The following is a 222954-nucleotide window of genomic DNA, read 5'->3' as shown; positions in this document are numbered from 1 at the left end:
ATCGAGAAGATCGAGCACGTCCACACGCCGGGCAACAGCTCGGGCATCGTCGACGGCGCCTCGCTGCTGGCGATCGGCAACGAGCAGACCGGCAAGGAGCTCGGCCTGACGCCGAAGGCGCGCATCCTCGCGACCGCCGTCTCCGGCGCCGACCCGACGATCATGCTCACCGGCCCGGCGCCCGCCTCGAAGAAGGCGCTCGCGAAGGCGGGCATCTCCAAGGACGACCTCGACCTCGTCGAGATCAACGAGGCCTTCGCCGCCGTGGTCCTGCGCTTCGTGCGCGACATGGACCTCGACATGGAGAAGGTCAACGTCAACGGCGGCGCCATCGCCATGGGCCATCCGCTCGGCGCGACCGGCGGCATGATCCTCGGCACGCTCATCGAGGAGCTGCACCGCACCGGCGGCCGTTACGGCCTCGCCACGCTCTGCGTCGGCGGCGGCATGGGCATCGCCACCGTCGTGGAGGCGATCTAGTCATGGCGGAGCGCAACACCATCCGCTGGGAGCAGGACGAGGACGGGATCGTCAACCTGATCCTCGACGACCCCGAGCAGTCGGCGAACACGATGAACGCCGCCTACGCCGAGTCGATCCGCAACGCGGTCGACCGGCTCGAGGCGGAGAAGGACTCGATCACCGGCGTCGTCATCACGAGCGCGAAGAAGACCTTCTTCGCGGGCGGCGACCTCAACGACCTCAAGAAGGTCACGCCGGAGAACGCCGCCGAGTTCGAGGGCTTCGTCCGCGAGGGCAAGGCCGTCCTGCGGCGCCTCGAGACGCTCGGCAAGCCGGTCGTCGCCGCCATCAACGGCGCGGCGCTCGGCGGTGGCTTCGAGATCGCGCTGGCGACGCATCACCGCATCGTGGTCGACGACTCGAAGGCCGTCGTCGGGTTCCCCGAGGTCCAGCTCGGCCTCCTGCCCGGCGCCGGCGGCGTCGTGCGGTCGGTCCGCATGCTCGGCATCGTCGACGCGCTCATGCAGCTGCTGCTGCAGGGCCAGCGGCTCAAGCCCGCCAAGGCCAAGGAGCTCGGCGTCGTCGACGAGATCGTCGCCACGCGCGACGACCTCGTGCCCGCGGCGAAGGCGTGGATCAAGGCGAACCCCGAGGCGCAGCAGCCGTGGGACGTCAAGGGCCACAAGATCCCCGGCGGCACGCCGTCGAACCCGAAGCTCGCGATGAACCTGCCGGCGTTCCCGGCGAACCTCCGCAAGCAGCTGAAGGGCGCGAACTACCCGGCGCCGAAGGCGATCATGGCCGTCGCGGTCGAGGGCGCGCAGGTCGACTTCGACAACGCGCTCGAGATCGAGGGCCGCTACTTCGTCGACCTCGCCAAGGGCCAGGTCGCGAAGAACATGATCCAGGCGTTCTTCTTCGACATGCAGGCGGTCAACAACCGCCCGCGGCCGGAGGGCAGCGAGCCGTACGCGGCCAAGAAGGTCGTCGTCCTCGGCGCGGGCATGATGGGCGCCGCGATCGCGTACGTGTCCGCGAAGGCCGGCCTCGAGGTCGTGCTCAAGGACGTCTCGCGTGAGGCGGCCGAGCGCGGCAAGGGCTACTCCGAGAAGCTCGTCGCCAAGGGCGTCGAGCGCGGCAAGGTCACGCAGGAGAAGGGCGACGCCCTGCTCGCGCGGATCACGCCGACGGACGACGCCGCGGACGCCGCCGGGGCCGACCTCGTCATCGAGGCCGTCTTCGAGGACCCGAAGGTCAAGGAGCAGGTCTGGAACGAGATCGAGCCGCACGTCGCCGATGACGCGGTGCTCGGCTCGAACACCTCGACGCTGCCGATCACGTCGCTCGCCGCGTTCGTGTCCCGCCCGGCCGACTTCATCGGCCTGCACTTCTTCAGCCCGGTGGACAAGATGCCGCTGCTGGAGATCATCAAGGGCGAGGAGACGACCGAGGAGACGCTGTTCAAGGCGCTCGACTTCTCGAAGCAGATCGGCAAGGTGCCGATCGTCGTGAACGACTCGCGCGGCTTCTTCACCTCGCGCGTCATCGGGACGTTCATCAACGAGGGCATCGCGATGCTCCTCGAGGGCATCCCGGCCCCGTCGATCGAGCAGGCCTCCTCGCAGGCCGGCTACCCGGCCCCGGTGCTCCAGCTCAGCGACGAGCTGAACATGGAGCTCATGCAGAAGATCCGCAACGCGTCGAAGGCCGCCGTCGAGGGCGACGGCGGGACGTGGACCGGCCACCCGGCCGAGCAGGTCATCGACAAGATGGTCGACGAGCTCGGCCGCGCGGGTCGCCTGCGCGGCAAGGGCTTCTACGAGTACGACGAGAGCGGCAAGCGCACGGGCCTGTGGAAGGGCCTGCGCGAGGCGTTCCCCGTCACCGTGGACCCGGCGACGATCTCGCTGCAGGACCTCGAGGAGCGGATGCTCTTCGCGGAGGCGATCGAGTCGGTCAAGTGCCTCGACGAGGGCGTCATCGAGACGATCGCCGACGGCAACATCGGGTCGATCCTCGGCATCGGGTTCCCCGGCTGGTCCGGCGGCGTGTTCCAGTACATCAACGGATACCGTCCCGCCCACCACCCCGGCAACAGGGGCGTCGCCGGCTTCGTCGACCGCGCCCGCGAGCTGGCCGCGCAGTACGGCGAGCGGTTCGAGCCGCCCGCGTCGCTGGTCGCGAAGGCCGACGCCGGCGAGACGTACGTGGACGAGGCGGCGCTGGCCGCCGCCTAGCCCGCGGAAGATGGCCCGTTCGGGCGATGCGGGGCGACCCGCATCGCCCGACGATGGGCCGCATGAGCACTCACACGCACGCCCTCGAGCACCGGCGCTTCGACGCGCCCGACGAGGTCCGGGAGTTCCCGCACGGCCGCGCGGAGATCGTCGCGGCCGGCGGCGCCGACATCGGGCGCCTGACCCTCCAGCCCGGCTGGCGCTGGTCGAACGACGTCAAGCCCATCGCGGGCACCGACAGCTGCGAGGTCGCCCACTTCCAGTACCACGTGAGCGGCCGGCTGCTCGTGAAGATGGACGACGGGACGGAGCTGATCGCCGGGCCGGGCGACATCACGTCGCTGCCGCCGGGCCACGACGCATGGGTCCTCGGCGACGAGCCGGTGGTGGTCGTCGACTGGTACGGGGCGAGCACCTACGCGAAGGACCGTTAGCGCGCGGCGAGCAGCTCGCGCTCGGCGGCCACCGCCACCGCGGCGGCGCGCGACGAGACGCGCAGCTTCGCGTAGACGTTCGCGAGGTGGCGGTGCACGGTGTGCTCGCTGACCACGAGGCGCTCGGCGATCTGCGCGTTGGACAGGCCGGCGGCGACGAGCCGGAGCACCTCGAGCTCGCGCCGGGTGAGCCCGCCCGCGCCGTCGCGCCCGGCGAGCAGCCGCGCCATCTCCGACCGCGCCTGCGCCGCCTCGTACGGCGCGGGCAGCGCGTCGAGGAGATCGATCGCCTCCTGCAGCGTGCGGCAGGCGGCGTCGGGATCGCCCGCCGCCGCCTCGATCCGGGCGGCGGCGCGGCGCTCCGCGGCCCGGAGATGGGCGGTCCGGACCGCGCCGGCGATCGCCGCGAGATCGGCATGGGCGTCGCGCGCCGCGCGTTCGTCGCCCAGGCGGAGATGGATCGGGACGAGCAGCTCGAGCGCCGCGGCGCCCTCGATCGGTGGCACCGCCCTCTGCGTGCCGTCGAAGACGGCCGCGGCATGGTCGTCGTCGAAGACGGTCGCGTTGGCGGCGCCGAGGTGGCGCAGGTAGCGCTCCGCGTAGCCGAGCGCAGCCGACGCGTCGCTTTCCGCGAATGCCAGCTCCGCCTCCACGAGCGGCACGAGAACGTGGCCGCGCGCGCGGGCGAGCAGCGCGCGCGCCTCGGCGGTCCGGCCCTGCCGGGCGCGCAGCTGGGCGAGGCGGGCGCGCGCGTACCGCGCGAGCGGCGGGCGCAGCGTCGACAGCTCGCCGGCGGCCCAGCTGAGGTCGGCGTCCGCGTCGTCCCACGCGCCGCGGGCCATCATCACCGTCCCGTGGTGGGCGCGGCAGAGGGCGAGCAGCGGCCGCTGGCCGGTGCGCTCGCAGACCGCCTCGAGCCGCTCGCACCACTGCGCGGCGCGGTCGAAGTCCCGCGCGCGTTCGCAGGCGATGATCATGTTGCAGCAGCACGAGCCGATCGCGATCGGGTCGCGCAGCTCGCCGCCCGTCGCCGCTGCGGTGCCCTCGTCGAGCAGCCGCTGCCCGGCCGCGACGTCGCCGAGGCTGACGAGCGCGAGGCCGCGCAGCGTCCGCGCCGTCATCTCGATGTCGACGGCGCCGAGCGCGGCGGCGTGCTCGCCCGCGACGGTGCTCAGCCGCAGCACCTCGCGCGGGTCCGTGTCGAGGTGGAACGACGCCTCGATGAGGGCGAGCCAGGCGCGCTCGGCCGACGGCTCGCGGTCGGAGACGAGCCGATGGGCGAGCTGCAGCCAGCCGCTCGCCACCGCGTTGTTGCCGCGCATCGCGCCGTGGTCCCAGGCGAGGAACGCGGCGGTGCGGGCGGCCTCGATCGTGTCGCCGCGCGCGCGGCGCAGGGCGTACGCGCGCTCGCGCGCATCGATCGCCGTCGCGACGTCGTCGAGCCACCAGGAGGCGAACGCGAGGCCCTCGAGCGCGTCGGGGCTCTCCTGCTCGTCGAGGCTGCGGGCGTAGAGATCGCGCGCCTCGGCCCAGCGGCCGCCCGCCAGCGCCGCCCCGGCGGAGGCCAGGAGGTCCGAGCTCTTCGCGATGGGGGGCTTCGCAGAGGGCACGCGACGGGTCGGGGACGATCGTCCCGGGCCGCCAACGCGCTGGCAATGCGTCTTTCGTCCCGGTTCCGGATCGTCAAGCGCCGGGCGCTCGGCGCTCGCTTCGCGCGGCAAGGCCGCCGAAGAGCACGAGGGCGGCGACGGGCGTCGCGATGAGCGCGAGGTCGTGCAGGCCCTCCGTCGTCGCGGCGTCGCCGAGGACCGCGCCCATGAGCGCGGTCGAGAGGATCGCGGCCGTGTAGCGCGAGGTCTGGAAGAACCCGGCGGCGGCGCCCTGGTGCTCGCCGGTCGACCGCTCGTAGAGCAGCTGCTGGAGGCCGATGTTGTTCGACCCGTTCGGGATGCCCATCACGACGAGCACGGCGAGCATCGCGATGAGCGGGGTGGACTCGTCGAGCGTCAGCAGCAGGGCGGTGCCCGCGACGAGCGTGATGCCGCCGACGAGGAGGATCGGGCGCGGCCCGCGCCGCGCGGTGACGCGCGAGCCGATCGGCGTGACGAGCACGCCCATCCCCGCGATCGTCAGCATGATCAGCCCGACCTCGCCCGGCTGGTAGCCGCGCACCTGCTCGAGCCACTGCGGCACCGCGTAGAACGTCGCGTAGAAGACGAGGTTCACCGCGGCGTACTGGGCGAAGACGGCGGCAAGCGGCCGGTCGCGGACGACCTCGGTGTCGATGAACGGCGTGCGCGCGCGGCGCTCGCGGATGTAGAGGAGCGCGCCGGCGACCGTGGCGGCCGCGAGCAGGGCCCACGCCACGCCGTCGTCGGCCGTGAGGATGAAGACCATCAGCGCGGTCATCGTCGCCGCGAACAGCGCGATCCCCCACCAGTCGATCCCGCGCGCGATCTGGCGCAGCGAGCCGTCGACGTCGTCGGGCGGCAGCGCACGCAGCGACAGCGCCAGCGCGACGGCGACGCACGGGACGTTGACGAAGAAGATGGCCTCCCAGCCGAAGCCCTGGGTGAGCAGGCCGCCGAGCACCGGGCCGAACGCGGTCGTCACCGCCGCGGCGATCATCACGCCGCCGAGCGCCGACGAGGGCGGGGGACCGCCCGCGGCGGCGCGGCGGATGAGCGCGAGGCCCGCCGGGAACGCCGCCGACGTGCCGAGCGCCAGCGCGACGCGCGACGCCGCGAGCCAGCCGAGGCTCGGCGCGAACGGCGACAGCACGCCGACGACCCCGAGGATCACCAGGCCCGTGAGGAAGACGCGCCGCGCGCCGGCGAGGTCGGCGAGACGGCCCATCGTCGCGTAGGCGACGATCGACCCGATGTAGAAGGTCGAGATGAGGATCGTCACCTCGTTCGCCGACACGCCGAAGTCGCGCTGGATGTCCACCAGCGCGACGGCGATCATCGCCGAGTTCAGCGGGCCGAGCGCGACCGCGAGCCAGACGGAGAAGACCAGCGGGCGCGGGACGGCGCCGGGTGCCGGGACAGGGTCGACCACCCGGCGCAGTCTTCCGCGCCGCCACCGGTGCGGCGACCCTGAGTCAGGCGGCCTTGAGGGCTTCCGACAGTCGCTCCACCTCGGCGGGCTCGAGCTCGAGCGTCGCCGAGGGCAGGATCTGCGCGAGCTGCTCGGTCGTCCGGGCGCTGGCGATCGGCGCGACGACCTGCGGGCGTGCGCGCAGCCAGGCGAGTGCCACGGCGGCCATCGTCGTGCCGTGCGCGCCGGCGATCTCCTCGAGCGCCTCGAGCACGCCGGCGCCGCGGTCGAGGTACGCGCTCGCGCCCTCGGCGCGCGGCGAGTCGACCGCGTCGGCGCCGGCGCGGTACTTGCCCGTGAGGAAGCCCTTGGCGAGCGCGAAGTACGGCAGGACGGCGAGGTCGAACTCGCGCGCGACAGGCAGCAGCGTGTCCTCGAAGTCGCGCTCGACGAGGTTGTAGTGCGGCTGGAGCACGGTGAACTCGGCGAGGCCGAGCTCGCGCTGCAGCTCCAGCGCGCGGCGCAGGCGCTCGGGGCGGTAGTTCGACGCGGCGACGTGCCGCACTGAGCCGTCGCGGACGAGCGCGTCGAACGCGCGCAGCGTGTCCTCGAGCGGCGTCTCCTCGTCGTCGAAGTGCGCGTAGTAGAGGTCGATCGTGTCGGTCTGCAGGCGCTCGAGCGAGGCCCGCGCCTCGTGCTCGATCGTCTCGGGCCGGAGGTTGCGCCATGCGCCCCGTCCGCCGCCGACCTTCGTCGCCAGCACGATCCGGTCGCGGGTGCCGCGGTCGGCGAGCCAGCGGCCGAGGATCTCCTCCGACTGGCCGTGCTCGACGAGGTACGAGTTCGCGGTGTCGATGAAGTTGCCGCCCGCCTCGGCGAAGGCGTCGAGGACGGCGCGCGACTGCTCCTCGTCGGCGGTCCAGCCGAACACGTTGCCGCCGAGGCAGAGGGGGAAGACGTCGAGGTCCGTGCGTCCGAGCCGGGTCATCCGCGGGGCCTACCCGCCGCCTCGCGCCTGCGCATCGCCCCCGGCTCGACGTCCTCCAGCAGGTCGCCGATGATCCGCTTGCCCTCCGCGAGGCTCTGGTCGACGAGCTCGCGCGCCTGCTCGACCTCGCCGCGCTCGAGCAGGTAGTGGGCGACGACGAGGTGCTGGACGACGTTGTCGTTGATCTCGAGCGCCTCCAGGCGCAGGAGGTCCCGCCGGTCGATGTCCGCCCGCGCGGCACGCAGCTCGATCGCCTGCGCGAGCCGCCGCTGGCGCTCGGTGGCGAACACGCCGAGCACGAGAGGCAGCGGGGTGACGAGCAGGAACGCGTAGTCCCACGTCTCACCGGCGAACGCGGCGAGCAGGCCGATCGGCGCGAGCAGCGCGTCGACGAGCCACACCCACGGGAGGACGCGCAGCAGCGTGGCCGGCCGGGTCCGGACGGCGAACCACTCGCGCGCGGACGCCGCGCCGAAGTCGACCGCGAACTGCGAGCCGAGCGCGAGGACGTACAGCGGCCAGTCGCCCCAGTCGGCGTGCTGCGCGCCCGTCGCGGCGAGGACCGCGACCGGGCCGAGCGCGTACCAGGCGTCGTTGACCGCGAGCAGCGCCTTGTGCGGCTGGCGGCGCCCGGTGACGAAGTCGGGCGCTTGGCCGAGGACGTTGCCCGCGGCGACGAGCAACGGGACGGTCTCGATCGGGAGGGCGAAGAGCATCGGGACGAAGACCAGCTCGCTCGGCGCGGTGAAGCCGGCGCCCGCCTGGAACTCGACGCGCCGGGATGCCGCGAAGGCCACCACGAGGACGATCGCCACGGGCGTCGACCAGTCGGTCTCGGAGTGGACGAGCAGCGCGACGACGATGCAGGCGACGACGAAGATGGCGGCGATCGCGCCCTCGGCGAGGAGCTCGCGACGGCTCAGGGGCGTGGAGAGACGCGGGGCGAACTGGCCCAGGAGGTCGTCGATCTCGTGCTCGACCGGCGACGGCGCGACGCTGGCCATGGGAACCAACGTACTCGAACGGGCGTGCGGGTTCGGTCTTGACGAGCTGGCGCCCAGGTGCCAACCTCACTCGTCCCGGAGAGCCCATCCCGCCGTACCCGTCCCGCCGGCTGCCGAGCTCTCACACATGCCCCACCTCCGTTCCGTGGCGATCGCGTCCGCGCTCGCCGTCTTCGCCTGCACGTCCACCGCGTTCGCCGCCAAGCCGACCTCGCCGCCGTCAGGGTCGAAGTCGAGCTGCCCGACGAAGCTGACGCAGCCCTTCGCCCTCGATCCCGCGTCGTACTACCTCGCGCCGGGCGGCGATTTCGAGAAGTCGGCGTGGTCCGGGGGCACGCGCGTCACCGAGAACGACCCCTTCGGGATCGGCGGCGTGAAGGACCGGTCGTCGCTGGAGATCACTTCCGCGGCGGACGTGGTCTCGCCGGCGATGTGCATCGGCGTGACGAGCCCGACGACACGCTTCGCGGTGCGGCGGACGAGCCTCGATCCGATGGCGTCCTTGACGGTGTCGCTGCGCTACGTCGGCATCGATGACCAGACGTACACCGTGCCCTTCACGACGCTCACGAGCCTGGCGCCGAGCTGGGAGCTGACAGCGCCCACGCCATTGCTGACCAACGCGCTCGTCGCGGTGAAGGAGACGATGGCGGACCCGCTGAACGCCGACGAGAAGACCGCCGATGCGCAGTTCGTCTTCACGCCCTCGCCCGGCTCCACGTGGCGGGTCGACGACGTCTACGTCGACCCCTACAGTCGGCGCTGATGGCCATCCGCGTCCTCATCGCCGACGACTACATGCCGTTCCGGCTGATGCTGCGCTACCTGCTCGAGACGCACGAGGACCTCGAGGTGGTGGGTGAGGCGCCGAACGGCGAGGTCGCGGTGACGCTGGCCGCCGACCTGCAGCCGGACGTCGTGATGCTCGATCTCGCGATGCCCGTGATGGACGGGTGGGAGGCGATCCCGCACCTGCAGGAGGTCGCGCCGGACGCGCGGATCATCGTGCTCTCCGGGTTCCCCGAGGAGAAGATGCGTCACAGCGAGCTGCGCGCGCAGACCGCGGCGTACCTGGAGAAGGGGGAGCCGGAGGAGGTCATCACCGCGGCGATCCGCCGGGCGGCCGCCATGACGGCGCGCTCCTCCTGACGGCGTCAGGCCGCGTCGTCGAACAACCCGGCCTGGTGGGCGAGCACGACCGCCTGGACGCGGTCGCGGACGCCGAGCTTCTGGAAGAGGTGCGAGACGTGCGTCTTGACGGTCGTCTCGCTGATGAAGAGCTGCTCGGCGATCTCGGGGTTCGAGAGGCCGTCGGCGACGAGGCGGAAGATGTCGCGCTCGCGGGTGGTCAGCTCGTCGACGCCGGGCGGGACCTCGGCGCGGGCGCGGCGGGTGAACTGGCGGATGACGCGCTTGGTGACGGCGGGCGAGAGCAGCGCGTCGCCGGCGGCGACGGTGCGCACGGCGGCGAGCAGCTGCTCCGGCGGGTCGTCCTTGAGGACGAAGCCGCTGGCGCCCGCGCGGAGCGCCTCGTAGACGTACTCGTCGAGGTCGAACGTCGTGAGGATGAGGATCCGCGCGGCGGGGTCGGCGGCGATGATCCGCCGCGTCGCCTCGAGCCCGTCGAGCTGCGGCATCCGGATGTCCATGAGGATCACCGCCGGGCGGAACTTCGCGGCCTGGTGGATCGCCTCCTCGCCGGTGCCGGCCTCGGCGACGACCTCGAGGTCCGGCTCGCCGCCGAGCAGCATCCGGAACCCCGCGCGCACCATCGACTGGTCGTCGGCGACCAGCACCGAGATCGTCACGCGGGGACCTTCTCGAGCGGGAGCCGCGTGCGCAACACGAACCCGCCGCCCGCCGCTGGCGCCGCGGTCATCGCGCCGCCGTAGATCTTCACGCGCTCGCCGATGCCGACGAGCCCGTGGCCGAGGCCGTCCCCGTTCGCCGGCGGGCCGTCGCCGTCGTCGCGCACCTCGATGCGCAGGTCGTCGTCGCCGTAGGTGATCGTCACCTCCGCCTCGCCGGCATGGGCGTGCTTGAGCGCGTTCGTGAGGCCCTCCTGCACGATCCGGTAGGCCGACAGGTCGATGCCCTCGGGCAGCGCGACCGGGTCGCCGTGGACCTGCAGGCGCACCGGCAGGCCGGCGGCGCGCACGCGCGCGAGCAGCGGGTCGAGCGCCCCGAGGCCCGGCTGCGGCGCCAGCTCGGGCGCCTCGTCGTCGCGCCGCATCGCGCCGAGCAGGCGGCGCATCTCGCCCAGCGCGGAGCGGCCCGTCTGCTCGACCGCCTTGAGCGCCTCGGCATCCTCCTCGCGGTCGTCCGGCAGCCGGTGCCGCACGGCGCCGATCTGCAGCACCATGACGCTCAGCGAGTGGGCGACGACGTCGTGCAGCTCGCGGGCGATGCGGGCGCGCTCCTCCGCGACGGCGAGCCGGGCGGCGGCCTCGCGCTCGCGCTCGGCGGACGCGGCGCGCTCCTCCGCCGCCTCGGCCTGCAGGCCGCGACTGCGCTGCGTCCAGCCGGCCACCCACGCGACCGCGAAGACGAACGGCAGCAGGAGGACGTCGGACGTGCCCGCGTCCGGGTTGTTCGCCATGAGGATCGGTGAGCACACGACGATGAGCGCCAGGCCCGCGCGCCCCTGCGCCGGATCGCGCAGGCTGCCGAGCAGGAACGCCGAGACGAGCCCCGTCACGTAGAGCCCCGCGGAGTCGACGACGAGCTCGCCGTCGAAGAACGAGACCGCGACCGCGATCACCCACAGCGCGGCGGGGGCGGCGAACGGCACGCGTCGCCGTGCGAGCAGCGCCAGCACGGTGAGCGTCATCAGCGGCGCCGCGATCCACGCGCTGACGTCGCCGTCGTCGCGCGTCCCGACCTCGATCGCCACCTCGATCGCGACGAGCACGAGCAGCGCGTCGGCCCAGTGTCGGCGGAGGAGAGTCACGGACCGACCGTAATCGAGTCCCGCGGGCTCCGCCTCCTACCACGGGACGATTCGCATCTCCTCATGGAGTGGGAGTCGATCGGGCTCGTGCGACGACGACGGCGCGGGCTCGGCGCGGGAGCGTGGGCCCATGATCTCCTCGCGCCGCTTCACGCCCTCCCGGATCGCCGCGCTCGCGGCCATCGCCGCCGTCGCGCTCTCCCTCGGGCTCGTGCGCCTCGCACGCGACGACGATCGCGTCCACGTCCCCGCCGGTGCACGGGCCGGCCAGCTGACGCTCTCGGCCTGCGAGGTCGACGGCCTGAAGGCCGACTGCGGGACGCTCGTCGTCCGCGAGAACCGCCAGGACCCGCGGTCGCGGCTCATCGCGCTGCCCGTCAAGCGCATCCGCGCGCAGTCGGACCATCCGGCCGCGCCGGTGTTCCGCCTCGAGGGCGGGCCGGGCATCACGAACATGTCCTTCCCGTACGCGGACCGGTTCGCCGGCGGCCGCGACGTCGTCATGGTCGGCTACCGCGGCGTCGACGGTTCGAGCGTGCTCGACTGCCCGGAGGTCGAGGACGCGCGGCGGACGTCGGGCGACCTGCTGTCGCAGCGCTCGCTCGCCGCGTCGGCCCGGGCGTACGGGGCGTGCGCGAGCCGGCTGCAGGACGACGGCGCCGACCTCGGCGGCTACTCGGTCGCGGAGCGCGCCGACGACCTCGAGGACGCGCGGCGCGCGTTCGGCTACGGGCGCATCGACCTGCTGAGCGAGAGCGCCGGCACGCGCACCGCGATGGTGTTCGCCTGGCGGCATCCCGGCAGCGTCCGGCGGTCGGTGATGATCGGCGTCAACCCGCCCGGCCGCTTGGTCTTCGACCCGGCCGACACGACGGCACAGCTCGGGCGCTTCGACGCGCTGTGCGCCGCCGATGCCGACTGCACCAGGCCGTCCGGCGGTTTCGCGGCGTCGATGCGCCGCGTCGACGCCGACATGCCCGAGCGCTGGGGGCCGTTCCCGATCCGCCGCGGCAACGTGCAGCTCGCCTCCGCGTTCGGTCTCATGGAGACGTCGGGCGCCGCGGATCCGGTCTCGGCGCCGATGACGCTCGGCACCTGGCGATCGGTCGAGCGCGGCGACGCGAGCGGCCTGTGGTTCCAGTCGTTCGCCGCCCAGCTGCTCTTCCCGCGCGCGATGGTGTGGGGCGACGCCGCGTCGATCGGCCGCGCCGACCTCGCGGCGGCGCAGCGGCACTTCGCGGCGAGCGCCGGTTCGCCGCTGGGCGATCCGGTCAACCGGTTCCAGTGGGCGGGCGGCCGCCTGCTGCGCGGCTGGCCGGTCAACCACGACGACGACGCGTACGCGCGGGTGCGCACGTCGGACGCCGAGACGCTGCTCGTCAGCGGGACGCTCGACGGCGCGACACCGCTGACCGGCGACACGCGCGACCTCCTGCGGCACCTGCCGAACGGACACCAGGTGGTGCTCGACGGCTTCGGCCACACGACCGACTTCTGGAACGAGCAGACGGCGGCGGGCACGCGCCTCGTGACGGCGTTCCTCGATCGCGGCGTCGTCGACGACTCGGCCTACGTGCCGCGGCGCGCCGACATGTCGCCGCGGACGACGCAGCCGATGGTCGCGAAGATCGTCGCCGGCTCGCTGCTGGGGCTCGCCCTGCTCGCCGTCGCCCTGCTGCTGTGGCTGGGGGCACGGGTGCGCAGCGGCCGGCGCTTCGGCAGCGTGCCCGCCGCCCTCGTGCGGTCCGTCGTCGCCGCGCTCGTCGGGCTCGGCGGCTGGGCCGCGGTCGCGCTGGTCGCGATGATCGCGTTCCCCGACGTCCCGGTCGACGCCCCGCTGGTCGTCGTGCTCGCGGTCGGCGTGCCGGTCGCGCTCGCGCTGGCGTGCGCGGTGCCGGGCGTTCGGTGGCGCACGGTGCTGCCGCTCGCGGCGAGCGCGCTCGCCGGTGCGTGGCTCGGCTACGAGGCGGGCGGCCCGCTGCTCGGCGTCTTCACCGCGGTGCCCGCCGCGGTGGCGGCGGCGAACCTGCCGCTTGTCGCACGGTAGGCGGATGGTCGCGCAGGCGCTCCGCACGGTCGCGGAGCGCCGCGCGCACCTGCGCGATGCGGCGCTCGTGGCGCTGATCGCTCGCGCGATGCGAGAGGCTCCACTGAGTGGCGGACATGCAGCGAAGGGTGCAACGCACCGCTCGCGCCTGTCTTCCGTACTTCTCCGCAGAGACGTTCGCTAGTTGCGGGAAGCCCGGCGCACGATCGCGTCGACGGAGGGGAGCGCGTCGGAGACGTGGTGGCACACGGTCACGTCGTACGTCACGTCCCACTGGTAGTCGGCCGCCGCGCCGCCGGCGACGATCCCGATGTGGGGCGCCACCGCGCGGATCGCGTCCAGCGTCTCCTCCATGTAGACCGCCGAGCAGGCGTGCGTGGTGCTGAGACCGACCACGGTGGGCCGGTGCATGGCAACCGCGGCGCCGACCTCATGGACCGGCACGTCGGGGCCGAGCATGCGGACGTCGTAGCCGGCGTGCAGCAGCAGGCTGGCGGCCATGTTGAGGCCGACGGCGTGCTGCTCGCCCTGGAGGCACGCGAGCAGGACGCGCTCGGACGCGCGCTGGCGTGCGAGCCGGAACGCGTCGCGCTGCAGCGTGATCACGCGCATCGAGATCGACGTCGCGAGGTGCTCCTGCGCGATCGACAGCTCGCCCTTCTCCCACAGGTCGCCGACGAGCACGAGGGCCGGGCGGATGATGCGGTCATCGATGGTCGCCTCTTCGAGGCCCGCGTCGATCGCCTCGGCGACGATGTGCTCGGCAAGCAGCCCGTCGCCCTGGAGCACCGCGTCGGCGTACGCGCGCTGAAGACGCTCCGCGAGGTCTGGCTCGCGGATGTCCGCGTCGTTGTCGCCGAACGGGTGCACGCCGGTGCCTCCGAACCCCTCGATGCCGAGCCTACGCCTCGGGACGCCGGATGGCGAGCGACCCGGGATCCTCGGGTTCAATGCGAAGCGTCGCTCTGCACGTCGCCGAGCTCGGTCCGCCCGACGCGCCCGCGGTGCTGCTCGGCAGCTCGCTCGGGGCCACGCACCGGATGTGGCAGCCGCAGCTCGGCGCGCTGGCCGAGCGCCACCGCGTGCTCGCCTTCGACCACCGCGGCCACGGCGCGTCGCCGGAGCCGCCGGGGCCGTACACGGTCGAGGAGCTCGGGGCCGACGTCGTGCGGGTGCTCGACGACCGCGGCATCGAGCGTGCGCACTACGCCGGGCTGTCGATGGGCGGGATGATCGGCCAATGGCTCGGCGTCCACGCCGCCGACCGCATCGATCGCCTGGCGCTGCTCTGCACCACACCGCACCTCGGGCCGCCGTCGGTGTGGCACGACCGCGCGCGCGTCGTCCGCGAGGCCGGCTCGACCGCCCCGCTGGCCGACGCGATCCTCGGGCGCTGGCTGACGCCGGCGTACGCGGAGGCGCACCCGGAGGACGCGGCGCTGTTGCGCGAGCACCTGCTGGCCAGCCCGGCGGAGGGCTACGCCGCGTGCTGCGACGCGCTCGCCGCGTTCGACGTCCGGGAGGAGCTGGGGCGGATCACCGCGCCGACGCTCGTCGTCGGCGCCGCGCAGGACGAGTCGACGCCGCCCGAGCACGCCGAGCGCATCGCCGCCGGCATCCCCGGCGCCCGCCTCGAGATCCTCGACCCCGGCGCGCACGTCGTCAGCCTCGAGCGCGCCGCCGACGTCAACGCGCTCCTCCTCGACCACTTCGCGTGAGCCGCGTCTCCGGCGCCGCGGAGCGCCCGGACGACGTGCTGCGCTGAGGGAGGAGGGTCGCGGCTGCGGCGGCGCCCGCGAGGGCAACGGCGGCGGCGGCGAGGAAGCCGGTGCGGGGGCCGTGCGCGTCGGCGAGGGCGACGAGGGTGGCGACGCCGATGGCGGTGCCGAGCTGCGCGGCGGTGTTGAGGAGGCCGGAGACGAGGCCCTGATCGGCGGAGCTCGCCGCGGCGGTGCCGGCCGAGGTGGCGGCGACCGACGCGGCGCCGAGGGCTGCGCCGGCGAGGACCAGCCACGCGAGGACGAGGCCGAGCGAGAGGCCGAGCGCGAGGACCATCGCAGCGGCGATCGCGACGAGCGCCGCGGCCGCGAGGACGCGCGGGCCGGTGCGGGCGAGCACGCGCGGCCCGAGGAGCGACCCGGCGACGACGGCGACGCTGAACGGCGAGAGGAGGAGCCCGGTCGCCGCGGGCGAGAGGTCGTGGCTGTCCTGTGCCCACGACGTCGTGATGACCGCGGCCGCGCTCGTCGTCGCCGTCAGCACGAACGCGGTCGCCGTCGCGCCGGCCAGCACCGGCGAGCGGAGCACGCTCAGCGGGAGCAGCGCCCCGCGGCGGACCGCCGCGGCCGCCGGCAGGACGAGCGGGGTCGCCGCGAGCGCCGCGACGGCGATCGGCACGTTCACGAGGAACACCCACCGCCACCCGAGCACGTCCGTGATCACGCCGCCCGCGAAGAACCCGAGCGCCCCACCGCCGGCCGCCGCGGCGGTCCAGACGCCGACCGCGCGCTCGCGCTCGGGACCGGCCGGGAAGATCGTCGTCAGCAGCGACAGGGCGGCGGGGACGACGAGCGCGGCGGCGACGCCCTGGACGGCCGTCCCGCGACGAGCGCGCCGAGCGACCCCGCGAGGCCGCACGCCAGCGACGCGGCGGCGAACAGCGCCAGCCCGCCCGCGAAGACGCGGCGCCGGCCGAGGAGGTCCGCCGCCCGGCCGCCGGCGAGCAGCAGCCCGCCGAAGCACAGCGCGTACGCCGTGACGACCCACTGCCCGTCGCCGCCCCCGAGGTCCCGCGTCAGCGACGGGAGCGCGACGACGACGACCGTCACGCCGAGGACGTCGATGAACTGCGCGACGCACAGAAGCGCCAACGCGCGCTGACGGCCCGAGTCCACGACCACCGCCTTCCCGCATCGGGCGCGCCGGACGCGTTGTCGCTTCCACCAGAGCGGGATGAGTCGTCAAGCTCGATCGCGCGTGAGCGGGCGTACCGTCGCCCCGCACTGCAACGAAGGGGAGGTCACCCCATGCGCCGTTCGCGTTCGCTCGTCGTCCTCGTCCTGTCCGCGCTGATGCTGTGCGCGGTCGCCGCGTCACCGCTCGCTGCACCGGCGGCGCGAGGCGAAGCCGTCTCGGGCACGATCTCGGTTGTCGGCATCACGACCCTCTCCGACACGGACAGTGGCGGGAACAACGTGCTCCGCGCCGTCGCGGACGTCGCCCTCGACGGCGACCTCGTCGGCCCGGCCGTGGAGCACTTCACCTCGATCACCCACGGCAACGGTGCCACGACGCAGTACGGCACCGGCGTCTTCACCGGCACGCTCGACGACCGCGAGGGCACGATCATCTACGTGTTCCACGGCAACGCCACCGAGGGCGTGATCTCGATCCAGCGCGGCACCGGCGAGCTGGCCGGCGTCCACGGGAAGATCAACTACAGCTTCAACGCCGACACCGGCGTCTTCGACTACACGGGGAGGATCTGGTTCACCTAGTTCCGCTCGTCCGCCGCAGCATCTCGACGACGAGGAACGCCAGCTCGAGGGACTGCTGCGTGTTGAGCCGGGGGTCGCAGGCGGTCTCGTACCGCGAGCCCAGCTCGCTGTGCGAGATCATCTGCGCCCCGCCGAGGCACTCGGTGACGTCCTCGCCGGTGTGCTCGACGTGGATCCCGCCGGGGTGCGTGCCGAGCTGCTGATGGACCTCGAAGAAGCCCTCGACCTCGTCCATGACGCGGTCGAAGTGGCGGGTCTTGTGGCCGCTCGGCGACTCCTCGGTGTTGCCGTGCATCGGGTCGCACTGCCAGACGACCTTGTGCTCGGTCCGGGTGACGGCCTCGATGATCGGCGGGAGCTTGTCGCGCACCGCCTCGTTGCCCATCCGCGAGACGAGCGTCACGCGCCCGTCGATGCGCGACGGGTCGAGCCGCCGGACGAGGTCGACCGCCTGCTCGGGCGTCGTCGACGGCCCGATCTTCACGCCGATGGGGTTCGCGAGCAGCGCCGCCAGCGCCACGTGGGCGCCGTCGAGCTGGCGGGTGCGGTCGCCGATCCACAGCTGGTGGGCGGAGAGCAGGTAGAGCCGCTCCTCCTCGAGGCGCAGCAGCGCGCGCTCGTAGTCGAGGACGAGCATCTCGTGGCTCGCGTACAGCTCGACCGTCCGCAGCGAGCTGTCGTCGACGCCGCACGCCGACATGAAGCGCAGGCTGCGGTCGATCTCGGCGGCCACGCGCTCGTACCGCTCGCCCGCGTTGGACCGTGCGACGAAGTCCATGTTCCACTCGTGCAGGTGGTGCAGGTCGGCGAGGCCGGCGCCCGTGATCGCGCGAGCGAGGTTCATCGCCGCCGCCGCGTTCGCGTAGGCGCGCAGCAGCCGGCCGGGGTCGGGCGTGCGCGCCTCGATCGTCGGCTCGAGCGCGTTGACCATGTCGCCGCGGTACGACGGCAGTCCGGCGGCGTCGGTGTCGGAGCTGCGCGGCTTCGCGTACTGGCCGGCGATGCGGCCGAGCTTGACCACCGGCATCGACGTGCCGTAGGTCAGGACGACCGCCATCTGCAGCAGCGTGCGGATCGTGCCGCGCAGGTGCTCCTCGGTGTTGTCGACGAAGGTCTCCGCGCAGTCGCCGCCCTGGAGCAGGAACGCCTCGCCGCGCGCGACCTCGCCGAGCCGCGCCTGGAGCCGGTCGACCTCGGTGGGAACGGTCACGGGCGGGACGCTCTCGAGCAGCGCGCGGACGCGGCCCGTGTACTCCGGATCGGGCCACGCAGGCTGCTGCGCGGCCGGGCGCGAGAGCGCGTCGCCGAGCGCCGCAGCGAGCGCGGGCGGCAGCGGAGGGAGCTCGGGGAGCGCCGCCACGGGCACGTCGACCGTCCAGTTCATGCTTCGAAAGCTAGAAGGCCGGGCCCGGTAGGGGTGGCCGGCGGGCGAACGCCCGCCGGCCTATGACGAGGGTCGCTACGCGGAGGGCGGGGTCTCGACGACCCAGATGTGGTTGCCGTCGGGGTCGCGGCTGCCGAACATCAGCGGCGCGCCGGGCATCTCCATGAGGTCGTCGACGTCCACGCCGAGCGCCTTCAGGCGCTCGTGCTCGCCGCGCACGTCCGACGTCTCGACGCCGATCGAGCCGCCGCCGGCCTCGCCGCCCATCGGCTCGTTCAGCGCGACGCGGGCAGTCGAGCCGGGCGGCGCCACCTCGAGCCAGCGGTTCTCGCCCTCGGGCCCGAACCGCACGTCGGCCCGGACCTCGTAGCCGAGCTTCTCGGTGTAGAAGGCCAGCGCCGCGTCGACGTCGTTGACCGCGAACATCGTGACGCCGATGTTCGTGACGGTGGTGGGGGAATGCGTGAGATCGCTCATGCCGACGTAGACCATCGCACTCCGCCGAACTCATCGCACAGGGGGATTCTCCCTCCTCACACGACGCGATCGCGGCCGGCGCGCTTGGCCTCGTAGAGCCGCCGGTCGGCCTGCTCGAGCAGCGCGTCGCCATCGACCGCCTCGCCCGGCGTCGCCGTCGCGATGCCCGCGCTGGCGGTCACGCGGAGGTCGGTGCCGAGACGCAGCCACTGCTCGTCGCGCAGCATCCCCAGGAGCCGCTCGCACACCGTGTGCGCCGCGCCGGCGTCCGTGTCGGGCATGAGCAGCACGAACTCCTCGCCGCCCGACCGCGCGACGGTGTCGGTCGCGCGGACCACCGCGGCGAGCATCACGCCGACGCGGGCGAGCACCTGGTCGCCGCCGCGGTGGCCGTAGGCGTCGTTGATCGCCTTGAAGCGGTCGAGGTCGAACACCGCGACGCTGAACGGCGCGGCCGGCGGATCGGCGCGCAGCTCCTCGAGGCGGGCGAGCAGGTGGCGCCGGTTGTGCAGCCCGGTGAGCGGGTCGCGGATCAGCACCTCCTCGAGCTCGCGGTTCTTCGCCGCCAGCGCGTCGACGCGGTCGCGGGCGGCCTTCGCCTCCTGCGTCGCGCGCTCGAAGCCGACCTGCAGCTCGGTCAGCTCGCGCAGGACCTGGCGCTCGAGCGCGGCGCCCTGCGCCAGCGCCTCGTACGCCTCCTCGAGGTGGCCGGCCTCGCGCAGCGCGGTGGCGACGGTCTCGAGGATCATGCTGCGCGCCTGCGGGAGGTGGTCGCCGAGGCGTTCGAGCGCGCGGGCGCCGGACTGCTGCGCGTCGTGCGGCCGGCCGAGCGCGAGCAGCGCCTGCACCTCGATGCGCACCGTCATCCCGAACACGTACGGGTTCGGCCGGTCCATGGACAGCAGGTGGCGCAGCGCGTCCTCGGCCTCGGCGAGCGCGTCGGCGTGGCGGCCCGTGCGCAGCCGCAGCTCCGCCCGCGTGCAGTGGACGACCGCCTCGCCCAGGCGGGTGGAGCCGTCGACCGCGTCGAGCAGCTCGAGCGCGCGGTCCAGCTCGGCGTCGGCCCCGGCCGGGTCGCCGGAGACCATGAGGTGGTGCGCGCGGTCGTTGCGCGACAGCGCCTCCTGCCAGCGGTCGCCGAGCTCCTCGCTGAGGTCGATGAGGCGGTCAAGCTCCGCGATCCAGCCCGGCGCCTCGAGGTTGCCGAGCACGAGGCAGGCCGCGCGGCGCGCGAAGACCCGCAGCCGGGTGTCGCCCAGCTCGTCCGACAGCGCGATCGCCCGCGTCGCGTACCGCAGCGCCTCGGTGTACGCGCCCGCGAAGAAGCTGAGCTGCGCCTCGAACGCCGCCACCTCGAGCTGCGCCCCGCGGTCGTCGCCGCGCTGCGCGCTCTCGTCCGCCGCCGCGGCGAGCCGGAACGCGCCCGCCAGGTCGCCCCGGTTGAGCGTGACGATGCCCTGCAGCGCGAGCGCCCTCGCCCGCAAGGGCTCGAGGTCGCCCGCGCGCGCGTGCTCGAGCGCCCGCGCCGCCGCGGCCCACGCCGCCGCGGGGTCCTCCCAGTGGCCGTCGCGCGCGTCGGCCAGCTCACGGTCGATCGCCGTGAGGTCGGGCTCCATGCCCGTGGACGCCATCAGAACCGGAAGATGCGGAAGGTGAAGGCGAGCGCGTTCGGCTTGCTGAGCCGCGGCCCGGCGTTGACGTAGAAGACGTAGTTGCCCGGCGTGCGGGTGCGCGGGGCGACGACGGCGCGCCGCGAGATGAAGCCGCACGCGTTCGCGCGCCCGACGCGGAAGCGCCTGAGGACCTTCGACGAGCCCTGCTTCGTGATGAACCCGTAGAGCGTCTTGCCGGCGAACGCGCGGCCGGCCGAGGCGCGGATGAGGCGCGGCTTGCGCGGGTTGACGGGCTTGGCGGCGATGGTGATCGCGATGTTCGTCACCTTCGCCGTCGCGACCGGTACCTCCGCGCCGTCGCCGCCGAAGTCCTGGATCGTGAACTGCAGCGACTCGCCCTTGGACGGGTTGATCGAGCCCGAGGGCATCGTCACGCCGTCGATCTGCGCGGTCGCGTTGCCGTCGAGGTCGAACGTCCCCGCCGTCGAGCCGACCGCGCCGTTGCGGCCGTTGGCGGTGAGGATGAAGTCGGCGTTCGGCGTGCCGCCCGTGATCGTCGCGATGATCGGCTCGGACCCCTTGCCCGGCAGGTGCGCGTAGCAGCCGCGGTCGAGCGTGACGACGGGCGCCGCCCACGCGCCGGCGGCGGTGACCATCAGGGCTGCGCAGGCGAGAGCGGGGGCGAGGAGCGGACGGACGGCGTGGAGCATGCGCCGACCCTACCGGCGGCCGGGGCGGAGGTGACACGGACCTGGACGGCGTTGTAGGCGGCGTTGCCGGTGAGGCGGTCGACGACGGACGGGTCGGTGATGTCGTTGACGCTCGCGCCGGCCTTGGCCGCCGCGCGCGACCAGCCGACGCCGGCGCGGTGGTGGCCGAAGCCGTGGGGGATCGAGACGACGCCGGCGCGCATCTCGTCGCTGACCTCGAGCGGCACCTCGATGCTGCCGACGGCCGAGGTCACGCGCACGCGCTGGCCGTCCTCGAGGCCGCGCGCGGCGGCGTCGTCGGGGTGCAGCAGCGCCGTGCAGCGGTCGTCGCCCTTCATCAGCCGCGGGCTGTTGTGCAGCCACGAGTTGTTCGACCGCAGCTGGCGGCGGCCGATGAGCGTGAGGTCGAAGCCGTCGCCCATCGCGGCGTCGCGCCCGGCGGCGAGCTCCTCGAGCCGGTTCGCCTCGGCGACGAACGCGGGCGGCGCGAGCTGCACGCGCTTGTCTTTCGTGCGCAGGGCGCCGGGCAGGCGCGGCTCGAGCGGGCCGAGGTCGACGCCGTGCTCGGCCGCCTTGACCTTGCCCATCGTCAGGCCGCGCAGCGGCCCGCGCTTGAGCAGCCCGTACGGCCCGGTGCGCAGGCCCACGTCGACGAGCCGCTCCGCCGTCGCGAGGCCGACGACCGCGCGCAGCGCGCGGTTGCGCGCCTCGCCGAGGACGCCGTGGCCGATCCGGGCGGCGAGCGCCATGAGGATCTGCCAGTCGGTCTTGCCGTCCTCCGGCGCGGGCAGTGCGGCCGGGTTGTAGCGGACGAAGTTGCGCACCCCGACGAGCGGGAACACGACGTCGACGTCGGACCGCTCGAGCTGCGCGACCGGCGGCAGGATGACGTCGGCGTGGCGGCTCGTCTCGGTCACGTACATGTCGACCGACACGAGGAAGTCGAGCTGCGCCATCGCCTCGTCCAGGCGCGCGCCGCCGGGCGCCGACAGCACCGGGTTGCCCGCGTAGACCACCATCCCGCGGACCTGGCCCTTGCCCGGCGTGAGGATCTCGTCGGCGAGGCCCGCGACCGGCAGCTCGTCGAGGTAGCCGGGCAGGCCGCTGACGCGCTGCGGCTCGCGCTCCCACGTCCGGGTGCCGCCGAGCAGCAGGTCGAGCAGCGGCAGCGCGTCGACCGCGGGCTGCGGGAACATCGCGCCGCCCGGCCGGTCGAAGTTGCCGGTCACCGCGTTGAGCACATCGATGAGCCAGTGCGTGAGCGTCCCGGTCTCCTGCTGGCAGACGCCGACGCGGCCGTACGCGACGGCGCTCGGCGCCGTGGCGAACTCGCGCGCGAGGCGCTTGATCGTGCGGGCGTCGACGCCGGCGTGGGGCGCGGCGCGGCGGGGCGGCCACGCGGCGACGAGCGCGCGCAGGTCGCCGAGCCCGTCGGTGTGGCCCGCAAGCCGGCCGAGGTCGTCGAGGCCCTCGTCGAAGATCGTGTGGAGCATCCCGAGCAGCAGCCAGGGATCGCCGCCGGGGCGGACCTGAACGTGCTCGGACGCGTGCTTGACCGTCTCGGTGCGCCGCGGGTCGATGACGACGACCGTGCCGCCGCGCTCGCGGATCGCCTTGAGCCGGTGCCGCGCGCCCGGCGCGGTCATGAGCGACCCGTTCGACACCGCCGGGTTCGCGCCGATCACGAGCATGTGGTCGGTGCGGTCGACGTCGGGGATCGGGAAGAGCGCGAAGTGCCCGAGGACCTCGTGCGAGACGCGGTGCTGGGGCAGCTGGTCGGCGGACGTGGCGGAGTAGTTGTTGCGTGAGCCGATGAGCTTGCGCAGCACGGCCGCGGCGATGACGGACGACGAGTGGGCGCCGGGGTTGCCGAGGTAGGTGGCGATCGCGTCCTTGCCGTGCGCCGCGCGGACGCGCTTGAGCCCGTCGGCGGCCAGCGTCAGCGCCTCGTCCCAGGCGATCGGCACGAACGCGTTGCCGATGCGCTTGACCGGCGTGCGCAGCCGGTCGGGGTCGGCCTGGAGATCCGCGAGCGCGGCGGCCTTCGGGCAGATGTAGCCCTTCGACATGACGTCGTCGGGATCGCCCGTGATGCGTACGACGCGCGCGTCCTCGACCTCGACGCGGATGCCGCAGTGGGCCTCGCACAGCGTGCAGACCCGATGGACCGTGTCCGTCACCCGGTCAGCGTACGCCCATCCGCCGCAGCCGTGCGGCGAACGACGTGATGTTCCGCACGTACGCCTGCGTCTCGGCGTACGGCGGCACACCGCCGTAACGGGCGACCGCGTTGGGGCCCGCGTTGTAGGCGGCGAGCGCGAGCCGCGTGCTGCGGAACCGCACGAGCTGCGCCTTGAGGTACCGCGCGCCGCCGGAGAGGTTCTGCGCGGGGTCGAACGAGTTGCGGACGCCCAGGCCGCGGGCGGTGGCGGGCATGAGCTGGGTCAGGCCCCGCGCCCCCGCCGGGCTCTTGGCCCGCGCGTTGTAGCGCGACTCCTGCCAGACGAGGGCGGTGAAGAGGGCGACCGAGAGGCCGTTGCGGCGGGCGGTGGAGGCGATGAGCGCGCCGTACGGGACGTTCGCTGCGCGGCCGGACGTCGTGCGCTGCGGCGCCGGGCGCTTCGGCGGCTTCGGCGTGCGCCTCTTGGCCGGCCGCGGCGTCGTCTCGACGGTCGCGGGCTCGTCGGCGCCCATCCACCACGGGTCGCCGCCCTCCTCGTCGTCCTGCTCGACCTCGGTCGGCGACGGGACGCCGATCGCGTGGTCGGCGGCCTCCTCCTGCGCGGCCTGGTCCCACGCGTCGTAGGTGGACGAGGCGCTCGCTGCGGCCGGAGCGGCGGCGAAGGCGAGCAGGGAGAGGAGAAGAGCGGTGGGGAAGCGGAGGGTCACGACAACCAGGCCATCGGAGCCTGACCGCGAGTCATGAGCGGTCGGGCCGAGACCGGCCCCTGATCTGGACGATCAGCCGAGATCAGGGGCGTCGGGCGCGGGGGATGAGGCGGGGAGGGGACGCCCTCGGCCGGGGCCGAGGGCGTCGGGGGCGTTGCGGCTAGCTCCGGCCCCAGCGGCCATGGCCGCGGTCGTCATCGGACGCGTCGTCGTCGCCGAAGACGAACGAGGGGAGCGCCGGCGCGTCGGCAGCGGCGTCCGTGTCGCCGTCGCCGGCGTCATCGTCGGCGGTGTCCTCGTCGTCCTGGTCCCAGAGGGTCTCGAGGCGCGACTGGGCCGCTTCCTGCGTGGCGGCGATGCGCTTCAGGGCCTCGGCGAGCGCGGCGTCGGCGGCGGCGCTGACCTGGTCGTCCTCGCGGACCTCCTGGAGGTCGCCGAGCTCCTCGTCGGCGTCGTCGTCGACCTGCGTGAGGAAGCCCTCGAAGTCGGCGAGGTCGTCCTCGCCGAGGGCGGAGACGCCGCCGCCGATCTGGTCACGGCCGTCGAGCGCGGCGGTGAGCGTCGTGTTCAGGGCGTCGACCACATCGCCGTCCTGGCCGTCGTAGAGGCCGGCGACCTCGAGGATCACGTCGTGCTGGACGCGCACGACGGCCGTCGCGACGGCGGGGCCGTGGTTGCCGTCCAGCCGGCGCTTGGCCGCGCGGACGGCGGCGGCGAGGTTGCGGCGGGTGGCGTTCAGCGTGCTGACGGCGCGGGCGGTCTCACCGTCGTCGATGCGCTCCTCGACGCGTGCGAGCGAGCGCTGCGTGCGCTGAAGCGGCTGGGCGACGCGCGACGGCAGCGCGTCGGCGTGGCGGTGATGGCCGGACCAGGGGCGGCCGTGGGCGGAAGCGGTTCCGGGAAGCGCGAGGACGGTGCACGAGAGCACCGCCGCGCACGTGATGTTGCGAAGCGGCATGGGCCGGACATCGGCGGAGCCTCGTGAGCCTGAAGCGATCCGCCGTCAGTCCGGACGCACCGTCCGCCGCGCTGGCGGTGACGCGCCAGAGGGGCTCCCGGGCGTCACGCCTTGATGGCGAGGAGCGAGATGCTGTGGGCGCCGTACTTCTCGCTCGTCTTGCGCGCGCGGTCGCTGGCGAAGTCGTACGAGTTCTCGCGGATCGCCTCGAGCCGCAGGCCGGCCGCGGCGAGGTCGTCGAGGTAGGTGTCGCGCTGGCCGGCGCCGGCGATGCAGGCGGCCCAGAGATCGGGCTGCGCGGCGGTGCGAAGCGCGATAGGGCGCTCGGTGACGATGTCCGAGAGCGCGAGGCGCCCGCCGCGGCGCAGGACGCGGGCGGCCTCGGCGAAGACGGCGCGCTTGTCGGGCGAGAGGTTGACGACGCCGTTGGAGATGACGACGTCGAACGAGGCGCCGGGGAACGGCAGCCGCTCGATGCGCGACTCGACGAAGCCCACGTGCCCGCCGGGGCTCAGCCGGCGCGCGTTGGCGAGCTGCTCGGGCGTGATGTCGACGCCGACGACGGCGCCGCGCGTCCCGACCTTCACGGCCGCCGCGAACGCGTCCATCCCCGAGCCGCTGCCGAGGTCGAGCACGCGCTCGCCCACCCGCAGCTCGGCGAGGTCGAGGTGATGGCCGACGCCGGCGAAAGAGCGGACGGCCTCCTGCGGGAGCGCGTCGAGCAGCTCGGCGGAGTAGCCGAGCGCCTCGGCCAGCGGGCGGCCGGTGGGGAAGTGCAGGCCGGTGGCGGTGCCGCTCGCGACGTCGCGGTACATCGCGGTGATCTTGCGGTCGAGCTCGTCGCGGTCGAGCTCCTCGAGACGGGTGGTGGTCATGGCGGCGACGCTACGTCCGGCCCCACCCCGATGGCTACGGCGGGTTGCCGTCGTCTTTGCGCTGTGGTTGGGTCGGCACGTGGCACCCGGAGGAGCTCCGATCATCGGCCGCGAGGCGGAGCTCGGCACGATCACGCGGTTCGTCGAGGGGAACGGGCGCGGCGGCGCGCTCGTGCTCGCCGGCGAGGCGGGCGCGGGCAAGACGACGCTGTGGGAGGCGGGCGTCGAGGCGGCGCGGGCGGCCGGACGCCACGTGCTCGGCGCGCGCGTCAGCGGCGCCGAGACACGGCTGTCGTTCGTGACGCTGCACGACCTGCTCGAGGACGTCGACCGCTCGCTGTTCGACGACCTGCCCGAGCCGCAGCGCCGCGCGCTCGACGTCGCGCTGCTGGAGGCCGAGCCCGGCGCCGACCCGCCCGAGCTGCGCGCCGTCGGCATCGCGCTGCTCGGCGTCCTGCGCGCGGCTGCCGCCCGCCAGCCGCTGCTCGTCGCGATCGACGACGTCCAGTGGCTCGACAGCGCGTCCGCCGACGCCATCGGGTTCGCCGCGCGCCGGCTGGCCACGGGCCCGGAGGTGCTGCTCCTGCTGGCCGAGCGCGCCGGCGAGGACGGCGGCGCGGCCCTGCCCGTCGCCACCGAGCGGATCGACGTCGGCGCGCTCGAGGCCTCCGCGATCCGGCGGCTCATCGCCGACCGCCTCGGCCTCGACGTGCCGCGCCACGTGCTCGCCGACGTCATGGCCGCGTCGGGCGGCAACCCGCTCTTCGCGCTCGAGGTCGGCCGGATGCTGCAGGAGCGCGGCGTGCCGGCGGTCGGCGAGGCGCTCGTCGTCCCGGCGGTGGTCGACGAGCTCGTCGGCGAGCGGCTCGCGACGCTGCCGCCCGAGGTCCGCCGCGTCGTCCTCGCCGCGGCGCTCGGGTTCCTGCGCCGCGCCGAGCTGCGCCACGTCGCGGACGAGCCGGCCATCCTCGCCGCGCTCGACAGCGGCGCCGTGGTGCTCGACGGCGAGCGCGTGCGGCTCGCACACCCGCTGCTCGGCGCCGCCGCGATCGGCGCCGCCTCGGGCGAGGAGCAGCGCGCGATGCACCTGACGCTCGGCGAGGCGGCGATCGACGACGTCCGCGCGGCCTACCACCTCGCGCGCGCCGCCGAGCGCCCCGACGAGGCGCTCGCCGCGCGCGTCGAGCAGGCGGCGGCGCGGGCCTCCGCCCGCGGCGCGTTCCAGGACGCGGCCGACCTCGCAGAGCACGCGCTGCGCCTCACGCCGCCGGGCTCCCACGCGCGCGCCGGTCGCGTGCTGGCGCTCGGCGAGCACCTGCTGCACGCCGGCCACGACGACCGGCTGACCGAGCTGCTCGAGGCCGAGCTGCCGACGCTGCCGCGCGGCGAGCTGCGCGTCCGCGCGCACCTGCTGCTCAACGAGGGCGGCCACACGAACTCCGTCGCGCAGCACATCGCACGGGTCCAGCGCGCGTTCGAGGAGGCGGGCGGCGACCCCGTCCTCGCGGCGCCCGCCCTCGCCGACATGGCGACCGTCATGGCCGTCGCCGCGGTGGAGCGGCTCGCGATCGCACAGCAGCTCGCCGAGGACGCGCTCGCCGCCACCGAGCCCGGGACGGACGTCGAGCGCGTGGCGCTGCGCGCGCTGGCCTGGACTCGCGGCCTGCGCGGGCTGCCGATCGACGACCTCGTCGAGCGCGCCGCCGAGAGCGGGAGCCGGGTCGGCCACATCTGGGTGTCGCTGGACCGCATCGCGGCGATCCGCCTGGCCTGGCGCGGCGAGCTGCAGGCCGCCCGCCACGCGCTCCAGCCGCTGCTGCGCGACGCGCTGGAGAAGGGCGAGGCGTGGGGGATGGTGGTCGTCGGCGTGCACCTCGCCGAGATCGAGCTGCGCGCCGGCGACTGGGACGCGGCGCAGGAGGCGCTCGACCAGTGGCTGACCGACGAGGTCCGCGTCTACGCGCCGGTGCGCGAGCGCGTCGCGGCGCTCATCGCCGCCGGCCGCGGCGACCGCGAGGAGACGGAGCGCGCGGCCGCCGAGGCGATGGTCATGATCGAGGCGAACGGCATCACCTGGGACCGCCTCGAGGTGCTGCGCGCGCGGGGCGTCGCCGCGCTCGCCGCGCGCGAGCCGGGCCGCGCCGTCGAGCACCTGCGCGAGGCGTGGCAGCGCGTGACGAACGAGGGCGTCGACGAGCCGGGCGTCTTCCCGGTCGGCCCCGAGCTGGTCGAGGCGCTCGTCGAGCTGGAGGACCTCGCGGGCGCGCGCGTCGTCACCGAGCGCCTCGGCCGCCTCGCCGAGGAGCAGGAGCACCCATGGGGACGGCTCGCCGCCCGCCGCTCGCGCGCGCTGCTGAAGGCCGCCGAGGGCGAGGCCGTGGCCGACGAGCTGCGGGCGGTCGCGCGCGAGCAGCTGTCGCTCGACCACCGCTTCGACGCCGCGCGCACCGTGCTCGCGCTGGGGCGGGCCGAGCGCCGGGCCCGCCGGTGGGCGGCCGCCCGCGAAGCGCTCGAGGACGCCGCCGGGCGCTTCAGGGCGCTCGGGTCGCCGGGGTGGGAGGAGCAGGCGCGCACCGAGCTCGAGCGCGTCGGGGGCCGCCGGCCGCGCACCGACCCCGACCAGCTCACGCCCGCGGAGCGCCGCGTCGTCGAGCTCGCGGCCGAGGGCCGGTCGAACAAGGCGATCGCGCAGACGCTCGTGGTCTCGATCAACACGGTCGAAGGCCATCTCACGCGCGCCTACGCGAAGCTCGGCGTGCGGTCGCGCGCGGAGCTCGCCACGCGCTTCTCCGGGCCGCCCGGAGACTGAAAAGACAGGGGGATCCCGCCGTTTCGGCCGGGGTGGGGGCGTCCGTAGCGTCGCCGCCCATGCTCACCCCCCGCGCCACCGCCCCCCTCGCGGCGCTCGTCCTGCTCGCGGCCCTGCACGCCGCACCGAGCTCCGCCGCGACGCTGACCGCCCCCACGACCGCGATCCTCACCGGAACCCCGTCGCTCCAGGCCGCCCTGCCGGCGCCGGTCGGCCCCTCGTACGCCACCGGCGAGGCGATCAGCGACGACGGCAAGCGCGTCGTGTTCTCCTCCTCCTCGGACGGCCTGCTCGCCGGCGACGACGACACCATCGAGAACGTCTACGTCAAGGACCTGGCCAGCCGCCAGGTCACGCTGCTCAGCCGCGAGACCGGCGTCGCGGGCGCCGTCAGCCACGAGGACTGCTACGACCCGGCGATCAGCGGCGACGGCAAGGTCGTCGCGTTCACGTGCGAGAGCGACCTCGACCCGAGCGACACCAACGGCAAGGCCGACGTCTACGTCCGCGTGCTCGCCACCGGGGTGACGGAGCTCGTCAGCCGGAGCATGCTGACCGGCGCCGCCGCCTCGAACGGGGCGACCGATCCGACGATCAACAAGGACGGCCGCTACATCGCGTTCACGTCCACGAGCCGGCTCGCGTCGTTCGGCGAGGAGGGCCTGCGCATGGCCTACCGCCGCGACCGCAGCCAGCAGGAGACCGTCGCCGTCAGCCGCGATCCCGTGGGCGGGGCGTCGCTGGCCTTCGCGGCGAACGAGCCGTCGATCTCCGACGACGGCATGCGCGTCGCGGTGGTCACGTACGCCGGCCTCGCGTCGAACGTCGACGTCAACGGCCAGCAGGACGTCTACGTCCGCGACCTCGCCGCCAACACGACGACGTGGGCGAGCCGCGCGCCCGGCAACGGCCCCGCCGGCAACGGCGAGTCCTACGCGCCGGCGATCGCCGGCAACGGGTCGTCCGTCGCGTTCGAGTCGCGTGCGAGCAACTTCGCCGAGGAGGACAGCGACGCGACGCCGGACGTCTACTGGCGGTCGCTGACCGCCGGCGGCAACACGGCGCTCGTGAACATGGACTTCGCGACCGCCCAGCGGTACGCCCACGCGACGGCGCCGGCCATCGACGCGACCGGCAACCGCGTCGCGTTCGTCCTGCACCGGACGGGGCCGGACGCCGCCGACGCAAGCGACGTCGCCGACGCCTACGTGCGCGACCTGACGAGCGGCACGCTGACGCTGGTCAGCCGCGCGACGGGCGAGACCGGGGCGGCGCTCAACGACGAGGCGGAGGCCGTCGCGCTGACCGGCGACGGGACCGCGGCCGCCGTCTCGCTGGGCCGCGGCCGGGGCGTGCCCGGCGCCGACCCGCGCCAGCCGACGGTCGTCACCCGCGGCTCGGACGGGCCGTTCGTGACGACGCACGTCACCCGGCCGTTCGAGACGCTGGAGCCCGGGCTCGCGCCCGCGCCGTTCGCCAACGAGGGCGGGACGACGAAGGAGCTGACGCTGAGCGCCGACGGCCGCTTCGCGGCGTTCACGTCGGACGCGCCGGGGCTCGGCCTGCCCGCCGACGCGGCGATGGGCGTCTTCGTCCGCGACCGCGTCACCGGTGACGTCACGCTCGTCAGCCGCCGTCCCGACGGCGCGCCGTTCACCGGCGAGCTGGTCGCGCCGCTCATCAGCGCGGACGGTCGCGTGGTCGCCTTCACGGCTCAGGGCCAGGCGTGGGTGCGCGACCTCGCCGCCGGCACGACGACGCTCGCCAGCCGCGGCGACGGCCCCGCCGGCGCCGAGGGGAACGCGGCGTCGCGGGCGACGTCGATCGACGACGACGGCAGCCGCGTCGCGTTCATGACGAGCGCGACCAACCTCGGCGACGGCGACGCCGACGCCATCATCGACGTCCACGTCCGCGACCTCGCCGCCGGCCGCACGCTGCTCGCGAGCCGCGCGGACGGCGCCGAGGGCGCCAAGGGCAACCAGAGCTCGACGTTCGGCCAGCTGAACGGCGCCGGCACCAGGGTCGCCTTCCTGTCCGCGGCGGCGAACCTCGGGGACGGCGACGCCGACGCGCGCCAGGACGTCCACCTGCGCGACCTCGAGGCCGGCACTACGCGGCTCGTCGACACGACGCCCGCGGGCAAGGCCGACGCGGACGCCTCGTCGTCCATCTCGATCGACGCGGGCGGCGACCGCATCGCGTTCGCCAGCACCGCCACGAACCTCGGCGCGCCCGGCACGGACCGGAAGGTCTTCGTGCGCGACATGGAGAGCGGCGCGATCACGCCGGTCGAGACCGGCGCCTCCGACCCCGTGCTGTCCTCCGACGGCCGGTACGTCGCCTTCCGCGCAAGTGGCCGCGTCCACTTGCGCGACCTCGCGACCGGGGCGACGGAGCTGATCTCCCGCAACGGCGATGCCGTCGCCTCGTTCGCGGGGGTGCACGACGTCACCGCCGGCGGCGGGTGCGTCGCCTTCGGGACGAACGACGGCCTGATCGGCGACCGCAGCGACTACCAGCAGGTGTACCTGCGCGTCCTGGCTGACGACTGCGCGCCGCGCAACGCGCCGCCCGCCGGTGCGAACGGCGGTGCCGGCGGCCCCGTCGCGCCGACGAGCGATCCGCGCAGCGCGCGCGACACGACCGCCCCGGTGCTGAGCCGCGTCAGGCTGCAGCGCAAGCGCTTCCGCGGCGGCACGACCCTGCGGTTCCGCTCGTCCGAGGCGGCGACGCTGACCGTCACGATCGAACGCCGCCGTGCCGGCCGCCGCGCGTCGTTCAAGCGCCGCGGCACGATCACCCGCCGGATCAAGAAGGGCAACGGCCGCCTGGCCATCACGGGCAAGGTCCGCGGCCGGCGGCTCGCCCCCGGCAAGTACCGGCTCGTGCTGCGCGCCCGCGACGCGGCCGGCAACCAGTCCAAGCGCATCGCGCGCCCGTTCGCGCTGCTGCCCCGCTAGCGGAGGAAGAGACCGATGCGTGCTCGCACCCTGCTCATGATCCCCGTCGCCGCCGGCGTCCTGGCCGGCGGCGCCGCCACCGCCGATGCCGCGCTCTTCGAGCGCGCGGAGAGCCTCGACGCGGCGAACGCCAAGGGCCTCGCCGTCGGCGACTTCAACGGCGACGGCCGCCCCGACCTCGCGGCCGCCGGCAGCACGAACGCCCTCGTCTGGTTCGGCAAGCCGGGCGGCGGCTTCGCGGAGAAGGCCCCGATCCCCATGGAGGAGGCGCCGCGCGACGTGTCGGTCGGCGACTTCAACCGGGACGGGATCGACGACCTCGTGGTCACGTCGGAGCACTACGTCGTGACCCGTCTCGGCGACGGGGCCGGCATCTTCGAGGGCGGCATCAGCAGCAAGCACACCCGGACGGTGCGCGGACTGACCGTCGCCGACTTCGACGCCGACGGGATCGACGACCTCGCGTTCACCCTGCAGGACACCGGGTCGAGCGTGCTCGCCGTCCGGCGCGGACTCGGTGACGGGAAGTTCAGCGCGGCGGCGGAGCGGCCGGGTGACGCCAGCCAGCTCGTCGCCGGCGACTTCACCGGCGACGGGCAGCAGGACCTCGCGCACGGCACGTACTACGGCAAGGCGCCCGGCCTGCTCGTGGGCAAGCCGTTCGTGGAGTTCGCCGACGGGCCGGCGATCGACCTCGGCGGCACCGCGAACTTCCCGCGCACGTGGGCGGCCGGCGACGTCAACGGGGACGCGAAGCTCGACCTCGCGGTCAAGCTCGGCAAGACGATCGTCGCCGTGCGCCTCGGCAAGGGCGACGGTTCGTTCGCCGGCGGCATCGACGTCCCGATCGGCCCCGAGCTCGGCGGATCGGTCGCGCTGGCCGACGTCGACGGCGACGGCGATCAGGACCTCCTCGCGGCGGATCCGGACGCCGGCCTGCTGCACGTCCGCACCGGCGACGGCACCGGCAAGTCGTTCGCGCAGACGCCGCCGGTCGAGATCGGCTCCGGCGCCGCCGATCCGGTGCTGGCCGACTTCGACGGCGACGGGACGCTCGACGTCGCGGTGGCCGCGGGCAAGATCAACTCGATCGAGATCCGCTACGGCGCCACGCCGTCGCCGCTCGCCGGCAACCTGCTCGTCAACGGCGGGTTCGAGGGGCCGGGTGCGAGCGGCCGAGGCGCCGACCTCCCTGCGATCCCCGGCTGGCAGCGCACGGGCGGCATGACGTTCCGCCGGTACGGCACCGCGTCGCAGGCGTACGTCCCGACCCGCCTGCACGCGGCCCAGTTCGGGACGGGGTCGAACTTCGCCTGGGGCGGCAACAGCGCCGGGACGAACGGCATCACCGACGCGTTCCAGACCGTCGACGTCTCCGGCTCGGCGGCGTCGATCGACGCCGGCAAGGCCACGGTCCGGCTGTCCGCGTGGCTCGGCGGCAGCCTCTTCTACGGCGACCGCATGGGCGTCAAGGCGGAGTTCCTGGACGCCGCCGGCGGCGTGCTCGCCACGCTGCCGATCGACCCCGTGGGCGCGGCGGAGCGCGTCAACCGCTCCACGCTCGTGCCGCGCGCCGCATCGTCCGCCGTCCCGCCCTCGACGCGCCGCATCAAGGTGACCGTGACGTCGATCGACGACGACAAGACGCTCTCGGGCGCCATGGCCGACAACGTGAAGCTGACGCTCGATGCGCCGGCAGTGCCCGGCACGGGCAACGACGGTGGCACGGGCGGCGACGTCGTCGAGCAGCCGTCGGCCGGCGACGGCCCGGACGCCCTCGCGCCCCGGTTCGGCGCCCGGCCGGGCGTGACGCTCGCGCTGCTGGGGCGGCGCGGCGCGAAGGTCCGCATCCGCGTCCGCAACGCCAACGCGTTCCCCGTCGTCGCCCGCCTGCGCGCGCCGCGGGTGAAGGCACGGACGGCGACCGTCGCCGCGCAGGGCGCGAAGACCGTCGTGCTGCAGCTCGCCAAGCGCGATCGCCGCGTGCTGGCGCGGCGCCATCGCCTCGCGCTGGCCGTGGCCGCCACCGTCCGCGACCCCGCCGGGACGACGCGCGTCGTCCGCAAGCGGGTCCTGGTGCGGGCCAAGTGAGCGCCCGGCTGCGCATCGCGCTCGCCGTCGCCGGGACCGCCGCGCTGCTGCCGGCGGCCGGGGCGGCGCAAGCGGCCCCGCTGTCGGAGCGGACGGGCTCGATCTCCGTGTTCGACCCGCGCGGCGTCGCCGCCGGCGACTTCAACGGCGACGGTCGCGCCGACCTCGCGGTGACGAACGGCGCGAACCACGCCGTGGTGATCGCGGTGCGCAACAGCGACGGCACGTACACGAAGTCGCCCGAGTACGACCTGCTGAGCACGCCCCGGCAGATCGCCGTCGCCGACTTCAACGCCGACGGCAACGACGACGTCGTCATCGCGGGGGCGCACCACGTCCAGATCTTGCGCGGCGACGGCAAGGGCAAGCTCGACGCCGACTTCGTGCTGAACCTCAACACCGACGACCTGAAGTCGGTGGCAGTCGCCGACCTCGACGCCAACGGGATCGAGGACGTCGTCTACGGCGTCCACGGGTCGAACGGTGCCTACACGTCGGCCCTCCTGGGCCAGGGCAACATCACGTTCGCCGCAGGACCGATGGTCAGCGGCAAGGTGACCGAGCTCGCCGTCGGCGACGCCAACGGCAACGGCACCGAGGACGTGCTCAAGACCGCCATCGACGGCGACACGCTGCCGCTGCTCGGCGCGGGCGACGGCAAGCTCGCCGCCGGGACGCTCATCGCCACCGCGAACCCGGTCGGCACGCGCGGCCTCGCCGTCGGCGATCTCGACGGCGACGCGAAGCTCGACGTCGCGGTCCGGGGAAGCGGCGTCGTGAGCGTGCGGCTCGGGAAGGGCGACGGCACGTTCGAGCGCGGCGCCGACGTGCCCGCGCCCGGCTCGACGGGCCCGCTTGCCATCGGCGACGTCGATGGCGATGGCGACGAGGACCTCGTGGTCGGCGATGCCGCGACCGTGCACGTGCTGTCGGGAGACCGCACGGGCGCGTTCGCGGCCGCGCAGGACGTCACGGTCGGGGGGACCGTGACCGACCTCGCGCTCGCCGACCTCGACGGCGACGGGGCGCTGGACCTCGCCGCCGCGACCGGCCCCGGTGGCGCCGTGCAGCTCCGCTACGGCGTCACCGGGCCGCTGGCCGGCAACCTGCTCGTCAACGGCGGCTTCGAGGGCGACGGCGCCGGGTCGAAGATCACCGACGCGCCCGCGATCCCCGGCTGGAACCGCGTGGGCGGCATGACGTACCGCCGCTACGGCGGCGCGTCGCACGCGTACCTCCCGGACCGCATCGCCGCGGCGCGCCTCGGCGGCGGGTCGAGCCTGCTGTGGGGCGGCAACAGCGCCGCGACGAACGGCCTCACCGAGGCGTCGCAGACGGTCGACGTCTCGGCGTCCGCGGCGACCATCGACGCGGGACGCGCCACCGCGCGGCTCTCGGCGTGGTTCGGCGGCAGCCTCTTCTACGACGACCGCATGAGCGCCCGCGCCGACTTCCTGCGCGCCGACGGCGGCGTCGCCGGCACGCTGCCGCTGGCGGCGGTGTTCGCGGTCGACCGCGTCAAGCGCTCGGCGCTCGTGAAGCGCGCCGCCGCGGCAGCGGTCCCGGCCGGGACGCGTCGCATCCGGGTGACGCTGCTGTCAACCGACGAGGACAAGTCGTACTCGGGCGCCATGGCCGACGACGCCAAGCTGACGCTGGATGTCGCGCCGCCTCCGGAGCCGCCGGCCGCCGGGACGCCGGACGCGCCGGGCGCCGGCGCGCCAACCGGAGATGCGGACTTGCCGCGCGCGATCGCCGCGTTCGGTGCGCGGACCGGCGTGTCGCTGGCGCTGGCCGGCCGGCGGGGCGCGAAGGTCCGCATCCGCGTGCGCAACGCCAATGCCTTCGCGGTCCGTGCGACCCTGCGGGCGCCCGGTGCGCGCGGCCGCACCGCCACAGTGGAGGCGGGATCGGGGGCCATCGTCCCGCTTCGGCTGAGCGCGAAGAGCGCGCGGCTGCTCGCCCGCCGCCACCGCCTCGTCCTGCGCGTCACGGCCACCGTGCGCGACGGTCAGGGGACGAAGCGCCGCGTCGCGAAATGGTTCGTCCTGCGCAGCGGAGCGCGACGGCGGGCTGCAGAACGCTGACCGCGCAGGGCGGACGCCGTGCGCCATCATGGGACGCATGGCGGCTGACCGACACGTCGACGTCGATCCCTCGGAGACGCGTGAGTGGCTCGAGGCGCTCGAAGCGGTCGTCGAGCACGACGGCCCCGACCGGGCGCGCGAGCTGCTCGAGCGCGTCTACACCGAGGCCCGGCTCGACGGGCTGCACCCCGCGGGCGACCTGAGCACGCCCTACGTCAACACGATCCCCGTCGACCACGAGCCGCCGGTCCCCGGCGATCCGGAGATCGAGCACCGGCTCCGCTCGCTGATCCGCTGGAACGCGATCGCGACCGTGCTGCGCGCCAACAAGGAGTCGTCCGAGCTCGGCGGCCACATCGCGTCGTACCAGTCGGCGGCGACGCTCTACGAAGTCGGGTTCAACCACTTCTGGCACGCGCCCACCGACGGGCACGGCGGCGACCTCGTCTACATGCAGGGCCACTCCTCGCCCGGCTTCTACGCGCGGGCGTTCCTCGAGGGACGCTTCACCGAGGAGCAGATGCTGCGCTTCCGGACCGAGGCGCTCGGGCCGGGGCTCAGCTCGTACCCGCACCCGTGGCTAATGCCCGAGTTCTGGCAGTTCCCCACCGTCTCGATGGGGCTCGGCCCGCTCATGGCGATCTACCAGGCGCGGTTCATGAAGTACCTGGCCGGCCGTGGGATCGCCGACACCGCGCCGCGCAAGGTCTGGACGTTCCTCGGCGACGGCGAGACGGACGAGCCCGAGTCGCTCGGCGCCATCTCGCTCGCCGGCCGCGAGCACCTCGACAACCTGATCTTCGTCGTCAACTGCAACCTGCAGCGCCTCGACGGCCCGGTGCGCGGCAACGGCAAGATCATCCAGGAGCTCGAGACGGTCTTCCGCGGCGCGGGGTGGAACGTCATCAAGGTCATCTGGGGCACGCGCTGGGACCCGCTGCTCGCCGCCGACGTCGACGGCCGGCTCGTGAAGCGCATGGAGGAGTGCGTCGACGGCCAGTACCAGACGTTCAAGTCGCGCGACGGCGCCTACGTGCGCGAGCACTTCTTCGGCGCCGACCCCGAGCTGCTGAAGATGGTCGAGGGCTGGTCCGACGCCGACATATGGAAGCTCAACCGCGGCGGCCACGACCCGCAGAAGGTCCACGCGGCGTACCGCGCGGCGGTCGAGCACAAGGGCCAGCCGACGGTCATCCTCGCCAAGACGATCAAGGGCTACGGGATGGGCGAGGCCGGCGAGGGCCAGAACATCACGCACCAGCAGAAGAAGATGACCGAGAACGCGCTCTTCGCGTTCCGCGATCGCTTCGGGCTCGACCTCACCGACGACGAGGTGCGCGAGGTCGCGTTCCACAAGCCGCCCGACGACGCGCCCGAGATGCAGTACCTGCGCGAGCGCCGCAAGGCGCTCGGCGGGTCGCTGCCGCAGCGGCGCACGACGGCGCCCGAGGTGCCGGTGCCCGACCTCTCCGCGTTCAAGGTCCAGCTCGAGGGAACGGGCGACCGCGAGATCTCGACGACGATGGCGTTCGTCCGGATCCTGTCGACGCTCGTGCGCGACAAGCAGCTCGGCCCGCACATCGTCCCGATCGTGCCCGACGAGTCGCGCACCTTCGGCATGGAGGGCATGTTCCGCCAGCTCGGGATCTTCAGCCAGGTCGGCCAGCTCTACAGCCCCGAGGACGCCGACCAGCTCATGTCCTACCGCGAGGACAAGAAGGGCCAGATCCTCCAGGAGGGCATCAACGAGCCGGGCGCGTTCTCCTCGTGGATCGCGGCGGCGACGTCCTACGCCAACCACGGCGTGGCGATGATGCCGTTCTACATCTACTACTCGATGTTCGGCTTCCAGCGCGTGGGCGACCTCGCGTGGGCGGCCGGCGACTCGCGGGCGCGCGGGTTCCTGCTCGGCGGCACCGCGGGGCGCACGACGCTGAACGGCGAGGGGCTGCAGCACGAGGACGGCCACAGCCACGTGCAGGCCGCGCTCATCCCGAACTGCGTCGCCTACGACCCGGCCTACGCGTACGAGCTGGCGGTGATCGTCCACGACGGCCTGCGGCGGATGCTGCGCGAGCACGAGGACGTCTTCTTCTACGTCACCGTCATGAACGAGAACTACGCGCAGCCCGCGATGCCCGAGGGCGCCGAGGAGGGGATCCTGCGCGGGATGCACGTGGTGCGCGAAGCGGACGGCGCCGCCCAGTTGCAGCTGCTCGGGTCGGGCACGATCCTGCGCGAGGTGCTTGCCGCCGCCGACCTCCTGCACGAGGAGTGGGGCGTCGAGGCGGACGTCTGGTCGGTGACCTCGTTCCCGGAGCTGCGGCGCGACGGCATGGCGGTCGAGCGGCGCAACCGGCTGCACCCGACCGCGACGCAGGAGCAGCCGTACGTCGCGCGGGCGCTCGAGGGCCGGCCGGGCCCGGTCATCGCCGCGACGGACTACATCCGCGAGCTGCCCGACATGATCCGGCCGTACGTGCACCGGCCGTACGTCACGCTCGGCACCGACGGCTTCGGGCGCAGCGACTACCGGCGCGCGCTGCGGCGCTTCTTCGAGGTCGATCGCCATCACGTGGCGGTCGCCGCGCTGCACGCGCTCGGCCGCGCGGAGGACGCCGACAAGGCGATCGCGCGCTACGACATCGACCCCGACCGGGAGGCCCCGTGGCGGATCTGACCGACGTCGTCGTCCCCGACATCGGCGACTTCACCGACGTGCCCGTCGTCGAGGTCCACGTGGAGCCCGGCGCGACCGTCGAGCTCGAGGACCCGCTCATCACGCTCGAGACCGACAAGGCGTCGATGGACGTCCCGTCGACCGTGGCGGGCACCGTCCAGGAGGTCGCGCTGAAGGTCGGCGACGTCGCCTCGCAGGGAACGGTCGTCGCGCGGATCGCGGCCACCTCGGATCCCGCGGCCGGCGCGCCCATCACGGCGCCCGGCGACACCGACGCGGGCAGCGCCGCACGGCCCGAGGCGGCGGCCGAGCGGTCGGTGTCGGCGGCCGTGCGCGCGGAGGGCTCCGCGGTCGCCAGCGCCGACGACGTCCCGCCGGTGCCGACGCCCGAGACGGAGCCGTCGTCCGCGCCGTACGCGAGCCCGTCGGTCCGGAAGCTCGCGCGCGAGCTGGGCGTCGACCTCGCCTCCGTCGAAGGCACCGGCCGGAAAGGCAGGATCGTCGCCGAAGATCTCCAGGCCGGCGCCGGCGCCGGAGACGGCGGAGCGGGCGCGGCCCTCGCCGCATCCGCCTCTCCGGCCCGCGCGTCCTCTCCGCCCCGCGAGGGGGAGGAGCGCGTGCCGCTCACGCGCATCCAGCAGCGCTCGGCCGCCAACCTCGCGGCGGCTTGGACGCAGATCCCGCTCGTCACTCACAACGACGAGGCGGACATCACCGACCTCGAGGCGTTCCGCAAGCGGCTGAACGCCGAGCAGTCCGACGTGAAGGTGACGATGGTCGCGCTGCTGCTGAAGGCGTGTTCGTCGACGCTCGACGCGTTCCCGCGCTTCGCGTCCTCGCTGGACGGCGACGAGCTGATCGTCAAGCCGCAGCGCCACCTCGGCTTCGCGGCCGACACGCCGAACGGCCTCGTCGTGCCGGTCATCCAGGACGTCGACCGCAAGGGCCTGCTGGAGCTGGCGGCCGAGCTGACCGAGCTGTCGGGCAAGGCGCGCGCGGGCAAGCTGACGCCGCGCGAGCTGAGCGGCGCCGTGTTCACCATCTCCTCGCTCGGCGGGATCGGCGGCACGAGCTTCACGCCGCTCGTCAACCCGCCGCAGGTCGCGATCCTCGGCGTCGTCCGCTCGGCGATGAAGCCGGTGTGGGACGGGTCGCAGTTCGCGCCGCGGCTCATGCTGCCGCTGTCGCTGTCCTACGACCACCGGGTGATCGACGGCGCCGCCGCCGCCCGGTTCGTCGTGCACCTCAAGAGCACGCTGGAGGACCTGCGGCGGGTGCTGCTGTGAGCACGCTCGAGGTCCGCGTCCCGGACATCGGCGACTTCACCGACGTCCCGATCGTCGAGCTGCTCGTCGCGCAGGGCGACGCGGTCGAGGCCGACGCGCCGCTCGTCGTCCTCGAGTCCGACAAGGCGTCGATGGAGATCCCCGCGCCGGAGGCCGGGACGGTCGCCGAGTTGCGCGTCGCGGTCGGCGACAAGGTGTCCGAGGGCAGCGTCATCGCGGTCCTCGAGACGGCCGCCGCGCCGGACGTCGCCTACGGCGGCGGCGACGTCGCGGAGCACGGCGCGCCCGACGCGGCGGTGGAGGCGCCACCGCGCCCCGCGGGCGGCGGCGAGGCGCCCGAGCGCGGCGACGTCCACGCGCAGGTGCTCGTGCTCGGCTCCGGGCCGGGCGGCTACGCGGCGGCGTTCCGCGCCGCCGATCTCGGGTTCGAGGTCGTGATGGTCGAGCGCTACGCATCGCTCGGCGGCGTCTGCCTCAACGTCGGCTGCATCCCGTCCAAGGCGCTGCTGCACGCCGCGAAGGTCGTCGTCGAGGCCGAGGGCTTCGCGTCGCACGGGCTGACGTTCGGCACGCCGCAGGTCGACCTCGACGCGCTGCGGACGTGGAAGGACGGCGTCGTCGGCAAGCTCACCGGCGGGCTCGCGACGATGGCCAAGCAGCGCAAGGTGCAGGTCGTGCGCGGCGAGGCGCGGTTCACCGGGCCGCACGTGCTCGCCGTCCGCGGCGAGGACGGCGCGACGACGACCGTGTCGTTCGACAACGCGATCATCGCCGCCGGCTCGCGCGCGGTGCAGCTGCCGGGGATCCCGGCCGACGACCCGCGCGTCATGGACTCGACCGGCGCGCTGGAGCTCGCCGACGTGCCCGAGCGGCTGCTCGTCATCGGCGGCGGGATCATCGGCCTGGAGATGGCGACGGTCTACGACGCGCTCGGGTCGAAGGTGACGGTCGTCGAGTTGCTCGACCAGCTCATCCCCGGCTGCGACCCCGACCTGGTCCGCCCGCTGCAGCGCCGGATCGCCGGGCGCTACGAGGCGATCCACCTCGGCACGCGCGTCGAGGGCGTCGAGGCGAAGGACGACGGCCTGCACGTGACGTTCTCCGGCGACGTCGCCGACACGGTGTTCGACCGCGTGCTGGTCGCGGTCGGGCGGATCCCGAACGGCGCCGGCCTCGCGCTCGAGGCCGCCGGCGTCCACGTCGACGAGCGCGGGTTCGTCCCCGTCGACGACCGCATGCGCACGAACGTGCCGCACGTCTTCGCGATCGGCGACATCGCACGGCCGCCGATGCTCGCCCACAAGGCGACGCACGAGGGCCACGTCGCGGCCGAGGTCATCGCCGGCCACGACGTGGTCTACGACGTGCGCGCGATGCCGTCCGTCGCGTACACCGAGCCGGAGGTCGCGTGGGTCGGCCTCACCGAGACCGAGGCCAAGCGCGACGGCATCGCCTACGAGAAGGCCGTGTTCCCGTGGTCGGCGTCGGGGCGCGCGCTCGCGCTCGACGGCGCGGCGGGGTCGACGAAGCTGCTCTTCGATCCCGAGACGCGACGCGTCCTCGGCGCGGGGATGGTCGGGACGAACGCAGGGGAGCTCGCGGCCGAGGCCGGCCTGGCGATCGAGATGGCCGCCGACGTCGAGGACATCGGCCTGACGGTGCACGCGCACCCGACGCTGTCGGAGACCGTCATGCTGGCCGCGGAGCTGGCGGCCGGCACGATCACCGACCTGCCGAACCCGCAGCGGTCGCGCCGCAGTTGACGGCGGTGCCGGGCGGCAGGAGGATCGGGCGGCGATGCCCGGCCGCACGATCGAGTTCCGGCTGCTCGGTCCGCTCGACGCGCGTGGCGAGGGCGGGTCGCTGCCGCTGGGCCCGGCGAAGCAGCGGGCGCTGCTCGCGCTGCTGCTGCTGAACCGCAACCGGGCGCTGTCACGCGAGCGGATCATCGACGACCTCTGGGGCGAGGCGGTCCCCGCCACGGCGGCGAAGATGGTGCAGATCCAGGTCTCCGGCCTGCGCAAGGTGCTGCCCGGCGAGATGCTCGTGACGAAGGGGTCGGGGTACGCGCTCGACGTCGAAGCCGGATCGCTCGACCTGGACCGGTTCGAGCAGCTTGCCGCGGAGGGCAGAGCCGCACTCGGCCGCGGCGACGCCGAGCGGGGCGGGCAGCTGCTCGGGGAGGCGCTGGCGCTGTGGCGCGGCACCGCCCTCGAGGAGTTCGAGGAGCCCTTCGCGCGCAGCGAGCGGCCGCGTCTGGAGGAGATGCGGCTCGCCGCCCTCGAGGATCGGATCGAGGCCGACCTGCGCGCGGGGTCACATGCCGGGCTCGTCGCGGAGCTCGACGCGCTCGCGGAGCGCCATCCGCTGCGCGAGCGCGTGCGCGCGCAGCAGATGCTCGCGCTCTACCGGTCCGGCCGGCAGGCCGACGCACTGGCCGCGTACCGCCGCGGCCGGCGGGTCCTCGACGCCGAGCTGGGGCTGCAGCCGTCGGCCGAGCTGCGCGAGCTCGAGCGCAGGATCCTCGTGCAGGACCCGGAGCTGGCCGCGCCGCCCGCTGCCCGGGACAGCGGGCGTCCGGCCACGCAGTACGTGATCAACGACGGCGCCAGCATCGGCTATCAGGTCTTCGGCGACGGACCCGTCGAGCTCGCCCTCGTCACGGGCTGGGTCCTGCCCATCGAGCTGCTGTGGGACGAGCCGCGGAGCGCCCGGTTCCTCGAGCGGCTCGGGTCGTTCGCGCGCGTCGTGATCTGGGACAAGCGGGGAACGGGCGTCTCCGACCGGCTTCCGCCGGGCGCGGCGCCGACGCTCGACGAACGCATGGGCGACCTCCTGGCCGTCATCGACGCAGCGGGGTTCGACCGGCCGGCGCTGTTCGGCATCTCCGAGGGCACGGCGCTCTCGGTGCTGCTCGCGGCGACCCATCCGGATCGTGTCCGGGCGCTCGTCGTCTACGGGGGCTGGGCCGTCGCCGTCCGCGCAGATGACCATCCGTGGGGCGCGACCCCCGAGGCGTTCGCGGAGTTCGTCGAGCGTGTGCGCGACGGGTGGGGGCGGCCGGAGGCGCTGGTGCCGCTCTGGGCCCCGAGCCACCGGGACGACGACCTGTTCCTGGCGTGGTGGGGCCGGGCGCTGCGCCTCGGCGCGAGCCCGACGACCGCGGCGCGGTGGCTGCACCTCGCCAGCGACACGGACGTCCGCGACGCCCTGCCCGCGCTGAGCGTGCCCGCGCTCGTCCTGCACCGCGCGGAGGACAAGGTCATCCCCGTGCAGTGCGGCCGGTACCTCGGCGAGCGGATCCCCGGCGCGGACTACGTGGAGCTGCCGGGCGAGGACCATCTGTGGTGGGCGGGCGAGCAGGAGGACGTCCTCGGCCCCGTCGAGCGCTTCCTGACCGGCGATCCGCGCCCGCCGGTCACGCGGCGGCTGCTCACGACCGTGCTGTGCGCGCACGTGGGAGCGTCACCCGCGGTCCGTGCCGAGCTCGAGCGCTTCGAGGGGCGGCCGGTGCGCCGCGCCGGCGACGCCGTGTTGGCGTCCTTCGACGGCCCGACCCGCGCCATCCGATGCGCGACGGCGATCCGCGACGCCCTCGGCGAGAGGATGCGCGCCGGGCTGCACACCGGCGAGGTCGACCTCGACGGCGAGGCGATGAGCGGCCTCGCCGTCGACCTCGCGGAGCGGATCGGCGCGGTGGCGGCGCCCGGAGAGGTCCTCGTCTCGCGGACCGTCAGCGACCTGGTCGCCGGCTCCGGGATCGCGTTCGGCGACCGGGGCGAGCAGCGGCTCGGCGACGTGCGCCTCCCGCTGCTCGCCGTCGTCGGCTAGGCGAGCTTGCGGCCGACCGCGATCAGGTACTCGGCGTACATGAGCAGCGTGCCGTCCGTCGCCTCGTTGCGGCGCTCGGCCATCGCGACGATCTCCGCGCGGCACTCGTCCCACGTGCCCTCGGCGGTGAGCCGCTCGCGCGCCTTCACGGCGGGGCCGTACTGCGTCGCCATGTAGTCGGCGAAGACCTCGGCGCTCGCGAAGCGCCACGGGTTGCGCCCGCGCGCGAACGACCACATGATCGGCTCGTCGGCGAAGATGTCGCGGATGTGGTCCTCGTCGCCCCACTGCGGCGGCGGCGAGGCGAACGCGGGCGGCTTGGGCATGCGGCCGCCGACGATGCGCAGCAGCTCGCCGATCTGGCCCTCGGGCGTCCAGTTGACGAGGCCGATGCGGCCGGCAGGGCGGGTGACGCGCGAGAGCTCGGCGGCGACGACGCGATGGCGCGGCGCGAACTGCACGCCGAAGACCGAGTGCACGACGTCGAAGCTCGCGTCGGGGAACGGCAGGTCCTCGGCGTCGCCCTCGATCCAGTCGACGGTGACGCCCTGCTCGGCGGCGCGCTTGCGCCCGGTGACGAAGAGCTCCGGGGTGAGGTCGAGGCCGATCACGCGCGCGCCGGCGGCGGCGGCCTTGAGCGCGACGTTGCCCGTGCCGGTCGCCACGTCCAGGACGTCCTCGCCGGGCGCGACGGGCACGCGCTTGAGGAGGTCGTGCGGCGGGGCGTCGTCGATGTGGGTGGCGACGTCGGCGTAGTCGCCGCAGGACCAGACGGAGCGGTGCGCGCGCTTGAGCTCGGCGACCGGATCGGTGGTGATGCTCTGGGATGCCATGCCGGGAGCCTCGACCGCCGCGGCCGTCCGCACATCGGACGGGCTCCCCATCCGTTCCCTATGGGGAGCCGACCGACTCCCGGACGGCGTACGCCGCGGCCTCGGCGCGGTTGCGCACGCCGAGCTTCATGAGGATCCGGCTGACGTGGTGGCCGGCGGTCTTCTCGCTGATGACGAGCGACTGCGCGATCTTGGCGTTGGTGAGGCCGAGCGCGAGCAGGTCGAGCACCTCGCGCTCGCGCGCCGTCAGCTCGCCGCCGCCGCGCGGGCCGCCCGGCGTGCCGGCGCCGAGCTCGCGCAGCACGGCCGCCGCGGCGTCGAGCGAACGGCCGGCGCCCACCTGGCGGAACGCTGCCTGCGCGCTGCGGGCCTCCTCGGCGGCGAGGTCGGGGGAGCTGCCCGCGAGCGCGCGCGCCAGCTCCAGCCGCGCCTCGGCGGTGTCGAGCGGCATGCCGAGCGCGCTGAACGCGGCAAGCGCGCGCCGCGCCGCCTCGGACGCCTCGGCGTCGCGGCCACTCGCCCTCGCCACCCGGGCGGCGGCGACGTCGGCGCGCGCGCGGATGAGGTCGATGCCCGACTGCTCGGCCAGCTCGTCGAGCTCGCGCGCGGCGGCGCGGGCTCCCTCCAGCTCTCCGCACGCCAGCCGCGCGTCGACGAGCGGCAGCAGGAGGTGGGCGGAGCGCAGGGCGTCATCGCCGGCGACGAGCAGCCCGCGCTCGAGCAGCGCGGCGGCGATCTGCGGGCGGCCTTCGGCGACGCGCAGCAGCGCGAGCGCGCGCAGTGCCAGCGGGTGCTCCTCGCGCTCGGCGAGCAGCTGCGCGGCCTCGGCGAGGCGGCCCTGCCGGACGCGCAGCTCGGCGAGCGAGGCGACGGGGCCGGCGGCCATCTGCGGGATCCAGGTGGCGTGCGTCGCGAGCGCCTGCTGGAGCGCGCGCTCGGCCTCCTCCCAGCGGCCGAACGCGACGAGCACGTCGGCGTGGACCGTTCGGCAGACGCCGACGAGCGGCATCGCCTCCCGCTCGTCGGCGAACGCCTCGATCAGCTCGCACCACTCCTGCGCGCGCTGCCACTCGCCCGCGTTCGTGCACGCCATGACGAGGTTGCAGTAGGCCTCGCCGAGCGTGTGGAAGTTGCGGACGCGCCCCGCGGACGCCGCGGCCATCGCCTCCTCGAGCAGCGTCATGCCCTGCATGCGGTGGCCCGCCCGGATCTGCGAGCGGCCGAGCAGGCTGAGCGCGAAGACCTCGAGGTCGGCGTCCCCCGTCTCGCCCGCGATCGCGAGCGCCAGCTCGGCCTGCGCGATGCAGACGGCGACGGAGTCGGCGTGGCGTGCCCGCTCGACCGCGACCCAGCCGAGGCCGGCGCAGCGCTCCGACCCGGCGATCGCGCGCTCGGCCCGCGCGAGCCAGCCGCGGGAGAGCGCCGTGCGGCCGGCGAGGAAGTGCTGGTTGGAGATCCAGACGGAGATGCGCGCCGCCTCGTTGCAGCGCCCGGCCTTCCCGTAGGCCTCGGCAGCGATCGCGCGCTCGGCGATCCCCCCGTCGATGTCGCCGAGGAACCACGCCGCAAGGCCGAGCCCGTCGTGCGCCTCGGGGTCGTCGGACGCCTCGAGCACGGCGGCGAACGCTTCCTTCGCCGTGTCCCAGCGGGCGTCGGCGAGCGCCGCCCGTCCTTCTTCCAGCAGGTCGTCCGGGCGGCTCACGCGGCGACTCTACCGGCGCTGGGAAGCGTCCGGGGACGCCTCCCAGAAGTCGTCGAGCTTCGTCGCGTCGCCGTGGTCGATCTTGCGCGAGATCGCCCACAGCTCGACGGGCTCGTCGCCCTCGTTGCGATGCGAGCGCGGCGTCCTCGGCGCGACGCGCACCGCGCTGCCGGCGGGCACCCGTTCGATCTCGTCGCCGAAGCGCATCGTCAGCGTCCCGCGCGTGACGAGGTAGAGCTCCTCCACCTCGTCGTGGAAGTGGCCGGTGCCCTGCTCGAAGTCGCAGTGGGGCGGGACGCGGATGAGCGTCGCGGCGAGCTGCTCGCTGCCCAGCGCCTTCGTGAGCGAGCGGAACTCGCCGGGGACGTCCGAGCCCGCGTAGGCGTCGCGGGCGTCGTCGGCGTGGACGATCGCGTAGCCGTCGCTCATGGGCGGGATCGTCGCACCGCCGTCTGGTCTTACGCGCCAAGCCTCACCTTCCGGCAGACTCCGCCCCATGACGGCTGTGTGGCGCGTGCGAGTGGCAGTGCTGATGCTCGCCGCCGGCTACGGCGTCCACCAGACGCAGGCGCTGCTCTCCCACAGGGCGCACACGCACGCCGAGTCGCACGGGTACCTCACGCTCGCCGGACCGCTCGTCGTCGTGCTGCTCCTCCTCGCCGTCGCGGAGTTCTCCTCGCGCCTGCGGACGACCCGCGCGCCGTCGGCGCTGCCGCGGACACGCACGCTGTGGGCCGCCGCGACCGGCGGGCTGCTCGCGCTCTTCGGCGTGCAGGAGGGCCTCGAGGCGCTCGCCGCGCACGGCCACATCCAGCACGTGCATGAGGTCGTCGCGCTCGACGGCTGGCCGGTCCTCCTCCTCGCCATGGCGGCCGGTGCCGCCGTCGCGCTCCTCGTTCGCGGTGCCGCGTCGCTGATCCGCTGGGTCCAGCGGCGCGGCGGCGCCCGCCCACGCGCAGCCGCGGTGCTGCGCGCCCCCGCCGCGCCGGCGCTCGCGCCGCGCGGCTCCGTGCTCGCCCGGCTGCACGCCGGGCGCGCGCCGCCCGCCCTCGTCTGATCCCCAGATCAGACGACGCTCACCTCGCCGGTGGAGAGGGGGCCACCGCGTGCGCATCCGGAGATGCGGCCTTGGCCACTCCGCGACGGCATCACGCCATGGCGGATCGGCGATCGGTGAGCGGCGGCGGGTGCGGGCGCCTGACGGCTCCCGCGCAAGCGCAGGGCGACGGGGCCTCCACCCCGTCGCCCGCCCCCGCCGCTCCTTTCCCTCTCGCGCCGGTCGGACGAATCTGGTACAACCAGTTGCGATGACTGGTCCAACCAGTGCCTCGACGGTCTCGGAACGCATCCACTCGCGGCTTCGGACCGACATCCTCGGCGGCAGGTACGCCGTGGGGGAGGCGCTGCCTTCGGAGCGCCGGCTCACCGAGGAGCTCGACGCGAGCCGGCACGCCGTGCGCGAGGCGTTGAAACGGCTGCAGCAGGCCGGCCTCGTCGCGATCAGCCAGGGCGGTGCGACGCGGGTGCGCGACTGGCGGCGCCACGGCGGCCTCGAGCTGCTGCTCGATCTCGCGACCGACGGTGACGCGCCCGAGGCGCTGCACGCGCCGCGCGCGGCGATGGAGCTGCGCGCGTGCGTCGGCGCCGATGCCGCGCGGCTGTGCGCGATCCGCGCCGGCGACGCGCACCTCGCGCAGCTTCCGGCGCGCGCCGCGCAGCTCGCGGCCGTCGACGACCCCGCCGCCCGCAACGCGCACTACGAGGTGCTCTGGGACCTCATCGTCGAGGGCGCCGACAACATCGCGTACCGCCTCGCGCTCACCACGCTCGTCGCCCGCCAGCGGGTCGCGGACATCGGCCCCGCCGCGGTGCGGGACGAGATCGGCGACGTCGCCGCCATCGACGCGCTCGTCGGCGCGATCACGGCGCGCGACGCCGACACCGCGCACACGCGGGCCAGAGACCTGCTCGACCGCTCGATCCCGACCACCTGAGACCCATGGCCGAAGTCCTCTACTACGCGATCCCGTTCTTCGTGCTCCTGCTCATCGCCGAGTACGCGTCGTACCGCCACCTCGACGACCACGACGACGACGGGCACGACCTCGTCGGCTACGACATGCGCGACACGTCGACGTCGCTGGCGATGGGGCTCGGGAACGTCGCGATCAACGTGGGGTGGAAGCTCGTCGTCGTCGCCACGTACGCGGCGCTGTACGAGCTGACGCCGCTCAGGCTCGATCCCCACAACCCGCTCACCTGGGTCGCGCTGTTCTTCGCGGACGACCTCGCCTACTACTGGTTCCACCGCGTCAGCCACGAGAGCCGCGTCTTCTGGGCGAGCCACGTGGTGCACCACTCGTCGCAGCACTACAACCTCTCGACCGCGCTGCGCCAGACCTGGGTGCCGATGACGTACTTCCCGTTCTGGCTTCCGCTGCCGCTGCTCGGGTTCCCGGTCTGGATGGTCCTGCTCGCCCAGGCGTGGTCGCTCATCTACCAGTTCTGGATCCACACGGAGCGCATCCAGCGGCTGCCCACGTGGTTCGAGCGGATCTTCAACACGCCCTCGCACCACCGCGTCCACCACGGCTCCAACCACCAGTACCTCGACAAGAACTACGGCGGGATCCTGATCGTCTGGGACCGCCTCTTCGGCACGTGGGAGCCGGAGGGCGAGCGCGTCCGCTACGGCCTGACGAAGCAGCTCGAGACGTTCCACCCCGTGCGGGTCGCGTTCCACGAGTACATCGCGCTCGCGCACGACGTCCGGCGGGCGCAGGGCGCGAAGACGAAGCTCGAGGTGCTGCTGCGCGGCCCGGGCTGGGCCCCGCCGTCACCGGCGACTGACGAGATGCACGCACCGGTTGCGGGTGCTTCGCTGAGCGGGCAGGAGGCCGGGTAGCGAGCGCACCATGGTCCTGCGCCGCGCCGCTGCGCCGCTGCTGCTCCTCCTGGTGGCGGCGGTGCTAGCGGCCGTGGCGCCGGCCGGAGCCGCGCAGCGCGCGATCGTCTCGCTCGGCGACAGCTCGGCGCCTGCGTGACCGACTTCGCCGCGCTCGGCGCAACGAGCGCGTCGTGCGTCCGCGGCGCCGACGGCGCGCTGCACGCCGTCACCTGATCTGGGAGCCTCCGGCCGACGCATGCCGGAGGGGCCGACCGCACGCTCGTTCGACGACGATCGCGCCCTCCTGCTCGACGTCTTCGAGGACGTCGTCCGGCGGGCCGCGGGAGCCGAGGCGCTCGAGCGGACCGAGCGCACGATCCAGCTTGCCCGCTTCGCCCGCTCCGGCGACGAGGACGCCGCCGACGAGCTCGCCCAGCAGCTCGCGGAGCTGAGCCTCGACGACGCCGACGTCCTCGTCCGCTCGCTCACGCGCTGGTTCCAGCTCATCAACCTCGCCGAGGACAACGAGCGCATCCGCCGGCTGCGGGCCCGCGAGGCGCGCGAGGGAACGCCGCGGCGCGGATCGCTGCTCGACGCGCTCTGCCGGCTGCGCGACGACGGCTTCGACGCCGAGCGCGTCGCGCAGCTCATCGGCCGCGCGGAGGTGCGGCTCGTGCTGACGGCGCACCCGACGGAGGCGCGGCGGCGCACGACGATCGAGAAGCTCGCGCGCGTCTTCGGCGTGCTGCGGGAGCTGGACGAGCGGCCCGGCATGGCGGTCGCCGCGGCGCAGCGCCGCCTCGCGCCGACGGTGCAGGAGCTGTGGGCCTCCGACGAGCTGCGCGCGACGTCGCTGACCGTCCTCGACGAGGTGCGGTCGAACCTCGTCTGGTTCGTCACCACGCTCGCCGCCGAGGTGCCGGAGCTGTACCGCGACCTCGAGCTTGCGCTGCAGGAGACGTTCCCCGACGCCGGCATCGAGGTCCCCGCGCTGCTCACGTTCGGGTCGTGGATCGGCGGCGACCGCGACGGCAACCCGAACGTGACGCCGGACGTCACCGCCGAGACGCTCGACCTCATGCGCGAGCAGTGCCTGCGCTTCCTCGAGGCGCGCGCCGAGCTGCTCGCCGGCCGCCTCTCGCTGTCGGAGCGCCTCGCGCCGGTTCCCGAGGGGCTGGAGCGGCTGCTCGAGGAGGGCGAGCGGCGCTTCCCGCAGCTCGCCGCGCTGCTCGCGGACCTCAACCCGGAGGAGCCCTACCGCCGCGCGATGACGTTCGTGCGCGAGCGTGTGCGCGCGACCCTCCGCGGGGACGACGGCGGCTACCGCCACCCCGACGACCTGCTGCAGGACCTGCGCGACGTGGAGCGCGCGCTGCGCGCGGGCGGGGGCGAGCTGACCGCCGCGGGCGACCTGCGCGACGTGATCCGCCAGGTCGAGGTCTTCGGCTTCCACTTCGCCCGCCTCGACGTGCGCGAGCACGCCGCCCGCCACCGCGCCGCGCTCGGCGACGTGCTCGGCCGGCTGAAGGTCCGGGAGGGCTACGCGGACCTCGCCGACGGCGAGCGCTGCGACGTCCTCTGCCGCCTCATCGCCGACCCGCGCCCGGTCGTCCCCGAGGACCTCGGCGGCTTCGGCGAGGACACGCGGACGGTCATCGGGACGTTCCGCGCGATCCGCGAGCTGCTCGACGGCGCGCACCCCGGCGCGATCGAGGCGTACGTCATCTCCGGCACCGAGGGCCCCGCCGACCTGCTCGAGGTGCTGCTCCTCATGAAGGAGGCCGGCCTCGCGAAGCCGGGAGGCGAGGACGCGGTGCTGCGCATCGTGCCGCTCTTCGAGGCCGCGCAGACGCTGCGCGACGCGGGCACGACGATGGACACGCTGCTCGGCAGGGACGAGTACCGCGCCGCGCTGCGCGCCGTCGGCGATGAGCAGGAGGTGATGGTCGGCTACTCGGACTCGAACAAGGACGCCGGCTACGTCGCGTCGGGCTGGGCGACGTACCGCGCGCAGGAGCGCATCGCCGAGGCCCTCTCGAAGCACGGCGCCTCGTGGATCTACTTCCACGGCCGCGGCGGCTCGCTCGGCCGCGGCGGCGGCCCGACGAACACCGCGATCCGTGCGCTGCCCGCGGGCACCGTCGGCGGGCGGCTGAAGATGACCGAGCAGGGCGAGGTGCTCGCGGCGAAGTACGCGGTCCGCGAGGTCGCGCACCGTGAGCTCGAGCTGACGACGAGCGCCGCGCTCGTCGCCACCGCGCAGGCGCCGCCGCCGCCCGGCGTCGAGAAGGCCGAGCGCCATCAGCGCGTGATGGAGCGCATGGCCGAGCGGTCCGAGCGCGCCTACCGCGACCTCGTGCACGGCGACCCGGACTTCGTCGCGTTCTTCACCGCCGTCACGCCGATCGACGAGATCTCGCGGCTGCAGCTCGGGTCGCGCCCGGCCAGGCGCCGCACCGAGGGCGGCATCGAGTCGCTGCGCGCCATCCCGTGGGTGTTCTCGTGGACGCAGTCGCGGATCGTGCTGCCGGCCTGGTACGGCCTCGGGACCGCGCTCGCCGAGGCGCGCGAGGACGCGGGGCTCGAGGTGCTGCGCGAGATGGAGCGGACGTGGCCGTTCTTCGGCGGCCTGCTCGCGAACGCGGAGATGGCGCTCGCCAAGGCGGACCTGCCGATCGCGCGCCGCTACGTCGACCTGTGGGACGACGAGGAGCCGCGCGAGCGCATCTGGAAGGCGATCTGCGAGGAGCACACGCGCACGCGCGACGAGCTGCTGCTGGTGCTCGACGAGGAGCGCCTGCTCGACCGCAGCCCGGTGCTGCAGGCGTCGATCAACCGGCGCAACCCGTTCGTCGATCCGCTGTCGCTGCTGCAGATCGAGGTGCTCCGGCGCGTCCGCGCGGGCGGCGACGACGACGAGCGCCTGCGCCGCATCAGCCTCATGACGGTCAACGGGATCGCCGGCGGCCTGCGCAACACGGGGTAGGGGAGCGCGGCTCCCCCACGGTGGGGAGGAACGTCCTCTGTAGACCGCCGACGCGCCGACCTAGCGTGCCCGGATGGCTCCAGCCCGACCACGGCTCTCGTCTCTCGACACGACCTTCCTGGAACTCGAGCAGGCCGATCACGGCGCGCTGATGCACCTCGGTGCGGCGCTCGTGTTCGGCCCCGTCGCTGCCACCGATGCCCCGCCGGCCATCGACGAGGTCCGCGACCTCGTCGCTCGCCGGCTTCCGGCCCTGCCGCTCTACCGCGCCCGCCTCTTGCAGCCCGAGGCGGGCGGCCTCGAGCGCCCCGCGTTCGTCGAGGACGAGCCGCTCGACCTCGCCGCGCACGTCCGCCACGCGACGCTGCCCGCGCCGGCGGGCGACCGCGAGCTGCGCGCGTGGCTCGCCGACTTCTGGTCGCACAAGCTCGACCGCGCACGGCCGCTGTGGGAGATGGCGCTCGTCGACGGCTTGCCGGACGGCCGGTGGATCCTCGCCACGAAGACCCACCATGCGCTCGTCGACGGCGTCGGCGCGGTCGACATCGGGCACGTGCTGCTCGACTGGGAGCGCGAGCCACGCGGGCACGCGGTCGAGCACCGCTCCCTCGTCGCCGAGCCGCCCCGCCCGCTGCCGATCCCCGGCGCGCGCACCGCCTGGCGCGCGACGCGCGCCGGCCTGCGGCTCGTGCGCGAGCCGCTCCGGCTCGTCTCCCTGGCGAACGACGGCCTCGCGATGGCGAAGGTGCTGTGGCGCGACGAGGTGAACGCCGCGCCGGAGACCTCGCTGAACGTGCCGATCGGATCGACGCGTCGCTTCGCCGCGGTCACGCTGCCGCTCGAGCAGGTGCAGGCGGTCAAGCGGTCGCTCGGCGGCACCGTGAACGACGTCGTGCTCGCCGTCACCGCGGGCGCCCTGCGCCGGCTGCTGACGCGGCGCGGTGACGACGTCGACGGGACGCTGCGGGCGATGATCCCCGTGAACGTCCGCAACGACGAGGCGGACGCCGGGCGCGGGAACCACATCTCGTCGCTGTTCGTCGAGCTGCCCGTCGACGAGCCGGAGCCCTCCCGCCGCTACGTCCGCACACGCGACGCCGCGCAGGCGCTGAAGGACTCCACGGCGGTCACCGGCGGGTCGGCGATCGTGCGCGCCGCGGGCCTCCTGCCGCCGCTCCTGCACCAGTCGGTCGCTCGGCTGCTCTTCGGCTCGCGCCTGTTCAACCTCACCGTCACGAACGTGCCGGGCCCGCAGCGCCCGCTGTACGCGCTCGGCGCCGAGCTGGAGGAGATCCTCCCGCTCGTCCCGCTGCCCGCCGACCACGCGCTCGGGATCGCCGTGACGAGCTACAACGGCAACCTGACGTTCGGGTTGAACGCCGACCACGCCGCGGTGCCGGACCTCGAGGTCGCCGAACGGGGGATCCGCGAGAGCTTCGACGAGCTGCAGCACGTCGCCGGGCCGTGGCGCAAGCCGCACCACAACGGCCACCCGGTCCCGTCCTACTGACCGTCGCCGCCGGCCGTCATCGCGCTCCAGATCGTCACGTAGACCGGAGGGCGGAACCGCCCGGCGGGGACGCCGCCGGGGCGGGCGACGATCGCCTGCGTCGCCTCGGGCGTGATGAGGAACCGGTGCAGCGCGTCGGCGACGGGCGAGCGCCGGTCGGCCGGCAGCGTCGCGCCGTGCCACAGCTCGTCGCGCGGCGTCCCGACGACGTCGAGGCGCGCGAGCGTCCCGCGCCGCAGCGCGTCGACGACCGTGTGCGCGACGGCGAGCATCAGCCCCTGGCCCGCCTCGGCTGCCGCCTGCGCGGCGCGCTCGGTCGCGAACGAGCCGGGCTCCGGCGCGGGCAGCCCGCGCTCGGCGAAGAAGCGCGCGAGCGCGACGTGCGGCTCCGAGCCCGCCGGACCGATCAGCCAGCGCTCGCTGCGCAGGTCCGCGAGCCGGAGCCCGCGCGCGCCCGACAGCGGATGCGACGGCGCGGCGACGACCACGAGCTTGAAGCGCAGGAACGGGAACACCTCGAGCTCGCCCGGCGCGACGCGCGGCGGCGCGGGGCCGAGCGCGACGTCGGCCCGGCGGTCGGCGAGCAGCGCGGGGACGTCCTCGGAGCGCACGACCTCTTGCGCGACCTCGAGCTGCGGGCGCCGGCGCGTGAACGCGTCGAGCAGCGGCGCGGAGACGTGCTCTGCGACGGTCGGCGACACCGCGAGGTGCAGCAGCTCCTGCGCGCGGCTGGCCTCGCGCACCTGCCGGCGCAGCCGGTCCTCCATCGTGATGATCTCGGCCGCCGCCGACGCCAGGCGCTCCCCGCCCGGCGTCAGCCGCACGCCGCGCGGCGCGCGCACGAACAGGTCGTCGCCCAGGTCGCGCCGCAGCGCGGCGACCGCGGAGGACACCGCGGGCTCGGAGACCCCGAGGGCCTCCGCCGCCGCGCTGACCGACCCGTGGCGCGCCACCGCGGCGAACGTGCGCAGCTGGGCGAACGTCACCTCGAACCGACCATAACCGAACGCTTATGGGCCTCTGCAAGGCCGATCGGGCGGGCGTACGGTCGGCTCCACAAGGACCCCTGTCCGGAGGAGAGCGCATGCAGGTACCCGCGCCGTTCGACTACGCCCGCGCATCGTCCGTCGACGAGGCCATCGCGCTGCTCGAGAAGCTCGGCCCCGAGGCGCGGCTGATCGCCGGCGGGCACTCCCTCCTGCCGATGATGAAGCTGCGGCTGGCGACGCCGGAGCACCTGATCGACATCAACCCCCTCGCGGCGTCACTCGGCTACCTCCGCGAGGAGCAGGGCGAGATCCGCATCGGCGCGATGACCCGCCACCGCGAGCTGCTCGAGTCCGACCTGCTCGCCGGGAAGCTCCCGATCATCCGCGACTGCGAGCAGGTCGTCGCCGACCCGCCGGTGCGCAACCGCGGGACGATCGGCGGGTCGCTGTGCCAGGCCGATCCGTCCGAGGACCTCAGCGCGGCGTGCGCGGCGCTCGGGGCGCGCGCCGTCATCCGCGGCGCCGGCGGCGAGCGCGTCGTCGACATGGACGAGTTCCACGTCGGCCCGTACGAGACGGCGGTCGACGACGCGGAGATGCTCGTCGAGGTGCGCATCCCGCTGCGGGACCACCACGGCAGCGCGTACGAGAAGGTCGAGCGGCGCGTCGGCGACTGGGCCATCGCGGCGGTCGGCGCCGCGCTGTGGCTCGACGGGCCGAACATCGGCAGCGCCGGGATCGCCCTGAGCGCGGTGAACCCGCTCGGCGTGCGCTGCGCGCGGGCGGAGGAGGCGCTCGCCGGCCGGCCGCCGTCGGAGGAGGCGTTCGCCGAGGCCGCGGCGCTGGCCGCCGAGGACTGCAGCCCCGCGAGCGACCAGCGCGGGTCCGCCGAGTACAAGCGCCACCTCGCAAGCGAGCTCACCCACCGCGCCCTGCGCCGCGCCGCCGAGCGCGCGCTCGCCAGCTGACCCGCCCGGAGACGGAGACGAACGTGCAGATCACCATCACCCTCAACGGCGAGCCGACGACCGCGGAGGCCGAGCCGCGCACGCTGCTCGTGCACTTCCTGCGCGACACGCTCGGGAAGACCGGCACCCACTGGGGCTGCGACACCTCGAACTGCGGGACGTGCGTCGTGCTCGTCGACGGCGAGCCGGTCAAGTCATGCACGATGCTCGCGGCGATGGCCGACGGCCACGAGGTCCGGACGGTCGAGGGGCTCGAAGCCGACGGCCAGCTCGATCCGGTGCAGCAGGGCTTCATCGAGCAGCACGGCCTGCAGTGCGGCTTCTGCACACCGGGCATGATGCTCACCGCCCGGGCGCTGCTCGACGCGCACGCCGGCGGGCCGCCGCCGACCGAGCACGAGATCCGCGAGGCGATCTCCGGCCAGATGTGCCGGTGCACGGGCTACAAGAACATCGTCGCCTCGATCCAGTGGGCGGCCGAGCACGAGCGCGCCACCGCGGCGAGCGCCGGGACGAGCGAGGAGGTGAGCGCCTGATGTCCGCCACCGAGGAGCGCCCGATCGGCTTCGGCCGGCTCAAGCGCAAGGAGGACCCGCGCTTCGTCCGCGGCCTCGGCAAGTACGTCGACGACGTGCAGCTGCCGGGCATGCTCCACGGCGCGGTGCTCCGCAGCCCGCTCGCGCACGCGAAGATCACGTCGATCGACACCGAGGCGGCGCTGCAGCACCCGAAGGTGCACGCCGTCATCACGGGCAAGGACCTCGAGGGGCTCGGGCTCGCGTGGATGCCGACGCTGTCGGGCGACACGCAGGCGGTGCTGGCGACCGACAAGGTCCGCTTCCAGGGCCAGGAGGTGGCGTTCGTCGTCGCCGACGACCGGTACGCCGCGCGCGACGCGCTCGAGCTGATCGACGTCGACTACGAGCCGCTGCCGCCCGTGGTCGACGCGAAGTCCGCCACGGCGCCGGACGCGCCCGTGATCCGCGACGACAAGGAGGGCCGCACCGACAACCACATCTTCGACTGGGAGGCGGGCGACAGCGCCGCGACCGACGCCGTCTTCGCGGACGCCGAGGTCGTCGTGACGCAGCACATGCTCTACCCGCGGTCGCATCCGGCGCCGCTGGAGACGTGCGGGTCGGTCGCGCACTTCGACCGCGTCGAGGGCGCGCTGACGCTGTGGACGACGACGCAGGCGCCGCACGCGCACCGCACGCTCTACGCGATCGTCGCCGGGCTGCCCGAGCACAAGGTCCGCGTCATCTCGCCGGACATCGGCGGCGGGTTCGGCAACAAGGTCCCGATCTACCCGGGCTACGTGTGCTCGATCGTGGGCTCGATCGTCACGGGCCATCCGGTGAAGTGGATGGAGGACCGGACGGAGAACCTGACGTCGACCGGGTTCGCGCGGGACTACTGGATGACCGGGTCGGTCGCCGCCACCCGGGACGGCAAGATCCGCGGGCTGCGCGTCGACGTGCTCGCCGATCACGGCGCGTTCAACTCGACCGCGCAGCCGACGAAGTACCCGGCCGGGTTCTTCCACATCTTCACCGGGTCGTACGACCTCGAGGCGGCGCACTGCAAGGTGACGGGCGTCTACACGAACAAGGCGCCGGGCGGGGTGGCGTACGCGTGCTCGTTCCGCGTGACCGAGGCGGTGTACCTCGTCGAGCGCATGATCGACGTGCTCGCGGCGGAGCTGAAGATGGACCCGGCGGAGCTCCGGATGAAGAACCTCATCCGGCCCGAGCAGTTCCCGTACACGTGCAAGACCGGCTGGGAGTACGACTCGGGCGACTACCCGCGGGCGCTGCAGAAGGCGCTCGACATGGCCGGCTACGACGAGCTGCGCCGCGAGCAGGCGGAGAAGCGCTCGCGCGGGGAGCTCATGGGCATCGGGATCGCGTTCTTCACGGAGACCGTCGGGGCGGGGCCGCGGAAGCACATGGACATCGCCGGGCTCGGGATGAACGACACGTCCGAGCTGGAGGTCGAGCCGACCGGCACCGCGGTGCTCCGGATCAGCGTGCAGTCGCAGGGCCAGGGGCACGAGACGACGTTCGCGCAGATCGTGTCGGAGGAGCTCGGGATCCCGCCCGAGAACGTCCGGGTCGTCCACGGCGACACGAGCGAGACGCCGTTCGGTCTCGGCACGTACGGGTCGCGGTCGACGCCGGTGTCGGGAGCCGCCGCGGCGGTGACGGCGCGGAAGGTGCGCGACAAGGCGAGGCTGATCGCGGCGGCGATGCTCGAGGCGTCGCCGGACGACCTCGAGTGGACGAAGGGCTCGTTCTCCGTGAAGGGCGATCCCGAGAAGAGCGTGTCGATCCAGGACGTCGCGATGGGCGCGCACGGGACCGTCGAGCTGCCCGAGGGCGTCGACGGCAACCTCACCGCGGTCACGACCTACGACCCGCCGAACCTGACGTACCCCTTCGGCGCCTACGTCTGCGTCGTCGACGTCGATGCGGGGACCGGCAAGGTGAGCGTGCGGCGGTTCATCGCGGTCGACGACTGCGGCAACCGGATCAACCCGATGATCGTCGAGGGGCAGATCCACGGCGGCCTCGCCGAGGGCGTCGGCATGGGCCTGATGCAGATCATCGCCTTCGACGAGCAGGGCAACTGCCTCGGCGGGTCGTTCATGGACTACCTCATCCCGACGGCGCTGGAGGTGCCGGACTGGGAGCTGGGCGAGACCGTCACGCCGTCGCCGCACCATCCGCTCGGGGCGAAGGGCGTCGGCGAGTCGGCGACGGTCGGCTCACCGCCCGCGGTCGTCAACGCCGTCGTCGACGCGATCGCGCACCTCGGCGTGCGCCACGCCGACATGCCGCTGACGCCGTCGCGGGTGTGGACGGCGATGCAGTCCGGAAGCGTCGAGCCGCCGCAATGAAGCGCCGCGACGACCTCGCTGTGGCCGGCCCGGAGGCTTCGTCATGAGCCGCCAGGAGGACCTGATCCTTGCCGGAGTGCCGTTCGTGCGGGCGACCGTGGTGCGGTGCTCTCCGCCCACCAGCGCGCGGGCGGGGGACCGGGCGCTGGTGCTCGGCGACGGGACGATCGAGGGGTTCGTCGGCGGGTCGTGCGCGGACACGACCGTGCGGCTGCAGGCGCTGCGCGTCCTCGAGACGGGCGAGCCGGTGCTGCTGCGGATCCTCCCCGGCGAGGAGGACGGGCCGTCGGACGAGCCGGGCGCGGTCGTCGTCGCGAACCCGTGCCTGAGCGGCGGCGCGCTCGAGCTGTTCCTCGAGCCCGTGCTGCCGCTGCCGCGGGTCGCGGTGGCCGGCGATGCGCCGGTGGCGCGCGCCGTCGTCGACTTGGCGACGCGCGTCGGGTTCCGGCCACGGCTGGCGTCGCTTGCCGAGCCCGGCGACTTCGGCGCGGTGGTCGCGTCGCTGGGGCACGGCGACGAGGCGGCGGTCAGGGCCGCTCTGGAGGCGGGCTGCTCGTACGTCGGCCTGGTCGCGAGCCGGCGCCGCGGCGAGGCGGTGCTGTCGGCGCTGCGCGAGGAGGGCGTCCCGGATGCGCTGCTCGCCCGCGTGACGACGCCCGCCGGCCTGGACGTGAACGCGTTCACGCACGAGGAGATCGCTCTCAGCGTCGTCGCCGAGCTCGTCTCGGTGCGGCGCGCGCCCGCGGTGCCGTGCGCTGGCGGAGCGGTCCTCGTCACCGCGCCGCGTGAGGCGATCGACCCGGTGTGTGGGATGACCGTCGTCGTCGGCCCCGACACCCCCGTCGCCGGCGACGAGGCGTTCTGCTGCGAAGGGTGCCGCGACCGCTGGCGCGCCGAGCATGCCGTCGCCTGACGACCCCGGTCTGCCGCCGGACGGCCCCGCGTGGAGAGAGGGGGCCTTCCCCCCGCCGGAGGTCTTCGGCCGACCCCGCCCGTTCGTCTCGGGCCTCGTCCTCGCGGCGGGCGGGTCCGCGCGGCTCGGGCGGCCGAAGCAGCTCCTTCCCTTCCGCGGGGCGACGCTGCTCGACCACGTGCTCGGTGTCGCGCGGGCGTGTCCGTTCGACCAGCGGATCGTGGCGCTCGGCGGGTCGGAGGACCGGGTGCGGCGCGCGGTCGACCTCGCCGGGTTCGACGTCGTCGTGAACACCGCGTTCGGGACGGGCTGCTCGTCGTCGATCGCCGCGGCGATGGACGCGGTCGATCCGCGATGCGAGGTGCTCGTGCTGATGCTCGGCGACCAGCCGGGTGTGCGGCCGGACGCGGTGGGCGCGCTGCTCGCCGGGCGCGGAGCGTCGCCGCTGGCGGTGTGCCGGTACGAGGACGGCCGCGGGCATCCGTTCGCGTTCGGCCGGCCGGTCTTCGGCGACCTCGCGGCGCTGCACGGCGACAAGGCGGTGTGGAAGCTGCTCGACCGCCGGGCGGACGACGTGGCCGACGTGCCGGTGGCGGGCGAGGTGCCGATCGACGTCGACACGTGGGCCGACTACGAGGCGGTGCTCGCGTCGGGATGAGCACCGCGCTCGACGAGCGGCTGCCCGACGCCGGAGCGGTCGCCGCGCTGCTCGACGGCGCCGGGTACCTCGCCGACGAGGGCCTCGCGACCGCGCTGCTGCTGGCGCTGCGCCTGCCGCAGCCGCTGCTGCTCGAGGGCGAGCCGGGGGTGGGCAAGACCGAGGCCGCCCGCGCGCTGGCCTCGTCGCTCGGCACGCCGCTGATCCGGCTGCAGTGCTACGAGGGGATGGACAGCGCGGAGACGCTGTACGAGTGGAACTACCCGCGGCAGCTGCTGCGGATCCGGATGGCCGAGGCCTCGGGCGACACGCTCGCCGAGTCCGACCTCTTCGGCCCCGACTACCTGCTCCGGCGTCCGGTGCTGGAGGCGGTCGAGCACCCCGGCCCGCTGCCCGCGGTCCTCCTGATCGACGAGCTCGACCGCGCCGACCACGAGTTCGAGGCCTTCCTCCTCGAGGTGCTAGCGGACGCGGCGGTGACGATCCCCGAGCTCGGCACGATCCGCGCGACCGTCCCGCCCGCGGTCGTCCTCACCTCGAACCGTACGCGCGACCTGCACGACGCGCTGAAGCGCCGCTGCCTCTACCACTGGATCGACTACCCGGCCCCCGCGCGGGAGGTCGAGATCGTCCGCCGGCGCGTCGGCGACGCGTCGCCCGAGCTGGCCGGCGACGTCGTCGCCGCCCTCGGCCGTCTGCGCGGCATGGACGTCCAGAAGCCGCCCGGCATCGCCGAGGGGATCGACTGGGTCGCGGCCCTCCGCCTCCTCGGAGCACGCCGCCTCGACGCCGAAGCCGCCGACCGCACCCTCGGCGCCGTCCTCAAGTACCGCGAGGACCAGGACGCCGTCCGCGCCGAAGGCCTCGACCGCCTGGTCGGCGCATGACGTTCGTCACCGCGCTGCGCCGGGATCCGGCGTTCGCCGCGACGGCGCTCGGCGCCGAGCTCCGCACCGCCGGCCTCCCGGTGACCCCGGAGAGAAGCGCGACCTTCGCGCGCGCCGCGGGGCTCCTCGAGATCGTGCGCGAAGATCGCGGGTCTCCGGCGGAGGGTGAGCCGTTGTACTGGGCGGCGCGGCTGGCCTTCGTGACGTCGCCGCATCACCTCGACGCGTTCGAGGCGGTGTTCGCGCACGTCGTTGCAGGCGCCGACCCTGCGCTCTCGGCCGAGCGGGGCGATCCGGGCGCTCCCTCTTCCGCGCCCGGCGCCTCGGCGGCGTCTCTCGGGTCCGCCGGCGAGGCCCGCGGTGGCGGTGGGACGGCCGGGGTGTCGCGGGCGGGCGGCGAGACGTCGGAGGAGGTGCCGGTCGGCGCGCTGGCGAGCGACGTCGAACGCCTCTCCGGGACGCGGCTCGAGGAGCTGACGCCGGCCGAGGTCGCGCTGCTCGCGACGCTCGTCCGGCAGCTGAAGGTGGCGACGCCGGAGCGGCGGATGCGGAGGGCCAAGCGGTCGCGGCGGGGCGATCACCTCGACGTGCGGGCGACGCTGCGGCGCGCGCATCGCACCGGCGGCGACCCGGTCCGCCAGCTGCATCGCCGCCGGGCGGTCGAGCCGCGGCCGCTCGTCGTGCTCCTCGACGTCTCCGGCTCGATGGCCGCCTACGCGCGGGTGTTCCTCATCCTGCTCGAGGGCGCCGCGCGGGCGGCCGAGGCGGAGGCGTTCGTCTTCGCGACCCGCCTGACGCGCGTGACGCGGCCGCTGCGCGAGGGCCGCGCGGCCACCGCGGTCGAGCGGGCGTCGAAGGCCGCGCCGGACTGGTCGGGCGGCACGCGGATCGGCGAGGCGATCGGGGCGTTCATCGACCGCTGGGGGCGGCGCGGGATGGCGCGCGGCGCCGTCGTGGTGATCGTCTCGGACGGCTGGGAGCGCGGCTCGCCCGACCTGCTCGCGCTGCAGCTCAGGCGCCTGCGCCGGCTCGCCCATCGGATCGTCTGGGTCAACCCGCGCGCCGCGGCGCCCGGCTTCCGGCCCGAGACCGGCGGCATGGCCGCCGCCCTGCCCTTCGTCGACGAGCTCGTCAGCGGCCACAGCGCCGCGGCGCTCGAGGACGTCCTCGCGGCTATCCGCCGCGAGGGAACGACCGCGCCCTCTTCGCGCGGCGCACCAATGGCGCCCTCTCCGGGCGCGGACACGTGAAACGAGGAGCGACGATGAGGTTCGAGAACCAGTTCGACGTCAAGGCCCCGCTCGACGAGGTCTGGAAGGCCGTGCTCGACGTGGAGCGCGTCGCGCCGACCGTCCCCGGCGCGCGCGTCCTCGAGCAGACCGGCGACGACGCCTACAAGGTCGCGATCAAGGTGAAGGTCGGCCCGATGTCGATGACCTACAAGGGCGACGTCGAGATCACCGAGCGCGACGACGCGAGCCATCGCGCGGTCATGAAGGCCCGCGCGAAGGAGTCGCGCGGCCAGGGGACCGCCGACGCGGACGTCGTCATGACGCTCACCGGCGACAACGGCACGACGTCGGCGACGATCACGACCGACGTCGACCTCAGCGGCAAGGTGGCGACGATGGGCCAGGGCGTTCTGCAGGACGTCAGCGGCCGCCTGGTCGAGACCTTCGCGAAGAACCTCGCGGCGATGCTCGAGGGCAAGGAGCCGGAGCCGGCGAAGGCCGCCGCCGACGCCGAGCAGCCGCAAGCGCGGCCCGCGGTCGAGGCGACCGCGGCCGAGAGCGCACGGGCCGACACCGAGCGTCCCTCACCGCCGCCGCCCTTCGAGCCCGAGGAGGAGGCGCTCGACCTCGGCGCCGTCGGCGGAGCGGTCGTCAAGGAACGCCTGAAGGACCCCGTCGTCGGCGGTCTCCTGCTGGTCGCGCTCCTGCTCGGGTGGCTGGTCGGCCGCCGCCGCGGCGGCTGAGCAGTCGCGCTCACCGCTGAACCACTTCCCGGGGCGTCCGGATGTGACTAAGGTCCAGTTGACTGATGCACGGACGCTTCGACCGGGCGTTGGCCCTGGCGGTCCTGACCGTCTCGAGCGTCGTGCTGACGGGCCCCGCGACGGTCGAGGCTGCGCTGCCGACGCTCGACCCGCCGGCGCTTCGGCTGCCGCCCGGCCAGGCCGCCAAGCAGCCGCGCTTCCCCGAGGACGACGGAGCGACGGTGCTCGTCCGGCTCGGCCGCGGCGCATCGCTCGCGGCGGTCGCGAGCACGCACGGCGCCGCGGCCGGGGACGTGGTGCGCGGCACGGGCTTCCGGCGGCTGACGGTGCCGCCCGAGCGGCTGCACCGCACCCTGCGCGCGCTGCGGGCGGACCCGCGCGTCGCGGCGGCGACGCTCAACCGCCGCCGCTCGATCGAAGCGACGCCCAACGACCCTTGGGCGGTCAAGGACGGTGGTCAGGGTTGGCAGCAGACCGTCCGCCTGCCCGCCGCATGGGACGTGACGAAGGGGTCGAGCGACGTGACGCTGGCGGTGCTGGACACCGGCGTCGACCTGGACCACCGCGACCTCGCCGCGCGGCTGGTTCCCGGCCGGGACGTCGTCCACGCGGACGACCGGCCCGACGACCTCAACGGGCACGGCACGTTCGTCGCGGGGCTCGCGGCCGCCCACACCGACAACGGCATCGGCGTCGCCGGTGCCGCGTGGACGGCGTCGCTCATGCCGGTGCAGGTGCTCGACGACGACGGCTCAGGCTGGGACGACGACATCGCCGCCGGCATCACGTGGGCGGCCGACCACGGCGCGGACGTCATCAACCTCTCCTTCGGAGGAGCCGGCGACTCGCCGGTCCTCGCGGCGGCCGTCGAGCACGCGCGGGCGCAGGGCGCGCTCGTCGTCGCGGCGGCCGGGAACGACGGCAGCGACGAGCCCGAGTACCCGGCGGCGACGGCCGGCGTCCTCGCGGTGACGGCGACGGACCTCAGCGGCCAGTTCGCGTGGTTCTCGAACTGGGGCGACCACGTCGACCTGGCGGCGCCCGGCATGGACGTGGTCGGCCTGCAGATCGCGGAGGGAACGCGCGAGCCGTACGCGCGCGACAGCGGCACCTCGTTCAGCGCGCCGATCGTCGCCGGCGCCGCTGCCCTCGTCCGCGCGCAGCACCCGACATGGACCGGCGACGCCGTCGCGGCGCGCCTGCGCGACACCGCGCGCGACGCGGGGCCGCTCGGCACGGACCCGTACTACGGCGCCGGCGTCCTCGACGCCGCCGCCGCCACGGGAGCCGCGGCATCGCCACCCCCGGTGCTGCCAGCGCACGGTGGGGACGCCTCCGAGCCCAACGACACGCCCGACCGGACCACCGCCGTCGCGCTGACCGCGAACTTCGCCGGGCGCTTCGCGCCCGAGGGCGACGTCGACTGGTACTCGGTGCAGGTGCCGTCGACGGGGTGGCTCTACGTCGGCGCCGACAAGCGGTCCGCCTTCGACGGCGAACGCACGGAGGAGACCGACGTCGCGATCGAGCTCTACGGCCCCGACCTCCAGAAGCTCGGCGAGGCCGACGGCCAGGGGCCCGCCGGCACGAACGAGGAGCTGTTCCACTACGTCCGGACGCCGGGGCGCTACTACGTCCGCGCCCACAACGCGCTCGGTTCGCAGGGCACCTACACGATCGGCGTCACGCAGGGAACGACGCCCGACGTCACCGACGCACGGCTGACCGCCGGCCAGTGGTACCCGACCGGGTCGTGGCCGTCGACGGTCGCCATCGGCGACGTCACCGGCGACGGCCGGCGTGACGTCCTGATGACGACGACGGACTTCGGCGACGCGGATCCGTCCCGCGATCACAAGCTCTTCGTCTTCGCGCAGGACGAGGACGGGTGGCTGAAGCGCCCGCGGATCCTGGACGTCGACGGCGTCCCCGCCTCCGTCGCGACGGGCGACGTCGATGGCGACGGCCGCACCGATGCGATCGTGTCGACCGGGCTGGGCGTCGAGATCCTCCACCAGCGCGCCGGTGCGCTCGCGGACGGCGAGCGGGTCTTCACGGGCGCCGCGCGCGACGCCGACGTCGTCGACCTCGATGGCGACGGCGACCTGGACCTGGTGACGAGCGGCGGCGGCCGGATCCGCCGGGCGGTGCGCACGTCGACGGGGTGGACGGTGCAGCCCGTCGCGTCGCTTCCCGACGGCGAGGTCGAGGTCGGCGACGTGACGGGGGACGGCCGGCCCGACGTGGTGGCGATCGAGGCCTTCGGCGTCTACGTCATCGCGGCGACGTCGACCGGTCGCTGGGCCGACCCCGTCCGCTACGGCGGCCCGCAGCTGCAGTGCCAGTGCCTGCGGGGGCTGGAGGTCGCCGAGCTGAACGGCGACGGCCGGCTCGACGTGGCGGTGACGAACCCGTCCGCCGGGACGGTGGCCGTCCTGGCGCAGACGACGGCCGGGACGCTGGGCGCTCCGGCCACGATCGGGAGCAGCGCCAACCCGGAGCCGCTCGAGTCCGGCGACCTCGACGGCGACGGGCGCGCCGACCTCGTGACGCCGGATGGCGGCTACCAGGCGCTCAGCGTCTTCCGCCGGACCGGTGCGGCGACGTTCGCGCCACGCAGCGCGTACCGCGTGCCGTACGCGAGCCACTACGAGACGACCGGGGTGGCGGTCGGCGACGTCACCGGCGACGGGCGCCCGGACGTCGTCCTCGCCGACAACAACCACGGTCTCGTCGTCAACCGCAACGCCGAGGGGACGTGGCCGTCGGCGGCGAACGGCGCATGGGTCCGCTCGGTGACGCCGGCCGACGGGACGCGAGGCGTCGCGACCGGCGAGACCCCGACCGTGCGCTTCGGCCGCGCGCTCGACGCCTCCACCGTGACCACGACGACCGTTCGCCTGTCCACCGCGGCCGGCGCGGTCGTCGCGTCCTCGGTCGCCTACGACGCGACGTCACGCACGGCGACGATCCGGCCGTCGGCGGCGCTGGCGGCCGGGGCGTACGTCCTGCGTGTCGCCGGGGTGCGCAGCGGCGCGGGAGCCACGATGCCCGGCGCCCACGTCACCCGCTTCCGCGTCGGCACGGTGAGCGACACGACGCCTCCGGACACCGTCATCGACGCCCTGACCCGGCGCACCGTGTCGACCTCGGCCGCGAAGGTCGCGTTCCACGCCACCGAGCCGGGCGCGACGTTCGCGTGCGCGCTCGACGGAGGCGCCTACGAGCCGTGCGAGTCCCCGTGGTGGGTGTTCGGCGACACCCTCGGCACGCACACGGTGCGCGTGCGGGCGACCGACACCGCCGGGAACGTCGACCCGACACCGGCCCAGCGGACGTTCGCCGTCTTCGACTTCTACGCGTACCCGGCCAACGACCTGCTGCCGAACGCGCCCACGCTCGGCGGCGAATCCGGCACGGCCTCGGGCACGAACCGGGCGGCGGGCAAGGACGAGTTCGAGATGGAGCACGCCGACAACCCCGGGGGAGCGTCGGTGTGGTGGCGCTGGACGGCGCCGCGACGCGGGCCCGTGACGTTCGAGACGACGGGGAGCGACTTCGACACGCTGCTCGGGGTCTCGACGGGGCCGGTGGACATGACGCGGGAGCCGTTCCAGGACGTGAAGGCGTCCAACGACGACGCGGCGGCCGGTGTCACGACGAGCCGCGTGACGTTCGTGGCCGAGGCCGGTCAGACCTACAACGTCGCGGTGGACGGGTTCAACGCGCTCGGCTACGGGCCCGCGGAGGGCAGCGTGACGCTCCGGTGGGCCATGGCCGCGCCGCCGACGGACACCACAGCGCCGAACACGACGGTCACCGAGGCGCCCCCGTCGCCAACCTCGCGATGGGCATCGACCCGGTTCCGCTTCACGGCGACCGAGGCGGGGGCGACGTTCGAGTGCCGGCGCGGCACCGTGCTGCCCGCCGACGGCGGCTGGCGCACGTGCGCATCGGGACGGACCGAGGACCTCTTCGAGGGCGACTGGACCTTCGAGGTGCGCGCTGTCGATGCCGCCGGGAACCGCGACCCGACGCCGGCCGTCCACCGTTGGACCATCGACACGACCGCTCCGGTCGTGACGGCGCTGACCGGCACCGCGGGCACGACGGCGTCGACGAACGCCTCGTTCGGCTGGCAGCTCGACGACTCCGGGGCGAGCGCCCAGTGCAGGCTCGACGCGGGAGCGTGGCAGGCCTGCACCACGCCGCGGGCGTACACGGGCCTGGCCGAGGGGCATCACCGCTTCGACGTGCGCGGCGTCGATCCCGCCGGCAACGCCGGAACGCTCGCCTCGAGCAGCTGGACGATCGACCCCGCCGCGCCGACCCTCGACACGAAGCTCTGGGGCGGGCCGTCCGGGCAGACGAACGACCGCTTCGCCTTCTTCGAGTTCTCCTCGACGCGTCCCGACGCGCGGTTCGTGTGCCGTCTCGATGCGGGCACTTGGACGCCGTGCACGTCGCCGTACTACCTCGATGGCCTCGGCGACGGCGAGCGCACCTTCGCGGTGCGCGCGATCGACGGCACGGAGGAGGACCCGACGCCCGCCACGCGGACGTGGACGGTCGGCCAGCCGCCACCGCTCGACACCTCGATCACGGCGGGGCCGTCGGGGCTCGTGGCGTCGCGCGGCGCGTCCTTCTCGTTCACCGCCACGCGAGCGGCCGCGACGTTCGAGTGCCGCGTCGACGCCGCCGCGTTCGCGCCGTGCAGCTCGCCGTTCGTGGCCTCGGGGCTCGCCGACGGGTCCCACAGCTTCGAGGTCCGGGCCGTCGACGGCGCGACCACCGACACCACACCCGCGTCGCGGACGTGGACCGTCGACGCGACAGCGCCTGCCGTTGCGATCACCGGGGGCCCCTCGGGCGCGGTGGCGAGCCGCGATGCGTCGATCTCGTTCACGGCGGAGAGCGGTGCGGCGCTGGCGTGCCGGCTGGATGCCGGGACGTTCGCGACGTGCACGTCGCCGACGGCGTACACGGGCCTGCCGGACGGGTCGCACACGTTCACCGTCCGTGCCACCGACGCGGCGGGCAACGCCGCGACGGCATCGCGCAGCTGGACGATCCAGCAGCCGCCGCCTCCGCCCGCGCCGCCCGACACGACGATCACGAGCGGCCCGACCGGGCTGACGGCCGCGCGCAGCGCGACGATCGCGTTCAGCGGCACGGGGGTCGTCGACCGGTACGAGTGCCGGCTCGACGAGGCCGCGTGGGCGACGTGCGCTTCCCCGCGCACCTTGGAGGGCCTCGCCGACGGCGCGCATGCGTTCGACGTGCGGGCGGTGAACGCCGGTGGCGCGGACGCCACCCCGGCGCGGCGGGCGTGGGCGGTCGATGCGACGCCACCCGACACGACGGTCACGAGCAGCCCGCCCGGCGAGAGCGAGGACACGACGCCGACGTTCGCCTTCTCCGCGACGGAGGGCGGCGCGTCGTTCACCTGCCGGGTCGACGACGGCCCGGCGTACCCCTGCACCTCGCCGCACACGACCGCGCCGGTGGGCGTGGGGGCGCATCGGTTCGCGGTGGTCGCGAAGGACGTCGCGGGGAACGTCGACGCGAGCGCCGCGGTCGTCGAGTTCACGGTCGCGCCGGCGCCGGCGCCGGCGCCGGCGCCGCAGCCGCCCCTGCTCTCCGAGGCGTCGGGCCAGCCCGCGCGCGACGTCGTGGCACCGCGGCTGCTCGCCTTCCGGCCGCTCTTCGCGCGCGAGCGCGAGGTCGTCCGCCTCCGCGTCACGACCGACGAGCCGGGCGTCGTCTCTGTGCGCTTCGAGCGCTGCCGGGCCCGTGGCCGGATCGCGTGTGCCGTCCGGCGCCGCGCCGGCTCGGCGGCACGCCGGGTGCCGAAGGGGTCCTCGGCGTTCCGTCTCACCGCGCCGAAGCTCGCCGCGGGCCGCTACCGCCTGACGGCGACGATCACCGACGACGCCTCCAACACGAGCGCGCGGCGGACCGCGACGCTCGTCGTCCGCGCACGCCGGCGCGGTTGACGGTCAGGCGCGAGCGCGCATGGCCGCCGCGAGCGCCGGGTTCCCGTACGGCCCCGGGCGCTCGAAGCCGGCGAGCACCCGCCGCTGCTCGTCGGCGGGCTTGTCCTGCGAGAGCTTCGCCTCGGCGTGCCACCACGACGCGCGCAGCCGGAAGGCGACGACCTGGTCGGCCATCGACCGCGCCGTGTCGCCGAGCCGGTCGAGCGTCCACGGATGCTCCACTCGCTGCTCGAACCGGTCGACGGTCGCGCGCAGCAGCGGCAGCGCGTCGTCGAAGAGCTCCGGGCGGCCCCGGACGTGCAGCGTCACGTGGTTCCACGTCGGGATCGTCTCGTCGCCGTACCAGCTGGCCGACACGTAGCCGCGCGGGCCCTCGAAGATGGCGAGCACGTCGCCGTCCAGCGCGTCCGCGACCGGGTCGGCGCACGCGACGTGGCCGAGCACGACGAGCTCGGCCGCGTGCTCCTCGACGAGGAACGGCATGTGCGTCGCCCGCAGGTCGGCGGTCACGAGCGTCGCGAACGGGTGCGTGCGAGCGATCGCGCGCGCCGCCGCGACGTCGCGTATCGCGAAGGCGTCCTTGATGTGCACGCCGGCGGGACTACCCACCGGCGCGCGATCACGAGATCAGGTGCGGCGCTCGAGGTCCGCGGCCTCGCGGGACTTCTCGTCGGCGCGCTCCTGCGCGGCGGCGGCGTCCTCCTTGGCCTCGCCCTTGCGCTCCTCCAGGCGGCCCTCGCGCCGCAGCGACGCGTCATCCGCGAGGTCGCCGGCGGCCTTCTTGATGCGTCCGGTGATCTTGTCGGTGATGCTCATGGAACCGGTGCTACCCGGTCCGTGCGCCCGGCGACCGTCGATCTCGCGCGAAGCGGTCGGGATGGCGCGCGAAGTGGCCCGCGCACTCGAGGCTGCAGAAGAACCAGGCGGTGCCCTCGTGGACGAGGCGGCCGGCCGCGCGATCCGGGTCGACGGCCATGTGGCACACGGGGTCGAACGCCAGCTGCGTGCCGGAGGCCTCGCCGACGCGCACCGCCGCGACCAGCTCGACCGGCTCGCGCACGTTGCGCAGCTCGCGCCGCCCGCGCGACTCGTAGACCACGCCGCGCGGAGCGGGAGCGAGCGCCGCCGTGCCCGCGGTCATGAGCACCTCGCCGCCGACCGCCGCCGCCGACACACGTGCGGCGAGGTTGACCGTCGCGCCGAAGAAGTCGCCGTCGCGCTCCACCGCCGGGCCGTGGTGCATCCCGACGCGGACGGCGGGGGAGCCGTGGTCGCGCATGAGCTCGCCGGCGATGCGCAGGCCGAGCTCGATGGCGCGTGCGGGCTCGGGCACGCGCAGCATGAGCGCGTCGCCGATCGACTTGACGTGCGTGCCGCCGCAGCCGGGCAGCTCCGCCTTCACCGCGGCGCAGAAGTCCGCCGCGAGCGCCGCCGCCTCCTCGTCGCCGTGCGCCTCGGTCAGCGCGGTGAACCCCGCGATGTCCGCGAAGACGAACGTCGCGGCGTCGCTCATCACGCCGTCCCCAGGATCCGCCGCACCGCCCGGTGCGCGCGCCGCGGCGCCGCGCCGTCCCCGCGCAGCAGCAGCTGCTGGTTGAGGCCCATGATCGTCCCCGACAGCTCGAAGAGGACCTGCTTGCGGTCGGTGTCCGCGGGGATCTCGCCCGCGTCGATCGCCGTCCGCAGCTCACCGTCCAGCGCCCGCGCCCACGCGTCGAGCCACCCGGCGATCGCATCGCGCACCGGCCCCGGCCGCCCGTCGAACTCGGTCGACGCGGCGGTGAAGAAGCAGCCCCCGGTCGAGCGTCGCCCCGCGACGTAGTCGATCCATGCGTCGGCGAGGGCGAGCAGCCGCTCGAGCCCCGGCTCCGTGTCGCGGGCCCGCGCCTGGACCGCGCCGGCGAAGTGCGCGGCCGCGTCCTCGACGGCCGCGAGCTGCAGGCGCTCCTTCGTCTCGAAGTGACGCAGGATGCCGCTCTTGCTCATCCCGAGGTCGCCGGCGAGCCGCCCGATCGTCAGTCCCTCGAGGCCCTCCACCGACGACACCGCGACGGAGCGCTCGACGATGCGGCGCTTGGTCTCCAGCGTATCGGCAGCCGATCGGCGGGGCATCGCTGCGCAGCCTACCGACCTCGGGTTTGCATAGCGACCGATCGGTCGCTAAGTTCCGGCGCCATGAGCGACTACACCGCGAAGCGCATCGACGAGATGGAAGCCAGCCACGGGGGCGGCTTCAAGAAGGCCCGGGCCGAGCTTGGCGTGACGAGCTTCGGCTTCCAGGTCATCGAGCTGCCGCCCGGGTTCGAGGGCTACCCCGAGCACGACCACGCCGAGGACGGCCAGGAGGAGGTCTACGTCGTGCTCGGCGGCGAGGCGACGATGGCGGTCGCCGGCGATGACGTCGCGATGACGCGCGACACGATGATCCGCGTCGGCGCCGGCACGACCCGCAAGGTCACGACGGGCGACAGCGGCGTGCGGATGCTCGTGATGGGCGGCGTGCCCGGCGCGTCGTACGTGCCGAGCCCGCGGACGGAGCTGTCGCGAGCGACCGCCTAGCGGCGGACTCGCGTCAGCGGGTCTTGCGGGCCATCGCGCCGACGAACTCGTCGGGCGAGAGCGGCTGCACCGGCATCGCGGTCAGCTCGGAGCGGTCGGCGCGCAGGCCGTCGAGCAGGATCGTGAGCATCCGCTGCCAGTAGTCCGGGGCGACGCAGCGGGTCTTGTCGGCGACGAAGCTGACCATGAACTGCATGAGCGGGACGTCGAACGCGCCGAGGTCGGCGCGCAGCGCGCCCGCCTCCTGCGCGCGGCGGACGATCCGCATCGCGAGCGGGGCGATGCGCTCCCGCCCGCGGGCGACCTGCTCGCGACCGCGGTCGCCGCTGAGCAGGACCTCCTTGAGGCCGCTGTCGGCGGCGTGCGCCGCGCACGCCTCGCGCAGGAACGTCTCGAACCCCGTCCACGGGTCCTCGGCCTCGAGCCCGCGGCGGGCCGCACCTTCGATCGCGCGGATCTTCTCCTCGAAGAGCGCCTCGATGAGGTCGTCCTTGCTTGGGAACCGCCGGTAGACCGTGCCGACGCCGACGCCCGCAGCGTGCGCGATGTCGTCGAGCGAGACGTCGACGCCGCGCTCCGCGAACACCTCGGCGGCCGCGGCGAGGATCCGCTGGCGGTTGCGCTCGGCGTCGGCGCGGAGGGGACGTTCGGCGGTGGCCACGGTGCCAGTGTAGACGAAAACGGAGACAAGTCCTCCAGTTCGTGCTACCGTGCGCGAAGAACTTGAGGAACCACCTCCACTTCGGAAGAGAGCCGCCCCGGATGCCACCCCAGACCAACCCCCACCACGAGCGCCGCTGGCTGATCCTCGGCGTCATCGCCATGGCCCAGCTCATGGTCGTGCTCGACGCGACGATCGTGAACATCGCGCTGCCCAGCGCCCAGGCGGACCTCGGCTTCGACGACGCCTCGCGCCAGTGGATCGTCACCGCGTACGCGCTGGCGTTCGGCTCGCTGCTGCTCCTCGGCGGTCGTCTCGGCGACCTCTTCGGGCGCAAGTGGGCGTTCATCGGCGGCCTGCTCGGCTTCGCGATCGCCTCGGCGATCGGCGGTGCGGCGCAGTCCTTCGGCGTGCTCGTCGGCGCTCGCGCGCTGCAGGGCGTCTTCGGCGCGGTGCTCGCCCCGTCGGCGCTCGCCCTGCTGGCGACGATCTTCACCGACCCGTCCGAGCGCGGGAAGGCGTTCGGCATCTTCGGCGCGCTCGCCGGCGGCGGCGCGGCCATCGGCCTGCTGCTCGGCGGCATCCTCACCGAGACGCTGTCGTGGCGCTGGTGCCTCTACGTGAACCTGCTCTTCGCGATCCCCGCCGCGCTGGCCGGGCTGCGGCTGCTCGTCAACGAGATGCATCCGAGCCGTCCGCCGCTGGACCTCCCCGGCACGCTGACCGCGAGCGCCGGCCTCTTCGCGCTGGTCTACGGCTTCTCGAACTCCGAGACGCACTCGTGGGGCCACCCGGTGACGATCTTCATGCTCGCGGCCGCCGTCGTGCTCCTGTCGGCGTTCGTGTGGATCGAGTCGCGGGCGAAGCACCCGCTCCTGCCGCTGCGCGTCATCACCGACCGCACGCGCGGCGGGTCGTACCTCGCGATCGGCCTGTCGGGCATCGCGATGTTCGCCGTGTTCCTGTTCCTGACGTACTTCCTGCAGGAGTCGAAGGGCTTCACGCCGATCCAGACCGGGCTCGCGTTCCTGCCGATGCCGTTCGCGATCACGATCACCGCGACCTCGGTGAACATCAAGTTCCTCGCGAAGGTCGGGCCGCGGCCGCTCATCGTCACGGGCATGACGCTCGGCGCGATCGGGATGGTGTACCTCGCCCAGCTGACGCCTGACTCGAGCTACCTCACGCACGTGCTGCCCGCGCTGCTCGTCATGGGCGTCGGGATGGGGAACATCTTCGCTCCGGCGATCAGCAGCGCGACCTACGGCGTGCAGCCGCGTGACGCGGGCGTCGCGTCGGCGATGGTGAACACGATGCAGCAGGTCGGCGGGTCGATCGGCACGGCGCTGCTGAGCTCGATCTTCGCGAGCGCCGCGACGTCGTACGCCTCGTCGCACACGCCCTCGCCCGACCTGGCGCAGGCGGCCGCCGTCCACGGCTACACCGTCGCGTTCTGGATCGCAGCGGGCGTGTTCGCCGCGGGCGCCGTGATCGTCGCGTTCACGATGCGGCCGGTGCGCGTCGGGGAGCCGGCGGGCGAGCCCGTGCTGGCCCACTGATCGTCGCAGGCGGGTAGCGGCAGCTCGCACACGGCGGCGAGCGCACGGACGAGCTCGGGGCGGAGCGGGAAGAGCGGCATGGTTGCCATGCTGGTCCCGCTCCCGCCGGCCGGTGTTGCGAAGTGGTGACGACTCAGGCGGCGCGCGGTTCGAGCGCGCCGGCGTTCGTGCGCTCCAGGCTGATCATCGCGATGTCGTCGCTCTGCTCCCCGCGCGCGAACGCATCGATCGACCGCAGGACGAGCCGGGCGACGCTCTCCTCGCCGTCCGCGTCGAGCGACGACAGCGCGCGGACGAGCCGCTCCTCCCCGAAGCGGCCGGTCTCGCCGGTCGCGTCGATCACCCCGTCGGTGTAGAGCAGGAGCTGGTCGCCGGGCCGCACGTGCGCGGTCGTCCCGACGACGTCGACGTCGTGCTCGATCCCCAGCGTGGGGCTCGTCCGCCCGATGGGGTGGACCTCGCCGCCGCGGCGCAGCAGCGGCAGCGGGTGGCCGGCGGAGTGGATGAGCACCTCGTCGCCGGCCGACACCGTGACGATCGCGACGGTGCACAGCGCCGGGAGCACGTCCTGCCGGGTGCGCAGCCGGTCGTTGGCGACGCGCAATGCGTGCGCGGGATCGCCCGTCGTCGCGATGACCGCGGCGAGCGTGTGGCGAACCATCGCCGTCAGCGCCGCCGCCTCGGCGCCCTTGCCGACGACGTCGCCGATCAGCACCGCCCACCCGCGCGGGAAGCCGACGACGTCGTAGAAGTCCCCGCCGACCTCGTTGAGCACGCCCGCCGGGCGGTAGACGCTCGAGACTGCCCAGCCCTCGACGGACGGGAGCGAGTCCGGCAGCAGCCCGGCCTGCAGCGTGTGCGCGATGTGCGCTCGCTCGTGGTTGAGCTGCGCGTTCTTGATCGCGACGCCCGCCTGGCGGCCCAGGTCGGAGGCCAGGTCGAGGTCGCGCGCGTCGAAGCGCCGCGCGGTCGACGAGACGAACGTCAGCGTCCCCAGCACCTCCTCGCCCGCCCGCAGCGCGACGACCATCCCCGACCGCAGGTTCGCCCGCCGCAGCGCTTCGCGGTGCTCGTCCGACGTCGCGCCGGCCAGGAGCTCCTCGTCGCTCTGGGGTGCCCACAGCGTCGGCTCCCCCGATGCCGCGGTGCGCGACAGCGGACGGCCGGGCAAGAGCTCGCCGCCGAACGCGGTGCGCAGCCGCCACCCCAGCGCGCGCAGCTCGGGGTCGCGGTGCGCGACCGCGACGGGGCGCAGGCCGCCCCGCGCTCCGGCGAGGTCGATGAGCGCCCAGTCGGCCAGGCCGGGCACCGCCGCGTCGGCCATCGCCTGCAGCGTCTCGGCCAGCCCCGCGGCGTCGGTCGGCTGCCGGGCGGCCTCGGCGAGCACGGCCTGGGCGAGCTCGCCGCGCTTGGACTCGGTGACGTCGTCGATGAGGTTCACCGCCATCACCGGCCGGCCCTCGTCGTCGACGACCGGCGTCGCCTTGTTCAGCAGCCACCGCTCCTCGCCGGTGGCCCGGACGATGTTGCGCACGAGCACCGGCGGCGGCGCCGGATCGCCGGCGAGCACGCGCTGACCGGGGAGATCGGTGAGGTCGATCGCCTCGCCGTGCTCGTCGTAGGCCTCGAACCGCGCCATGAGCTCCTGCGACGTCACGCCGAGCAGCGCCTGCGGGTCGGGCACGCGCAGGAGGTCGGCGGCGGCGCGGTTGGCGTAGACGAGGGCGCCCTCGCGGCTGCGCACCATGATCGCCGCGTCGACGGTGCGCAGGATCGCCTCGAGCTGCTGCTCGGTGCTCGACAGCTCGCGCGACAGCGCCGCGTTGTCGAGCGCGAGCGCCGCGCGCCCGCCGATCGTCGCCACCGCGCCCACCGCCTCGCTGTCGAAGCGGGTCCGCGGCGCCATCGTGCCGAGGGTCAGCACGCCGACCGTCCGGCCGCGCGCGACCAGCGGCACCGACACGATCGAGTCCATCTCGAACGCCCGCAGCAGGTCGAGGTCGGCCGCGTCGTGGGCGAGTCGCTGCCGCGCCTCGTCGTCGAAGTCCGAGATGAGCGCCGGGCGCTGCGTCGCGATCGTCCCGGCGGAGCTGCCGGCGACCTCCGCCCGGCTCGGGGGTCGCGCCATGAACCGCTGCATGAGCGCCGGGTCGCCAGTGAACGTCCCCGCGAGCCGCTGGGCCTGCCCCTCGGCCGTCACGCGGTCGATGACGCAGAAGTCCGCCAGCGACGGCACGAGCACCTCCGCGATCGCCTGCGCGGTGTCCTGCACGTTGCGCGTGCCGGTCGCGATGACGCCGATCTCGGCCATCGCGCGCATGCGCGCGGTCTCGCGCCGCAGTCGCTGGCGGAAGACGGCCATGAGCACCGCGAAGACCGAGGCCATCGTCACGACCGACAGCGGCACCCAGTACGACCAGCTGTCGACGTTGTCGTTCCAGATGGCGGCCAGCAGCGCCGCGGTGACTGCCGCGAGCGCCGCGATCCGTGTGCGCGCGGGCGTCGTCGTCAGGCCGCAGAGCAGCGGCGCGCTGACGACCAGCCCGATGAGGACGACCCTCTCGCCCAGGGTCGCGTCGATCGCGACCACGACCGCGATGACGCCGAGGGCGACGAGCAGGGGAGCGGGCGGGTCAGCGTGCACGCGCGTCCCGCGCGCGCAGGCGCGGGCTGTCGGAGATGACCCCCCGGCGGCGCAGGCCGGCGATCAGCGTCTCGCCGTCGAGGTCCAAGAGCTTCGCCGCCGCCGGGCGCAGGGCGACGCCGAGGGTGAACGGCGGCGCGTTCGGCTCGGGCGCCTGGCGCGAGACGACGCGCCCGTCGAGCTCCACCCGTGCGCCCGCCCAGCCTCCGTCGACCGTGATCGACAGCGACGTGTGCGCGCCGAGGACGAGCGGCGGGATCGCGCCGGCGTGGGGAGCGAGCGGGGTGACGACGAGCATGTCGTCGTCGCCGACGGCGACGAGCGGCCCGCCCGCGGCGAGCGTGTACGCGCTCGAGCCCAGCGGCGTCGCGACGACGACGCCGTCGCCCGCCATGCGCGCGAACTGCGCGCCGTCGACGTCGACGTCGAGCACGACCTGCCCGGCGCCCCCGCGCACGACCGCGAGGTCGTTGAACGCCTCGCCGAGCGGCTCGCCGTCGCGGGTGACCATGAGCGCCGGCAGCGCGCGCGGGTCGCCCTCGCCGCGTGCGACGCGGTCGAGCGCGGTGGCGACGTCGCCGGCCTTCACCGACGTCAGCGCGCCGAGGCTGCCGCACGCGACGCCGAGCACCGGCGCGCCGACGGGCTCGGCCGCGTGCAGCGCCGCCAGGACCGTCCCGTCGCCGCCGACGGCGACGATCACCGTGCATGCGTTCGGCTCGATCGGGTCGGCGACGCGCCGGTCCTGCCCCTCGACGAGGATCTGCCCGAACACGTGCCCGTGCCCGACCGCCCAGTCGCGCACGGCGGCGATGGCGTCGTCGATCGGACGTCGCGGGTGCACGACGACGCCGACGACGCCGGTCTGCGTGGGGACAGCCACGGTGCGGAGACCCTACGCGAGCGCGCGAGCGCTGTGGTGACGGGCGTTCGGCAGGAACCGGAGCTCCCGACCACTAGCCTTGCGCGCCATGCCCAGCCCCAGGACCATCGTGCTCCCGGCCGTCGCGGCGCTCGCGCTCGCGCTCGGCGCCTGCGGTGACGACGACGAGAACGGCAGCACCGGAACCGCCGCCGCCGAGCAGACGCAGGCCGAGACCACCCAGTCCACGGCGTCGGAGCCGGCGGCGATCTCCAAGGACCTCGAGGAGAAGCCCTCGATCACGCCGCCCGGGGGCGACGCGCCGACGACCCTCGAGAAGGAGGACGTCGTCAAGGGCAAGGGGAAGGTCGCCAAGCCCGGCGACAACGTGTCGGTGCAGTACGTCGGCGTGAACTGGTCCGACGGGGCGGAGTTCGACGCGTCGTGGAACCGCGGCGAGCCGTTCACGTTCACGCTCGGCGCCGGCCAGGTCATCCCCGGCTGGGACGAGGGCGTGAAGGGCATGCGGGTCGGCGGGCGCCGCCAGCTCGTCATCCCGCCGGACCAGGCGTACGGCCCGCAGGGGTCGCCGCCGGCGATCGGCCCGAACGAGACGCTCATCTTCGTCGTCGACCTCGAGAAGGTCCAGTCCGGCAAGTAGCGCCGCCGCGCTACACTTGTGCGCTCGACCTGCCCCTCGGCGGGTCGCTTCTCTGTCAGGCCCGAAGTCGGAGTCACACCATGGCCCGAGGCGACGTGCGGATCGGAGTCACCCTCGCGTGCGAGGAGTGCAAGCGCCGCAACTACATGACCAAGAAGTCGAAGCGGAACAACCCCGACCGCATCACGCTGCGCAAGTTCTGCAAGTGGTGCCGGACGCACACCGCCCACCGGGAGACCCGGTAGGCACGTCGTCCCGTGGCCCGCGATCGTCAGCGAGCGAAGGCGCGCAAGCAGCGCCGCCTTCCCCGGGAGTCCAAGCGCGACGACGCGCGGACGCCCGACGTCCCCGGGGTCCCCGGGGATCCGGGTGACGTTCCCGACGTCTCGGGCGCCTCGCACGACGACGACCTGCTGCCGCAGGAGCAGCCGATCCATCGCGAGAACGTCCCCGGGCCGTTCGAGCACAGCGGCGAGGTCGACGAGTTCGAGGCGGCGCTGGTGTCGGGCGCCGACGGCGAGCCCGAGGCCGACCCCGACGCCGCCGAGCGCGCCGCGCTGGGCGACGAGGCCGACGCCGAGGACGCGTTCGGGCGCGAGCGCGAGGAGGAGGCCCCGCCCGTCGTCGGCGCGGTCGCCGCGCGCGGCTCCGACGCTCCGGCCCACGGCCCCGGCGGCGGCCGCTTCATCAACTTCCTGCGCGCCTCGTGGGCCGAGCTCCAGCGCGTGCAGTGGCCGGACCGCCGGCAGGTCGGTCAGGCGACCGCGGTCGTGCTTGGCTTCGTCGTGGTCGCGGGGCTCTTCCTGGGCGCCGCGGACTACGTGGCCAAGGAACTCGTCGACTTCATCATCTAGTCCCCGCCTTCTTCACGAGAGCTTCCAAGCAATGTTCCGCTGGTACGTCGTCAACACCTACTCAGGGCACGAGAACAAGGTCAAGCAGAACCTCGAGCACCGCGTGTCCACCATGGGGCAGAAGCGCTCCGTGCGTCAGGTCGTCGTCCCCACCGAGACCACCTCGGAGATGAAGGACGGCCAGAAGATCACGGTCGAGAAGCGCACGATGCCCGGCTACGTGCTCGTGAACATGGACCTCAACGAGGACTCGTGGCAGGTCGTCAAGGGCACGCCGGGCGTGACGGGCTTCGTCGGCGCCTCGAACGAGCCCGTGCCGCTCACGCAGCCCGAGGTCGACCGCCTGCTGCACCGCGAGGTCGCGGTGCGCGAGCGCAAGAAGACGACGTACACGATCGGCGAGAGCGTCAAGGTCATCTCGGGCCCGCTCTCCGACTTCACCGGTGAGATCGCGGAGATCAACGAGGATTCCAGCCGCCTGAAGGTCCTCGTTAGCATCTTCGGCCGCGAGACCCCGGTCGAGGTCGGCTTCGACCAGGTGAAGAAGGTCTAGGAATGGCTAAGAAGGTCCTCACAACCATCAAGCTTCAGGCCCCCGGCGGCCAGGCAAGCCCGGCTCCGCCGGTCGGCCCCGCGCTGGGTCAGCACGGGATCAACATCATGGAGTTCGTCAAGGCGTTCAACGCCCAGACGGCGGGCGACATGGGCGTGACGATCCCGGTGGAGATCACGGTCTTCGAGGACCGCTCGTTCACCTTCATCACGAAGACCCCGCCGGCCGCGGTGCTCATCCGCCAGGCGATCGGGATCGAGAAGGGCTCGAGCGAGCCGCACAAGGACAAGGTCGGCACGATCAGCCAGGCTCAGCTGCGCGAGATCGCCGAGAAGAAGCTCCAGGACCTGAACGCGCACGACGTGGACCAGGCCGCGAAGATCATCGCCGGGACCGCCCGCTCGATGGGCGTGGAGGTGTCGGGCTGATGCCCAAGCACGGCAGGAAGTTCGTCGAGGCGAAGGCGAAGGTCGACCGGACGCGCGAGTACGCGCCGGGCGAGGCCGTCCGTCTCGTCAAGGAGACCAAGCGCGCGAGCTTCGACGAGTCCGTCGAGGTCCACATCCGCACCGGGCTGAACGTCCGCCACGCCGACGAGCAGCTGCGCGGCACCGTCGCGCTGCCGCACGGGCTCGGCAAGGACGTGACCGTCGCGGTGTTCGCCAAGGGCGACAAGGCCCGCGAGGCCGAGGAGGCCGGCGCGGACGTCGTCGGCGCCGATGACCTCGCGGAGCGCGTCCAGGAGGGCTTCACCGACTTCGACGTGGCGATCGCGACGCCGGACATGATGCCGGTCGTCGGCCGCCTCGGCCGCATCCTCGGCCCGCAGGGCAAGATGCCGAACCCGCGCGTCGGCACGGTGACGATGGACGTCGCCAAGGCCGTCAGCGAGTCGAAGGCCGGCAAGATCGAGTACCGGACGGACCGCACCGCGAACGTCCACATCACGATCGGCAAGACCTCGTTCGACGAGAAGGCGCTGCTCGACAACTACACGACGTTGCTCGAGGAGATCATCCGCGCCAAGCCGTCGGGCGCGAAGGGCCGCTACATCAAGTCGATCACGCTCGCGTCCACGATGGGCCCGGGCATCAAGGTCGATCCGTCCCGCACCCGCTCGGAGTCGGAGGTGCCCGCGCCCGCGAGCGCGTAAGGCACATCCGCTCTCCGAAGACCGCGGGCGGCCATCACCGCTTAAGACCCGCGCAGGAGGCTCATGAACCGAGAGCAGAAGGCTGCCGTGATCGAGGAGATCGCGGCCAACATCAGAGAGGCGCAGGCGGTGTTCGCGGTCGACTACCGCGGGCTCAGCGTGCCCCAGGCCAGCGAGCTGCGAACGCAGCTGCGCGCGGCGGACACCCAGTTCGCCGTCGTGAAGAACACGCTGACCGAGCGGGCCGCCGATGCCGCGGACGCCCCGGCGCTGAAGGAGCTCCTCGAGGGCCCGACCGCGCTGGCGTTCGTCCGGGGCGACGCCGCCGCCGCGGCGAAGGCGCTGCGCGACTACGCGCGGGCGACCGACCTGCTGCCGTTCAAGGGCGGCTTCATGGACGGTCAGGCGCTGTCGCCGGAGGACATCGGCGCGATCGCCCGGCTCCCCAGTCGCGAGGTGCTCTACGGGCAGCTCGTCGGCGTGGTGGCGCACCCGATCGCCGGACTCGCCCGGACGCTCAACGCGCTCGTCGGCGGTCTCGCGATCGCGCTCGGCGCGATCCGCGACCAGGGGCTCGTGGGCGGAGACGCCCCGGCCGAGGCACCTGCCGCCGAGGCGAGCGCCGAGGAGACCCCCTCTCCGGAGGAGGCCTCCGAGGCCGCGGACGCTCCGAACCAGCCGGCGCCGCTCCCCGAGGAGAGCGCCGACGACCCGGACGCCGGCCCCGCCGGTGACCCCGAGCCCGCTCAGCCCGATCAGGCCGAGGGCGCGGACGACGAATCGGCAACTTCGTAAGAGAACTTCGTAGAGAGAGGAACAGAACATGGCTACCAGCACCCAGGACTGGATCGACGAGCTCAAGTCGATCTCCGTGCTCGAGCTCGCCGAGCGCATCAAGGCCCTCGAGGAGGAGTTCGGCGTCTCCGCGACGGCGGTCGCCGCTGCGGCCCCGGCTGCGGGCGGCGGCGACGGCGGCGGCGGCGAGGCCGCCGAGGAGCAGACGGCGTTCGACGTCGTCCTCACCGGCGCCGGCGACAAGAAGATCCAGGTCATCAAGGTCGTCCGCGCGGCCACCGGCCTGGGCCTGAAGGAGGCCAAGGCGCTCGTCGACGAGGCCCCGAAGCCCGTCAAGGAGGGCGTCGAGCGCGAGGAGGCCGACAAGCTCAAGGCCGAGCTCGAGGAGGCCGGCGCCTCCGTCGAGGTCAAGTAGGGCCGACGGCAAGATCCGTTTCGTCCGGAGGTCCCTGCGGCCTCCGGAGCGAAATCCTCGAGGGGGCGCGGAGACGCGCCCCTTCCTCGTTCCGGAGGCAGAAGCGTCCGCCCGGTGCGGTTGGCTTCACCGCATGAGCGTTCTCCGGCTGGTCGCGCCTCTCCTCGTGCTGCTCGCGTCGCTGGCCCCGGCGGCCGTCGCGGACGCGGCGACGGTCACCGCGTCGGGGACGACGCTCAGCTACCTCGCCGACCAGCAGGAGAAGAACCAGCTGACGATCAGCCTGGCGGGCGACGTCTACACGATCTCCGACCAGGGGCCCGGCAGCGGCGGCGTCACGGTCAGCGCGAAGGGGTCGTGCACGTCGACCGCCAAGAACACGGCGACATGCCCGGCGGCCGGCATCACGCTCGTCAACGTCGAGACGGGCGACCTCAACGACACGGTGGTCCTGAACGCGGCGACGCCGGCGATCATCCGGGCCGGCGGCGGCACGGACACGATCACCGGCGGCGCGGGCAACGACCAGCTCTTCGGCGACGACGAGTCCGACACCGTCAATGGCGGCGCCGGCAACGACGTCATCGCCGGCGGGAACGGGCCGGACACGCTCGACGGCGGCGACGGCGACGACAGCTTCCCGGCCGATCCCGCGGGCGACGCCGTCTCGGGCGGCACCGGCACCGACACGGCCGACTACTCGACGCGCACTACGAACCTGATCGTGACGCTCGACGGGCAGGCCGGCGACGGCGAGCCGAACGAGAACGACAACGTCGGCGTCGACGTCGAGAACGTCCTCGGCGGCGCGGGCGCCGACACGCTCACCGGCAGCGAGGCCGCGAACCTGCTCGCCGGCAACGGGGGCAACGACGTCCTCGTCGGCGCGGGTGCCAACGACACGCTGGGCGGCGGGGCCGGCGACGACGTCCTGTCCGGGGGTGCGGGCCCGGATGTCATCAACGGCGACGAGGGCCGGGACCGGGCGACGTACGAGGGGCTCGCCGCGGCGGTCCGCGTGACGCTCGACGGCAACGCCGACGACGGCGCCCCGGGGGAGGGCGACAACGTGGGCGCGACGGTCGAGGACGTGACCGGCGGCTTCGCGGGCGACACGCTCGCCGGCTCGGCGATCGCGAACCTCCTGTCGGGCGGGCTCGGCAACGACCGCCTGCTCGGCGGTGCCGGCCCCGACGTCCTTGACGCCGGACCCGGCGACGACGCGATCCAGGCGCTCGACGGCGAGGTCGACCAGGTGCAGTGCGGCGATGGCACCGACAGCGCCGTCGCCGACAAGACCGACGTGCTGACCGGCTGCGAGGCCAGCGTCCTCGGATCGGTCATCACGATCCGCTCGGCCAAGCTGCGGATGCGCAAGGGCGTCGTGCCCGTCGCGGTCACGTGCGCGGCCGCGGCGTTCGACGGCTGCCGCGGGACGCTGCGGATCGCGACGCTCGCGCGCAAGACGCTCGGCCGCAAGGCCTACGCGCTCACGCCGGGCCAGGCGGCGACGATCAAGGTGCGGCTGTCGCGCAGCGGCCAGCGGGTCGTGAAGCGCAAGCGCAAGCTGCGGGTCCGCCTGACCGCGACCACCGTCGACGCCGCCGGCGTCACCACGCGCGCGTCGAAGGTCCGCACCCTGCGCGCCGGCTGACGCCCTCTGGCGCGAACCGTGGTTCGCCGCTACAATCCCGCCGTCGACCGATAGTCGCAGCCGCTCTCCTACGGCCCCCTCGCGTACATACGAGGCGTGGCCCGGGCGGGGTCCGTGAGCGTCGACGCGCCTCCCGAAGGAGGCGACGCCTTGCTGTGGTATCTTGGACGGTCCGCGTGTCCGACGGACCGCTCCGCCTCGATCTTCGCTCTCCCTCCGACCCTCTTGAGGAGTCGCCCCAGTGCCTGCCGTTGACGCCCCCCGGGTGCGCCGTTCCTTCGCGCGCCTGAACAAGGTCCTCGATGTCCCGAACCTGATCGACATCCAGCGTCGGTCGTTCGAGTGGCTCACCGATCCGCAGGCGGGCGGCCTGCGGGAGACGATCGACGACATCTCGCCGATCGAGGACTACACGGGCAACCTGGCGGTCCAGTTCGGCGAGTTCGTCTTCGACGACCCCGTCGCGAGCATCGACGAGTGCCGTGAGAAGGACCTCACGTACGCCCGCCCGCTGACCGTCACCGTCGCCTTCATCAACCGGGAGACCGGCGAGATCCGCGAGCAGTCGGTCTTCATGGGCGACTTCCCGTGGATGACCGAGCGGGGCACGTTCATCATCAACGGCACCGAGCGCGTCGTCGTCACGCAGCTCGTCCGCTCGCCCGGCGCCTACCTGATGGAGCCCAAGGACCGCGAGAAGCAGGTCTTCGTCGGCAACCTCATGCCGGCCCGCGGCTCGTGGCTCGAGCTCGAGATCGACAAGAAGGGCCGCGTCTACGTCCGCATCGACCGCAAGCGCAAGCTGCCGGTCACGGTCCTCCTACGCTCGATGGGCTACGCGACCGACGAGGAGATCCTCAGCCTCTTCGAGGACAGCGCGTACATCCGCAACACGATCGAGGCCGACACCGAGGTCACCAAGACCGAGGAGGGCGCCCTCATCGAGCTGTTCAAGAAGCAGCGCCCGGGTGAGCCGCCGAGCGTCGACAACGCCAAGGCGCTCCTCAACCAGCTCTTCTTCGACCCCAAGCGCTACGACCTCACGCGCGTCGGCCGCTACAAGCTCAACTCGCGCCTCGGGCTCGACATCGACCTCGACACGCGCACGCTGACGCACGACGACATCATCGCCCTGGTCCGCGAGCTGGTCCGCCTGCCGCGCGAGCTCGGCCTGCCCGAGGACCCCGATGTCGAGATCAAGGACTACGCGGCCGAGGCCGTGATCCTGCCGCGCGAGCCGATCGCCGACCACCTCGACGAGTACGAGCACTTCGGCAACCGCCGCCTGCGGACCGTCGGCGAGCTCATCCAGGAGGCCTTCCGCATCGGCCTCTACCGGATGGAGCGCGTCGTGCGCGAGCGCCTCACCACCGAGGACGCCGACACGATCACGCCGCAGACGATCATCAACATCCGCCCGGTCGTGGCCGCGCTGAAGGAGTTCTTCGGCTCCTCGCAGCTCAGCCAGTTCATGGACCAGACGAACTCGCTGTCGGGCCTGACGCACCGCCGCCGCCTCAGCGCGCTCGGCGCCGGCGGCCTGACCCGCGAGCGCGCGCCCATCGAGGTGCGCGACGTCCACCCGACGCACTACGGCCGCATGTGCCCGATCGAGACGCCGGAGGGTCCGAACATCGGCCTGATCGGCTCGCTGTCGAGCTACGCCGAGGTCTCGGAGCACGGCTTCGTCACCACGCCGTACCGCGTCATCAAGGACGGCAAGATCACCGACGACATCGTCCACTACGACGCGACGCAGGAGGAGGACCTCCTCATCGCGCAGGCGAACACGCCGGTCGACGACAAGGGCAAGATCACCGTCGACGAGGTGCTCTGCCGCACGCTCGCCGGCCAGTACGTGACCGTCGCCCCGACGGACGTCGACCTCATGGACGTCTCGCCCGACCAGATCTGGTCGGTCGCGACGGCGATGATCCCGTTCCTCGAGCACGACGACGCGAACCGCGCGCTCATGGGCGCGAACATGCAGCGCCAGGCCGTGCCGCTCCTCAAGACCGACGCCCCCGTGGTGGGCACCGGCATGGAGCTGCGCGCCGCGCGCGACACCGGCGACGTCGTGATCGCCCGCGCCGCGGGCACGATCGACTACGTCGACGCGACCCGCATCGTCATCGCCCGCACCGACGGCAGCCGCGACGAGTACGAGCTGCAGAAGTTCATGCGCTCGAACCAGGGCACGCTCATCCACCACAAGCCGCTGGTCAAGCCGGGCCAGGAGGTCGCGGAGGGCGAGGTGCTCGCCGACGGGTCGGCCTCCGACCACGGCGAGATGGCGCTCGGCAAGAACCTGCGCGTCGCCTTCATGTCCTGGGAGGGCTACAACTTCGAGGACGCGATCATCCTCAGCCGCCGCCTCGTGAAGGACGACGAGCTCACCTCGATCCACATCGAGGAGTACGAGATCGACGCCCGCACGACGAAGCTCGGCGACGAGGAGATCACCCGCGACATCCCGAACCGCTCGGAGGAGTCGCTGCGCAACCTCGACGACCGCGGCATCGTCCGCATCGGCGCCGAGGTCGGCTCGGGCGACCTGCTCGTCGGCAAGGTCACGCCGAAGGGCGAGACCGAGCTGACCGCCGAGGAGAAGCTCATCCGCGCGATCTTCAAGGAGAAGGCGCGCGAGGTGCGCGACACCTCGCTGAAGGTGCCGCACGGCGAGGGCGGCGTCGTCATCGACGTCAAGACCTTCTCCCGCGACGCCGGCGACGACCTGCCGCCGGGCGTCAACGAGCTCGTCCGCGTCTTCGTCGCGAAGAAGCGCAAGATCTCCGAGGGCGACAAGCTCGCGGGCCGCCACGGCAACAAGGGCGTCATCTCGCGCATCGTCGACGAGCACGACATGCCGTTCATGGAGGACGGCTCGCCCATCGACGTCATCCTCAACCCGCTCGGCGTCCCGTCGCGCATGAACGTCGGCCAGATCCTCGAGACCCACCTCGGGTGGGCCGCCGCCGAGGGCTGGTACGACGACGGCACCGAGGCCTTCAAGATCGCCGACGGCAACGGCGGCAGCGGGAAGGTCTACACCGCGACGCCCGTCTTCGACGGCGCCTCGGTGGAGGACGTCGACACCGCGCTCGTCAACTGGCAGAAGGCCCACCAGGGCCGCATCCGGATGGACATCGACGAGTCCCGCCCCGCGGGCACCCGCGCGTCGGGCAAGTTCACCCTCTTCAACGGCCGCACCGGCGAGCCGTTCGAGGAGCAGGTGACCGTCGGCTACATGTACATCCTGAAGCTGCTGCACCTCGTGGACGACAAGATCCACGCCCGCTCCACCGGCCCGTACTCGCTCGTCACCCAGCAGCCGCTGGGCGGCAAGGCGCAGTTCGGCGGCCAGCGCTTCGGCGAGATGGAGGTGTGGGCGCTCGAGGCCTACGGCGCGGCGTACACGCTGCAGGAGATGCTCACGATCAAGTCCGACGACACCGTCGGGCGCGTGAAGGCCTACGAGGCGATCGTCAAGGGCGAGAACATCGCCGAGCCGTCCATCCCCGAGTCGTTCAAGGTGCTGCTGAAGGAGATGCAGTCCCTCGCGCTCGACGTCAACGTGGTGTCCGAGGAGGGCAACCGCGCGGAGATGGGCGACGAGGACGACGACCTCCTGCGCGCCGCGGAGGAGCTCGGCATCGACCTGTCCGGCGTCCGCGCCGGCGGCCCCGACGAGGCCGCCGACGAAGGCACCGACACGACCGACGCGACGGACGCGTCGGCCGAGGACCTCGCCGACGACGAGGAGATCGGGGCCGAGATCCCGACCCCCGACGCCGTCCCCGACATCGACCTCGACGCCGACATCCCCCTCGGCGACGACGAGAACTAGCTCAAGACCGGAACCAGGGAACAGCCTGTGATCGACATCAACAACTTCGACGCGATCGAGATCGGCCTCGCGTCCAGCAAGCAGATCCGGTCGTGGTCCTCGGGCGAGGTCACGAAGCCGGAGACCATCAACTACCGCACGCTCAAGCCCGAGAAGGACGGCCTGTTCTGCGAGCGCATCTTCGGTCCGACGAAGGACTGGGAGTGCTACTGCGGCAAGTACAAGCGCGTCCGGTACAAGGGCATCGTCTGCGAGCGCTGCGGCGTTGAGGTCACGCGGTCCAAGGTGCGCCGTGAGCGCATGGGCCACATCGACCTCGCCGCCCCGGTGAGCCACATCTGGTTCTTCAAGGGCGTCCCGAGCCGCATCGGCTACCTGCTCGACATGGCCCCGAAGGACCTCGAGAAGGTCCTGTACTTCGCCGCGTCCATCGTGACGTGGGTCGACGACGAGGCCCGCGAGCGCGACCTGCCCGAGCTCGAGACCCGCGTCAACGAGGTCATCGACTCGTACACGGCCGAGCGCGAGGAGCGCGTCCTCGAGCTGCGCGAGCAGCTCGCCCGCCGCGAGAAGCACCTCGAGTCCGGCGACCAGAAGGACTTCGACGACGAGGACTACATGTGGTCCGAGTCGCTCGACGTGAACGTCAAGAAGCTCGACGACGACGAGCGCGCGAAGATGCTCAAGGAGCTGCGCAAGACGTTCGAGGCCGACATCGCCGACACCGAGGCGTACATCGAGGACGCCATCGAGCGCATGCGCGCGGTCTGGGACCTCTTCCGCGAGATGGGCCCGAAGCAGATCGAGCACGACGAGACGATCTTCCGCGAGCTCAAGGAGCGCTTCGGCTCCCCGTACGGCTTCGGCGAGTACTTCCGCGGCGGCATGGGCGCCGAGGCGATCCGCGACCTGCTCGAGCAGGTCGACCTGGACGCCGAGGCCGCCGACCTCGAGGAGCAGGTGCGCACCGGCAAGGGCCAGAAGCAGGCCCGCGCGGTCAAGCGCCTGAAGGTCGTCGACGCGTTCCGGCGCTCGGGCAACCGCCCCGACCAGATGATCCTGGAGGCCGTCCCGGTCATCCCGCCGGAGCTGCGCCCGATGGTCCAGCTCGACGGCGGCCGGTTCGCCACGTCGGACCTCAACGACCTCTACCGCCGCGTCATCAACCGCAACAACCGCCTCAAGCGGCTGCTCGACCTCGGCGCGCCGGAGATCATCGTCAACAACGAGAAGCGGATGCTGCAGGAGGCCGTCGACGCGCTGTTCGACAACGGCCGCCGCGGCCGGCCCGTCACGGGCCCGGGCAACCGCCCGCTGAAGTCGCTCTCGGACATGCTCAAGGGCAAGCAGGGCCGGTTCCGCCAGAACCTGCTCGGCAAGCGCGTGGACTACTCGGGCCGCTCGGTCATCGTGTCGGGCCCGTACCTGAAGCTGCACCAGTGCGGCCTGCCGAAGCTCATGGCGCTCGAGCTGTTCAAGCCGTTCATCATGGCCCGGCTCGTCGAGCGCAAGGCGGCGCAGAACATCAAGGCCGCCAAGAAGATGGTCGACTCGATGATCCCGGAGGTCTGGGACGTCCTCGAGGAGGTCATCCACGAGCACCCGGTGCTGCTCAACCGCGCGCCGACGCTCCACCGCCTGGGCATCCAGGCGTTCGAGCCGGTGCTCGTCGAGGGCAAGGCCATCCAGGTCCACCCGCTCGTCTGCCACGCGTTCAACGCGGACTTCGACGGCGACCAGATGGCGGTCCACCTCCCGCTCAGCGCCGAGGCGCAGGCGGAGGCGCGGCTGCTCATGCTCTCGAGCAACAACATCCTGTCGCCGGCGCACGGCGCGCCGCTCGCGACGCCGACCCAGGACATGGTCCTCGGCGCGTACTACCTGACGTACGGCCCGGAGGCCGCCGAGCTCGAGGAGATCGACCCGAGCACGTACGAGCCGCGCCCGCACGTCTTCCGCACCGCGCAGGAGGCCGAGCTCTCCTACGAGAACGGCGTCGTGAAGCTGCACGACCTGGCCGAGTACCGGCCGAAGGGGCAGAGCACGCGCCTGACGACGGTCGGCCGCATCATCTACAACGACCGCATCGAGCGGGCGCTGGAGGAGGCGCTCGGCGACGAGTTCGATCCCGCCGAGTACGACTTCGTCAACCAGTCGATCCGCAAGCGCGACAGCGTGCGCCTCATCGACGCGCTCGTGCAGCGGTACGGCCCGTCGACGATCGCGCTGGTCCTCGACGCCTTCAAGGACCTCGGGTTCCGGTTCGCCACGCGCGCCGGCATCACGATCTCCAAGAACGACGTCGTGATCCCGCCGAGCAAGTCCCAGATCCTCGAGAAGTACGACTCCCGGGTCGGCGAGATCGAGGAGCAGTACGAGATGGGCCTGCTCAGCCAGCAGGACCGGCACGAGGCGGTCGTCAACACCTGGAACCAGGCGACCGACGAGGTCGCGACGGCCATGGAGGAGCACTTCGACCAGACGAACCCCATCTGGATGATGGCCTCGTCCGGCGCCCGTGGCTCCGCCAAGCAGATCCGCCAGCTGGCGGGCATGCGCGGCCTGATGTCCAACCCGAAGGGTGAGATCATCGAGCGCCCGATCAAGGCCAACTTCATGGAAGGCCTGACGGTCCTCGAGTACTTCATCTCGACCCACGGCGCCCGCAAGGGCCTCGCCGACACGGCGCTGCGCACCGCGGACTCCGGCTACCTGACCCGCCGTCTCGTCGACGTGGCGCAGGACGTCATCGTCCGCGAGGTCGACTGCGGCAGCGAGGACTCGATCGAGCTCGAGGTGCTCACGCGCGCGGGTGACCCGAACGACAACCTCGTCGGGCGCATCGCCGCGTCGGACGCCCACGGCATCGAGGCCGGGCAGCTCATCGGCCGCGACGACCTCGACCGTCTGGTGGCGGCGGAGGCCGAGCGGATCGCCGTCCGGTCGGTGCTGAAGTGCCGCGCGCAGACCGGCGTCTGCCAGCAGTGCTACGGCGTCGCGCCGGCCACGGGCCAGATGGTCCAGATCGGCGACGCGGTCGGCATCATCGCCGCCCAGTCGATCGGCGAGCCGGGCACGCAGCTGACCATGCGGACGTTCCACACCGGCGGCGTCGCCGGCGCGGACATCACGCACGGCCTCCCGCGTGTCGTGGAGCTCTTCGAGGCCCGCAAGCCGAAGGGCCTCGCGGAGATCGCCCGTGAGGACGGCGTCGTCTCGGTCGAGGAGACCGAGAAGGCGCTGACCGTCGTCGTCACCGACGACTCGGGCGAGGAGCACCGCTACGCCTTCCCGCGCCGCACCCGGATCTTCGTGTCCGAGGGCGAGCGGATCGAGGCCGGCCGCCAGCTCAACGAGGGCTCGCTGTACCCGGCGGACCTGCTGGCGATCCGCGGCCGGACCGAGACCGAGCAGTACCTGGTCGCCCAGGTGCAGGAGGTCTACAAGTCCCAGGGCGTGGACATCAACGACAAGCACATCGAGCTGATCGCCCGCCAGATGCTCAAGCGCATCCGGATCGAGCAGCGCGGCGACACGGACTACCTCCCGGGGCAGTACGTGGACCGCAACGAGTTCCTGCGCTCGATGGAGGGCATCGACGGCGCTCCGGCCCAGTACGAGGAGACGATCCTCGGCATCACGAAGGCCTCGCTCAACACCGAGTCCTTCCTCTCGGCCGCCTCCTTCCAGGAGACGACGAAGGTGCTGACCGATGCGGCGCTCGAGGGCAAGATCGACCGCCTCAACGGCCTGAAGGAGAACGTCATCATCGGCAAGCTCATCCCGGCCGCGACGGGGCTCAAGCGCTACCGCCGCATCGAGATCGAGCCGGCCGAGCCGCTCCCGCGCGCGATGGACGCCGTGGGCCTGCTCGACCACGACGACATCGCGGCCGAGCTCGGCCTCGGTGACGGCGACGGCCTGAGCGACTTCGGCTCGGCGTTCTCCGAGGACATCGCCGCGCTGGACGAGATCGGCGCCGGCGGCGGCGGTGGCGGCGACACCGGGTTCGCCGAGGAGCTCGCCGACCTCGACGTGCCCGACGACCAGCGGTAGTCCCTCGGCTGTAGTTCGTCGGCCGGGCCCGCGCGCTCCTACAGCGCGCGGGCACCCAGCCGATCAAGCAAGGGATGGGGCCTCGTGCTCACCGTCTCTTGCTGCTCTCGCTCGCGATCCTCGCCGGGATCCTGGCCCTGCCCGCATCCGCAGGCGCCGCGACGTACGTGCTGCGGCCGAACGTCGACATCTCCGGCAGCGGCGGGTGGACGATCGTCCCGACCGGCATGCCGGGCTGGGCCGTCCTCAACGATCCCATCACCGAGCCCACGGTCCCGACGACCACGGACGACTACGCGAGCACCACGTCCGGCGGCACGCAGACCGGCGAGGTCGGGTTCTCCGACATGCCGCTCAACGGCGAACGCGTCCTCTCGATCAGCCTTTGGACGTACACGCAGCCGGGCAGCGAGCGAAGCCTCAAGCTCGAGTTGACGTCTGGACTTACGTCGCTCGCCTCCATCACGGTGCCGAAGAACGCGCCGGCCGCCTGGCGTGAGGTCCAGTACGTCGTGCCGGCCGGCACGGCGTTCACGCAGGCCGAGCTCGACGACCTGCGGTGGCGCCTGACGACGAGCGGCAACAGGAGCACGACGCCGGTGATCCTCTACGCGGGCTACGCCCACGTGGCGACCGACCTCCCGCCGGACCCGCCCACCATCACCTCCTCGCCCGGCGCCCTCGGCAACGACGCCACGCCGACGTGGAGCTTCACGACCGCGGCGGGCACGGGCGCCGAGTGCCGCGTGGAGTCGGGCGGTGCGATGGTCATCGACTGGGCCGCGTGCACCGGCACCTACTCGCCCGACCTGTCGCTGCGCGCCGACGCCCTGTACACCTTCCTCGTGCGGGCCAAGGACGGCGCCGGCGTCACGAGCGCTCCGGCGACCTCGGACTACACGCTCGACCGCGCCGGCCCCGCGGCGCCCGTCTTCGTCACGACACCGACGTCCCCATCCGCCGAGGAATCCCCGACGTGGGACTTCACCTACGAACCCGGCGCTCCCATCGTGGAGTGCCGTGTGCGTTCCGGGGGGCTCGACGTCGTCGGCTGGGCGCCGTGCTCGACGCCGGCGGGCTTCGACATGTCCGCCCAGCCGGACGGGACCTACGACTTCGAGACCCGGGTCACCGACGCCGCCGGCAACATCGGTGCGACCGCCACGTCGGTGTTCGTCCTCGACCGGACCGTCCCGGCGCCGCCCGACGTCACCGTGACACCCGCGGCCTTCGCCGGCGACCCGTCGCCGTCCTGGTCGTTCAGCGCGGACGGCGCCGGGTCGTACGAGTGCCGCCTCGAGGCCGACGGGACGCTGGTCTACGACTACACCGCGTGCGCGAGCCCGCACCAGGAGCTCGCGCCGCTGAGCGCCGACGGCACGTACCGCCTCCTCGTCCGCGGCGTCGGGCCCGGCGGTACCGGCCCCGAGACCGCGGCCGACTACGTGTTCGACACGACCGCCCCGGCGCCGCCGATCATCGACACGCCGCCCCCGTCCCCGTCGGCGGATCCGCAGCCCGAGCTGACGTTCTCGACGAGCGGCGAGCCCGGCTCGACGTTCGACTGCCGGGTCGAGAGCGGGGGAGCGGGGCTCACGGCGTGGACGGCGTGCACGAGCCCGGCGACGTACGACCTGACCTCGCTCGGCAGCGGCAGCTACGACCTCGCCGTCCGCGTCGTCGACCGCGCCGGCAACCCCGGCGCCGCGTCGACCGCCGCGTACGTGCTCGACACCACCGCGCCGGGCACCCCGGCGATCGACGACGGCCCCGGCCCGGTCGGGAACGGCCGCTCGCCGGCGTGGCAGTTCTCGAGCACGACGTCGTCGGCGTTCGAGTGCCGGCTGGTCGACGCCGGCGGCAACCCGGTGGGGCTCGACTGGACGAGCTGCACGACCCCGCGCGGCTTCGACCTCACCGGCCAGCTCGACGGCACGTACACCTTCGAGGTCCGCGGCGTGAGCCCGACCTTCGTCACCGGCCCCGCGGCCACGGCGGTCTACGAGCTCGACACGAGCGCGCCGGCCGCGCCGTCGCTGTCGCTGCCGGCGTCCCCGTCGGCCGACGACCGTCCGTCCTTCGGCTTCACCGGCGAGCCCGGCGCGACCTTCGAGTGCGCTCTGCTCAGCGGCGGCGTCGAGATCGCCGAGTACGGGCCCTGCACGAGCCCCGACGCGTTCGACCTCAGCGCCGCGCCGGACGGGACGTACGACTTCGAGGTCCGCGCCACCGACCTCGCCGGCAACACCGGGCCTGAGGCGATCGGCAGCTACGTGCTCGACCGCAGCGTCCCGGCCGCGCCGTCCATCACCGCCGAGCCGGCCGCCACCGGCAACGGCCGTTCGCCGTCGTGGACGTTCTCCGGGTCCGCCGCGCGGTACGAGTGCCGATTCGAGCGCGACGGCACCATGATGGCCGGCCTCGACTGGCAGGCGTGCACAGCGGCCACCCCGGTGCCGCTCGACCTCACCGGCGAGCCGGACGCGACCTACACGTTCCGCGTCCGCGGCTACAGCATCACCGACGTGCAGGGTGCCGAGACGAGCCGGACGTACGTGCTCGACACGGCGGTGCCCGCGGCGCCGTCGATCACCGGTGGCCCGGCGACGCTGTCGGCCGACGACACGCCGGCGTGGAGCTTCACCGGGGAGTTGCAGGCGACCTTCCGCTGCCGGCTCGACGGCGGCGCGTGGACGAGCTGCACGAGCCCCGAGTCGCGCGACCTCACCGCGCCCGGGGCCGACGGCCCGCACACCTTCGAGGTCGAGCAGACCGACGAGGCCGGCAACACCGGTCCCGCCGCGGCGTCGTCGTACACGCTCGACCGCTCCCAGCCGCCCGCGCCCGCGCTGACCCCGGCGCAGGGGCCGCGCGGCACGAGCCGCTCGCCCTCGTGGTCGTTCAGCGGCGCCGGCGCGGGGCAGACCTACGAGTGCAGCTTCGGCGGCTCGCCGTACGCGGCGTGCACGAGCCCGCGCGCCGAGGACCTCACCTCCGCGACCGACGGCGTGCGGACGTTCGCGGTGCGGATCGTCAGCGCGACGAACGTGCGCGGCCCGGCGGCGACGAGCGCCTACGAGCTCGACACCACCGGCCCCGCGGCGCCGGCGTTCACCGCGACCCCGGGCGCCACCGGCAGCGCCGACCGCCCGGCGTGGTCGTTCACGGCCGAGGCCGGCGCGACGACCGAGTGCCGCGTCGAGCTGGGGGGCGGCGTCGTCGACGACTGGGCCCCGTGCGCGAGCCCGCGGACCGTCGACCTCTCGACCCGGCCGGACGGCCTCTGGACGCTCAAGGTCCGCGCGACCGACGCGCTCGGCACGACCGGCGCGGTGGCGGCCTCCGACTACCGCCTGGACCGGAGCGCGCCGGTGCCCCCCACGATCGACGGCGGGCCGGGCGCGCTCGGCGCGACCCGGACGCCGGGCTGGTCGTTCTCGGGCGAGGGCAGCGCCGCGTTCGAGTGCCGGCTCGAGCGCGACGGCGCCGTGCTCCTCGACTGGGCCTCGTGCGCGAGCCCCCGCCCGTACGACCTCACCGGCTCCGCCGACGGCACCTACACCTTCATCGTCCGCTCGTTCGACGCCGCGGGCAACCGCAGCGCCTCGGCCGCGTCGGCCTACACGCTCGACACCACGCCGGGCGCCGTGCGCATCGACAGCGGGCCGGGGCTGCTCGGCCGTGACCGCCGCCCGGCCTGGGCGTTCTCGGGCGACGCAGCGGCGGGCTTCAGCTGCCGCCTCTCGCTCGCCGGCCAGGACGTCGCGCCGCTGGCGGCCTGCGTCAGCCCGTTCGGCTTCGACCTCGCCGGCCGGCCCGATGGCGCCTACCGCTTCGCCGTGCGGTCGTTCGACGCGGCCGGCAACGCGTCGGGCGACGCCACCGCCGACTACGAGCTCGACACCACCGCCCCCGCCGCGCCGGACGTGACGTCGGCGCCGTCGTCGCCGGGCACCGACCGCTCGCCCACGTGGCGCTTCACGGCCGAGGCGAAGGCGCGCATCGAGTGCCGGCTCGAGCGGCGCACGATCGCGATCGAGGACTGGGCGCCGTGCACGAGCCCCTACACCGCCGACCTGTCGAAGGCGCCCGTCGACGTCGCGACGCGCTTCATGGTCCGCGCGATCGACCGGGCGGGGAACACGGGAGCGACCGCCAGCCGCTCGTACACGCTCGAGGCGCAGCAGACGAAGAGCGATCCGGAGCCGCAGCCGAAGAGCGACGACCCCGCGCCGCCGGCCGGGTCGGGCGCGGGCACGCCGGCGCCGCCCGCCGATCCGCCGTCCTCGAGCGAGCCCGCCCCGGCTGCCGAGGAGGGCCACGACGCCTCCGTCGCCGGCGACGCGCCCGCCACCCCTCCTGCCCGGCCGCGCTCCGCGTCGCCGGGCTTCCGCCTGCCGCACGAGGCGGGCGGGCTGCCGCGCTCGCCGCGCCAGCGCCGCGCGGCGCCGGCGGCCTCCGCCAAGCGTCCGGAGCGCACGCCGGAGCCCGTGGCCCCGCGGCGCCATCGCACCGGGATCACCGGCGCGCTGAACGACGTCGCCGGCGCGGTCTACGACGGCGTGCGTACAGCTACGAGCGTCGTGGTCGATCACCCGGACAAGTCCGTCTTCCCGATGTCCCTGCTCTTCATCGTCCTCGGCTTCCTCGGCGTCCAGAGCCGGATCGATCGTTCCGATCCGAAGCTCGCGCTCGCGCCCGTCCATGCCGATCCGGATCTGGACTTCACGTGAGCGCCGCGGTCAACACCACTTCCACCAGCGGGGGAGAGCTCGTCCCGATCGCCGAGCGCCTGCGCTACATGCAGGGCTTCCGGCTGGTGCTGATCGCCGTGGTGGCCGGTTCGGCGGCGCTGGCGAGCGAGGCACTCGACGCGTCCGTGCTCGTGCTCGCCGCGGTGAGCGCCGGCTACCTGGGATTGACGGCGCTGACCACCTTCACGACGCGGATGACCCGCACGGGGGCGCAGCGCGTGTTCGGCGCCGTGCTCATGCTCGACGGCGTCTACCTCGGCTGGGCGTCGTACGCCACTGGCGGCGCGGGCAGTCCCGTCCGCTACCTCATCGTCCTGCACCTCATCGCCGTCGCGCTGCTCGCGTCCTACCGGACCGGCATGAAGCTGGCGATGTGGCACTCGCTGTTGCTGCTCGTCGTCTACTACGCGCAGCAGGCGCGCCTGCTGCGGCCCCTCGAGGACGACGCGGCGCTCGGCGGCATCGGCAGCCCGTTCGAGCAGCTGCTCGCCTTCAGCGCCGTCTTCTGGCTCGTCGCCGTCGTGACCGCGGGGTTCTCCGCGGTCAACGAGCGCGAGCTGCGCCGGCGCCGCTACGACCTCGAGGCGCTCGCCGCGATGGCGCGCCGCCTGGAGGAGGTCGAGGGCTCGTCGGCGGTGGCCGATGCCGTGCTCGACCGCGTCTGCGACACCTTCGACGTCGAGCGCGGGGCCGTGCTCGCCGCCGCCGACGGGCGTGATCTGACCGTCCTGGCACGCCGCGGCGAGGTCCTCGCGGCGGGCGCCGGCCACGACGCTGGCGACGCCGTGCGCGAGGCGATGCGCACCGGCGAGACGCGCCTGCTCAAGCGCGTGGATCCCGACGGCGACGCCGGCCTGGCCGCCGTCCTGCCCGGTGGGGCCAACCTCGTCATCGTGCCGCTCGCCGCCGGCGGCCAGCCGCTCGGCGTGCTCGTCATCGAGCACCCGCTGCGCGCCGGGTCGCGGATCGAGCGCCGCGTCGTCGGCATGCTCGAGCGCTTCGCCGCTCACGGCTCGCTGGCGCTGCGCAACGCCTGGCTGCTCGAGCAGATCCAGCACGTCGCGGCGACCGACTCGCTCACCGGCCTGGCCAACCGCGCGACGTTCCAGCGCGTCCTGGGCAAGGAGCTCGCCCGGGTCCAGCGCAACGGCGGGTCGGCCGCGCTCGTCCTGCTCGACCTCGACCACTTCAAGCGGCTCAACGACACGTTCGGCCACCAGACCGGCGACGCCGTGCTGCAGCGTGTCGCCGAGGTGCTCGACGACACCTGCCGCAGCTTCGACACCCCCGTCCGGTACGGCGGCGAGGAGTTCGCGGTCGTGCTCCCGCACACGACGCCGGCCGAGGCCGGCCAGGTCGCCGAGCGGCTGCGCGCGAGCATCGCCGAGTCGGGAACCGACCCGTCGGTGACGGTCAGCGTGGGCGTCGCCTGCTTCCCCTCGGACGCCGAGGACGCCGACGCGCTGTTCGAGGCGGCCGACGCCGCGCTGTACGCCTCCAAGCGGGGCGGGCGGGACCGGGTGACTGCGGCCCGTCAGGTCGCTTTGCCACCGGCGGACGCGCTCTAGTTAGCGGGAGCCCCGTGGCGGGGACCCCCGTTGGCGACCGTGGCCGCCCAATCTTCGAGTTGCATCGCGTGCTCACCGGTGAGACCGGTGTCGGGCGACGTGCGTAGGAGCAGGGTGGGAGCGGACCGCTCGGCAGCCCAGGCGTGGCACGCGTCGTTGAACGCGTCGTCGATCCAGGCGGCCGGCCGGTCGCCGAGGTGCTCGTCGATCGCGCCGAGCTTCCAGTGGCCCGGCATCGTCGTCCCGGCCGGGACGTGGTCGTCGAAGCTCAGGTGCGGCAGCCCGGAGGGCACGCCGAGCGCGGCCGGGAGGTGCTCGTCGGCCTTCTCCTCCCAGCCCGTGCACCAGACGAGATCGAAGGTCTCCGCGAGATCGAGCAGGTGCCGCCCCGCCGCCTTCGAAAGGAAGTGCGGGATGCCGTCAACGGAGACGAACACGCCCTCTGGACGTCTGTCCGAAGGGAACCCCCACAGCGAGATGACCCCATCCACGTCGACCAAGAGCACGGGCCTCATACGGAATGCCGCAACTTAGCTGGGGTTCTGCGGAATTGAGCCGCCCTTCAGGTTCATCTCGCTACGGTGGTCCGCCCGGTCGCCCTTCAAGGGACGGCTCGAAGGTGCCGATGGCTAGGTCAGCCGCCGGGCACCGCAAGATCCCCCGGTTCCGACCGTTACCGCTTCCCTGAATGACTCTTCAGCTGGGCATCCTGCTCGCGCTTCTCTGCGCATTCGCCTCGAACGTCGCGTTCTTCTTCAAGCACCGCGGCGCATGCGAGGCGTGCGCCGTCGACATCCGCCATCCGCTCCGCTCGGCGAAGTCCCTGTGGAGCTCGAAGTGGTTCGCCGTGGGCATGCTCCTCGGCGGCGGCGCCTGGATGCTGCATGTCGCCGCGATCAGCCTCGCCCCGCTGTCGATCGTCCAGGCCGTCCTCTCCGGCGGCGTCGCGCTGCTGGCCGTCATGGCGGAGCGCATGTTCGGCCTGACCACCACGCCGCGGCAGTGGTGGGGGCTCGCGCTCACGGCGCTCGGCCTGATCCTCCTCGGCTTCACGCTCCCCGGTAGCGAGGGCTCCAGCTCGACGTTCTCGACGCCGGCGCTCGTCGCCTTCGAGCTCGGCCTCTTCGGCGTCGGCGGCCTGCTCATCATGGGCCCGGCCATCGGGGCCAAGAGCGAGCACCACGGCGTCATGCTCGCCGCCGCCTCGGGCATCCTCTTCGGCGTCTGCAACGTCGCCGTCAAGGCGCTCACGGGCATCGTCGGCGACGCCGGCGTCCTCGGGCTCATCACCCCGTGGACCGCGATCGCCGTCGCCGGCTCCGTCGCCGCCTTCTACGCGTCGGCCCGCTCGCTTCAGGACGGCGACGCGGTGCCCGTCATCGCGATCACCGGCACGGCCGCGAACATCAGCTGCATCGCGGGCGGCATCATCGTCTTCGGCGACCCGATGCCCGGCACGGCCCTCGGCATCGCCGTCCAGGCGCTCGCCTTCGTGCTCGTCATCATCGCCTCCGCGCTCACGCCCGCGCCGGTCCGCGCCGCCGAAGCCGGCGCCGCGCCCGCCCGCGCCTAGCGCACCCGCAGACGCTTCAGTCCGGGCCCGTCCGTATATGGTCGGGCGACATGGCCATTCAGACGACGGAGGCGTCGCTTCAGGACCTGGCGCGCCGCCACCTCTGGCTGCACTTCAGCCGCATGGGCGCGTACGCCGAGGGCGCCGAGGTCCCGATCATCGTCCGCGGCGACGGCTGCCACGTCTGGGACGAGCACGGCAACCGGTACTTCGACGGTCTGAGCGCGCTCTTCTGCGTGAACATCGGCCACGGACGGGCCGACGTGGCGGAGGCGGGCTACCGCCAGGCGCAGGAGCTCGGGTTCTTCACGAACTGGTCCTACGCGCACCCGCGCGCGATCGAGCTCGCCGCCCGGGTCGCGGGCCTGGCGCCCGGCGACCTCAACCGCGTCTTCTTCACCAGCGGCGGCGGCGAGGCGGTCGAGTCGGCGATCAAGCTCGCCCGCCAGTACCACAAGCTCACCGGCCATCCGAACAAGACGAAGGTGATCGCGCGCGAGATCGCCTACCACGGCACGACGCTCGGCGCCCTGACCGCGACCGGCATCACGTCCCTGCGCGCGCCGTTCGAGCCGTTCACGCCCGGCGGCTGCCACGTGCCGAACACGAACCAGTACCGGCTCAAGCCCGGCTACGGCCTCGAGACGCTGGCGGAGGCGATCGCCGAGCGGATCGAGTTCGAGGGGCCGGAGACCGTCGCCGCGGTGATCATGGAGCCCGTCCAGAACGCCGGCGGCTGCTTCACCCCGCCCGAGGGCTACTGGCAGCGGGCCCGCGAGATCTGCGACCAGTACGACGTGCTCCTGATCTCCGACGAGGTCATCTGCTCCTGGGGCCGGCTCGGCGAGTGGTTCGGCGCCCAGCGCTACGGCTACCAGCCGGACATCATCACGACGGCGAAGGGCATCACCTCGGCGTACGCGCCGCTCGGCGCCGTCATCGCCTCGGACCGCGTCTTCGAGCCGTTCGGCGAGGGGCAGGCGTCGTTCCTGCACGGCTTCACGTTCGGCGGCCATCCGATGGCCTGCGCGGTCGCGCTCGCGAACATCGACGTCATGGAGCACGAGGGCGTCATCGAGAACGTGCGCGAGAACGAGGGCGCCTTCGCGGCGATGCTCGACTCGCTGCGCGACATCCCGATCGTCGGCGACGTGCGCGGCGCCGGCTACTTCCGGGCGATCGAGCTCGTCAAGGACCAGGACACGAGGGAGTCCTTCGACGACGACGAGTCCGAGTGGCTCCTGCGCGACTTCCTGTCGAGCGAGCTCTTCCGCCGCGGGCTCATCTGCCGCGCGGACGACCGCGGCGACCCGGTGATCCAGCTGTCCCCGCCGCTCATCGCGGGGCCCGAGCACTTCGACGAGATCGAGGGCGTGCTTCGCCCCGTGCTGGAGGAGGCTTCCCGTCGCATGCACACCGAGCACCACACCACCGAGCCCGTCCGCCTGAGGCGCGAGTCATGAAGGTCGGCGTCCCCACCGAGATCAAGACCGACGAGCACCGCGTCGCGATGACGCCGTCCGGCGTCCGCGAGCTCGTCGACCGCGGCCACGAGGTCTTCATCCAGGAAGGCGCGGGGGAGGGGTCGGCGATCGAGGACGCCGACTACGTCGCCCAGGGCGCGAGCATCCTGCCCGACGCCGACGCGGTCTTCGCCGAGGCGGAGATGATCGTGAAGGTCAAGGAGCCCCAGCCGGCCGAGGTCGCCCGGCTCGAGCCGCGCCACCTGCTCTTCACGTACCTGCACCTCGCCCCGGACGCCGAGCTGACGCGCGGCCTCGTCGAGTCGGGCGCCACGTGCATCGCCTACGAGACGGTGGAGGACCGCGGCGGGCGCCTGCCGCTGCTCGCCCCGATGAGCGAGGTCGCGGGCAAGATCGCCACCCAGGCGGGCGCGTTCATGCTCGAGAAGCCGATGGGCGGCCGCGGCGTGCTGCTCGGCGGCGTGCCGGGCGTGGCGGCGGGCCGGGTGATGATCATCGGCGGCGGCGTCGTGGGCATCAACGCGGCGGTCATCGCCATCGGCATGGGCGCCGAGGTCTACGTCCTGGACCGCAACATCGACCGCCTGCGCGAGGTCGAGATCCTCCTGAACGACCGCGCGTCGACCGTCTACTCGTCCACGCTCGAGATCGAGCAGCTCCTCCCGCAGGTCGACCTCGTCATCGGCGCGGTGCTCGTGCACGGGGCCAAGGCGCCGAAGCTCATCTCGCGCGACCAGCTCGGCCTCATGAAGAAGCACGCGGTGCTCGTCGACGTCGCGATCGACCAGGGCGGCTGCTTCGAGACGTCGCGGCCGACGACGCACACGGACCCGACCTACGAGATCGACGGGATCACCCACTACTGCGTCGCCAACATGCCGGGCGCGGTGCCGGTCACGTCGACCTACGCCCTGACCAACGCGACCATGCCGTACGTGGTCAAGCTGGCCACCGACGGGGTGCACCGGGCCCTCGGCTCGGACCCCGGCTTCATGCTCGGCCTGAACGTCGCCGGCGGCAAGGTCACGTACGAGCCGGTGGCGCGCGACCAGGGCCTCGAGTTCACGCCGCCGGGCGACGCGCTGGGCGCTCTGGCGGCCTGATCCGGGCTGCTAGGCTGGCGGACCGCATGCCCACGACCTCGCAGCTGATCCGCAAGGGACGCCACCCGAAGTCCAAGAAGCTGGCCACGCCGGGCCTGAAGTCCGGCAAGGGCCGCAAGAAGAAGGTCGCCGCTCCCCAGCGGCGCGGCGTCTGCACTCGCGTCTACACCACCACGCCGAAGAAGCCGAACTCGGCCCTTCGCAAGGTGGCCCGCGTGCGCATCTCCGGCGGCATCGAGGTCACGGCCTACATCCCCGGCGAGGGCCACAACCTGCAGGAGCACTCCGTGGTGCTCGTGCGCGGCGGCCGCGTCAAGGACCTGCCGGGCGTGCGCTACAAGGTGGTCCGCGGGACGCTCGACGCCGCCGGCGTCAGCGACCGCAAGAAGGCCCGCTCGCAGTACGGCGTGAAGAAGAAGTAGCCATGCCCCGCCGCGCTGCAGCCCAGATCCGGCCGATCGAGCCGGACCCCGTCCACCGCTCGCGCCTGGTCACCCAGGTCGTGAACAAGGTCATGCTCGACGGCAAGAAGAGCACGGCCGAGCAGATCGTCTACGACGCCCTCGCCATCCTCGGCGAGCGCACGGGCAAGGATCCCATCGAGGCCCTCGAGCAGTCGATCAAGACGCTCACCCCGGTCCTCGAGGTCCGCTCCCGCCGCGTCGGCGGCGCGACCTACCAGGTCCCCGTCGAGGTCCCGCCGCGCCGCGCCCGCACCCTCGCGGTCCGCTGGCTCGTCGAGTTCGCGCGCCAGCGCCGCGAGAAGACGATGGCCCAGCGCCTCGCGAACGAGCTGCTCGACGCGAACAACCAGCAGGGCGGCGCGTACAAGCGCAAGGACGACATCTACCGCATGGCGCAGGCCAACAAGGCCTTCGCCCACTACCGCTGGTAGTGGCGGCGCGGCCCCCGCGCCGCGCCTTCCTCTAGGTCTCCTTCGTCCGCGCCGGCTGCATCAGCATGAGGCCGCCGGCGACGACGAGCAGCATCCCGCCGATCGTCTCGACGTAGAAGCCGATGGCGGGCTTGGCCTGCGCGCTCTCGTAGCGCTCGCCGTACAGGCCCTCGTCGAGCGCGTCGGGCAGGTCGACCGTGAACGCGACGATCACGATCACGAGCCCGATGAGGGCGAGGGCGATCATCGCCGGCCTCGCGCCGCGCAGCGCGCCGAGCGCCATCGGGACGGCCGCGAGGCCCAGGAGGAGCATCGCGACGGAGTGCTTGTCGAAGCCCGTCTGGCTGTCGAGCGTCGTCTGCCCGGTGGTGACGTGGAGGATGTCGAGGAAGCTCGAGATCGCCGTCAGGAACGCGCCCAGGAACGCGATTCCGACCAGTCCACGGAGTACGTTCGTGGGCCGCCCTCCGGCGCCCCGAACAGCCCCGGATCTGCTGCTATGCTCCTCAGTCGCTTCGGGAGCCGACGCGCTCATGCGCGCCCGCCCGACAGCACCTCAGCAGGCAATGGAGACCTCGACCACATAGGGCTCGGCGCACGCAAGGACGACGTACGCGCGCGGGCCCGATCGGGCCCGTTGTTCGTTCTCCGGCCGTCCACCCAAGCCACTCTCAAAGCTTCCCCACACTCCACTTCATGCCCCGCAAGTTCCCGCTCGACAAGACCCGCAACATCGGCATCATGGCGCACATCGATGCCGGCAAGACCACGACGACGGAGCGCATCCTCTACTACACGGGGCGCACCTACAAGATCGGCGAGGTCCACGAGGGCGCGGCCACGATGGACTGGATGGAGCAGGAGCAGGAGCGCGGCATCACGATCACGTCCGCGGCCACCACTGCCCAGTGGAACGACCATCGGATCAACATCATCGACACGCCCGGCCACGTCGACTTCACGGTCGAGGTCGAGCGGTCGCTGCGCGTGCTCGACGGTGCCATCGCCCTGTTCGACTCCGTCGCCGGCGTCGAGCCGCAGTCCGAGACGGTCTGGCGCCAGGCCGACAAGTACTCCGTCCCGCGCATCGCGTTCATCAACAAGATGGACCGCATCGGCGCGGACTTCGCCGGCTCGGTGAAGACGATGCACGACCGCCTCGGCGCGAACGCCGTGCCGGTCCAGCTGCCGATCGGCTCCGAGGGCGACTTCGCCGGCATCGTCGACCTCATCGGCATGAAGGCCATCCGGTACCTCGACGACCTCGGCAAGGAGCAGGAGATCGTCGACATCCCGGCCGACATGCAGGAGGAGGCCGAGGCCGCGCGCGAGGAGCTCATCGACGCCGTCAGCCACTTCGACGACGAGCTCGCCGAGGCGTACCTCGAGAACGGCGACGTCGAGAAGGAGCAGCTCAAGGCCGCGATCCGCAAGGCGGTGCTCGCCATCGAGCTGACGCCGGTCTTCTGCGGCTCCGCGTTCAAGAACAAGGGCGTCCAGCCCCTGCTCGACGCGGTCATCGACTACCTGCCGAGCCCGCTCGACGTGCCGCCGGTCAAGGGCGTCGAGGTCCTGCGCGGCGGCGTCGACGGCGACGAGATCGAGCGTCCGGCCGACGACAGCGCGCCGTTCGCCGCGCTCGCGTTCAAGATCATGGCCGACCCGTTCTTCGGGAAGCTCACGTACTTCCGCGTCTACTCGGGCAAGCTCGAGGCCGGCTCGCGCATCCTCAACGTCACGACCGGCAAGACCGAGCGCATCGGGCGCATCCTCGAGATGCACGCCAATGAGCGCAAGGACATCGACGAGATCTACGCGGGCGAGATCGCCGCGGCGGTCGGCATCAAGCAGGTCGTCACCGGCGACACGCTGTGCGCGCCCGACAAGCCCGTCCGCCTGGAGACCATCGACTTCCCCGAGCCGGTCATCAAGGTGGCCGTCGAGCCGAAGACGAAGGTCGACCAGGAGAAGATGGCCACCGCGCTCCAGCGCCTGGCCGAGGAGGACCCGACCTTCCAGGTCGCCACGAACGAGGAGACCGGCCAGACCGAGATCTCCGGGATGGGCGAGCTGCACCTCGAGATCCTCGTCGATCGCATGAAGCGCGAGTTCAAGGTCGAGGCGAACGTCGGCCGCCCGCAGGTCTCGTACCGCGAGACCATCAAGGGCACGGCGCAGAAGGTCGAGGGCCGCTTCGTCAAGCAGACCGGCGGCTCGGGCCAGTACGGCATCGTCTACATCGATCTCGAGCCGGCGCCCGGCGAGGGCTTCGACTTCGTCAACAAGATCAAGGGCGGGTCGATCCCGACCGAGTTCATCCCCTCGGTCGAGAAGGGCATCGAGGAGGCGCTCGACTCGGGCGTCAAGGCCGGCTACCCGCTGGTCGACGTGCGCGCGACGCTCGTCGACGGCAAGTACCACGAGACCGACTCGTCGGAGATCGCGTTCAAGATCGCCGGCTCGCTCGCCCTGGCCGAGGCGGCCAAGCGCGCGAAGCCGATCCTGCTCGAGCCGATCTTCGCCGTCGAGGTCGTCACGCCCGAGGAGTACCTGGGCGACGTCATCGGCGACCTCTCGAAGCGGCGCGGCCGCGTCGAGGGCCAGGACCGGCGCGGCAACGCCCTCGCCGTCACGGCCAAGGTGCCGCTGTCGGAGATGTTCGGCTACGCGACCGACCTGCGTTCGTCCACCCAGGGACGGGCGACCTACACGATGCAGTTCGACAGCTACGACGAGGTCCCGCCCAACATCGCCGAGAAGGTCGTCGGCGAGCGCGGCGGCGACGCGACGGCGGCTTGAGCCCAGCCTTAGTACCTTCCAAGAGTTCTAGATCCGCAGAGGAGAATCCCCCAGTGGCCAAGGAGAAGTTCGAGCGCAACAAGCCGCACGTCAACGTCGGCACGATCGGTCACATCGACCACGGCAAGACGACGCTGACTGCTGCCATCACGAAGGTCCTGTCGGACACGTACGGCGGCCAGGCGCGCTCCTTCGAGGAGATCGACAACGCTCCGGAGGAGAAGGAGCGTGGCATCACGATCGCCACGTCGCACGTCGAGTACGAGACTGAGAACCGTCACTACGCGCACGTCGACTGCCCGGGCCACGCGGACTACGTGAAGAACATGATCACGGGCGCCGCGCAGATGGACGGCGCGATCCTCGTGGTCTCGGCGGCGGACGGCCCCATGCCCCAGACGCGCGAGCACATCCTGCTCGCCCGCCAGGTCGGCGTGCCGTACATCGTCGTGTTCCTCAACAAGGCCGACATGGTCGACGACGAGGAGCTCCTCGAGCTCGTCGAGGTCGAGGTCCGCGACCTGCTCAGCGAGTACGAGTTCCCGGGCGACGACATCCCGTTCGTCACCGGCTCGGCGCTGAAGGCGCTCGAGGGCGACCCCGAGTACACGCAGAAGATCCTCGATCTCGCCGAGCAGCTCGACACCTACATCCCGGAGCCCGAGCGCCCGCTCGACCGCCCGTTCCTGATGCCGGTCGAGGACGTCTTCTCGATCACCGGCCGCGGCACCGTCGCGACCGGCCGCATCGAGCAGGGCGTCATCACCACCGGTGAGGAGGTCGAGATCGTCGGCATCACCGACACGACGAAGACCGTCGTGACGGGCGTCGAGATGTTCCGCAAGATCCTCGACCGCGGCGAGGCCGGCGACAACGTCGGCTGCCTCCTCCGCGGCACGAAGCGCGAGGAGATCCAGCGCGGGCAGGTCCTCTGCAAGCCGGGCTCGATCACCCCGCACACCAAGTTCAAGGCCGAGGTCTACGTCCTCAAGAAGGAGGAGGGCGGCCGTCACACGCCGTTCTTCACCGGCTACCGGCCCCAGTTCTACTTCCGCACGACGGACGTCACCGGCTCCGCTCAGCTCCCCGAGGGCGTCGAGATGGTCATGCCGGGCGACAACGTCGCGATGGACATCGAGCTGATCCAGCCGATCGCCATGGACGCGGGCCTGCGCTTCGCGATCCGCGAGGGCGGCCGCACCGTCGGCTCCGGCGTCGTGACCGAGATCGTCCAGTAGGGATCGAGGAACGACACCACTGACTGCTAGGGGGCGGGTCGAGTCGACCCGCCCCCACTAGCGCCCAGAGACACCATGGCAGGACTCGCCCAGAACAAGATCCGGATCCGGCTCAAGGCCTACGACCACTCGGCCATCGAGACGGCGGCGAAGGACATCGTCGACACCGCCACGCGCACCGGCGCGACGGTGAGCGGCCCCGTGCCCCTGCCGACCGAGAAGAACGTGTACGCGGTCATCCGCTCGCCGTTCAAGGACAAGGACTCGCAGGAGCACTTCGAGATCCGGACGCACAAGCGGCTGATCGACATCCATCAGCCGACTCCGAAGACGGTGGACTCGCTCCAGCGTCTCGACCACCTTCCCGCCGGCGTCGACATCGAGATCCGGCTCGCCTAGACCATGCCCGCCATCCTCGCCAAGAAGCTCGGCATGACCCAGCTGTTCCAGGAGGACGGCCGGGTGGAGCGCGTCACCGTGCTCGAGGCCGGCCCGTGCCCGGTGACCGGCATCCGCACGTTCGAGCGCGACGGCTACGAGGCCGTGCAGCTCGCCTTCGGCGCGACGCGTGAGAAGCAGCTGTCGAAGGCCGAGCTCGGCCACCTCAAGAAGGCCGGCGCCCCGCCCATGAAGCACGTCGTGGAGTTCCGCGACCACGCCGGCGAGTGGCAGGTGGGCGACACCGTCACCGTCGAGGCGTTCGAGGCCGGCCAGAAGGTCAAGGTCTCCGGCACCTCCAAGGGCAAGGGCTTCCAGGGCGGCATCAAGCGCCACGGCTTCTCCCGCGGCCCCGTCAGTCACGGCTCGCACAACGTCCGCGCTCCCGGCTCGATCGGCGCGTCCGCGACCCCGTCGCGCGTGCTTCCCGGCCAGCGCATGCCCGGCCAGATGGGCAACAAGCGCATCACGCAGCCCGGGCTCGAGATCGTCCGCATCGATGCCGAGCAGAACCTGCTCGTCGTCCGCGGCGCGGTCCCCGGTCCCCGCAACGGCATCGTGGAGGTGCGCACCGATGGCTAGCGCTCCGATCCTCGGCGGCTCGAAGAAGGCCGACCTCGACGACAACGCGTTCGGCCAGAGCTTCAACGGCCCGCTCGTGCACGAGTCCGTGCGCGCGGAGCTGGCGGCGCGCCGCCGGGGCACGCACTCGACGAAGACGCGCGGCAACGTCCGCGGCGGCGGCGCGAAGCCGTGGCGCCAGAAGGGCACCGGCCGTGCCCGCGCCGGCTCGTCGCGCTCGCCGATCTGGACCGGCGGCGGCACGGTCTTCGGGCCGCAGCCGCGCAAGTACACCTTCAAGGTCAACCGCAAGGAGCGCCGCGCGGCGCTGCGCAGCGCTCTGTCGCTGCACGCAGAGCGCGGCTCGATCGCGGTCTTCGACCCGGCGCCGTTCGACACGCCGTCGACGAAGCAGGCCGTCCAGCTCCTCGGGGGCTGGGACGCGGCTGCGACGCCGACGCTGGTCGTGCTCACCGACGCCGAGGCGAAGGTCGCGTACTCGTTCCGCAACCTCGACCGGACGTCGGTGCTGCCGGCGGGCGCCGTCGGCGTCGCCGACCTCGTCGGCGCGGCCGCGGTGCTGGTGTCGCAAACGGCGCTCGACGAGCTCACGAGGAGGGCGACGAGCTGATGGACGCCTCCCAGGTCGTCATCCGTCCCGTCGTCAGCGAGAAGAGCTACGTGCTGGCGAGTGCGGACAAGTACACGTTCCGCGTCCACCCGGACGCGCACAAGACGCAGATCCGGCAGGCCGTCGAGAAGCTCTTCGACGTCACCGTGGTCGACGTCCGCACGATGAGCGTGAAGTCGAAGCCCAAGCGGCGCGGCTACACCAGCGGGCGCACCCGGGCGTGGAAGAAGGCCATCGTCCAGGTCAAGCCGGGCGACACGATCCCGATCTTCCAGGGCCTGCAGGGCCTCGAGGAGGGCTAGTCCCACATGCCCATCCGCAAGCCCAAGCCCACCAGCCCGGGCCTCCGCTTCGTCTCGTACCCCGACTTCTCGGAGATCACCAAGACCAAGCCGGAGAAGTCGCTCACCGAGGGCCTGACGAAGTCGGGCGGCCGCAACTCGCGCGGGCGCAAGACCGCGCGTCACCGCGGCGGCGGCGCCAAGCGCCTCTACCGCCGGATCGACTTCAAGCGCCGCAAGGACGGCGTGCCCGCTCGCGTCGCCGCGATCGAGTACGACCCGAACCGCACCTCGTACATCGCGCTCCTGCACTACTCCGACGGCGAGAAGCGCTACATCATCGCGCCGAACCGCCTGCGGGTGGGCATGACCGTCATGAGCGGGCCCGACGCGCCGATCGACATCGGCAACTCGCTGCCGCTCGGCCGGATCCCCACCGGCACCGTGGTGCACGCGGTGGAGCTGCAGCCGGGCCGCGGCGCCCAGCTGGGCCGCTCGGCCGGCACGGGCATCCAGCTCATGGCGAAGGAGGGCGACTACGCCACCCTGCGCCTGCCGTCGGGCGAGATGCGGATGGTCCGCACGGATTGCCGCGCGACCGTCGGCGTCGTCGGCAACGCCGACCACCAGAACGTCAAGATCGGCAAGGCCGGCCGCAAGCGTCACCTGGGCGTCCGCCCGCAGACGCGCGGCACGGCGATGAACCCGGTCGACCACCCGCACGGCGGCGGCGAGGGCTCGACGACCCCCGGTCGTCACCCGGTCACCCCGTGGGGCGTGCCGACGCTCGGGTACAGGACCCGCAAGAAGAACAAGCCGTCGGACCGCTACATCGTGCGCGGCCGCCGGCGTGGCAAGGGCAAGCGCTAGACATGAGCCGTTCGAGCAAGAAGGGGCCGTGGGTCGAGGAGCGCCTGATGGCGCGCATCGATTCGATGAACTCCTCCGGCACCAAGCAGATGGTCAAGACCTGGTCGCGGACCTCGACGATCTTCCCGGAGATGGTCGGTCACACGATCGCCGTCCACGACGGGCGCAAGCACATCCCCGTGTTCGTCTCCGAGGCCATGGTCGGTCACAAGCTGGGCGAGTTCGCGCCCACGCGGACGTTCCGCGGGCACGCGGGCTCGGGGAAGGTGCGGTAGCCATGGCGAAGGACGCCGGCACCAAGATCGACCAGCCTTCGGACCAGGAGGGCAAGGGCACCCCCGCCAAGGAGGAGCTCGAGACCCAGCAGGCCGCGCAGGCCGCCGCCGAGCAGAAGGCGCAGGCGTCCGCCGAGGCTCCGGCCGAGGAGAAGCCGAAGCCCAAGCGCAAGCCGGCCGCCAAGAAGGCGGAGGGCACCGCTGCGGCCGAGACCGGCGTCGACAAGGACGCCGCCGAGGCCGGCGCGACCGGCGCCGAGGCGACGGAGGAGAAGCCGAAGCCGCGTTCGCGCGCGAAGAAGGCCGACGAGCCGACGGCCGAGGCCGAGGAGAAGCCGAAGACGCGCCGCAAGCCGGCCGCCAAGAAGGACGAGGCCAAGCCGGCCGCCGCCCCGAAGGCCGAGAAGCGCCGCAACGGCGATCAGCTGGTCACGGTCCGCGCCCACGCGAAGTACGTCCGCACGAGCGCCCGCAAGGCGCGGCTCGTCGCCGACCACGTGCGCGGGAAGTCGGTCCAGGAGGCGCGTTCTATCCTGGCGTTCTCGCCGCGCTCGGTGGCCGAGGACTGGCGCAAGGTCCTCGAGTCGGCCATCGCCAACGCCGAGCACAACCACGACCTCGTGGGCGACGACCTGCGCGTCCTCAACGCCACGGCGGACGAGGGTCCGACCCTCAAGCGCTTCCAGCCGCGCGCGATGGGCCGCGCGACCCGGATCCGCAAGCGCACCAGCCACCTCACGATCACGCTCACGCCGAAGGACTGACGAACTCATGGGACAGAAGGTTCACCCCGAGAGCATGCGCGTGGGCTACATCCACGACTGGAAGTCGAACTGGTTCACGGAGCGAAACTTCGACGACTACCTCGCCGAGGACGTCCACATCCGGGACCACATCCTCAACAAGCTCTCGCATGCCGGCCTCTCGGACATCACGATCCGCAAGGACGCGAACGAGGTCGAGGTCAACATCCACACGGCCCGGCCGGGCATCGTCATCGGCAAGTCGGGCTCGGAGGTCGACGCCCTGCGGCGCGACCTGCATCGGATGACCGGCAAGTCGATCAAGGTCAACATCCTCGAGATCAAGCGCCCCGAGCTCGACGCGAAGCTCGTCGCGCAGTCGATCGCCGAGCAGCTGCAGAACCGCGTCGCCTTCCGCCGCGCGATGAAGCGCGCGCTCACCAGCGCGATGCGCTCGGGCGCGAAGGGCTGCAAGATCCAGGTCTCCGGCCGCCTCGGCGGCGCCGAGATGGCCCGCACGGAGATGTACTCGGACGGCCGCGTGCCGCTCCACACGCTCCGCGCGGACATCGACTACGGCTTCTGGGAGGCCCGCACCACCTTCGGCCGCATCGGCGTGAAGTGCTGGATCAACAAGGGCGAGATCATGCCCGAGGGCTTCACCGGCGTGGACCTCACCGAGATGGACGCCCCGTCGACGCAGCGCGACGACCGCGACGGCCGCGACGGCCGTGGCCGCGGGCGTGGGCGCGGCGGCGATCGCGACGGCGGCGGCCGCGGCCGTGGCCGTGGCGGCCCGGGTGGCCCCGGCGGTCCCGGTGGCCGCGGCGGTCGCGGTGGCGGCGGCGGCGGTGGCCGTGGCGGCTTCGGCGGCGGTCCGGGCGGCCGTGGCGGCCGCGGCGGCGGTGGCGGCGGCTACGGCGGGGGAGGTCGCTAGATGCTCTCCCCGAAGCGCGTCAAGCACCGCAAGCAGCACCGCGGGCGCAAGCCCGGGCTGTCGCGTGGCCAGACGGTCGTTCAGTTCGGCGAGTACGGGATCAAGGCCCTCGAGGCCGGCTGGATCACGAACCGCCAGATCGAGGCCGCTCGTATCGCGATGACCCGCAAGATCAAGCGTGGCGGCAAGGTGTGGATCAACGTCTTCCCGGACAAGGCCTACACGAAGAAGCCGGCCGAGACCCGCATGGGCTCCGGCAAGGGCTCGCCCGAGGGCTGGGTCGCCGTGGTCAAGCCGGGCCGCGTCATGTTCGAGCTGGCCGGCGTGCCCGAGCCGCTCGCCCGTGACGCCATGCGCCTCGCGATCCAGAAGCTCCCGATCAAGGCGAAGTTCGTCACCCGCGAGGAGACCGAGGGGGTTGCCGCATGAAGCCCCGTGAGCTGCGTGAGCTCGAGGACAAGGACCTCCTCGACCACATCCGTACCCAGCGCCGCGAGATGTTCGGCCTGCGCTTCTCCCACGCCACCGGCGAGCTGGAGAACACGGCGGGCATGCGGACGGCCAAGCGCGACCTCGCGCGCGCGCTGACGATCGCGCGCCAGCGCGGAGTGAAGGTGGACTGATGGAGACCCCCGAAGAGAACCCCGAGACGACCGAGGACACGGTCGAGGAGACGACGGAGGCCGTCGAGGCCGCCGAGGCCGGCACCACTGGTGAGGCCGAGGCCGCTCCCGAGGCCGAAGAGGCCGCTCCCGCCGCTGCTGCGGTCTCCAAGAAGGAAGAGCGCGCCGCGAAGAAGCAGGCCGCTGCCTCCGCGCGCAAGCCGCGCACGAAGGAGGAGCGGCAGGCCGAGCGCGTCGAGGAGCGCCGCAAGAAGGCCGTCGCCCGTCGTCGTCGCCGCCTGCAGGAGCGCGAGAAGGCCCGAGCCAACCGGACGGAGGTCCCCCCGACCCCGCCGGTCGAGCACGAGCACGGCGCCAAGAAGGTGCGCCAGGGCCTCGTCGTGTCCGCCAAGCCGGACAAGACGATCACCGTGCGCATCGACTCCGCCCGCCGGCACCGCCGCTACGAGAAGATCGTCCGCTCGTCCACGACGCTGCACGCGCACGACGAGAGCAACGACGCCAACGAGGGCGACACCGTGCGGATCATCGAGAGCCGCCCGCTCTCGAAGACGAAGCGCTGGCGCCTCGATGAGGTCCTGGAGCGCGCGAAGTGATCCAGAACGAGTCACGCCTCCGCGTCGCCGACAACACCGGCGCCCGCGAGATCCTCGTGATCCGCGTGGTGGGCGGCTCGCGGCGTCGCTACGCGTCGGTCGGCGACATCATCACCGCCACCGTCAAGCAGGCGACGCCGCAGGGCAACGTGAAGAAGGGCGAGGTCGTCCGCGCGGTCGTCGTGCGCACGAAGAAGCCCTTCGGGCGCGAGGACGGCACGTACATCGGCTTCGACGAGAACGCCGCCGTGATCATCGACGCCCAGAACAACCCGCGCGGCACGCGCATCTTCGGGCCGGTGGCCCGCGAGCTGCGCGAGCGCAACTTCATGAAGATCGTCTCCCTGGCCCCCGAGGTCCTCTAGGAATGTCTGCGAACCGACCTTCTAAGCTGAAGATCAGGCGCGACGACCAGGTGATCGTCATCTCCGGCAAGGACCGTGGCAAGACGGGCAAGGTCCTCCGGGTGGAGCCCAAGAACGAGCGCGTGTTCGTCGAGGGGCTCAACATCGTCAAGCGCCACCAGCGGCCGCGTCCCGGCTCGACCGACCCCGGCGGGGTCATCGAGAAGGAAGGCCCGATCCACGTCTCCAACGTCATGCTCATCGACCCCAGCGACAACAAGCCGACCCGCGTGGGCATCACCCGCGACGGCGGCGACCGCCATCGCACGGCGCGTCGTACGGGCAACCGGATCGACTGATGGCTGCGCGTCTCAAGGAGCGGTACCTCGAGGAGATCAAGCCGGCGCTGATCGAGCGCTTCGGCTACTCGTCCTCGATGCAGGCGCCGAAGGTCGAGAAGGTCGTCCTCAACATGGGCGTCGGCGAGGCCAAGCAGGACTCGAAGATGCTCGACGCCGCGCAGGAGCAGCTGGCGACGATCGCGGGGCAGAAGCCGAACATCCGGCGCGCCCGCAAGTCGATCGCCCAGTTCAAGCTGCGCGAGGGCATGGCCGTCGGCATCTCGGTGACGCTGCGCGGCGAGCGCGCGTACGAGTTCCTCGACCGGCTGATGTCGGTCGCCGTGCCGCGGATCCGCGACTTCCGCGGGCTGAACCCGCGCTCGTTCGACGGGCGCGGCAACTACACGATGGGCGTGCGCGAGCAGATCATCTTCCCGGAGATCGACTACGACGCCGTCGACCAGGTTCGCGGCCTCGACGTCACGATCGTGACGTCGGCCCAGACGGACGGCGAGGCCTTCGCGCTGCTCGAGGCGCTGGGCATGCCGTTCTCGCGGGAGAACCGTCCCGCGTTCGCACAGACCCCCGAGACCGAGGCTGCCTAGCCATGGCCAAGACGTCCCAGCGCGTGCGCCAGGCACGCGGCTCCAAGTTCAAGACGCGCGAGTACACCCGCTGCCGCCGCTGCGGCCGGCCGCGCGCCGTGTACCGCAAGTTCGGCCTGTGCCGGATCTGCCTGCGCGAGCTCGCCCATCAGGGCTTCATCCCCGGCATGACGAAGTCGAGCTGGTAGATGACGGACCCGATCGCAGACTTCCTCACGCGCATCCGCAACGCGATCACGGCCGCCCACGAGACGGTCGAGATCCCGTCGTCGAAGCTCAAGCGCGAGATGGCCCGCATCCTCACGGAGCAGGGCTACATCCAGGGCTTCGACGTCGAGGCGCCCAACGCCGACCATCCCGGCGAGGTCATCAAGGTGCGGCTCAAGTACACGGACGACCGTCGCTCGGCCATCACGGGCCTGCGCCGCGTCTCGCGTCCCGGCCAGCGGCACTACGTGCCCGCGCCGGCGATCCCCAAGGTCCAGGGCGGCCTGGGCACCGCGATCATGTCGACGTCCAAGGGCGTCATGACCGGCCACGACGCCCGCCTCGAGAAGGTCGGCGGCGAAGTCGTCGCGGAGGTCTGGTAGCGCATGTCCCGTATCGGCCGCAAGCCCATTCCGGTGCCTGACGGGGTGACGGTCAAGGTGGAGCCCGAGGTGGTCCACGTCACCGGCCCGCGCGGCGCGCTCAGCGAGCGCAAGAACCGCGACATCGGCGTCGAGCAGGAGGACGGCCAGCTGGTCGTCACCCGCCCGACCGACCGCGGTGAGCATCGCGCCCTGCACGGCCTGACCCGTTCGCTCGTCGCGAACATGGTCACCGGCGTGACGCAGGGCTTCGAGAAGCGTCTCGAGATCCAGGGCGTCGGCTACCGCGCGCAGCTCAAGGGCAAGAACCTCGAGCTCGCGCTCGGCTACTCGCACCCGGTCCCGATCGAGGCCCCGCAGGGCATCGAGTTCGAGGTGCCGCAGCCCACGCGCATCGTCGTGAAGGGCATCGACAAGCAGCTCGTCGGCGAGATCGCCGCGAACATCCGCAAGCAGCGCCCGCCGGAGCCCTACAAGGGCAAGGGCATCCGGTACGAGGGTGAGTACGTCGCCAGGAAGGTCGGTAAGCGCGCATGAGCATCGTCACCAAGGAAGCGCGCCGCCTCAAGCGGCGCCGCCGGGTGCGTGCCAAGGTGCGCGGCACCGCGGCGCGACCCCGCATCAGCGTCTTCCGCTCCAACAAGGGGCTCTTCGCCCAGCTCATCGACGACGAGCGCGGCCACACGCTGGCCGCCGTGCAGTGGACCGAGTCGGACCTGCGCGGGCTCAAGCCGATGGAGCAGGCGGCGCAGGCCGGCAAGCTGCTGGCCGAGCGCGCGAAGGCCGCGGGCATCGAGCGCGCCGTGTTCGACCGCGGCGGCTACCAGTACCACGGGCGCGTGAAGGCGTTCGCCGAGGGCGTTCGCGAGGGAGGCGTCGCCGTATGAGCCAGAAGCACCAGGCCATCGACCGCTCAGTGAGCCCCGTCGGGCTCGACCTGCAGGAGCGCGTCGTGGAGATCAACCGCGTCGCGAAGGTCGTCAAGGGCGGCCGTCGCTTCTCGTTCACCGCGCTGGTCGTGGTGGGCGACGAGCGCGACGTCGTCGGCGTCGGCTACGGCAAGGCCCGCGAGGTCCCGCTCGCCATCCAGAAGGGCGTCGAGCAGGCCAAGAAGAACCTCTTCCGCGTGCCGAAGCACGGGTCGACGATCACGCACCCGTCGCTGGGCGTCTACGGCTCCGGCCGCGTGCTGCTCAAGCCGGCCTCGCCCGGTACCGGCGTCATCGCCGGCGGCGGCGTGCGCGCGGTGCTCGAGCTCGCCGGCCTGCACGACATCCTGTCCAAGAGCCTCGGCTCGCAGAACCCGATCAACCTCGTCAAGGCGACGGTCGCGGCGCTCGAGACGCTGCGCAAGCCCGAGGAGGTCGCGGAGCTGCGCGGCCTGTCGGTCAACCGCGTGCTCGGCCTGACCGACCAGACCGCCGCCGCGGCGGAGGAGACGCCCGAGGCACCGGCCGAGGAGTCGGAGGCCGAAGAGGTGACGGCATGAAGGTGACCCAGGTCAAGTCGAAGAACGGGGCCAACCACGCTCAGCGTGAGACCCTGCGCTCCCTCGGCCTGCGTCGCATCGGCCACACCGTCGAGGTGAAGGACAACGAGCAGACCCGGGGCATGATCCACCGGGTCCGGCACTTGGTGAAGACGGATGGCTGACGAGAAGACCGAGAAGACGGAGACGGCTGAGACGAACGGGCGCATCGGCCTGCACTCGCTCAAGCCGGCCCCCGGCTCCCGCAAGGCGCGCAAGCGCGTCGGGCGCGGCGAGGGGTCGAACGGCGGCAAGACCGCCGGCCGCGGCCAGAAGGGCGCGGGCTCGCGCTCCGGCTCGAAGGACAAGTCGACGTACGAGGGCGGCCAGATGCCGCTCCACATGCACGTGCGCAAGCTCCGCGGCCCGACGAAGAAGATGTCGATGCCGTTCGAGCCGTTCCGGACGCACACGCAGCCGATCAACCTCTCCGACCTCGAGGATCGCTTCGAGGCCGGCGCCGAGGTGACCCCGGAGGCGCTGCGCGAGAAGGGCCTGGCCAAGCGCAAGGGCATCGACGTCAAGGTCCTCGGCAAGGGCGAGCTGACCAAGGGGCTCACCGTCCACGCCCACGGCTTCTCCGCGTCCGCGCGCGAGAAGATCGAGGCCGCGGGCGGGACCGCCGTGGTCATCGGCGCGACCGCCGACACCGCGTCCGAGTAACAACCACTACTCTGGGCCGCCGCCCATGCTGTCGACGATCCTCAAGGCCTTCACCGTCGGGGAGATCAGGAAGAAGCTCGCCTTCACCGGCGCGCTGCTCGTGATCTACCGGCTCGGCGCGCACATCCCCGTGCCGTCGATCAACACCGATGCGGTGGAGGCGGTCCAGGAGCAGTTCGGGGGCTCGAACATCCTCGGGTTCCTGAACCTGTTCAGCGGCGGCGGGCTGTCCCGCATCGCGCTGTTCGCGCTCGGGATCATGCCGTACATCACGGCCTCGATCATCCTGCAGCTCCTGACGGTCGTCGTGCCGTCGCTCGAGAAGCTGCAGAAGGAGGGCGAGGTCGGCCAGCAGCGCATCACGCAGTACACGCGCTACCTGACCGTGGGCCTCGCGTTCGGCCAGGCGATCGGCTACGTCTTCCTCTTCAAGTCGTTCACCGCGTCGGCCGGCACGCCGCTCATCTCGAACTTCGACGCGCCGACGGTGTTCCTCATCGTCACCTGCCTCACCTGCGGCTGCGTGCTCGTCATGTGGCTGGGCGAGCTGATCACCCAGCGCGGCATCGGCAACGGCATCTCGCTGATGATCTTCGCGTCGATCGTGTCGAGCCTGCCGAACGGCGTGCAGGCCTGGTGGACGAACCCGGACCCGGTCTTCAAGGTGATGATGCCCTTCCTCGCGCTCGGCGTGATCGCGGCGATCGTCTTCGTGCAGGAGGGCCAGCGCCGGATCCCGATCCAGTACGCCAAGCGCGTCATCGGGCGCCGCATGTCGAGCGGCGGGCAGACCTACCTGCCGCTGCGCGTGAACATGGCCGGCGTCATCCCGGTCATCTTCGCCGCGTCGATCATGGCGTTCCCGCCCACGATCGGGCAGCTGCTCAACAGCAACGCGGGCAACGACTTCGCGAACTTCTTCTCGCCGAACGGGTGGGCCTACATCGTCGGCGAGACGATCATGATCATCCTCTTCACGTACTTCTACACCGCGGTCACGTTCAACCCGGTGGACCAGGCGGACAACCTGAAGAAGTACGGCGGGTTCATCCCCGGCGTCAGACCCGGCCGCCCGACGGCGGAGTTCCTCGATCGTGTGCTCGCGCGCCTGACGTTCCCCGGCGCCCTCTACCTCGCCGCGGTCGCCGCGCTCCCGACGATCCTCATCAACCAGACCTCGGCCAACTTCTACTTCGGCGGTACCTCGCTGCTGATCGTCATCGGCGTCGCGCTCGACACGATGAAGCAGCTCGAGGCCCAGCTGATGATGCGCAACTACGAGGGCTTCCTGAAGTGAGCGAGCTCAACCTGATCCTCCTCGGCCCGCCCGGGGCCGGGAAGGGGACCCAGGCGGAGCGGCTCGAGGAGGACTTCCACCTCCCGTACATCGCGACGGGCAACATGCTCCGCGAGGCGGTCGCCAACGAGACCGAGCTCGGGAAGAAGGCCCAGTCGTACATGGACGACGGCAAGCTCGTCCCGGACGAGCTGATCATCGACATGATCCTCGTCTGCGTCGAGCGCGACGACTCCAAGGATGGCTTCCTGCTCGACGGCTTCCCGCGCACCGTGGCCCAGGCCGAGGCGCTGGACGAGGCGATCTCCAAGCTCGACCGCAGGCTGAGCGCCGCGCTGCTCATCGAGGTGCCCGACGACGTGATCATCAAGCGGATCACGGGCCGGCGGGTGTGCTCGAAGGAGGGCCACGTCTACCACGTCGAGTCCAACCCGCCGAAGCACGACGGCGTCTGCGACATCGACGGGTCGAAGCTCATCCAGCGCAAGGACGACTCGCCCGAGACGGTCGAGAAGCGGCTGCGGGTCTACCACGAGGAGACCGAGCCGATCGTCGAGCACTACGACGCCAAGGGCGTCCTCAAGCGCTTCGACGGCACGCGTCCGCCCACCGAGGTGCACGACCGCCTGCGCGCCACCATCGCGACGCTGCGCCTCGAGGACGAGATCTAGCCCCGGATAGGATCTTCGGCGTGATCGTCCGCAAGTCCCCCGCCGAGATCGAGAAGATGGCCGCGGCGGGCGACGTCCTCGTCCGGTGCCACAAGCTGCTCGAAGGCAAGGTCCGGCCGGGCGTCACGACGAAGGAGCTCGACGAGGCCGCCGAGCGCTTCATCCGCTCGCAGGGCGCGGTGCCCTCGTTCAAGGGCTACCGCGGGTTCCCCGGCTCCATCTGCGCGTCGCCGAACCACATGGTGGTCCACGGGATCCCGGGGCCGTACGAGGTGCGCAAGGGCGACGTCCTGTCGATCGACATCGGCGTGACGCTGGACGGCTGGGTGGCCGACGCGGCGCGCACGTACGCCGTCGGCCCGGTGTCGCCGATCGCCGAGAAGCTCCTGGAGGTCACGCAGGAGTCGCTCTTCAAGGCCGTCGAGCAGTGCCGGCCGGGCAATCGCCTCGGCGCCGTGTCGAACGCGGTGCAGACGTACGTCGAGTCCAACGGGCTCAGCGTCGTGCGGTCGCTCGTCGGCCACGGCATCGGGCGGGAGATGCACGAGGACCCGCAGATCCCGAACTACGGGCCCGTCAACAGCGGTCCGCTGCTCGAGGACGGGATGGTCCTCGCCGTCGAGCCGATGGTCACCGCCGGCCGTCACGCCGTCCGCATGGGCGACGACCACTGGGCGATCTACTCTCAGGACGGGTCGCTCGCCGCCCACTTCGAGTTCACCATCGCGGTGACCGCCGATGGCCCGCGTATCCTCACTCCCTGGCACGAGGATCGCTCCGCCGCTGCCGCCTGAGAGGGCGTGCTATCTTCGTTGGTCGCGCTCTGGTCGCCGTTTCGGCGTGCGCCGCGCACCCTCTTCGTTCGTCCTCCGAAAGGCAGCATGAAGGTCCGACCGTCGGTCAAGCCGATGTGCGAGAAGTGCAAGATCATCCGTCGCCATGGGGCGATCCTGGTGATCTGCTCGAACCCCCGGCACAAGCAGCGTCAGGGGTAGATCGTGGCGCGCATCGCAGGCATCAACATCCCCTTGAACAAGCGGGCCGAGATCGGCCTGACGTACATCTACGGCATCGGTCAGTCGACGGCGCAGAAGCTGCTCGACGACTCGCGCATCTCGCGTGACACGTACGTGCGCGACCTCACGGAGGACGAGATCGGCCGCCTGCGCGACGCGATCGACCGCGAGCTGACGGTCGAGGGCGATCTGCGCCGCGAGCGCTCGCAGTCCATCAAGCGCCTCATGGAGATCGGCTGCTACCGCGGCCTGCGCCACCGGCGCGGCCTCCCGGTCCGCGGCCAGAACACCAAGACCAACGCGCGCACCCGCAAGGGCCCGAAGCGCATGCAGGTCGCCGGCAAGAAGAAGGCGGGCAAGAAGTAGTGCCCGCCCCTCGCCGCCCCCAGCGGGGCCGCCGCAAGCCGAAGAAGAACATCCCGGTCGGCCAGGCCCACATCAAGACGTCGTTCAACAACACGATCGTGTCCCTCACCGACCGCGAGGGCAACGTCATCGCTTGGGAGTCCGCCGGCGGCGCCGGCTTCAAGGGCTCGCGCAAGTCGACGCCGTTCGCCGCGCAGGTGACCGCCGACTCGGCCGCCCGCAAGGGCATCGAGCAGGGCCTGCAGAAGGTCGAGGTCTTCGTGAAGGGCCCGGGCTCGGGCCGCGAGACCGCGATCCGGTCGCTCCAGGCCGCCGGCCTCGAGGTCACGAGCGTCAAGGACGTCACTCCGCAGGCCCACAACGGGTGCCGCCCCCGGAAGCGCCGGCGCGTCTGATGGCTCGAGATCATTCCCCCCAGTGCAAGCAGTGCCGTCGTGAGGGTCAGAAGCTCTTCCTGAAGGGCGAGCGCTGCCTGACCGACAAGTGCGGCATCGAGCGCCGCGCGTACCCGCCGGGCGACCACGGCCGTGGCCGCCAGAAGCAGAGCGAGTACCGCGTGCAGCTCCGCGAGAAGCAGAAGGCCCGCCGCTACTACGGCGTGCTCGAGAAGCAGTTCCGGATCTACTACGACAAGGCCTCGCGCCAGCCGGGGATCACGGGCGAGAACCTGCTCACCATCCTCGAGTCGCGTCTCGACAACGTGCTCGTGCGCCTCGGCTTCGCCGGGTCGCGCCGCCAGGCCCGCCAGCTCGTGCGCCACGGCCACTGGACGGTCAACGGCCGTCGCGTGGACATCCCGAGCTACCAGGTCAGGGCCGGCGACGTCATCGCCTTCAAGGCCGGCAGCTCCGCCGAGCCGGTCATCCGCGACGCCACCGAGCTCACCGCCCAGGTGCCGGCGTGGCTGCAGGCGGATCACGACTCGCTCACGGCGAAGGTGCTGCGCAAGCCGGAGCGCCGCGAGATCGCGGCCCCGGTGCAGGAGCAGCTCATCGTCGAGCTGTACTCGAAGTAGACCGACCAGTTTCCCAACCCGCGCCGCGGGCCCGGCCGCCTCTTGGCCCCCGGCGCGTGTGACACGACCGAAGGACCTCCCGATGCTCGACTTCCAGATCCCTCGCATCACCAGCGAATCCGTCGAGGACAATCGTGGCTCGTTCGTCATCGAGCCTCTCGACCGTGGCTTCGGCTACACGTTCGGGAACTCGCTGCGCCGCGTGCTGCTCTCGTCGCTCGCCGGTGCCGCCGTCACGAGCGTCCGGATCGAGGGCGTCGCGCACGAGTTCTCGACGATCACGGGCGTCACCGAGGACGTCACGGACATCGTCCTGAACCTCAAGGGCGTGGTGTGCCGGATGCACTCCGACGCGACCGAGGTCGAGGCGCCGCTCGTCGTCACCGGTCCGGGTGAGGTCACCGCGAAGGACATCGACCTGCCCGCCGGCGTCGAGGTCCTCAACCCCGACGTCCACATCGCGACGCTCGAGAAGAAGACGAAGCTCGAGATGTACATGACGATCGGGCGCGGCCGCGGCTACCGCCCGGCCGAGGACAACAAGTCGCCCGACCAGCCGATCGGCGTCATCCCGATCGACTCGATCTTCTCGCCGGTCCGCCGCGTGGCGTACTCGGTCGAGGGCGCCCGCGTCGGCCAGCGCACCGACTACGACAAGCTGACGCTCGACATCGAGACGGACGGCTCGATCGAGCCGGTCGCCGCGCTCCGCGAGGCCGCCGAGATCCTCATCTCGCAGCTCGCGATCTTCACCGACCCCGAGCGCGTCGAGGACCTCCGTGCCGGCCCCGGCGGCCAGCTCGACGGCGCCGCGGTCAACGGCCCGGCGGCGGTCGGCGCCGGCGGCGGCGCTCCCGGCCCGATGCACGACATCCTCATCGAGGAGCTCGAGCTCGGCGTCCGCTCGTACAACTGCCTCAAGCGCGCGGGCATCCAGACCGTCGGCGACCTCATCTCGAAGTCCGAGAGCGAGCTCGCCGCGATCCCGAACTTCGGCAAGAAGTCGATCGACGAGGTCGTCGAGACGCTCCACGCGCGCGGTCTCGACCTCCGCGAGGACTGAGCTCGATGCGCCACCAGAAGACCCGTCACAAGCTCTCTCGCTCCGCCTCCCACCGCAAGGCGCTGCTGGCGAACCTCTGCAAGGAGGTCATCCAGCACGAGCGCATCAAGACGAGCGAGGCGAAGGCCAAGGCCGTCAAGCCCGAGGTCGAGCAGCTCATCACGCTCGCCAAGCGCGGCGACCTGCATGCCCGCCGGCAGGCGCTCGCCGCCCTCGGCCAGGACAAGTTCACCGTCCACAAGCTCTTCGAGGAGGTCGCCCCGCGGTACGCGGAGCGCCCGGGCGGCTACACCCGCATCCTCAAGCTCGGTCCGCGTCGCAGCGACTCGACCGAGATGGTCTTCCTCGAGCTCGTCTAGGCGGCTTCCGCCGCCCGGCATACTGGGTCCGATGGTCGTCAAGCGATCATCGGACGCCGAGCGTGAGCAGTGCCTCCGGCAGCTGCGGTCGGCCTACGTCTCCGGCCGGATCGACGCGGGCGAGCTGGAACGCCGCGCCGGCCGCGCCGCCGTCGCGGGCACCCGCCTCGAGCTCGCGCTGCTGACACGGGACCTGCCGCGCACCCGGGCGCCCGCGTGGGCGCGGTTCCTCCAGCGGGTCGACCGGGCGCTCCTGCGCGCCCACGGCGTCCTCTTCGCGCTCGCCAACGGCGCGCTCGTCGGGATCTGGGTCCTCACGGGCGAAGGTCCCTTCTGGCCGGTGTGGCTGCTCGTGCCGTCGACTGCGCTGCTGGCGTGGCACGTGGGAGGCTCGTGGGCGATGCGGAGGTTCCTCCGACGCTGGACCGGCGTCCGGTCGCGGCCCTCGCGGGCGCTCCCGCGTCCCTAGCGCTTCGGTTCTCCCCCATTGCGCCGCGGAGCGGCGCTCGTGGAGGCTTGCGGCATGAGCCTTCCGAAGATCGCCCCGCTGGCCGTGCTCGCCGGGTCCGCCGCCCTGCTCGTTCCCGTCGCCGGGTCCTCCGGGGCGACGAAGAGCTGCGGGTCGCTCGTGTCGGACGGCGTCCGCTACCCGGTCCGGGTGGTCGAGGGCGACGTCGCGTGCTCCGATGCCGTCGCGGCGCTCGGCGCCTTCCTCGACGGCTCCGCGGCGCCGCAGGGCTGGGTCTGCGCCCGCGGTCACAGCGGTCAGCCGTACGCGGCCCAGTGCGCGACCGAGCCGTCCGGCGACGTCGTCGTCCAAGCGGTGAACCCGCCGGCGCTGAGCGCTCCCGCGTCGGTGAAGCGGGGCGCGACGCTGAGCGCGACCGGCTCGGGGCTCAAGCGGGGCCGCTACTCGCTCACGCTCGTCGCCGACGACCAGCCGGCACGCGGCGTGCGCTGCCTCGCGCCGATCGGCCGCGCGAAGCGGACGACGGGCGGCTGGGTGACGCTCTCGGGGCGCGTCCCGGCGCGGCTGCGCTGCTACCAGGGCGCGAGCACGTTCCTCGGCGCGATCGACACGACCGCGGGCGCGTACCACCTCGTGCTCGGCGTTCGCAGCGGCCCGGCGGCGTGGAACGCCGACAGGACGTTCCTGCGCCGCAAGCTGCGCGTGCGTTAGAGCACGGCGACGACGCGGTCGCCGTCGACGAGCTCGAACCCCCTGATCTCGCCGGCCGCCACGCCGCCCTGGAAGAGGCTGACGGCGATGAGCCAGGCGCTCACGACGCGGCCGGGTGGCGGCCCGCCGATCGCGGCGCGGTGGTCGGCGAGCACCGGGCGCTCCTCGTCGACCCAGCGCCCGAGCCCGTCCGTGCCCGACCGTGCCACGACGTGCGTCTCGCGATGGCGCCAGTGCTCGAGCGGGCAGCGGTAGGCGAAGCCTTCGGGCAGCTCGGCGCTCCAGTGCCACGTCAGGTCGCGGCCGTCGTCGAACTCGAGCGCGACGCTGAGGTAGTCGTGCGTCAGCGTGGTGTCCTCGGGCAGCCGGGACGCGAGCGCGTCGAGCCGCCACGACCACCGCACGCGGAGGCTCGGCGTGAGCGGCACGTCGAGCGGGTGCCGGACGATGCCCACGCCGGCCTGCGTCTCCGCCTGCATCCCACCGTCGGCGGGCGCGTAGATCTCAGTCGGGCCGATCAACGGGTGGAACGCCCAGCCCGGCGGGTCGGCCGGCCGGTCCTCCAGCCGGCGCAGCTCCGCCGCCACGAGCCCGGAGGCGTCGCGGTCGGCGATCGCGGCGAGCGCCTGCGCCGGCGACGTCCCGGCCGGCCAGCGCGCGACGACCGCGTGCAGCTCGCCCGACATCGCGCGGTAGGGGAGGCGGTCGGTCGCGACCGAGCCGTCCGGCTGCAGCTCGCCGGGGAAGAGGCTGGCGACCAGCAGCTCGCCATCGCGGTCGGCGGTGGCGGTCAGCGTGTCGCGTGAGCTCGCCAGCAGCGGGCCGTCGCCGATCCGGCCGCGCAGGACGATCTGCGGCCCGACCCCGATCCCGAGCGGCTTGATCAGGTGGACGCGACCCCATGCGAGCCACGTCAGCTGCTCGCCGGCGGCGATCCGCAGCATCGTGGAGGTCCAGGGCGGGCGGTTCGGCGGCACGTCGACCAGCTCGGCCTCCGCGCCCGCGCGGCGCAGCAGGTCGCGCAGGGCGGCGCCATCGACGTCCGGCGCCGTCGTCGCGGTCCTTGCGCGGCGGCGGCCGGCGGGGATCGCACGGGCGATCGTGCTGGCCTGCCGCGCCGTCCGTCGGAACCACGGCTCACGGAACGCGGGGACGGTCATGCCGCGACCGTACTGGCTTAGTCTCGTGCTCCGGAAGCCACGACCCGGGGAGGAGCCCGATGGCCGAGCGGTGGTTCAGCGAAGACGAGCTGCGCGAGCTCTCGCGCCCGACCATGGACCGGGCGATCGAGGCGATGGACGCCGGCGACCTCGACACGGCGCGGGCGCTGTGCGAGGGCATGAAGCACGAGTGGCTCATGCTCCACGACCTCTACGCGCACACCGTCGGCAGCCTGCTGACGTTCATCAAGGAGGGCATGGGCGAGGACGCGGTCGGCGAGGCGCAGAAGGATCCGAAGGGCTACTGGGAGCGGCAAGTCTCGAAGATCTCGAACATCGACCGGCGACGCGTGGTCGAGCTGCTGGCGGCGACGTGGCGGGCGCATTCGACGTCGGGCGTGGGGCGCAACCCCGGTGCGTTCACGATCACCGAGGACGACGAGAAGGTCACGTTCACGATGAACCCGTGCGGGTCCGGCCAGCGGCTGTGGCGCAACGGGTTCTACGAGGGCCCGAACGCGCTGGCGGTGACCGACGAGGCGCACGACTGGAGCTACCAGCGCAAGGGGCTGCCGATCTACTGCACGCACTGCACGTTCATGAACGAGTCGCTGCCGATCAAGTGGCTCGGGTTCCCGCTGTACCCGAACTACCCGCCGGAGGACTACGACCACGACCCGTGCGTGTGGCACTGGTACAAGGACCCGGCGGACATCCCGGCCGTGCACTGGGAGCGCTACGGGTTGGCCAAGCCGTGAGGGCGCTCGTCACCGGGGCGTGCGGCGGGCTCGGCCGCGCGATCGTCTCCGCTCTGGCCGCCGATGGCGCTTCGATCGCGGCGTGCGACCTCGCCTCCGCCCTGGAGCGCGGCGGCGCGCCGCCGGAGGCCGCCGCGTCGGTGGCGTTCGACATGCGTGACCACGACGCGGTGCGCGCCGGCGTGGAGTCCGCGGCGTCGTCGCTGGGCGGGCTCGACGTCGTGGTCGCCAACGCGGCGGTCATCGCGACGATCCACCGCGCCGAGCGGTTCCCGGTCGAGTCGTGGCAGGGCGACATCGACACGAACCTCACGGGGCAGTTCGTCCTGGTGCAGGCGGCGTGGCCGTTGCTGCTCGAGTCGGCCGAAGCGGGCCGGTCGCCGGCCGTCGTGCTCATCTCGTCCGCGTCGGCCGAGGACGGCCTGCCCGGCCAGGTCGCTTACACCGCCTCGAAGGCCGGGCTCGTCGGGATGGCTCGGACGCTCGCCGCCGAGTGGGGTCCGCGCGGCGTGCGGGTGAACGTCGTGATGCCGGGGATGATCGCGACCCCGAAGGTCCGCGCCCTCCCGGAAGGGCTGCTGTCCGGCATCGCCTCCGGGGTGCCGCTGCGCCGCATCGGCGAGCCGTCCGAGCTGGCCTCCGCGGTCGCGTTCCTCGCCGGCCCCTCGTCCTCGTACGTCCATGGGCAGGTCCTCCGCGTCGACGGCGGCATGGCGCTCATGTCGCAGTCGCTCGCCACCGGCCCCGAGCGGTGAACCCGCACCTCGTCGCCGCGGAGCTCGAGCTGGCGGACGGCACCGATCCGCGCGCTGTCGGAGGCGCCGTGACGGTCGCCCTCTGCGGCCACTGGGAGCATCCGCCGCCCTGCTTCTGGCCGCACCACACCGCGATCGATCCGTCCGGCCGCGTCGCGGTCGTGTTCGCGTGCGACGACGACGAGGAAGCCGGCGTCCGCGCCCGCATCGAGTCTGTGCTCCGCGGCGGAGACGGCTGGTCGCTCGTCCGGCTCGCCGATCGGACGATGACGCCGGACGAGCGGGCCCTCGGGGAGCGGCTCGCCACCGGCCCGCGCGCCGAAGCCCCGCTCGTCTGAGCACCCCGCACGCACCTCCACCCCGAGGTGCCTGGCACCTCGGTGCCAGGCACCATGCACCTCCGCCCCGAGGTGCCTGGCACCTCGGTGCCAGGCACCATGGGGCGCGGCGATCTCGCGCGGCCTCGTCGGCTCTACGCGGCGGCCTCTGCGCCGGCGGCGACGCTCAGGGTCTCGCCCGGCGCGAGTACCGTCGTCGGGACGCCTCGCTCGCGGGCCTCGGCGACGAAGCGGTCGATCGCTCCTGCGACGGGTTCGTAGATGCCTTCCGTGTCGTAGCCGTCCGCGTGCATGGGGATCGCGAGGCGGGCGCCGAGGATCTCCGCGGCGACGGCGGCCGCCTTCGGGTCCAGCGCGCCGGGGAACGGGCTCGGCGGCTGACGGTGGGGGAAGGAGAGGACGGCGCCGTTGACGGGGAGGAGGACGGCGTCGAAGGGCCCGTGGCGGCGGGTGATCCGCCACCACCAGCCGTGCCACGTGGTGTCGCCGAGGTGCAGGACGCGGACGCCGCCCGCCTCGACGAGCCACGAGACCTGCGGATCGCCGATCCCGTCGCTGGCGGGCAGGGCGGTGAAGGTGAACGGCTCGACGGTCACGGACTCCCACGGCGCGACGCGGCGGCGGTCGAGCCCCGCGGCGTCGAGCTCGGCGCCCGCCTGCAGCAGCGCGAGCTCCTCGAGCTGGTCGCCTCCGCCCGCGGGCGGCTCGAGGACCGGGGCTCCGGGGCGTAGCGCGGCGGTCAAGGCGGCGGCGTCGGCGTGGTCGCGGTGCAGGTGCGTGACGAGCCCGGCGACCGCGGTGGCGCTGCTCGCGGCGACGATCTCCGGCAGCGGCGTCGCCGCCGCGCGATCGCCGAGCGCCGCAAAGACCGCCCCGGCGTCCTCGAGCGCGTCGATCACGACCGTCGCGCCGTCGACCGCGAGCTCCACGCCCGCCCATCCCAGGTACCGCAGCTCCATGTCGGTCCGCTCCCTCAGTCTCCGCCGCATCGGGCGTCGTCGATCCGTTCGCGTCGCGCCGTCCTGAGGCGGCGTCTGGCCAGTTATACAGGACGATCGTTCTCTATACTGGCGCGCCATGCCTCGCCGCTCCGCCGCCGACGTCGCCCGCAGCCGCACCGAGACCCTCGACGCCGCGGTCGACCTCGCCTCCGTCGAGGGGCTCGAGGGGATCACGATCGGGCGGCTCGCCGGTGATCTCGGAGCGAGCAAGAGCGGGCTCGTCGGCCGCTTCGGCGACAAGGAGGCGATGCAGCGCGCGGTGCTCGCCGCGGCGATCGGGCGCTTCACCGACGCCGTCTGGCGCCCCGCGAGCGACGCTCCGCCCGGCCTGCCGCGCCTGGAGGCGATCGTCGACGCCTGGATCGAGCACCTCCGCGGCGACGTCTTCCCCGGCGGCTGCTTCGTCACGACCGCCTCGGTCGAGTACGACGCGCGCCCCGGCGCGCTGCGCGACGACGTCGCCGCCGCCGTGCGGCGCTGGCTGCGCGTCCTCGCCACGGAGGCGGAGACCGCGCGCGACGCCGGCGACCTCCCGCCCGACCGCGAGCCCGCCGACGTCGCCTTCGAGCTCCACGGCCTCGCGTCCGGAGGAAGCGTCGCGGGGCGCCTCCTCGACGACGTCACCGCGCTCGACCGGACGCGCGCCGCGATGCGGAGGGTCCTCGGGCTCGCGTGAGACCCGGCGCCTCGTCGTGCGATCGGTGTGATGCGGCGGGGCGCCGGAGCAGGGAGCCTTCGGCGGGATGACCTTCCGGCTGCTCTCCCTTCTGGCGGTCGCCGCGGCTGTTGCCGCGTGCGGCGACGGCGGCGAGCGGCTGCCGGAGAACGGCGTCGTCGAGACGGCGCCGACGCGGCTGCGGGTGGCGAGCTCGGCGTTCACGGAGGGGTCGCGGCTTCCCAAGACCTACACGTGCGACGGCGAGGGGCGCGAGCCGGAGGTCACCGTCGGGTCGACTCCGACGGGAACGAAGGAGCTCGTGCTCGTCGTCTCCGACCCCGACGCGCCCGGCGGCACGTTCGTTCACCTCACGCGCTTCGGGATCTCCCCGCGCGCCCGTGCGCTCACGCAGGGCGACGAAGGGGAGAACAGCGCGGGGAAGACCGGCTGGACGCCGCCGTGCCCGCCGAAGGGCGACGAGCCGCACCGGTACGTGTGGACCGTCTACGGCCTCCGCTCCGCCTCGAACCTCGACGCCGGCGCGAAGCCGAGCCAGGTGACCGCGGCGCTTCGCGAAGGCGTCCTGGCGCAGGGCGAGATCTCCGCACGCTACGGGCGCTGACGTTCCGGGTAGCGTCGCGGGTCGTGGACCCGCGCATCCGCCGAGCGACGCCCGCCGATGCCGATGCGGTCGCGCGTCTGGTTGCCGAGGGGTTCAAGACGTACCGCTCCTTCACGCCGCCGGACTGGCGGCCGCCGGACCCGCTGGAGCTGGCGCTCGGGTTCGCGGTGCAGCTGCGCAGCGAGGACCTGTGGTGCGGCGTCGTCGACGATGGCGACGGCAGCATCGTCGGGCAGGTCGGTGTCGGCTCGGCTCTGCTGTCGCGCCGCCCGACCGACGAGGAGGGGCTCGCGCACCTGCAGAACCTCTTCGTCGCGCCGTCGCACTGGGGCACCGGCCTCGCCACCAAGCTGCTCGAGGGAGCGGTCGAGCACGCGGCGAGCCGGCCCTTCACCACGATGCGCCTCTTCACGCCCGTCGAGCAGACCCGCGCCCGCCGCTTCTACGAGCGCGAGGGCTGGACGGTCACCGGCGAGCCCTTCGACGACGCCAACATGCCGTTCTCGCTGATCGAGTACCGCCGGTCGCTCACGCCGGAGCGCGGCGGTAGTGGTAGCCGTGGGATCGCGTGAAGCCGAGCCGCTCGTACAGAGCCAGCGCGGGGGCGTTGTCGCTCATCACCTGAAGGAGGAGGCCGCGGTCGCCGGCCGCTTCGGCCCAGACGCGCATCAGCGACGTCGCGATGCCGCGGCGCCGGACGCGCGGATCGGTCACGACCTCGAAGACGATGCTCCAGCGCTCGCCTAGGACGCCGAGCGCGAGGCCGGCGAGGACCCCGTCGACGCGGGCCACGAGCGGGAGGAGCTCGAACGGGATGCGGTCGAGGACGTCGTCCTCACCGGATCCGCCCGATCTCTCGCGCGTTCCCGAAGAGGTCCACGCCGACCGGAACGAGGTGACGCTCACCCGTTCGATCTTCACCTCCTCATTGGGGGAGGGGGCAGCAGCGATGACCGTGGCGGTCGGTGCGACGAGGACGTCGGTGGGGGCTTCGGCGACCCAGCCGGCGGCGGCGAGGTCTCCGTCGAGGACGGTGAGGCGCTCGAGGGGCGTGATCTGGGCGAGCGGGGCGTCGGGCGGCCAGACCTCGGGGCCGAGGGGCAGCGCGGAGTTCAGGCGGCGGCCGCGCGTTCCGGGCGTCGAGCGCAGCAGCCAGCCGTCGCGCTCCTCCGACGTCGCCGCGGGCCAGGCCGCTGCGGCGAAGGCGTCGAGCTCCCACGGGTCGGTCACGTCGTGCACCGTGGCAGCATGCCCACGTGGTCACGCGGCTGCTCATCGAGTACGACGGAACGGCGTTCGCGGGCTGGGCGAAGCAGCCCGGCGAGCGGACGATCCAAGGGGAGGTCGAGCGAGCGCTCAAGACGCTCCGCGGCGAAGCGACCGATCTGACCGTCGCCGGCCGGACCGACCGCGGCGTCCACGCGTGGGGCCAGGTCGCCAGCTACGAGGGCGAGCCGGCGAACCTCGACGGGCTGAACGCGCTCACCCCGCACGACATCGCCGTGCTCGAGAGCCGCGAGGCTCCGGAAGGGTTCAACGCCCGCCACGATGCGAAGGCGCGGACGTACTGCTTCCGCATCCTCGCCCGCCGCACGCCCAGCGCGTTCGAGCAGCGCCGCGCGCTCTTCTGGCCGCACCGGCTCGACCGCGACCTGCTGCAGCGGTGCGCGACCGCGCTCATCGGCACCCACGACTTCACCGCCTTCACGCCCACCGACACCGACCACGTCCGCTTCGAGCGCGACGTCTTCGACGCCCGCATCGAGGAGGACGGCGACCTCGTCCGCTTCTGGATCACCGCGGACGCCTTCATGCGCCACATGAACCGCGTGCTCGTCGGGACGATGCTGCAGGTGGCGAGCGGGCGGCGCAGCCTCGACAGCTTCACCGAGCTCCTCGCCGGCCGGCCGCGCAGCGAGGCCGGCCCGACCGCGCCCGCTCACGGGCTCTACTTCGCCCGCGTCGACTACGACGCCGACGACGACGACGACGCGGCCGCGTAGCGCTCGAGCCACGCGTCCAGTCGCGCCGAGCGCTGGTCGTCCTCGCCGTTCCACAGCTCGCCGTCGGACAGAGCGGTCCGCGACGGCACGATGCGCAGGACGTCGCGCAGGCGGCACACGTCGAAGAGCTTGAGGATCCGCGACGCGTCGCACACGATAGTCAGCCGCGCCTCGTTGCGCGCCATCCGCGCCTGCTCGTCGCACAGCACGTAGAGCCCGCTGACCGCCATGAAGTCGACGTTCGTGAGGTCGACGGCGATCGACCGGCGACCGTTCTCGCTCGCCCTTTCCAGCCACTCGCGCAGCGCCGGCGTCGTGCCCACGTCCACCTCTCCGCGCAGCACGACGATCCGCTCGTGTTCACGCGGGCCGTCTTCGATCAGCGCCAGCGGTGCTGGCATGACCGGACACTACCCTTCGGCGGGCGCAACATGCGGGTTCTCCTCACGAACGACGACGGGATCGACGCAGACGGCCTGCAGACGCTCCGGCGCGCGCTGCTGCGGGTGCCCGAGGTCGAGCTGGCCGTCATCGCGCCCGACGGCAACCGCAGCGCGATGGGCCGCGGCATCACGACGCGCCGGCCGCTCTGGGTCGAGGAGATCGACTTCGGCGACGGCACGGTCGGGTACGCGACCGACGGCACGCCGGTCGACTGCGTGCGCTTCGCGCGGCTGGGGCTGATCGAGGGGTTCGAGGCCGACGTCATCGTGTCGGGCATCAACCACGGCGCGAACCTCGGCGACGACATCACGTACTCCGGCACGGTCGCCGCGGCGCTCGAGGGCGTCGTGCTCGGGCTGCCGGCGATCGCGATCTCGCAGCAGTCCGCCGCCCGCGAGCTCGACTTCCGCCTCGGCCGCACGTTCGACTTCGAGGCCGCCGCCGAGTTCACCGCGCGCGTCGTCGCCGAGCTCGACGACGTCCCGCTTGCGCCCGGCACGCTGCTCAACGTCAACGTGCCCGCGGGGGAGCCGGAGGGCGTCGAGGTGACGCGCCTCGGCAAGCGCATCTACCGCGACGAGCTGAAGCTGACGGAATCAGATCCCACCCGCCCCGCCCGCCGCCGCTACTGGGTCTACGGCGACGCCCCCGACTTCCACGACGAGCCGGGCACGGACCTCGCCGCCGTCGCCGCCGGCAGGATCGCGGTGACGCCGCTGCACTTCGACCTCACCGCCCGCAGCGGCCTCGACGCGCTGGAGGTCCACGACCTCAACCGCCTGCTCAAGCCCGCGGCGGAGGAGGTCGAGTGAGCACCGACGTCGAGGCCCGCGTCGGCGAGCTGCGCCGGCAGGTCGAGTACCACGCGCGGCGCTACTACGCGCTCGACGACCCCGAGATCGGCGACGACGAGTACGACGCGCTGTTCCGCGAGCTGCAGCAGCTCGAGGAGGAGCACCCCGAGCTGGTCACGCCCGACTCACCGACGCAGCGCGTCGGCAGCGAGCCGGTCTCCGAGCTGCCGAAGGTCCGCCACGAGCTGCCGATGCTCTCGCTCGCCAACGCGCGCTCCGCCGACGAGCTGCGCGCGTGGGTGCAGCGGATGCGCACGCACCTGGCGCGGGAGGGCATCGAGGATCCGCCGTTCACCTACGTGTGCGAGCCGAAGATCGACGGCCTCGCGATCAGCCTGCGCTACGAGGACGGCATCTTCGTCCGCGGCGCGACGCGCGGCAACGGCGAGGTCGGCGAGGACGTCACGCACAACCTGCGCACGATCGAGGCGATCCCGCTGCGCATCGACGACGCGCCGCCCGTGCTCGAGGTCCGCGGCGAGGTCTACATGTCGCTGCCCGACTTCACCGGACTGAACGAGCGGCGGGCCGAGCGCGGCCTCTCGACGTTCATGAACCCGCGCAACGCGGCGGCGGGCACGATCCGCCAGCTCGACCCGCGGCTGGCGAAGGAGCGCCCGCTGTCGATGTGGGCGTACGCCATCGGGCAGATCGACGGCGTCCGGTTCAGCAAGCACTCCGAGGGCCTCGACTGGCTGCGCGACCACGGCTTCCGCGTCAACGGCGACATCAAGGTGCTGGGCAGCGAGGACGAGGTCGTCGCGCAGTGCCTGGACTGGGAGCGCCGGCGCGGCGCGCTCGAGTTCGAGATCGACGGCGTCGTCGTCAAGGTCGACGACCTCGAGCTGCAGCGGCGCCTCGGCGCCGTCGGCCGCGACCCGCGCTGGGCGATCGCCTGGAAGTTCCCGCCGACCACGAAGGTCACGAAGCTGCTCGGCGTCGAGTGGAGCGTCGGCAAGTTCGGCGACCTCCACCCGTTCGCGCGGCTCGAGCCGGTGCAAGTCGGCGGCGTCACGGTGAAGATGGCGACGCTGCACAACGAGGAGGACCTCGCGCGCAAGGACGTCCGGCCCGGCGACGACGTCATCGTCCTGCGCGCCGGCGACGTCATCCCGCAGGTCCTCTCGCCGGCGCCGCACGAGGCGGAGCGGACCGACCGCGAGCCGCCGCCGCTCCCTCCGGAGCGCTGCCCGCGGTGCGACACGCCGACCGAGAAGCCGGAGGACAGCGTCTTCACGCGCTGCCCCAACCGCGCCTGCCCCGGCCGCGAGTTCCAGCTGCTCAAGCACTACGCCTCGCGCGGCGCGATGGACATCGACGGGCTGGGGGAGGAGCGCGTCATCCAGCTGCAGGAGCACGCCGGCGTGCACGACGCCGCCGACCTCTACCGGCTCACGGTCGACGACCTGCTCCAGCTCGAGGGCTTCGGCCAGATCTCGGCCGAGCGGCTCGTCGCCGCGCTCGAGGCGTCCAAGGAGCGCCCGTTCGGCCGTGTGCTCTTCGGCGTCGGGCTCGAGGAGGTGGGCGAGGTCACCGGCCGCAACCTCGCCCAGCGCTTCCGGTCGATCGGCGCGCTGCTCGAGGCCGAACCCGAGACGATCGCCGAGACCCCCGGCATCGGGCCGAAGGGCGCCGCCACGATCAGCGCGCAGCTGCGCGATCCGGTCATGCGCGACCTGCTGCTCCGCCTCGGCGAGGCCGGCGTGCGCCTCGAGGAGGAGGGCCCGCCGCCCGGCGAGGGCCCGCTGTCGGGCAAGACGCTCGTCCTCACCGGAACGCTCCCCGACCTGACGAGGGAGCAGGCCACCGAGCGCGTCCTCGCCGCCGGCGGCCGCGTGACGAGCAGCGTCTCGAAGAAGACCGACTACGTCGTCGCCGGCGAGTCGCCGGGCTCGAAGCTCGAGAAGGCCGAGCGCCTCGGCGTGCCCGTGCTCGACGAGGCGGGCCTGCTCGAGATCCTCGCCGCTCAGCCCGAGTAGCGGGCGAGCGTCGCCGTCATCCGGTCCTGCAGCCGGTGGGCGCGGTAGACGTCGATGCCGTTCATGAGCCACGCGAACGCGACGTCGCCGCCCGTCGTGCGGCAGTAGCCGGCGAGGTTCGAGACGCCGTTGAGCGTGCCGGTCTTGACCGCGCAGCGCCCCGCGGCGCGCGTGCCGCGCATGCGGTCGTGGACCGTGCCGGTCCTGCCGGCGACCGCCATCGACGAGCGCCACGATGCGCCGACGTCCTCGTCGCTCATGCGCCGCAGCAGCGTCACGACCTGGCGCGGGCTCGTGCGGTTGGACCGGCTGAGGCCGGAGCCGTCGACGACGCGCGGCGCGAGGCCGAGCGGAGCGAGCGTGCTGCGCACCACCGCCGCGCCCGCGGAGCTCGTCCCCGCGCCGCCGAAGCTCGCCCCGAGGTCCTTCAGCAGCGTCTCCGCGTAGAAGTTGTCCGACGGTACGAGCGTCGACTGGACGAGCAGCGCCAGCGGCGGCGAGAGCAGGCTCGCGAGCGACTGCGTGGCGGTCGCCGGCGCCGTCCCGCGCCGCGTCTTGCGCGTCACGTCGACGCCCAGCTTGCGCAGCGCCGCCTGGAACTGGCGGCCCACGTGCAGCGCCGGGTCGCTCTGGTAGCCGCGGCCGATGACGAGCGCGCCGAGCCGGCCGCCGAGGTCGTAGTCGGGCGCGCCGCCGGTGCGCGGCGTCCCGCGCAGGCGGTCGAACCGGGACTCGTCGGCCACCACGCCGCCGGTGACGGAGTCGACGCCCGCGGCGTGGACCTCGCGCGCCAGGCGCCGCAGGCCGTCGGCGTCCAGCGTCGGGTCGCCGCCCCCGACGAGCACGAGGTCGCCGGTCAGCTCCCCGTCCTCGTCGAGCTCGCCGCCGGTGACCACGCGCGTCTCGAGCGTCTGGCCCGGCCCGTAGCGCAGCAGCGACGCCGCGGTCGTGAAGAGCTTCTCGACCGACGCGGGGATCCGCGGCGTGCTCGCGCGCACGGAGACCAGCCGGCGGCCGGTCTCGAGGTCGATGGCGTAGGCGCCGCTCGAGCCGCCGGCCGCGCGGATGTCGCGGGTGAGGCGGGTGCGGAGCTGGTCCGCGTCGAGGGCGAAGGCGGGAGCGGCGCACGCGAGCGCGAGCAGCAGCGCGAGGGCCGCGATGGGACGGAGGCGCACGATGAGCCATGACACCAGATGAGCCCGGAAGTCGCGCGACGCGCCCGGCGACTCACCTAGACTGCGGTGCCATGGGCAAGGTCGTCGAGCTGGACCGCAAGCGGCCGAAGGGGAAGGGCGAGTCGACGCGCCGCCGGCAGCGGCGCTCGAAGACCGCGCTGGTCCTCGGCGGCGGCGGCTTCACGGGCGCCGTCTACGAGATCGGGGCGCTCCGGGCGCTCGACCTCCTCTCGGTCAACAAGACGGTCAACCAGTTCGACGTCTACGTCGGCACCTCGGCCGGCTCGTTCGTCGCCTCGCTCGCCGCCAACGGCGTCTCGCCCGAGGAGATGATGCGCGTCGTCAACCAGCAGGTGCCGACGCCGTTCAAGGACATCGACCTCGGCACGCTGCTGCGTCCGAACTACGTCGAGTACGCCAAGCAGGGGCTCACGCTGCCGCTCAAGCTGCTCTCGATGGCCCGCGACCTGGCGCCGCAGCTCGGCCAGGTGTCGCTCATGGACGTGGTGCTCGGGCTCGGCGAAGCGCTGCCGTCCGGCATCTACAGCGGCGGGGGGATGGAGCGCTACCTGCGCCAGGTCCTGTCCGACCCCGACCGCTCCGACGACTTCCGCGTGCTGGAGCCCGAGCTCTACCTCGTCGCGACCGACCTCGACACGTGCGAGCGGATCGTCTTCGGCCAGGAGGGCTGGGACGACGTGCCGATCTCGACGGCGGTCCGCGCATCGACCGCGCTGCCGATGGTCTACGCGCCCGCCGAGGTCAAGGGCCGCGAGCTCGTCGACGGCGGCATCGTCTCGACGACGAACATCGACGTCGCGGTCGAGGCGGGGGCGAAGTTCATCGTCGTCGTCAACCCGCTGGTCCCGTTCGTCAACGACTTCTCGAAGCGCACCGGCGGCATGTTCGGATCGCGGCCGCGGCGCGTCTCCGACATGGGGCTGCCGCAGATCGGCTACCAGACGTTCAAGCTCATGGCCTACCAGCGCCTGCACGAGATGGCGCGCAGCTGGGAGGCGCGGTACCCCGGCGTCGACATCGTGCTCATCGAGCCCGAGCCGAACGACGAGCTGATGTTCCAGACGTCGATCATGAACTACACGAAGCGCGTGCAGATCGCCAAGCACGGCTTCCAGTCGGTGACGCTGAAGCTCGCGTCGGACTACGAGAGCTTCCAGGAGGTCTGCGAGCGCCACGGCATCCAGATCTCGGCCACCCGCGTGCGCAAGGTCGTCAAGCACTTCGCCGTCGAGCGCGAGAAGACGCGCGCCTGGCGCAAGATCCTCGAGCAGACCACCGGCGCTCTGCTGCGGCAGAGCGCGTCGGAGTAGCGCCCGCTCAGCGGCCGGCGGGAACGCGGACCGCGGGCGACGCCGGGCCGGGCGTCTCGCCGCCGTCGTTCGCCGCGACCGCGCGGCACTGGAGGTTGCGGCCCGCCGCGCTCGACGTCACGCGCACGCTGCGGCCCGTGGCGACGAGCACGCCGTTCAGGCCCCAGCGGTAGGTGATCCGGTCGACCGGGTTGCGCCACTCGGGCGGCTGGCAGGTCACGACCGCGCCGGGCCGCACGTCGCCGATGATCTGGGGCCGGCCGAGCGCCTGCGGCGCCCACACCGGGCCGGCAGCGTCGATGAACGAGCGCATGGCCGCGACGCGGGTGAAGACGGTCGGCTCGTGCAGCGCGCCGCACGAGATGCCGAAGCTGACGATGCCGACCTGGACGTCGCCGCCGATCACGAGCGGGCCGCCGCTGTCGCCGAGGCACGGCGACGTGTTCGGCCGCCGCTTGAGCTTCGCGCTCCGCGCGCACAGCATCGAGCCGCTGCGGTAGGTCTGGTCGCGCCCGTAGATGCGCCTGCAGGTCGTCGACGGGAGGATCCGCAGACGGCCGCGGCGCAGCCCCGTCGCCAGCGGCGCGTTGCGCAGGTCCGTGCGCGTCACGCCCCAGCCGATGACGTCGGCGAGCTTGCCGCCGGAGAAGAGCGGCGTCTGCCCGCGCGTGGCCAGCTTCACCGGCGTGATGCCCTCGACCGGCTCCGCGAGGCGGATGACCGCGACGTCGTTCTCCGGCCCGCCGCCCTCCAGCGAGCGGTAGCCGGGATGCGTCGCGACGTCGACCGGCTCGGCCTCGACGCCGTCGTAGCGGTACGTCCCGCGCTGGCGGGCGAAGGCGCCGACGTACACGCGCAGCTCGGTGATCCGCATGTCCTCGACGCAGTGGCCGGCGGTGAGGACGCGGTCGGGCGCGATCAGCGTGCCGCCGCAGCCGCGCGACAGCGCGACCATCCACGGGTAGCGGCCCTTCGGCGCCGCCTGGCCGCCGACGACGGACGCGTGGGCCCGCGGCGGCGCCTTCGCCGATGCCCATTCCCCCGGGAGGGCGATGACGGCCAGCGCGGCGAGGAGCGCGCTAGTGGCCCGACGCGCCATTGCGGCCCGTCCCCTCTTCGGCCGCCAGCTCGAGCGCGCGCAGCAGCCGATCGGCGTGCTGGGGGAGGTGCACCGAGGCGCGGATGAAGTCCGGCTCGCCGATCGCGCCGCCGGGCTGGACGATGACGCTGGCGTGGCGGTCGAGGCGGGCGGTCAGCTCGGCGCCGTCGACGCCGGGGAGCCGCAGCCACAGCACGTTCGCCTGGCTCTCGCCGACCTCGTACGGGGTGCCGCGCAGCTCGGCGACGACGCGCTCGCGCTGCTCGGCCACCTGATGCGCACGGCCGCGCACCTGACCCTCGATCGCCCGCAGCGCCTCGAGCGTGCCCTGCTGGGCGAGGTCGTTGACGCCGAGGTCCGGCTCGAGCTGGGTGAGCAGCGACCCGGCCTCCGGGCTGCCGACCGCGTACCCGCAGCGCAGGCCGGCGAGGCCCCATGCCTTCGAGAACGACCGGAACACGAGCAGGCGGTCGTGGCGCTCGAGCAGCGCGAGGGTCGCGTCGACGGGCTGTGCGGTCACGTAGTCGACGAGCGCCTCGTCGACGAGCGTCACGACGCGCTCGGGCAGCCGGTCGAGCAGCGACGCCATCTCGTCGGCGCCGATCAGCTCGCCCGTCGGGTCGTTCGGGTTGCACAGCACCACGAGCCGGGTGCGGTCGTTGACCGCGCGCAGCACCGCCTCGACCGAGAAGCCCGGCACGGGAACGGGGTGGCCGTGCGACCGGCGGGCCATGATCGGATAGAGCGAGTACGACGGCCACGGCGTGACGAGCTCGTCGCCGGGCTCCATCAGCGCGCCCGCCGCGGCATCGAGCAGCTGCGCCGCGCCGTTGCCGACCACGATCTGGTCGGGGGCGACGCCGTGCCGGTCGGCGATCTCGCGCCGCAGCGCGCCCGCGCGCGGGTCGACGTAGCGGTGCAGTCCCTTGCGCGCCGCGTACGTGATGGCGTTGACGATGTAGTGGTGCGGCAGGCCCGGCCACGTCGTGCGCGAGAGGTCGAGCGGCTCTACGCGCTCGAGCTCGCGCTGCTTGCGCTCGTCGGCCTGCTCGCGCAGCTGGCGGCCCACCTCCTCCTGCGAGAGCCCCTGGAACTGCCGGTAGTAGTCGAGCAGGCCCACCGGGTCCTACGAACCCGACGGAGCGAACGTCGGACCGAGGCCGGCGATGAAGATGAGCCAGATCGTGAACGCGGTGGCGCCGATGATCGCCGCGACGGCGAAGACGGGACCGATGATGCCGGTGCGCTGATCGTGGCCGCCGGCGCGGCGCACGAGGATCCAGAACTGATCGAGCCGCTTCACGAGCGACAGCACCGCCATCATCGTCAGGATCATCCCGACGAAGGCGATGAAGATCGCCATGAAGACCGAGCCCGTCTCGTAGTTGATGCGCCCGCAGATCCACAGCCACGCCAGCGGGATCGGGCCCCAGCACGACGCGGCGACGATCACCATCACGACGGCGATGAGCCATGCGACCAGCGTGTCGACGACACGCTGGCCACCGCTCTCGCGCCGTTCCGGGGCCGCGCCGTAGTGAACCGGAGCCGTGCCGGGCCTGCGGCCGACGAAGAGGCCGCCGTTGTCGGTCGGATCCGTCCGCATCGGGGCTCAGGGTACCCGTGTGGGCCCCGCGGCCTGCGCGGTTCGATCAGCCGGTGTACAGCTGATCGAACAGCTCCGCGTACTTCTCGTTGACGACGTTGCGCTTGACCTTGAGCGTCGGGGTCAGCTCACCGGTCTCCTGGGAGAGGTCGTGATCGAGGATCACGAACTTCTTGACCTGCTCCACCTGGGCGAGCCGCCTGTTCGCGCGGTCGACCTCGGCCTGGATCAGCTCGCGCACCTTCGGCTCGTCCACCAGCGCCTTGATGTCCTTCGGCAGGCCCTGCTGCTCGGCCCACGGGAGGATCTCCTCCTCGTCGAGCGTGACGAGCGCGACGGGGAACGGCCGGCGGTCGCCGTGCATGACGCACTGCGACACCCAGCGCGACTGCTTGAGGTCGTTCTCGAAGTTCGCCGGCGTCAGGTTCTTGCCGCCCGCGGTGATGATGATGTCCTTCTTGCGGCCGGTGATCGAGAGGTAGCCCTCGTCGTCGAGCGACCCGAGGTCGCCCGTGTGCAGCCACCCGTCCTCGACCGCGCCGAACGACGCGTCCGCGTTCTTGTAGTAGCCCTTGAAGATGTTCGGGCCCTTGATGAGGATCTCGCCGTCGTCGGCGATCTTGATCTCCACGCCGGGCAGGGCCTTGCCGACCGTGCCGAACTTGTGCGCGTCCGGCCGCGACGTCGTCGCCGCCGTCGAGGTCTCGGTCATGCCGTAGCCCTCGAGCACCGGGATCCCGCAGCCCCAGAAGAACTCGAGGATCTCGGGGGCGATCGGCGCCGCGCCCGTCGTGGCCTCGCGCAGGCGCCCGCCGAACAGGTTCTGCACGAACTGGGCGACGGGAGCGAGCGGCTCCCACTGCTTCTGCAGGTCCTCGGGGATCGGCTCGCCCGCGACCTCGAGGTCCTTGACCTTCCCGCCGATCTTGCGGATGCCCTCGATCTGCTCGGGCTGCAGGTTGCCCTGCGCCATCGTGAAGAGCTTCTCGAAGATGCGCGGCACCGACGGCAGGTACGTCGGCTTGACCTCGGAGAGCTCCGGGATGATCGCCTTCGTGTCGCCGCCGAAGTACGCGATCGGCGCGCCGGTGTCGAACGACGCCAGCTGGATGAGCAGCGCGAACGCGTGGGCGAGGGGGAGGAACAGGTAGGTGAGATCGCCCTCCTCGCCCAGCAGCCCCCGCTCGCCGACCGAGTCGACGATCGCGCGGTAGTTGCCGTGGCTGAGGACGCAGCCCTTCGGCGGCCCGGTCGTGCCGGACGTGTAGATGAAGGTGAACGGGTCGTCCTTCTTGACGGCCTCGGCGCGCTGGAGCAGCTCGGCGACGTCGCGACCGCGCCCGCGCTCGCGGACCTCGTCGAGGCTGATCGCGTCGGCCGTGTCGCCGCTGGGGTCGATGACGATGACGTGCTCGAGCTGCGGCAGCTCGCCGCGGACCTCGACGACCTTCGCCACCTGCGAGGCGTCCTCGCAGACGATCGCGACGGAGTCGGAGTTGCCCGCGACCCACTGGCACTCCTCGGGGGAGTTCGTCGGGTAGATCGGGACGACCACCGCGCCGGCGGTCGAGATCCCGAAGTCCGCGTACGTCCACTCGGGCCGGGTGTTGCACAGCAGCGACACGCGGTCGCCCGGCTGGATGCCGAGGTCGATCAGCCCGCGGCCGATCTCGAACACGATCTCGCCGACCTCGCGGAACGTGACGTCCTTCCACTCGCCGCTGGCGGGGTCCTTGTGCTTGACCGCGACCTTGTCGGCGTAGCGCTCGGCCGCCTTCGGCAGCAGATCGGCGATCGTCGTCGAGCCGGTCGACTGACGCGTCTCCGGCGCTGTGCTGGCCTCCATGGATCTCCTCTCCTCCTCGTAACCCGGGTGTTCCGGGCCCCTCGAGGGGCGAGTCTAAGCGCCGCGGGGCGCCGTGTGGAGCGGAGGGGGTGCGAACCGGTCCGGTGTGGTGCGGCGGAAGCGCCGCACCAGGGACCCGGTCTCGTTCAGCCGTCGGTGGCTAGACCTTGAGCGGCACTTCGACTGTGTCGGCCTCGCGCAAGCTCGCGAGGAAGAGGGTCTTGTCGATGCGTCCCTGGAAGATGGGCACCCCGAGTTTCATGCACTTCGCGATGACGTCCCGGCGCTCCAGACCGGACTCGCGGGCGAGCTCCGTCGGGGTGAGGTGATTTGCCATTGGTGTGGCCCCTCCTCAGGGTCGTTTGCGACGTTGCGCACATGTTACGGATCTTCCGGACGAAGTCGAGTGCGTTCGCTCCGCGAGCCCGGAAGGACCGGGAAGCAACGGTCAGATCGGGTTCGGATCCGGGAGGAAGACGTGCTCGAGGCCGTGCTGCGCCGCGAGCAGCTCGCCCAGCCGGCGGATCCCGAAGGTCTCCGTGGCGTAGTGGCCGGCCGCGAGGTAGTGGATGCCGCCCTCGCGCGCGACGGCCATGTCTCGCTCGCTCGGCTCGCCCGTCAGGAAGGCGTCGTAGCCGGCCGCGATGGCGTCCGCGAGGTACCCCGAGCCGGCGCCCGAGACGATCGCGATCGAGCGGACCGGATCGGGGCCGAAGGCGAAGTGGAGCGGGTCGCGTTCCGTCACTTCGCGCACGCGCGCGACGAGCTCGTCCGTCGTCAGTCCGTCGCCGGGCAGGCGTCCGGCCCGGCCGATCGCCTGTCCCTTGTGGTCGGCGAAGGGCTCCGTGCTCTCACAGCCCAGCGCGGCGGCGAGCAGGGCGTTGTTGCCGTGCTCGGGATGGCCGTCGAGCGGCAGGTGGTAGGCGGCCAGCGCCATGCCGCTGGCGAAGAGCGGGCGCAGGCGCGCGTACATCGTCCGGTCGATCTGGCGCGGCATCCCCTCCCAGAAGAGACCGTGATGCACCAGAAGGAGGTCGGCGCCCTCGGCGACCGCCCGCTCGATCGTCTCCACGTTCGCGGAGACCGCCGTGGCGACTTTGCGTACCGGCTCCCGTGTTCCGGGTACTTGCAGTCCGTTCGGGCCGAAGTCGGCGAAAGTCGAACCGGCGAGTTGCCGATCAAGGTCTGAGATGATGTCGAGGACGAGCACCTGGGTCTGGTGAACGCTACAGTTCTGTTGGACACGGGCGGCGGTCCATGGGATGTGGACCACCATTTGGGGGAATGAGCCATCGCTACGACGGCGCAGACGGTCCCGTCTCTGAAGCGGGACGCTGAGGACACATCAGATCACGAGCTCGTCGCGGGCGTCCGTTCGGGGGACGACCGCGCCTTCGAGCGGCTCTACACGCGCTACCACCGGCGCATCGCGAGCTACATCCAGGGGATGGTCCACGACCACGCCCGCGCGGAGGACATCACCCAGGACGTCTTCATGTCCGCGCTGCGCCGCATGCGCGAGACGGACCGCCCGATCGCCTTCAAGCCGTGGATCTACGAGATCGCCAAGAACGCGTGCATCGACCAGTTCCGCCGGTCGCGCCGTGCCGAGGAGGTCTCCTACGACGCCGAGGAAGGCCTCGGCTCCGCCGACTACGGCCGGCTCGTGACGAAGGACCCCGCGCCCGAGGTCGCCTTCGAGAACAAGCAGCAGCTCGACCAGCTGCGCGGCGCCTTCGGCGGCCTGTCGGAGACGCACCACCAGATCCTCGTGATGCGCGAGCTCGAGGGTCTCTCGTACCGCGAGATCGGCGAGCGGCTGGACATGACGCGGCCCGCCGTCGAGAGCACCCTCTTCCGCGCGCGCCGGCGGCTGACCGAGGAGTACGAGGAGCTCGTCACCGGCGAGCGCTGCCAGCGCGTCCAGGCGATCATCACCGCGGCCGGCGCCGGGACGCTCGGCGCCCGCGACCGCAAGCGCCTGGCCCGCCACGTCTCCTACTGCCAGCCGTGCCTGCGCCACGCGCGGGTGTCCGGACTCGACAACGAGCTGCTCGTCCATCGCCCGGTGCGCGCGAAGATCGCCGCGCTGCTGCCGCTTCCCGCGTTCCTGCGCAAGCGGTGGGGCGGCGAGGACGCCGTGGCCGCCGGCGGCCCCGACGGGTCGGCGCTCGCCAGCTGGTCGCTGCACGTCGGCTCGGTCGACCCCTCGATGGTCTCCGGCTGGAGCAAGGCCGCCGCGACCGCCGCGACGATCGCGCTGGCCGGGGTCGGCGCGGGCGTCGCGACCCAGGGTCCGGGCAGCATCGCCTCCGCGCTGGGCGGCGGCGCCTCGCTCGCCGAGCGCGTCGGGTCCGACAGCGACGGCACCGAGCAGCGCGCGCAGGGCGCGCGCCAGGTCGCCGCGATCACCGGCGCGTCCGGCCGGATCGCCGGCGGCAGCGGGTCGAGCGGCTCGTCGCTGAGCCGGTCGGCCGGAACGAAGGGCTCGTCAACCTCGAAGAGCGGCACGACGTCCAAGAGCGGCTCCTCGGGCTCCTCCGGGTCCGGCACCGTCGACACGGCCGCCGGCGGCGCCACCGCGACGGTCACCGAGACCGCGGGCTCCGCCACCACGACGAGCACGTCGGGCACCGGCAGCGACGGCAGCGACACCGTCAGCCGGCTGCTCCAGCCGTCCGGCGGCACGAGCGGCAGCGGCTCGACCGGCACGACGAGCGGCGGCAGCGGCGGCGGCATCCAGCTCCCGCAGAGCACCGCGGCGCTCCCGGCGACCGAGGACGTCACCGACGCCGTCAGCGGCGTGACCGACGCGACCGCGACCGACACCTCCAAGGCCACCGAGACCGTCGACTCCACCGTCGACACCGTCACCGACGCGGCCGGCGACCTCCTCGGCGGCGGCTGAGCCGGCGGCACCGGTCTTCCGGCCGCCGCGGCCGCGCCGGATGGTTGAATCCACGGTCGTGCCCGGGGATGACTTCCTCTCGTCGCTGACCGACAGCTCGCTCTACTCGATCGGCGCGTTCTTCGCCGACCAGCACCCCGAGCTCATGGACGACGTCGTCGACCAGAGCGTCGAGATCGAGGAACACGGCCTCGAGCACTGGGCCGGCCGCGAGGGCATCTCGGTCCAATCCGCCTTCCAGACCCTCGTCACCGGCCTCGCCGTCCGGTACTACCGAGCGGTCGCCAGCGAGCCCCCGGACGCTCGATAGACTCCCAGCCGCCTCGGGGCGTGGCGCAGCCTGGTAGCGCGCACCGTTCGGGTCGGTGAGGTCCCCGGTTCAAATCCGGGCGCCCCGATGCTCGTCGTTTCTCGCCGGATCCTGCTGGGCTCGCTATGAGCTCGGGATGGCCTGGCGGCCTATCCCGACTCATGCTCACGAGCAGGACCGGCGATCGAACGACGAGCGATCGGGGCGCGGCGCCCCTCGCTTGGGGCTCGGGCGCGGCTAGCGCCGCGCTCTCCGGGTGATGGTGGGATCCTCGGTCGTCTCCGTGGCGAGTGACCTCTTCGATGTCGTCGTGGTCGGTGGGCGGTGTGCGGGGGCTCCGCTGGCCACGCTGCTTTCTCGGGCGGGGCTGCGCGTTTGTGTGGTGGACAAGGACTCGTTCCCGAGCGACACGCTGTCGACGCATGGGATCCAGGCCGTCGGGGTTGAGGTGCTGCGGCGGGTCGGCGTGCTCGACGAGCTGCTGGCGCTCGCTCCTCCGATGCTGCGGGGCCGGGTGGTCTTCGATGACGGGGAGGTGGTCTTCGACGACGTCGCGTCGATCATCGGCGGCGGGGCGCTGAGCGTGCGGCGGCCCGCGCTCGACGAGGTGCTGCTGAACGCGGCCGCTGCGGCCGGGGCCGAGGTGCGGACGGAGACGCCGGTGACCGGGTTGGTCGTCTCGGACGGGCGGGTCGGCGGGGTGGTGACGGCTGATGGGACGTTGCGAGCGCGGCTGGTGGTTGGTGCGGACGGGAGGCGCTCGGCCGTCGCGCGGATGGTGGGAGCTCGTGAGCACCACTGCACCGGCAACGGCCGCGTGTTCATGTGGACCTACGTCGCCGGCGATCCGTCGGGCGGGGCGCTGTGGTTCGGCAAGCGGGGCGACTACGCGTACCTCGTGATGCCGACCGACGGCGGGTTGACGCTCGTGGCGGCGTGCCCCTCGGTGACGCGCCGCGACGAGATCCGCGCCGACCGGGAGGGCGTGTTCGCGGAGGGCATCCGGGCGTGGCCGGAGCTCGACGCCGCGGTCGACGGGCTCGAGCGCGACGGGCCGCTGCGGACGATGGCGAACCTCGGCGGCTTCTTCCGCCCGTCCGCCGGCCCCGGGTGGGTGCTCGTCGGCGACGCCGGCCACTTCAAGGACCCGACGCCCGGCCAGGGGATCTCGGACGCCCTGCGCCAGGTCGAGGCGCTGGCGCCGGCGATCGGGCGCGGCCTGGCGAACGGCGACGCGGACCGGGTGCTGCACGAGTGGTGGCGCTGGCGCGACGCCGACGCGTGGGAGATGTACTGGTTCGCCCACGACATGGGCGCGGCGGGCGAGACGCCGCCGCTCCTGCGCGCGGTCCAGCGCCGCATGGTCGCCGACCACGACCTCGCCGGCGGCCTCCTGAAGGTCCTGAACCGCGACCTGCCGCCGTCGCAGCTCGTGCCGCCGGACACGCTGGCGAGCGTCCTCGCCGAGGCCCTCCGCGACCGCCGCGGCGAGCGCACCGCGATGCTCCGCGAGGCGCGCGAGGTCGCGGCGAACCAGATCCGCCGCCGGCGAGCCCGCCCTCCTGACCCGTTGTTGCATCCGGTGCGCCGATCGGGCGATGATCGGCGCACCGGAGCCGGCGCGAACGGGAGGACGGACGGGATGGCGACCATCGCGGTCCAGCAGGACGAGCACGCGCAGATCGAGCACGCCAACGCGAGCGGCCGCCCCCCGGTCGTCTTCATCCACGGGCTCTGGCTGCTCCGGTCGAGCTGGGACCGCTGGGCGATGCTGTTCGCCGACGCCGGCTTCGCGCCGGTCACCGCCTCCTGGCCCGGCGATCCCGAGACCGTCGCGCAGGCGAACGCGCACCCCGAGGCGTTCAACGAGCAGAGCGTCGGCAAGGTCGCCGACCACGTCGCCGCGCTCATCGGCCGGCTCGACTCGACGCCGGCCGTGGTCGGGCACTCGTTCGGCGGGCTGCTGGCGCAGATCATCGCCGGCCGCGGGCTCTCCGCGGCGACCGTCGCGATCGACCCGGCGCCGTTCAAGGGCGTGCTGCCGCTGCCGCTCTCGGCGCTGAAGGCCAGCTCACCCGTGCTACGCGACCCGCGCAACCGCACGCGCGCCGTCGCGCTCACGTTCGACCAGTTCCGCTACGCGTTCGCCAACGCGGTGAGCGAGGAGGAGGCGCGCGCGCTCTACGCGGAGTTCGTCGTTCCCGCGCCCGGCCGCCCGCTCTTCCAGGCCGCGTTCGCGAACGTGAAGCCCGGCGGCGAGACGAAGGTCGACACGCAGACGGGCGATCGCGGGCCGCTGCTGCTGATCTCGGGCGAGAAGGACAACACGGTGCCGTGGGCGCTCACGAACGCGGCGTACAAGAAGCAGAAGCGCAACGAGGGCGTGACGGAGATCGACGAGCTGTCGGGCCGCGGGCACGCGCTCGTGATCGACAGCGGCTGGCGCGAGGTCGCCGAACGCGCGCTCTCGTTCATCCAGCGCTTCGTCGCCACCGGCGCCGCCTGAGCCATGGGCTGCCTCCTGGCGCTGCTGGCGCTGATCTCGCCGCGGCTCGTCCTGTTCCTGCTGTGGATCTTCGACGACGTCATCGGGCGCGCGATCGACAGCGCCGCCGTCTCGATCCTCGGGTTCTTCCTGCTGCCGTGGACGACGCTCTCGTACGTCGCGTTCTGGGACTGGGGCTCCGGCCACCACGTCACGACGTTCGAGTGGTTCTTCGTCGTCCTCGCGTTCCTGATCGACGTCGGCTCGTTCTTCGGCGGCGCCGCCCAGCGGCGCGACTAGTCGTCGTCGTCCTCGCCCTCGGCGTTCGGACCCGGCGGCGGGGGCTGTGAGTCCCAGCCGTGGACCGACTTCCACAGCAGCGCGTCGGCGGAGCGCTGCGACATCTGGTCGAGGCCGCTCGGCAGCCGCGCCGAGGCACGCGCGCCCGCACCCGTGGTCGGGTTCGTCTCGAGCAGGTTCGCCTTCGCCGGGATGAACGTGAACGGCTCGGTCGAGTGCGGCGTCGGCTGGAACGCGTCGTACATCGGCACGCCCATCGCGTCCTGGAAGCCGAGCGGCTTCATGCCGAGGATGAGCTCCATCGACCGCAGGACGCTCGGGAAGTCGTACCGCGTGTGCACCACCGCGCCGCGCTTGGTGTACGGCGAGATGACGAACGCCGGGATGCGGTGCGCGTCGACGTGATCGGCGCCGTCCTGGGAGTCGTCCTCGACGACGAAGATCGCCGACGACTTCCAGACGGACGAGTGGGAGATGAGGTCGACGATGCGACCGAGCGCCTCGTCGTTGTCGGCCACCATCGCGCGCGGCGTGTACGCGCCGCCGGTCAGCACGCGCGTGTGGTCGTTCGGCAGCACGAGGTAGTTGAACGACGGCACGCTGTTCGTCGCGATCTGCTGCGTGAACCGCTGCTTGAAGCAGTCGAAGCGCGACTCCGAGGCGAGCGGCGCGCCGGCCGGCGGGGTCGTGTCGAACACGGTCTGGCGGGTGATGATGTCGACGCCGATCGAGCCGGAGTTCGCGTAGCACTGCGTCCCGATCCCCGGCTGGATGTCGGAGTTGGCGAACTTCTCGGTGACCGCCTGCTGGTCGGCGGCGTTGCGGTCCTTGTCGGGCAGCGGGATGTTCCCCGCGACCGCCTCGCCGTAGTTGAAGTAGCTGATGTCCTGGCGGCCGGCCTGGTCGAACAGGAACCCGTTCATCGGCCACGCCACCGCGTACACCGGCATGTCGTACGGGCGCCCGCGGCCGGCGTAGTTCTGCCACCACGTGCGGTTGACGTAGTCCGGCACGGTGCCGGCGCTCGTCCAGAAGTGGCCGTCGATCGACGCCTCGGAGTTCGCGTAGAGGTGGTCGAGCAGCGGGAAGCGCTCGACGAGCGCATGCTGGTTCGGCGTGATGTCCTTGCCGAACAGCGTCAGCTTCGGATCGCCGTCGCCGCGCGGGTCGTCGCCGAGGATCTGGTCGTAGGTGCGGTTCTCCTTGACGACGTAGAAGACGTGCTTGATCGGCCCGTCCGCGCGCAGCGGCGTGCCGGGCGGAGCGTCCTGCGCGTTGCGCGGCTTGACCTGGCCGTCGGCGGTCGGCGTGAGCTTCGCGATCTGCGCGTCGGTCGGCATGGCTCCGATGCCCGCGGCGCCGTTGACCTGCAGCGGCAGGTACTGCGTCGAGCCGATCGCGTCGTCGGAGTCGGTCGGCTGGTCGGGGCGCGGGCCGTCCGGGTTCGGCCCGGTGCCGAGCGCCTTCGCCGACACGTAGAGCAGCTTGCCGCCGGCCGTCGCGGTGACGGCCATGGGCTGCGACGCCGTCGGGATCGCTCCCACACGCGCGTAGTCGGTGCCCCCGCCGGCGCCCAGCCCGCCGCACGGCGTGAACTGGGGGAGCACGCGGCGGGCGGAGCGCAGGTCGCGCTTGAAGCGGCGCTCGACCGCTCGTCGGCGCTTCTTCGTCCTCGCCTTGCGGAGCGAGGTCGCGCGTCGTTGGAGCGCGTTGAGGACGCCGCGGACGTACCGGCGTTCCTGCGCCTTCGTCGCGCCGGCGCAGGCCTCGCGGGTGGGGCCGTAGAGGAGCGTGCGCTTGAGCTTGCGCTCCGTCCGTGTGTAGGCGCGCCGGGCGGCGCGGCGCTGCCTGGCGGTGCTCGCCCGGCCGAGGCGGCGCTTCAGCGTCCGGCGCGCCTTCGCGTGGCGGCTGCGGTAGCGCGTGACCGACTTGACCGACCGCGGGCGGACGACGCGCTTGGTCGCGACGCCGGCGGTGGGCGGATGGCCGGGGAGCGCGAAGACGGCGATCTCGTCGGCTCCCGACTCGGCGACGAGCAGCCGCGCGCCGTCGGGCGTCACCGCGACGTCGACGGGGGAGGTGCCGAGGCCCTCGGGGCGCTCGACGCTGAGCGTCCTGGCCACGGCGAGCTTGGCGGTGTCCACCACGACGACCTGGTCGGAGTTGGCGAGCGGGACGTACGCGCGCGGCTGCTTCGGGTCGAGCGTGATCGCCTCGGGGTGGGAGAGGTGGGGGCCGACGGTGATGTCCTTCGTCTTGCTCGCTCCCGCCAGGTCGACGACCGAGATCGTCGAGGCGGCCTCGTTGGAGACCAGGCCGGTCTTGCCGTCGGGCAGGATCGCCGCGCCGTTCGGGTACGAGCCCGTCGGCACGTACCGGACGCCGTTCGTCTTCGTGTCGATGATCGCGGCGGCGTCGGCGAGGTTGAGCGCGACGAGCAGCGTCCCGCCGTCCTTGGAGATCGCGAGGTTCTCGGGCCACGACAGGCGCTTCGTGTTCGGCGGGAAGTCCTGCGCCGGCTGAGCGGTCGAGGGCACCGGGACGTCGATCGTCCGGTCGCGGGTCGCCTGGCCGGAGGCTGCGTCGTAGCGGAAGACGTGGATCGTGTCGCCCGCGAGCCCCGGGGTGTCCTTCGGCGCATGCTGGTCTGCGTGGCTGGAGTCGGCGACGCCCGAGACGTAGGCGACCGGCTGCGACGGGTCCATCGCGATGCCGCCCGATGCGCCCGGCATCGGGATCGTCTGGATGACCGCGCCGGAGGCGACGTCGACGATGCGGACGTCGTTGAGCCCGCGGCCCGTCGAGACCGTCCAGTAGAACCGGCCGTCGGGCGTGGCGGCGCCGCCCGTCGGGAAGTTCCCGAGTCCCGTGAGCTTGCCGTAGGGCGTGAGCTTGCGGCCGTTGACCGTCGTGCGCAGCGCCGGCCCGACGTCGTTGCTCGTGTCGATCGCTCCGATGGCGACCGCGGTGCCCAGCGTCACGAGGAGGACGAGGCCGGCAGCGAGGAAGCGGCGACCGGCACCGCGGAAGGGGCTCATGGAGCGGCGAGCCTACTCCTGCACCGCCTAACGGTGTGACGCTTGCGTGATCGCCTCGTGAAGGCGGCGGACGAGGCCGCCTGCGGGCTCCTCCGTCGCGAGCGCGTGCGCCTCGCCGGCCCACAGGTTGATGACGTCCGGGTCGCCGTTCTTGCGGCCATGGGCGCGCAGCGGCGTCGTCAGGTGGTGCACCTCGGGGTACGCGACCGGCGCGGCGTCCGAGTGCTCGGTCAGGAAGCGGTTGACGATGCCGCGGGCGGCGCGGCCGGAGAACGCCCGCGTGATCGCGGTCGGCGCGCTCGTCTTCAAGGCTTCGCGGTGCGGCGCGGACGTCGCGGCCTCGGGACAGAGGAGGAACGCGGTCCCGAGCTGCGCCGCTCTCGCGCCCGCCGCGAGCGCCGCGGCGATCGCCCCGCCGGTCATGAGCCCGCCGGTGGCGATGAGCGGGACGTCCGTCGTCGCCGCGATGAGCTGGAGGGCGACGAGGAGCGTGAGGTCGCCGCCGACCGGGTCGCCGGCCGCCGCGCCGCGGGCGCCACCGCCAGTCGCGTCTCCGCGGGCCGCCGCGTCTCCGCCGCCAACCGCTTCTCCGCGGCCCGCCGCGTCTCCGCCGCCAACCGCGTCTCCGCGGCCGGCGGCGTCTCCGCCAGGGAGCCACCCTCCGCGGTGACCGCCGGCCTCGGTGCCCTGGACGACGAGCGCGTCGGCTCCCGCGGCGACTGCCTCGCGCGCCTCGTCCGGCGTCGTCACCGTCACCCACGACTCGCTGCCGGCGGCGTGGAGGGCGTCGACGACCTCTCGCGGCGGGCAGCCGAAGGTGAACGAGACGGCCGCGACCGGATCTTCGGTGAGCGCCGCGATCTTGGCGTCGAACGCGTCGTCGTCGAAGCGGGGCTCGCCGAGCTCGACCCCGGCCGCTTCCGCCTCCGGCCGGATGCGGTCGGCGTAGCGGGCGACCTCCTCGGGATCGGCCGGACCGGGGCCGGGGGCGAAGACGTTGACCGCGAACGGAGCGCTCGAGAGCTCGCGGAGCGCCGCGATGTCGGCGCGCATCGCGTCGACCGTCTTGTAGCCGGCGGCAAGGAACCCGAGCCCGCCGGCGTCGCCGACCGCGGCTGCAAGCTGCGGCGTCGACGGCCCGCCGGCCATCGGCGCCTGGATGATCGGCGCGCCCAGCGCGTCGAGGACGGAGCTGGCCATGGGCCGATGATAACTTGTCGACCGTCAAGTTATGTCCGAGCCGGTCCTCTACCTCGATCCCTCCTCGCCGTACGCGTACCTCGCCGCCGAGCGGGTCGAGGACGTGCTCGGCCGGCCGGTGCACTTCGAGACGGTCGTCCTCGGAGCGATCTTCCAGGTCCGCGGCAGCGGCTCGTGGGCCCACACGGACCTGCGCGCGGGGAACATGGCCGACGTCGAGCGGCGCGCCGCCGCGTACGGGCTCCCGCCGATCACGTGGCCCGGCGGCTGGCCCGCGAACTCGCTGCATGCGTCGCGGCTCGTCGTGTGGGCGGACGAGCACGGCCGCGGCCGCGAAGCGCTGCTCGCCCTCCTGCGGGCCGGGTTCGCCGAGGGCCGCGACATCGCCGACCATGCCGTCCTGGCCGACGTCGCCGCGGCGCTCGGCCTGCCCGGCGAGCTCGAGGCGGCGATCGGGCGGCCGGAGATCAAGGACGAGCTCAAGCGCCGCACGACCGCGGCGATCGACCTCGGCGTCCGCGGCGTCCCGACCCTCCGCATCGGCGACGACCTCATCTACGGCGATGACCGCCTCGAAGAGGCGCGGACGCCGGTGCGCGGCGAGTCGGAGGAGCTCGGCGCGGCGTGACACCCGTCGCCGAGCGCGTCCGGGACGCCGAGCGCAGCCGCGCCGCCATCCTCGACGCCGCCGAGACGCTCTTCGCCGAGCGCGGCTTCGCCGGCACGAGCCTCAGCGACATCGGCGCCGCCGCCGGCCTCTCGCGCCAGACGCCGTCGTACTTCTTCGGCTCGAAGGACCAGCTCCACCGCGCCGTCCTCGAGCGCGTCTTCGCCGCACGCCAAGAGGCCACCGCGGAGGCGTTCGCGCCGCTCGTCGCGTGGGTGGAGATGGCCGGCGGTCACGGACGCCGTGCGGCCGCGCCGCGCGCGGAAGGCGCGGATGGTGCGGAGGCCGCGGAGGGCGCGAAGGAGGCGGAGGGCGCGGAGGGCGCGGAGGGCCGCGAGGCTCTGGAGGCCGCGTTGGCGGCGGCGGTCGAGGGCTACCTCGACTTCCTGCTGGCGCGGCCGGCGTTCGTGCGGCTGCTCGTGCGCGAGGAGCTCGACGGGGCGGAGCGGCTGCGCCGCACGCCGCGGGCGTCGACCGCGATGACCGATGCGTTCGCGGCGCTGCGGGGCGTCGCGCCGCGCCGCGGCATCGCGCGGTTCGCCGTCGAGGATGCGGTGCTCCTCTTCGTCGCGCTGACGTTCGCGCCGCTCGCGCTGGAGGCGACGCTGCTCCACGCGCTGGATCGCGATCTCCGTGACGCGCGAACGCGGCGCGCGCACGTCGCCTCGGCCGTCGACCAGCTCCTCCACCGGGTCGCTCGGTGACCGGCGCCGAAGCGGTCCTCGTGCTCCTCGCTGGCATGGCCGCGGGGACGATCAACACGGTGGTGGGAAGCGGGACGCTGATCACGTTCCCGACGCTGCTCGCGATCGGGCTCCCGCCGATCACCGCCAACGTGTCGAACGGGATCGGGCTCGTGCCGGGCTCGGTGTCCGGCGCGATCGGGTACCGGCGCGAGCTGCGCGGGCAGCGGCGCCGGGCGATCACGCTCGGCGTCGCGTCGGTGGCGGGCGGCGTGCTCGGCGGCGTCCTGCTGCTGACGCTGCCGGAGGACGCCTTCCGCGCGACCGTGCCGGTGTTCATCGCGATCGCGCTCGTGCTCGTCGTCCTCCAGCCACGGCTCGCGCGGCGGCTCGAGCACCACCGCCACAGCGGCGCCGAGCACGGCATCGCCGTCCGCGCCGCCGTCTTCGTCGCCGGCCTCTACGGCGGCTACTTCGGCGCGGCGCAGGGGATCATCCTGCTCGCGATCCTCGGCGTCGCCGTCGCCGACGACCTCCAGCGGCTCAACGCCCTGAAGAACGTCCTCGCGGGGCTCGTCAACTGCGTCTCCGGGATCCTCTTCGCGATCGTCGCCGACGTCGACTGGGCCGCCGCCGGCCTCATCGCGATCGGCGCGACGGTCGGCGGCCAGCTCGGCGCGAGGTACGGCCGCCGCCTCCCGCCCGCCGCCCTGCGCGCGTTGATCGTCGTCGTCGGCATGGCGGCGATCGCCCAGCTGGTGGCTCAGTAGCGATCGACGGCGAAGAGACCGCGCGGGTCGAACGCGTGGCGGAGCATCGCGAGGCGGCCGGCGGTGATCGGGTCGTGGAGCGGCTTGCGGTCTTCCGGGCTCTCGACGAAGTTCACGTAGGCGCGGCTGCTCGCCCACGGCGCGAGCGCTTCGCGGAGGCGGGCGAGGTCGGCCCGGACGCCGGGCGACGCGCCGAGGGCGAGCGTGGAGAACGGCGACGGGATGTGGTCGAGCGCTCCGCCGCCCGGGGCCGGGCGGCCGATCGCGCCGCCGAGGTGACGGATCTCGAACGACACGAGCGACGACGCGGCGACGGCGTCGACCGCCACGGAGATCGTGTGCGTGTCGAGCTCGTCGAGCAGGGAGTGCCCGATCGTCCCCGCCGACGGGCCGGGCGGATCCATGTGCAGCGCGCTCAGCGCCGTCATCGACGTCGCGGCGACGGTGTCGCGCAGCGGCCCGAGCGCGCGCAGCGTCGCCAGCAGCTCCGCCGTCTCGCCCGCGGGCAGCAGCGACGCGACCTCGACGATCGCCATCGGCGGCGCCCCCGGCGGGCGCAGCAGGCGGCCGATCGACGTCACCTCGTCGGGCACGCCGGCGGTCCACTCGCGCCACGCGCCGAGGACCTCGTCGGCCCGCGCGAACGGGAACACGAGCATCCCGGCCTCGACCTCGGTGAGCGGGAAGAGCTCGAGCTCGAGCGCCGTCACGACGCCGAACCCGCCGCCGCCTCCGCGGAGCGCCCAGAAGAGCACCGGCTCCTCGTCGGCGCTGCAGCGCACGCGCCGTCCGTCGGCCAGGACGACCTCGAGCGCGCGGACGTGGTTCGCAGCCAGGCCGTGACGGCGCGCGAGCCAGCTGATCCCGCCGCCGAGCACGTACCCCGCGACGCCCACGTCGGGGGACGAGCCGGCAAGCGCGGCGAGGCCGTGCTCCGCCGCCGCGGCGGTGACGTCGCGCCACTCGACGCCGGCGCCGACGCGGGCGATCCGCGCCTCCGGGTCGATCGAGATCGACCGCAGCCGCGACGTCCGCAGCAGCACCGTGCCGCGGAGGTCGGGCAGGTGGCCGGCGCGATGGCCGGTGCCTTGCGGCACGACGTGCAGCCCGGCGGCGACCGCCTCCCGGACGAACGCCTCGACCTCGGCGGCGTCCTCCGGCACCGCGACCGCCGACGGCCGCTGGTCGACGGAGGAGTTCCACGCGGCGCGCGCCGCGTCGTAGCGCGGGTCCCGCCGGCGGATGAGATCAAGTCCGGCGGCGCGGCCATGGAGGAGGGTGGTCACCGGGCGCTCCGGACGATGCGCGGGCGGGGGTGGCGGCGGGGGACGCGGCCGTGGGTGACGACGGTGGTGAGGGTGGTGGTGTGGAGCATGGGACCACGGTCCCGCGCTCGACGCGAGCCGTCGATCGATTTAGTCTCACGTGAATCGTCCGCTTCTTCTTCACCGTCGACGACCTCGCGCGGATGCGGTTCGCGGTGTCTCCGACGTGGGAGCTCCACGCGAGCATGCACGCGATCCGCGACCCAGCCGAGGCGGGGATCCACCTGCCGTGGCTGCGCGGCCTGAGCGGCAGGCTGCGCGGGCTCGACCTCGGGCCGGCGCTCGCGCTCACGCGGCCGCGCGGCTACTCGCCCGACTTCCTCACGCCGCCACCGGGAGGGCCGTTCGAGGACGTGCACGAGGAGCTCGAGCGCATCCGGCGCACGCCGATCGCCCAGATCCGCGGCGGCATGGACATCTTCCGCCGCCGCCACCGCGACGGCCCGAAGGTCGCCCAGCCGTTCCTCGACCACCCGCGCCGCGAGGTCGGCCGGCTGGCCGACGCGCTGGCCGCGTACTGGGAGGTCGCGATCGAGCCGCACTGGCCGCGCATCCGCGCGTTCCTCGAGGCCGACATCGCCTACCGCGCGCGGCGGATCACCGAGGGCGGGCCGGCGAAGCTCTTCGCCGACCTGCACCACACCGTCCGCTGGACGGGCGACCGCGTCGACATCGAGCACCGCTGGACCGAGGACGTGCCGCTCGAAGGCCGTGGCCTCGTGCTCATGCCGTCGGCGTTCATGTGGGAGCGCGTCGCGGTCATCACGTCGCCTCCGTGGCAGCCGACGACGGTCTACCCGGCGCGCGGGGTCGGGACCCTGTGGGAGCCGGGCGCGTCGGCGCCGGATGCGCTCGCCGCCGTGCTGGGCCGGACCCGCGCCGACCTCCTCGCCGCCCTCGACGCGCCCCGCTCGACGACCGAGCTCGCCCGCCGCCTCGGCCTCACGCCGGGAGGGGCGTCACAGCACCTCGGCCGCCTGAAGGCCGCGGGCCTCGTGACCTCGCAGCGCGACGGCCGGCTCGTGCTCTACGCACGGACGCCGGCCGCCGACGCGCTGCTGTGAAGCGGTCGCTCATGAGAACCGCAAGACTTCTCGCGATGGCTGCGGAGGCGCGCGAAGAGACCTGGAAGGGCCGGCGATGATCGACGAGCCGCCCCCGATGCCCAAGCGCCCCGCCGGCTTCGACGAGATGGGCGACGCCACCCGACGCACATCGCTTGCCGCCGAGCGGACCGTGCTCGCCTGGCTGCGCACCGGCCTGACCGTCCTCGCGGTCGCGCTGGCGATCGGCCGGATCCTCCCGGAGCTGCGCGACGACGAGGCGTGGGGCTACAAGGCGCTCGGCGCCGCCTACGGGCTGCTCGGGCTCGGGATCATCATGTACGGCCTCGCGCGCGGCCGGACCGTCGACCGGGCGCTGCGCGAAGGGAAGTGGGCGCCGCTCGACGACCGCGCGATGTGGGGCTTCGGGCTCGTGACCGGCGCGCTCGGCCTCGCCACCGTCGTCCTCATCCTCGCCGCCTGACGAGGCAGCAAGGAGAGGAACGGGGGCGCGGAGGTGGCGCGCCTAGCGGGCGGGTGCGGCGGCGCTGTCGGCGGCGGGCTTGCCGCCGTTCTGGTCGCCCTCGCGCGGCGCGTGCCGGGCGAGCTCCCACCGCGCGATCGTCATCTTGTGGACCTCGTCCGGACCGTCGGCGAGCCGCAGCGTCCGCAGCCCCGCGTACATCTGCGCGAGGGGGAAGTCCTGGCAGACGCCGCCGGCGCCGTGGACCTGGATCGCGCGGTCGACGACCTTCGCCGCGACGTTCGGCGCGGCGACCTTGATCGCCGCGATCTCCGTGCGCGCCTCGCGGTTGCCGACCGTGTCCATCATCCACGCCGCCTTCAGGCACAGCAGCCGGACCATGTCGATCTCGATCCGCGACTCGGCGATCCAGTCCTGGATGTTCGCCCGCCGCGCGATCTCCTTGCCGAACGTCACGCGGCTCGAGGCGCGCTGGCACATCATCTCCAGCGCGCGCTCCGCGACGCCGATCGAGCGCATGCAGTGGTGGATGCGGCCCGGGCCGAGCCGCGACTGCGCGATGAGGAACCCGTCGCCCTCGTTGGCGATGAGGTTCGAGACCGGCACGCGCACGTCGTCGAAGTCGACCTCGGCGTGCCCCTCCTTGTCCGTGTAGCCGAACACGTTGAGGTTCCGCATGACCGTCACGCCGGGCGTGTCGATCGGGACGAGGATCTGCGACTGCTGGCGATGGCGCGGACCGTCCGGGTCCGTCTTGCCCATCACGATCATGATCTTGCAGTTCGGGTGCAGTGCGTTCGACGTCCACCACTTGCGCCCGTTGAGCACGTACTCGTCGCCCTCGCGCTTGATCGAGAGCTGGACGTTCGTGGCGTCCGAGCTGGCGACCGCCGGCTCGGTCATCCCGAACGCGGAGCGGATGTCGCCGTCGAGCAGCGGCCGCAGCCACCGCTCCTTCTGCTCGTCGGTGCCGAAGACCGTCAGCACCTCCATGTTCCCCGTGTCCGGCGCCGAGCAGTTCGTCGCCTCGGGCGCGAGGTGGATCGACCGGCCCATGATCTCGGCGAGCGGCGCGTACTCCGCGTTCGTCAGCCCGGGGCCCCACTCGGGATGCGGGTGGAACAGGTTCCACAGGCCGCGGCGACGCGCCTCCTCCTTCAGCTCCTCGAGGACCGGCGCCTGGTAGTGCGGCGTGTCCGCCGCGCGCATCTGCTCCTCGTAGACGGGCTCGGCGGGGTAGACGCGCTCGTCCATGAACGCCTGGAGGCGCTCCTGGAACTCCTTGCCGCGATCGGTCTGCTCGAAGTTCATGTGGTCGTGCCTCCGAAGATCTGGTTCTGCAGGCGGCGCATGCCGGCCAGCCATCGGTCGTAGTCGGTCGCCTTCCGCTGGAAGAACGTGAGGACCTCGGGATGCGGAAGGATCAGGAAGCGCTCGGCGCGCAGGGCGTCGACGACGGCGTCGGCGACGTCGTCGGGCTCGATCACGGCGCCCGCGGCGGCGACGACGTCGCCGGCGGTGCGGCCGTTCTCGTTCTCGGGCTCGAAGCCGCTCGTCAGCAGCGGCGTGTTGACGCCCATCGGGCAGAGGCAGCTGACGCCGATGCCGCGGTCGCCGTACGTGACGCTGAGCCACTCGGCGAACGCGACCGCTCCGTGCTTGGAGACGGAGTACGGGCCGCTGCCGATCTGCGTCAGCAGGCCCGCCGCGCTGGCCGTGCTGAGGAAGTAGCCGCGCCCGCGTTCGAGCCACCGGGGAACGAGCAGCTTCGCCGCGTGCACGTGCGCCATGACGTTGACGCCGAGCGCGAGCTCCCAGCCCTCGTCGAGGCCGGACCCGCCGCCGACGCCGGCGTTCGCGCAGAAGAGGTCGATGGGGCCGAACTGCGTCTCCGCGAGGTCGACGAGCCTGCGGTTGTCGTCGGCGGAGGAGACGTCGACGGCGATGCCCGCCGCGCGCTCTCCCAGCTCGTCGGCCACCCGCGCCGCGCCGTCGCCGTCGAGGTCGGCGACCACGACGCCGCGAGCGCCCTCGGCGACGGCACGCCGAGCCAGCGCGCGCCCGATCCCGGACGCCCCGCCGGTGACGACCACCACCGCGTCGCGCAGCTCCATCGCCGGGCACCCTACTGCGGGTCGGCGGCCGGGCGGCGCTCGCGCGGGGGGAGCGCTGGAGCCGTCGCCAAGCGGTGTCGACGGACCGCCCGTTCGGGGGGTTCACCGCCTGCGATCCGGGGAGTACCGTGCGCACATGGCAGAGGTCGCGACGTTCCTCCCGCAGGACCCCGACATGCTCGTCCGCGCATCGCTCGCCTGCCCGCAGTGCCTGCACGACGTCGAGTGGGAGCTGCACGGCGCGAACGACGACGCCACTGCCGACTGCACGTGCCCCGCGTGCGGTGCGCAGCGCGAAGTGGTCCTCTCCCCGGACCAGGCGCTGCGCCTCGAGATCGGCGGCGACCTCCTCGACGAGGGGATGCCGCCGCCCGGTCTCTGGCCGCTCTAGCCGTCAGGACGGCGCGGGAGCGCATGAAGGTCCGCTGTACCTGACGAGGAGCTGCGCCGCGCGTCGTACCTTGCTTGATCGTGCGTCTCGTCAGCCTGCTCGCGTGCGCCGCGAGCCTCAGCGTGGTGGGCTGCGGTGGCGGCTCGGACAACGACCGGCAGCGCGCCGAGACGCAGACGATCCAGGGGTCGCGGACGGAGACCGCGCCCGACGCCTCGCAGTCCGCCACGCGCCTGCGGCTCTCCCGCGTCGGGTCGTTCGCCAGCCCGACCGCGCTGGCTTCGCCGCCCGACGACCGGCGGCAGTTCGTCGTCGAGCAGGGCGGCCGCATCCGCGTCATCCGCGGGGGCCGCGTGCTCTCCAAGCCGTTCCTCGACATCTCGCGCGACGTCGTGTCGGGCGGCGAGCAGGGGCTGCTCGGCCTCGCCTTCGCGCCCGACTACGAGACGAGCCACCGCTTCTACGTCAACTACACGAACCGGTCGGGCGACACGCGCATCGTCGAGTTCCGCGCGCCGAACGCGACCGCCGACACCGCCGACCCGTCGACCGCGCGCGTCGTGCTGCGCCAGGACCAGCCGGAGCCGAACCACAACGGCGGCCAGCTCGCCTTCGGACCGGACGGGCTGCTGTACATCGGCCTCGGCGACGGGGGCGGCGGGAACGACCGGCACGGGCGGCTCGGGAACGCGCAGAACCTGAGCAGCCTGCTCGGCAAGATCCTGCGGATCGACCCGGCCGAGCGCGACGGCAAGCCGTACACCGTTCCCGACTCCAACCCGTTCGTGGGCCGCAGCGGTGCGCGCGGCGAGATCTGGTCGTACGGGCTGCGCAACCCGTGGCGGTTCTCGTTCGACCGGCGCACCGAGGCGCTCGTGATCGCCGACGTCGGCCAGGACGCGATCGAGGAGCTCGACTGGGTCCCGAAGGGGCGCGGCCGCGGGGCGAACTTCGGCTGGCGGCCGTTCGAGGGGCGCCGGCGCGTGCAGCCGGGCGAGCAGGCTCCGGGCCACGTGCCTCCGGTGCTGCAGCTCAGCCACGACGACGGGTACTGCTCGATCACCGGCGGCTACGTCGTGCGCGACCGGGCGCTCGGCCCGCTCTACGGCCGGTACGTGTACGGCGACTTCTGCGACGGGCGCGTGCGATCCGTGCGGATCTCCGGCGGGCGAGCGACGGGCGACGGGCGGCTGCGGCTGCCGCGCGTCGGCAGCATCTCGTCGTTCGGCGAGGACGCGCAGGGGCGCATCTACGTGCTGTCGCTCGACGGCCCCGTGTACCGCCTGACGCGGCGATGAGCGCGCTCGCGGCCTTCGACGTCGCGCTGATCCGGGCGGACAACCCGGGGCCTTTCACGCTGACGGGGACGAACACGTGGATCGTCGGCCGCGACCCGTGCTTCGTCGTCGATCCGGGGCCGCTGCTTGACGAGCACCTCGCCGCCGTGCTGGCCGAGGCCGAGGCGCGCGGCGGGATCGGCGGCATCGCGCTGACCCACCGGCATCCCGACCACGACGAGTCGGTGCCCGAGGTCGTCCGGCGGACGGGCGCGCCCGTGGCCGCCTCGACCGGCGAGGCCGACGTGCGGGTCGCGCACGGCGACAGCTTCGGGCCGCTGCGGACCTTCGCCACGCCCGGCCACACCGCCGAGCACGTGTCCTTCGTGGTCGGCGAAGGCGCGGACGGCGGGCTCGCGGTCTGCACCGGCGACGCGGTGCTCGGCGCCGGGTCGGTCTACGTCGCCGGCCAGCTTGCCGCCTACCTCGACGCGCTGCGCGGCCTGCGCGCGCTCGACCTCCGCGTCGCCTGCCCCGGCCACGGCCCGGTCATCGAGGACCCCGCGGCGAAGCTGGACGAGTACGTCGACCACCGACTCGACCGCGAGCGCCGCCTCGTCGCCGCCCTCGACGCGGGCGCGCGGACGATCGACGAGATGCTCGACGCCGCGTGGTCCGACGCCCCGCAGGCGCTGCGCCCGGCCTCCGCGGTCACCCTCGCCGCGCACCTCGAGAAGCTCGAGGAAGAGGGCCGCCTCCCCTCGGGCGTCGAACGCCCCGAGGTCCCCGCCTGGCTGAAGGTCTAGAGCCCGAGGTTCTTGCGGGCGAGCGCCATCGCGGCGTCGAGCGGGGTGGAGCTGTCGGCGTCGGCGGCGTCGAAGACGCGGCGGAGGGTGTCGGCGATGCCGCGGACCCTCGTCTCGGCGGTCGCGGGGTCGTAGCCGCCGGGTTCCTGCTCGACGGCGATGTTGATGATGCCTCCGGCGTTCGCGACGAAGTCGGGGGCCCAGACGATCCCGCGGTCGCGCAGCAGCGCGGCGACGCTGTCGTCGGCGAGCTGGTTGTTCGCCGCGCCCGCGACGACCGGCGCGCGCAGGAGCGGGACGGTCTCGTGATCGAGCACGCCGCCGAGCGCGCAGGGCGCGTAGACGTCGACGTCGGCCGTCAGCGCGTCGTCGGGGGAGACCCAGCGGGCGCCGAGCTCCTCGGCGAGGGCGCGCTTGCCCTCGTCGATGTCGGCGACGACCAGCGTCGCTCCCGCCCCGGCCAGGAGCCGGGCGATGCGGGCGCCGACGTTGCCCAGGCCGGCGACCGCGACGCTGCGGCCGGAGAGGTCCGTCGTGCCGAAGCGCCGCTCGCACGCGACCTCGATCGCGGTGACGACGCCCAGTGCGGTGTACGGGCTCGGGTCGCCGGAGCCGCCGCGCTCGCGAGACAGCCCGCGGACGTTGTCGGTCCGCTCGGCGATGACCTCCATGTCGGGCAGCGACGTCCCGACGTCCTCGGCCGTGACGTACGCGCCGTCGAGCATCGCGACCGTGTCGCCGAAGTCGCGCAGCGCGTCGGCGCGCGCCTCGCCCGCCAGCGGCTCACGCAGCATGATCACGCCCTTGCCACCGCCCAGCGGCAGGCCGGCGACGGCGTTCTTGAACGTCATCGCGCGCGACAGCCGCAGCGCGTCGCGCACGGCGGCGCGCGAGTCGTCGTAGTGCCACATCCGGCACCCGCCCAGCGCCGGACCGCGCGTCGTCGAGTGCACCGCGACGATGCAGAAGACCCCGCTCCGCCGCCCGCGGTGGACGAGGAGGTCCTCATGGTCGAGCGTGGCGAGGTAGCGGTCCAAGACCGCGGGGAGACTACGGCGTCGAGGTGGCGCCCGACCCGGACCCGCTCGGCGGCGGGGTGGTCGTGGAGGCGGCGGCGGCCGTGGGCGTCGTCGACGTGGACGTCGTGCCGCCGGAGGAGGACGAGGTCGTCGTCGTCGTGCTGGCGGTCGCGGTGCCGTTGCCGGTCGTCGGCGAGGTCGTGGTCGACGAGGTCGTCGTGCCGTTGCCCGTCGTGGTGCCCGTGCCGGTTCCGGTCGTCGTCCCGGTGCCCGTTGTCGTGCCGGTGCCGGTGCCGGTCGAGGTCGAGGTCGTCTCGGGCTCGTCGGGGGCGAGGTCGCCGCCGGTGGCTTCGGGATCGTCCGTAGCGGTCGCCGATGCGTCGTCGTCGTCGGCGCCGGCGTGCGTGATCGGCTCCTCGTGGCCGAGCATCGTCGCGTCGGCCGCGGCGAGCTTCGCCGCCTCGAGCTTCGCCCGTCGCGCCGCGTCGCGCGCGGCGATCGCGCTGCGCATCCGGTCGGCGCTCGGCGCGGAGGTCTCGTGGATCGGGGTCGGCCCGGCGTGGGCCACCGCGACGGCCGACGCGGCGCCGGCCACGGCCGCGTCGCGCTTGACGGCCGACTTGGCGCCGTCGTTCCCGCCGCTCTTGCGATGGCCGATCTCCTCGACCGCGCCGCCGCCCACGACGGCCGCGCAGCAGACGATCGCGGCGACCTTCGCAGCGCCCGCCGTGACGACGCCGCCGCCGACGACGGCCGCGCCGCCGCCCGCCGCCGCTCCACCACCGGCCGCCGCGCCGCTGCCGGCGCCGCCGATGCCGAGCAGCTTCGCGAGGACGCCGATCGGGTGCGCGCCGGGATTGAGGGCCGCCATGCTGCGGCTGACGCCGCGCATCTGGTTGCGGTAGTCGCGGCAGCCGTCGCACTCGCGCATGTGCTTGCGCGCGAGCGCGCTGGCCCGCACGCCCTTGCCGAAGGACAGCGCGAGGTCCTGACGGATCTCCGAGCACGCGGTGTTCCGTGCCTCGGCCGCCTCGACTAGGCCGATCCGCGCGCGCACGAGCAGCGACTTGATCGCCGGGATGCTGACGTCGAGCGCCTCCGCCAGGTCCGCGTACGAGAGGCCCTCGAGCTCGCGCATCAGCAGGGCCGAGCGCTGCTGCTCGGGCAGCCGGCGCACGTCGGCGACCAGGCGGCGCAGGTCGTCGCGCCGCTCCGCTTCGGCGAGCGGGTCCGGCATCGGCGTGCGCGACACCTCGAAGACCTCCGACGGGGGCGGCGTCGGGCGGCGCAGGTGGTCGACGCAGCGGTTGTGCGCGACGCGGTAGAGCCACGCCTTCAGGGCGACCGGCCGATCGTCGACGCGCAGCGCGTTGTACGCGCGCAGGAAGACGTCCTGGAGGGCGTCCTCGGCGTCGGAGCGCGAGCCCCCGAGCATCTGCCGCGTGTACGCGAACAGCCTGGCGCGATAGCGGTCGTGGATCACGCGGAACGCGCCGTCGTCACCGGCCCGGAAGAGGGCGACGAGCTGCTCATCCGACCGCAGCCGCAGGAGCGCTCCCGGGAGGGCGATCCGAGTCAGGCCGGCTGGTGCGCGTAGTGCGGAAGCTTCCACGGTCAACTCCTGATCGGGGGGAGCGTGATGACCTTAACCGCGCGCCCACCCGGATGTTCCGGGGTTCTGCTCACAACATCATGACGATCTTCGCAAGTCCGGTCGACGGACCTTCCCTAATCTGGCAAGCCGTGTCCAGCCGGACGATCGTCGTGGTCGAGGACGAAGCGGCCATCGCGGACGCGGTGGCCGCGCGCCTGCGCGCCGAGGGCTACGAGGTGGCGACCGCGGGGGACGGCCCGTCGGGCGTCGAGCTGTGCCGCCGCGTCGAGCCCGACCTCGTCGTGCTCGACGTGATGCTCCCCGGCTTCGACGGCCTGGAGGTCTGCCGCCGCATCCAGGCCGAGCGCACCGTGCCGGTGCTCATGCTCACCGCGCGCGACTCCGAGACCGACGTGCTCGTCGGGCTCGGCGTCGGCGCCGACGACTACGTCACCAAGCCGTTCAGCACCCGCGAGCTCGCCGCCCGCGTCAAGGCGATCCTGCGACGGGTGGAGCGCAGCGCGTCGCTCGCCGGCACCGGTCCCATCGAGCTCGGGAGCCTGCGGATCGATCCCGCCGCCCGGCAGGTCCACCGCGACGCCGAGCTCATCCACCTGACCCCGACGGAGTTCGACCTCCTGATGCACCTGGCCCGTTCGCCCGGCATCGTGTTCTCGCGGGAGCAGCTGCTCATGGACGTGTGGGGCTACGAGGACGGCTCGGGCCCGCGGACGGTCGACACGCACGTCGCCGCCGTCCGCCGCAAGGTCGGCGCCGAGTGGATCCGGACCGCGCACGGCGTCGGGTACGCGTTCGGGACCGGGCCGTGAGGCCGCTCCAGCGGCTCGGTTCGATCAAGGTCAAGCTCGGCGTCGTCATCGTCGCCGGGGTGCTCGTCTCGGACCTCTCGGCGCTCGCCGCCGTCAAGGTCGGCGTGCCGGTCGTCTGGAGCGCGCTGGGCGCCGCCGTGCTCGCCCTCCTGCTCGTCCAGGTGCTAGCCCGAGGCCTGACCGCGCCGCTGCGCCAGATGGCCGGCGCGTCCCGCGCGATGGCCCGCGGCGACTACACGGTGCGCGTGGACGAGGTGTCCAACGACGAGGTGGGGGAGCTCGCCCGCGCGTTCAACGCGATGGTCGCCGAGCTGGCCGAGACCGACCGCCAGCGGCGCGACCTCGTCGCGAACGTCTCGCACGAGCTGCGCACGCCGATCACCGCGCTGCAGGCCAAGCTGGAGAACGTCGCCGACGGCATCGAGCAGCCCGACGCCGAGACGATGCGGACGATGCTCGCCCAGACCGAGCGCCTCGGCCGCCTCGTCAAGCAGCTGCTCGACCTCAGCCGCCTCGAGGCGCGCGCGACGCCGTTCGACCGCCGCCCGTTCGCCGTCGCCGCGGTGCTGGAGCAGACCGCGCGCGAGGCGCGGTTGCACGCCCCCGGGGACCTCGAGCTGGCGGTCGACGCCGACCCCGAGCTGCAGGCGAGCGGCGATCCCGAGCGCATCCACCAGGTCATCGCGAACCTCGTCGAGAACGCGGTGCGCCACTCGCCGCCCGGCGGCGCGATCCGGCTGTCGGCCCGCGCGAACGGCGACGGCGTCCGCATCGAGGTCGCCGACGAGGGCCCCGGCATCCCGCCCGGCGAGGAGCAGCGCGTCTTCGAGCGCTTCTACCGCGCCGACGCCGCCCGGTCCGAGAGCGAGGGCGGCGCCGGCCTCGGCCTCGCGATCGCCCGCTGGATCGTGGACCTCCACGGGGGCGAGATCCACGCCGAGTCCGGGGAGCCCGCCGGCTGCCGGATGGTGGTCGAGCTGCCGGCGCGATGAGGCTGGTCACCTGGAACGTCGCGGGCCGGCGGACGCGCCAGCCCGAGCAGGCCGAGGTCGTCGCGTCCGTCGCGCCGGACGTCGTCTGCCTGCAGGAGGTCACGGTCAACTCGCTGCCGCTGTGGCGCGCGTCGCTCGCGCAGGCGGGGCTCGAGCACGTCGTCACGCCGCTCGACCGCGCCCGGCCTCCCAAGCCGCGCCGGCTCGCGGTGCTCATCGCGTCGCGCACGCCGCTGGAGCCGCTCGACCCGCCGCCGGGGCTGCCGTGGTTCGAGCGCGTGCAGGCCGCCCGCGTCGACGGCATCGAGGTCGTCAGCGTCCACTCGCCGATCTCGCCGTCGCCAGGGCTCGCGAAGGTGCTGACGCACGAGGCGCTGCTCGACCACCTGCGCGACCGGCCCGGCCCGCTCGTCGTCGCCGGCGACCTGAACACGCCGCGCCGCGACCTCCCGGACGGGACGTGCCTGACGTTCGCGCACGACTCGAAGGGCCGGCTGCGCGAGGAGCGCGGCGAGCGGTGGGCCGCCGCCGAGCGCGCGCTCGTGCAGACGCTGCGCCTCGAGCACGGCTGGCGCGACCCGTTCCTCGAGCGCGGCGGCGAGCGGACGTGGACGTGGCCCCAGAACCGCGGCGGCTGGCGCCTGGACCACGTGCTCGTCAAGGACGTCGACGTGTCCGCGTGCGCGTACGCGCACGACTGGCGGATCGCGGGCCTCAGCGACCACTCGGCGCTCGTGGCCGATCTGGCCGCGCCTGCTCGTCCTTGAGGTCCGGCCGGGCGGGCGGCGCCGGCTCGTGAGCGCCGGTGATGCGTCGCGGCGGGCGGCCTCCGACCAGCTCGACCAGCTCGCGGACGAGGTCGCGCTCGCGCTCCGAGCGGGGAAGCTCGCTCATGAGCCGACCCTCCTCCGATCTTCCGCCCCTCGTCTTCGGGGCGGCCACCCTGATCTTTTCCCACAGCGGGCGCCGGCGCGTCTACGGTCCGCTTGTAGGAGCGATGGGGACGCCCGGCACGGACCTGCTGCTCGAGCGCGACGGCGCGCTCGCCGCGATCGATCGAGCGCTCGCGGGCGCCCGCGCGGGCGAAGGAGGGTGCGTCGTGGTCGCCGGCGCCGCCGGGCTCGGCAAGACGCGGCTGCTGGCCGTCGCACGCGAGCGGGCGCGGGCGCAGGAGCTGCGAGTCCTGCACGCCCGTGGCGACGACCTCGAGCGCGAGTTCCCGTTCGGCGTCGCCGTGCAGCTCTACGCCTCCGCCGTCGCGGGCGACGCCGACGCCGCGCTGCTGACCGGCGCGGCGCGGCTCGCCGGCCCGCTCTTCGACCCGTCCGCCGACACGCCCGCCGAGCACGACGCCAGCTCGGTGTTCCACGGCCTGCACTGGCTGACGGCGAACATCGCCGAGCCCGCGCCGCTGCTGCTGTGCATCGACGACCTCCAGTGGTCCGACAAGCAGACGCTGCGGTTCCTCGTCTACCTCGCGCAGCGCCTCGACGAGCTGCCCGTCGCGGTCGTCGTCGCGGTGCGCCCGGGCGAGGCGTCGACCGCGCGGCTCGTCGCCCGGCTGGCCGAGCACCCGACGGCCGAGCGCGTCGAGCTGGCGCAGCTCAGCGAGCGCGCCGTGGCCGCGCTGGCGGAGGACGCGCTCGGCCCGCCGGTGCACCCCGCGTTCGCGGAGGCGTGCCACCGCGTGACGGGCGGCAACCCGCTCTTCCTGCGCGAGCTGCTGTCGGCCGCGGCGGAGGACGGCGTCGCGCCGGCCGCTGATGAGGTGGAGCGCATCGAGCAGCTCGGCAGCCGCTCGGTCGGCGCCGTGATCCTCCGCCGCCTGTCGGCGTTCCCCGAGGACGCCGTGCGGCTGACCGAGGCCGTCGCGGTGCTGGGCGACCGCTGCCGCCTCGAGCACGCGCTGGCGCTCGCCGGCCTCGACCCCGACGACGGCGCCGACGTCGCCGACGGCCTCGCCGAGGCGGGTCTGCTGGCGTCGGGCGAGGCGCTGTCGTTCGGGCACCCGCTCATCCGCGAGGCGGTCGACGCCGAGCTGCCGAGGGCGCGCCGGCACCGACTGCATCTGCGCGCCGCCCGCCTCGTCGGCGATGCGGGCGCCGATCCCGAACGCGTCGCCGAGCACCTCGTCCGCGCGGACGAGGCCGGCGAGCCGTGGGCGATCGCCGCGCTCCGCGCCGGTGCGCGGTACGCCCGTGCCCGCGGCGCGCCCGGCGCCGCGGCGCGGTACCTGCGGGTCGCGGCGCGCGACGGCGGAGCGGACGTGCTCGCCGAGCTCGCGCTCGCCGAGGCCCGCGCCCGCCACGACGACGCGGTGGAGCGGGCGCTCGCGGCCGTGGCGGCGACGGAGCCGGAGGACCGGGGGGCCATCGGCCGCCGCCTCGGGCTCGCGCTGCTCGAGACTGGGCGCCACGACGACGCCGTGCGGGTGTTCGACGCGGCGCTGGCGGACCTGGCCGACGACCACGAGCTCGCGGCGCCCCTGCGCGCCGAGCGCTCCGCCGCGGCCGGTCTCGGCGGCATCGGCGACGTGCCGCCGCAGCTCGACGAGCTGGAGCGCCGCGCGCTCGCGGGCCAGGCCACCGGGCCCGAGCGGGCCGTGCTGGCGCACGGCTCGCTGACCGCGGGCGTCCGCGGGACGTCGGCCACCGAGGCCGCGCGGTACGCCCGCGCCGCCCTCAGCGGTCCGCCGCTCGACCCGCTTCGGGCCGGCGACATGGTCACCGCCGCGCTCGCGCTCACGGGGCTGCTCGTCGCCGACGAGCTGGACGAGGTCATCGCGCTCACGTCGCGCCTGATCGACCAGAGCCGCGAGCTCGGCGTCGTCGCGAGCTTCGCCACGACGTCGCACCTGCGCGCGCACGCGTACGAGCGCGCCGGGCGGCTGCAGGACGCGATCGTCGACGCGCAGAGCGCGATCGAGGCGGCCCGCTACGGCTGGGAGCCGGCGCTGCCGGCGGCGCATGCGGTGCTCGCGCTCGCCCTGATCGAGCGCGGCGAGCTGGCCGCCGCGCGCGTCGCCGTCGAGCTGCCGAACGCTGCCGAGCGCTTCGGCCACAGCCTGACCTGGAACGACCTGCTTGAGGCGCGGGCGCGGCTGGCGCTCGCGACCGGCGATCCCGCCGGCGCGATGGAGCACGCGCTCGCGGCCGGCCGCAACCTCGAGGCGCTCGGGATGGCGCACCCCGGCGTCGTGCCATGGCGGGCGACCGCCGCCCGCGCCGCGCTGGCGCTGGGTGACGCCGAGCGGGCGGCGCAGCTCGCCGACGCCGACCTCCGCGAGGCCGCGGCGTTCGGTGCGCCGCGCGAGCACGGCGCCGCGCTGCGCGTCGCGGCGCAGGTGGCCGGAGGCGACCGCGGGATCGCGCTGCTGCGCGACGCCGTCGAGGTGCTCGCCGCGTCCGACGCCCGGCTCGAGGAGGCGCACGCGCGGTCAGACCTCGGGGCCGCGCTGCTGGCCGAGGGGCACCGGCTCGCGGCGCGCGAGCCGCTGCGCGCCGCGCTGGACGAGGCGCACCGGCTCGGCGCGGCCCCGCTCGCGGAGCGCTCCCACGCCGACCTCGTCCGCGCCGGCAGCCGCCCGCGCCGGCCGCGCACGAGCGGCCGCGACGCGCTCACCCCGCGCGAGGAGCGGCTCGTCCAGATGGCCGCCTCCGGCATGACGAACCGCGAGATCGCCGAGGCGCTCTTCATCACGAAGAAGACGGTCGAGACGCACCTGGCCCACGCGTTCCGCAAGCTCGGCGTCGCGTCGCGCGCCGAACTGAGGAACGGAGCTTTGGCGCCGCCGCGATCGCAGGAGTAGCGTCGGCTCGTCAACGCCAAAGGAGGACGCCGTGGCGACTGCGACCCAAGTCGTCGTCAAGCGGTTCGAGCAGCCCGACGAGGTCCGCCCCTTCGAGGGGCACGGCCGCGCCGACGTGCTCGACATGGCCGGCCACGTGGTCGGCTGCGGGACCTTCGAGCCGGGCTGGGTGTGGTCCAAGGACGTCAAGCCGATCGCCGGCACCGACTCCTGCCAGGTCTCGCACCTCGGCTACTGCCTGTCGGGCCGGATGCGCGTCCGCATGGACGACGGCGCGACGACGGACATCGGCCCGGGCGACGTCGTCGCCATCCCGCCGGGGCACGACGCGGAAGTGGTGGGTGACGAGGCCTGCCGCATCCTCGATTTCGGCGAGTTCGGCGACTACGCGAAGCGCCACTAGGCGCTTCAGCAGGGGGCGCCGCGTCACCGGCGCCCCCACGAACGTGACGTCGTCCAGAGGTCCGAGCTTGCGAGGACCGGCCGGACGAAACCTCTTATCCGACCACGCGGATCAGCTTCTTGTTCACGAACTCGTCCATGCCGTAGCGGCCGAGCTCGCGGCCGTAGCCGGAGTTCTTGACGCCGCCGAACGGGAGCTCCGCGCCCTCGGCGCCGACGCCGTTGACGAACACCATCCCGGCCTCGATCCGGTCCGCGACGCGCAGCGCCTGGTCGGAGTCGTTCGTCATGACGTACGAGCCCAGGCCGTACGGCGTGTCGTTGGCCAGCCGGACGGCCTCCTCCTCGTCCTTGACGCGGTAGACCTGCGCGATCGGGCCGAAGAACTCCTCGTGCCGCGCCGGGCTGTCCTCGGGGATGTCCGCGAGGATCGTCGTCTTGAAGAAGTTGCCGTCGTGGTCGCCGCCCGCGACGAGCTTCGCGCCGCTGTCGATCGCGCGCTTGAGCTGGTCGGCGAGCCGCTCGGTCGCCTTCGACGACGAGAGCGGGCCGATGGCGGTGCCCTCGGCGCTCGGGTCGACGGAGGTGAGCTTCTCCTTGAACTTGTCGAGGAACTCGTCGTAGAGCTCGTCGACGACGATGAACCGCTTGGCGGCGTTGCAGGCCTGGCCGGTGTTCTCCAGGCGCCCGCCGACCGCGGCCTCGACGGTCGCGTCGAGGTCGTCGCTGCCGAGGACGATGAACGGGTCCGACCCGCCGAGCTCGAGCACGACCTTCTTGAGGTTGCGCCCGGCGATCTCGGCCACGGCGGCGCCCGCCCGCTCCGACCCGGTCAGCGACACGCCGCGCAGGCGCGGATCGGCGATGAGCCACTCGATCTGCTCATGCGACGCGCGGATGTTGATGTACACGTCCTTCGGGATGCCGGCCTCGTGGAACATCTGCTCCATCGCCTCGGCCGACTCGGGGCACTGCTCGGCGTGCTTGAGCAGGACCGCGTTCCCGATCACCAGGTTCGGGCCCGCGAAGCGGGCCACCTGGTAGTAGGGGTAGTTCCACGGCATGATGCCGAGCAGCGTTCCGTACGAGCTCTTGCGCACGAACGCCCGGCCGTCGCCGTCGAGCAGCTTGATCTCCTCGTCGGCGAGCAGCTCCTCCGCGTTGTCGGCGTAGAAGTCGTAGATCGCCTGGCAGAACTCGACTTCGCCGACGGCCTGCTCGATGGGCTTGCCCATCTCGCGCACGATGATCTCGCCGAGCTCGTCCTTGCGGTCGGCGTGCAGCTGACCGACGCGGCGGATGATCTCCGCGCGGTCCTTCACGGTCGTCGACCGGTTCCACTCCTCATGCGCGCGGTGCGCGCGGGCGATGGCGTCCCGGAGGTCGTCGTCGCTGATCGGGTCGTAGCTCTTGAGCGTCTCCCCGGTCGCGGGGTTGACGACGGCGTACTCAAGGGTGGGTGGGGTCATGCCCGCAGTATCTAGACTCGCCCGCGCATGTCCAACATCGTCATCTCCAGCGCTGCACGGACCGCGGTCGGGTCCTACGGCAAGTCGCTCAAGGACGTCCCGCCGACGCAGCTCGGGACGATCGCCGCGAAGGCGGCCATCGAGCGCGCCTCCATCGAGCCCGGCGACGTCGACCACGTCGTCTTCGGCAACGTGATCCACACCGACACGCGCGATCCGTACATGGCGCGCGTGGTGGGGATCGAGAGCGGCATCCCGAAGGAGAAGCCCGCTTACACCGTCAACCGCCTCTGCGGCACGGGGGTGCAGGCGATCGTCTCCGCGGCGCAGGCGATCGCGACCGGCGACGCCGAGGTCGCGCTGGCGGGCGGCGCCGAGTCCATGTCGCGCGGGCCGTACTGGATGCCCGACGCGCGCTGGGGCTCGAAGATGGGCCCGGCGAAGATGCTCGACCCGGTCCAGGGCTCGCTCAAGGACCCGTTCCACGACATCCTCATGGGCGTCACGGCCGAGAACCTCGCCGAGCGGATGTCGATCTCGCGCGAGGACCAGGACGCGTTCGCGGTCGAGTCGCACCGCCGCGCGTCGGCCGCGTGGGAGGCGGGCAAGTTCGAGGACGAGATCGTGCCGGTGCCGGTGAAGGTCAAGCGCGAGACCGTCGACTTCGCGCGCGATGAGCACTTCCGCCCGGACGCCTCGACCGAGAACATGGCGAAGCTCAAGCCGATCTTCAAGGGCGAGGGCGGCACGGTGACCGCCGGCAACGCGTCGGGCATGAACGACGCCGGCGCCGCGGTCGTGCTGATGACCGAGGAGAAGGCCCGCGAGACCGGCGCGCCGGTGCGCGCGCGGATCCTCTCGTGGGGGATCAGCGGCTGCGACCCGGAGGTCATGGGCATCGGCCCGGTCCCCGCCGTGCGCAAGGCGATGGAGAAGGCCGGCCGGTCGCTCGACGAGGTTGGCGTGATCGAGCTCAACGAGGCGTTCGCCGCGCAGGCGCTCGCGGTCATCCGCGACCTCGGCCTCGATCCCGCGAAGGTCAACCCGAACGGCGGCGCGGTCGCGCTCGGCCACCCGATCGCGGCGACGGGCGCGCTCATCACCGCCAAGTGCCTGAGCGAGATGGAGCGCGAGGGCCACGAGCTCGGCCTCGTGACGCTCTGCATCGGTGGCGGCCAGGGCATCGCGCTGCTGCTGGAGAACGGCAAGGCCTGAGTTCCGGCCGCTGCGTCGGCGGGTAGGCGAGCGACCATGAAGCTCCTCGTGGTGGCCCCCGAACCCGTCGACGCCTCCGCCATCCGGTCCGCCCTGCCCGGCGACGACCTGTCGGAAGCCGAGGTGCTCGTCGTCTCGCCCGCGCTGAACGAGTCCGGCGTGGCGTTCTGGATGTCCGACAGCGACGAGGCGATCGCCGAGGCGCAGCAGGCGGCGTCCGCGACCGCCGCGGGGCTGGAGGCCGAGGGCGCGCGCGTGCGCGCGACGACGGGGGAGAGCGAGCCGCTGCAGGCGATCAAGGACGCGCTCGCGACGTTCCCCGCCGACCGCGTCGTCGTCTTCCGCGGGCAGGGCGACGGCTACCGCGACGAGGAGCTGTCCGAGGCCGAGGGCGCGCTGGGCGTGCCCGTCACCACCGTCTAGGGCTGGGCGAGCGCGTCGGCCAGCGCCGCGCGGTGCGCCGGGCGCGCCGCCTCGTAGCGCTCGCGGCCGGCGTCGGTCATGCAGACGTAGATGCCGCGCCGGTCCTCGGCGCACATCCCGCGCTGCACGAGGCCGTCCTTCTCGAGCCGGCCGACCACGCGTGACAGCGCGCTCTGGCTGAGGTGCACCGCGGCGCCGAGATCCTGCATGCGGCGCTGCTCCTTGGCGTCGTCGTCGGCGAGACGCTCGAGCACCTCGTACTCGCTGACGCCGAGCTCGTGCTCCTTCAGCGCGCGTTCGATGGCGCAGTTCGCACGGGCGTAGCGGTCGAGCACGCCGTGCCAGGTGTCGAGCAGCTGCTGCTCCTTGCCTGTCGAGGTCGTGCCCATCGCGGCTGCAGGTTACCAGGCGCACGCAACATATGTGGTCGCAAAATATGCACTTGAAATCTATGCAGATGCAAGTACCTTGCCTCGGCATGACTCGCTCCACGCCCTCTCCGCCCACTTGGGACCGGTCCGTCTGGGGCCTGCTCGCGGTGCTGTGCGGGATCCTCTTCCTCGACGGCCTCGACGTCTCGATGGTGGGCATGGCCCTTCCGTCGATCGAGTCCGACCTGGGCCTGACGACCTCGCAGCTGCAGTGGGTCGTCTCCGGCTACATCCTCGGCTACGGCGGCTTCCTGCTCCTCGGCGGGCGCGCCGCCGATCTGCTCGGCCGCCGCAAGGTGCTGCTGATCGGGCTCGGCGTCTTCGTCGTCGCGTCCGCCGTCGGCGGGCTCGTCAGCGACGGCACGCTGCTCGTCATCACGCGCTTCATCAAGGGCGCGTCGGCGGCGTTCACCGCGCCCGCCGGCCTGTCGATCATCACGACCCGGTTCGCCGAGGGGCCGGAGCGCAACCGCGCGCTCGGCATCTACACCGCGACGGGCGCGAGCGGGTTCTCGTTCGGCCTCATCATGGGCGGCGCGCTGACCGAGCTCGGCTGGCGCTGGACCTTCCTGCTGCCGGCGCCGCTGGCGCTCGGGCTGCTGCTTGCGGCGCCGCGGCTGCTGCCGCGCGACGCCGTGCGCTCCGGGGGCCGTCGGGCCTTCGACCTGCCGGGCGCGGCGCTCATGTCGGCCGGCATGCTCCTGCTCGTCCACAGCGTCGTCGAGGCGCCCGAGCGCGGCTGGGCGTCGGCGACCTCGATCGTCGCGTTCGCCGCCAGCGCCGCGTTGCTCGCCGCGTTCGTCGCGGTGGAGCTGCGCTCGAAGTCGCCGCTCGTGCGGCTCGGGATCCTGCGGTCGGGCCCGCTCGTGCGGGCGAACCTCGGCGCCATGGTCCTGTTCGGCGCGTACATCGGGTTCCAGTTCGTGATGACGCTCTACCTGCAGGCGATGAACGGGTGGTCGTCGCTCGAGACGGCGCTGGCGTTCCTGCCGGCCGGCCTGCTCGTCGCATTCGGCTCGCCGCGCCTCGGGCCGCTCGTCGACCGGCACGGGACCGCGCGGCTGGTCGCGGCGGGCGCGCTGTCGTCGGTCGTCGGCTACGCGCTCATCCTGCGCCTTGACGTGACGCCCGACTACGCGCTCGTCCTGCTTCCGACCGTCCTGCTGATCGGCGTTGGGTTCGCGCTCGGGTTCCCGTCGCTGAACATGCAGGCGACGAACGGCATCGCGGACCACGAGCAGGGACTGGCGTCCGGTCTCGTGCAGACCTCGTTCCAGGTCGGCGGGGCGGTCGCGCTCGCCGTCGTGACGGCGATCGTCACGGCTCAGGCGGGCGGTTCGACCGATCCGGACGTCCTGCTCGACGCCTACCGCTCGGCGCTCGCGCTGACGGTGGGCATCGCGGTCGCCGGTGCGGCCATCGCCCTCAGCGGCCTCACCGGCGTCCGCCGCCCCGCCCTCGCGACGAGCGAGGGCTAGCTCCCCGCCTCGAGATCCTCGCGCGCGCCCGCCACGGTCGCGCCGAGGGTCTCGCGGGCGGTGTGCTTCGGGCGCCAGCGCAGCGCCTTGCGTGCCTTGTCGGTGCTCATGAGCACCGGCGTGCGCGCGGCCTCGACCCACGTCGTCTCGGCGGGCAGGAACGGCAGCCGCGACACGATCTCGGCGGTCGCGTCGACCGCGAGGTCGGGCACGGGGACCGAGTACCAGCCGAGCGCGTCGGCGAGGTCGCTCATCGTCAGCGTCCCCTCGCCGGCGAGGTTGTAGGTGCCGGGCGTCCCGCGGCCGAGGACCGCCGCCTTCAGCGCCGCCGCGACGTCGTCGTGATGGACGAGCTGGAACGGCACGCCGGGGTCGGGGATGACCGGCTTGAGGATCGGGACGATGTCGAACAGCTGGCGGACCGCGCCCGGCAGCTGCTCGCCGATCTTCACGTACGGGATCGCGTCGACGAGCATCGTCGCGTCGGGGCCGGCGACGACGCACGGGCGGAACACGTACGCGTCGACGTCCGTGCCGTCGAGGATCTCGTGGAGCACGCCCTCGAGCTCGGCCTTCTGCGCGCTGTACGGGTGCTCCTCGGTGCCGCGCGTCGGGACGTCCTCGGTGAGCGGCTGCGGGTTGTCGTCGTGGAAGCCGTAGGCGGCGACCGACGACGTGTAGACGAGCCGCTTGACGCCCGCCTCGACCGTGGCCTCGAAGACGTTGCGCGAGCCCTCGATGTTCACGTCGCGGGTGCGGTCGCTCGCGCCGAGGATGATGAACGCGAGGTGGACGACGACGTCGGCGTCCTTCACGAGCGCGTCGACGCTGTCGCGGTCGAGCACGTCGCCCTGGCGGTACTCCGCCTTCCGCCAGCCGCGCGACTTCGGATCGAACGGGCGGCGGGCCATCCCGATGACGTGCTTGACCTCGCGCGTGCGCTCGAGCGCGTCCATGAACGGCTTGCCGATCTCGCCGGTGGGGCCGGTGACGGCGACGGTGAGGCCCTCGCCGCTGCCGGCGGGGCGGATCCCTCGGGGCTGTGGCACGGGCGGGACGCTACTCCGGGTCGTCGTAGCCCGGCTCACCGGGCAGCACGACGCGCGCGTTCTCGCCGCCCATGATCACGCGCGGCTCGACCGGCTTGACCTCCTTCCCGCGCGCGTACGCGAGGAGGTCCTCCGCGGTGGCGAACGGGGCGAGCTGCTCGAGCGTCTTGATCGTCGGGAACACGAGCAGGATCTCGCCGCGCTCGTGCGCGGAGAGCGCGTCGGCCGGTGCGAACCAGCCGAAGTCGACCGCCTCCTCCTCGTCGATCGTCACCTCGACGCCGTCCGGCGCGGGGGCGAGGAAGAACCAGGTGTCGAAGCGGATCTTCACCTGCGCGGGGGTGATCCAGCGGCTCCACGGCACGAGGCTCTGCGGGTCGACGGACGTGACGCCGGCCTCCTCCTCGAGCTCGCGCACCGCCGCCGCGCGGTTCGCCATGTCGCCCTCGCCCTCCGTCGTGTCGACGGCGCCGCCCGGGAACACCCACACGCCGCCCATGAAGCGCGCCTTCGGGGTGCGCTTGATGAGCAGCAGCTCGAGCGCCTCGCTGCCTCCGCGCAGGAGCATCACGGTCGCGGCGGGACGCGGCTGCGTCACCTCGCCGGTGTTGAGCTCCTCTCCGGGAGCGGGACGATCCACGGCCATCGGCGGCACTCTAAGGTGCGGCCCATGACCACGACGACTCAGCAGTGGATCTGCGAGAGCTGCGGCTTCATCTACGACCCCTCAGACGGCGATCCCGACGGCGGCATCCCGCCCGGCACGGCGTTCGACGACATCCCGGACACGTGGTTCTGTCCCGTGTGCGGGGCGCGCAAGCGCGACTTCGTTCCCTACGAGGGCTGAGCACCCGCCGCCCGTGCCCAAGGTCCCGAAGCCCGGCAAGGTCAAGGCGCCCAAGAAGGGCGAGCGGGTCAAGGCTCCCAAGACCTTCACCGCCGCCCCGCCGGCCGCGGCGGAGACGGCTGCCGCGCCCGAGCCCACGCGGGCGTCTGCTTTCTCCCCGGAGCCGCGCAGGTCGTTCGTCGATCGCGTGCTCGACGCGGTCGCGGGCGCGCGGCTCTGCTACGGCGACCCGGTCCACAACGGCGAGCGCACCGTCATCCCGGTGTCGCGCGTGCGCGTCGCGGGCGGCGGCGGGTTCGGGCGGAGCAACGGCGTCGAGGAGGGCACCGGCGGCGGAGGCGGCGGCTGGGTCGAGGCGCAGCCGATCGGGTTCGTCGAGCTCGGCCCCGAAGGCACGCGCTACGTCGAGATCCCGGACCCCGAGCGCACGCAGCGGATGCTCAAGGCGGGAGCCTCCGCGCTCGCCACGCTCGCCGCCGGATGGGCCGGCGCCAAGCGCCTCCGCGGCGGCTCCAAGCCCCGCTCGCGAGGCCTCCTGAACCGCTGAGTACGAGGTTCGTACGAAGAAGTACGAGATTCGGCGCAAGTTCTTTTGACATCCCACGTTGTGGGGGGACAGAACGGTCGCGTTCACGTTCAGTCACCACACCTGCTGGGGGTTCGAGAGACATGAAGTTCCGCGTAGTTGCCGGTCTTGCCGCTGTCGCCGCGCTCGGCACCGCGAGCGTCGCGGACGCCGCCCCGTCGCCGTACAAGGTCACCGGTGGTGGCCAGACCTTCGCCACGGCTGACGCCCAGGCCGGCGTGCAGGGCCCCGGCAGCACGATCACGTTCCAGTCGTTCATCCCGGCCACGACGGCCGACGGTGGTCCCGGCACGCCGGCGACCGGCCAGGTCAACATCATCGACCGCCGCACCAGCGAGACGGGCAAGGGCACGCACTTCCGCGGCACGATCAAGTGCGCCTACCTCATGCCCGCCGGTGAGGGCGGCTACGCCGAGCTGCACGGCGACGGCCAGGATCAGGACGGCACCGCGCACCCCTTCGTCGTCCGCATCCAGGACAACGGCCAGGGCGCCGCTGCCGATGCCGACCTCGTCGAGTTCACGTTCGAGGACTCGAACCCCGGCTGCTCGGAGGAGCAGAACGACGACGACTTCCAGATGACGCTCGCCCGCGGCAACGCGAAGATCCACAAGGAGAACTCGGGCGCGTCGAAGAGCTCGGCCAACAAGCCGTCGGCGAAGAAGACCGCCACCTCGAAGAGCCTTTCGACCGGCTCGTCGCTCAGCAAGCTCGTTTCGCTGATCTAGGTCTCGTCCCGGAGACACGACCGGACTCACGAGGGCCCCGCTTCGGCGGGGCCCTTGGTCGTTGTGGGCCGCTACGTTGGCTCGCGGATGGACAGGACCCGGTTCTCGCCCCCGCTCGGCGTGGTCGTCTTCGTCGTCGGCGCCGGTTCGCTCGGGGCCGAGATCGCCGCGGCCCGGCTGCTCGCGCCGTACTTCGGCGCCTCGACCGTCGTGTGGGCGAACACGATCGCGACGGTGCTCGTCGCGCTGTCCGTCGGGTACTGGTGGGGCGGCCGGCTCGCCGACCGGGATCCGACGGTGCGCGGGTTGCACCGGCTCGTGCTGCTCGCGGCGGTGCTCATGGCACTCGTGCCGTTCGTCGCGGACCCGTTCCTCGAGGTCGCGGTCGATGCGCTGGACGAGATCAGCGCGGGCGCGTTCGCCGGATCCCTGATCGCGGTGCTCGCGCTGGTCGCCGTACCGGTGCTCGTGCTCGGCATGGTCGCGCCGTACGCGCTGCGCCTTGCGGTCGAGTCGCTCGACGAGGCGGGCCGGGTGGCGGGTCGTCTCTACGCCATCTCGACGATCGGGTCGCTGAGCGGGACGTTCCTCAGCGCGCTGCTCTTCATCCCGCTGTTCGGCACGCGCCGGACGTTCCTCGCGTTCGCGCTGGCGCTCGCGATCGTCGCCGTCCTCGGGCTGGGGCGCCGCCGCGGGCTGCTGGTTCCCGCTGGCGTCGCCGCGTTGATCGCGCTGCCGGTCGGGACGGTGAAGGCGACCGACGACGGGCGCGTGCTGCACGAGGCCGACACGGAGTACCAGTACGCGCGGGTCATCGAGGAGGACGACGGCGACCGGTACCTCGAGCTCAACGAGGGCCAGGCCGTGCACTCGCTCACGAGGCGCGGGTCCTACCTGACCGGCAACTACTGGGACGAGTACCTCGTCGTGCCGATGGCGGGGCTCGCCGCGCCGCCGAAGCGGCTCGCGGTGCTGGGCAACGCCGGCGGGACGATCGCCCGGGCGTACGGGCACTTCTTCCCGGACACGTGGGTCGACGGCGTCGAGATCGACGGCGAGCTGAGCGACATCGGCCGCGAGTACCTCGACATGCGCAACCCGCGGCTGCGGACGTTCGCCGACGACGCGCGGCCGTACCTGCGCCGGACGAACGAGCGCTACGACGCGATCGTCGTCGACGCCTACCGCCAGCCGTACATCCCGTTCTACCTCACGACCCGCGAGTTCTTCTCGCTGGCGCGGTCACGGCTCAAGCCGGGCGGGATGGTGCTCGTCAACGTCGGGCACCCGGAGCGCTCCACGAAGCTCGAGCAGGTCCTCTCCGCGACGATGGACGACGTCTTCGGCACCGTGATGCGAGACCCGTCGGAGGACGTCAACACCGTCGTGATCGGCAGCGACGCCCCGATGTCCGCCGCGAAGCTCAAAGCCGCGATCCCGTCCCTGCCGTCCGAGCTCCACCCCGTCGCGCGGGCCGCCGCCGACCGCCTCGCGCCACGCCTCCCCGGAGGCAGCGTCTACACCGACGACAAGGCCCCGGTCGAGTGGCTCGTCGACACCTCGATCGTCGAAGTCGCCGCCCGCGGCGAGCGCTGACGCGCGCGGCATCTCCCATTGCCGCCCGGCTAGCCAGCGCTAGCGCATCGGCTAGCACCGGCTAGCCCGCGCGAGATCGAAGATCGCAACGGCGTCTCGGGTCAGCGCTTCGGAGTGAGCCAGGCGGCGACGGGGAGGGCGTCGCCGGCGTCGGCGAGCGCGTCCATGTCGGGGCCGGCGAGGGGAGGGAGGGTCGTGACGTCGACGGCTCCGAGTTCCGCGATGGTGTCGCGGTTCGAGCGTTCGATCGCCGTCGGGTCGGCCGGCCAGGGCGTGAGGACGACGCCGCGGACGTCGAGGCCGGCGGCGCGGGCGACCTCGAGGGTGAGGAGCGTGTGGTTGATCGTGCCCAGGCCGGGGCGGGCGGCGATGACGAGCGGGAGGCCGAGGTCGCGGGCGAGATCCCGGACGAGGTACGGCGGGTCGGTCGCGAGCGGGACGAGGAGGCCCCCGACTCCCTCGACGATCGCGACCTCCGCGTTCTCGATGGCGGCGCGGGTTCCGGCGACGAGGGCGGCCGGGTCGATGGGCGTGCCCGCGAGGTCGGCCGCGAGGTGGGGTGACATCGGCGGGCCGAACGACACCTGCGTCACCGTGTCGGCGTCGACGCCCGCGGCGGCCGCGAGGAGCTCGTGGTCGAGCGGCCACGGCGCGTTGTCGTCGGGCTCGTCGAGGCCGGTGAGCGCCGGCTTGACCGGCACGACGCGGCGGCCGGCGCGATGCAACGACGCGACGATCGCCGCGGAGAGGACCGACTTCCCGGCGCCCGTGTCGGTGCCGGTCATGAAGAGACCCGCCGGGGTCAAGCCGCGTTGGCGGCCGGGACGGCGTCCCATTCGTCGGTCGTCTGCGCGGCGGCGACCGGTGGGCCTTCGCTCGGGCGGAAGCCGGCGGAGAGGGCGGCGCGGCCGATCGTGCGGGCGGCCTCGCGGAGCTCGGTCTTCGTGTGGGAGGCCATCACGGCGAGGCGCAGGCGGGACGTGCCCTCGGGGACGGTCGGCGGCCGGATCGCCTGCGCGAAGACGCCGCCCTCGAGCGCGGCCTCGCAGATGCGCATCGCCATGCCGGCGTCGCCGACGATCAGAGGCACGATCTGGGTCGTCGAGCCGGTGACGTCGAAGCCCTCGCGCGCGAGCTCGTCGCGCAGGATGCCCGCGTTGGCCTGGAGCTTCGTGACGCGCGACGGCTCCTCCTCGACGAGCTCGAGCGCCGCGAGCGCCGCGGCCACGACGGGCGGGGGCAGCGCCGTGGAGAAGATCAGCGACCGCGCGACGTTCGTGAGGTACTCGGCCATCTGCGCGCTGCAGGCGGCGAACGCGCCGTACGCGCCCAGCGCCTTGCCGAGCGTCCCGATCACGACGTCGACCTCGCCGTCGAGGCCGGCCTCGTTCACCGCGCCGCGGCCGCCCTCGCCGAGGCAGCCGGTGCCGTGCGCCTCGTCGACCACCAGCCGCAGCCCGTGGCGCCGCGCGAGGTCGAGCAGGTCCGCCAGCGGCGCGACGTCGCCGTCCATCGAGAACACGGAGTCGGTGACGATCACGCCGCCGCGCCGATCGGTCTTCGCGATCTGCCACGCGAGGTGCTCGACGTCGCCGTGCCGGTAGACGCGCGTCTTCGCCTTCGCCATCCGGCAGCCGTCGATGATCGAGGCGTGGTTGAGCTCGTCCGACCAGACCGTCTCGCCCTCGCCGGCCAGCGCGGAGACGACGCCGATGTTGGCGAGGTAGCCGGAGCCGAACAGCAGCGCGGTCTCCGTCCGCTTGAACGCCGCGAGGCGCTCCTCGAGCCGGCGGTGGATCGTCATCGTCCCCGACACCAGCCGGGACGCACCCGACCCGACGCCCCAGCGCAGCGCCGCGTCCGCCGCCGCCTGGCGCACCCGGGGATGATCCGCGAGGCCGAGGTAGTTGTTGGAGCAGAGCAGCAGGACGGGCTTGCCGTCGAGCACGACGCGCGGGCCCTGCGGGCCCGACACGAGGCGCATCCGGCGGGTGAGTCCCTTGGACTCGATCTCGTCGAGACGCGCCTGGAGGTCGGTCATCTCAGTGCCCGAAGGGCATGCCCGAGAGCTGCGCGGGCTCGGGGGGCCGTTCGCCCGGCCACCGGTTCGGCGCTCCGTCCGGCCGGGCCGGCACCGCGCCCTTCTTCGCGTACCGCAGCTGCGTCGCGGGATCCCACAGCTGGATCTCGATCCCCGCCGCCTCGGCGTCCTCGCGCGTGTCGAGGAAGTCCTCGATGACGTCGGGCGTCTCGCCGTCGAGCCAGCCCGACCGGTTGTCCGGCCGCGGGTTCGACCCGTTGTCCTCCCAGCGAGCGATGTTGAGCCCGAGGTCGGTGAACATCTTGCGATCCTCGTCCGGCGTCGAGCCGAGCGTCGTGAGGAAGTTGCCCATCATCACGCCGTTCAGCCCCGCCTTGACGGCCAGCGGCTGGAGGTCGCCGAGGTTCTCGACGCGCCCCCCGCACAGCCGGAACAGCGCCTCGGGCAGGATCAGCCGGAAGATGGCGATCCACTTCACGGCATCCCAGGGATCCATGTAGTCGCGGTCGCCGAACTTCGTGCCGGGGCGCGGGTTGAGCAGGTTGATCGGCACCGACGTCGGGTTGATCGACGCCAGCTGGAACGCCATCTCGACGCGCTGCTCCTCGCTCTCGCCGAGGTTGAGGATGCCGCCGACGCACGTCTCGAGCCCCGCCTCGCGCACCGCGTCGATCGTCCGCAGCCGGCCCTCGTAGCGGACCGTCGACGACACCTCGGGGTAGTAGGACTCGGCCGTCTCGACGTTGTGGTGCACCCGCTGGATGCCCGCGTCCTTCAGCTGCCGAGCGCGCGACACGCTCATGTGCCCGACCGACGCGCAGCGCTTGAGGTTCGTGTGCTCGGCGACCAGGCGCGCGCCCTCGAGGACCTTCTCGAAGTCGCGCTTCGACAGCCCCTGGCCCTGGGTGACCATGCAGAACCGGTGCGCGCCCGCGGCTTCGGCGGCACGCGCGTGCTCGAGCATCTGCTCCGGCTCCATCATCGCGTGCATCGGCGTCTCGGCCTCCGCGAACCGCGACTGCGCGCAGAAGCCGCAGTCCTCGGCGCAGCCGCCCGACTTCGCGTTCACCAGAGAGCACAGATCCGTCGAGTCGCCGTGGTGCTCCTGCCGCGCCTGCCACGCCCGCTCCACCAGCGCCTCGATCCCGGCGTGGTCGGTGATCGCACCGAGCTGAAGGGCTTCCTCGCGGGAGATGAGCGGCGGCATGGCACGGCACCTTAGGTCCATCCGCGGACAGGTGCAGTCAAGCTACGCGGCGATGAGCTCGGCCCTTGTGGTTATCGACATGCTGAACACGTACGACTTCGAGGACGCGGACCGCCTGGCGGACAGCGCCGAGAAGGCCGTGCCGAAGATCCGCGACCTCCTCGACCGCGCGCGCAGCGAGGACGTCCCGATCATCTACGTCAACGACAACTACGGCGACTGGAACAGCTCGGCCGACGAGCTCGTGGCCCACGGGCTCGAGGGCAAGCGGCCCGACCTGGTGAAGCCGGTCAAGCCGCCCGAGGACGTCTCGTTCGTCATCAAGGCGCGCCACTCGATCTTCTACGGGACGCCGCTCGAGTACCTGCTCGGCCAGCGCGACATCGACCGGCTCGTGCTCACCGGCCAGGTGACCGAGCAGTGCATCCTCTACAGCGCCCTCGACGCCTACGTGCGCCACGTCGAGGTCGCCGTGCCGACCGACGCGGTCGCGCACATCCACCCCGACCTCGCGGACGCCGCGATCCGCATGATGGAACTCAACATGGGCGCCGACATCACGCCCTCGGCCGACTGCCTGCTGCGGTCGTGATCGCCGCCGACCTCCCCCCGTCGGGCGTCTCGGTCCTCGCGCGGCCGATCGGCGTACGCGTGCTCGGCAGCGAGCTGGCGCCGCGCACCGCGCTCGTGGTCGGCCAGATCCACGGCGACGAGCCGGCGGGGCGGACGGTCGTCAAGGCGCTCATCGAGGCGGGCCCGCCGCCGGGCGTGCGGCTCGTGATCGTCGACACGCTCAACCCCGACGGCGCCGTGCGCGGCACGCGGCAGAACGCGCGCGGCGTCGACCTCAACCGCAACTTCCCGAGCGAGTGGCGCCGCAGCGGCCGGCGCGGCGACCGCTACTGGCCGGGCCCGAGGGCGGCGTCCGAGCCGGAGACCCGCTACGCGATGCGGCTCACGAAGGAGATGAAGCCCGACGTCAGCGTCTGGCTGCACCAGCCCTACGGCATCACGGTGCCGTCCGACGGCGTGTCGGCCAAGCTCGTCCGGCGCTACGCGAAGCTCAGCGGCCTGCCCGTCCGCCGCCTGCCGTCGTACCGCGGGACCGCGGTCGGCTGGCAGAACCGGACGCTCGGCAACCACGGCGCGTTCGTCGCCGAGCTGCCGGCCGGCCGCCCGAGCGCCCGCCTGATCAGGGCGAACGTCCGGGCGATCCGGTCCGTGGCCTTCCGGAGCTGAACGACGCCCGGCGCGCTAGTCGCGCGCCTTCTTCACCGCGGCCGCGTACGTGTAGAGCTTGTAGAGCAGGAACCCGTCGGCCATCTGCTTCGGGCACCACGTGGTGAAGAGGTCGTACGCCTCCTGCGTGGTCAGCGTGTCGCCGTAGCCGACGACGCTCGTCGCGTCGTTGACCACGCCGCCCGCGAACTGGCGGATCTTCTCGACGATCCACGCGCGGCCGTCGGCGTCGGACGCGTTCCAGTTCGTGCAGCTCACCCCGCTCAGGTCGCTGCGCCGGTTGATCGCCGCGCGGGCGTCGATCTTCGCCGCGCCGCCCAGCGGCGTCAGCGCCGGCGTCTGGCCGCCCGAGCTGCCGCCGCCCGGCTGCGGCTCCGGCGGCGTGACGAACCACGGGCAGGTGCTGTCGCCGCCGAAGTCACGCGACTCGAACGCGGCGAGGCAGCTCAGCAGCTCGCCGGTCTGCCGCGGATCGCCCTGGCCGACGCTCTTGTCGGGCCGCGTCCCGCCATCGCAGTCGGGGAACGACAGCTCCGCCGGCGAGTGCGTGATCTGGGCGCCCTTCGCGGGCGTGTTGTTGTACCAGCAGTTCCCGATCGTGCCGGGGAACGGGTCCCACCAGAAGTCCGTGCCGTTCGGGTCGGCGGTGCCGTCCGGCCGGACGCCCATGTGGTTGTCGTACTGCGAGTTGTAGAACGAGGTCGACTGGCCGTTCGGGTCGCAGCCGGCCTGCTCGTTGCCGCCCGCCGCCGGCCCGCACACGAGCTGGTCCGGGACGCTGAAGAGCATCGTCCCGCGCCGCCAGTTGTCGTAGAAGTAGTTGTTGCGGACCTGGTGGCGGTTGCCGCCCGCGATCCACAGGCCGGTCCCGACTGGGAACGGGAACGCCGGGTTCACGGTCGAGTCCTCGGCGTAGATGTTGAAGTTGTTCGAGAAGAACTGGTTGTTCTCCACGAGCATCGAGTCGCCCGGGAAGCCCGGATGGCCCGCGCCGGTCACGACGTCGGTCTGCAGGCCGAGCGCGTTGTCGTAGAACCGGTTGTGGTGGACCCAGACGGCGTTGCCGTTCGTCCCCGAGTAGCCCGCCATGTTGTGGTGCAGGTCGCACCAGCGGATCTGCTGGTTGTACCGGAAGGGCGTGCCCGCCGGGCGCTGGGCGCCGGTCTCGACCGCGGCGCCCGGGTAGATGCCCGAGTCGCCGTGGCCGACGGCCTCGCAGTTCTGCTGGATGCCGTGGTCCTCGACGAAGGTCAGCGTGCCGTAGAGGCCGTTGTAGAAGGCCTTGAAGCGGTCGAGCAGGTAGCCGTCGGACTCGAGCACGTAGATGCCGTGCTCCTTCGCGTGGCGGACCTTGAGGTTGCGCAGCACGAAGCCGTCGGCGCGGTCGGCGCGGATCGCGACGTCCTTCGCCGTGCCGACGCCGTTCGGGCCGCCGTCGCCCTTCGAGGCGTCGCCGGCGTCGATCGCGACGTCGTCGGCGTTGACGCCCGAGCCCTCGATCTGGAAGTTGCAGCGGATGCACGGCCCGAGGTCCGGGATGCCGTGGCGGTTCGCGCGCGGCGGCATCGGCGGCGGCGTGTCGCCAGGCTTGCGGCCGAGGACCGCGACGAGGTTCTGGTCGTTCGGGCAGTTGAACTGGTACGCGTACGACAGCGCGGTGCCCTCGTCGCCGGGCCGGTCGCCGTTCGTGCGGTACTTGTCGCAGGCCTTGTCGTGCGTCGGCTGAGCGCGCGAGGTCGGCTCGGTGTAGACGCCCGGCATGACGACGACGCGGTCGTTGTTGCCCGAGGCGGTGACGGCCGGCTGGATCTCCTTGTACCGGCACATCCTGCGGAGCTTCTTGTTGATCGCGAGCAGCTTGCGCGCCTGCTTGCGGCTGAGCGAGCGGTGGTCGGAGGGGCGGATGTCGTAGCCGCTCTTGCGCGCCTTCGCGATCGACGCGCGCAGCAGCGCCATCGAGTCGGACTGGCACACCACGCGCGTCGTGCCCGGCTTGGACCGCACGAGCGCCGACGCGAGCGAGCGCGGCTTCGGCACCTTGCCGCCGGTCGCGGGCTTGATCGACGTGTCCGGCGCCGGATCGGGCCAGTACGCCGGCCGTTCGACGTGCGCGGACGCGGTCGCGACGAAGACGAGGAGCGCCGCGAGCAGGGCAGCGCAGGCGAGGCGGGCAGACATGGCGCGAAGTCTGCACCCGATCGAGGGAGTTCGCGCCGGTTGGCACGAAGGCGCCAGGGGCTGTCCCTCAAAGGGCGAGCCGGCAGAGCAGCGGCGCGTGATCGCTCGGCTTCGGGCCCTTGCGGTAGCTGCGGTCGATGCCGCAGCTCTCGAGGCCCGCGGCGAGGCGCTCGGCGACGAGGACGTAGTCGATCCGCAGGCCCATCTTGCGATGGAAGTGGCCCTGCCGGTAGTCCCACCACGTGAAGCCCACCTCGTCGGGGTGCACGTGGCGGTACGCGTCGGTGAGCGGGCCGGCCGCGAGGATCGCCTCGAGCCGCGTGCGCTCGTCCGGGGTGACGTGCGTCTCGCCGGCGAAGGCCTCGGGGTCGTAGACGTCGCGGTCGTCGCGGGTGACGTTGAGGTCGCCGAGGACGGCGTCGACATGCGGTGCGCGCTCGCGCATCGCCTCGAAGAACGTGAGCTTCTCGGCGAACGTCGGCGAGTCGACCGCGCGGCCGTTCGGGACGTACGCCGACGCGACCCGCAGCCCGTGGACCGTCGCCTCGATCCAGCGCGCCTCGTCCTCGACGACCTCGCCGGGGAGGCCGGTGACGACGTCCTTCGGTTCCTCCGTCGCGACGATGGCCACGCCCGCCCAGCGGCCGGCGGAGTTGTGCGCGGCGTGGTAGCCGGCGGCTTGCAGCTCCGCGACCGGGAACGCCTCGTCCTCGGTCTTCGTCTCCTGCAGGCAGAGGACGTCCGGGTGGTGCTCGTCGAGGAACTCGAGCACGCGCGGCAGGCGGGCCTTGAGCGAGTTGACGTTCCAGGTGACGAGCTGCATCTGCGGTCGAGAGGCTAGGACGCCGGGTAGGCCACCGCTCGTGGACGCGACGATCGAGAAGGTCCTGACGGCGCACAAGACGTGGGCGGTGGTCGGCTGCTCGCCCGATCCGTGGCGCGACTCGCACCGGATCGCGAAGCTGCTGATCGACCGCGGCTACGACGTGATCCCGGTGAACCCGGCCGTCGACGAGGTGCTCGGGCGGCGGTGCTACGCCTCGGTCCGCGACATCGAGCGGCCCGTCGACGTCGTCGACGTGTTCCGCCGGTCGTCGCTGGCGGGCGCGCACGTCGACGAGGCGATCGAGATCGGGGCGAAGGCGGTGTGGCTGCAGCTCGGCGTCATCGACCACGACGCCGCGGCGCGGGCGCGCGAGGCGGGGCTCGACGTGGTCATGGACGCGTGCCCGGCGATCGAGCTGCCGAAGCTGGCAGCCGGTCGAGCGCGCTGAGCACCTCGGCGACCGACGGCCGGACGAGCGCGACGTGCCGCTCGCGGTCGAGCGGCGCCCAGCGCGCGGGGTCGGTGACCATGAAGGCGATGACGCTCGGCGCGCCGACCGCCGCGGCGAGGTGCGAGACGCCGGTGTCGTTGACGACGACCGCCTCGGCGTCGTGCAGCAGCGCGGCGAGGACGTCGATCGGCGTGCGGTCGATGAGATCGACCACCTCGGTCCGGGCCACCTGCTTGACCGCGGCGACGGCCTCGGCCTCGGCCTTCGTGCCGGTGAGGACCGGCGTGATCCCGCGAGCGGCGAGCGTCTCCGCGACGGCCGCGAAGCGCTCGGCCGGCCAGCGGCGATCCGGCAGCGCCGAACCGGCGTGGAGCACGGCGTACCGGCCCTCGATCGGCGAGGTCGCGTCGAACGGGAAGCTCGTCTCGGTCCCGGCGCTCCCGATGCCCGCCTGCGCGAGGACGTCGAGCGGCCACAGGACCTCCGACCGGTCCTCGCGCCACGGGTCCGGCGCGTAGGTCCTCCCCGCGCCGAGCCGGGTGACGAACGCGGTGCTCTGCGGCCCGCTGCCGTGCAGCTGAAACGCCTCGTCGTAGAAGGGCGCCTGCGCGAAGAGCTCGTCGGTGCGGCGGGCGTCGAACGGCTCCTCGGGGAGGCCGTCGGCGCCGGGGAACGCGCAGAAGCCGTCGAAGAGCTCATCGAAGCGCGCCCAGAGGTCGCGCGTGCGGTCGAGCGCGATGAGGTCGACGTGGGCGTCCGGCCGCCCCGCGCGCAGCGCGCGAAGGGCCGGCACCGCGCAGAGCAGGTCGCCGAGGCCCGGCAGCGCCCGGAGAACCGCGATCCGCGTCACGCCGTCACGCCGACGGTCTTCGCGAGCAGCGCCTCCCACTCGTCGAGGAACCGCGCGAGCCCGTACTTCTCGAGCGCCGCGCGCCGCGCCGCGCGACCTCGTTCCCGCGCCTCCTCGGGATCGGCGACGAGGCGCCGCAGGGCTTCCTCGAGCACGTCGAGCCGGTTCGACACCACGCCGGCGTCCGCGGGCACCGCCTCGGCGACCTCCGTCGTCCCGAGCGCGACGACCGGCATCCCGAGGTGCATCGCCTCGAGCAGCGAGAGGCCGAGGGAGGTCCAGCGGATGGGATGGAGGTAGACCCTACGACGCGCCATCTCCGCGTGGAGGTCCTGCCACGGGAGGTCCTCGACGCCCCAGGGGGTCGATCCGCTGTCGATCCCGAAGAGGTCGATCGGCGCGGCCTCGGCGAACCGGGGCAGGAGGTCGGTGCCGGTCACGCGGCCGCGGCGACGGGCCTCGTTGATCACGACGGCGGCGTGGGGGAGCTCGCCGGTGTACCGCTCGCCGGGATCGACGATGCCGTGCTCGATCACCGTCGTGGGCGCCGCGCCGCAGTCCCAGAAGAGCGCGTTGAAGTGCGTCACGTGCACGACCGGGATGTCCTCGCGGTCGGCGAGTGGGTGGCCCATCTCGTTGATCCGCCCCTGCGGCGAGTTGTGCTCGAGGAACACCGCGGGCAGGTCGGCGCCGGGGCGGCGGCCGGTCCACTGCTCGCACAGCGCGAGCTCCTCGGGGCGCTGCAGCACGACGCAGTCGATCTCGCACTGGCGGAGCTCCTCGCGCGTCACCTCGACGGCGCTCTCCGGCCACGGGTACGTCCGGGCGCGACCACGCCCGTCGGCCGAGTGGTCGGGCAGCACCGGCAGCAGGTACGTGTGCGGGCCCTGCACGAACGACGTCGTCCACGCCGCGTGCACGTGCCAGTGGAGGATCCGCATGGGATGTCGGTACCCCCTTCCGCGCGCGGCCACCGCTCAGGCATGCTGCGCACATGCCCGATGAGACGATCCGCATGTCGCCGACGCAGACGCTGACGGTCATCGACGAGACGCCCGACCGGCTCGTCGTCGAGACCGAGTACGGCCCCGGCGGCGCGGCTCCGCCCGCGCACCTGCACCCGCAGCAGGACGAGCACTTCACGGTGCTGACCGGCACGGTCCGCGCGATCGTCGACGGGGAGGAGCGCGACATCGCGTCGGGGGCGACGCTCGACGTGCCGCGCGGCACGGCGCACCAGATGTGGAACCCGCACGACGCGCCGGCGCGCATGCGCTGGGAGACCGCACCCGCCGGGCGGACGCTCTCGTGGTTCCGCGCGCTGTCGGCCGCGATGGCCGATCCCGAGCAGGCCGACTGGCCGGCGCTGCTGCGCGACCACGAGGACGTGTTCCGGCTCGCCTAGGAGGAGAGCGCGGCGAGCGCGTCCTCGACGACCTGCGCGGCCATCTCGCGCAGCTCGTCGTCGGTGCGGTCCTGCACGGGGTGCGAGACGAAGAGGCGCCGCAGCGCGGGCTGGCCGAGCAGCTCCGCCTGCTCCTCCGCGCCGCGCGCGAACGCGTCCGACGCGACGAGCACCGCCGGCCGGCCGAGCGATTCGAGCTCCAACACGTCGCGCAGACCGCACGACACGCAGGAGCCTCAGTCGGCGAGCGCCTCGATGACCGCCTCGCAGTCGCGGGCGATCTCGCGGCGCAGGTCCTGCGGGGCGGGCTTGGTGAACGTCGGCTTGGCGGTGCGGACGACGTCGACGCCGCGCTCGCGCAGCAGCCGCTCGACCTCGTCGAGGAAGACGTCGCCGCGCGGCTTGCGGATGTCGAGCAGGGCGATGCTCGCCGGCGTCCCGTCGCGCGGCGCGAGCGGCCGCTCGACCGTGTCGCGCTCGGCCGTGGGATCCAGGATCTCCAGCGGTTCGGCGGTCATCGCCAGGGCTCCACGCTGCGGGTCACCGGCGCCGATCCTACGTCTCCGGCGGCCCAGCCGCCGAAGACCATCGAGAACAGGCCGGCGTCGCCGCCGCCGTACGCGACGAGGATCCGGTCGGGGGCGGCGAACTTCGCGACGGGCATCTGCGGATCGGAGACCCAGCGCTCCTCGATGCCCTCGGGGGAGCCGCCGGCACCGCGCACCAGCTCGCCGGCGGGCGACATGCAGCGGTCGAAGAGCTCCTGCTGGACGCGCTCGCGGCTCCAGCCCGCCTCGCGGAAGACGCGGCCGTGCTCGGGACCGACGAGCAGCAGCGCGTCGAACGCGAGCCGCAGCCGCGGCGTCGCGACGTTCTCGAGCGCCAGCGCGAGCGACGCGCACAGGCCCTCCGGCTCGCGCGCGAGCTGGTCGACGATCACGCGCGGCGCCTCGCCGGCGAACAGCGTCACGCCGGTCTCGCCGTCCGCGACGCCGCGGCTCTGCGCGAGGCCCTCCCACGGCGCCGTGTCGTCGAGCCGCTCGGCGAAGCATGCGCCGACCTTGCCCGGCTGGCCGTGCGCGGCGCGGTCCTCGCGCCGCGGCCGCCCGCCGCCGAGGTTGCGGACGGTCAGCTGCAGCGCCCGGCCGATCGAGAGGTTCGCGCGGTTGTCCTGGCCGAGCAGGTTGCCGGCGCTCTGCATCCCGATCTCGTCGGCGTACGGGCCGGACACGACGACGAGCGGCCCCGCGGGGTGCGTGGTGGCGATGAGACCGTGCAACGCGAACGTCTCGTCGCACGCCGCCTCGACCCCGGCAAGGACGACCGGCAGGTGCTCGGGCAGGCAGCCGGCCATGACCGCGTTGATCGCGACCTTCTCGACCGTCGCCGTGCCGCCGTAGGGAGGAACGGTCGCGACGACGTCCTGCGGATCGCGGCTCGTGCCCTCCAGCAGCGCGACGACGCGCTCGGGCGTCGGCGGGACGACCGGCAGGCCGTCGGTCACGCCGCGGTCGTGCAGCGCCTCGATCGGGTCCTCGAGCCCGCCGACGGTCAGCACGCGGGAGCGGATCCGCCCGCTCTCCCGCGCCTGCTTCGCGGCGATCCGCACCGCGACCTCGGGATCGCGCGTGCGCGACGCGCAGCCGGGGCGGTGCTCGGGCAGGCCATCGAGCGCGAGCGCAACGCCCGCGGACTCGGCGACCGCGGCCAGGCGGTCGCGCGCGAGCCCCTCGACGCGCTCGCGCTCCTCGCCGGCGTCCAGCAGCAGCAGCGCCGGCACCGCCTCGGGGTCGAACCGCATCGAGACGGCGAGGTCCTCGTCGACCTCCGGCACGCGCTGCAGCCCGACGCGCCGCGCCTGCTCGGCGGTCTGCTCCGGCGACGACTGCGAGAGGACCCGCACGCCCGCCGCGTCGAGCGCCGGGAGCACCTGGTCGCAGACCGGGCAGTCGTGCTTGACGAGCGCGAGCAGCTCCACGAGCCGGAGCCTACGCGCATGCAAGGGGTCAGACCCCATTCATGCGCATGCATGGGGTCTGACCCCAGTTATGCGTCAGCGGCCCTGCCAGCGGGGCGAGCGCTTCTCGCCGAACGCCTTGACGCCCTCGCGCATGTCCTCCGAGCGGAAGCAGGCCTCGCGCAGCGCGATGAGCGTCCGCTCGACGTCGGCGTCGAGCTGCACGTCGGCGGCCAGCAGCTCGCGCAGCACGCGCTTGTTGCCGCGGACGGACAGCGGCGCGTTCCCCGCCAGCTCGGTCGCCAGGTCGAGCGCCACGTCCTGCACCTCGTCCTCGTCGGCGACGCGGCTCACCAGCCCCCACCCGAGCGCGGTCGAGGCGTCGATGTTGCGGCCGAGCAGGAACAGCTCGCGCGTGCGCGGCGCGCCGATCGACTGGACGAACCGCCGCAGCCCGGTGTGCGAGTAGACGAGACCGAGCTTCGCGGGCGGCATCCCGAGCCGGATCCCGTCGGCGGCGACGCGCATGTCGCAGCACAGCGCCAGCTCCAGCCCGCCGCCGATCGTGTGCCCCGGCAGCGCCGCGACGGTCGGGACGTCGGTCTCGTCGAGCGCGTCGAGCGCGTCGGTGAACGGATGGGCGACGAGCTTCTCGGCCTCGACGGAGAACACGTCGTCGGGGATGTCGCCGATGTCGTAGCCCGCGGAGAACATCCCGCCCGCGCCCGTGACGATGATGCAGCGCGCGCCATCGGCCTCGCGGACGCCGCGCGCGAGCCCGTCGAGGATCGCGTGGTCGAGCGCGTTGCGCTTGGCGGGGTTGGAGATCGTGAGCCGGACGACGCCGTCGGCCGGCTCGTCCACGAGGAGCTCACCGGGCATGCGGCGCGCGAGAGTACCGGTTCCCGCCCGCCCCGCTACTCGAGCACGACGAGCGTGTCGCCCTCGTTCACCGCCTGGCCCTCCTCGCAGAGGATCTCCTTGACCCTGCCCTCGTCCTCGGCTTCGACGGGCATCTCCATCTTCATCGACTCGAGGATCACGACCGTGTCGCCCTCCTCGATCGTGTCGCCGACGGCGCACTCGATCTTCCAGACCGTGCCCGTGATGTGGGCCTCGACGTCAGGCACTCGCTACCTCCGCAGGGGGACGACTTGTGACGCCTGACCCTAGTTCTCCCGCCGGTCGAACGCCCCGCCGGAGACTTCCTCCCGCCGGTCCATTCGGAGGCGGGCCGCGGTCGCCCATCATGGTCCGTGCGTTCCGGAGGGCCTGACCCACCCGACGGAGTTCAAAGCGCAGAACGCGACAAGGGGCGGAGCCGGCGACGGGACAGCACCGGCTTCGCCCCGCGTTCGGCCAGATGCGTAGGCTCCCGCGGCGTGATCCTCGCGATCGACCAGGGAACGACCGGCACGACGTGCCTGGTCTTCGACGAGGAGGGCGCCCTGGCGGGGCGCGCGGCGCGCGAGTTCACCCAGCACTTCCCGCGCCCCGGCTGGGTGGAGCACGACGCGGCCGAGATCTGGGACGTCACCCGCGCGGTGGCGGCCGAGGCGCTCGAGGACGCCGGAGCGGGCGAGGTCTGGGCGGTGGGCATCACGAACCAGCGCGAGACCGTCTGCGTGTGGGATCCCAAGACGGGCGAGCCGCTGCATCGCGCGCTCGTCTGGCAGGACCGGCGCACCGCGGCACGCTGCGACGAGCTCAAGCGCGCGGGGTTCGAGTCGCTCGCGCGCGAGCGCACCGGCCTCGTGCTCGACCCGTACTTCAGTGCGACGAAGATCGAGTGGCTGCTGCGCGAGGTCGACGGCCTCGCGGAGAAGGCGACGGACGGCCGCGCGGTGTTCGGGACGATCGACGCGTGGCTCGTCTACAAGCTCACGGGCGAGCTCGCGACCGACCAGACGAACGCGTCGCGCACGCTGCTCTACGACATCCACCGGTGCTGCTGGGACGCGGACCTGCTCGGGCTGTTCGGCGTTCCCGAGGAGGCGCTGCCGGAGGTACGGCCGTCGATCGGCGAGTTCGGCGTCACGCGCGATGACGCGCTGCCGGGCTTCGACGGCGTGCCGGTGTGCGGGATCGCGGGCGACCAGCAGGCCGCGCTGTACGGCCAGGCCTGCCTCGATCCGGGCGAGGGGAAGAACACGTACGGCACGGGCTCGTTCGTGCTGCTCAACAGCGGGGACGAGGCGCCGCAGCCGCCAGAGGGGCTGCTGACGACGATCGCGTTCTCGATCGGCCAGCGGACGCTCTACGCGCTGGAGGCGGCGATCTTCGTCACCGGCGCGGCGGTCCAGTGGCTGCGCGACGGGCTCGGGATCATCTCGGCGGCGGCCGAGACCGAGGAGCTGGCGCGGTCGATCGAGTCCACGGACGGCGTCGTGTTCGTGCCGGCGCTGACGGGGCTCGGGTCGCCGCACTGGGACCCGTACGCGCGCGGGACGATCGTCGGTCTCACGCGCGGGACCACACGCGCGCACATCGCGCGCGCGACGTTGGAGGCGATCGCGTTCGAGACGCTCGACGCCGTGCGGGCGATGGAGTCCCACGGCGCACCCGAGCTGCGCGAGCTGCGGGCCGACGGCGGCGCGACCGCGAACGACTGGCTCATGCAGTTCCAGGCCGACGTGCTCGGCGCGCCGGTGGTCGTGCCGGAGGTCAGCGAGACGACGGCGCTCGGGGCGGCGTTCCTCGCGGGCGTCGGCGCGGGACGGTTCACGCAGGACCAGGTGCGGTCGTTGTGGCGCGAACGCGCCCGCTTCGAGCCGTCGATGGGCGAAGACGAGCGCGAGAGCCGTCACGCCGAGTGGACGCGTGCTGTTGGTCGTGCACGTGGCTGGGCCACTTGACTGGCTGATCAGCGCTCGGGCGGGTACTTTCCTCGGCATGACGGAGGAGCGGCTTGCCTCGATGAAGGAGCAGGTCTACAGAGACCCGCGCCCGAAGGAGTACTTCGATCGCTTCCACGAGCGCGCCCGCAACCGCAAGCCCGATCCGATGTACGAGCTCGTGCGGGCGGTCACGACGCTCTACTCGCTGACGTTCTTCCGCGCGCAGTGCATCTCGTCGGACAAGGTGCCGGCGAGCGGTCCGGTGATCCTCGCGCCGAACCACTTCTCGTTCATGGACCACTTCTTCCTCGGCGCGTTCATCCGCCGCAAGGTCCGGTTCATGGCGAAGTCGAACATGTTCAAGCCGCCGCTGCAGTTCATCTACTCGCACGGCGGCGTCTTCCCGGTGCGGCGCGGCGCGCGCGACGAGGAGGCGTTCATCACCGCGCACAAGGTCCTCGAGGACGGCGGGTGCCTGGCGATGTACTGCGAGGGCGGCCGGTCGCGGACGGGGGTGCTGTCGGAGCGCGCGAAGCCGGGCATCGGGCGGCTCGCGCTGGAGAGCGGCGTGCCGATCGTCCCCGTGGCGATCCACGGCTCCTCGAAGGTCCGCAACTGGAAGCGGCTGCAGTTCCCGAAGATCACCGTGCAGTACGGCGATCCGATCCGGTTCGAGCGGACGGCCGAGCCGACCCGCGACCAGCAGCAGCTCGCCGCTGACGAGATCTTCGACGAGATCAAGCGGCTGTACGCAGGGCTCGAGACGCTCGGGCGCCGCGGGGTGCTGTCGCGGGTGCGCGAGGAGCGCCGCGCGCTGCGGCGTGCCAAGCGCAAGCGCGCCGCGCCGGCCTGATCAGCGCGTGACGTCGACGGCCACCGCGCCGGCGACCTTCCTGCCGTTCGCCCCGAACGCGACGAACGTGAGCTTGTAGGTCCCCTTCGCGAGCTTCTTCGCGACCTTCACCCGCACGGACGTCGCCTTCGTCAGCGACGGAAGCGAGCCCTTCGCCAGGACCTTCGTCCCCTTCGTCAGCGTGACGGTGAGCCGCGTCACGGGCGCGGTCGGCTCGACGAGCACGGAGAACGTGCGGCCCTTCTTCAGCCGCTTCGCCGACAGCTTCGGGATCGTCACGGTGAACGGCGGCTCGAGCCGGGGCAGCGGCGTCCGCACCGGCGTCGGCGGCGGGGCCGGCGGCGCAGGCGGGGGAGGCGGCGGCTGCTCGACGACCGGCGGCGGCTCGGGCTGCGGCTGCGGCTGCGGATCGGGCGGCGGAGGCGGCGGCGGGCACGCCTGCGCGGTGAAGTCGCGCTGCGCCGTGTTGGCGACGTCCGACGGATCGGCCGTCAACGCCAGCGCGGGCTTCACCAGCACGCGTCCCTCCGCCTGCGTGAGGACGGCGTTCTCGGCGACGGGGACGACGATCTCGACCACGCTGTCGGGCGACGCGAAGACGGTGCCCGTGGTGTCGGCCGTCTTCGTCAGGACGCCGCCCGAGTCGACCGTGCCCGCGTCGAAGACGAACGTGTCGGTGGCGGTCAGCCGCGCCCGGACGAAGAAGCGGTCGGTTCCGACGGTGTAGAGGACGACGTACTGGATCTCGTCGGCGCCCATCGGCAGCGTCGTCGAGAGGTCCTTGAGACGGAGATCGGCGGTGACCTTCGGGCCCGTCGAGAACGTGAAGAACCCGCTCGTGATGTCGAAGCCGGGCGACGCCGGCACGAGCCCGACGGCGACGCTGTCGTCGGCCGCGTCGGTGAAGGCGACGATCGGCCCGCTGCCGCAGTCCATCGGCGCCGGTGCGGCGGCCGAGGCGGTGGAGGGAGTGAGCGCGACGAGCGCGGCGGGGAGGGCGAGCAGCGACCGGCGCATGCGGGAGCGGAGGGTACCCGCTCCCGAAGGCCCGGTGTGCTTCTTTCCGGAGCGCTCAGCCGACGACGCGGACGCGGATCTCGCGGGTCGAGCGGTTGCCGGCGGCGTCGCGGGCGCGGAGGCGGATGACGATCGTGCGGGGCCTGCCGCGCCGGAGCGAGCGGCGCAGCGACGCGCGGGCCCTCGTGCCGAGGCGCAGGCGGGCGGTGAAGGAGCGGCCGGCCGCGAGCGAACGGACCGTGCCGCCGAGGCTTAGCCCTCCGAGGCGAGCGGACGCGGTCAAGGTCGACCCCTCCGAGGCGGTGCCGCGGACGAGGACCGCGCGGCGGCGCAGGGCGCGCTGGCGCTTCGCGACGCGCAGGCGGAGGACGGGCGCCGAGGTGTCCGCCGCCGCGCCGCAGTCCGTGCCGCCCGGCGCCGGCGTGGCGGAGTCGCCGATGACGCGCCGGATCGTCCCGTCGTCGAGCGACGCCACGTAGACGCGGCCGGACGCGTCCTCGCCGAAGCTCGAGACACCGGCGACGTGCAGCCCGGTCGCGACGGTCGTGCCCGCCGCGAGGTCGGCGCTGTGGAGGTCGCCCTTGCCGTAGTCGGCGTAGAGGTACCGTCCGGCGAGGTCGGGGACCGACGGGTCGCGGACGACGTAGCCGCCGGTGATCGAGACCCACCCGTCGCCGTGGGTGTGCGTCACGCGCGGCGCGACGTAATCGCCGCCGAGGCCCGACGGATCGCCGCGGTTGCCCTCCATGACGTCCCAGCCGAAGTCGGCGACCGACCCGAGGTTCGCCGCGGGGACCCAGTCGATCTCCTCGACGGCGTTCTGCCCGACGTCGCCGACCGTGAGGTCGCCGGTCGCGCGGTCGAACGAGAACCGCCACGGGTTGCGCAGCCCGTACGCGCGCTGCGTCAGGGCGCCGGTCGCGACGTCGATCACGTGGAGCTTGCCGAGCGGGCTGCTGCGGTTCTGCGCGTTGCCCGCGGGGTCGTTGCCGCCGCCGCCGTCCCCGGTCCCGAGCCACAGCTTCCCGTCGCGGTCGAACTGCAGCTGGCCGCCGTTGTGGTTCTCGTTCTGGCGGTGCTGGACCACGACGACCTCGCGCCGGTACGCCGGGTCGGCGACGAGCGGGTTGGATGCGCTGCGCCGCCGCTCCTCGATCACGAGGTCGTTGCCGGACGAGCCCGCGACGACGCGCGTGTACGCGATGTAGAGGAGCCCCGACGTCGCGTAGTCCGGCGCGAACGCCATCGACAGCAGGCCCTCCTCGGGGTAGTCGGCGTCGAGCTCGCTGCCGAGCGTGAGGAACGGCGTCGGCTCCGGCGTCGTGCCGCACCGCGCGACGCGGATCGCGCCGCCGCGCTCGACGGCGTACAGCCGCGAGGCGCCGGCCGGCTCGGACGTCACGTACGTCGGGCTCGACAGGCCCTCGATGGCGGTCTGCAGCCGCGCGGCGTCCGCGCGGCAGGGGACGAGCGCGACCGCCGCGACGACGGCGGGCACCACGACGAGGCTCCGGGGCATCGGTCGGCCACGGTACCCTGCCGCGCGCCGTGGAGCTCTCGGGTCAGCTGCTGCGCGCGGACCTCCTCGAGGGCCGGGCCGTCGTCCTCGCGGGACCGCCGCGTCCCGCGCTGCGCGTCGCGCTCGCCGGTCTGGGCGCGAAGACGCACGTCCTCGACGGCGACCTGCTCGACGAGGAGCGCACGAAGCGCGGCGCGGAGGGATCGAGGCCGGCCGACGCGCTGGTGGTCGACGCGGCCGCGCTCTTCACGAACGGCGCGGCGGGCGACGACGAGCTCGCGCCGCTGCGGGCGGCGGCGGACGGCAGCTGGGCCGCGGTCCGCGCCGTCGCGACCTCGGCGTGGATCGACGCCGGCGAGCCCGGCGGGCGCATCGTGCTCGTCGCACCGAGGCCGGACGACGGACCGCATGCCCACGCCGCGCGTCAGGCGCTCGAGAACCTCGCCCGCACGAGCTCCATCGAGTGGGCGCGCTTCGGCATCCGGATCTCCGCCATCACCCCCGGCGACACGACGACCGACGACGAGATCGCCACCTTGGCCGCCTACCTGGTCTCAACGGCCGGCGAGTACTTCAGCGGGACCCGGCTGGACCTCGGCTCGGTCGGCTGAGCCCGCCGGAGGTCCATCACAGGAGCCCCGGCACCGCCCTGGCCGTCAAGGCGCAGCCGAGCCCGACGATCACCAGCGCGCTCACGACCGGCACGGCGTGCGCGACCGCCGCCCACGATCCCCGGAGATTGACCCGCTCGAGCCGCCGGCTCGCGAGGACGACGGCCAGGCCGATGGCCGTCAAAGTCGCGGCGAGCCCGATGCTGAACGCGACGATGAGCAGGAGGCCGAGCCCGACCTGGTGCTGCGCGATGGCGCCGAGCAGCACGACGAGCGCGCTCGGGCACGGGACGATGCCCGCGGACGCGCCGAGCGCGAGGACGTCGCGCCGCGTGTGCCCGTGGTGATGGTGGTGCCCGCCGTGGTCGTGGACGTGAAGCGCGTGGCGGTCTCGGACGCGCGAGCGAAGCACGCCGGCTCCCACGGCGAGGACCAGGGCGCCGGAGACGAGCTCGAGCCACGGGTAGAGGTCCTCCGGCACGATCACGTCGGCGAGCGCGAGCGTGACGAGGCCGAGGGCGAAGACGCCGGCGGTGTGCGAGACCGTGACCGTCGCGCCCAGCAGCAGCGCATCGCGCGCCCGGCCGTGGGTGCTCACGAGGTACGCCGCGACCATCGCCTTGCCGTGCCCCGGCGACAGCGCGTGCAAGGCGCCCCAGCCGAAGGCTGCCAGGAGGAACGCGAACAGCAAGCCGTCGCCGGCCGCCGCGTCGTCGATCAGACCGGCGAAACCGGCCCCGCCGCTCCCTCCGCCGCCCGGCACGCGGTCGGCTCCCCCGGCGAGGACCGTGCCGGCACCGGGCATGACGGACAGCGTCGCGACGCGCAGGTCGGGCGGCGCGTCGAGCCGGTCGCGCGGATAGCGGCGTAGACCGTCCGTCGGGTCGTCCGCGGGCACGCTCGAACGGACCGCCGTGCCCTCGCCCGGCCGCACGACGATCGCCTTCCAGCCGACCCGATCCGCGTACGTGCGATCCGACAGCTCGACCCGGCGGGCGCCGCCGGCGGGTGCGGTGAACGTCACCTCCACCCGGGTGGTCGGGAGGCCGCTCTGTCCCGGACGGAACGAGACACGCGGGTCGCCGTGCGGGCGCAGCGCAACCGCTCGGCCGTCGAGGCGCAGCCGCAGCCCCTCGCGCGCGTCGGCGAGCTTGCGCTCCGCGATCTCCGTCCGCGACCGGCCGCGCTCCTGGAACGTCGGGATCTCGGCCTGGTCGACGATGTGCGTCACGGTCACGGCGTCGCGCGACACCGACAGCCGATCGAGCCGGTTCACCGAGAAGTTCCCCAGCGGATGGGCGGCGGCCGGCGCGGCGAGCAGCAGCGCGGCGAGCGCGGCGACGAGGAACCTCACGACACCCTCCTCAGCTCCCGGCGCGCCTGCGGGCCGTGCAGCGGTGAGAAACCCGGCGCCTGCGCGACGACCCGCCGGAGAAGCGTCTGGGCGAGCGCGCGCCGGCCGGCGCGCGACGCCGCAACGCCCGCGTGGTAGAGGAAGAAGGGGTCGCGGGAGCCGAGCGCGAGCGCGCGCCGGGCCATGCGCAGCCCGGCCCCGGGGTCACCCGCACGCGTGAGCGCCCACCCGAGCGCATCGGCGGAACGAACGCTCGGGGCCCGGCGCCACGCCCGGCGCGCGAGGCGTGTCGCGCGCCGGACGGAACCGTGGTCGGCCTCGTACAGCGCGACCTCGACGTCGGTCGAGACGCCGGCGCCGCGCAGGAGGCGCTCCTGCGCACGGACGAGCGCGAGGTCGCGCCTGGCGGCAGCGGTGCGGCCGGCGGCGAGCTCGGCCTCGCCGAGCGCGACGGTGTACGCCGGCGCGGGCAGCCGGCGGACGAGTTCGCGCAGCCGCCGGATCGCCGCGGGGAGCCGCCCCTGCGCAGCATCGGCCCGCGCCAGTCCGTACGTCGACGGGGCATGGCGGGGGAGGACCCGCAGCGCGGTCCCGTACCAGCGGCGGGCGGCGGCCGGCCGCCCCCGCACGAGCTCGAGGTCGCCGAGCAGCGCCTGCACGAACGCGGTGTGCTCGGGGACCTCGCCGCCCGCCGATTCGGCGAGCAGCAGCGCCTCGCGCGCGCCGCGCAGGTCTCCGCGCAGCTCGCGCAGGTAGGCGACGCGGGCGTACGAGTCGAGGTCCGGCTTGCGGTCGACCATGGTCTGCAGCGAGCGCGCCGCGGCTGAGTAGTCGCCGAGCTCGACGAGCGCGTCGACGAGCACACCGAAGGGCTGGTTGGCTTCGGGCGCGGCACGGCGGGCGGCACGGGCGTCGGCGAGCGCTCGGCGGAAGTCGTGGCGAGCGAGGCTCAGCACGCCCCGCTGGGTGAGCGCGCCGGGGTCGCCCGGCGTCAGCCGAAGCGCGCGGCGGAGAGCGGCGTCGGCGCGCTCGTAGGCGCCGGCGTCGCCGGTCTCGCGGGCCACCTGCAGGTGGGCGCCGGCGAGTGCGACGTAGGCGCGGGACGAGCGCGGCTGCGCGCGGACCGCCGCGACCGCGGCGGTGACGCGATCGGCGGCCGACGCCGAATGCGGCGATGCGGCCGCCCGGACAGCCGGCGCGGAGCTGCGGTCCCCTGCGTCCGAGAGCAGCAGCAGCGCCATGACCGTGACGGCGAAGGCGATCGCCGCGAACGCGGCGTAGCGGGAGACGGTGGGACGGCGTGTGGTGGGCATGGTTCCGAAGCGCGTGGGGGCCGCCTTCCGGCGGCCCCCACGTGTCGTGCTACCGCGGGTTCTCCGCGGGGGTCGGGTCGTGCACCGGCTCCTGGCGCTTGAAGGTCGGCGCCGGGCCCGTGCCCGGGTTCTTCAGCGACGGGACGTACGGGAACGTGCTCAGGAAGGCCTGGTCGTTCCGGTCGACGCCGTCGCCGAGCGGCAGCTTCTTGCCGCCCTCGGCAGCCGGGATGAGGTAGCCGCCCACGACGCGAAGCGCGATGTCGACCACGTCGTCGCCCAGCCGCCGTCCGTTCGGGAAGCCGGCGTTGTCACCGCCGATGACACCGAACCGGTTCTCGGTCTCCGACGGGGGCACGCCGAGGTTGACCTTGAGCGTGTCGGCGGGGGCCGCATCCGGGGCGATCCGCGTGACGCCGGGGATCCCGGTCAGCAGCGCCTCGACGATGTCCGTCCGGTCGGTCTCCTTGACGCCCAGCCCGAACAGCTTGTTCAGGGCGACCGCCGGGAACGGGTTCAGCGCGTACTTCCCGTAGTTCTTGAGGTCGTCCTTCGGCTGCGTGCGGTTGAACTTGTCCTTGAGGGCGTACGGGATCACGATCTCGTTGATCAGCGGGTTGCCCAGGCGCGAGACCGGGACCCACCTGCCGCGCCCGCCGCTGCGGCTGGTCGCCTGGAGGCTGCGGCGCTCGGTCGAGGACCAAACGCCGACGGCGGCCTCGGGATCGTCCGGCCCGGTCACCGCCCTCCGATCGCGCGTGACCGCGGCCTCCGGCACCTGGAGGACGATCGAGTGGACGCCGTAGCCCGCGAGGTCGTCGATGCCGCCGCCGATGTTCCCCGTCATCGCACCGGAGAGGTTCACCGAGTCGAAGACCCGTCCGAGCGGGATGAAGAACGGGTCGTCGCGCTGGCCGGCGAACACCTTGCCGCCGCCCGGCAGCGAGCGGATCGCCTGCGGCCAGAGCGCCTCGTAGTCGGGCATCGTCTTGGGCCCGATGTTGTTCGGCGCGACGGGGAGCTCGCGCGTCAGGACACGGCTGCCCGTCTTGCGGCCGCGTGCGTCGTACGTCTCGCGGATGACCGTTCCGCGCTGGCGGAAGACCAGCTCCGGGTCGTCGAGCGAGGTGACTTCGGGCAGCGCGGTCACGTAGCCGGCCCGCGCGGTGTCGCCGACGACGTCACGGAACTGGAACCGGTACCGCACGTCGTACGCGCCGTCGCCCGTGTTGTCGACGTTGATGTAGTAGTGAGCGCGGCTGTCGAACTTGTAGAAGTTCGGGCCGCCGGCCGGGTCCTCGAACGGAAGCCAGTTGGCGACCACCGTCAGCGCACCCGGAGCGTCCTTCGCGGTGAACGCGTAGAGGTCCGTGTCGTCGCCGGTCGGGTCCAGCGAGGTCAGCGGCGCTTCGCGATGGCTGCTGCCCATGCCGATGGCCACGACGGCGGCCGTTGCCGCGAGTGCCGCGACGGTGCCGGCGCCGAAGGCGTGGATCCTGCTCATGGTGCTCCTTCCACGGAGTTGCCTGATGCCGGGGTATGCGTGGACGGGCCGCCGGGTGGATGCGTAAAACTCGATCGGGGGGCGTTCGCAGGTGCGAGCGGTTCGCAGGAAGGGGTCGCGCGGCAGCGCCCGCAGACGCCGACGAGCGGCGAGTGCGAGAAGCGCACGTCGAGGTCGCAGGTGGCGGCGATCGCGCGGCGGATCGCCTCGGCCTGGCCGGGCTCGAGCGGCACCACTGCCTCGCATCGCTGGCAAACGGCGTGCTCCCGGTGGGCGAGCGCGTAGAGGCCGGGGCCGTGGCCGACGTGCATGTGGGTCACGAGCCCGAGGCGCTCGAGCGTGTCGAGCGTGCGGTAGACGGAGGCGAGGTCCGAGGGCGGAAGCGAGCCGTCGACGCCCGCCGCCAGCTCCTCCGCGGTCACGGGGCGACCGGCGGCGTACACCTTGTGGAGCACGAGCCGGCGTGCGGCCGAGAGCCGCAGGCCGGCGCTGCGGATCGTGTTGATCGCCGCGACGACGTCTTCCACCTCGATCGGCACGGCATCGTGCGGGGTGGTCATGTCCGCATGTGCGCTCCCCGCGCTCGTGCGGATCAGCCGGTGTGATCCGGAGGCCCGCGTCGTGCGCAAGTACAGCTGGCTCACCCCGCCGCGACGCTCCGAAGGAGACGCTCATGGACCTCGAGTTCCTGTTCGACCCGGTCGAGGACTTCGACGCCTGGCTCACCGGGCTCTTCGACGGCGCGCCCCTCGTGGTCACGCTCTTCCTCGCGTTCGCGCTCGGCCTGCGCCACGCCACCGACCCCGACCACCTGGTCGCCGTGACCTCGCTCGTCGCGGCGAGGGACGGGGACACGCGGGCGGCCGCTCGCCTGGGCGGCTGGTGGGGCGTCGGCCACGGGGCGACGCTCGCCACGCTCGGGCTCCCGCTGATCGTCCTCAAGTCGGAGACCCCGGCGTGGTTGGAGTCCGGCGCCGAGAAGGCCGTGGGCGCCGTGATCGTCGTGCTCGCCGCGCGCGTTCTCGTCAGGTGGTTCCGCGGCGACTACCGGCGGCACGTCCACCGGCACGTCCGGACGGCGCGCCAGGCGTTCGGGATCGGCGTCCTCCACGGCCTCGCCGGCACCGGCGCGGTCGTCGTGCTCCTCATCGCGGCGCTGCCGTCGCAGGCCGAGGCCGCGCTCGCGCTCATGGTCTTCGCGCCGATGTCGATCGCGTCGATGACCGCGTGCACGAGCGCCTTCGCGTGGGCGTTCACGCGACCGGTGATCGACCCGGTCTACCGGTCGGTGATCATCCCGGTGTTCGGTGTCCTCGGCCTCGCCTTCGGGGCCTGGTACGTGACCCTGTGACGGGCTAACCCGCCCAGGGAACCTCGACCGAGTCCTCGGTCGGGCTGTTGCGCGCGACGACGTACTCGGCGGGCTCCGTGTCCGAGAGGTTCTCGAGCACGTGCGTCTCCTGCGGCGGCACGTAGAGCAGGTCGCGGGGCTCGAGCACGATCTCCTGCTCCAGCCGGTCGCCCCACCGGATCCGCATGCGGCCCGAGACCATGTAGCACGCGGACTCGCAGTGCTCGTGGTAGTGCGGCCGCGACCGGGCCCCCGGAGGGACCCGGAACACCGCCATGTAGAGGTTCTCGGCGCCCGCCGAGGACTCGGACACCTCGGAGCCGCCGACGACGCCGCGCGGCAGCTCCCTGTCCGGTCCCGGCTTGACGACCCTCACCGCGAGACGAACCTGTGGAAGTTGGATTCGTCCCCGCCGGCCGTCTTCTCCTGGTAGAGGAGCTTCAGGCCGCGGTCCTCGAACTCCTTGAAGAACTCCTCCCACGAGATGTCCTTCAAGTTGTCCTCCTTGTAGCCGGGGAAGTTCAGCTGGATCCCCGAGCTTCCGGTCTGCACCGGCTTGGCGTCACGCGACTCCGCCCACCGGCGGATCTCGTCGTGATCCGTGGTCTCGTGCGTCTCGGCTTCGCTCATGGATCCGGCCTTCCCGGGTGAGCCTAGAAGTACATCCCCGTGAACTGCCCGCCGGTCACGTTGAGGACCTGGCCGTGGACGAAGTTGGCCCACGGGGTGCAGAGCAGGAAGATGCCGCCCGCGGCCTCCTCGGGCGTCCCGGCGCGGCCGAGCGGGATGAGCATCGTGCCCATGCCGCGCAGCTGCTCGGGGATGCCGAGCTGCACCTTCTCGCCGTCGATCTCCATCACGTTGTCGGTCTCCTTCGCCGCGGTGAGGCGCGTCTCGATGAAGCCGAACGCGACCGCGTTGCAGTTGACCTTGAACTGGCCCCACTCCTTGGCCAGCGTCTTCGTGAGGCCGACGATGCCGAGCTTGCCCGCCGAGTAGTTCGCCTGGCCGGCGTTGCCGTTCATGCCCGACGTCGACGAGACGTTGACGATCTTGCGGAAGACCTCCTTGCCCTCGGCCTTCTCCTGCTTGGCCGGCTCGCGCAAGTGCGGCGCGGCGGCGCGGATGATGCGGAAGGGGGCGATGAGGTGGATGTCGAGCATCCGCTGGAACCAGTCGTCGCTCATCTTGTGGATGGGCGCGTCGAGGGTGTAGCCGGCGTTGTTGACGATGATGTCGATCTTGCCCCATGCGTCGATCGCCGTGTCGACGAGCTCCTGCGGGGCGCTCTCCTTGGTCAGGTCGCCGGAGTAGACGGCGGTCTCGCCGCTGATCTTCCCGGCCGCCTCCTCGGCGGCGTCCTTGTCGAGGTCGTTGATGACGACCTTCGCGCCATGCTCGGAGAGCAGCTGCGCGGTCGCAAGGCCGATGCCGCGCGCCGAGCCGGTGACGATGGCGACCTTGTCGTCGAGAACACCCATGTAGGAGCAGCTCCTGGAAGTCGAGTTCGAAAGCGGCGCGGAACTCTACGGCCCGGGGTCGCCGAGCGCGGCGGGCAGGTCGTGGCGCGACTTGATGCCGAGCTTGACGTAGCTGTTGCGCAGGTGCCACTCGACGGCCTTGCGGGTGACGAACAGCTCCTCGGCGATCTCGCGGTTGCTCAGGCCCGCCGCCGCGAGCTGCGCGACGCGCCGCTCGCTCGGGCTCAGCGCGTCGCGGCCGCGGCGGGATGCGCGCTCGGCGCGGGCCCCCGCGACGGCGAGCTCCTCGGTCGCGCGGCGCTCGATCGAGCCGGCGCCGCCGGCCCGCGCGATCTCCAGCGCGTCGCCGAGCACCCGGCCGGCGTCGCTGCGCTTCCCGGCCCGTCGCAGCGCGCCGCCGAGCGCGACGAGCGAGCGGCCGCGCTCGAGCAGCGCCTCGGACCCGTCGAGCACGTCGACCGACTCCTGCAGGTGCGCGAGCCCGTCCGGGCCCTCGATCGTCCCGAGCGCCCGCAGCGCGACCGCGAGGCCGCGGGGCGCGCCGAACGCGCGCGCCATCTCCAGCTCCTCCGTCACCAGCGCCCGCGCGCGCTCGCGGTCGCCCGCGCGCGCCAGCGCGAGGCCGGCGTTCGACCGCCACGTCGCGAAGAGCAGCGGGTTGCGCTGCTCGCCCGCCAGCTCCCCCGCCGCGAGGAAGTCGCGCGCCGCCGCCGCGTGGTCGCCGCGCGCCGCCGCCACGCGCCCGCGCGCGTCGAGCAGCTGGATCGTCGTGACGTCGTGATCCTCGAGCGCCTCGGCCTCGGCGACGTGCCGCGCGGCGTCCTCGACATCGCCCGCATCGAGCTGCGCGTGGCACAGCACGCCGTAGGCGCCGGGGAGGAACTGACGCCAGCCGCCGTACCCCGCGTCGACCGCCTGCTGGGCGTCGTCGACGGCATCGAGCACGCGGCCCGCGATCAGCCGCGCCCACGCCCGGCTGTAGGCGAGCGACGCGACGCCCATGACCGACCCGCGCCGGCGCGCCTGCGTGGTCAGCCGCGTGAGGATCGTGTCCGCGCGCGTGAGCTGCTCGCAGATGAAGAGCACGAGCACCGCGCCGTAGACGCTCGTCGTCAGCGCGTTCTCGTCCTCGACGAGCGCGTCGCCGGCCAGCGCGCGCTCGGCGAGCGGCAGGACGCGCGCGACGGGCGCGCCCGCGTAGAGCTCGTGGACCGCCAGCGTCGCCAGGAGCGCCCGCCCGGCCGGGCTGTCGCCGACCGCCTCGTTGCGGAGGATCGCCCCGACCGCCTCGGCGTCCGGGCGGCTCGACGGCACGAGCGCCGCGACCACCAGCTCCTCCGCGCGCATCTGCGCGGCCAGGCGCGGGTCGCCGTCGCCGAGCGCCTCGAGCGCGCCGGCGTACGCCTGCCGCGCGGCCGCCGGGTCGCCGAGCCCGACGCGGATGCGCGCGAGCTCGCGCAGCGCCTCGGCGCGGTCGGCCGGCTCGTCGAGCAGCCGCGCCGCCTCGGCGAGCCGCTCGGGCGCGTGCGCGTCGTTGATCGCCGCCTCCGCGCGGCCGAGGTCGCGCAGGACGGCGGCGCGGTCGGCGACGGGCGGCGGCTCGGCGAGCGCGCGGCGCAGCAGCTCGGCCGCGTTCTCCGGGGCGCCGAGCGCCATCGCGCGCCGTGCCGCCTCGCGCAGCGCGCCCGCGACCCACTCCTGCCCGGTCGCCGGCGCCGCCAGCAGGTGGGTCGACAGGCGCTCGGGCAGCGCGCCCTCGTCACGCAGCAGCTCGGCGGCGCGCAGGTGGGCGTCGGCGCGCGCGCCGCGCGGCAGCGCGTCGTCGACCGCCGCCGCGGTCAGCGGGTGCACGAAGAGCAGCCGGTCGCCGGGGCGCAGGACGCCCGCCGCGGCGAGCTGGTCGGCCGCCTCGGTCGCCGCCGGCAGGTCGAGGCCGGCCAGCGCGGCCGCGTGGCGCACGTGCGCGTCGTCGCCGAGCACCGCGACTGCGCGGGCGACCGCGGCGGCCGCGTCGGGCAGCTCGGCCAGCCGCGCGGCCACGGCGCGCTGCACGCCCTCGGGCGCAAGCGCCCGGACGCGTGAGACTCCGGCGGCCGACGGGACGAGCCCGCTCTGCGCGGCGGCCTCGAGCAGCTCGACGACGAGGTACGGGTTGCCGCCGGTCAGCCGGACGCACTCGGCGACGAACCCGGCGTCCGGGTCGCCCGTGAGCCGGTCGGCCACGAGCGCGGCGACCGCCGCATCGGAGAGCGGCGCCGGGCGCAGGACGCGGGCGAGGCGGTGGTGGGCGAGGCTGTCGAGCAGCTCCTGCGGCGCGCCCGGCTCCCCCGAGCGGGTCGCGACGACGAGCGCGATCGGCAGCTCGTCGATGCGCTGCGCGAGGTAGGAGAGCAGGCGCAGCGAGGGCTCGTCGGCCCAGTGCGCGTCGTCGACGAGCAGCGCGAGCGGCTCGCGCTCGGCGAGGTTCGACGCCAGCCAGTAGAGGCCGTGGACGACCGAGAAGTCGTGCGGCTCGCCGGGGAGCGTCGCCGACGGCTCCGGCACGAGCAGCAGGCGGGCCAGGCCGGCGGCCCCGTCGAGCACCGCGTCGCGCTCGGCGCCCGCCAGCGCGCGCAGGGCCGGCTCGAAGAGCTGCAGCGCGACGCCGAAGGCGAACCCGCGCTCGAGCTCGATCGCACGGCCGAGGAGCACCTGCAGCCCGGCGGCGTCGGCGGCGGCCGCCGCCTCGGCGAGCAGCGCCGACTTGCCGATCCCGCTCGGGCCCTCGAGCACGACGAGGCCGCCCGCGCCCGCGCGGGCAGCGGCGAACGTCGCGCCGAGGACGCGCAGCTCGTCCTCGCGCTCCAGTGGACCTACGGCGGCAACCGTCCCTGGCGCGTCGGCCATCGGTCGCGCATCATCTGCCACCGGCGCCGCGAGCACAACCCCGGGTGTCCGCCGCAAGCATCCGGGCGCCGGTGCGTTGTCGCTCCGCATGAGGGTCAAGCTGCCGGTCGCGGTGCTCGCCGCGCTGCTGTCCATCGCGGTCGCGCCCGCCGGCGCGTCGCTGCGAGCCGGCGCCGCGCGCGCCGATCTGACGCCGCCGATCGGCACCCCGATGTTCGCCTACACGGCGCGGTCGGCCATCGCGGGCGGCCACGTCGACCGGCCGATGCAGGTCGTCGCCGACCCCGACCCGCACCTCTACGCGAAGACCTTCGTCCCGAGCAAGGGCATCCACACGCGCGTCTCGGCCCGCGCCATCGTGCTCGATCGCGACGGGACCAAGTTCGCGCTCGTGCAGGCCGACCTCGGCGGCGTGCCGTACGCGCTGACCCATGCGGTCGCCGAGCGGATCGCCTCCGCCGGCATCGCCGAGGAGAACCTGCTCCTCTCGGCGACGCACACGCACTCCTCGACCGGGCCGATCTGGCCGGCCGACAACAACGGCTACGCCGCGCTCGGCGGCGACCTCTTCGACCCGCGCGTCTTCCAGCTGACCGCCGACGGCATCGCCGAGGCGATCCTGCGCGCGGATCACGCGCTCCGGCCCGCGAAGCTCGGCGTCGGCAGCACGACGCTGCGGGGCGCGTCGCGCAACCGCTCGTACGAGCCGTACCTGAAGAACGAGGGCGTCCCGGCCGACCCGGCCGCCGCGGAGGCCGCGTCGATCGACCCCGAGCTGACCGTCGTGCGCGTCGACGACCGCCGCGGCCTGCCGATCGCCGTCTGGTCGAACTTCGCCGTGCACCCGACGTCGTTCGGCGACGGCAACCTGCTCTTCTCCGGCGACAACGCCGGCATCACGGAGGAGCTCGTCTCGCGCGAGCTGGGCCGCAGGGTGAAGGGCCGCGAGGTCGTCGACGTCTGGACGAACGGCAACCAGGGCGACATCTCGCCGGACGGCGGCCCCGATCAGGTCGGCGGCGAGGCGGCCGAGTGGGTCACCAGCGACTTCGCCGGCGCGCACATGGCGGGCCGCCGCGTGGCCGACGGCGTCCTGCGCGCGTGGCGCGACGCGGGCGATCACATGAGCACGGCGACGCCGGTGCAGGCGCGCCGCTCGTTCATGACCTTCGACGGCACGTCGGCCGACGGCGAGCCGGTCGGGCCGCTGCAGGTGCTCGGCGCGGGCGTCGTGCAGGAGGGGATGTGCGCGCCGTTCGACGGCATGGCCGGTCCCGGCCAGGGCCGCAAGTTCCCCGGCGTCGCGGGCGCCGGGCTCGTCCCGAACGTGGTGCCGGTGGCGATGTGGAAGATCGGCTCGCTGGGCGTCGCCGCGCTGCCCTCGGAGATCACGAAGACGATGGGCGCGCGGATCCGCGCGAGCCTGCGCAAGGACGCCGGGGGCGCGTTCGACCGGCTCGTCATCGCCGGGCTGAGCAACGCGTACGTCTCGTACACCGCGACGCCCGAGGAGTACGACACCTGCCAGTACGAGGGCTCGTTCACGCTCTTCGGCCGCCGCCAGGGCGCGCGGCTGCTCGACATGACGCGGCCGGTGATGAAGTCGCTGCTCGCCGGCGAGCCCGCGCCGGCCGGGATCGCGCCGCCCGCGCTCGGCATCGGGACCACGAGCGACCTGCCCGCGCGCCGGACGCCCGAGGCGGGGGCGGCCGTCGCCCAGCCGGCGGCGGCGGTCGAGCGCTACGGCCGCGCCACGTTCTCGTGGAAGGGCGGCGACCCGGCCGTCGACGCTCCGCGCGGCGGGACGTTCGTCAGGCTGCAGCGCCGGTCGGGCAAGCGCTGGAGGACCGTCCTCACCGACGCGACGTTCCGCGACACGACCGCGCGCGAGGCGGGCGACGTCTACACCGAGACGTTCCAGCTCGACGCCTGCGACCCGGCCGGGACGTACCGCTTCGCGGTCGCCGGACGCGCGGACCGCGGCGACGGGGTCGGGCCGTACGAGCTCGCCTCGCAGCCGTTCGCCGTCACGCCGCTGAAGCTGTCGGCGACCGCGCCGGTCGTGGTCGATGGCGTCGCGACGTTCCGCGGGCTGTACCCGTCGCCGGGCGACGCCGCGCTCATGGCGCTGCCGCGGCTCGTGCGCGACGGCGAGGCGACGGTGCGCGTCGGCGATGTCGTCGTGCGCGTGCCGGCCGACGCCGCGACCGGCACGTTCCGCGTTCCGGTGCCCGCCGGCGCCGCGGTGACCGTGCTCGGCATCCGCGACGCCTGCGGGAACGCGACCTAGCTGCTGCTCTCGGCGACCGCCTCCGTGCGGCCGGTCGCCGTCACGGTCGTCACGGGGATCCCGAGCTTCTCGACGCGACTCGGCAGGTCGAGCTTCAGCCAGCGCGACATCCGTCGCGGCAGCGTCGAGATGATCACCTCGTCGAAGTCGCCCTCGTCGAGCGCCTTGCGCGTCGCCTCGAACGGATCCGACCCCCCGATCATCGCCTCCACCGTCGTGCCCGACGCGTCGTCGAGCAGCGGCAGCGCCAGCTCCAGCACGGTCGCCGCCCGCTCGGTGTCCGGATCCCAGTACTCGCGCGGGACCAGCAGCGTGAACGTGCACCCGCCGCCGGCCGCCTTCTCCCGCACCGCCTGCAGCAGGCGCGGTGTGGCGGCGGTCTTGTGGGCCACGATGAGGACGTTCATCCCTCCTCCTTCGTTCGAGGGACATGGTTCCGCATGCGGGCGGCGCGGTCCAGCCGCGCCGCCCGCTCGCATCCCCCGGCGGCTAGACGCGCACGCGCGTCGCCCGGCCGTCGCGGGCGGCGGGACGCAGCCCGCGGACGCTGACGCTGCCGTGCAGCCTCGCCGGGACGTGCGCCACGACCGCGCGCGTGCGCGGGGTGCGGAGGAGCAGCCGGCGACCGTCCGCCAGCGCGACGCGCACCTCGTGGCGCGCGGCGCCGCGCGCCCGCTGCCAGCTGACGAGCAGCCGCCCGCCGCGACGGACCACGCGGACGTGCCGCACGCGACCGGCCCGCGCGGGCTTCGGCGCGACGTACGTCGTCACCGCGAGCTCGTCGCGGACGAGGCCGTCCTGCTCGACGATGGCGACGACCTCGCGCCGTCCGGCGGTGCCCGCGGCGGGGGTGAAGGGCAGCGTGCCCGACCCGCCCCGTGCGACGCCGATGACCCCGCCGGCCGCCCGGCCGCGCTCGACGAACGTCACCTTCTGGCCCGGCCGCTCGGCGATGCGGTACGCGATGGTCCGGTGCCGCCCCGTGCCGCGGACGGTCGCGTGGACCTCCGGGGGCTCCAGGCCCTCGGCGGACTTCAGCGACGTGACCGCCGCCGAGCCCGGCCCGACCACGACGGTCCAGCGGCCGGCGCTCGGCTTGGCGACCGCGAACTGCGTGCGCTTGCCCTGCGGGTACCGGAAGCCGAGCACGCCCGGCTCCTGCAGCGCCTTGCCGACGGCGGGCGACGCGATGCGCTCGCCCTTCGGCCCGATCAGCGTGACGTCGGGCGCGGCCGTGTCGCCCTGCGCGACGAACGTGGCGCCCGGCAGGCCCGCCGGGAGGTCGATCGTCGTCCTCGCCCCGGGCCGCAGGACCTGCGCCTGCGCGGCCCGGGCGGTGGGCGGCTCCGTCGTCGCCGGGTCGCTGACCGCCGCGTGGCCGATGTGCTCCCGGTACTTGCCGACGTCGCAGCCGGAGAAGTAGAGGTCCGGGAACGTCTCGCCCCACAGCCAGCCGACGCCCGGCCGCCAGGTGGCGCCCAGGACGCTGACGTGCAGGCAGAGGGCGACGCCGCGGCTCGAGATGAGCCCGTTCGCGCCGGCGCAGAGATCGACGAACTCCAGGCACGCCTCGACGTACGCCTCGGCGTTGAACTTCGGCGCCCACATCTCGAACTTCAGGAGCCCGTCGACGGACGCGATGCCCTCGAACGGCTCCCAGTGGAAGCCGCCGTGCAGCGAGACGTAGCCGTCGCCGTAGAGCTTGAAGTCGGCCTCGGCGAGCGGGATCTCGACGACGCGCAGCTCACCGTGGGCGTTGACCACGAAGGGCCGGTCGTCGTACGTCGCCAGCCCGAGGCCGGCGTCGACGCCGATCGCGGCGGCACCGGCGACGGACGGGCCGGCCGTGAGCTCGATCTCGCCGCAGAGCGCGAACGTCGGCATGCCGTGGTCCACGTACCAGTACCGCGGCCAGTCGGCCGGCCATGGGTCGGCGGGGATGCCGATCCGCTCGAGCTGGGCCTTCATGTCGACCTTCTCGACGCCCGTCTCGCGGACGCACTTGCTCTTCTTCGGCGCGACCTCGACGGTGAACTTCACGCGCTGGAGGAAGACCGTGCCGAGGGCGAGGCCGCCCATGTCCTTGAACGACACCTCGCCCCAGGCAGACTCGAACGCGCCGTCGCGCACGCCGGCGCCGCCGGATGCCGTGACCGGGATCGGCGCGGGCACCGCGACGCTCGCCGCGATCTCCCACAACCCCTCGCCGTCGTAGGCGACGACGAGCGACTGGAGGCCGATCGGGCCGAGGGCGGCCTGCGGGACCTCGAAGCGCAGCGGCGTGTCGGACGCGGCCTGCGCGCCGCCGAGGTGGCTGACGATCGGCTGCTTGGAGCTCGCGCCGCCGAAGTCCTGCGGCAGGGCGACGTGCATCGCGACGTCGGAGGCGTTCCCCGCCTTCAGCGTCGGCGGGGTCGGCAGGCCGGTGATCCGCAGGCCGTTGAGCTTCGCGTCGCGCAGGACGACGCCCGTGACCGAGGCGCCGTCGACCTCCCAGTCGATGCGGCCGTGGGTGAGCTGCGCCGTCGCCTGCTTGACCTGCACGAGCACCTTCGCGTCGGGCGATTCGATGCGCGTGCGCGCGCCGCCCGTCGTGATCGTCACGCCGCCCGGGCCGGGCAGCAGCACGATGCCGTTGATCGTGACGGGCGCGGTGGACCGCCAGCGCGTCAGCGCGCCGGCCTTGCGGGGCCGCAGGCAGGTCGAGGTGGCGACCAGGAGACCGTCCTCGACCCGCGGCTGGCAGGCGGGCGGCAGGATCCGAAGGGTCATCTCGGCGGTGTCGGTCGCGCCGCGATCGTCGGTGACGCGTACGCGCACGTGCCGCTCGTTCGATTGGCCGATCATGTGCTTGTAGGTGCGGACCAGCTTCGGATCGGCGCCGCCGTCGACGTCCCATGTGCCGTTCCCGTCGAGGTCCCACTCGTACTTGACGATGGACCCGTCGGCGTCGCGGGAGGGCGAAGCGTCGAAGGTGTGGTCGTCGCCGTCGCGCGTGAACGTCCCGTCGCAGAGCACCATGCCGCCGGTCAGGAGGTGGCAACCGAGGGCGAGGCGCGCCTCCGGGGGCTGGTTGGCCGCCGGCGGGGCCGGCTGGTCGTCGGCCGGCGGGGGCGGCGGCGGAGGCGGTTCGGGCGGCGGGGTGGTCGAGCCGGGCGACCGGACCGAGATGCGGCGCACGGCGATGCTCTCCTGCGTCGTCGCGCCGGACTGGCGGGCGCGCAGGCGGACCTCGTAGTCGCCATCGGCGGCGAACGACGTCGTGACCGTCTCGCCGGCGGCGTCGTCGAACTGGCCGTCGGCGTCGAGGTCCCAGTCGTAGGTGCGCCCGGACGTCGCCGTCGGCGTCGTCGTCGAGTGCAGCGTGACCACCTCGCCGGGGGCGGGCTGCTCGGGTGCGACGGTGAACGAAGCGGAGAGCGGGACGGCGGCCGCGTGGGCGGTGGGCGTCCACGCGGCGGCGGCGGCGACGGCCGCCACGGCCACGGCGAGGAGCCACGGCCGAAGGGGGGAGGGACAGCGCATGGTCCTCCTGGGGAGCGGGTGTGTGAGCCGCGCGAGCCTCCCCCCGATGACGCGGTCATGGCATCGGGGACGACCCCCATGTGCGGGAACGCACATGCAACCCCGGGGTGCGTTCCTCCCCCATCAGGGGTGCCGTCAGAGCCCCATCACCTTGCCGAGGATCTCCTTCATGACCTCGTCGGTGCCGCCGCCGATCGGGCCGAGGCGGGCGTCGCGCGCGGCGCGCTCGATGTCGTACTCGCGCATGTAGCCGGCGCCGCCGTGCAGCTGCAGGCACGCATCCATGACCTCGAACGCGTTGCGCTGCGTGTAGAGCTTGGCCATCGTCACCTCGCGCACGGCGTTCTCGCCCTCGACGAAGCGCCGCAGCGCGTCGTAGGTGAGGCAGCGGCCGGTGTGGGCGGTCGTCGCGAGCTCGGCGAGCTTGTGGCGGATGACCTGGTGGCCGGTGAGCGGGCGGCCGAACGTCCTGCGCTCCTTCGTGAAGGCGATCGTCCGCTCGATCGCCGCGTCCATCGCGCCGACGGTGCCGAGCGCCATCAACAGCCGCTCCCACTGGAAGTTGGCCATGATCAGCTTGAACCCCTCGTGCTCGGGGCCGAGCAGGTTCTCCTCCGGCACGAAGACGTCTTCGTAGGCGATCGTCGCGGTGTCCGACGCGTGCCAGCCGAGCTTGCTCAGCGCGCTCGACGTCACGCCCTCGGCGCGGTCGACGATGAGGAACGAGATGCCGTGGTGGCCGCCCTCGGCCGTCGTCTTGACCGCGGTGACGATGAAGTGCGCGCGGACGCCGTTCGTGATGTACGTCTTCTCGCCGTTGACGACGAAGCCGCCGTCGACGCGCTCGGCCCGCGTGGACAGCGACGCGACGTCGGACCCGGCGCCGGGCTCGGTGATGCCGAGCGCGCCGATCTTCTCGCCGCGGATCGCGGGAGCGAGGTAGCGCTCCTTCTGGTCGTCGGTGCCGAACTTCCAGATCGGCGGCGTCGCGATGCTCGTGTGCGCGCCGATCCCCGCGGCCAGGCCGCCCGACCCGCAGCGGCTGAGCTCCTCCGCGAACACGGCGTCGGCGAGGTAGCCGCCGTCCGAGCCGCCGTACTGCTCGGGGTACTTCAGCCCGAGGTAGCCCTGCCGCGCGCACGTCGCGAAGACCTCGTCGGGGAAGTGCTTCGCGTCCTCCCACTCGGCGGCGTGCGGGCGCAGCTCGTTCTCGACGAAGCGGCGGACGACCTTGCGGAAGTCCTCGAGCTCCTCGGTGAACGGCGGCATCGGTGTCACAGCAGCTCCAGGACCTTCTCGGGGGGACGGGCGAGGACGGCGCGGTCGCCGCGCTCGACGATCGGGCGCTGGACGAGCACGGGATGCTCGGCCATCAGCGCGATCAGCTCGTCGTCGGCCGGCAGCTGCTGATCGAGGCCGAGCGAGGCGACGAGCGGTTCCCGTCTGCGCAGCACGTCGCCGGGCCGCAGGCCGGCCTTGCGCAGCAGCTCGCGCAGCTTCGGCTCGGGCAGGCCTTCGACGTGGTACTCGACGCGGTCGAAGTCGATCCCGCGCTCGGTCAGCAGCTCGGAGAGCCGGCGGCACGTGGTGCACGTGCGCTTCTCGTAGACGACGAGGTCGCTCATGGGGCGGGCATCATCCCGGGGCCTACAGTCACGGCGTGTCCCGCCCCGTCGTCTGGTCGCTGTACGCGACGCTCGTCCTCATCTGGTCGAGCACGTGGGTGTCGATCAAGATCGGCCTGGACGACCTCCCGGCGCTGCTCGGCGCGGGCATCCGGTTCGCGTTCGCTGGCGCGGTGCTGCTGGCCGGCGCGGCGCTGTGGCGGCGCCCGCTGCGCAGCGACCTGCCGCTCGTGCTGCTGCTGGGGCTCGGGCCGTTCGCGACGACGTACGGGCTCATCTACTGGGCCGAGCAGCACGTGCCCTCGGGCCTCGCCGCGGTGCTCTTCGGCGTCCTGCCGCTGTACGTCGCGCTGCTCGCCGCGGCGCTGCTGCCGGACGAGCCGCTGCGCGCGCGGCTGCTCGTGGGCGTGGCGATCGCGATCGGCGGGCTGGCGCTGGCGTTCCGCGAGAGCGTCTCGCTGGGCGACGACGAGTGGGCCGCGCTGGCGGCGCTCGCCGTCGCGGTGTCGCCGACGTTCAGCGCGGCGGGGAACGTCGGCATCAAGCTGCGCGGCGGCGCCGTCGATCCGGTGTCGCTGAACGGGTGGGCGATGCTGCTCGCCGGCGTCGTGCTGCTGGCCGCCTCCGCGACGTTCGAGGACTGGGACGACGCGGTGTGGTCGGGCGCGGCGGTCGGGTCGATCGCCTACCTCGCCCTGGCGGGCACCGCCTTCACGTTCGTGACGCTGACGATCCTGCTGCGCGAGCTTCCGGCGGTGACCGTGTCGTTCATCTCGCTGCTGCTGCCGTTCGGGGCGCTGGCCTTCGGCGCTCTGCTCGAGGACGAGACCGTGACGGCCGCGTCGATCGCCGGTGCGGCGCTGGTCGCGGGCGGGATCGTGGTCGCGCAGGGGCGCTGGCGGGCGAGTAGGGTCGCGGGATGAGCGACCTGACCCGCCGAGAAGTCGTCGCGGGGGCGGCGGCGACCGCCGCCGCGACCGCTCTCCCGGGCGATGCGGTCGCCGCGACGAAGCGTTCCAAGGCCCGTCGCCGGCGCCGTGCCGACGTGATCGTCATCGGTGCCGGGTTCGCCGGCGTGACCGCGGCCCGCGCGGTGGCGAAGGCCGGCCGTTCGGTCCACCTGCTGGAGGCGCGCCGTCGCGTCGGCGGCCGGACGCTGAACCACTCGCTCGGCAGCGGCAAGGTCATCGAGGTCGGCGGCGAGTGGGTCGGGCCGACGCAGGACCGGCTGTCCGCGCTGGCGGACGAGCTCGGCGTCAAGACGTTCAAGACCTACAACGAGGGCAACGCGGTCCTGCTCTACAAGGGCAGCCGCCAGACCTTCGCGACGACGGGGCCGCTCGGCCCGATCCCGCCCGTCCCCGACGGGCTGCTCGACGCGGCGACCGCGATCCAGAAGCTCAACCAGATGGCGGCGGAGATCGACGTCGACAGGCCGTGGGCGGGCGCCAGCGCGCTGGAGCGCGACGGCCAGACGTTCGAGACGTGGAAGCAGGCGAACACCACGACCGAGGGCGGGCGGTACCTCATCGACCTCGGCTTCACGAGCGTCTTCGCCGCCGAGCCGCGCGACGTCTCGCTGCTCTATTCGCTCTTCTACATCGCCGCCGCCGGCAACCGGCAGAACGTGGGCACGTTCGACCGGCTCATCAACACCGCGGGCGGCGCGCAGGAATCGCGCTTCGCGGGCGGGTCGCAGCTCATCGCGCTGCGTGCCGCGGAGGCGTTGAAGGGCCGGCTCACGCTGAACGCGCCGGTGCGGCGGATCGTCCCCTCGCGCGGGCGGGTCGACGTGGTGACCGACCGCGCGACGTACAGCGGCAGGCGCCTCATCGTCGCCGTGCCGCCCGCGCTGCTCGGGCGCATCGACTTCGGCGCGGCGCTGCCGCCGCTGCGCGCCCAGCTGCACCAGCGGATGCCGATGGGGATCGTCATCAAGTGCCAGGCGGTCTACGAGGAGCCGTTCTGGCGCAAGGACGGCCTCGCCGGCTACGCGAACACGGACGACAACTGCGTGAAGCTGACGTTCGACAACTCGCCGCCCGACGGGTCGCCCGGCGTGCTCCTCGGGTTCATCGAGGCGGAGTCGGCGCGGCACTGGATCACGCGGCCGGCCGCCGAGCGCCGTGCCCGCGTGCTCGACGTCTTCGCCCGCTGCTTCGGCGATCGGGCGCGCTCGCCGAAGGACTACGTCGAGCTGTCCTGGGCGAGCGAGCAGTGGAGCGGCGGGTGCTACGAGGGCTTCATGCCGCCGGGCGTCCTGACCTCGTACGGCCCCGTGCTGCGCGAGCCCGTCGGCCGCATCCACTGGGCGGGCACCGAGACGTCGGAGTACTGGACCGGCTACATCGACGGCGCGGTCCGCTCGGGCGAGCGCGCGGCGCGCGAGGTTCTCGCCGCCTTGTGATCGATCTGCGACCCTGCGGCGATGGTTCGCGGGGTCCTGAGCGTTCCCGCCTTCCGGCTGCTGCTGGTGGGGCGGACGGTGTCCGTGCTGGGCGACCGGATGGTCGCCGTCGCGCTGGCGTTCGCCGTCCTCGAGCTGGGCGGATCGGCCTCGGAGGTCGGGCTCGTGCTGGCGGCGGGGAGCGTGCCGCTCGTCGCGAGCGTGCTCGTTGGCGGTGTCCTCGGCGACCGCATGTCGCGGCGCACGGTGATGCTCGGCGCCGATGTGCTGCGCGTCGCGACGCAGGGGACGATGGCGGCGCTCCTGCTGGCCGGCGTCGCGGAGGTCTGGATGCTGGGCGCTCTGGCCGCTCTGACCGGCGTGGGAACGGGGCTGTTCAACCCGGCCTCGACGGCGGTGCTGCCGGAGGTCGTCGCGCCCGCGCAGCTGCAGCAGGCCAACGCGCTGCGGTCGGCGGCGCTGTCGGGCAGCGAGATCGCGGGCCCGCTGCTCGCCGGCGCGCTCGTCGCCGCGTTCGGCGCGGGGGCGGCGATCGCCGTCGACGCGGGAACGTTCGCGGTGAGCGCTGCATGCCTGTTCGCGCTGCGGCTCCCCGACCGTGCGGTTCCGCAGACGAGTGGGTTCCTGCGGGACCTCCGCGACGGCTGGGCCGCCTTCACCGCCCGCCGCTGGGTGTGGAGCTTCGTCGTGTACTTCTCGCTCGCCAACGTCATGTGGGGCGCGTGGGCGGTCCTCGGCCCGGTCGTCGCCGACCGCGAGCTCGGCGGCGCCGGCGCGTGGGGCGTCGTGCTGGGCGCGATGGGCGTCGGCGCGCTGCTCGGGAGCCTCGTGGCGACCCGCATCGACCCCGAGCGCCCGCTCGTCCTCGTGGTCGCGATGGAGGCGGTCTTCGCGCTGCCGCTGGCGTTCCTCGCCTCCGGCGCCGACACGGGCCTCCTCGCCTTCGGGGCGTTCCTGTCGGGCGCGGGGATGATGGTCGGGATGTCCGTCTGGGAGTCGACGCTCCAGCGCCAGGTCCCCGCCGACTCGCTTGCCCGCGTCAGCTCCTACGACTGGTTCGGCTCGTTCGTCTTCATGCCGGTCGGCATGGTCCTCTGGGGCCCGCTCGCCGCCGCGATCGGCGTCTCGACGACGCTCTGGCTCGCGTTCTGGATCTTCGTGGCCCTCGCGTTCACGCTGCTCCTCAGCGGCGACACGCGGACGCTGCGCCGCGACCGCATCCCCGCGCACGCCGTCTCCGTGGGCCCGTGAAGATCCGCCGCCCCGCTCCCTCTGCCGCCGAGGTCGCGTACGCCGTCGTGACCGTCTTCGCGGTCGCGTTCATCAGCGTGTTCGGGCTGGTGCTGGCCGGGCTCGGGGCGCTGCACGGGTACTACGAGCAGCGCCCCGCCGTGTTCGCGTCGTACGCGGCGCTCGCCGCGATCGCGCTCGTGCTGGAGCTGAGCCGGCTCTGATGCCTACAGGCCGTAGGAGCGGCCGATGACGTCGAGCATGATCTCGTCGGTGCCCGCGCCGATGCGGTTGAGGCGCATGTCGCGCCAGACGCGCTCGACGCCGTACTCCTTCATGTAGCCGGCGCCGCCGTGGATCTGGATGCACTCGTCGGCGACCTCGACGGCGATGCGCGACGCGTAGAGCTTCGCCATCGAGATCTCGCGGACGGGGTACTCGCCGTTCTGGAAGCGCCAGGCGGTCGTGTAGACCATCTGGCGGGCCGTCTCGATCTTCGTGGCCATCTCGGCGAACTTGTGCCGGATGACCTGGAAGTGCCCGATCTCCCGGCCGAACGCCTTGCGCTCCATCGCGTACTGCAGCGTCCTGTCGAAGCAGTTCTGCGCTCCCGCGACGCATCCCGCGGCGCCGATCAGGCGCTCGCCCTGGAGCTCCCAGCTGATGTGGTAGAAGCCCTTGCCCTCCTGGCCGAGCATCGCCGAGGCGGGGACGCGCACGTCCTGGAAGGCGAGCAGCGCGGTGTCGGACGCGTGCATGCCGAGCTTCTCGAGGCGCTTCTCGCGAATCACGCCGGGCGCGTCCATCGGGACGAGGAAGAGCGTGATGCCGCCGTGGCCGGCCTCCGGGTCGGTCTTGGTCACGAGGACGATCACGTCCGCGCGATGGCCGTTGGTGATGTACGTCTTCGACCCGTTGATGACGTAGTCGTCGCCGTCGCGCACCGCGCGCGTCTTGATGCCGGCGACGTCGGAGCCGGCGTCGGGCTCGGTGATCCCGAGGCAGAGGATCTTCTCGCCCTTGATCGCCGGGACGACCCACTCCTGCTTCTGCTCCTCGGTGCCGAACGCGAGGATCGGCGGCATCGCCATGTCGGTGTGGACCGCGATGCCCATCGCGAGACCGCCGGAGTGCGCGTGGACGATCTCCTCGGCGAGCACGAGCGACGTGTAGTAGTCGCCGCCCTGGCCGCCGTACTCCTCGGGCTTGTCGAGGCCGAGGAACCCGAGCTCGCCCATCCGCGGGAAGACGGAGTTGGGGAACGTCGTCTCCTCCCACTCCTCCGCGTGCGGCGCCAGCTCCTTCTTGGCGAAGTTCCGGATCGACTCGCGGAGCTGGTCGTGCTCGTCGGTGAAGATGAAGTGCTTGCGCCGCGTGGCGAAGTCGGGCTTGAGGACGGTGCTCGCTGACATGCCGTCGAAGAGTAGGGAGCTGGACTTCCTACTTCCAACTACAGGGCGTCGCGCAGCTCGGAACGTCCGGAGATCCCGAGCTTCCCGTACGCGTGGCGCAGGTGCCACTCGACCGTCTTCAGCGTCACGAACAGCGTCTCGGCGATCTCGCGGTTGGAGAGCCCTTGCGCGGCGAGCTGCGCCGTGCGGCGCTCCGCCGGCGTCAGCGCCGCGGCGCCGCTGAGCGCGGCGCGGCGGGGGCGGGCGCCGGCGGCGACGAGCTCCTCGCGCGCCTGCCGCGCGATCGCGCGGGCGTTGCAGCGGTCGGCGCCGTCGAGCGCGCGGCGCAGCACCGCGCGCGCCCGGTCCTCCTCGCCGAGCAAGCGCCACGCGGCGCCGAGCGACGTCTGCGCGCGCAGGCGCTCCAGCTCGGCGGGCGAGGACTCGAGCACCTCGACGGCGCGGACGAGCACCTCGACGTCGTCCGTGACGATCCCGTGTGCGCGGAGCGCGATGCCCACCGGCCGCGGGGCGCCGAAGCGGCTCGAGTGCTCCACCGCCGTCGCGGCGAGCTCGCGCGCGCGGTCATGGTGGCCGAGCGCGTGCGCGCAGATCGCGGCGGACGAGCGCCAGGGGAAGAGCGCCGGGTTCGGCGTCGTGAGCCGCGAGCCGGCGTCGAGGTGGGCGGCGAGCGCGGCCTCGTGATCGCCGCGCGCGGCGAGCAGGCGGCCGCGGGCGTGCAGCGCGTACGCGGCGAACTGGGGAGCCGTGGCGTCGAGGTCGAGCTCGTCGAGCGCCGCCTGCGCGCCGTCGAGGTCGTCCTGCTCGACGAGCGCCCAGGCGAGCACTGCGGTCACCGGCGCGACGAACGTCGCCCAGCCCTGCTGCCGCGCCGCAAGCGCCTGCTGCGCGTCCGCCGTCGCGTCCGCGAGGCGGCCCGCCCAGAAGTGCGGCGTCGCGCGGCAGTAGCTCGCCGTCGCGAACGCCGTGAGCGAACCGCGGGTGCGCGCATCCGCCATCGCCGCCGTGGCGGTCGCGATCGAGGCGTCGAGGTCGTCGCTCCAAGTGAGCACCGCCGTCGCGGTCATCCACGCCAGGCCGTCGGCGGTCTCGGCGGCGAGCAGCTCGCCGTCGCCGAGCGCCCGGTGCGCGAACGCCCGCGCCTCCTCGTGGCCGCCGCCCGTGAAGACCGTACGCGCGGCGAGCATCGCGAAGACCGCGCGGTCGCTGCGGTCGAGCGGGCCCTCGGCGCGCACGACGTCCGCGACGAGCCGTTCGGCCTCCTCGCGCGCGTCCGCGTCCAGCAGCCCGTACGAGATGAACCGCGCGCGCAGCTCGTGCGCGAGCGGGACGTCGCGGTCGCCCAGCTCGTCCAGCCCTGCGCGCATCGCCTTGCCCGCATCGGCGAGCCGGCCCGCCGCGAACCGCGCCTCGCCGAGCCCGCGCAGCGCCTCGGCGCGAGCGAGCGGATCGGCGAGCGCGCCATGCGCCTCCTCGAACGCCGCCTCCGCGGCCGGGTCGCCGTCGCGCAGCCGCGCCCCGCCGAGCGCGAGGAGCGTCGCCCCACGCGCCGCGTCGTCAAGCGGCTCCTCCAGCAACCGCGCCAGCAGCCGCGCCGCCGTCTCCGGAGCGCCCCGCGCCAGCGCCGTCTCCGCCGCCGCCCGCAGCGCATCCGCCGCCCACGCCTCTCCGGAAGGACCCGCCGAGAGGAGCTGCGCCCCGACGCGATCCACCGGCGCGCCGTCGTCGAGCAGCAGGCGCGCCGCGCCGAGATGCGCCTCCCGCCGCCGCCCCGGAGAGATGGCCCCGTACGCCGCCGCGCGGATGAGAGGGTGCGCGAAGGCGAGACGCGCGCCGTTGGCGACGCCGCCGTTGGCGACGCCTCCGTCGGCGACGTCTTCGCCGGCGACGCCTCTCTCGGCGACGCCTCCGTCGACGTCGCCGGACGCGACTTCGACGAGCTGCGCCTCACGGAGGATCTCCGCCGCGGCGGCGGCGGCCTCGCCGGAGATCTTCGCCTGGGCGGCGACGAGGCCGAGAGACGCGTCGTCGCCGAGGATCGCGAGGGCGGCGGCCACGTCGCTCGCCTCTTCCGGCAGGGCGGCGAGGCGGGTGGCGATCGCGTCGGTGGGGTCGTCGTCGCCGAGGGCGAGGACGTCGGGGACGTGCTCGGCGACGGGCGCGAGCCCGCGGGCGCGGAGGGTTCGGACGATCTCGCCGAGGCGGAACGGGATGCCGCCGCTCGCGCGGGCGCAGGCGGCGCAGAAGGCCGGGTCGGCGTCGGCGCCGAGCGACGCGGCGACGAGCGACGCGACTGCCTCGGAGCCGAGCGGCCGCGGGCGCAGGACGACGCCGGCGCGGTGCCGCGTGAGCGGCTCGCGCGCCTCGCCGATCCGGACGGCGGCGACGATCCCGAGCGCCTGATCTCCCACGCGCGTCGCCAGCGCCTCGAGGAACCGGATCGACGCCAGGTCCGCCCACTGGACGTCATCGA

211 protein-coding genes, 1 tRNA gene and 2 pseudogenes (2 of these 214 cut by a window edge) are annotated in these 222954 nt (G+C 73.3%); 134 read left to right on the top strand and 80 right to left on the bottom strand.

What is annotated here, in order from left to right:
* The 3 genes from AC1UE4_RS13225 to AC1UE4_RS13215 form a co-directional block, all read left to right on the top strand.
* A protein-coding gene (locus AC1UE4_RS13225) for an acetyl-CoA C-acetyltransferase (protein WP_482917696.1) crosses the window boundary here: on the top strand, positions 1-480 show its 3' portion. The gene continues 738 nt to the left of window position 1, outside the view; only the last 480 of its 1218 coding nucleotides appear in the window; the start codon falls outside the window, past its left edge; its stop codon occupies positions 478-480.
* Positions 481-482: 2 nt separating this feature from the next.
* The gene (locus AC1UE4_RS13220; RefSeq protein ID WP_482917695.1) at positions 483-2699 is read left to right on the top strand and encodes a 3-hydroxyacyl-CoA dehydrogenase NAD-binding domain-containing protein; all 2217 of its coding nucleotides are present in this window, start codon (positions 483-485) and stop codon (positions 2697-2699) included.
* Between the two features lie 62 nt (positions 2700-2761).
* Positions 2762-3133, top strand: a complete 372-nt coding sequence (locus tag AC1UE4_RS13215) for a cupin domain-containing protein (protein WP_482917694.1) — start codon at positions 2762-2764, stop codon at positions 3131-3133.
* On the opposite strand, the gene AC1UE4_RS13210 is transcribed toward AC1UE4_RS13215, so the two are convergent.
* From AC1UE4_RS13210 to AC1UE4_RS13195, 4 genes are all read right to left on the bottom strand, one after another.
* Complete coding sequence (locus AC1UE4_RS13210; RefSeq protein ID WP_482917693.1) at positions 3130-4743, bottom strand: LuxR C-terminal-related transcriptional regulator; 1614 nt, start codon at positions 4741-4743, stop codon at positions 3130-3132. The genes AC1UE4_RS13215 and AC1UE4_RS13210 overlap by 4 nt on opposite strands.
* Before the next feature lie 73 nt (positions 4744-4816).
* Positions 4817-6193 (bottom strand): MFS transporter, encoded by a 1377-nt coding sequence (locus AC1UE4_RS13205; RefSeq protein WP_482917692.1) that lies wholly within the window; start codon positions 6191-6193, stop codon positions 4817-4819.
* Positions 6194-6236: 43 nt separating this feature from the next.
* Positions 6237-7160 carry an aldo/keto reductase gene (locus AC1UE4_RS13200; RefSeq protein WP_482917691.1) on the bottom strand — a complete coding sequence of 308 codons (924 nt, stop codon included), beginning with the start codon at positions 7158-7160 and terminating at the stop codon, positions 6237-6239.
* Positions 7157-8164: a hypothetical protein gene (locus AC1UE4_RS13195; protein ID WP_482917690.1), complete on the bottom strand. Its 1008-nt coding sequence runs from the start codon at positions 8162-8164 to the stop codon at positions 7157-7159. Before AC1UE4_RS13195 ends, AC1UE4_RS13200 begins: the two co-directional genes overlap by 4 nt.
* A gap of 127 nt (positions 8165-8291) precedes the next feature.
* On the opposite strand from AC1UE4_RS13195, the gene AC1UE4_RS13190 reads away from it, so the two are divergent.
* Both AC1UE4_RS13190 and AC1UE4_RS13185 read left to right on the top strand, forming a co-directional pair.
* Positions 8292-8930 carry a hypothetical protein gene (locus AC1UE4_RS13190; protein WP_482917689.1) on the top strand — a complete coding sequence of 213 codons (639 nt, stop codon included), beginning with the start codon at positions 8292-8294 and terminating at the stop codon, positions 8928-8930.
* On the top strand, positions 8930-9313 hold the full coding sequence (locus AC1UE4_RS13185; protein WP_482917688.1) for a response regulator transcription factor: 384 nt from the start codon (positions 8930-8932) through the stop codon (positions 9311-9313). The genes AC1UE4_RS13190 and AC1UE4_RS13185 overlap by 1 nt, the downstream gene beginning before the upstream one ends.
* 5 nt (positions 9314-9318) lie before the next feature.
* Here the strand turns inward: AC1UE4_RS13185 and AC1UE4_RS13180 are convergent, their stop codons facing one another.
* Both AC1UE4_RS13180 and AC1UE4_RS13175 read right to left on the bottom strand, forming a co-directional pair.
* Complete coding sequence (locus AC1UE4_RS13180; RefSeq protein WP_482917687.1) at positions 9319-9972, bottom strand: response regulator; 654 nt, start codon at positions 9970-9972, stop codon at positions 9319-9321.
* Complete coding sequence (locus tag AC1UE4_RS13175) at positions 9969-11114, bottom strand: sensor histidine kinase (RefSeq protein WP_482917686.1); 1146 nt, start codon at positions 11112-11114, stop codon at positions 9969-9971. Before AC1UE4_RS13175 ends, AC1UE4_RS13180 begins: the two co-directional genes overlap by 4 nt.
* Before the next feature lie 130 nt (positions 11115-11244).
* Between AC1UE4_RS13175 and AC1UE4_RS13170 the strand changes: the two genes are divergently transcribed.
* A complete protein-coding gene (locus tag AC1UE4_RS13170; RefSeq protein ID WP_482917685.1) occupies positions 11245-13161 on the top strand; it encodes an alpha/beta fold hydrolase in 1917 nt (638 codons plus the stop codon).
* A gap of 180 nt (positions 13162-13341) precedes the next feature.
* Here the strand turns inward: AC1UE4_RS13170 and AC1UE4_RS13165 are convergent, their stop codons facing one another.
* Positions 13342-14031 (bottom strand): cobalamin B12-binding domain-containing protein, encoded by a 690-nt coding sequence (locus AC1UE4_RS13165; RefSeq protein WP_482917684.1) that lies wholly within the window; start codon positions 14029-14031, stop codon positions 13342-13344.
* Positions 14032-14111: 80 nt separating this feature from the next.
* Between AC1UE4_RS13165 and pcaD the strand changes: the two genes are divergently transcribed.
* On the top strand, positions 14112-14879 hold the full coding sequence (gene pcaD, locus AC1UE4_RS13160) for a 3-oxoadipate enol-lactonase (RefSeq protein WP_482917683.1): 768 nt from the start codon (positions 14112-14114) through the stop codon (positions 14877-14879).
* Here the strand turns inward: pcaD and AC1UE4_RS13155 are convergent.
* Together AC1UE4_RS13155 and AC1UE4_RS13150 are read right to left on the bottom strand one after the other, a co-directional pair.
* Positions 14848-15423: an MFS transporter gene (locus AC1UE4_RS13155; RefSeq protein WP_482918242.1), complete on the bottom strand. Its 576-nt coding sequence runs from the start codon at positions 15421-15423 to the stop codon at positions 14848-14850. The genes pcaD and AC1UE4_RS13155 overlap by 32 nt on opposite strands.
* A gap of 141 nt (positions 15424-15564) precedes the next feature.
* Positions 15565-15989 (bottom strand): annotated as a pseudogene (locus AC1UE4_RS13150) (MFS transporter); the annotation flags it as partial.
* Between the two features lie 198 nt (positions 15990-16187).
* Here AC1UE4_RS13150 and AC1UE4_RS13145 point away from each other — a divergent pair.
* Positions 16188-16658, top strand: a complete 471-nt coding sequence (locus tag AC1UE4_RS13145) for a DUF3224 domain-containing protein (RefSeq protein WP_482917682.1) — start codon at positions 16188-16190, stop codon at positions 16656-16658.
* Here the strand turns inward: AC1UE4_RS13145 and AC1UE4_RS13140 are convergent.
* From AC1UE4_RS13140 to AC1UE4_RS13105, 8 genes are all read right to left on the bottom strand, one after another.
* On the bottom strand, positions 16651-18042 hold the full coding sequence (locus AC1UE4_RS13140) for a class II 3-deoxy-7-phosphoheptulonate synthase (RefSeq protein WP_482917681.1): 1392 nt from the start codon (positions 18040-18042) through the stop codon (positions 16651-16653). The genes AC1UE4_RS13145 and AC1UE4_RS13140 overlap by 8 nt on opposite strands.
* Before the next feature lie 75 nt (positions 18043-18117).
* Entirely contained in the window at positions 18118-18519 is a 402-nt protein-coding gene (locus AC1UE4_RS13135) for a VOC family protein (protein ID WP_482917680.1), read from the bottom strand.
* Positions 18520-18575: 56 nt separating this feature from the next.
* Entirely contained in the window at positions 18576-20135 is a 1560-nt protein-coding gene (locus AC1UE4_RS13130) for a GGDEF domain-containing protein (RefSeq protein WP_482917679.1), read from the bottom strand.
* Between the two features lie 14 nt (positions 20136-20149).
* The gene (locus tag AC1UE4_RS13125; RefSeq protein ID WP_482917678.1) at positions 20150-20842 is read right to left on the bottom strand and encodes a hypothetical protein; all 693 of its coding nucleotides are present in this window, start codon (positions 20840-20842) and stop codon (positions 20150-20152) included.
* The gene (locus tag AC1UE4_RS13120) at positions 20788-23022 is read right to left on the bottom strand and encodes a molybdopterin oxidoreductase family protein (protein ID WP_482917677.1); all 2235 of its coding nucleotides are present in this window, start codon (positions 23020-23022) and stop codon (positions 20788-20790) included. The genes AC1UE4_RS13125 and AC1UE4_RS13120 overlap by 55 nt, the downstream gene beginning before the upstream one ends.
* A 4-nt stretch (positions 23023-23026) precedes the next feature.
* A complete protein-coding gene (locus AC1UE4_RS13115) occupies positions 23027-23731 on the bottom strand; it encodes a lytic transglycosylase domain-containing protein (protein ID WP_482917676.1) in 705 nt (234 codons plus the stop codon).
* Between the two features lie 160 nt (positions 23732-23891).
* On the bottom strand, positions 23892-24689 hold the full coding sequence (locus AC1UE4_RS13110; protein ID WP_482917675.1) for a hypothetical protein: 798 nt from the start codon (positions 24687-24689) through the stop codon (positions 23892-23894).
* Positions 24690-24793: 104 nt separating this feature from the next.
* Positions 24794-25564, bottom strand: a complete 771-nt coding sequence (locus AC1UE4_RS13105) for a methyltransferase domain-containing protein (protein ID WP_482917674.1) — start codon at positions 25562-25564, stop codon at positions 24794-24796.
* A gap of 79 nt (positions 25565-25643) precedes the next feature.
* On the opposite strand from AC1UE4_RS13105, the gene AC1UE4_RS13100 reads away from it, so the two are divergent.
* Genes AC1UE4_RS13100 through AC1UE4_RS13065 form a run of 8 tightly spaced genes read left to right on the top strand, consistent with a single transcriptional unit; the run spans position 25644 to position 43311 of the window.
* Complete coding sequence (locus AC1UE4_RS13100; RefSeq protein ID WP_482917673.1) at positions 25644-28373, top strand: ATP-binding protein; 2730 nt, start codon at positions 25644-25646, stop codon at positions 28371-28373.
* Between the two features lie 59 nt (positions 28374-28432).
* Positions 28433-31336 carry a TolB-like translocation protein gene (locus AC1UE4_RS13095; RefSeq protein ID WP_482917672.1) on the top strand — a complete coding sequence of 968 codons (2904 nt, stop codon included), beginning with the start codon at positions 28433-28435 and terminating at the stop codon, positions 31334-31336.
* Between the two features lie 15 nt (positions 31337-31351).
* Positions 31352-33427, top strand: a complete 2076-nt coding sequence (locus AC1UE4_RS13090) for an FG-GAP repeat domain-containing protein (protein WP_482917671.1) — start codon at positions 31352-31354, stop codon at positions 33425-33427.
* Positions 33424-35514, top strand: coding sequence for an FG-GAP repeat domain-containing protein (locus AC1UE4_RS13085; protein ID WP_482917670.1), 2091 nt, complete (start codon positions 33424-33426; stop codon positions 35512-35514). Before AC1UE4_RS13090 ends, AC1UE4_RS13085 begins: the two co-directional genes overlap by 4 nt.
* 37 nt (positions 35515-35551) lie before the next feature.
* Positions 35552-38194 carry a pyruvate dehydrogenase (acetyl-transferring), homodimeric type gene (aceE, locus tag AC1UE4_RS13080; protein ID WP_482917669.1) on the top strand — a complete coding sequence of 881 codons (2643 nt, stop codon included), beginning with the start codon at positions 35552-35554 and terminating at the stop codon, positions 38192-38194.
* Positions 38182-39480: a 2-oxo acid dehydrogenase subunit E2 gene (locus AC1UE4_RS13075; protein WP_482917668.1), complete on the top strand. Its 1299-nt coding sequence runs from the start codon at positions 38182-38184 to the stop codon at positions 39478-39480. The genes aceE and AC1UE4_RS13075 overlap by 13 nt, the downstream gene beginning before the upstream one ends.
* Complete coding sequence (lpdA, locus tag AC1UE4_RS13070; RefSeq protein ID WP_482917667.1) at positions 39477-41243, top strand: dihydrolipoyl dehydrogenase; 1767 nt, start codon at positions 39477-39479, stop codon at positions 41241-41243. Before AC1UE4_RS13075 ends, lpdA begins: the two co-directional genes overlap by 4 nt.
* Before the next feature lie 34 nt (positions 41244-41277).
* A complete protein-coding gene (locus AC1UE4_RS13065) occupies positions 41278-43311 on the top strand; it encodes an alpha/beta fold hydrolase (RefSeq protein ID WP_482917666.1) in 2034 nt (677 codons plus the stop codon).
* Here AC1UE4_RS13065 and AC1UE4_RS13060 read toward each other — a convergent pair.
* From AC1UE4_RS13060 to AC1UE4_RS13050, 3 genes are read right to left on the bottom strand one after another with little or no spacing between them, the layout of a single operon-like run.
* Positions 43308-44144: a class I SAM-dependent methyltransferase gene (locus AC1UE4_RS13060; RefSeq protein WP_482917665.1), complete on the bottom strand. Its 837-nt coding sequence runs from the start codon at positions 44142-44144 to the stop codon at positions 43308-43310. The two genes, AC1UE4_RS13065 and AC1UE4_RS13060, sit on opposite strands and share 4 nt — an antisense overlap.
* A gap of 58 nt (positions 44145-44202) precedes the next feature.
* Positions 44203-45846, bottom strand: coding sequence for a helix-turn-helix domain-containing protein (locus tag AC1UE4_RS13055; RefSeq protein WP_482917664.1), 1644 nt, complete (start codon positions 45844-45846; stop codon positions 44203-44205).
* A 9-nt stretch (positions 45847-45855) separates the two neighbouring features.
* On the bottom strand, positions 45856-46275 hold the full coding sequence (locus AC1UE4_RS13050; RefSeq protein WP_482917663.1) for a cupin domain-containing protein: 420 nt from the start codon (positions 46273-46275) through the stop codon (positions 45856-45858).
* A 67-nt stretch (positions 46276-46342) separates the two neighbouring features.
* On the opposite strand from AC1UE4_RS13050, the gene AC1UE4_RS13045 reads away from it, so the two are divergent.
* The 6 genes from AC1UE4_RS13045 to AC1UE4_RS13020 all read left to right on the top strand — a co-directional run bounded on the left by AC1UE4_RS13045 (position 46343) and on the right by AC1UE4_RS13020 (position 53229).
* The gene (locus AC1UE4_RS13045) at positions 46343-46903 is read left to right on the top strand and encodes a hypothetical protein (protein WP_482917662.1); all 561 of its coding nucleotides are present in this window, start codon (positions 46343-46345) and stop codon (positions 46901-46903) included.
* Between the two features lie 250 nt (positions 46904-47153).
* Positions 47154-47840, top strand: a complete 687-nt coding sequence (locus AC1UE4_RS13040; protein ID WP_482917661.1) for a FadR/GntR family transcriptional regulator — start codon at positions 47154-47156, stop codon at positions 47838-47840.
* 5 nt (positions 47841-47845) lie between these two features.
* Positions 47846-48751, top strand: a complete 906-nt coding sequence (locus AC1UE4_RS13035; RefSeq protein ID WP_482917660.1) for a sterol desaturase family protein — start codon at positions 47846-47848, stop codon at positions 48749-48751.
* Positions 48752-48761: 10 nt separating this feature from the next.
* Positions 48762-48890: a hypothetical protein gene (locus AC1UE4_RS13030; RefSeq protein ID WP_482917659.1), complete on the top strand. Its 129-nt coding sequence runs from the start codon at positions 48762-48764 to the stop codon at positions 48888-48890.
* 99 nt (positions 48891-48989) lie between these two features.
* Positions 48990-51719: a phosphoenolpyruvate carboxylase gene (ppc, locus tag AC1UE4_RS13025; protein WP_482917658.1), complete on the top strand. Its 2730-nt coding sequence runs from the start codon at positions 48990-48992 to the stop codon at positions 51717-51719.
* Positions 51720-51792: 73 nt separating this feature from the next.
* The gene (locus tag AC1UE4_RS13020; RefSeq protein ID WP_482917657.1) at positions 51793-53229 is read left to right on the top strand and encodes a WS/DGAT/MGAT family O-acyltransferase; all 1437 of its coding nucleotides are present in this window, start codon (positions 51793-51795) and stop codon (positions 53227-53229) included.
* Here the strand turns inward: AC1UE4_RS13020 and AC1UE4_RS13015 are convergent.
* On the bottom strand, positions 53223-54215 hold the full coding sequence (locus AC1UE4_RS13015; protein WP_482917656.1) for a LysR family transcriptional regulator: 993 nt from the start codon (positions 54213-54215) through the stop codon (positions 53223-53225). The two genes, AC1UE4_RS13020 and AC1UE4_RS13015, sit on opposite strands and share 7 nt — an antisense overlap.
* A gap of 98 nt (positions 54216-54313) precedes the next feature.
* On the opposite strand from AC1UE4_RS13015, the gene AC1UE4_RS13010 reads away from it, so the two are divergent.
* The 9 genes from AC1UE4_RS13010 (at position 54314) to AC1UE4_RS12970 (ending at position 68535) form a co-directional block, all read left to right on the top strand.
* Positions 54314-55186, top strand: a complete 873-nt coding sequence (locus tag AC1UE4_RS13010) for an FAD binding domain-containing protein (RefSeq protein WP_482917655.1) — start codon at positions 54314-54316, stop codon at positions 55184-55186.
* Positions 55187-55209: 23 nt separating this feature from the next.
* Positions 55210-55722, top strand: a complete 513-nt coding sequence (locus AC1UE4_RS13005) for a (2Fe-2S)-binding protein (RefSeq protein WP_482917654.1) — start codon at positions 55210-55212, stop codon at positions 55720-55722.
* Positions 55722-58085, top strand: a complete 2364-nt coding sequence (locus AC1UE4_RS13000; protein WP_482917653.1) for an aerobic carbon-monoxide dehydrogenase large subunit — start codon at positions 55722-55724, stop codon at positions 58083-58085. The genes AC1UE4_RS13005 and AC1UE4_RS13000 overlap by 1 nt, the downstream gene beginning before the upstream one ends.
* A 43-nt stretch (positions 58086-58128) precedes the next feature.
* Positions 58129-58998 carry an XdhC family protein gene (locus AC1UE4_RS12995; protein ID WP_482917652.1) on the top strand — a complete coding sequence of 290 codons (870 nt, stop codon included), beginning with the start codon at positions 58129-58131 and terminating at the stop codon, positions 58996-58998.
* Complete coding sequence (locus AC1UE4_RS12990; protein WP_482917651.1) at positions 58985-59656, top strand: nucleotidyltransferase family protein; 672 nt, start codon at positions 58985-58987, stop codon at positions 59654-59656. Before AC1UE4_RS12995 ends, AC1UE4_RS12990 begins: the two co-directional genes overlap by 14 nt.
* A complete protein-coding gene (locus AC1UE4_RS12985; protein ID WP_482917650.1) occupies positions 59653-60543 on the top strand; it encodes an AAA family ATPase in 891 nt (296 codons plus the stop codon). The genes AC1UE4_RS12990 and AC1UE4_RS12985 overlap by 4 nt, the downstream gene beginning before the upstream one ends.
* Entirely contained in the window at positions 60540-61793 is a 1254-nt protein-coding gene (locus AC1UE4_RS12980; protein WP_482917649.1) for a vWA domain-containing protein, read from the top strand. Before AC1UE4_RS12985 ends, AC1UE4_RS12980 begins: the two co-directional genes overlap by 4 nt.
* A gap of 14 nt (positions 61794-61807) precedes the next feature.
* Complete coding sequence (locus tag AC1UE4_RS12975; RefSeq protein WP_482917648.1) at positions 61808-62518, top strand: SRPBCC family protein; 711 nt, start codon at positions 61808-61810, stop codon at positions 62516-62518.
* A gap of 65 nt (positions 62519-62583) precedes the next feature.
* Positions 62584-68535, top strand: a complete 5952-nt coding sequence (locus AC1UE4_RS12970; RefSeq protein WP_482917647.1) for a S8 family serine peptidase — start codon at positions 62584-62586, stop codon at positions 68533-68535.
* Positions 68536-68538: 3 nt separating this feature from the next.
* Here the strand turns inward: AC1UE4_RS12970 and AC1UE4_RS12965 are convergent, their stop codons facing one another.
* From AC1UE4_RS12965 to AC1UE4_RS12950, 4 genes are read right to left on the bottom strand one after another with little or no spacing between them, the layout of a single operon-like run.
* A complete protein-coding gene (locus AC1UE4_RS12965) occupies positions 68539-69144 on the bottom strand; it encodes an FMN-binding negative transcriptional regulator (RefSeq protein WP_482917646.1) in 606 nt (201 codons plus the stop codon).
* A gap of 18 nt (positions 69145-69162) precedes the next feature.
* The gene (locus AC1UE4_RS12960; protein ID WP_482917645.1) at positions 69163-69351 is read right to left on the bottom strand and encodes a CsbD family protein; all 189 of its coding nucleotides are present in this window, start codon (positions 69349-69351) and stop codon (positions 69163-69165) included.
* 10 nt (positions 69352-69361) lie between these two features.
* Positions 69362-70048 carry an adenylate/guanylate cyclase domain-containing protein gene (locus AC1UE4_RS12955; RefSeq protein ID WP_482917644.1) on the bottom strand — a complete coding sequence of 229 codons (687 nt, stop codon included), beginning with the start codon at positions 70046-70048 and terminating at the stop codon, positions 69362-69364.
* On the bottom strand, positions 70048-70647 hold the full coding sequence (locus AC1UE4_RS12950) for a TetR/AcrR family transcriptional regulator (protein ID WP_482917643.1): 600 nt from the start codon (positions 70645-70647) through the stop codon (positions 70048-70050). Before AC1UE4_RS12950 ends, AC1UE4_RS12955 begins: the two co-directional genes overlap by 1 nt.
* Positions 70648-70710: 63 nt before the next feature.
* Between AC1UE4_RS12950 and AC1UE4_RS12945 the strand changes: the two genes are divergently transcribed.
* A complete protein-coding gene (locus tag AC1UE4_RS12945) occupies positions 70711-71094 on the top strand; it encodes a cupin domain-containing protein (RefSeq protein ID WP_482917642.1) in 384 nt (127 codons plus the stop codon).
* Between the two features lie 13 nt (positions 71095-71107).
* Here AC1UE4_RS12945 and AC1UE4_RS12940 read toward each other — a convergent pair whose 3' ends face one another.
* On the bottom strand, positions 71108-71755 hold the full coding sequence (locus AC1UE4_RS12940; RefSeq protein ID WP_482917641.1) for a TetR/AcrR family transcriptional regulator: 648 nt from the start codon (positions 71753-71755) through the stop codon (positions 71108-71110).
* A gap of 101 nt (positions 71756-71856) precedes the next feature.
* Here AC1UE4_RS12940 and AC1UE4_RS12935 point away from each other — a divergent pair, with 101 nt between their 5' ends.
* On the top strand, positions 71857-73314 hold the full coding sequence (locus AC1UE4_RS12935; RefSeq protein WP_482917640.1) for a DHA2 family efflux MFS transporter permease subunit: 1458 nt from the start codon (positions 71857-71859) through the stop codon (positions 73312-73314).
* Between the two features lie 133 nt (positions 73315-73447).
* Here the strand turns inward: AC1UE4_RS12935 and AC1UE4_RS12930 are convergent, their stop codons facing one another.
* Positions 73448-75958 carry a SpoIIE family protein phosphatase gene (locus AC1UE4_RS12930; protein WP_482917639.1) on the bottom strand — a complete coding sequence of 837 codons (2511 nt, stop codon included), beginning with the start codon at positions 75956-75958 and terminating at the stop codon, positions 73448-73450.
* Positions 75948-76841: an NAD(+)/NADH kinase gene (locus AC1UE4_RS12925; protein WP_482917638.1), complete on the bottom strand. Its 894-nt coding sequence runs from the start codon at positions 76839-76841 to the stop codon at positions 75948-75950. Before AC1UE4_RS12925 ends, AC1UE4_RS12930 begins: the two co-directional genes overlap by 11 nt.
* 247 nt (positions 76842-77088) lie before the next feature.
* Between AC1UE4_RS12925 and AC1UE4_RS12920 the strand changes: the two genes are divergently transcribed.
* The 13 genes from AC1UE4_RS12920 to AC1UE4_RS12860 all read left to right on the top strand — a co-directional run bounded on the left by AC1UE4_RS12920 (position 77089) and on the right by AC1UE4_RS12860 (position 97130).
* Positions 77089-77481, top strand: a complete 393-nt coding sequence (locus tag AC1UE4_RS12920; RefSeq protein ID WP_482918241.1) for an FKBP-type peptidyl-prolyl cis-trans isomerase — start codon at positions 77089-77091, stop codon at positions 77479-77481.
* A gap of 80 nt (positions 77482-77561) precedes the next feature.
* A complete protein-coding gene (gene rpmG / locus AC1UE4_RS12915; protein WP_482917637.1) occupies positions 77562-77726 on the top strand; it encodes a 50S ribosomal protein L33 in 165 nt (54 codons plus the stop codon).
* Positions 77727-77738: 12 nt separating this feature from the next.
* On the top strand, positions 77739-78335 hold the full coding sequence (gene secE, locus AC1UE4_RS12910; RefSeq protein ID WP_482917636.1) for a preprotein translocase subunit SecE: 597 nt from the start codon (positions 77739-77741) through the stop codon (positions 78333-78335).
* A gap of 31 nt (positions 78336-78366) precedes the next feature.
* On the top strand, positions 78367-78888 hold the full coding sequence (gene nusG / locus AC1UE4_RS12905) for a transcription termination/antitermination protein NusG (RefSeq protein ID WP_482917635.1): 522 nt from the start codon (positions 78367-78369) through the stop codon (positions 78886-78888).
* Positions 78889-78890: 2 nt separating this feature from the next.
* The gene (gene rplK / locus AC1UE4_RS12900) at positions 78891-79316 is read left to right on the top strand and encodes a 50S ribosomal protein L11 (protein WP_482917634.1); all 426 of its coding nucleotides are present in this window, start codon (positions 78891-78893) and stop codon (positions 79314-79316) included.
* Complete coding sequence (gene rplA / locus AC1UE4_RS12895; protein ID WP_482917633.1) at positions 79316-80041, top strand: 50S ribosomal protein L1; 726 nt, start codon at positions 79316-79318, stop codon at positions 80039-80041. The genes rplK and rplA overlap by 1 nt, the downstream gene beginning before the upstream one ends.
* 63 nt (positions 80042-80104) lie before the next feature.
* Positions 80105-80836: a 50S ribosomal protein L10 gene (gene rplJ / locus AC1UE4_RS12890; protein WP_482917632.1), complete on the top strand. Its 732-nt coding sequence runs from the start codon at positions 80105-80107 to the stop codon at positions 80834-80836.
* Positions 80837-80864: 28 nt separating this feature from the next.
* Positions 80865-81251, top strand: coding sequence for a 50S ribosomal protein L7/L12 (gene rplL, locus AC1UE4_RS12885; protein WP_482917631.1), 387 nt, complete (start codon positions 80865-80867; stop codon positions 81249-81251).
* A gap of 133 nt (positions 81252-81384) precedes the next feature.
* The gene (locus AC1UE4_RS12880) at positions 81385-82905 is read left to right on the top strand and encodes a calcium-binding protein (RefSeq protein ID WP_482917630.1); all 1521 of its coding nucleotides are present in this window, start codon (positions 81385-81387) and stop codon (positions 82903-82905) included.
* 241 nt (positions 82906-83146) lie between these two features.
* Positions 83147-86752 carry a DNA-directed RNA polymerase subunit beta gene (gene rpoB, locus AC1UE4_RS12875; protein ID WP_482917629.1) on the top strand — a complete coding sequence of 1202 codons (3606 nt, stop codon included), beginning with the start codon at positions 83147-83149 and terminating at the stop codon, positions 86750-86752.
* Positions 86753-86779: 27 nt separating this feature from the next.
* The gene (locus AC1UE4_RS12870) at positions 86780-90808 is read left to right on the top strand and encodes a DNA-directed RNA polymerase subunit beta' (RefSeq protein ID WP_482917628.1); all 4029 of its coding nucleotides are present in this window, start codon (positions 86780-86782) and stop codon (positions 90806-90808) included.
* Between the two features lie 98 nt (positions 90809-90906).
* The gene (locus tag AC1UE4_RS12865; RefSeq protein WP_482917627.1) at positions 90907-95541 is read left to right on the top strand and encodes an Ig-like domain repeat protein; all 4635 of its coding nucleotides are present in this window, start codon (positions 90907-90909) and stop codon (positions 95539-95541) included.
* Positions 95538-97130 carry a GGDEF domain-containing protein gene (locus AC1UE4_RS12860; protein WP_482917626.1) on the top strand — a complete coding sequence of 531 codons (1593 nt, stop codon included), beginning with the start codon at positions 95538-95540 and terminating at the stop codon, positions 97128-97130. The genes AC1UE4_RS12865 and AC1UE4_RS12860 overlap by 4 nt, the downstream gene beginning before the upstream one ends.
* Here the strand turns inward: AC1UE4_RS12860 and AC1UE4_RS12855 are convergent.
* Positions 97127-97645, bottom strand: coding sequence for an HAD domain-containing protein (locus AC1UE4_RS12855; protein WP_482917625.1), 519 nt, complete (start codon positions 97643-97645; stop codon positions 97127-97129). The two genes, AC1UE4_RS12860 and AC1UE4_RS12855, sit on opposite strands and share 4 nt — an antisense overlap.
* A gap of 173 nt (positions 97646-97818) precedes the next feature.
* On the opposite strand from AC1UE4_RS12855, the gene AC1UE4_RS12850 reads away from it, so the two are divergent.
* Genes AC1UE4_RS12850 through rpsG form a run of 5 tightly spaced genes read left to right on the top strand, consistent with a single transcriptional unit; the run spans position 97819 to position 102185 of the window.
* Positions 97819-98703: a hypothetical protein gene (locus tag AC1UE4_RS12850; RefSeq protein ID WP_482917624.1), complete on the top strand. Its 885-nt coding sequence runs from the start codon at positions 97819-97821 to the stop codon at positions 98701-98703.
* A gap of 50 nt (positions 98704-98753) precedes the next feature.
* The gene (locus tag AC1UE4_RS12845) at positions 98754-100166 is read left to right on the top strand and encodes an aspartate aminotransferase family protein (protein ID WP_482917623.1); all 1413 of its coding nucleotides are present in this window, start codon (positions 98754-98756) and stop codon (positions 100164-100166) included.
* Positions 100163-101290: an alanine dehydrogenase gene (gene ald, locus AC1UE4_RS12840; RefSeq protein WP_482917622.1), complete on the top strand. Its 1128-nt coding sequence runs from the start codon at positions 100163-100165 to the stop codon at positions 101288-101290. Before AC1UE4_RS12845 ends, ald begins: the two co-directional genes overlap by 4 nt.
* A 26-nt stretch (positions 101291-101316) precedes the next feature.
* A complete protein-coding gene (rpsL, locus tag AC1UE4_RS12835; RefSeq protein ID WP_482917621.1) occupies positions 101317-101712 on the top strand; it encodes a 30S ribosomal protein S12 in 396 nt (131 codons plus the stop codon).
* A gap of 2 nt (positions 101713-101714) precedes the next feature.
* A complete protein-coding gene (gene rpsG, locus AC1UE4_RS12830; RefSeq protein ID WP_482917620.1) occupies positions 101715-102185 on the top strand; it encodes a 30S ribosomal protein S7 in 471 nt (156 codons plus the stop codon).
* A gap of 31 nt (positions 102186-102216) precedes the next feature.
* Here rpsG and AC1UE4_RS12825 read toward each other — a convergent pair whose 3' ends face one another.
* Positions 102217-102498 carry a hypothetical protein gene (locus AC1UE4_RS12825; protein WP_482917619.1) on the bottom strand — a complete coding sequence of 94 codons (282 nt, stop codon included), beginning with the start codon at positions 102496-102498 and terminating at the stop codon, positions 102217-102219.
* A 383-nt stretch (positions 102499-102881) separates the two neighbouring features.
* Between AC1UE4_RS12825 and fusA the strand changes: the two genes are divergently transcribed.
* The 34 genes from fusA to AC1UE4_RS12655 all read left to right on the top strand — a co-directional run bounded on the left by fusA (position 102882) and on the right by AC1UE4_RS12655 (position 123215).
* The gene (gene fusA / locus AC1UE4_RS12820; protein WP_482917618.1) at positions 102882-104984 is read left to right on the top strand and encodes an elongation factor G; all 2103 of its coding nucleotides are present in this window, start codon (positions 102882-102884) and stop codon (positions 104982-104984) included.
* A 53-nt stretch (positions 104985-105037) separates the two neighbouring features.
* Positions 105038-106222: an elongation factor Tu gene (gene tuf / locus AC1UE4_RS12815; protein WP_482917617.1), complete on the top strand. Its 1185-nt coding sequence runs from the start codon at positions 105038-105040 to the stop codon at positions 106220-106222.
* 75 nt (positions 106223-106297) lie between these two features.
* A complete protein-coding gene (rpsJ, locus tag AC1UE4_RS12810; protein ID WP_482917616.1) occupies positions 106298-106621 on the top strand; it encodes a 30S ribosomal protein S10 in 324 nt (107 codons plus the stop codon).
* A 3-nt stretch (positions 106622-106624) separates the two neighbouring features.
* On the top strand, positions 106625-107242 hold the full coding sequence (rplC, locus tag AC1UE4_RS12805; protein ID WP_482917615.1) for a 50S ribosomal protein L3: 618 nt from the start codon (positions 106625-106627) through the stop codon (positions 107240-107242).
* Positions 107235-107852: a 50S ribosomal protein L4 gene (gene rplD / locus AC1UE4_RS12800; RefSeq protein WP_482917614.1), complete on the top strand. Its 618-nt coding sequence runs from the start codon at positions 107235-107237 to the stop codon at positions 107850-107852. Before rplC ends, rplD begins: the two co-directional genes overlap by 8 nt.
* Entirely contained in the window at positions 107852-108154 is a 303-nt protein-coding gene (rplW, locus tag AC1UE4_RS12795; protein WP_482917613.1) for a 50S ribosomal protein L23, read from the top strand. Before rplD ends, rplW begins: the two co-directional genes overlap by 1 nt.
* Before the next feature lie 6 nt (positions 108155-108160).
* Positions 108161-109003, top strand: a complete 843-nt coding sequence (rplB, locus tag AC1UE4_RS12790) for a 50S ribosomal protein L2 (RefSeq protein ID WP_482917612.1) — start codon at positions 108161-108163, stop codon at positions 109001-109003.
* Between the two features lie 2 nt (positions 109004-109005).
* The gene (gene rpsS / locus AC1UE4_RS12785) at positions 109006-109278 is read left to right on the top strand and encodes a 30S ribosomal protein S19 (protein ID WP_482917611.1); all 273 of its coding nucleotides are present in this window, start codon (positions 109006-109008) and stop codon (positions 109276-109278) included.
* Positions 109279-109703: 425 nt separating this feature from the next.
* A complete protein-coding gene (gene rplV / locus AC1UE4_RS12780; RefSeq protein WP_482918240.1) occupies positions 109704-110042 on the top strand; it encodes a 50S ribosomal protein L22 in 339 nt (112 codons plus the stop codon).
* A gap of 7 nt (positions 110043-110049) precedes the next feature.
* The gene (rpsC, locus tag AC1UE4_RS12775) at positions 110050-110958 is read left to right on the top strand and encodes a 30S ribosomal protein S3 (protein WP_482917610.1); all 909 of its coding nucleotides are present in this window, start codon (positions 110050-110052) and stop codon (positions 110956-110958) included.
* Positions 110959-111387: a 50S ribosomal protein L16 gene (rplP, locus tag AC1UE4_RS12770; protein WP_482917609.1), complete on the top strand. Its 429-nt coding sequence runs from the start codon at positions 110959-110961 to the stop codon at positions 111385-111387. It abuts the gene before it with no gap.
* A complete protein-coding gene (rpmC, locus tag AC1UE4_RS12765) occupies positions 111384-111581 on the top strand; it encodes a 50S ribosomal protein L29 (protein WP_482917608.1) in 198 nt (65 codons plus the stop codon). The genes rplP and rpmC overlap by 4 nt, the downstream gene beginning before the upstream one ends.
* A 362-nt stretch (positions 111582-111943) precedes the next feature.
* Positions 111944-112177, top strand: a complete 234-nt coding sequence (rpsQ, locus tag AC1UE4_RS12760; RefSeq protein ID WP_482918239.1) for a 30S ribosomal protein S17 — start codon at positions 111944-111946, stop codon at positions 112175-112177.
* Positions 112174-112542, top strand: coding sequence for a 50S ribosomal protein L14 (gene rplN / locus AC1UE4_RS12755; protein ID WP_482917607.1), 369 nt, complete (start codon positions 112174-112176; stop codon positions 112540-112542). Before rpsQ ends, rplN begins: the two co-directional genes overlap by 4 nt.
* A 2-nt stretch (positions 112543-112544) precedes the next feature.
* Positions 112545-112880, top strand: coding sequence for a 50S ribosomal protein L24 (rplX, locus tag AC1UE4_RS12750; RefSeq protein WP_482917606.1), 336 nt, complete (start codon positions 112545-112547; stop codon positions 112878-112880).
* The gene (rplE, locus tag AC1UE4_RS12745) at positions 112880-113467 is read left to right on the top strand and encodes a 50S ribosomal protein L5 (RefSeq protein ID WP_482917605.1); all 588 of its coding nucleotides are present in this window, start codon (positions 112880-112882) and stop codon (positions 113465-113467) included. Before rplX ends, rplE begins: the two co-directional genes overlap by 1 nt.
* A 2-nt stretch (positions 113468-113469) precedes the next feature.
* Positions 113470-113655, top strand: a complete 186-nt coding sequence (locus AC1UE4_RS12740; RefSeq protein ID WP_482917604.1) for a type Z 30S ribosomal protein S14 — start codon at positions 113470-113472, stop codon at positions 113653-113655.
* Positions 113656-114057: a 30S ribosomal protein S8 gene (rpsH, locus tag AC1UE4_RS12735; RefSeq protein WP_482917603.1), complete on the top strand. Its 402-nt coding sequence runs from the start codon at positions 113656-113658 to the stop codon at positions 114055-114057.
* A gap of 3 nt (positions 114058-114060) precedes the next feature.
* Positions 114061-114594, top strand: coding sequence for a 50S ribosomal protein L6 (rplF, locus tag AC1UE4_RS12730; RefSeq protein ID WP_482917602.1), 534 nt, complete (start codon positions 114061-114063; stop codon positions 114592-114594).
* On the top strand, positions 114591-114944 hold the full coding sequence (rplR, locus tag AC1UE4_RS12725) for a 50S ribosomal protein L18 (protein WP_482917601.1): 354 nt from the start codon (positions 114591-114593) through the stop codon (positions 114942-114944). The genes rplF and rplR overlap by 4 nt, the downstream gene beginning before the upstream one ends.
* Positions 114941-115546 carry a 30S ribosomal protein S5 gene (rpsE, locus tag AC1UE4_RS12720; RefSeq protein WP_482917600.1) on the top strand — a complete coding sequence of 202 codons (606 nt, stop codon included), beginning with the start codon at positions 114941-114943 and terminating at the stop codon, positions 115544-115546. Before rplR ends, rpsE begins: the two co-directional genes overlap by 4 nt.
* A complete protein-coding gene (rpmD, locus tag AC1UE4_RS12715) occupies positions 115543-115710 on the top strand; it encodes a 50S ribosomal protein L30 (RefSeq protein ID WP_482917599.1) in 168 nt (55 codons plus the stop codon). The genes rpsE and rpmD overlap by 4 nt, the downstream gene beginning before the upstream one ends.
* A complete protein-coding gene (rplO, locus tag AC1UE4_RS12710) occupies positions 115703-116248 on the top strand; it encodes a 50S ribosomal protein L15 (RefSeq protein WP_482917598.1) in 546 nt (181 codons plus the stop codon). Before rpmD ends, rplO begins: the two co-directional genes overlap by 8 nt.
* A 25-nt stretch (positions 116249-116273) precedes the next feature.
* Positions 116274-117545, top strand: a complete 1272-nt coding sequence (secY, locus tag AC1UE4_RS12705) for a preprotein translocase subunit SecY (protein WP_482917597.1) — start codon at positions 116274-116276, stop codon at positions 117543-117545.
* Positions 117542-118216: an adenylate kinase gene (locus AC1UE4_RS12700; protein ID WP_482917596.1), complete on the top strand. Its 675-nt coding sequence runs from the start codon at positions 117542-117544 to the stop codon at positions 118214-118216. Before secY ends, AC1UE4_RS12700 begins: the two co-directional genes overlap by 4 nt.
* Positions 118217-118236: 20 nt before the next feature.
* Positions 118237-119010 carry a type I methionyl aminopeptidase gene (gene map / locus AC1UE4_RS12695; protein WP_482917595.1) on the top strand — a complete coding sequence of 258 codons (774 nt, stop codon included), beginning with the start codon at positions 118237-118239 and terminating at the stop codon, positions 119008-119010.
* A gap of 87 nt (positions 119011-119097) precedes the next feature.
* Positions 119098-119211, top strand: coding sequence for a 50S ribosomal protein L36 (gene rpmJ / locus AC1UE4_RS12690; protein ID WP_482917594.1), 114 nt, complete (start codon positions 119098-119100; stop codon positions 119209-119211).
* Between the two features lie 3 nt (positions 119212-119214).
* Positions 119215-119598, top strand: coding sequence for a 30S ribosomal protein S13 (gene rpsM / locus AC1UE4_RS12685; RefSeq protein ID WP_482917593.1), 384 nt, complete (start codon positions 119215-119217; stop codon positions 119596-119598).
* Positions 119598-119993 (top strand): 30S ribosomal protein S11, encoded by a 396-nt coding sequence (rpsK, locus tag AC1UE4_RS12680; RefSeq protein WP_482917592.1) that lies wholly within the window; start codon positions 119598-119600, stop codon positions 119991-119993. Before rpsM ends, rpsK begins: the two co-directional genes overlap by 1 nt.
* Positions 119993-120613: a 30S ribosomal protein S4 gene (rpsD, locus tag AC1UE4_RS12675; protein WP_482917591.1), complete on the top strand. Its 621-nt coding sequence runs from the start codon at positions 119993-119995 to the stop codon at positions 120611-120613. Before rpsK ends, rpsD begins: the two co-directional genes overlap by 1 nt.
* 82 nt (positions 120614-120695) lie before the next feature.
* Positions 120696-121676 carry a DNA-directed RNA polymerase subunit alpha gene (locus tag AC1UE4_RS12670; RefSeq protein WP_482917590.1) on the top strand — a complete coding sequence of 327 codons (981 nt, stop codon included), beginning with the start codon at positions 120696-120698 and terminating at the stop codon, positions 121674-121676.
* Between the two features lie 5 nt (positions 121677-121681).
* Positions 121682-122035: a 50S ribosomal protein L17 gene (gene rplQ, locus AC1UE4_RS12665; protein WP_482917589.1), complete on the top strand. Its 354-nt coding sequence runs from the start codon at positions 121682-121684 to the stop codon at positions 122033-122035.
* Between the two features lie 31 nt (positions 122036-122066).
* Entirely contained in the window at positions 122067-122504 is a 438-nt protein-coding gene (locus AC1UE4_RS12660) for a DUF1707 SHOCT-like domain-containing protein (RefSeq protein ID WP_482917588.1), read from the top strand.
* Between the two features lie 54 nt (positions 122505-122558).
* Complete coding sequence (locus tag AC1UE4_RS12655; protein ID WP_482917587.1) at positions 122559-123215, top strand: hypothetical protein; 657 nt, start codon at positions 122559-122561, stop codon at positions 123213-123215.
* Here AC1UE4_RS12655 and AC1UE4_RS12650 read toward each other — a convergent pair.
* Positions 123212-124375: a DUF3047 domain-containing protein gene (locus tag AC1UE4_RS12650; protein ID WP_482917586.1), complete on the bottom strand. Its 1164-nt coding sequence runs from the start codon at positions 124373-124375 to the stop codon at positions 123212-123214. The genes AC1UE4_RS12655 and AC1UE4_RS12650 overlap by 4 nt on opposite strands.
* A 59-nt stretch (positions 124376-124434) precedes the next feature.
* Between AC1UE4_RS12650 and AC1UE4_RS12645 the strand changes: the two genes are divergently transcribed.
* The 3 genes from AC1UE4_RS12645 to AC1UE4_RS12635 are packed head-to-tail and all read left to right on the top strand — an operon-like array spanning position 124435 to position 126226.
* A complete protein-coding gene (locus tag AC1UE4_RS12645; protein WP_482917585.1) occupies positions 124435-125133 on the top strand; it encodes a hypothetical protein in 699 nt (232 codons plus the stop codon).
* Entirely contained in the window at positions 125130-125888 is a 759-nt protein-coding gene (locus AC1UE4_RS12640) for an SDR family oxidoreductase (protein ID WP_482917584.1), read from the top strand. The genes AC1UE4_RS12645 and AC1UE4_RS12640 overlap by 4 nt, the downstream gene beginning before the upstream one ends.
* Complete coding sequence (locus AC1UE4_RS12635) at positions 125885-126226, top strand: hypothetical protein (RefSeq protein WP_482917583.1); 342 nt, start codon at positions 125885-125887, stop codon at positions 126224-126226. The genes AC1UE4_RS12640 and AC1UE4_RS12635 overlap by 4 nt, the downstream gene beginning before the upstream one ends.
* Before the next feature lie 134 nt (positions 126227-126360).
* Here AC1UE4_RS12635 and AC1UE4_RS12630 read toward each other — a convergent pair whose 3' ends face one another.
* The gene (locus AC1UE4_RS12630; protein ID WP_482917582.1) at positions 126361-127185 is read right to left on the bottom strand and encodes an MBL fold metallo-hydrolase; all 825 of its coding nucleotides are present in this window, start codon (positions 127183-127185) and stop codon (positions 126361-126363) included.
* Positions 127186-127303: 118 nt separating this feature from the next.
* Here AC1UE4_RS12630 and AC1UE4_RS12625 point away from each other — a divergent pair, with 118 nt between their 5' ends.
* The 3 genes from AC1UE4_RS12625 to AC1UE4_RS12615 all read left to right on the top strand — a co-directional run bounded on the left by AC1UE4_RS12625 (position 127304) and on the right by AC1UE4_RS12615 (position 129079).
* Positions 127304-127903 (top strand): TetR/AcrR family transcriptional regulator, encoded by a 600-nt coding sequence (locus tag AC1UE4_RS12625; RefSeq protein ID WP_482917581.1) that lies wholly within the window; start codon positions 127304-127306, stop codon positions 127901-127903.
* A gap of 67 nt (positions 127904-127970) precedes the next feature.
* Positions 127971-128507 (top strand): YbhB/YbcL family Raf kinase inhibitor-like protein, encoded by a 537-nt coding sequence (locus tag AC1UE4_RS12620; RefSeq protein ID WP_482917580.1) that lies wholly within the window; start codon positions 127971-127973, stop codon positions 128505-128507.
* 23 nt (positions 128508-128530) lie between these two features.
* Positions 128531-129079: a GNAT family N-acetyltransferase gene (locus tag AC1UE4_RS12615; RefSeq protein WP_482917579.1), complete on the top strand. Its 549-nt coding sequence runs from the start codon at positions 128531-128533 to the stop codon at positions 129077-129079.
* Here the strand turns inward: AC1UE4_RS12615 and AC1UE4_RS12610 are convergent.
* A complete protein-coding gene (locus AC1UE4_RS12610; protein ID WP_482917578.1) occupies positions 129036-129746 on the bottom strand; it encodes a GNAT family N-acetyltransferase in 711 nt (236 codons plus the stop codon). The two genes, AC1UE4_RS12615 and AC1UE4_RS12610, sit on opposite strands and share 44 nt — an antisense overlap.
* Positions 129747-129763: 17 nt before the next feature.
* Between AC1UE4_RS12610 and truA the strand changes: the two genes are divergently transcribed.
* Positions 129764-130510: a tRNA pseudouridine(38-40) synthase TruA gene (gene truA, locus AC1UE4_RS12605; RefSeq protein ID WP_482917577.1), complete on the top strand. Its 747-nt coding sequence runs from the start codon at positions 129764-129766 to the stop codon at positions 130508-130510.
* Here truA and AC1UE4_RS12600 read toward each other — a convergent pair.
* The gene (locus tag AC1UE4_RS12600) at positions 130474-130911 is read right to left on the bottom strand and encodes an STAS domain-containing protein (protein ID WP_482917576.1); all 438 of its coding nucleotides are present in this window, start codon (positions 130909-130911) and stop codon (positions 130474-130476) included. The genes truA and AC1UE4_RS12600 overlap by 37 nt on opposite strands.
* Positions 130912-130941: 30 nt before the next feature.
* Here AC1UE4_RS12600 and surE point away from each other — a divergent pair, with 30 nt between their 5' ends.
* Both surE and ligA read left to right on the top strand, forming a co-directional pair.
* Entirely contained in the window at positions 130942-131766 is an 825-nt protein-coding gene (gene surE / locus AC1UE4_RS12595) for a 5'/3'-nucleotidase SurE (protein WP_482917575.1), read from the top strand.
* On the top strand, positions 131763-133787 hold the full coding sequence (gene ligA, locus AC1UE4_RS12590; protein WP_482917574.1) for an NAD-dependent DNA ligase LigA: 2025 nt from the start codon (positions 131763-131765) through the stop codon (positions 133785-133787). Before surE ends, ligA begins: the two co-directional genes overlap by 4 nt.
* Here ligA and dacB read toward each other — a convergent pair.
* A complete protein-coding gene (dacB, locus tag AC1UE4_RS12585; RefSeq protein WP_482917573.1) occupies positions 133775-134962 on the bottom strand; it encodes a D-alanyl-D-alanine carboxypeptidase/D-alanyl-D-alanine endopeptidase in 1188 nt (395 codons plus the stop codon). The two genes, ligA and dacB, sit on opposite strands and share 13 nt — an antisense overlap.
* Before the next feature lie 71 nt (positions 134963-135033).
* Here dacB and AC1UE4_RS12580 point away from each other — a divergent pair, with 71 nt between their 5' ends.
* Positions 135034-136293 carry a patatin-like phospholipase family protein gene (locus AC1UE4_RS12580; protein ID WP_482917572.1) on the top strand — a complete coding sequence of 420 codons (1260 nt, stop codon included), beginning with the start codon at positions 135034-135036 and terminating at the stop codon, positions 136291-136293.
* A gap of 7 nt (positions 136294-136300) precedes the next feature.
* On the opposite strand, the gene AC1UE4_RS12575 is transcribed toward AC1UE4_RS12580, so the two are convergent.
* The 6 genes from AC1UE4_RS12575 to AC1UE4_RS12550 form a co-directional block, all read right to left on the bottom strand.
* The gene (locus tag AC1UE4_RS12575; protein ID WP_482917571.1) at positions 136301-137392 is read right to left on the bottom strand and encodes a S1 family peptidase; all 1092 of its coding nucleotides are present in this window, start codon (positions 137390-137392) and stop codon (positions 136301-136303) included.
* Positions 137373-138512 carry a pyridoxal phosphate-dependent aminotransferase gene (locus AC1UE4_RS12570; protein WP_482917570.1) on the bottom strand — a complete coding sequence of 380 codons (1140 nt, stop codon included), beginning with the start codon at positions 138510-138512 and terminating at the stop codon, positions 137373-137375. Before AC1UE4_RS12570 ends, AC1UE4_RS12575 begins: the two co-directional genes overlap by 20 nt.
* A 6-nt stretch (positions 138513-138518) precedes the next feature.
* On the bottom strand, positions 138519-138998 hold the full coding sequence (locus tag AC1UE4_RS12565; protein ID WP_482917569.1) for a hypothetical protein: 480 nt from the start codon (positions 138996-138998) through the stop codon (positions 138519-138521).
* Positions 138999-139044: 46 nt separating this feature from the next.
* Positions 139045-140844 carry an AMP-dependent synthetase/ligase gene (locus AC1UE4_RS12560; RefSeq protein ID WP_482917568.1) on the bottom strand — a complete coding sequence of 600 codons (1800 nt, stop codon included), beginning with the start codon at positions 140842-140844 and terminating at the stop codon, positions 139045-139047.
* 160 nt (positions 140845-141004) lie between these two features.
* Positions 141005-141181, bottom strand: coding sequence for a hypothetical protein (locus tag AC1UE4_RS12555; RefSeq protein ID WP_482917567.1), 177 nt, complete (start codon positions 141179-141181; stop codon positions 141005-141007).
* Positions 141182-141292: 111 nt separating this feature from the next.
* Positions 141293-142054 carry a Nif3-like dinuclear metal center hexameric protein gene (locus AC1UE4_RS12550; protein WP_482917566.1) on the bottom strand — a complete coding sequence of 254 codons (762 nt, stop codon included), beginning with the start codon at positions 142052-142054 and terminating at the stop codon, positions 141293-141295.
* 81 nt (positions 142055-142135) lie between these two features.
* Here AC1UE4_RS12550 and AC1UE4_RS12545 point away from each other — a divergent pair, with 81 nt between their 5' ends.
* The 6 genes and pseudogenes from AC1UE4_RS12545 to AC1UE4_RS12520 all read left to right on the top strand — a co-directional run bounded on the left by AC1UE4_RS12545 (position 142136) and on the right by AC1UE4_RS12520 (position 146847).
* A complete protein-coding gene (locus tag AC1UE4_RS12545; RefSeq protein WP_482918238.1) occupies positions 142136-143752 on the top strand; it encodes an RNA polymerase sigma factor in 1617 nt (538 codons plus the stop codon).
* Between the two features lie 58 nt (positions 143753-143810).
* Positions 143811-144062 (top strand): hypothetical protein, encoded by a 252-nt coding sequence (locus AC1UE4_RS12540; RefSeq protein ID WP_482917565.1) that lies wholly within the window; start codon positions 143811-143813, stop codon positions 144060-144062.
* Positions 144063-144076: 14 nt separating this feature from the next.
* Positions 144077-144150: transfer RNA gene (locus tag AC1UE4_RS12535), tRNA-Pro, on the top strand.
* A 171-nt stretch (positions 144151-144321) separates the two neighbouring features.
* Positions 144322-145299 (top strand): annotated as a pseudogene (locus AC1UE4_RS12530) (NAD(P)/FAD-dependent oxidoreductase); the annotation flags it as partial.
* A gap of 405 nt (positions 145300-145704) precedes the next feature.
* Positions 145705-146568 carry an alpha/beta hydrolase gene (locus AC1UE4_RS12525; RefSeq protein ID WP_482918237.1) on the top strand — a complete coding sequence of 288 codons (864 nt, stop codon included), beginning with the start codon at positions 145705-145707 and terminating at the stop codon, positions 146566-146568.
* Between the two features lie 3 nt (positions 146569-146571).
* Complete coding sequence (locus AC1UE4_RS12520) at positions 146572-146847, top strand: hypothetical protein (protein ID WP_482917564.1); 276 nt, start codon at positions 146572-146574, stop codon at positions 146845-146847.
* Here the strand turns inward: AC1UE4_RS12520 and AC1UE4_RS12515 are convergent.
* Together AC1UE4_RS12515 and AC1UE4_RS12510 are read right to left on the bottom strand one after the other, a co-directional pair.
* Positions 146844-149885 (bottom strand): bifunctional YncE family protein/alkaline phosphatase family protein, encoded by a 3042-nt coding sequence (locus tag AC1UE4_RS12515; RefSeq protein WP_482917563.1) that lies wholly within the window; start codon positions 149883-149885, stop codon positions 146844-146846. The two genes, AC1UE4_RS12520 and AC1UE4_RS12515, sit on opposite strands and share 4 nt — an antisense overlap.
* A gap of 27 nt (positions 149886-149912) precedes the next feature.
* Positions 149913-151085 (bottom strand): nitronate monooxygenase, encoded by a 1173-nt coding sequence (locus AC1UE4_RS12510; protein WP_482917562.1) that lies wholly within the window; start codon positions 151083-151085, stop codon positions 149913-149915.
* Between the two features lie 31 nt (positions 151086-151116).
* Between AC1UE4_RS12510 and AC1UE4_RS12505 the strand changes: the two genes are divergently transcribed.
* From AC1UE4_RS12505 to AC1UE4_RS12495, 3 genes are read left to right on the top strand one after another with little or no spacing between them, the layout of a single operon-like run.
* Positions 151117-151713 (top strand): 2-hydroxychromene-2-carboxylate isomerase, encoded by a 597-nt coding sequence (locus AC1UE4_RS12505; RefSeq protein WP_482917561.1) that lies wholly within the window; start codon positions 151117-151119, stop codon positions 151711-151713.
* Positions 151710-152456, top strand: coding sequence for a TetR/AcrR family transcriptional regulator (locus AC1UE4_RS12500; RefSeq protein ID WP_482917560.1), 747 nt, complete (start codon positions 151710-151712; stop codon positions 152454-152456). The genes AC1UE4_RS12505 and AC1UE4_RS12500 overlap by 4 nt, the downstream gene beginning before the upstream one ends.
* A complete protein-coding gene (locus tag AC1UE4_RS12495) occupies positions 152453-153205 on the top strand; it encodes a sulfite exporter TauE/SafE family protein (protein WP_482917559.1) in 753 nt (250 codons plus the stop codon). The genes AC1UE4_RS12500 and AC1UE4_RS12495 overlap by 4 nt, the downstream gene beginning before the upstream one ends.
* Here the strand turns inward: AC1UE4_RS12495 and AC1UE4_RS12490 are convergent.
* Positions 153199-154491 (bottom strand): FAD-binding oxidoreductase, encoded by a 1293-nt coding sequence (locus AC1UE4_RS12490; RefSeq protein WP_482917558.1) that lies wholly within the window; start codon positions 154489-154491, stop codon positions 153199-153201. The two genes, AC1UE4_RS12495 and AC1UE4_RS12490, sit on opposite strands and share 7 nt — an antisense overlap.
* A 182-nt stretch (positions 154492-154673) precedes the next feature.
* On the opposite strand from AC1UE4_RS12490, the gene AC1UE4_RS12485 reads away from it, so the two are divergent.
* Positions 154674-155594 (top strand): DUF5937 family protein, encoded by a 921-nt coding sequence (locus AC1UE4_RS12485; protein ID WP_482917557.1) that lies wholly within the window; start codon positions 154674-154676, stop codon positions 155592-155594.
* Positions 155595-155691: 97 nt separating this feature from the next.
* Positions 155692-156057: a YidH family protein gene (locus AC1UE4_RS12480; protein ID WP_482917556.1), complete on the top strand. Its 366-nt coding sequence runs from the start codon at positions 155692-155694 to the stop codon at positions 156055-156057.
* A 42-nt stretch (positions 156058-156099) separates the two neighbouring features.
* On the opposite strand, the gene AC1UE4_RS12475 is transcribed toward AC1UE4_RS12480, so the two are convergent.
* Together AC1UE4_RS12475 and AC1UE4_RS12470 are read right to left on the bottom strand one after the other, a co-directional pair.
* On the bottom strand, positions 156100-157368 hold the full coding sequence (locus AC1UE4_RS12475; RefSeq protein ID WP_482917555.1) for an acyl-CoA dehydrogenase family protein: 1269 nt from the start codon (positions 157366-157368) through the stop codon (positions 156100-156102).
* Entirely contained in the window at positions 157365-158171 is an 807-nt protein-coding gene (locus tag AC1UE4_RS12470) for an SDR family oxidoreductase (protein ID WP_482917554.1), read from the bottom strand. Before AC1UE4_RS12470 ends, AC1UE4_RS12475 begins: the two co-directional genes overlap by 4 nt.
* Before the next feature lie 136 nt (positions 158172-158307).
* Here AC1UE4_RS12470 and AC1UE4_RS12465 point away from each other — a divergent pair, with 136 nt between their 5' ends.
* The 3 genes from AC1UE4_RS12465 to AC1UE4_RS12455 all read left to right on the top strand — a co-directional run bounded on the left by AC1UE4_RS12465 (position 158308) and on the right by AC1UE4_RS12455 (position 160645).
* Positions 158308-158562, top strand: coding sequence for a hypothetical protein (locus tag AC1UE4_RS12465; RefSeq protein WP_482917553.1), 255 nt, complete (start codon positions 158308-158310; stop codon positions 158560-158562).
* 80 nt (positions 158563-158642) lie between these two features.
* Positions 158643-159860: a PQQ-dependent sugar dehydrogenase gene (locus AC1UE4_RS12460; protein ID WP_482917552.1), complete on the top strand. Its 1218-nt coding sequence runs from the start codon at positions 158643-158645 to the stop codon at positions 159858-159860.
* Complete coding sequence (locus AC1UE4_RS12455; RefSeq protein WP_482917551.1) at positions 159857-160645, top strand: MBL fold metallo-hydrolase; 789 nt, start codon at positions 159857-159859, stop codon at positions 160643-160645. The genes AC1UE4_RS12460 and AC1UE4_RS12455 overlap by 4 nt, the downstream gene beginning before the upstream one ends.
* On the opposite strand, the gene AC1UE4_RS12450 is transcribed toward AC1UE4_RS12455, so the two are convergent.
* Both AC1UE4_RS12450 and AC1UE4_RS12445 read right to left on the bottom strand, forming a co-directional pair.
* The gene (locus AC1UE4_RS12450; protein WP_482917550.1) at positions 160642-161682 is read right to left on the bottom strand and encodes a Glu/Leu/Phe/Val family dehydrogenase; all 1041 of its coding nucleotides are present in this window, start codon (positions 161680-161682) and stop codon (positions 160642-160644) included. The two genes, AC1UE4_RS12455 and AC1UE4_RS12450, sit on opposite strands and share 4 nt — an antisense overlap.
* A 13-nt stretch (positions 161683-161695) precedes the next feature.
* Positions 161696-163276, bottom strand: coding sequence for an RNA polymerase sigma factor (locus AC1UE4_RS12445; RefSeq protein ID WP_482917549.1), 1581 nt, complete (start codon positions 163274-163276; stop codon positions 161696-161698).
* Between the two features lie 80 nt (positions 163277-163356).
* Between AC1UE4_RS12445 and AC1UE4_RS12440 the strand changes: the two genes are divergently transcribed.
* From AC1UE4_RS12440 to AC1UE4_RS12430, 3 genes are read left to right on the top strand one after another with little or no spacing between them, the layout of a single operon-like run.
* On the top strand, positions 163357-164088 hold the full coding sequence (locus tag AC1UE4_RS12440; RefSeq protein WP_482917548.1) for a response regulator transcription factor: 732 nt from the start codon (positions 163357-163359) through the stop codon (positions 164086-164088).
* Positions 164085-165080 carry a sensor histidine kinase gene (locus AC1UE4_RS12435; protein ID WP_482917547.1) on the top strand — a complete coding sequence of 332 codons (996 nt, stop codon included), beginning with the start codon at positions 164085-164087 and terminating at the stop codon, positions 165078-165080. The genes AC1UE4_RS12440 and AC1UE4_RS12435 overlap by 4 nt, the downstream gene beginning before the upstream one ends.
* Positions 165077-165847 carry an endonuclease/exonuclease/phosphatase family protein gene (locus AC1UE4_RS12430; RefSeq protein WP_482917546.1) on the top strand — a complete coding sequence of 257 codons (771 nt, stop codon included), beginning with the start codon at positions 165077-165079 and terminating at the stop codon, positions 165845-165847. Before AC1UE4_RS12435 ends, AC1UE4_RS12430 begins: the two co-directional genes overlap by 4 nt.
* On the opposite strand, the gene AC1UE4_RS12425 is transcribed toward AC1UE4_RS12430, so the two are convergent.
* Complete coding sequence (locus AC1UE4_RS12425) at positions 165795-165974, bottom strand: hypothetical protein (protein WP_482917545.1); 180 nt, start codon at positions 165972-165974, stop codon at positions 165795-165797. The two genes, AC1UE4_RS12430 and AC1UE4_RS12425, sit on opposite strands and share 53 nt — an antisense overlap.
* Positions 165975-166077: 103 nt before the next feature.
* On the opposite strand from AC1UE4_RS12425, the gene AC1UE4_RS12420 reads away from it, so the two are divergent.
* Together AC1UE4_RS12420 and AC1UE4_RS12415 are read left to right on the top strand one after the other, a co-directional pair.
* Complete coding sequence (locus AC1UE4_RS12420) at positions 166078-168888, top strand: ATP-binding protein (RefSeq protein WP_482917544.1); 2811 nt, start codon at positions 166078-166080, stop codon at positions 168886-168888.
* A gap of 31 nt (positions 168889-168919) precedes the next feature.
* Positions 168920-169291, top strand: coding sequence for a cupin domain-containing protein (locus AC1UE4_RS12415; RefSeq protein WP_482917543.1), 372 nt, complete (start codon positions 168920-168922; stop codon positions 169289-169291).
* Between the two features lie 94 nt (positions 169292-169385).
* Here AC1UE4_RS12415 and AC1UE4_RS12410 read toward each other — a convergent pair whose 3' ends face one another.
* Complete coding sequence (locus AC1UE4_RS12410) at positions 169386-170759, bottom strand: NAD-dependent succinate-semialdehyde dehydrogenase (protein WP_482917542.1); 1374 nt, start codon at positions 170757-170759, stop codon at positions 169386-169388.
* Between the two features lie 27 nt (positions 170760-170786).
* On the opposite strand from AC1UE4_RS12410, the gene bktB reads away from it, so the two are divergent.
* Positions 170787-171974 (top strand): beta-ketothiolase BktB, encoded by a 1188-nt coding sequence (bktB, locus tag AC1UE4_RS12405; protein ID WP_482917541.1) that lies wholly within the window; start codon positions 170787-170789, stop codon positions 171972-171974.
* 36 nt (positions 171975-172010) lie between these two features.
* On the top strand, positions 172011-172397 hold the full coding sequence (locus tag AC1UE4_RS12400; protein WP_482917540.1) for a hypothetical protein: 387 nt from the start codon (positions 172011-172013) through the stop codon (positions 172395-172397).
* Here AC1UE4_RS12400 and AC1UE4_RS12395 read toward each other — a convergent pair.
* Positions 172394-172786, bottom strand: coding sequence for a MarR family winged helix-turn-helix transcriptional regulator (locus AC1UE4_RS12395; RefSeq protein ID WP_482917539.1), 393 nt, complete (start codon positions 172784-172786; stop codon positions 172394-172396). The genes AC1UE4_RS12400 and AC1UE4_RS12395 overlap by 4 nt on opposite strands.
* 89 nt (positions 172787-172875) lie before the next feature.
* On the opposite strand from AC1UE4_RS12395, the gene AC1UE4_RS12390 reads away from it, so the two are divergent.
* Positions 172876-174306 carry an MFS transporter gene (locus AC1UE4_RS12390; RefSeq protein WP_482917538.1) on the top strand — a complete coding sequence of 477 codons (1431 nt, stop codon included), beginning with the start codon at positions 172876-172878 and terminating at the stop codon, positions 174304-174306.
* On the opposite strand, the gene AC1UE4_RS12385 is transcribed toward AC1UE4_RS12390, so the two are convergent.
* Both AC1UE4_RS12385 and AC1UE4_RS12380 read right to left on the bottom strand, forming a co-directional pair.
* A complete protein-coding gene (locus AC1UE4_RS12385) occupies positions 174303-175355 on the bottom strand; it encodes an NAD-dependent epimerase/dehydratase family protein (RefSeq protein ID WP_482917537.1) in 1053 nt (350 codons plus the stop codon). The genes AC1UE4_RS12390 and AC1UE4_RS12385 overlap by 4 nt on opposite strands.
* Positions 175356-175365: 10 nt before the next feature.
* Positions 175366-176001: an NUDIX hydrolase gene (locus AC1UE4_RS12380; RefSeq protein ID WP_482917536.1), complete on the bottom strand. Its 636-nt coding sequence runs from the start codon at positions 175999-176001 to the stop codon at positions 175366-175368.
* Between the two features lie 24 nt (positions 176002-176025).
* On the opposite strand from AC1UE4_RS12380, the gene AC1UE4_RS12375 reads away from it, so the two are divergent.
* The 4 genes from AC1UE4_RS12375 (at position 176026) to AC1UE4_RS12360 (ending at position 179112) form a co-directional block, all read left to right on the top strand.
* Complete coding sequence (locus AC1UE4_RS12375) at positions 176026-176202, top strand: rubredoxin (protein ID WP_482917535.1); 177 nt, start codon at positions 176026-176028, stop codon at positions 176200-176202.
* 13 nt (positions 176203-176215) lie between these two features.
* Positions 176216-176749 carry a spore germination protein GerW family protein gene (locus AC1UE4_RS12370; protein WP_482917534.1) on the top strand — a complete coding sequence of 178 codons (534 nt, stop codon included), beginning with the start codon at positions 176216-176218 and terminating at the stop codon, positions 176747-176749.
* 122 nt (positions 176750-176871) lie between these two features.
* A complete protein-coding gene (locus AC1UE4_RS12365; RefSeq protein WP_482917533.1) occupies positions 176872-177516 on the top strand; it encodes a hypothetical protein in 645 nt (214 codons plus the stop codon).
* A gap of 87 nt (positions 177517-177603) precedes the next feature.
* Positions 177604-179112, top strand: coding sequence for a spermidine synthase (locus AC1UE4_RS12360; protein WP_482917532.1), 1509 nt, complete (start codon positions 177604-177606; stop codon positions 179110-179112).
* Positions 179113-179213: 101 nt separating this feature from the next.
* On the opposite strand, the gene bioD is transcribed toward AC1UE4_RS12360, so the two are convergent.
* Genes bioD through bioB form a run of 3 tightly spaced genes read right to left on the bottom strand, consistent with a single transcriptional unit; the run spans position 179214 to position 182360 of the window.
* Positions 179214-179897: a dethiobiotin synthase gene (gene bioD, locus AC1UE4_RS12355; protein ID WP_482917531.1), complete on the bottom strand. Its 684-nt coding sequence runs from the start codon at positions 179895-179897 to the stop codon at positions 179214-179216.
* Between the two features lie 17 nt (positions 179898-179914).
* Positions 179915-181153: an 8-amino-7-oxononanoate synthase gene (bioF, locus tag AC1UE4_RS12350; RefSeq protein ID WP_482917530.1), complete on the bottom strand. Its 1239-nt coding sequence runs from the start codon at positions 181151-181153 to the stop codon at positions 179915-179917.
* 1 nt (position 181154) lies between these two features.
* Complete coding sequence (gene bioB, locus AC1UE4_RS12345) at positions 181155-182360, bottom strand: biotin synthase BioB (RefSeq protein ID WP_482917529.1); 1206 nt, start codon at positions 182358-182360, stop codon at positions 181155-181157.
* A gap of 52 nt (positions 182361-182412) precedes the next feature.
* Between bioB and AC1UE4_RS12340 the strand changes: the two genes are divergently transcribed.
* Entirely contained in the window at positions 182413-182952 is a 540-nt protein-coding gene (locus tag AC1UE4_RS12340; protein WP_482917528.1) for a cysteine hydrolase family protein, read from the top strand.
* Positions 182949-183599 carry a M14 family zinc carboxypeptidase gene (locus AC1UE4_RS12335; RefSeq protein WP_482917527.1) on the top strand — a complete coding sequence of 217 codons (651 nt, stop codon included), beginning with the start codon at positions 182949-182951 and terminating at the stop codon, positions 183597-183599. Before AC1UE4_RS12340 ends, AC1UE4_RS12335 begins: the two co-directional genes overlap by 4 nt.
* A 15-nt stretch (positions 183600-183614) precedes the next feature.
* On the opposite strand, the gene AC1UE4_RS12330 is transcribed toward AC1UE4_RS12335, so the two are convergent.
* Together AC1UE4_RS12330 and AC1UE4_RS12325 are read right to left on the bottom strand one after the other, a co-directional pair.
* Entirely contained in the window at positions 183615-185777 is a 2163-nt protein-coding gene (locus tag AC1UE4_RS12330) for a right-handed parallel beta-helix repeat-containing protein (protein WP_482917526.1), read from the bottom strand.
* A gap of 67 nt (positions 185778-185844) precedes the next feature.
* The gene (locus AC1UE4_RS12325; protein ID WP_482917525.1) at positions 185845-186600 is read right to left on the bottom strand and encodes an exodeoxyribonuclease III; all 756 of its coding nucleotides are present in this window, start codon (positions 186598-186600) and stop codon (positions 185845-185847) included.
* 40 nt (positions 186601-186640) lie between these two features.
* Between AC1UE4_RS12325 and AC1UE4_RS12320 the strand changes: the two genes are divergently transcribed.
* A complete protein-coding gene (locus AC1UE4_RS12320) occupies positions 186641-187051 on the top strand; it encodes a CoA-binding protein (RefSeq protein ID WP_482917524.1) in 411 nt (136 codons plus the stop codon).
* On the opposite strand, the gene AC1UE4_RS12315 is transcribed toward AC1UE4_RS12320, so the two are convergent.
* Positions 186993-187904 (bottom strand): glycosyltransferase family 9 protein, encoded by a 912-nt coding sequence (locus AC1UE4_RS12315; protein WP_482917523.1) that lies wholly within the window; start codon positions 187902-187904, stop codon positions 186993-186995. The two genes, AC1UE4_RS12320 and AC1UE4_RS12315, sit on opposite strands and share 59 nt — an antisense overlap.
* Entirely contained in the window at positions 187901-188845 is a 945-nt protein-coding gene (locus AC1UE4_RS12310; protein ID WP_482917522.1) for a glycosyltransferase, read from the bottom strand. Before AC1UE4_RS12310 ends, AC1UE4_RS12315 begins: the two co-directional genes overlap by 4 nt.
* 53 nt (positions 188846-188898) lie before the next feature.
* On the opposite strand from AC1UE4_RS12310, the gene AC1UE4_RS12305 reads away from it, so the two are divergent.
* Positions 188899-189309, top strand: a complete 411-nt coding sequence (locus AC1UE4_RS12305; RefSeq protein ID WP_482917521.1) for a cupin domain-containing protein — start codon at positions 188899-188901, stop codon at positions 189307-189309.
* Here the strand turns inward: AC1UE4_RS12305 and AC1UE4_RS12300 are convergent.
* From AC1UE4_RS12300 to AC1UE4_RS12285, 4 genes are all read right to left on the bottom strand, one after another.
* Positions 189306-189827 carry a UGSC family (seleno)protein gene (locus tag AC1UE4_RS12300; RefSeq protein WP_482917520.1) on the bottom strand — a complete coding sequence of 174 codons (522 nt, stop codon included), beginning with the start codon at positions 189825-189827 and terminating at the stop codon, positions 189306-189308. The two genes, AC1UE4_RS12305 and AC1UE4_RS12300, sit on opposite strands and share 4 nt — an antisense overlap.
* Complete coding sequence (locus tag AC1UE4_RS12295; RefSeq protein ID WP_482917519.1) at positions 189824-191287, bottom strand: TlpA family protein disulfide reductase; 1464 nt, start codon at positions 191285-191287, stop codon at positions 189824-189826. The genes AC1UE4_RS12300 and AC1UE4_RS12295 overlap by 4 nt, the downstream gene beginning before the upstream one ends.
* Before the next feature lie 75 nt (positions 191288-191362).
* The gene (locus tag AC1UE4_RS12290; RefSeq protein ID WP_482917518.1) at positions 191363-192148 is read right to left on the bottom strand and encodes an enoyl-CoA hydratase/isomerase family protein; all 786 of its coding nucleotides are present in this window, start codon (positions 192146-192148) and stop codon (positions 191363-191365) included.
* 35 nt (positions 192149-192183) lie between these two features.
* Positions 192184-192396: a biotin/lipoyl-binding carrier protein gene (locus tag AC1UE4_RS12285; protein ID WP_482917517.1), complete on the bottom strand. Its 213-nt coding sequence runs from the start codon at positions 192394-192396 to the stop codon at positions 192184-192186.
* 252 nt (positions 192397-192648) lie between these two features.
* On the opposite strand from AC1UE4_RS12285, the gene glpK reads away from it, so the two are divergent.
* Both glpK and AC1UE4_RS12275 read left to right on the top strand, forming a co-directional pair.
* Positions 192649-194121: a glycerol kinase GlpK gene (gene glpK, locus AC1UE4_RS12280; RefSeq protein WP_482917516.1), complete on the top strand. Its 1473-nt coding sequence runs from the start codon at positions 192649-192651 to the stop codon at positions 194119-194121.
* 37 nt (positions 194122-194158) lie between these two features.
* The gene (locus tag AC1UE4_RS12275; protein ID WP_482917515.1) at positions 194159-194956 is read left to right on the top strand and encodes a lysophospholipid acyltransferase family protein; all 798 of its coding nucleotides are present in this window, start codon (positions 194159-194161) and stop codon (positions 194954-194956) included.
* On the opposite strand, the gene AC1UE4_RS12270 is transcribed toward AC1UE4_RS12275, so the two are convergent.
* A complete protein-coding gene (locus AC1UE4_RS12270) occupies positions 194957-195973 on the bottom strand; it encodes a hypothetical protein (protein ID WP_482917514.1) in 1017 nt (338 codons plus the stop codon).
* Positions 195974-196028: 55 nt separating this feature from the next.
* Positions 196029-197492: a PQQ-dependent sugar dehydrogenase gene (locus AC1UE4_RS12265; protein ID WP_482917513.1), complete on the bottom strand. Its 1464-nt coding sequence runs from the start codon at positions 197490-197492 to the stop codon at positions 196029-196031.
* 29 nt (positions 197493-197521) lie between these two features.
* On the opposite strand from AC1UE4_RS12265, the gene AC1UE4_RS12260 reads away from it, so the two are divergent.
* On the top strand, positions 197522-198103 hold the full coding sequence (locus AC1UE4_RS12260; RefSeq protein ID WP_482917512.1) for a hypothetical protein: 582 nt from the start codon (positions 197522-197524) through the stop codon (positions 198101-198103).
* A gap of 16 nt (positions 198104-198119) precedes the next feature.
* Here AC1UE4_RS12260 and AC1UE4_RS12255 read toward each other — a convergent pair whose 3' ends face one another.
* The 4 genes from AC1UE4_RS12255 to AC1UE4_RS12240 are packed head-to-tail and all read right to left on the bottom strand — an operon-like array spanning position 198120 to position 202834.
* Entirely contained in the window at positions 198120-199457 is a 1338-nt protein-coding gene (locus AC1UE4_RS12255; protein ID WP_482917511.1) for a nickel/cobalt transporter, read from the bottom strand.
* The gene (locus AC1UE4_RS12250) at positions 199454-200770 is read right to left on the bottom strand and encodes a tetratricopeptide repeat protein (RefSeq protein WP_482917510.1); all 1317 of its coding nucleotides are present in this window, start codon (positions 200768-200770) and stop codon (positions 199454-199456) included. Before AC1UE4_RS12250 ends, AC1UE4_RS12255 begins: the two co-directional genes overlap by 4 nt.
* Before the next feature lie 49 nt (positions 200771-200819).
* Complete coding sequence (locus AC1UE4_RS12245; protein ID WP_482917509.1) at positions 200820-202274, bottom strand: DUF4331 domain-containing protein; 1455 nt, start codon at positions 202272-202274, stop codon at positions 200820-200822.
* Complete coding sequence (locus AC1UE4_RS12240) at positions 202271-202834, bottom strand: Fur family transcriptional regulator (protein ID WP_482917508.1); 564 nt, start codon at positions 202832-202834, stop codon at positions 202271-202273. Before AC1UE4_RS12240 ends, AC1UE4_RS12245 begins: the two co-directional genes overlap by 4 nt.
* Before the next feature lie 113 nt (positions 202835-202947).
* Between AC1UE4_RS12240 and AC1UE4_RS12235 the strand changes: the two genes are divergently transcribed.
* Entirely contained in the window at positions 202948-203625 is a 678-nt protein-coding gene (locus tag AC1UE4_RS12235) for a hypothetical protein (RefSeq protein WP_482917507.1), read from the top strand.
* Positions 203626-203629: 4 nt separating this feature from the next.
* Here AC1UE4_RS12235 and AC1UE4_RS12230 read toward each other — a convergent pair whose 3' ends face one another.
* From AC1UE4_RS12230 to AC1UE4_RS12215, 4 genes are read right to left on the bottom strand one after another with little or no spacing between them, the layout of a single operon-like run.
* A complete protein-coding gene (locus AC1UE4_RS12230) occupies positions 203630-204001 on the bottom strand; it encodes a cupin domain-containing protein (protein ID WP_482917506.1) in 372 nt (123 codons plus the stop codon).
* Entirely contained in the window at positions 203998-204255 is a 258-nt protein-coding gene (locus AC1UE4_RS12225) for a hypothetical protein (RefSeq protein ID WP_482917505.1), read from the bottom strand. Before AC1UE4_RS12225 ends, AC1UE4_RS12230 begins: the two co-directional genes overlap by 4 nt.
* Before the next feature lie 23 nt (positions 204256-204278).
* Complete coding sequence (locus tag AC1UE4_RS12220; RefSeq protein WP_482917504.1) at positions 204279-205106, bottom strand: SDR family NAD(P)-dependent oxidoreductase; 828 nt, start codon at positions 205104-205106, stop codon at positions 204279-204281.
* A 45-nt stretch (positions 205107-205151) separates the two neighbouring features.
* Positions 205152-207992 (bottom strand): ATP-binding protein, encoded by a 2841-nt coding sequence (locus tag AC1UE4_RS12215; protein WP_482917503.1) that lies wholly within the window; start codon positions 207990-207992, stop codon positions 205152-205154.
* A gap of 88 nt (positions 207993-208080) precedes the next feature.
* Here AC1UE4_RS12215 and AC1UE4_RS12210 point away from each other — a divergent pair, with 88 nt between their 5' ends.
* On the top strand, positions 208081-210282 hold the full coding sequence (locus AC1UE4_RS12210; RefSeq protein WP_482917502.1) for a neutral/alkaline non-lysosomal ceramidase N-terminal domain-containing protein: 2202 nt from the start codon (positions 208081-208083) through the stop codon (positions 210280-210282).
* On the opposite strand, the gene AC1UE4_RS12205 is transcribed toward AC1UE4_RS12210, so the two are convergent.
* The 4 genes from AC1UE4_RS12205 to AC1UE4_RS12190 all read right to left on the bottom strand — a co-directional run bounded on the left by AC1UE4_RS12205 (position 210279) and on the right by AC1UE4_RS12190 (position 215432).
* On the bottom strand, positions 210279-210689 hold the full coding sequence (locus tag AC1UE4_RS12205) for a hypothetical protein (RefSeq protein WP_482917501.1): 411 nt from the start codon (positions 210687-210689) through the stop codon (positions 210279-210281). The genes AC1UE4_RS12210 and AC1UE4_RS12205 overlap by 4 nt on opposite strands.
* A gap of 82 nt (positions 210690-210771) precedes the next feature.
* Positions 210772-213768, bottom strand: a complete 2997-nt coding sequence (locus AC1UE4_RS12200) for a hypothetical protein (protein WP_482917500.1) — start codon at positions 213766-213768, stop codon at positions 210772-210774.
* 174 nt (positions 213769-213942) lie between these two features.
* Positions 213943-215076 carry an acyl-CoA dehydrogenase family protein gene (locus tag AC1UE4_RS12195; RefSeq protein WP_482917499.1) on the bottom strand — a complete coding sequence of 378 codons (1134 nt, stop codon included), beginning with the start codon at positions 215074-215076 and terminating at the stop codon, positions 213943-213945.
* Between the two features lie 5 nt (positions 215077-215081).
* Entirely contained in the window at positions 215082-215432 is a 351-nt protein-coding gene (locus AC1UE4_RS12190) for an arsenate reductase family protein (protein WP_482917498.1), read from the bottom strand.
* A gap of 35 nt (positions 215433-215467) precedes the next feature.
* On the opposite strand from AC1UE4_RS12190, the gene AC1UE4_RS12185 reads away from it, so the two are divergent.
* The 4 genes from AC1UE4_RS12185 to AC1UE4_RS12170 are packed head-to-tail and all read left to right on the top strand — an operon-like array spanning position 215468 to position 219293.
* Complete coding sequence (locus tag AC1UE4_RS12185; protein ID WP_482917497.1) at positions 215468-216355, top strand: DMT family transporter; 888 nt, start codon at positions 215468-215470, stop codon at positions 216353-216355.
* Complete coding sequence (locus AC1UE4_RS12180; protein WP_482917496.1) at positions 216352-217839, top strand: flavin monoamine oxidase family protein; 1488 nt, start codon at positions 216352-216354, stop codon at positions 217837-217839. The genes AC1UE4_RS12185 and AC1UE4_RS12180 overlap by 4 nt, the downstream gene beginning before the upstream one ends.
* 21 nt (positions 217840-217860) lie before the next feature.
* Entirely contained in the window at positions 217861-219090 is a 1230-nt protein-coding gene (locus AC1UE4_RS12175) for an MFS transporter (RefSeq protein WP_482917495.1), read from the top strand.
* Positions 219087-219293, top strand: a complete 207-nt coding sequence (locus tag AC1UE4_RS12170) for a hypothetical protein (RefSeq protein ID WP_482917494.1) — start codon at positions 219087-219089, stop codon at positions 219291-219293. Before AC1UE4_RS12175 ends, AC1UE4_RS12170 begins: the two co-directional genes overlap by 4 nt.
* Positions 219294-219296: 3 nt before the next feature.
* Here the strand turns inward: AC1UE4_RS12170 and AC1UE4_RS12165 are convergent, their stop codons facing one another.
* Together AC1UE4_RS12165 and AC1UE4_RS12160 are read right to left on the bottom strand one after the other, a co-directional pair.
* On the bottom strand, positions 219297-220481 hold the full coding sequence (locus AC1UE4_RS12165; RefSeq protein WP_482917493.1) for an acyl-CoA dehydrogenase family protein: 1185 nt from the start codon (positions 220479-220481) through the stop codon (positions 219297-219299).
* A 38-nt stretch (positions 220482-220519) separates the two neighbouring features.
* On the bottom strand, positions 220520-222954 hold the 3' portion of the coding sequence (locus AC1UE4_RS12160) for a helix-turn-helix transcriptional regulator (RefSeq protein ID WP_482917492.1). The gene runs 448 nt beyond the window's last position; only the last 2435 of its 2883 coding nucleotides appear in the window; its start codon lies off the right edge, out of view; it ends in the stop codon at positions 220520-220522.

This window comes from Parviterribacter kavangonensis (assembly GCF_056863335.1).
Note: the sequence above shows the minus strand (reverse complement) of the source record. Positions and strands in the feature narration are given on the sequence as shown.

What these genes read in the sequence shown, in the direction of transcription:
- AC1UE4_RS13220 (WP_482917695.1), top strand. Translation starts at nt 483, where the DNA reads ATGGCGGAGCGCAACACCATCCGCTGGGAGCAGGACGAGGACGGGATC.
- AC1UE4_RS13215 (WP_482917694.1), top strand. Translation starts at nt 2,762, where the DNA reads ATGAGCACTCACACGCACGCCCTCGAGCACCGGCGCTTCGACGCGCCC.
- AC1UE4_RS13200 (WP_482917691.1), bottom strand. Translation starts at nt 7,160, where the DNA reads ATGACCCGGCTCGGACGCACGGACCTCGACGTCTTCCCCCTCTGCCTC.
- AC1UE4_RS13195 (WP_482917690.1), bottom strand. Translation starts at nt 8,164, where the DNA reads ATGGCCAGCGTCGCGCCGTCGCCGGTCGAGCACGAGATCGACGACCTC.
- AC1UE4_RS13190 (WP_482917689.1), top strand. Translation starts at nt 8,292, where the DNA reads ATGCCCCACCTCCGTTCCGTGGCGATCGCGTCCGCGCTCGCCGTCTTC.
- AC1UE4_RS13185 (WP_482917688.1), top strand. Translation starts at nt 8,930, where the DNA reads ATGGCCATCCGCGTCCTCATCGCCGACGACTACATGCCGTTCCGGCTG.
- AC1UE4_RS13170 (WP_482917685.1), top strand. Translation starts at nt 11,245, where the DNA reads ATGATCTCCTCGCGCCGCTTCACGCCCTCCCGGATCGCCGCGCTCGCG.
- pcaD (WP_482917683.1), top strand. Translation starts at nt 14,112, where the DNA reads ATGCGAAGCGTCGCTCTGCACGTCGCCGAGCTCGGTCCGCCCGACGCG.
- AC1UE4_RS13145 (WP_482917682.1), top strand. Translation starts at nt 16,188, where the DNA reads ATGCGCCGTTCGCGTTCGCTCGTCGTCCTCGTCCTGTCCGCGCTGATG.
- AC1UE4_RS13140 (WP_482917681.1), bottom strand. Translation starts at nt 18,042, where the DNA reads ATGAACTGGACGGTCGACGTGCCCGTGGCGGCGCTCCCCGAGCTCCCT.
- AC1UE4_RS13135 (WP_482917680.1), bottom strand. Translation starts at nt 18,519, where the DNA reads ATGAGCGATCTCACGCATTCCCCCACCACCGTCACGAACATCGGCGTC.
- AC1UE4_RS13130 (WP_482917679.1), bottom strand. Translation starts at nt 20,135, where the DNA reads ATGGAGCCCGACCTCACGGCGATCGACCGTGAGCTGGCCGACGCGCGC.
- AC1UE4_RS13125 (WP_482917678.1), bottom strand. Translation starts at nt 20,842, where the DNA reads ATGCTCCACGCCGTCCGTCCGCTCCTCGCCCCCGCTCTCGCCTGCGCA.
- AC1UE4_RS13110 (WP_482917675.1), bottom strand. Translation starts at nt 24,689, where the DNA reads ATGCCGCTTCGCAACATCACGTGCGCGGCGGTGCTCTCGTGCACCGTC.
- AC1UE4_RS13105 (WP_482917674.1), bottom strand. Translation starts at nt 25,564, where the DNA reads ATGACCACCACCCGTCTCGAGGAGCTCGACCGCGACGAGCTCGACCGC.
- AC1UE4_RS13095 (WP_482917672.1), top strand. Translation starts at nt 28,433, where the DNA reads ATGCTCACCCCCCGCGCCACCGCCCCCCTCGCGGCGCTCGTCCTGCTC.
- AC1UE4_RS13090 (WP_482917671.1), top strand. Translation starts at nt 31,352, where the DNA reads ATGCGTGCTCGCACCCTGCTCATGATCCCCGTCGCCGCCGGCGTCCTG.
- aceE (WP_482917669.1), top strand. Translation starts at nt 35,552, where the DNA reads ATGGCGGCTGACCGACACGTCGACGTCGATCCCTCGGAGACGCGTGAG.
- AC1UE4_RS13065 (WP_482917666.1), top strand. Translation starts at nt 41,278, where the DNA reads ATGCCCGGCCGCACGATCGAGTTCCGGCTGCTCGGTCCGCTCGACGCG.
- AC1UE4_RS13060 (WP_482917665.1), bottom strand. Translation starts at nt 44,144, where the DNA reads ATGGCATCCCAGAGCATCACCACCGATCCGGTCGCCGAGCTCAAGCGC.
- AC1UE4_RS13050 (WP_482917663.1), bottom strand. Translation starts at nt 46,275, where the DNA reads ATGAGCGACGGCTACGCGATCGTCCACGCCGACGACGCCCGCGACGCC.
- AC1UE4_RS13045 (WP_482917662.1), top strand. Translation starts at nt 46,343, where the DNA reads ATGACGGCTGTGTGGCGCGTGCGAGTGGCAGTGCTGATGCTCGCCGCC.
- AC1UE4_RS13040 (WP_482917661.1), top strand. Translation starts at nt 47,154, where the DNA reads ATGACTGGTCCAACCAGTGCCTCGACGGTCTCGGAACGCATCCACTCG.
- AC1UE4_RS13035 (WP_482917660.1), top strand. Translation starts at nt 47,846, where the DNA reads ATGGCCGAAGTCCTCTACTACGCGATCCCGTTCTTCGTGCTCCTGCTC.
- AC1UE4_RS13030 (WP_482917659.1), top strand. Translation starts at nt 48,762, where the DNA reads ATGGTCCTGCGCCGCGCCGCTGCGCCGCTGCTGCTCCTCCTGGTGGCG.
- ppc (WP_482917658.1), top strand. Translation starts at nt 48,990, where the DNA reads ATGCCGGAGGGGCCGACCGCACGCTCGTTCGACGACGATCGCGCCCTC.
- AC1UE4_RS13020 (WP_482917657.1), top strand. Translation starts at nt 51,793, where the DNA reads ATGGCTCCAGCCCGACCACGGCTCTCGTCTCTCGACACGACCTTCCTG.
- AC1UE4_RS13010 (WP_482917655.1), top strand. Translation starts at nt 54,314, where the DNA reads ATGCAGGTACCCGCGCCGTTCGACTACGCCCGCGCATCGTCCGTCGAC.
- AC1UE4_RS13000 (WP_482917653.1), top strand. Translation starts at nt 55,722, where the DNA reads ATGTCCGCCACCGAGGAGCGCCCGATCGGCTTCGGCCGGCTCAAGCGC.
- AC1UE4_RS12995 (WP_482917652.1), top strand. Translation starts at nt 58,129, where the DNA reads ATGAGCCGCCAGGAGGACCTGATCCTTGCCGGAGTGCCGTTCGTGCGG.
- AC1UE4_RS12990 (WP_482917651.1), top strand. Translation starts at nt 58,985, where the DNA reads ATGCCGTCGCCTGACGACCCCGGTCTGCCGCCGGACGGCCCCGCGTGG.
- AC1UE4_RS12985 (WP_482917650.1), top strand. Translation starts at nt 59,653, where the DNA reads ATGAGCACCGCGCTCGACGAGCGGCTGCCCGACGCCGGAGCGGTCGCC.
- AC1UE4_RS12980 (WP_482917649.1), top strand. Translation starts at nt 60,540, where the DNA reads ATGACGTTCGTCACCGCGCTGCGCCGGGATCCGGCGTTCGCCGCGACG.
- AC1UE4_RS12975 (WP_482917648.1), top strand. Translation starts at nt 61,808, where the DNA reads ATGAGGTTCGAGAACCAGTTCGACGTCAAGGCCCCGCTCGACGAGGTC.
- AC1UE4_RS12970 (WP_482917647.1), top strand. Translation starts at nt 62,584, where the DNA reads ATGCACGGACGCTTCGACCGGGCGTTGGCCCTGGCGGTCCTGACCGTC.
- AC1UE4_RS12960 (WP_482917645.1), bottom strand. Translation starts at nt 69,351, where the DNA reads ATGAGCATCACCGACAAGATCACCGGACGCATCAAGAAGGCCGCCGGC.
- AC1UE4_RS12955 (WP_482917644.1), bottom strand. Translation starts at nt 70,048, where the DNA reads ATGAGCGACGCCGCGACGTTCGTCTTCGCGGACATCGCGGGGTTCACC.
- AC1UE4_RS12950 (WP_482917643.1), bottom strand. Translation starts at nt 70,647, where the DNA reads ATGCCCCGCCGATCGGCTGCCGATACGCTGGAGACCAAGCGCCGCATC.
- AC1UE4_RS12945 (WP_482917642.1), top strand. Translation starts at nt 70,711, where the DNA reads ATGAGCGACTACACCGCGAAGCGCATCGACGAGATGGAAGCCAGCCAC.
- AC1UE4_RS12935 (WP_482917640.1), top strand. Translation starts at nt 71,857, where the DNA reads ATGCCACCCCAGACCAACCCCCACCACGAGCGCCGCTGGCTGATCCTC.
- rpmG (WP_482917637.1), top strand. Translation starts at nt 77,562, where the DNA reads ATGGCCCGAGGCGACGTGCGGATCGGAGTCACCCTCGCGTGCGAGGAG.
- nusG (WP_482917635.1), top strand. Translation starts at nt 78,367, where the DNA reads ATGTTCCGCTGGTACGTCGTCAACACCTACTCAGGGCACGAGAACAAG.
- rplK (WP_482917634.1), top strand. Translation starts at nt 78,891, where the DNA reads ATGGCTAAGAAGGTCCTCACAACCATCAAGCTTCAGGCCCCCGGCGGC.
- rplA (WP_482917633.1), top strand. Translation starts at nt 79,316, where the DNA reads ATGCCCAAGCACGGCAGGAAGTTCGTCGAGGCGAAGGCGAAGGTCGAC.
- rplJ (WP_482917632.1), top strand. Translation starts at nt 80,105, where the DNA reads ATGAACCGAGAGCAGAAGGCTGCCGTGATCGAGGAGATCGCGGCCAAC.
- rplL (WP_482917631.1), top strand. Translation starts at nt 80,865, where the DNA reads ATGGCTACCAGCACCCAGGACTGGATCGACGAGCTCAAGTCGATCTCC.
- AC1UE4_RS12880 (WP_482917630.1), top strand. Translation starts at nt 81,385, where the DNA reads ATGAGCGTTCTCCGGCTGGTCGCGCCTCTCCTCGTGCTGCTCGCGTCG.
- AC1UE4_RS12855 (WP_482917625.1), bottom strand. Translation starts at nt 97,645, where the DNA reads ATGAGGCCCGTGCTCTTGGTCGACGTGGATGGGGTCATCTCGCTGTGG.
- AC1UE4_RS12850 (WP_482917624.1), top strand. Translation starts at nt 97,819, where the DNA reads ATGACTCTTCAGCTGGGCATCCTGCTCGCGCTTCTCTGCGCATTCGCC.
- AC1UE4_RS12845 (WP_482917623.1), top strand. Translation starts at nt 98,754, where the DNA reads ATGGCCATTCAGACGACGGAGGCGTCGCTTCAGGACCTGGCGCGCCGC.
- ald (WP_482917622.1), top strand. Translation starts at nt 100,163, where the DNA reads ATGAAGGTCGGCGTCCCCACCGAGATCAAGACCGACGAGCACCGCGTC.
- rpsL (WP_482917621.1), top strand. Translation starts at nt 101,317, where the DNA reads ATGCCCACGACCTCGCAGCTGATCCGCAAGGGACGCCACCCGAAGTCC.
- rpsG (WP_482917620.1), top strand. Translation starts at nt 101,715, where the DNA reads ATGCCCCGCCGCGCTGCAGCCCAGATCCGGCCGATCGAGCCGGACCCC.
- AC1UE4_RS12825 (WP_482917619.1), bottom strand. Translation starts at nt 102,498, where the DNA reads ATGCTCCTCCTGGGCCTCGCGGCCGTCCCGATGGCGCTCGGCGCGCTG.
- fusA (WP_482917618.1), top strand. Translation starts at nt 102,882, where the DNA reads ATGCCCCGCAAGTTCCCGCTCGACAAGACCCGCAACATCGGCATCATG.
- rpsJ (WP_482917616.1), top strand. Translation starts at nt 106,298, where the DNA reads ATGGCAGGACTCGCCCAGAACAAGATCCGGATCCGGCTCAAGGCCTAC.
- rplC (WP_482917615.1), top strand. Translation starts at nt 106,625, where the DNA reads ATGCCCGCCATCCTCGCCAAGAAGCTCGGCATGACCCAGCTGTTCCAG.
- rplD (WP_482917614.1), top strand. Translation starts at nt 107,235, where the DNA reads ATGGCTAGCGCTCCGATCCTCGGCGGCTCGAAGAAGGCCGACCTCGAC.
- rplW (WP_482917613.1), top strand. Translation starts at nt 107,852, where the DNA reads ATGGACGCCTCCCAGGTCGTCATCCGTCCCGTCGTCAGCGAGAAGAGC.
- rplB (WP_482917612.1), top strand. Translation starts at nt 108,161, where the DNA reads ATGCCCATCCGCAAGCCCAAGCCCACCAGCCCGGGCCTCCGCTTCGTC.
- rpsS (WP_482917611.1), top strand. Translation starts at nt 109,006, where the DNA reads ATGAGCCGTTCGAGCAAGAAGGGGCCGTGGGTCGAGGAGCGCCTGATG.
- rpsC (WP_482917610.1), top strand. Translation starts at nt 110,050, where the DNA reads ATGGGACAGAAGGTTCACCCCGAGAGCATGCGCGTGGGCTACATCCAC.
- rplP (WP_482917609.1), top strand. Translation starts at nt 110,959, where the DNA reads ATGCTCTCCCCGAAGCGCGTCAAGCACCGCAAGCAGCACCGCGGGCGC.
- rpmC (WP_482917608.1), top strand. Translation starts at nt 111,384, where the DNA reads ATGAAGCCCCGTGAGCTGCGTGAGCTCGAGGACAAGGACCTCCTCGAC.
- rplX (WP_482917606.1), top strand. Translation starts at nt 112,545, where the DNA reads ATGTCTGCGAACCGACCTTCTAAGCTGAAGATCAGGCGCGACGACCAG.
- rplE (WP_482917605.1), top strand. Translation starts at nt 112,880, where the DNA reads ATGGCTGCGCGTCTCAAGGAGCGGTACCTCGAGGAGATCAAGCCGGCG.
- AC1UE4_RS12740 (WP_482917604.1), top strand. Translation starts at nt 113,470, where the DNA reads ATGGCCAAGACGTCCCAGCGCGTGCGCCAGGCACGCGGCTCCAAGTTC.
- rpsH (WP_482917603.1), top strand. Translation starts at nt 113,656, where the DNA reads ATGACGGACCCGATCGCAGACTTCCTCACGCGCATCCGCAACGCGATC.
- rplF (WP_482917602.1), top strand. Translation starts at nt 114,061, where the DNA reads ATGTCCCGTATCGGCCGCAAGCCCATTCCGGTGCCTGACGGGGTGACG.
- rplR (WP_482917601.1), top strand. Translation starts at nt 114,591, where the DNA reads ATGAGCATCGTCACCAAGGAAGCGCGCCGCCTCAAGCGGCGCCGCCGG.
- rpsE (WP_482917600.1), top strand. Translation starts at nt 114,941, where the DNA reads ATGAGCCAGAAGCACCAGGCCATCGACCGCTCAGTGAGCCCCGTCGGG.
- rpmD (WP_482917599.1), top strand. Translation starts at nt 115,543, where the DNA reads ATGAAGGTGACCCAGGTCAAGTCGAAGAACGGGGCCAACCACGCTCAG.
- rplO (WP_482917598.1), top strand. Translation starts at nt 115,703, where the DNA reads ATGGCTGACGAGAAGACCGAGAAGACGGAGACGGCTGAGACGAACGGG.
- secY (WP_482917597.1), top strand. Translation starts at nt 116,274, where the DNA reads ATGCTGTCGACGATCCTCAAGGCCTTCACCGTCGGGGAGATCAGGAAG.
- rpmJ (WP_482917594.1), top strand. Translation starts at nt 119,098, where the DNA reads ATGAAGGTCCGACCGTCGGTCAAGCCGATGTGCGAGAAGTGCAAGATC.
- rpsD (WP_482917591.1), top strand. Translation starts at nt 119,993, where the DNA reads ATGGCTCGAGATCATTCCCCCCAGTGCAAGCAGTGCCGTCGTGAGGGT.
- AC1UE4_RS12670 (WP_482917590.1), top strand. Translation starts at nt 120,696, where the DNA reads ATGCTCGACTTCCAGATCCCTCGCATCACCAGCGAATCCGTCGAGGAC.
- rplQ (WP_482917589.1), top strand. Translation starts at nt 121,682, where the DNA reads ATGCGCCACCAGAAGACCCGTCACAAGCTCTCTCGCTCCGCCTCCCAC.
- AC1UE4_RS12660 (WP_482917588.1), top strand. Translation starts at nt 122,067, where the DNA reads ATGGTCGTCAAGCGATCATCGGACGCCGAGCGTGAGCAGTGCCTCCGG.
- AC1UE4_RS12655 (WP_482917587.1), top strand. Translation starts at nt 122,559, where the DNA reads ATGAGCCTTCCGAAGATCGCCCCGCTGGCCGTGCTCGCCGGGTCCGCC.
- AC1UE4_RS12650 (WP_482917586.1), bottom strand. Translation starts at nt 124,375, where the DNA reads ATGACCGTCCCCGCGTTCCGTGAGCCGTGGTTCCGACGGACGGCGCGG.
- AC1UE4_RS12645 (WP_482917585.1), top strand. Translation starts at nt 124,435, where the DNA reads ATGGCCGAGCGGTGGTTCAGCGAAGACGAGCTGCGCGAGCTCTCGCGC.
- AC1UE4_RS12630 (WP_482917582.1), bottom strand. Translation starts at nt 127,185, where the DNA reads ATGGAGCTGCGGTACCTGGGATGGGCGGGCGTGGAGCTCGCGGTCGAC.
- AC1UE4_RS12625 (WP_482917581.1), top strand. Translation starts at nt 127,304, where the DNA reads ATGCCTCGCCGCTCCGCCGCCGACGTCGCCCGCAGCCGCACCGAGACC.
- AC1UE4_RS12620 (WP_482917580.1), top strand. Translation starts at nt 127,971, where the DNA reads ATGACCTTCCGGCTGCTCTCCCTTCTGGCGGTCGCCGCGGCTGTTGCC.
- AC1UE4_RS12600 (WP_482917576.1), bottom strand. Translation starts at nt 130,911, where the DNA reads ATGCCAGCACCGCTGGCGCTGATCGAAGACGGCCCGCGTGAACACGAG.
- surE (WP_482917575.1), top strand. Translation starts at nt 130,942, where the DNA reads ATGCGGGTTCTCCTCACGAACGACGACGGGATCGACGCAGACGGCCTG.
- AC1UE4_RS12580 (WP_482917572.1), top strand. Translation starts at nt 135,034, where the DNA reads ATGGGCAAGGTCGTCGAGCTGGACCGCAAGCGGCCGAAGGGGAAGGGC.
- AC1UE4_RS12575 (WP_482917571.1), bottom strand. Translation starts at nt 137,392, where the DNA reads ATGGCGCGTCGGGCCACTAGCGCGCTCCTCGCCGCGCTGGCCGTCATC.
- AC1UE4_RS12565 (WP_482917569.1), bottom strand. Translation starts at nt 138,998, where the DNA reads ATGCGGACGGATCCGACCGACAACGGCGGCCTCTTCGTCGGCCGCAGG.
- AC1UE4_RS12560 (WP_482917568.1), bottom strand. Translation starts at nt 140,844, where the DNA reads ATGGAGGCCAGCACAGCGCCGGAGACGCGTCAGTCGACCGGCTCGACG.
- AC1UE4_RS12555 (WP_482917567.1), bottom strand. Translation starts at nt 141,181, where the DNA reads ATGGCAAATCACCTCACCCCGACGGAGCTCGCCCGCGAGTCCGGTCTG.
- AC1UE4_RS12525 (WP_482918237.1), top strand. Translation starts at nt 145,705, where the DNA reads ATGGCGACCATCGCGGTCCAGCAGGACGAGCACGCGCAGATCGAGCAC.
- AC1UE4_RS12520 (WP_482917564.1), top strand. Translation starts at nt 146,572, where the DNA reads ATGGGCTGCCTCCTGGCGCTGCTGGCGCTGATCTCGCCGCGGCTCGTC.
- AC1UE4_RS12515 (WP_482917563.1), bottom strand. Translation starts at nt 149,885, where the DNA reads ATGAGCCCCTTCCGCGGTGCCGGTCGCCGCTTCCTCGCTGCCGGCCTC.
- AC1UE4_RS12510 (WP_482917562.1), bottom strand. Translation starts at nt 151,085, where the DNA reads ATGGCCAGCTCCGTCCTCGACGCGCTGGGCGCGCCGATCATCCAGGCG.
- AC1UE4_RS12505 (WP_482917561.1), top strand. Translation starts at nt 151,117, where the DNA reads ATGTCCGAGCCGGTCCTCTACCTCGATCCCTCCTCGCCGTACGCGTAC.
- AC1UE4_RS12485 (WP_482917557.1), top strand. Translation starts at nt 154,674, where the DNA reads ATGCGGTTCGCGGTGTCTCCGACGTGGGAGCTCCACGCGAGCATGCAC.
- AC1UE4_RS12480 (WP_482917556.1), top strand. Translation starts at nt 155,692, where the DNA reads ATGCCCAAGCGCCCCGCCGGCTTCGACGAGATGGGCGACGCCACCCGA.
- AC1UE4_RS12475 (WP_482917555.1), bottom strand. Translation starts at nt 157,368, where the DNA reads ATGAACTTCGAGCAGACCGATCGCGGCAAGGAGTTCCAGGAGCGCCTC.
- AC1UE4_RS12470 (WP_482917554.1), bottom strand. Translation starts at nt 158,171, where the DNA reads ATGGAGCTGCGCGACGCGGTGGTGGTCGTCACCGGCGGGGCGTCCGGG.
- AC1UE4_RS12465 (WP_482917553.1), top strand. Translation starts at nt 158,308, where the DNA reads ATGGCAGAGGTCGCGACGTTCCTCCCGCAGGACCCCGACATGCTCGTC.
- AC1UE4_RS12455 (WP_482917551.1), top strand. Translation starts at nt 159,857, where the DNA reads ATGAGCGCGCTCGCGGCCTTCGACGTCGCGCTGATCCGGGCGGACAAC.
- AC1UE4_RS12440 (WP_482917548.1), top strand. Translation starts at nt 163,357, where the DNA reads ATGACGATCTTCGCAAGTCCGGTCGACGGACCTTCCCTAATCTGGCAA.
- AC1UE4_RS12430 (WP_482917546.1), top strand. Translation starts at nt 165,077, where the DNA reads ATGAGGCTGGTCACCTGGAACGTCGCGGGCCGGCGGACGCGCCAGCCC.
- AC1UE4_RS12425 (WP_482917545.1), bottom strand. Translation starts at nt 165,974, where the DNA reads ATGAGCGAGCTTCCCCGCTCGGAGCGCGAGCGCGACCTCGTCCGCGAG.
- AC1UE4_RS12420 (WP_482917544.1), top strand. Translation starts at nt 166,078, where the DNA reads ATGGGGACGCCCGGCACGGACCTGCTGCTCGAGCGCGACGGCGCGCTC.
- AC1UE4_RS12410 (WP_482917542.1), bottom strand. Translation starts at nt 170,759, where the DNA reads ATGACCCCACCCACCCTTGAGTACGCCGTCGTCAACCCCGCGACCGGG.
- bktB (WP_482917541.1), top strand. Translation starts at nt 170,787, where the DNA reads ATGTCCAACATCGTCATCTCCAGCGCTGCACGGACCGCGGTCGGGTCC.
- AC1UE4_RS12400 (WP_482917540.1), top strand. Translation starts at nt 172,011, where the DNA reads ATGAAGCTCCTCGTGGTGGCCCCCGAACCCGTCGACGCCTCCGCCATC.
- AC1UE4_RS12395 (WP_482917539.1), bottom strand. Translation starts at nt 172,786, where the DNA reads ATGGGCACGACCTCGACAGGCAAGGAGCAGCAGCTGCTCGACACCTGG.
- AC1UE4_RS12390 (WP_482917538.1), top strand. Translation starts at nt 172,876, where the DNA reads ATGACTCGCTCCACGCCCTCTCCGCCCACTTGGGACCGGTCCGTCTGG.
- AC1UE4_RS12380 (WP_482917536.1), bottom strand. Translation starts at nt 176,001, where the DNA reads ATGGCCGTGGATCGTCCCGCTCCCGGAGAGGAGCTCAACACCGGCGAG.
- AC1UE4_RS12375 (WP_482917535.1), top strand. Translation starts at nt 176,026, where the DNA reads ATGACCACGACGACTCAGCAGTGGATCTGCGAGAGCTGCGGCTTCATC.
- AC1UE4_RS12365 (WP_482917533.1), top strand. Translation starts at nt 176,872, where the DNA reads ATGAAGTTCCGCGTAGTTGCCGGTCTTGCCGCTGTCGCCGCGCTCGGC.
- AC1UE4_RS12360 (WP_482917532.1), top strand. Translation starts at nt 177,604, where the DNA reads ATGGACAGGACCCGGTTCTCGCCCCCGCTCGGCGTGGTCGTCTTCGTC.
- bioD (WP_482917531.1), bottom strand. Translation starts at nt 179,897, where the DNA reads ATGACCGGCACCGACACGGGCGCCGGGAAGTCGGTCCTCTCCGCGGCG.
- bioF (WP_482917530.1), bottom strand. Translation starts at nt 181,153, where the DNA reads ATGACCGACCTCCAGGCGCGTCTCGACGAGATCGAGTCCAAGGGACTC.
- bioB (WP_482917529.1), bottom strand. Translation starts at nt 182,360, where the DNA reads ATGCCGCCGCTCATCTCCCGCGAGGAAGCCCTTCAGCTCGGTGCGATC.
- AC1UE4_RS12340 (WP_482917528.1), top strand. Translation starts at nt 182,413, where the DNA reads ATGAGCTCGGCCCTTGTGGTTATCGACATGCTGAACACGTACGACTTC.
- AC1UE4_RS12330 (WP_482917526.1), bottom strand. Translation starts at nt 185,777, where the DNA reads ATGTCTGCCCGCCTCGCCTGCGCTGCCCTGCTCGCGGCGCTCCTCGTC.
- AC1UE4_RS12325 (WP_482917525.1), bottom strand. Translation starts at nt 186,600, where the DNA reads ATGCAGCTCGTCACCTGGAACGTCAACTCGCTCAAGGCCCGCCTGCCG.
- AC1UE4_RS12310 (WP_482917522.1), bottom strand. Translation starts at nt 188,845, where the DNA reads ATGCGGATCCTCCACTGGCACGTGCACGCGGCGTGGACGACGTCGTTC.
- AC1UE4_RS12305 (WP_482917521.1), top strand. Translation starts at nt 188,899, where the DNA reads ATGCCCGATGAGACGATCCGCATGTCGCCGACGCAGACGCTGACGGTC.
- AC1UE4_RS12290 (WP_482917518.1), bottom strand. Translation starts at nt 192,148, where the DNA reads ATGCCCGGTGAGCTCCTCGTGGACGAGCCGGCCGACGGCGTCGTCCGG.
- AC1UE4_RS12275 (WP_482917515.1), top strand. Translation starts at nt 194,159, where the DNA reads ATGACGGAGGAGCGGCTTGCCTCGATGAAGGAGCAGGTCTACAGAGAC.
- AC1UE4_RS12270 (WP_482917514.1), bottom strand. Translation starts at nt 195,973, where the DNA reads ATGCGCCGGTCGCTGCTCGCCCTCCCCGCCGCGCTCGTCGCGCTCACT.
- AC1UE4_RS12265 (WP_482917513.1), bottom strand. Translation starts at nt 197,492, where the DNA reads ATGCCCCGGAGCCTCGTCGTGGTGCCCGCCGTCGTCGCGGCGGTCGCG.
- AC1UE4_RS12250 (WP_482917510.1), bottom strand. Translation starts at nt 200,770, where the DNA reads ATGCCCACCACACGCCGTCCCACCGTCTCCCGCTACGCCGCGTTCGCG.
- AC1UE4_RS12245 (WP_482917509.1), bottom strand. Translation starts at nt 202,274, where the DNA reads ATGAGCAGGATCCACGCCTTCGGCGCCGGCACCGTCGCGGCACTCGCG.
- AC1UE4_RS12240 (WP_482917508.1), bottom strand. Translation starts at nt 202,834, where the DNA reads ATGACCACCCCGCACGATGCCGTGCCGATCGAGGTGGAAGACGTCGTC.
- AC1UE4_RS12235 (WP_482917507.1), top strand. Translation starts at nt 202,948, where the DNA reads ATGGACCTCGAGTTCCTGTTCGACCCGGTCGAGGACTTCGACGCCTGG.
- AC1UE4_RS12225 (WP_482917505.1), bottom strand. Translation starts at nt 204,255, where the DNA reads ATGAGCGAAGCCGAGACGCACGAGACCACGGATCACGACGAGATCCGC.
- AC1UE4_RS12220 (WP_482917504.1), bottom strand. Translation starts at nt 205,106, where the DNA reads ATGGGTGTTCTCGACGACAAGGTCGCCATCGTCACCGGCTCGGCGCGC.
- AC1UE4_RS12215 (WP_482917503.1), bottom strand. Translation starts at nt 207,992, where the DNA reads ATGGCCGACGCGCCAGGGACGGTTGCCGCCGTAGGTCCACTGGAGCGC.
- AC1UE4_RS12210 (WP_482917502.1), top strand. Translation starts at nt 208,081, where the DNA reads ATGAGGGTCAAGCTGCCGGTCGCGGTGCTCGCCGCGCTGCTGTCCATC.
- AC1UE4_RS12205 (WP_482917501.1), bottom strand. Translation starts at nt 210,689, where the DNA reads ATGAACGTCCTCATCGTGGCCCACAAGACCGCCGCCACACCGCGCCTG.
- AC1UE4_RS12195 (WP_482917499.1), bottom strand. Translation starts at nt 215,076, where the DNA reads ATGCCGCCGTTCACCGAGGAGCTCGAGGACTTCCGCAAGGTCGTCCGC.
- AC1UE4_RS12190 (WP_482917498.1), bottom strand. Translation starts at nt 215,432, where the DNA reads ATGAGCGACCTCGTCGTCTACGAGAAGCGCACGTGCACCACGTGCCGC.
- AC1UE4_RS12180 (WP_482917496.1), top strand. Translation starts at nt 216,352, where the DNA reads ATGAGCGACCTGACCCGCCGAGAAGTCGTCGCGGGGGCGGCGGCGACC.
- AC1UE4_RS12175 (WP_482917495.1), top strand. Translation starts at nt 217,861, where the DNA reads ATGGTTCGCGGGGTCCTGAGCGTTCCCGCCTTCCGGCTGCTGCTGGTG.
- AC1UE4_RS12165 (WP_482917493.1), bottom strand. Translation starts at nt 220,481, where the DNA reads ATGTCAGCGAGCACCGTCCTCAAGCCCGACTTCGCCACGCGGCGCAAG.